Origin of the sequence: Thermodesulfitimonas autotrophica, from assembly GCF_003815015.1 — a bacterium.
Taxonomy (GTDB): Bacteria; Bacillota; Desulfotomaculia; order Desulfotomaculales; family Ammonificaceae; genus Thermodesulfitimonas; species Thermodesulfitimonas autotrophica.
Genome location: NZ_RKRE01000001.1, coordinates 400828 through 631513, shown reverse-complemented (window position 1 = coordinate 631513; position 230686 = coordinate 400828). Strand labels below are relative to the sequence as shown.

General features: G+C 59.7%; 228 protein-coding genes, 5 tRNA genes and 1 pseudogene (2 of these 234 running past the window's edge). 169 read left to right on the top strand and 65 right to left on the bottom strand.

Annotated features, from left to right (window positions below):
• The 3 genes from EDD75_RS03180 to EDD75_RS03170 form a co-directional block, all read right to left on the bottom strand.
• Window positions 1-1014: the 5' portion of an aldehyde ferredoxin oxidoreductase N-terminal domain-containing protein gene (locus EDD75_RS03180; protein WP_123927912.1), read on the bottom strand. Its footprint begins 741 nt before the window's first position; only the first 1014 of its 1755 coding nucleotides appear in the window; the start codon lies at window positions 1012-1014; its stop codon lies off the left edge, out of view.
• Window positions 1007-1414: a 4Fe-4S dicluster domain-containing protein gene (locus tag EDD75_RS03175; RefSeq protein ID WP_123927909.1), complete on the bottom strand. Its 408-nt coding sequence runs from the start codon at window positions 1412-1414 to the stop codon at window positions 1007-1009. Before EDD75_RS03175 ends, EDD75_RS03180 begins: the two co-directional genes overlap by 8 nt.
• Window positions 1415-1555: 141 nt before the next feature.
• Window positions 1556-2314, bottom strand: coding sequence for a YkgJ family cysteine cluster protein (locus tag EDD75_RS03170; RefSeq protein WP_123927906.1), 759 nt, complete (start codon window positions 2312-2314; stop codon window positions 1556-1558).
• Window positions 2315-2525: 211 nt separating this feature from the next.
• On the opposite strand from EDD75_RS03170, the gene EDD75_RS11150 reads away from it, so the two are divergent.
• The 12 genes from EDD75_RS11150 (at window position 2526) to EDD75_RS03115 (ending at window position 15203) form a co-directional block, all read left to right on the top strand.
• Window positions 2526-2684: a CD1871A family CXXC motif-containing protein gene (locus EDD75_RS11150; RefSeq protein WP_170157630.1), complete on the top strand. Its 159-nt coding sequence runs from the start codon at window positions 2526-2528 to the stop codon at window positions 2682-2684.
• Entirely contained in the window at window positions 2677-3807 is a 1131-nt protein-coding gene (locus EDD75_RS03165) for a 4Fe-4S binding protein (RefSeq protein ID WP_123927903.1), read from the top strand. The genes EDD75_RS11150 and EDD75_RS03165 overlap by 8 nt, the downstream gene beginning before the upstream one ends.
• A gap of 9 nt (window positions 3808-3816) precedes the next feature.
• The gene (locus EDD75_RS03160) at window positions 3817-4110 is read left to right on the top strand and encodes a redoxin domain-containing protein (protein ID WP_123927900.1); all 294 of its coding nucleotides are present in this window, start codon (window positions 3817-3819) and stop codon (window positions 4108-4110) included.
• Between the two features lie 39 nt (window positions 4111-4149).
• Window positions 4150-4452 (top strand): TIGR04076 family protein, encoded by a 303-nt coding sequence (locus EDD75_RS03155; RefSeq protein WP_123927898.1) that lies wholly within the window; start codon window positions 4150-4152, stop codon window positions 4450-4452.
• An 11-nt stretch (window positions 4453-4463) separates the two neighbouring features.
• Complete coding sequence (locus EDD75_RS03150) at window positions 4464-5012, top strand: HD domain-containing protein (RefSeq protein ID WP_123927896.1); 549 nt, start codon at window positions 4464-4466, stop codon at window positions 5010-5012.
• Window positions 5013-5122: 110 nt separating this feature from the next.
• The gene (locus tag EDD75_RS03145) at window positions 5123-7474 is read left to right on the top strand and encodes a hydrogenase iron-sulfur subunit (protein WP_123927893.1); all 2352 of its coding nucleotides are present in this window, start codon (window positions 5123-5125) and stop codon (window positions 7472-7474) included.
• On the top strand, window positions 7471-8445 hold the full coding sequence (locus EDD75_RS03140; protein WP_123927890.1) for an NADH-quinone oxidoreductase subunit B family protein: 975 nt from the start codon (window positions 7471-7473) through the stop codon (window positions 8443-8445). The genes EDD75_RS03145 and EDD75_RS03140 overlap by 4 nt, the downstream gene beginning before the upstream one ends.
• A gap of 2 nt (window positions 8446-8447) precedes the next feature.
• Window positions 8448-9917, top strand: a complete 1470-nt coding sequence (locus EDD75_RS03135; protein WP_123927887.1) for a Ni/Fe hydrogenase subunit alpha — start codon at window positions 8448-8450, stop codon at window positions 9915-9917.
• A gap of 23 nt (window positions 9918-9940) precedes the next feature.
• Window positions 9941-10273 carry a hypothetical protein gene (locus EDD75_RS03130; RefSeq protein ID WP_123927885.1) on the top strand — a complete coding sequence of 111 codons (333 nt, stop codon included), beginning with the start codon at window positions 9941-9943 and terminating at the stop codon, window positions 10271-10273.
• A gap of 134 nt (window positions 10274-10407) precedes the next feature.
• Window positions 10408-11907 (top strand): threonine synthase, encoded by a 1500-nt coding sequence (thrC, locus tag EDD75_RS03125; protein WP_123927882.1) that lies wholly within the window; start codon window positions 10408-10410, stop codon window positions 11905-11907.
• Between the two features lie 52 nt (window positions 11908-11959).
• Window positions 11960-13333, top strand: coding sequence for an FAD-dependent oxidoreductase (locus EDD75_RS03120; protein ID WP_123927879.1), 1374 nt, complete (start codon window positions 11960-11962; stop codon window positions 13331-13333).
• A 298-nt stretch (window positions 13334-13631) separates the two neighbouring features.
• Complete coding sequence (locus EDD75_RS03115; protein ID WP_170157682.1) at window positions 13632-15203, top strand: methyl-accepting chemotaxis protein; 1572 nt, start codon at window positions 13632-13634, stop codon at window positions 15201-15203.
• 88 nt (window positions 15204-15291) lie between these two features.
• Here EDD75_RS03115 and groL read toward each other — a convergent pair whose 3' ends face one another.
• Together groL and groES are read right to left on the bottom strand one after the other, a co-directional pair.
• Window positions 15292-16911 (bottom strand): chaperonin GroEL, encoded by a 1620-nt coding sequence (gene groL / locus EDD75_RS03110; RefSeq protein WP_123927873.1) that lies wholly within the window; start codon window positions 16909-16911, stop codon window positions 15292-15294.
• Window positions 16912-16986: 75 nt separating this feature from the next.
• Window positions 16987-17271: a co-chaperone GroES gene (gene groES / locus EDD75_RS03105; RefSeq protein WP_123927870.1), complete on the bottom strand. Its 285-nt coding sequence runs from the start codon at window positions 17269-17271 to the stop codon at window positions 16987-16989.
• Between the two features lie 419 nt (window positions 17272-17690).
• Between groES and EDD75_RS03100 the strand changes: the two genes are divergently transcribed.
• The 5 genes and pseudogenes from EDD75_RS03100 (at window position 17691) to fdhF (ending at window position 23443) form a co-directional block, all read left to right on the top strand.
• Window positions 17691-18272 carry a 5-formyltetrahydrofolate cyclo-ligase gene (locus EDD75_RS03100; RefSeq protein WP_123927867.1) on the top strand — a complete coding sequence of 194 codons (582 nt, stop codon included), beginning with the start codon at window positions 17691-17693 and terminating at the stop codon, window positions 18270-18272.
• Entirely contained in the window at window positions 18269-18748 is a 480-nt protein-coding gene (gene nuoE, locus EDD75_RS03095) for an NADH-quinone oxidoreductase subunit NuoE (protein WP_123927864.1), read from the top strand. The genes EDD75_RS03100 and nuoE overlap by 4 nt, the downstream gene beginning before the upstream one ends.
• Before the next feature lie 51 nt (window positions 18749-18799).
• A pseudogene (locus EDD75_RS11545) lies at window positions 18800-18925 on the top strand (CCxxC motif-containing NuoF prefix domain-containing protein); the annotation flags it as partial.
• A gap of 15 nt (window positions 18926-18940) precedes the next feature.
• Window positions 18941-20740: an NADH-ubiquinone oxidoreductase-F iron-sulfur binding region domain-containing protein gene (locus EDD75_RS03090; RefSeq protein WP_425451642.1), complete on the top strand. Its 1800-nt coding sequence runs from the start codon at window positions 18941-18943 to the stop codon at window positions 20738-20740.
• A gap of 15 nt (window positions 20741-20755) precedes the next feature.
• Window positions 20756-23443, top strand: coding sequence for a formate dehydrogenase subunit alpha (gene fdhF / locus EDD75_RS03085; protein WP_123927858.1), 2688 nt, complete (start codon window positions 20756-20758; stop codon window positions 23441-23443).
• Window positions 23444-23488: 45 nt separating this feature from the next.
• Here fdhF and EDD75_RS03080 read toward each other — a convergent pair whose 3' ends face one another.
• Window positions 23489-24193 carry a formate dehydrogenase accessory sulfurtransferase FdhD gene (locus EDD75_RS03080; RefSeq protein ID WP_170157681.1) on the bottom strand — a complete coding sequence of 235 codons (705 nt, stop codon included), beginning with the start codon at window positions 24191-24193 and terminating at the stop codon, window positions 23489-23491.
• Between the two features lie 91 nt (window positions 24194-24284).
• On the opposite strand from EDD75_RS03080, the gene EDD75_RS03075 reads away from it, so the two are divergent.
• Together EDD75_RS03075 and EDD75_RS03070 are read left to right on the top strand one after the other, a co-directional pair.
• Entirely contained in the window at window positions 24285-24482 is a 198-nt protein-coding gene (locus tag EDD75_RS03075; RefSeq protein WP_123927852.1) for a hypothetical protein, read from the top strand.
• 26 nt (window positions 24483-24508) lie between these two features.
• Complete coding sequence (locus EDD75_RS03070) at window positions 24509-25621, top strand: TolB family protein (RefSeq protein ID WP_123927849.1); 1113 nt, start codon at window positions 24509-24511, stop codon at window positions 25619-25621.
• A 42-nt stretch (window positions 25622-25663) separates the two neighbouring features.
• Here the strand turns inward: EDD75_RS03070 and pabB are convergent, their stop codons facing one another.
• The 36 genes from pabB to EDD75_RS02890 all read right to left on the bottom strand — a co-directional run bounded on the left by pabB (window position 25664) and on the right by EDD75_RS02890 (window position 62861).
• Window positions 25664-27100, bottom strand: coding sequence for an aminodeoxychorismate synthase component I (gene pabB, locus EDD75_RS03065; RefSeq protein ID WP_245963035.1), 1437 nt, complete (start codon window positions 27098-27100; stop codon window positions 25664-25666).
• Between the two features lie 9 nt (window positions 27101-27109).
• On the bottom strand, window positions 27110-28135 hold the full coding sequence (tsaD, locus tag EDD75_RS03060) for a tRNA (adenosine(37)-N6)-threonylcarbamoyltransferase complex transferase subunit TsaD (protein ID WP_123927846.1): 1026 nt from the start codon (window positions 28133-28135) through the stop codon (window positions 27110-27112).
• A gap of 15 nt (window positions 28136-28150) precedes the next feature.
• Window positions 28151-28609, bottom strand: a complete 459-nt coding sequence (gene rimI / locus EDD75_RS03055) for a ribosomal protein S18-alanine N-acetyltransferase (RefSeq protein ID WP_123927843.1) — start codon at window positions 28607-28609, stop codon at window positions 28151-28153.
• The gene (tsaB, locus tag EDD75_RS03050; protein WP_123927839.1) at window positions 28606-29298 is read right to left on the bottom strand and encodes a tRNA (adenosine(37)-N6)-threonylcarbamoyltransferase complex dimerization subunit type 1 TsaB; all 693 of its coding nucleotides are present in this window, start codon (window positions 29296-29298) and stop codon (window positions 28606-28608) included. Before tsaB ends, rimI begins: the two co-directional genes overlap by 4 nt.
• On the bottom strand, window positions 29276-29761 hold the full coding sequence (tsaE, locus tag EDD75_RS03045) for a tRNA (adenosine(37)-N6)-threonylcarbamoyltransferase complex ATPase subunit type 1 TsaE (RefSeq protein ID WP_123927837.1): 486 nt from the start codon (window positions 29759-29761) through the stop codon (window positions 29276-29278). The genes tsaB and tsaE overlap by 23 nt, the downstream gene beginning before the upstream one ends.
• A 56-nt stretch (window positions 29762-29817) precedes the next feature.
• Window positions 29818-30855, bottom strand: a complete 1038-nt coding sequence (thiL, locus tag EDD75_RS03040) for a thiamine-phosphate kinase (RefSeq protein ID WP_123927834.1) — start codon at window positions 30853-30855, stop codon at window positions 29818-29820.
• 18 nt (window positions 30856-30873) lie between these two features.
• A complete protein-coding gene (gene thiC / locus EDD75_RS03035) occupies window positions 30874-32172 on the bottom strand; it encodes a phosphomethylpyrimidine synthase ThiC (protein WP_123927831.1) in 1299 nt (432 codons plus the stop codon).
• On the bottom strand, window positions 32169-33212 hold the full coding sequence (locus tag EDD75_RS03030; RefSeq protein WP_245963053.1) for a thiamine phosphate synthase: 1044 nt from the start codon (window positions 33210-33212) through the stop codon (window positions 32169-32171). Before EDD75_RS03030 ends, thiC begins: the two co-directional genes overlap by 4 nt.
• Window positions 33213-33345: 133 nt before the next feature.
• Complete coding sequence (locus tag EDD75_RS03025) at window positions 33346-33771, bottom strand: response regulator (RefSeq protein ID WP_123927825.1); 426 nt, start codon at window positions 33769-33771, stop codon at window positions 33346-33348.
• Window positions 33772-33899: 128 nt separating this feature from the next.
• Window positions 33900-34610 carry a gamma-glutamyl-gamma-aminobutyrate hydrolase family protein gene (locus EDD75_RS03020; RefSeq protein WP_123927822.1) on the bottom strand — a complete coding sequence of 237 codons (711 nt, stop codon included), beginning with the start codon at window positions 34608-34610 and terminating at the stop codon, window positions 33900-33902.
• 169 nt (window positions 34611-34779) lie between these two features.
• Complete coding sequence (gene ilvN / locus EDD75_RS03015; RefSeq protein ID WP_123927819.1) at window positions 34780-35268, bottom strand: acetolactate synthase small subunit; 489 nt, start codon at window positions 35266-35268, stop codon at window positions 34780-34782.
• A gap of 97 nt (window positions 35269-35365) precedes the next feature.
• Window positions 35366-37696: an FAD-dependent oxidoreductase gene (locus EDD75_RS03010; RefSeq protein ID WP_123927816.1), complete on the bottom strand. Its 2331-nt coding sequence runs from the start codon at window positions 37694-37696 to the stop codon at window positions 35366-35368.
• A 145-nt stretch (window positions 37697-37841) separates the two neighbouring features.
• Entirely contained in the window at window positions 37842-39491 is a 1650-nt protein-coding gene (locus EDD75_RS03005; protein ID WP_123927813.1) for a glutamate synthase-related protein, read from the bottom strand.
• Window positions 39455-40537 carry a class II glutamine amidotransferase domain-containing protein gene (locus tag EDD75_RS03000; RefSeq protein WP_245963034.1) on the bottom strand — a complete coding sequence of 361 codons (1083 nt, stop codon included), beginning with the start codon at window positions 40535-40537 and terminating at the stop codon, window positions 39455-39457. The genes EDD75_RS03005 and EDD75_RS03000 overlap by 37 nt, the downstream gene beginning before the upstream one ends.
• A gap of 231 nt (window positions 40538-40768) precedes the next feature.
• The gene (glnA, locus tag EDD75_RS02995; RefSeq protein ID WP_123928357.1) at window positions 40769-42067 is read right to left on the bottom strand and encodes a type I glutamate--ammonia ligase; all 1299 of its coding nucleotides are present in this window, start codon (window positions 42065-42067) and stop codon (window positions 40769-40771) included.
• Between the two features lie 280 nt (window positions 42068-42347).
• Window positions 42348-43874: a type I glutamate--ammonia ligase gene (gene glnA / locus EDD75_RS02990; RefSeq protein WP_281277426.1), complete on the bottom strand. Its 1527-nt coding sequence runs from the start codon at window positions 43872-43874 to the stop codon at window positions 42348-42350.
• A 262-nt stretch (window positions 43875-44136) separates the two neighbouring features.
• Entirely contained in the window at window positions 44137-45765 is a 1629-nt protein-coding gene (locus EDD75_RS02985) for an NAD+ synthase (RefSeq protein ID WP_123927807.1), read from the bottom strand.
• Between the two features lie 37 nt (window positions 45766-45802).
• On the bottom strand, window positions 45803-46519 hold the full coding sequence (locus EDD75_RS02980) for a type 1 glutamine amidotransferase (RefSeq protein WP_123927804.1): 717 nt from the start codon (window positions 46517-46519) through the stop codon (window positions 45803-45805).
• Window positions 46520-46571: 52 nt separating this feature from the next.
• A complete protein-coding gene (locus tag EDD75_RS02975) occupies window positions 46572-47231 on the bottom strand; it encodes an ATP-binding cassette domain-containing protein (RefSeq protein WP_123927801.1) in 660 nt (219 codons plus the stop codon).
• A gap of 3 nt (window positions 47232-47234) precedes the next feature.
• Entirely contained in the window at window positions 47235-47915 is a 681-nt protein-coding gene (modB, locus tag EDD75_RS02970; protein WP_123927798.1) for a molybdate ABC transporter permease subunit, read from the bottom strand.
• 63 nt (window positions 47916-47978) lie between these two features.
• Entirely contained in the window at window positions 47979-48779 is an 801-nt protein-coding gene (gene modA / locus EDD75_RS02965) for a molybdate ABC transporter substrate-binding protein (RefSeq protein WP_123927796.1), read from the bottom strand.
• A 34-nt stretch (window positions 48780-48813) separates the two neighbouring features.
• Window positions 48814-49686 (bottom strand): beta/alpha barrel domain-containing protein, encoded by an 873-nt coding sequence (locus EDD75_RS02960; RefSeq protein ID WP_245963033.1) that lies wholly within the window; start codon window positions 49684-49686, stop codon window positions 48814-48816.
• Between the two features lie 28 nt (window positions 49687-49714).
• The gene (locus EDD75_RS02955) at window positions 49715-50554 is read right to left on the bottom strand and encodes a radical SAM protein (protein ID WP_123927790.1); all 840 of its coding nucleotides are present in this window, start codon (window positions 50552-50554) and stop codon (window positions 49715-49717) included.
• A 27-nt stretch (window positions 50555-50581) separates the two neighbouring features.
• Window positions 50582-51880: a nitrogenase component 1 gene (locus tag EDD75_RS02950; protein ID WP_245963052.1), complete on the bottom strand. Its 1299-nt coding sequence runs from the start codon at window positions 51878-51880 to the stop codon at window positions 50582-50584.
• Window positions 51881-52004: 124 nt separating this feature from the next.
• Window positions 52005-53486 carry a nitrogenase component 1 gene (locus EDD75_RS02945; protein WP_123927784.1) on the bottom strand — a complete coding sequence of 494 codons (1482 nt, stop codon included), beginning with the start codon at window positions 53484-53486 and terminating at the stop codon, window positions 52005-52007.
• Window positions 53477-54934: a nitrogenase component I subunit alpha gene (locus EDD75_RS02940; protein ID WP_123927781.1), complete on the bottom strand. Its 1458-nt coding sequence runs from the start codon at window positions 54932-54934 to the stop codon at window positions 53477-53479. Before EDD75_RS02940 ends, EDD75_RS02945 begins: the two co-directional genes overlap by 10 nt.
• A 16-nt stretch (window positions 54935-54950) precedes the next feature.
• A complete protein-coding gene (locus EDD75_RS02935; RefSeq protein WP_123927778.1) occupies window positions 54951-55316 on the bottom strand; it encodes a P-II family nitrogen regulator in 366 nt (121 codons plus the stop codon).
• Window positions 55317-55331: 15 nt separating this feature from the next.
• Window positions 55332-55649, bottom strand: a complete 318-nt coding sequence (locus EDD75_RS02930) for a P-II family nitrogen regulator (RefSeq protein WP_123927775.1) — start codon at window positions 55647-55649, stop codon at window positions 55332-55334.
• A 13-nt stretch (window positions 55650-55662) separates the two neighbouring features.
• Window positions 55663-56490 carry a nitrogenase iron protein gene (gene nifH / locus EDD75_RS02925; protein WP_123927773.1) on the bottom strand — a complete coding sequence of 276 codons (828 nt, stop codon included), beginning with the start codon at window positions 56488-56490 and terminating at the stop codon, window positions 55663-55665.
• Window positions 56491-57144: 654 nt separating this feature from the next.
• Window positions 57145-57504 (bottom strand): sulfite exporter TauE/SafE family protein, encoded by a 360-nt coding sequence (locus tag EDD75_RS02920; RefSeq protein WP_123927770.1) that lies wholly within the window; start codon window positions 57502-57504, stop codon window positions 57145-57147.
• Window positions 57505-57578: 74 nt separating this feature from the next.
• Complete coding sequence (locus EDD75_RS02915; protein WP_170157679.1) at window positions 57579-58271, bottom strand: radical SAM protein; 693 nt, start codon at window positions 58269-58271, stop codon at window positions 57579-57581.
• A gap of 201 nt (window positions 58272-58472) precedes the next feature.
• On the bottom strand, window positions 58473-58811 hold the full coding sequence (locus EDD75_RS02910) for a P-II family nitrogen regulator (RefSeq protein WP_123927765.1): 339 nt from the start codon (window positions 58809-58811) through the stop codon (window positions 58473-58475).
• Between the two features lie 27 nt (window positions 58812-58838).
• Window positions 58839-60152 carry an ammonium transporter gene (locus EDD75_RS02905; protein ID WP_123927762.1) on the bottom strand — a complete coding sequence of 438 codons (1314 nt, stop codon included), beginning with the start codon at window positions 60150-60152 and terminating at the stop codon, window positions 58839-58841.
• Window positions 60153-60420: 268 nt separating this feature from the next.
• Window positions 60421-61731 (bottom strand): ammonium transporter, encoded by a 1311-nt coding sequence (locus EDD75_RS02900; protein ID WP_123927759.1) that lies wholly within the window; start codon window positions 61729-61731, stop codon window positions 60421-60423.
• A 181-nt stretch (window positions 61732-61912) separates the two neighbouring features.
• A complete protein-coding gene (locus EDD75_RS02895; RefSeq protein ID WP_123927756.1) occupies window positions 61913-62251 on the bottom strand; it encodes a P-II family nitrogen regulator in 339 nt (112 codons plus the stop codon).
• A 16-nt stretch (window positions 62252-62267) separates the two neighbouring features.
• On the bottom strand, window positions 62268-62861 hold the full coding sequence (locus EDD75_RS02890) for an ANTAR domain-containing response regulator (RefSeq protein WP_123927753.1): 594 nt from the start codon (window positions 62859-62861) through the stop codon (window positions 62268-62270).
• Window positions 62862-63185: 324 nt separating this feature from the next.
• Here EDD75_RS02890 and asnB point away from each other — a divergent pair, with 324 nt between their 5' ends.
• Window positions 63186-65030 carry an asparagine synthase (glutamine-hydrolyzing) gene (gene asnB / locus EDD75_RS02885; RefSeq protein ID WP_123927750.1) on the top strand — a complete coding sequence of 615 codons (1845 nt, stop codon included), beginning with the start codon at window positions 63186-63188 and terminating at the stop codon, window positions 65028-65030.
• A 32-nt stretch (window positions 65031-65062) separates the two neighbouring features.
• Here asnB and EDD75_RS02880 read toward each other — a convergent pair whose 3' ends face one another.
• Complete coding sequence (locus EDD75_RS02880; protein WP_123927747.1) at window positions 65063-65446, bottom strand: HIT family protein; 384 nt, start codon at window positions 65444-65446, stop codon at window positions 65063-65065.
• Window positions 65447-65487: 41 nt separating this feature from the next.
• Entirely contained in the window at window positions 65488-66126 is a 639-nt protein-coding gene (locus tag EDD75_RS02875; RefSeq protein ID WP_123927744.1) for a DUF1614 domain-containing protein, read from the bottom strand.
• Window positions 66127-66395: 269 nt separating this feature from the next.
• Between EDD75_RS02875 and EDD75_RS02870 the strand changes: the two genes are divergently transcribed.
• The 22 genes from EDD75_RS02870 (at window position 66396) to mgtE (ending at window position 87680) form a co-directional block, all read left to right on the top strand.
• On the top strand, window positions 66396-67511 hold the full coding sequence (locus tag EDD75_RS02870; protein WP_123927741.1) for a PRK06851 family protein: 1116 nt from the start codon (window positions 66396-66398) through the stop codon (window positions 67509-67511).
• A gap of 160 nt (window positions 67512-67671) precedes the next feature.
• Window positions 67672-68400, top strand: coding sequence for a YjbE family putative metal transport protein (locus EDD75_RS02865; RefSeq protein WP_123927738.1), 729 nt, complete (start codon window positions 67672-67674; stop codon window positions 68398-68400).
• Between the two features lie 77 nt (window positions 68401-68477).
• A tRNA-Pro gene (locus EDD75_RS02860) sits at window positions 68478-68555 on the top strand.
• 380 nt (window positions 68556-68935) lie between these two features.
• The gene (locus EDD75_RS02855) at window positions 68936-70285 is read left to right on the top strand and encodes an S-layer homology domain-containing protein (protein WP_123927735.1); all 1350 of its coding nucleotides are present in this window, start codon (window positions 68936-68938) and stop codon (window positions 70283-70285) included.
• A 163-nt stretch (window positions 70286-70448) separates the two neighbouring features.
• Window positions 70449-72323, top strand: a complete 1875-nt coding sequence (locus EDD75_RS02850) for a TIGR03960 family B12-binding radical SAM protein (protein WP_123927732.1) — start codon at window positions 70449-70451, stop codon at window positions 72321-72323.
• Window positions 72295-72984, top strand: coding sequence for a TIGR03936 family radical SAM-associated protein (locus EDD75_RS02845; RefSeq protein ID WP_170157678.1), 690 nt, complete (start codon window positions 72295-72297; stop codon window positions 72982-72984). The genes EDD75_RS02850 and EDD75_RS02845 overlap by 29 nt, the downstream gene beginning before the upstream one ends.
• Before the next feature lie 23 nt (window positions 72985-73007).
• Window positions 73008-74315, top strand: coding sequence for an Rne/Rng family ribonuclease (locus EDD75_RS02840; protein ID WP_123927726.1), 1308 nt, complete (start codon window positions 73008-73010; stop codon window positions 74313-74315).
• A gap of 56 nt (window positions 74316-74371) precedes the next feature.
• The gene (gene gltX / locus EDD75_RS02835; RefSeq protein ID WP_123927723.1) at window positions 74372-75853 is read left to right on the top strand and encodes a glutamate--tRNA ligase; all 1482 of its coding nucleotides are present in this window, start codon (window positions 74372-74374) and stop codon (window positions 75851-75853) included.
• Window positions 75854-75908: 55 nt separating this feature from the next.
• Window positions 75909-75982: transfer RNA gene (locus EDD75_RS02830), tRNA-Gln, on the top strand.
• Between the two features lie 6 nt (window positions 75983-75988).
• A tRNA-Glu gene (locus tag EDD75_RS02825) sits at window positions 75989-76064 on the top strand.
• Between the two features lie 667 nt (window positions 76065-76731).
• Complete coding sequence (locus EDD75_RS02820) at window positions 76732-77472, top strand: 16S rRNA (uracil(1498)-N(3))-methyltransferase (RefSeq protein ID WP_123927720.1); 741 nt, start codon at window positions 76732-76734, stop codon at window positions 77470-77472.
• A 55-nt stretch (window positions 77473-77527) separates the two neighbouring features.
• The gene (gene mtaB / locus EDD75_RS02815) at window positions 77528-78859 is read left to right on the top strand and encodes a tRNA (N(6)-L-threonylcarbamoyladenosine(37)-C(2))-methylthiotransferase MtaB (protein WP_245963032.1); all 1332 of its coding nucleotides are present in this window, start codon (window positions 77528-77530) and stop codon (window positions 78857-78859) included.
• Between the two features lie 106 nt (window positions 78860-78965).
• Window positions 78966-79310, top strand: coding sequence for a histidine triad nucleotide-binding protein (locus EDD75_RS02810; RefSeq protein ID WP_123927717.1), 345 nt, complete (start codon window positions 78966-78968; stop codon window positions 79308-79310).
• Between the two features lie 53 nt (window positions 79311-79363).
• Window positions 79364-79549, top strand: coding sequence for a 30S ribosomal protein S21 (gene rpsU, locus EDD75_RS02805; RefSeq protein WP_123927714.1), 186 nt, complete (start codon window positions 79364-79366; stop codon window positions 79547-79549).
• A 177-nt stretch (window positions 79550-79726) separates the two neighbouring features.
• Entirely contained in the window at window positions 79727-80008 is a 282-nt protein-coding gene (gene yqfC, locus EDD75_RS02800) for a sporulation protein YqfC (RefSeq protein WP_123927711.1), read from the top strand.
• A gap of 138 nt (window positions 80009-80146) precedes the next feature.
• Complete coding sequence (yqfD, locus tag EDD75_RS02795) at window positions 80147-81346, top strand: sporulation protein YqfD (protein WP_170157677.1); 1200 nt, start codon at window positions 80147-80149, stop codon at window positions 81344-81346.
• 20 nt (window positions 81347-81366) lie between these two features.
• On the top strand, window positions 81367-82338 hold the full coding sequence (locus EDD75_RS02790) for a PhoH family protein (protein ID WP_123927706.1): 972 nt from the start codon (window positions 81367-81369) through the stop codon (window positions 82336-82338).
• A gap of 4 nt (window positions 82339-82342) precedes the next feature.
• On the top strand, window positions 82343-84538 hold the full coding sequence (locus EDD75_RS02785) for an HD family phosphohydrolase (RefSeq protein WP_211328054.1): 2196 nt from the start codon (window positions 82343-82345) through the stop codon (window positions 84536-84538).
• Window positions 84471-84917 carry an rRNA maturation RNase YbeY gene (gene ybeY / locus EDD75_RS02780; protein WP_123927703.1) on the top strand — a complete coding sequence of 149 codons (447 nt, stop codon included), beginning with the start codon at window positions 84471-84473 and terminating at the stop codon, window positions 84915-84917. The genes EDD75_RS02785 and ybeY overlap by 68 nt, the downstream gene beginning before the upstream one ends.
• Window positions 84918-84921: 4 nt before the next feature.
• Window positions 84922-85314, top strand: a complete 393-nt coding sequence (gene cdd, locus EDD75_RS02775; RefSeq protein WP_123927700.1) for a cytidine deaminase — start codon at window positions 84922-84924, stop codon at window positions 85312-85314.
• Window positions 85311-86210: a GTPase Era gene (era, locus tag EDD75_RS02770; RefSeq protein ID WP_123927697.1), complete on the top strand. Its 900-nt coding sequence runs from the start codon at window positions 85311-85313 to the stop codon at window positions 86208-86210. The genes cdd and era overlap by 4 nt, the downstream gene beginning before the upstream one ends.
• Before the next feature lie 111 nt (window positions 86211-86321).
• Window positions 86322-87680, top strand: coding sequence for a magnesium transporter (mgtE, locus tag EDD75_RS02765; protein WP_123927694.1), 1359 nt, complete (start codon window positions 86322-86324; stop codon window positions 87678-87680).
• On the opposite strand, the gene EDD75_RS02760 is transcribed toward mgtE, so the two are convergent.
• The gene (locus EDD75_RS02760; protein ID WP_123927691.1) at window positions 87655-88263 is read right to left on the bottom strand and encodes a UbiX family flavin prenyltransferase; all 609 of its coding nucleotides are present in this window, start codon (window positions 88261-88263) and stop codon (window positions 87655-87657) included. The genes mgtE and EDD75_RS02760 overlap by 26 nt on opposite strands.
• A 313-nt stretch (window positions 88264-88576) precedes the next feature.
• Here EDD75_RS02760 and EDD75_RS02755 point away from each other — a divergent pair, with 313 nt between their 5' ends.
• Window positions 88577-89917, top strand: a complete 1341-nt coding sequence (locus EDD75_RS02755; protein ID WP_123927688.1) for a SpoVR family protein — start codon at window positions 88577-88579, stop codon at window positions 89915-89917.
• Between the two features lie 194 nt (window positions 89918-90111).
• The gene (locus tag EDD75_RS02750) at window positions 90112-90912 is read left to right on the top strand and encodes a formate dehydrogenase accessory protein FdhE (protein WP_123927686.1); all 801 of its coding nucleotides are present in this window, start codon (window positions 90112-90114) and stop codon (window positions 90910-90912) included.
• Between the two features lie 79 nt (window positions 90913-90991).
• Here EDD75_RS02750 and EDD75_RS02745 read toward each other — a convergent pair whose 3' ends face one another.
• The 5 genes from EDD75_RS02745 to aprB form a co-directional block, all read right to left on the bottom strand.
• Complete coding sequence (locus tag EDD75_RS02745) at window positions 90992-92167, bottom strand: 4Fe-4S dicluster domain-containing protein (RefSeq protein ID WP_123927683.1); 1176 nt, start codon at window positions 92165-92167, stop codon at window positions 90992-90994.
• Window positions 92168-92303: 136 nt separating this feature from the next.
• On the bottom strand, window positions 92304-94541 hold the full coding sequence (locus EDD75_RS02740) for an FAD-dependent oxidoreductase (protein WP_123927680.1): 2238 nt from the start codon (window positions 94539-94541) through the stop codon (window positions 92304-92306).
• A gap of 6 nt (window positions 94542-94547) precedes the next feature.
• Window positions 94548-95789, bottom strand: a complete 1242-nt coding sequence (locus EDD75_RS02735; RefSeq protein ID WP_123927677.1) for a CoB--CoM heterodisulfide reductase iron-sulfur subunit A family protein — start codon at window positions 95787-95789, stop codon at window positions 94548-94550.
• 240 nt (window positions 95790-96029) lie between these two features.
• Entirely contained in the window at window positions 96030-97916 is a 1887-nt protein-coding gene (gene aprA / locus EDD75_RS02730; RefSeq protein ID WP_123927674.1) for an adenylyl-sulfate reductase subunit alpha, read from the bottom strand.
• A 23-nt stretch (window positions 97917-97939) separates the two neighbouring features.
• On the bottom strand, window positions 97940-98386 hold the full coding sequence (gene aprB / locus EDD75_RS02725) for an adenylyl-sulfate reductase subunit beta (protein ID WP_123927671.1): 447 nt from the start codon (window positions 98384-98386) through the stop codon (window positions 97940-97942).
• A 608-nt stretch (window positions 98387-98994) separates the two neighbouring features.
• Here aprB and EDD75_RS02720 point away from each other — a divergent pair.
• From EDD75_RS02720 to EDD75_RS02710, 3 genes are all read left to right on the top strand, one after another.
• Complete coding sequence (locus EDD75_RS02720) at window positions 98995-99807, top strand: GGDEF domain-containing protein (protein ID WP_123927668.1); 813 nt, start codon at window positions 98995-98997, stop codon at window positions 99805-99807.
• A 228-nt stretch (window positions 99808-100035) separates the two neighbouring features.
• Complete coding sequence (locus EDD75_RS02715) at window positions 100036-100875, top strand: zinc metalloprotease HtpX (protein WP_123927665.1); 840 nt, start codon at window positions 100036-100038, stop codon at window positions 100873-100875.
• Window positions 100876-101006: 131 nt separating this feature from the next.
• Entirely contained in the window at window positions 101007-101258 is a 252-nt protein-coding gene (locus EDD75_RS02710; RefSeq protein WP_123927662.1) for a hypothetical protein, read from the top strand.
• A gap of 69 nt (window positions 101259-101327) precedes the next feature.
• Here EDD75_RS02710 and EDD75_RS02705 read toward each other — a convergent pair whose 3' ends face one another.
• On the bottom strand, window positions 101328-101792 hold the full coding sequence (locus tag EDD75_RS02705) for an Hsp20/alpha crystallin family protein (RefSeq protein ID WP_123927659.1): 465 nt from the start codon (window positions 101790-101792) through the stop codon (window positions 101328-101330).
• Window positions 101793-101964: 172 nt separating this feature from the next.
• Here EDD75_RS02705 and EDD75_RS02700 point away from each other — a divergent pair, with 172 nt between their 5' ends.
• The 3 genes from EDD75_RS02700 (at window position 101965) to EDD75_RS02690 (ending at window position 104291) form a co-directional block, all read left to right on the top strand.
• Complete coding sequence (locus EDD75_RS02700) at window positions 101965-103050, top strand: HD-GYP domain-containing protein (protein WP_123927656.1); 1086 nt, start codon at window positions 101965-101967, stop codon at window positions 103048-103050.
• A 90-nt stretch (window positions 103051-103140) separates the two neighbouring features.
• Entirely contained in the window at window positions 103141-103728 is a 588-nt protein-coding gene (locus EDD75_RS02695; RefSeq protein WP_123927653.1) for a DUF3786 domain-containing protein, read from the top strand.
• 14 nt (window positions 103729-103742) lie between these two features.
• Entirely contained in the window at window positions 103743-104291 is a 549-nt protein-coding gene (locus EDD75_RS02690) for an NUDIX domain-containing protein (protein ID WP_123927649.1), read from the top strand.
• An 82-nt stretch (window positions 104292-104373) separates the two neighbouring features.
• Here the strand turns inward: EDD75_RS02690 and EDD75_RS02685 are convergent, their stop codons facing one another.
• The gene (locus tag EDD75_RS02685; RefSeq protein WP_170157676.1) at window positions 104374-105054 is read right to left on the bottom strand and encodes a septum site-determining protein MinC; all 681 of its coding nucleotides are present in this window, start codon (window positions 105052-105054) and stop codon (window positions 104374-104376) included.
• Window positions 105055-105274: 220 nt separating this feature from the next.
• Between EDD75_RS02685 and galT the strand changes: the two genes are divergently transcribed.
• Both galT and glgA read left to right on the top strand, forming a co-directional pair.
• Window positions 105275-106321 (top strand): galactose-1-phosphate uridylyltransferase, encoded by a 1047-nt coding sequence (gene galT, locus EDD75_RS02680; protein WP_123927643.1) that lies wholly within the window; start codon window positions 105275-105277, stop codon window positions 106319-106321.
• Entirely contained in the window at window positions 106314-107804 is a 1491-nt protein-coding gene (glgA, locus tag EDD75_RS02675; RefSeq protein ID WP_123927640.1) for a glycogen synthase GlgA, read from the top strand. The genes galT and glgA overlap by 8 nt, the downstream gene beginning before the upstream one ends.
• 68 nt (window positions 107805-107872) lie before the next feature.
• Here glgA and EDD75_RS02670 read toward each other — a convergent pair whose 3' ends face one another.
• Window positions 107873-109702 (bottom strand): flagellar assembly protein A, encoded by a 1830-nt coding sequence (locus EDD75_RS02670; protein WP_123927637.1) that lies wholly within the window; start codon window positions 109700-109702, stop codon window positions 107873-107875.
• A gap of 136 nt (window positions 109703-109838) precedes the next feature.
• Here EDD75_RS02670 and EDD75_RS02665 point away from each other — a divergent pair, with 136 nt between their 5' ends.
• Window positions 109839-111029, top strand: a complete 1191-nt coding sequence (locus EDD75_RS02665) for a M24 family metallopeptidase (protein WP_123927634.1) — start codon at window positions 109839-109841, stop codon at window positions 111027-111029.
• 3 nt (window positions 111030-111032) lie between these two features.
• Here the strand turns inward: EDD75_RS02665 and EDD75_RS02660 are convergent, their stop codons facing one another.
• Window positions 111033-111431 (bottom strand): TIGR04086 family membrane protein, encoded by a 399-nt coding sequence (locus tag EDD75_RS02660; protein ID WP_123927631.1) that lies wholly within the window; start codon window positions 111429-111431, stop codon window positions 111033-111035.
• A gap of 227 nt (window positions 111432-111658) precedes the next feature.
• On the opposite strand from EDD75_RS02660, the gene hisS reads away from it, so the two are divergent.
• The 3 genes from hisS to EDD75_RS02645 all read left to right on the top strand — a co-directional run bounded on the left by hisS (window position 111659) and on the right by EDD75_RS02645 (window position 116641).
• Window positions 111659-112918, top strand: a complete 1260-nt coding sequence (hisS, locus tag EDD75_RS02655) for a histidine--tRNA ligase (RefSeq protein ID WP_123927628.1) — start codon at window positions 111659-111661, stop codon at window positions 112916-112918.
• A 72-nt stretch (window positions 112919-112990) separates the two neighbouring features.
• Window positions 112991-114817, top strand: a complete 1827-nt coding sequence (gene aspS, locus EDD75_RS02650; RefSeq protein WP_123927625.1) for an aspartate--tRNA ligase — start codon at window positions 112991-112993, stop codon at window positions 114815-114817.
• A gap of 117 nt (window positions 114818-114934) precedes the next feature.
• Window positions 114935-116641 (top strand): Na/Pi cotransporter family protein, encoded by a 1707-nt coding sequence (locus tag EDD75_RS02645; protein WP_245963031.1) that lies wholly within the window; start codon window positions 114935-114937, stop codon window positions 116639-116641.
• A 12-nt stretch (window positions 116642-116653) separates the two neighbouring features.
• On the opposite strand, the gene EDD75_RS02640 is transcribed toward EDD75_RS02645, so the two are convergent.
• Window positions 116654-117046, bottom strand: coding sequence for a cyclophilin-like fold protein (locus EDD75_RS02640; protein ID WP_245963030.1), 393 nt, complete (start codon window positions 117044-117046; stop codon window positions 116654-116656).
• 139 nt (window positions 117047-117185) lie between these two features.
• Between EDD75_RS02640 and EDD75_RS02635 the strand changes: the two genes are divergently transcribed.
• The 3 genes from EDD75_RS02635 to EDD75_RS02625 all read left to right on the top strand — a co-directional run bounded on the left by EDD75_RS02635 (window position 117186) and on the right by EDD75_RS02625 (window position 120061).
• Window positions 117186-118514, top strand: a complete 1329-nt coding sequence (locus EDD75_RS02635; RefSeq protein ID WP_123927619.1) for an NfeD family protein — start codon at window positions 117186-117188, stop codon at window positions 118512-118514.
• Window positions 118515-118531: 17 nt separating this feature from the next.
• Window positions 118532-119287: a slipin family protein gene (locus EDD75_RS02630; RefSeq protein WP_245963028.1), complete on the top strand. Its 756-nt coding sequence runs from the start codon at window positions 118532-118534 to the stop codon at window positions 119285-119287.
• A gap of 66 nt (window positions 119288-119353) precedes the next feature.
• Window positions 119354-120061: a hypothetical protein gene (locus EDD75_RS02625; protein ID WP_123927613.1), complete on the top strand. Its 708-nt coding sequence runs from the start codon at window positions 119354-119356 to the stop codon at window positions 120059-120061.
• A gap of 56 nt (window positions 120062-120117) precedes the next feature.
• On the opposite strand, the gene EDD75_RS02620 is transcribed toward EDD75_RS02625, so the two are convergent.
• Window positions 120118-120264, bottom strand: a complete 147-nt coding sequence (locus tag EDD75_RS02620) for a DUF1540 domain-containing protein (protein ID WP_123927610.1) — start codon at window positions 120262-120264, stop codon at window positions 120118-120120.
• 144 nt (window positions 120265-120408) lie between these two features.
• On the opposite strand from EDD75_RS02620, the gene nadE reads away from it, so the two are divergent.
• The 9 genes from nadE (at window position 120409) to EDD75_RS02575 (ending at window position 127984) form a co-directional block, all read left to right on the top strand.
• Window positions 120409-121155 (top strand): NAD(+) synthase, encoded by a 747-nt coding sequence (gene nadE, locus EDD75_RS02615; protein WP_211328053.1) that lies wholly within the window; start codon window positions 120409-120411, stop codon window positions 121153-121155.
• A gap of 11 nt (window positions 121156-121166) precedes the next feature.
• On the top strand, window positions 121167-121922 hold the full coding sequence (locus EDD75_RS02610; protein ID WP_123927606.1) for a YebC/PmpR family DNA-binding transcriptional regulator: 756 nt from the start codon (window positions 121167-121169) through the stop codon (window positions 121920-121922).
• Window positions 121923-122004: 82 nt separating this feature from the next.
• A complete protein-coding gene (locus EDD75_RS02605; RefSeq protein ID WP_123927603.1) occupies window positions 122005-122598 on the top strand; it encodes a hypothetical protein in 594 nt (197 codons plus the stop codon).
• 152 nt (window positions 122599-122750) lie between these two features.
• Window positions 122751-123236 (top strand): crossover junction endodeoxyribonuclease RuvC, encoded by a 486-nt coding sequence (gene ruvC / locus EDD75_RS02600; protein ID WP_123927600.1) that lies wholly within the window; start codon window positions 122751-122753, stop codon window positions 123234-123236.
• Between the two features lie 19 nt (window positions 123237-123255).
• Window positions 123256-123843 carry a Holliday junction branch migration protein RuvA gene (ruvA, locus tag EDD75_RS02595; RefSeq protein WP_170157675.1) on the top strand — a complete coding sequence of 196 codons (588 nt, stop codon included), beginning with the start codon at window positions 123256-123258 and terminating at the stop codon, window positions 123841-123843.
• Window positions 123840-124868, top strand: coding sequence for a Holliday junction branch migration DNA helicase RuvB (gene ruvB, locus EDD75_RS02590; RefSeq protein ID WP_123927595.1), 1029 nt, complete (start codon window positions 123840-123842; stop codon window positions 124866-124868). Before ruvA ends, ruvB begins: the two co-directional genes overlap by 4 nt.
• 45 nt (window positions 124869-124913) lie before the next feature.
• Window positions 124914-125468, top strand: coding sequence for an epoxyqueuosine reductase QueH (locus EDD75_RS02585; RefSeq protein WP_425451641.1), 555 nt, complete (start codon window positions 124914-124916; stop codon window positions 125466-125468).
• A gap of 167 nt (window positions 125469-125635) precedes the next feature.
• On the top strand, window positions 125636-125824 hold the full coding sequence (locus EDD75_RS02580; RefSeq protein ID WP_123928341.1) for a DUF2905 domain-containing protein: 189 nt from the start codon (window positions 125636-125638) through the stop codon (window positions 125822-125824).
• Window positions 125825-125947: 123 nt separating this feature from the next.
• Window positions 125948-127984: a SpoIID/LytB domain-containing protein gene (locus EDD75_RS02575; protein WP_123927589.1), complete on the top strand. Its 2037-nt coding sequence runs from the start codon at window positions 125948-125950 to the stop codon at window positions 127982-127984.
• A 195-nt stretch (window positions 127985-128179) separates the two neighbouring features.
• Here EDD75_RS02575 and EDD75_RS02570 read toward each other — a convergent pair whose 3' ends face one another.
• Entirely contained in the window at window positions 128180-128935 is a 756-nt protein-coding gene (locus tag EDD75_RS02570; protein ID WP_211328052.1) for a gamma carbonic anhydrase family protein, read from the bottom strand.
• A gap of 268 nt (window positions 128936-129203) precedes the next feature.
• Between EDD75_RS02570 and dprA the strand changes: the two genes are divergently transcribed.
• The 41 genes from dprA to lysS all read left to right on the top strand — a co-directional run bounded on the left by dprA (window position 129204) and on the right by lysS (window position 166886).
• Entirely contained in the window at window positions 129204-130313 is a 1110-nt protein-coding gene (gene dprA, locus EDD75_RS02565; protein WP_123927587.1) for a DNA-processing protein DprA, read from the top strand.
• Window positions 130314-130413: 100 nt separating this feature from the next.
• The gene (topA, locus tag EDD75_RS02560) at window positions 130414-132516 is read left to right on the top strand and encodes a type I DNA topoisomerase (protein ID WP_425451640.1); all 2103 of its coding nucleotides are present in this window, start codon (window positions 130414-130416) and stop codon (window positions 132514-132516) included.
• On the top strand, window positions 132513-133823 hold the full coding sequence (gene trmFO, locus EDD75_RS02555; RefSeq protein WP_123927582.1) for an FADH(2)-oxidizing methylenetetrahydrofolate--tRNA-(uracil(54)-C(5))-methyltransferase TrmFO: 1311 nt from the start codon (window positions 132513-132515) through the stop codon (window positions 133821-133823). The genes topA and trmFO overlap by 4 nt, the downstream gene beginning before the upstream one ends.
• Before the next feature lie 104 nt (window positions 133824-133927).
• Window positions 133928-134839 carry a tyrosine recombinase XerC gene (xerC, locus tag EDD75_RS02550; protein WP_123927579.1) on the top strand — a complete coding sequence of 304 codons (912 nt, stop codon included), beginning with the start codon at window positions 133928-133930 and terminating at the stop codon, window positions 134837-134839.
• A gap of 27 nt (window positions 134840-134866) precedes the next feature.
• Window positions 134867-135397 (top strand): ATP-dependent protease subunit HslV, encoded by a 531-nt coding sequence (gene hslV, locus EDD75_RS02545; protein ID WP_123927576.1) that lies wholly within the window; start codon window positions 134867-134869, stop codon window positions 135395-135397.
• Window positions 135398-135418: 21 nt separating this feature from the next.
• Window positions 135419-136807 (top strand): ATP-dependent protease ATPase subunit HslU, encoded by a 1389-nt coding sequence (gene hslU, locus EDD75_RS02540; protein WP_123927573.1) that lies wholly within the window; start codon window positions 135419-135421, stop codon window positions 136805-136807.
• 19 nt (window positions 136808-136826) lie between these two features.
• Window positions 136827-137609, top strand: a complete 783-nt coding sequence (gene codY, locus EDD75_RS02535; RefSeq protein WP_123927570.1) for a GTP-sensing pleiotropic transcriptional regulator CodY — start codon at window positions 136827-136829, stop codon at window positions 137607-137609.
• Between the two features lie 147 nt (window positions 137610-137756).
• Entirely contained in the window at window positions 137757-138497 is a 741-nt protein-coding gene (rpsB, locus tag EDD75_RS02530) for a 30S ribosomal protein S2 (RefSeq protein ID WP_123927567.1), read from the top strand.
• A gap of 133 nt (window positions 138498-138630) precedes the next feature.
• Window positions 138631-139233 (top strand): translation elongation factor Ts, encoded by a 603-nt coding sequence (gene tsf, locus EDD75_RS02525; RefSeq protein ID WP_123927564.1) that lies wholly within the window; start codon window positions 138631-138633, stop codon window positions 139231-139233.
• A gap of 41 nt (window positions 139234-139274) precedes the next feature.
• The gene (gene pyrH / locus EDD75_RS02520) at window positions 139275-140018 is read left to right on the top strand and encodes a UMP kinase (RefSeq protein ID WP_123927561.1); all 744 of its coding nucleotides are present in this window, start codon (window positions 139275-139277) and stop codon (window positions 140016-140018) included.
• A 17-nt stretch (window positions 140019-140035) separates the two neighbouring features.
• The gene (gene frr, locus EDD75_RS02515; protein ID WP_211328076.1) at window positions 140036-140557 is read left to right on the top strand and encodes a ribosome recycling factor; all 522 of its coding nucleotides are present in this window, start codon (window positions 140036-140038) and stop codon (window positions 140555-140557) included.
• A 4-nt stretch (window positions 140558-140561) separates the two neighbouring features.
• Window positions 140562-140786 carry a hypothetical protein gene (locus EDD75_RS02510; protein ID WP_123927555.1) on the top strand — a complete coding sequence of 75 codons (225 nt, stop codon included), beginning with the start codon at window positions 140562-140564 and terminating at the stop codon, window positions 140784-140786.
• A 29-nt stretch (window positions 140787-140815) separates the two neighbouring features.
• A complete protein-coding gene (locus EDD75_RS02505) occupies window positions 140816-141589 on the top strand; it encodes an undecaprenyl pyrophosphate synthase (RefSeq protein ID WP_123928335.1) in 774 nt (257 codons plus the stop codon).
• 17 nt (window positions 141590-141606) lie between these two features.
• Window positions 141607-142404, top strand: coding sequence for a phosphatidate cytidylyltransferase (locus EDD75_RS02500; RefSeq protein WP_123927552.1), 798 nt, complete (start codon window positions 141607-141609; stop codon window positions 142402-142404).
• A 12-nt stretch (window positions 142405-142416) separates the two neighbouring features.
• Window positions 142417-143493, top strand: a complete 1077-nt coding sequence (gene ytvI / locus EDD75_RS02495; protein WP_123927548.1) for a sporulation integral membrane protein YtvI — start codon at window positions 142417-142419, stop codon at window positions 143491-143493.
• Window positions 143494-143510: 17 nt separating this feature from the next.
• Window positions 143511-144671 carry a 1-deoxy-D-xylulose-5-phosphate reductoisomerase gene (locus EDD75_RS02490; RefSeq protein ID WP_281277413.1) on the top strand — a complete coding sequence of 387 codons (1161 nt, stop codon included), beginning with the start codon at window positions 143511-143513 and terminating at the stop codon, window positions 144669-144671.
• 35 nt (window positions 144672-144706) lie between these two features.
• Window positions 144707-145738, top strand: a complete 1032-nt coding sequence (gene rseP / locus EDD75_RS02485) for an RIP metalloprotease RseP (RefSeq protein ID WP_123927542.1) — start codon at window positions 144707-144709, stop codon at window positions 145736-145738.
• 13 nt (window positions 145739-145751) lie between these two features.
• The gene (gene ispG, locus EDD75_RS02480) at window positions 145752-146813 is read left to right on the top strand and encodes a flavodoxin-dependent (E)-4-hydroxy-3-methylbut-2-enyl-diphosphate synthase (protein ID WP_123927540.1); all 1062 of its coding nucleotides are present in this window, start codon (window positions 145752-145754) and stop codon (window positions 146811-146813) included.
• A gap of 30 nt (window positions 146814-146843) precedes the next feature.
• Window positions 146844-148556, top strand: a complete 1713-nt coding sequence (locus EDD75_RS02475; protein ID WP_123927537.1) for a proline--tRNA ligase — start codon at window positions 146844-146846, stop codon at window positions 148554-148556.
• A gap of 3 nt (window positions 148557-148559) precedes the next feature.
• The gene (gene queD / locus EDD75_RS02470) at window positions 148560-148934 is read left to right on the top strand and encodes a 6-carboxytetrahydropterin synthase QueD (RefSeq protein ID WP_123927534.1); all 375 of its coding nucleotides are present in this window, start codon (window positions 148560-148562) and stop codon (window positions 148932-148934) included.
• Window positions 148931-149584, top strand: a complete 654-nt coding sequence (gene queC / locus EDD75_RS02465; protein ID WP_123927532.1) for a 7-cyano-7-deazaguanine synthase QueC — start codon at window positions 148931-148933, stop codon at window positions 149582-149584. Before queD ends, queC begins: the two co-directional genes overlap by 4 nt.
• A gap of 3 nt (window positions 149585-149587) precedes the next feature.
• Window positions 149588-150154 carry a DUF366 family protein gene (locus EDD75_RS02460; RefSeq protein ID WP_123927529.1) on the top strand — a complete coding sequence of 189 codons (567 nt, stop codon included), beginning with the start codon at window positions 149588-149590 and terminating at the stop codon, window positions 150152-150154.
• Window positions 150130-150882 (top strand): 7-carboxy-7-deazaguanine synthase QueE, encoded by a 753-nt coding sequence (locus tag EDD75_RS02455; RefSeq protein ID WP_211328051.1) that lies wholly within the window; start codon window positions 150130-150132, stop codon window positions 150880-150882. The genes EDD75_RS02460 and EDD75_RS02455 overlap by 25 nt, the downstream gene beginning before the upstream one ends.
• 24 nt (window positions 150883-150906) lie before the next feature.
• Window positions 150907-151476, top strand: a complete 570-nt coding sequence (gene folE, locus EDD75_RS02450; RefSeq protein WP_123927526.1) for a GTP cyclohydrolase I FolE — start codon at window positions 150907-150909, stop codon at window positions 151474-151476.
• Between the two features lie 29 nt (window positions 151477-151505).
• Window positions 151506-151685, top strand: a complete 180-nt coding sequence (locus EDD75_RS02445) for a YpmA family protein (protein WP_123927523.1) — start codon at window positions 151506-151508, stop codon at window positions 151683-151685.
• Window positions 151686-151715: 30 nt separating this feature from the next.
• A complete protein-coding gene (surE, locus tag EDD75_RS02440) occupies window positions 151716-152525 on the top strand; it encodes a 5'/3'-nucleotidase SurE (RefSeq protein WP_123927520.1) in 810 nt (269 codons plus the stop codon).
• A gap of 87 nt (window positions 152526-152612) precedes the next feature.
• The gene (locus tag EDD75_RS02435; RefSeq protein ID WP_211328050.1) at window positions 152613-153206 is read left to right on the top strand and encodes a superoxide dismutase; all 594 of its coding nucleotides are present in this window, start codon (window positions 152613-152615) and stop codon (window positions 153204-153206) included.
• Between the two features lie 125 nt (window positions 153207-153331).
• Complete coding sequence (locus EDD75_RS02430; RefSeq protein WP_123927514.1) at window positions 153332-154066, top strand: N-acetylmuramoyl-L-alanine amidase; 735 nt, start codon at window positions 153332-153334, stop codon at window positions 154064-154066.
• 206 nt (window positions 154067-154272) lie between these two features.
• A complete protein-coding gene (locus EDD75_RS02425; RefSeq protein ID WP_211328049.1) occupies window positions 154273-155133 on the top strand; it encodes a Rossmann-like and DUF2520 domain-containing protein in 861 nt (286 codons plus the stop codon).
• 2 nt (window positions 155134-155135) lie between these two features.
• Window positions 155136-155990, top strand: a complete 855-nt coding sequence (gene panB / locus EDD75_RS02420) for a 3-methyl-2-oxobutanoate hydroxymethyltransferase (protein ID WP_123927511.1) — start codon at window positions 155136-155138, stop codon at window positions 155988-155990.
• 85 nt (window positions 155991-156075) lie between these two features.
• Window positions 156076-156936 carry a pantoate--beta-alanine ligase gene (gene panC / locus EDD75_RS02415; protein ID WP_123927508.1) on the top strand — a complete coding sequence of 287 codons (861 nt, stop codon included), beginning with the start codon at window positions 156076-156078 and terminating at the stop codon, window positions 156934-156936.
• Between the two features lie 13 nt (window positions 156937-156949).
• Window positions 156950-157318 (top strand): aspartate 1-decarboxylase, encoded by a 369-nt coding sequence (panD, locus tag EDD75_RS02410; protein ID WP_425451639.1) that lies wholly within the window; start codon window positions 156950-156952, stop codon window positions 157316-157318.
• A 73-nt stretch (window positions 157319-157391) separates the two neighbouring features.
• The gene (gene nadA / locus EDD75_RS02405) at window positions 157392-158312 is read left to right on the top strand and encodes a quinolinate synthase NadA (RefSeq protein WP_123927501.1); all 921 of its coding nucleotides are present in this window, start codon (window positions 157392-157394) and stop codon (window positions 158310-158312) included.
• An 11-nt stretch (window positions 158313-158323) separates the two neighbouring features.
• A complete protein-coding gene (nadB, locus tag EDD75_RS02400) occupies window positions 158324-159907 on the top strand; it encodes an L-aspartate oxidase (RefSeq protein ID WP_123927498.1) in 1584 nt (527 codons plus the stop codon).
• Window positions 159908-159911: 4 nt separating this feature from the next.
• On the top strand, window positions 159912-160760 hold the full coding sequence (gene nadC / locus EDD75_RS02395; protein WP_211328048.1) for a carboxylating nicotinate-nucleotide diphosphorylase: 849 nt from the start codon (window positions 159912-159914) through the stop codon (window positions 160758-160760).
• Window positions 160761-160765: 5 nt separating this feature from the next.
• Window positions 160766-161773 (top strand): biotin--[acetyl-CoA-carboxylase] ligase, encoded by a 1008-nt coding sequence (locus EDD75_RS02390; RefSeq protein WP_123927495.1) that lies wholly within the window; start codon window positions 160766-160768, stop codon window positions 161771-161773.
• A 70-nt stretch (window positions 161774-161843) separates the two neighbouring features.
• Window positions 161844-162614 (top strand): type III pantothenate kinase, encoded by a 771-nt coding sequence (locus EDD75_RS02385; RefSeq protein WP_123927492.1) that lies wholly within the window; start codon window positions 161844-161846, stop codon window positions 162612-162614.
• Complete coding sequence (gene dusB, locus EDD75_RS02380; RefSeq protein ID WP_123927489.1) at window positions 162592-163563, top strand: tRNA dihydrouridine synthase DusB; 972 nt, start codon at window positions 162592-162594, stop codon at window positions 163561-163563. Before EDD75_RS02385 ends, dusB begins: the two co-directional genes overlap by 23 nt.
• 75 nt (window positions 163564-163638) lie before the next feature.
• Window positions 163639-164706, top strand: coding sequence for an NAD(P)H-binding protein (locus EDD75_RS02375; protein WP_123927486.1), 1068 nt, complete (start codon window positions 163639-163641; stop codon window positions 164704-164706).
• A 198-nt stretch (window positions 164707-164904) separates the two neighbouring features.
• Window positions 164905-165381: a transcription elongation factor GreA gene (greA, locus tag EDD75_RS02370; RefSeq protein WP_123927483.1), complete on the top strand. Its 477-nt coding sequence runs from the start codon at window positions 164905-164907 to the stop codon at window positions 165379-165381.
• A 17-nt stretch (window positions 165382-165398) separates the two neighbouring features.
• Window positions 165399-166886, top strand: coding sequence for a lysine--tRNA ligase (lysS, locus tag EDD75_RS02365; RefSeq protein ID WP_211328047.1), 1488 nt, complete (start codon window positions 165399-165401; stop codon window positions 166884-166886).
• 114 nt (window positions 166887-167000) lie between these two features.
• On the opposite strand, the gene EDD75_RS02360 is transcribed toward lysS, so the two are convergent.
• Window positions 167001-167603, bottom strand: a complete 603-nt coding sequence (locus EDD75_RS02360) for a GerMN domain-containing protein (RefSeq protein WP_123927481.1) — start codon at window positions 167601-167603, stop codon at window positions 167001-167003.
• Window positions 167604-167767: 164 nt separating this feature from the next.
• Here EDD75_RS02360 and EDD75_RS02355 point away from each other — a divergent pair, with 164 nt between their 5' ends.
• From EDD75_RS02355 to EDD75_RS11145, 17 genes are all read left to right on the top strand, one after another.
• Complete coding sequence (locus EDD75_RS02355) at window positions 167768-168247, top strand: GyrI-like domain-containing protein (protein WP_123927478.1); 480 nt, start codon at window positions 167768-167770, stop codon at window positions 168245-168247.
• Window positions 168248-168360: 113 nt separating this feature from the next.
• Entirely contained in the window at window positions 168361-168561 is a 201-nt protein-coding gene (locus EDD75_RS02350; RefSeq protein ID WP_123928321.1) for a cold shock domain-containing protein, read from the top strand.
• Between the two features lie 143 nt (window positions 168562-168704).
• Entirely contained in the window at window positions 168705-169235 is a 531-nt protein-coding gene (hpf, locus tag EDD75_RS02345; protein WP_123927475.1) for a ribosome hibernation-promoting factor, HPF/YfiA family, read from the top strand.
• Between the two features lie 28 nt (window positions 169236-169263).
• Window positions 169264-169923, top strand: coding sequence for a hypothetical protein (locus EDD75_RS02340; RefSeq protein ID WP_123927472.1), 660 nt, complete (start codon window positions 169264-169266; stop codon window positions 169921-169923).
• Between the two features lie 142 nt (window positions 169924-170065).
• Window positions 170066-172738: a preprotein translocase subunit SecA gene (secA, locus tag EDD75_RS02335; protein WP_123928318.1), complete on the top strand. Its 2673-nt coding sequence runs from the start codon at window positions 170066-170068 to the stop codon at window positions 172736-172738.
• 94 nt (window positions 172739-172832) lie between these two features.
• Window positions 172833-173973 (top strand): peptide chain release factor 2 gene (prfB, locus tag EDD75_RS02330; RefSeq protein WP_123927469.1). Its coding sequence is split into 2 segments (ribosomal slippage): window positions 172833-172901 and window positions 172903-173973, totalling 1140 coding nucleotides; the frame shifts between segments, so codons are not numbered across the junction.
• Between the two features lie 263 nt (window positions 173974-174236).
• Window positions 174237-175031: a response regulator gene (locus tag EDD75_RS02325; protein WP_211328045.1), complete on the top strand. Its 795-nt coding sequence runs from the start codon at window positions 174237-174239 to the stop codon at window positions 175029-175031.
• 287 nt (window positions 175032-175318) lie between these two features.
• Window positions 175319-177922, top strand: coding sequence for a GAF domain-containing protein (locus tag EDD75_RS02320; protein WP_281277410.1), 2604 nt, complete (start codon window positions 175319-175321; stop codon window positions 177920-177922).
• A 173-nt stretch (window positions 177923-178095) separates the two neighbouring features.
• A complete protein-coding gene (locus EDD75_RS02315; RefSeq protein WP_211328044.1) occupies window positions 178096-178473 on the top strand; it encodes a hypothetical protein in 378 nt (125 codons plus the stop codon).
• 3 nt (window positions 178474-178476) lie between these two features.
• Complete coding sequence (locus tag EDD75_RS02310; protein ID WP_123927455.1) at window positions 178477-179880, top strand: ATPase domain-containing protein; 1404 nt, start codon at window positions 178477-178479, stop codon at window positions 179878-179880.
• An 11-nt stretch (window positions 179881-179891) separates the two neighbouring features.
• Window positions 179892-181310: a sensor domain-containing diguanylate cyclase gene (locus EDD75_RS02305; protein WP_123927452.1), complete on the top strand. Its 1419-nt coding sequence runs from the start codon at window positions 179892-179894 to the stop codon at window positions 181308-181310.
• A gap of 349 nt (window positions 181311-181659) precedes the next feature.
• On the top strand, window positions 181660-182136 hold the full coding sequence (locus tag EDD75_RS02300) for a hypothetical protein (RefSeq protein ID WP_211328043.1): 477 nt from the start codon (window positions 181660-181662) through the stop codon (window positions 182134-182136).
• Window positions 182137-182173: 37 nt separating this feature from the next.
• Window positions 182174-182797: an accessory gene regulator ArgB-like protein gene (locus EDD75_RS02295; protein ID WP_170157674.1), complete on the top strand. Its 624-nt coding sequence runs from the start codon at window positions 182174-182176 to the stop codon at window positions 182795-182797.
• A gap of 6 nt (window positions 182798-182803) precedes the next feature.
• A complete protein-coding gene (locus tag EDD75_RS02290) occupies window positions 182804-182950 on the top strand; it encodes a cyclic lactone autoinducer peptide (protein ID WP_123927446.1) in 147 nt (48 codons plus the stop codon).
• Window positions 182951-183066: 116 nt separating this feature from the next.
• Window positions 183067-184797 carry a bifunctional diguanylate cyclase/phosphohydrolase gene (locus tag EDD75_RS02285; RefSeq protein WP_123927443.1) on the top strand — a complete coding sequence of 577 codons (1731 nt, stop codon included), beginning with the start codon at window positions 183067-183069 and terminating at the stop codon, window positions 184795-184797.
• Between the two features lie 395 nt (window positions 184798-185192).
• The gene (locus EDD75_RS02280; protein ID WP_123927440.1) at window positions 185193-185906 is read left to right on the top strand and encodes a TerC family protein; all 714 of its coding nucleotides are present in this window, start codon (window positions 185193-185195) and stop codon (window positions 185904-185906) included.
• A gap of 38 nt (window positions 185907-185944) precedes the next feature.
• Window positions 185945-186115, top strand: coding sequence for a hypothetical protein (locus EDD75_RS11145; protein WP_170157673.1), 171 nt, complete (start codon window positions 185945-185947; stop codon window positions 186113-186115).
• Between the two features lie 172 nt (window positions 186116-186287).
• On the opposite strand, the gene EDD75_RS02275 is transcribed toward EDD75_RS11145, so the two are convergent.
• The 4 genes from EDD75_RS02275 to EDD75_RS02260 all read right to left on the bottom strand — a co-directional run bounded on the left by EDD75_RS02275 (window position 186288) and on the right by EDD75_RS02260 (window position 189148).
• Window positions 186288-186362, bottom strand: a tRNA-Ala gene (locus EDD75_RS02275).
• A gap of 100 nt (window positions 186363-186462) precedes the next feature.
• Window positions 186463-186705: a hypothetical protein gene (locus EDD75_RS02270; protein WP_123927437.1), complete on the bottom strand. Its 243-nt coding sequence runs from the start codon at window positions 186703-186705 to the stop codon at window positions 186463-186465.
• A 180-nt stretch (window positions 186706-186885) separates the two neighbouring features.
• Window positions 186886-187500: a hypothetical protein gene (locus EDD75_RS02265; protein ID WP_123927434.1), complete on the bottom strand. Its 615-nt coding sequence runs from the start codon at window positions 187498-187500 to the stop codon at window positions 186886-186888.
• Window positions 187501-187609: 109 nt separating this feature from the next.
• Window positions 187610-189148, bottom strand: coding sequence for an ABC transporter substrate-binding protein (locus EDD75_RS02260; protein ID WP_123927432.1), 1539 nt, complete (start codon window positions 189146-189148; stop codon window positions 187610-187612).
• 173 nt (window positions 189149-189321) lie between these two features.
• Between EDD75_RS02260 and EDD75_RS02255 the strand changes: the two genes are divergently transcribed.
• Genes EDD75_RS02255 through EDD75_RS02235 form a run of 5 tightly spaced genes read left to right on the top strand, consistent with a single transcriptional unit; the run spans window position 189322 to window position 193374 of the window.
• Entirely contained in the window at window positions 189322-189780 is a 459-nt protein-coding gene (locus EDD75_RS02255; protein ID WP_123927429.1) for a pyruvoyl-dependent arginine decarboxylase, read from the top strand.
• Window positions 189781-189801: 21 nt separating this feature from the next.
• Window positions 189802-190635, top strand: a complete 834-nt coding sequence (gene speE / locus EDD75_RS02250) for a polyamine aminopropyltransferase (RefSeq protein ID WP_123927426.1) — start codon at window positions 189802-189804, stop codon at window positions 190633-190635.
• A 2-nt stretch (window positions 190636-190637) separates the two neighbouring features.
• Window positions 190638-191498 carry an agmatinase gene (speB, locus tag EDD75_RS02245; RefSeq protein ID WP_123927423.1) on the top strand — a complete coding sequence of 287 codons (861 nt, stop codon included), beginning with the start codon at window positions 190638-190640 and terminating at the stop codon, window positions 191496-191498.
• Between the two features lie 30 nt (window positions 191499-191528).
• Window positions 191529-193190, top strand: a complete 1662-nt coding sequence (locus tag EDD75_RS02240) for a ribonuclease J (RefSeq protein WP_123927420.1) — start codon at window positions 191529-191531, stop codon at window positions 193188-193190.
• A 4-nt stretch (window positions 193191-193194) separates the two neighbouring features.
• The gene (locus tag EDD75_RS02235) at window positions 193195-193374 is read left to right on the top strand and encodes a hypothetical protein (protein ID WP_123927417.1); all 180 of its coding nucleotides are present in this window, start codon (window positions 193195-193197) and stop codon (window positions 193372-193374) included.
• A 129-nt stretch (window positions 193375-193503) separates the two neighbouring features.
• Here the strand turns inward: EDD75_RS02235 and EDD75_RS02230 are convergent, their stop codons facing one another.
• Window positions 193504-193944, bottom strand: coding sequence for an Hsp20/alpha crystallin family protein (locus EDD75_RS02230; protein ID WP_123927414.1), 441 nt, complete (start codon window positions 193942-193944; stop codon window positions 193504-193506).
• Between the two features lie 93 nt (window positions 193945-194037).
• On the bottom strand, window positions 194038-194301 hold the full coding sequence (locus EDD75_RS02225; RefSeq protein WP_123927411.1) for a hypothetical protein: 264 nt from the start codon (window positions 194299-194301) through the stop codon (window positions 194038-194040).
• A 161-nt stretch (window positions 194302-194462) separates the two neighbouring features.
• Between EDD75_RS02225 and EDD75_RS11540 the strand changes: the two genes are divergently transcribed.
• The 23 genes from EDD75_RS11540 to EDD75_RS02110 all read left to right on the top strand — a co-directional run bounded on the left by EDD75_RS11540 (window position 194463) and on the right by EDD75_RS02110 (window position 215557).
• Window positions 194463-195152: a lytic transglycosylase domain-containing protein gene (locus EDD75_RS11540; protein WP_245963026.1), complete on the top strand. Its 690-nt coding sequence runs from the start codon at window positions 194463-194465 to the stop codon at window positions 195150-195152.
• A 75-nt stretch (window positions 195153-195227) separates the two neighbouring features.
• Window positions 195228-195455, top strand: a complete 228-nt coding sequence (locus tag EDD75_RS02215) for a ketopantoate reductase family protein (RefSeq protein ID WP_123927404.1) — start codon at window positions 195228-195230, stop codon at window positions 195453-195455.
• Complete coding sequence (locus tag EDD75_RS11535) at window positions 195415-195543, top strand: hypothetical protein (RefSeq protein ID WP_211328042.1); 129 nt, start codon at window positions 195415-195417, stop codon at window positions 195541-195543. Before EDD75_RS02215 ends, EDD75_RS11535 begins: the two co-directional genes overlap by 41 nt.
• A gap of 100 nt (window positions 195544-195643) precedes the next feature.
• On the top strand, window positions 195644-198256 hold the full coding sequence (locus EDD75_RS02205; RefSeq protein ID WP_123927401.1) for an S-layer homology domain-containing protein: 2613 nt from the start codon (window positions 195644-195646) through the stop codon (window positions 198254-198256).
• Between the two features lie 139 nt (window positions 198257-198395).
• Window positions 198396-199700 (top strand): thymidine phosphorylase, encoded by a 1305-nt coding sequence (locus tag EDD75_RS02200; protein ID WP_123927398.1) that lies wholly within the window; start codon window positions 198396-198398, stop codon window positions 199698-199700.
• Between the two features lie 11 nt (window positions 199701-199711).
• Window positions 199712-199954 carry a hypothetical protein gene (locus EDD75_RS02195; RefSeq protein WP_123927395.1) on the top strand — a complete coding sequence of 81 codons (243 nt, stop codon included), beginning with the start codon at window positions 199712-199714 and terminating at the stop codon, window positions 199952-199954.
• Window positions 199923-200405: a phosphate-starvation-inducible PsiE family protein gene (locus EDD75_RS02190; RefSeq protein WP_170157672.1), complete on the top strand. Its 483-nt coding sequence runs from the start codon at window positions 199923-199925 to the stop codon at window positions 200403-200405. Before EDD75_RS02195 ends, EDD75_RS02190 begins: the two co-directional genes overlap by 32 nt.
• Window positions 200406-200526: 121 nt before the next feature.
• The gene (locus EDD75_RS02185; protein WP_123927390.1) at window positions 200527-201675 is read left to right on the top strand and encodes a D-alanyl-D-alanine carboxypeptidase family protein; all 1149 of its coding nucleotides are present in this window, start codon (window positions 200527-200529) and stop codon (window positions 201673-201675) included.
• Window positions 201676-201804: 129 nt separating this feature from the next.
• Window positions 201805-202158 (top strand): STAS domain-containing protein, encoded by a 354-nt coding sequence (locus EDD75_RS02180; RefSeq protein WP_123927387.1) that lies wholly within the window; start codon window positions 201805-201807, stop codon window positions 202156-202158.
• The gene (gene spoIIAB / locus EDD75_RS02175) at window positions 202151-202573 is read left to right on the top strand and encodes an anti-sigma F factor (protein ID WP_123927384.1); all 423 of its coding nucleotides are present in this window, start codon (window positions 202151-202153) and stop codon (window positions 202571-202573) included. Before EDD75_RS02180 ends, spoIIAB begins: the two co-directional genes overlap by 8 nt.
• A 24-nt stretch (window positions 202574-202597) precedes the next feature.
• Window positions 202598-203356: a SigB/SigF/SigG family RNA polymerase sigma factor gene (locus EDD75_RS02170; protein ID WP_123927380.1), complete on the top strand. Its 759-nt coding sequence runs from the start codon at window positions 202598-202600 to the stop codon at window positions 203354-203356.
• A gap of 94 nt (window positions 203357-203450) precedes the next feature.
• Window positions 203451-203645 carry a dodecin family protein gene (locus EDD75_RS02165; protein WP_123927377.1) on the top strand — a complete coding sequence of 65 codons (195 nt, stop codon included), beginning with the start codon at window positions 203451-203453 and terminating at the stop codon, window positions 203643-203645.
• A gap of 175 nt (window positions 203646-203820) precedes the next feature.
• Complete coding sequence (gene spoVAC, locus EDD75_RS02160; protein ID WP_123927374.1) at window positions 203821-204306, top strand: stage V sporulation protein AC; 486 nt, start codon at window positions 203821-203823, stop codon at window positions 204304-204306.
• A 33-nt stretch (window positions 204307-204339) separates the two neighbouring features.
• Window positions 204340-205353 (top strand): stage V sporulation protein AD, encoded by a 1014-nt coding sequence (gene spoVAD, locus EDD75_RS02155; RefSeq protein WP_123927371.1) that lies wholly within the window; start codon window positions 204340-204342, stop codon window positions 205351-205353.
• A gap of 12 nt (window positions 205354-205365) precedes the next feature.
• Window positions 205366-205722 (top strand): stage V sporulation protein AE, encoded by a 357-nt coding sequence (spoVAE, locus tag EDD75_RS02150; protein WP_123927368.1) that lies wholly within the window; start codon window positions 205366-205368, stop codon window positions 205720-205722.
• 37 nt (window positions 205723-205759) lie between these two features.
• Window positions 205760-207184, top strand: coding sequence for a spore germination protein (locus EDD75_RS02145; protein ID WP_123927365.1), 1425 nt, complete (start codon window positions 205760-205762; stop codon window positions 207182-207184).
• Between the two features lie 439 nt (window positions 207185-207623).
• Window positions 207624-209318 carry a transposase gene (locus EDD75_RS02140; RefSeq protein WP_123927362.1) on the top strand — a complete coding sequence of 565 codons (1695 nt, stop codon included), beginning with the start codon at window positions 207624-207626 and terminating at the stop codon, window positions 209316-209318.
• A 329-nt stretch (window positions 209319-209647) separates the two neighbouring features.
• On the top strand, window positions 209648-210517 hold the full coding sequence (locus EDD75_RS02135) for a tyrosine-type recombinase/integrase (RefSeq protein ID WP_211328041.1): 870 nt from the start codon (window positions 209648-209650) through the stop codon (window positions 210515-210517).
• A gap of 107 nt (window positions 210518-210624) precedes the next feature.
• Window positions 210625-211179, top strand: coding sequence for an ATP/GTP-binding protein (locus tag EDD75_RS02130; RefSeq protein ID WP_123927359.1), 555 nt, complete (start codon window positions 210625-210627; stop codon window positions 211177-211179).
• Window positions 211180-211183: 4 nt separating this feature from the next.
• Complete coding sequence (locus tag EDD75_RS02125) at window positions 211184-211690, top strand: metal-dependent hydrolase (protein ID WP_123927356.1); 507 nt, start codon at window positions 211184-211186, stop codon at window positions 211688-211690.
• Between the two features lie 81 nt (window positions 211691-211771).
• The gene (locus EDD75_RS02120) at window positions 211772-212815 is read left to right on the top strand and encodes a helix-turn-helix domain-containing protein (protein ID WP_123927352.1); all 1044 of its coding nucleotides are present in this window, start codon (window positions 211772-211774) and stop codon (window positions 212813-212815) included.
• Between the two features lie 12 nt (window positions 212816-212827).
• The gene (locus EDD75_RS02115) at window positions 212828-213994 is read left to right on the top strand and encodes a DUF2325 domain-containing protein (RefSeq protein ID WP_123927350.1); all 1167 of its coding nucleotides are present in this window, start codon (window positions 212828-212830) and stop codon (window positions 213992-213994) included.
• A gap of 12 nt (window positions 213995-214006) precedes the next feature.
• Complete coding sequence (locus tag EDD75_RS02110) at window positions 214007-215557, top strand: primase C-terminal domain-containing protein (RefSeq protein WP_123927347.1); 1551 nt, start codon at window positions 214007-214009, stop codon at window positions 215555-215557.
• A 126-nt stretch (window positions 215558-215683) separates the two neighbouring features.
• On the opposite strand, the gene EDD75_RS02105 is transcribed toward EDD75_RS02110, so the two are convergent.
• Window positions 215684-216043: a hypothetical protein gene (locus tag EDD75_RS02105; protein ID WP_123927343.1), complete on the bottom strand. Its 360-nt coding sequence runs from the start codon at window positions 216041-216043 to the stop codon at window positions 215684-215686.
• Window positions 216044-216216: 173 nt separating this feature from the next.
• Between EDD75_RS02105 and EDD75_RS02100 the strand changes: the two genes are divergently transcribed.
• From EDD75_RS02100 to EDD75_RS02030, 15 genes are all read left to right on the top strand, one after another.
• A complete protein-coding gene (locus tag EDD75_RS02100) occupies window positions 216217-216774 on the top strand; it encodes a 3D domain-containing protein (protein ID WP_245963025.1) in 558 nt (185 codons plus the stop codon).
• A gap of 25 nt (window positions 216775-216799) precedes the next feature.
• A complete protein-coding gene (locus EDD75_RS02095; RefSeq protein ID WP_123927337.1) occupies window positions 216800-217174 on the top strand; it encodes a TrbC/VirB2 family protein in 375 nt (124 codons plus the stop codon).
• A gap of 13 nt (window positions 217175-217187) precedes the next feature.
• The gene (locus tag EDD75_RS02090; protein WP_123927334.1) at window positions 217188-217493 is read left to right on the top strand and encodes a PrgI family mobile element protein; all 306 of its coding nucleotides are present in this window, start codon (window positions 217188-217190) and stop codon (window positions 217491-217493) included.
• Window positions 217494-217495: 2 nt separating this feature from the next.
• Window positions 217496-218290 carry a TraC-like domain-containing protein gene (locus tag EDD75_RS02085; RefSeq protein ID WP_123927332.1) on the top strand — a complete coding sequence of 265 codons (795 nt, stop codon included), beginning with the start codon at window positions 217496-217498 and terminating at the stop codon, window positions 218288-218290.
• Entirely contained in the window at window positions 218283-220199 is a 1917-nt protein-coding gene (locus EDD75_RS02080; RefSeq protein WP_123927329.1) for a VirB4 family type IV secretion system protein, read from the top strand. Before EDD75_RS02085 ends, EDD75_RS02080 begins: the two co-directional genes overlap by 8 nt.
• Before the next feature lie 373 nt (window positions 220200-220572).
• Entirely contained in the window at window positions 220573-222615 is a 2043-nt protein-coding gene (locus EDD75_RS02075; protein WP_123927326.1) for a hypothetical protein, read from the top strand.
• A 202-nt stretch (window positions 222616-222817) separates the two neighbouring features.
• Entirely contained in the window at window positions 222818-223669 is an 852-nt protein-coding gene (locus tag EDD75_RS02070; protein WP_123927323.1) for a dimerization domain-containing protein, read from the top strand.
• Window positions 223670-224335: 666 nt separating this feature from the next.
• Window positions 224336-225844: a peptidoglycan DD-metalloendopeptidase family protein gene (locus tag EDD75_RS11330; RefSeq protein ID WP_245963024.1), complete on the top strand. Its 1509-nt coding sequence runs from the start codon at window positions 224336-224338 to the stop codon at window positions 225842-225844.
• Between the two features lie 249 nt (window positions 225845-226093).
• A complete protein-coding gene (locus tag EDD75_RS02060) occupies window positions 226094-226318 on the top strand; it encodes a hypothetical protein (protein ID WP_123927317.1) in 225 nt (74 codons plus the stop codon).
• 26 nt (window positions 226319-226344) lie between these two features.
• Entirely contained in the window at window positions 226345-226722 is a 378-nt protein-coding gene (locus EDD75_RS02055) for a hypothetical protein (RefSeq protein WP_123927315.1), read from the top strand.
• Window positions 226723-226810: 88 nt separating this feature from the next.
• On the top strand, window positions 226811-228559 hold the full coding sequence (locus tag EDD75_RS02050; protein WP_170157671.1) for a zinc ribbon domain-containing protein: 1749 nt from the start codon (window positions 226811-226813) through the stop codon (window positions 228557-228559).
• A gap of 429 nt (window positions 228560-228988) precedes the next feature.
• Window positions 228989-229807 carry a prohibitin family protein gene (locus EDD75_RS02045; RefSeq protein ID WP_123927309.1) on the top strand — a complete coding sequence of 273 codons (819 nt, stop codon included), beginning with the start codon at window positions 228989-228991 and terminating at the stop codon, window positions 229805-229807.
• Window positions 229808-230127: 320 nt separating this feature from the next.
• On the top strand, window positions 230128-230313 hold the full coding sequence (locus EDD75_RS02040; protein WP_123927307.1) for a hypothetical protein: 186 nt from the start codon (window positions 230128-230130) through the stop codon (window positions 230311-230313).
• Between the two features lie 10 nt (window positions 230314-230323).
• Window positions 230324-230399 (top strand) — tRNA-Trp (locus tag EDD75_RS02035).
• A 37-nt stretch (window positions 230400-230436) separates the two neighbouring features.
• On the top strand, window positions 230437-230686 hold the 5' portion of the coding sequence (locus EDD75_RS02030) for a hypothetical protein (RefSeq protein ID WP_123927304.1). 50 nt of this gene lie beyond the right edge of the window; 250 of the gene's 300 nt are visible here — the first part of the coding sequence; the start codon lies at window positions 230437-230439; the stop codon falls past the right edge of the window.

The window sequence follows — 230686 nt, the reverse complement described above, 5'->3', positions numbered from 1 at the left end:
CGCGTAGACCTTGTCTACCGTATCGAGGCCGAGCAACGGCCCGAGAGCGTAAATCGGTTCGTAGTCGTAAGCAAGGGTGGTGGAGATGTAACCGTAGCCCTCGGGGTGGGGCCGCCGGTAAATCCCTACGTGGATACACCCCACGGGGCAGCCGGTGCAGGAGAGAATGCGCGTGAGCGATTGCGCGCCAAAGGTTTCGCCGCTGACGGCTTCGGCAGCGGTAAACCGGCTGGCCTGAAGGTTCAGCGTTGGCAGGCTGCCGCTGCGGTTGAGCCGCAGGATATTTTCGGCGGTGCCAATCTGGTGGTATTTAGCCATCCGGGGGGTTTTAACCGCCTCGGTGTAAATCTTCTCGTAGGCGGCATTATAAGCCTTCGGGTCCTGGATCGGGTAACTCTTGGTGCCGTCCACAACGATCGCCTTGAGGTTCTTGCTCCCGAAAACGGCACCCAGCCCCAACCGGCCGAAGTGGCGGAAAGTATCGACGTTTACCCCGGCGAAAGCTACGCCGTTCTCTCCCGCTGGGCCTATCCGCCAGGTGCTCCGGTGTCCCCGCCCGGGCTCCCACTCCCGGAGCAGGCGGCCTGTTTCTTCGGTATCCAGACCCCAGAGCCCCCGGGCGTCCCGGAAAAAGACCCCCTCGCGGTCGATTCGCAGGTAGGTAGGCTTTGGCGCGCGACCCTTGATTACTACCGCGTCGTAGCCGGCGAAGCGCAGCGAGAGGGCCGCCCGCATACCTGCGTAGCTCTCCCCCCACTCTCCGGTCAGCGGGGAGCGAAATACTGCTGCTACCTTGGTCGCCAGAGGAAAGATGCCGGAGAGCGGCCCGATCGCAAAAATGATTGGTTGCGTCGGGCTTAAAGGATCTTCATCCCAGGCCGCATTTTCTAACATCAGTTTAGTGGCAATGCCGACCCCGCCCAAGTAGGGTTTAAGGTCCGGCCGCTCCCTTACAGAAAAGGTATTGTGCTCTAAGTCAATATTGAGAACGCGCAAGAAATCGCCTTCAAACATTTTTCTGCTCCTCCATCGCCAGGACTTCCTGGGGGCAAAAACGAGCGCAACTGCCGCACTGGATACAGATGATCGGGTAGCTTTCATCGTCAAGGCGGATTACCCGCGCAATGCAGGCATCAACACAGGCGGCGCACCGGGAGCACTTCGCTTTTTTGAAAATCACGCCGCCACCCGGCCGGGGGGTAAGCGCCCCGGTGGGGCAGGCTTGGGCGCACGCCGGCTCAGTGCAGCCGCGGCAGATTTCGATCCCCCATTTGCTCTGCAGGCCGCCCCGCGTTCGCACTAAGATAGCCGTCTTAACGATGGAGTGACTCCGGAAGACGTGGCGGGCGCAGGCAAGCATGCAGGAGTAGCAGCCGATGCAGCGGTCAACGTCTTTGACGCGCAAAGTCTTCATGAGATTCCTCCGTCATATTTCTCCGCTTATTATGGTTCATTTTCGGGATATTTCGCCCCGGAGCAAAATTTTCCTGCGGCCCGCCCCCAAAAAAAATGCCGCTCACAGCGGCAGATAGCGAAACGCGTACAAAACCGAATCTTACGTTGGTACGTTGAAGATTTCATCCCGGAGCGGCAGCGCGTTTTTGTCTGCCAGCCCGAACCTGAGCCACTGAAGGGCGAGCCGCGCTAATTCTTCGTCGTTGGTCTTGATGCGTTCCACCAGGCCGGGGGAAATATCGAAAATTTGCAAAAAGCGGCTCTCGAAGACGAAGCGGCGGAACGCGTCCAGATCGTAGGCGGCAAGGTAGATCATCCTGGTGATCTTTGGGTTCGTAATCTTATCGCGCGGGAATTCTAACCGTGCCAGGGCGTCGTTGAAGAGGCGGTCAATCTCCCGCTGGAAGAGCACCCCCTGGTCGGCCAGCCAGTCTTCGAGGAAGCACTCTTTCGCTTCGTTGAAGCCGAGGCACACGGCCGGGTCCGCGATGATTTCGTAGTAATCTTCGTCGTTGTTGTAGCTGAGCGGGTAAAGCCGGCACGACCAGGGCCGGTCGCTATAAATGGAGCAGCCTTCCGGCGTGACGAAGGGGCAGCTTTTTTCCGCGTCGTCCCTCATCTTGAGGAGCACCACCGGCAACCCCGTGTTGGGCGCGACGAACTGGAGCGTGTGCTTTTCTAAAAACTCGGTCGAAGTCATGTTGAGCCGGCGCTTCATCCGGAAAACGTCGGCCGGGGTAAGAAAGATGTTGACGTTCCGGCAGCAAGAATTAAAGCATTTCAAACCGGGACGGCAGGTGAAACGAAACTTGTCACTCGGCGTGATAATTGTTCTTGGTTGTTCGTTCGTCAGGACCATAAAGCATCCTCGCTTTCTATGCGGTTCTTGGCTGGCCACGGCTTTGGCCGCGCCGTCCTTGCGAATTAGTTTTCAGAAAATTATTCAGAAAACTACTTAATTATAAGCTGATTTTTCGGTTGAAAGCAAGAAATAAATATAATCTTTGCTTGGGGGTTAACGGCTGTCCCGGCCGCCGCGTTTTGTGCTATGATAGTCAAGGGGGGTATTAGTGGACCGGTTTCCCTTACGCTTGCAGGCCAGAGGGATGGCCCTGGCGGGCGTCTTGTTGGGCATTTTTTTGCTCGTGGCGGGCTTGGTGCGGGGGGAAGCGCTCACGCTGCTGCAAAAGGCGGCGCGTATCTGCTTGGAGTGCATCGGCCTTGGGTAGTGCGTTGCGCAGCAGCAAGTTAGGTCGCCGGCGCCGCTCCCTGCAGTTGGCCGCGCTTATCTTGGCCAACGGCTACTGGCCGGGGTTGTTCGCGGCCACTATTTATCGGGGACCGGTGAAGGTTCTGTGCGTCCCTTTCCTTAACTGCTACTCCTGCCCGGCGGCCCTTTGTTCCTGTCCGGTCGGCGCTTTTCAGGGCTTCCTCGCGGCCACCCGCGCGGTTAGCCTCTACGTTGGCGGATTCTTGCTTCTAACCGGCTTTGCGGCCGGGCGCCTTTTCTGCGGCTGGCTCTGCCCCTTCGGTCTCCTCCAGGAGTTGCTTGCCGGGAGGCGGGCACGCCGGCGCCTCCCGGGCGTCTGCGGACTCTTAAAGTACGCAGTGTTACTCTTGACCGTGCTGTTACCGGTTTTGTGGGTGAGCGAAGCGGGGTTGGGAGCACCCTACTTCTGCAAGTACCTCTGCCCGGCGGGCACGCTCGAGGCCGGGCTGGTGCTGGTGCTGGCGCGACCGGAGCTGCGGGCGCTTGCCGGCTGGCTCTTCGCTTGGAAGGTGGCGGTGCTCGCCATCTTTTTGGGGTTGATGCCTTTCATCTACCGCGTTTTCTGCCGCACTGCCTGTCCTCTCGGTGCCTTCTACGGACTTTGCAACGGCGTAAGCTTATGGCGGCTCGAGCGGGATGTTTCGCGGTGCACCGGTTGCGGCCTTTGCCGCGAAGTCTGCCCGGTTAGCGTTCCGGTCGATAAAAACCCGAACCACCCCGACTGCTTCCGGTGCTTAGAGTGCACCCGGGCCTGCCCCGTGGGAGCGCTCAGGTTTACCTGGAACGGGGCGGCAGGGGAGGAGTCAGGGGAAAAACCCGGTGCTGGTGCGGGTAGCGGCACTATTCTCTATGGAGCTGGGGGGGCGGGTGAGATGAAGCTAAAGAGAACGGCGGCGGTGCTGTTAGCGGTGGCGGTAATAATAGGACTTTGCGGTTGCCGCTTTACCGGCAGGCCGCCGGAGACGCGCGGTGAGCGGGCGCCGGCCTTTACGGCACCGCTTTCGGGGGAAGGGAAGGAGGTCCATATCCCGGACGATTTCGCGGGGCGGGCGGTAGTCTTGCTTTTCTTCAGCCCCGGCTGACCCGGGTGTGTGAAGGAAGTGCTGCAGTTGCAGCCGTACGTGTCAAAGTGGCGGGCACAGGGGATCGCGGTTTTTTTAGTCACGCAGGAAGAAGGCCCCACAGCTGCGTTTCTGGAAAAAGCGCGTCTTTCTCTTCCGGTGCTCGTAGACAGCCACGGCGAGGTTGCTGCTGCCTACGGCGTGGCGGGCATCCCCCATACGGTCTGGATCGACAAGGCGGGCTTGATCCGGCACACGAGCGTGGGCTGGAACGAGCAAAAACTCAAAGAATTCGACGCGTTGGCCGCTGCGCTTGGTAAGTAAGGTCCCGAAATTGTTGCGGCGGGGTGCGGGGGGGCAGGCATGGGAGCGCAAAAGGCACGCGATCTCATAGTAGCAGTGGTAGCGGTGAAAGGCCGGTGCCCGGTTTACCGGGAAGGCGACAGCTTCACGATTGCGGCGGGATTCAAGCTTCTGGCGCGGCAGCCTCTGTGCCTGCACGCGCTCGCGGTAATCCTTCCTTATTACGTGGCCCTCAGCCGCGGCGTCTCGCCGGTGGCGCTGGGCCTGGCGCGTGCGGGGGATGCCGCCTATCTGCAGTGCCCCGACCCCTGCGACCTGACGGGTGGCGGCACGGTGGTCTTCCGGGTAGAGCCGTTACGGTAGGAGGGAACAGCGTGGACCCGCTAGCGGTCATCCGGAAGTATTACGATCCGGATTCCGAGCTTTACGCGATTTTGGTAACGCACAGCCGTCTGGTGGCGCAGAAGGCGCTGGCGGTGGCAAGAAGGGTGGCATACCTTGGCCCCGACCTGAAATTCATTGCGGAAGCGGCGCTCCTGCACGACATCGGCATTTTCTTAACCCGTTTCCCGGAGATCGGCTGTTACGGCTCCCACCCTTACATCTGCCACGGCTACCTCGGCCGGGAACTCTTGGAAAAAGAGGGGTTCCCGCGCCACGCTCTGGTTTGCGAGCGGCACGTAGGGGTAGGGATCACGCGGGCGGAGATTGAAACGCGGCGGCTTCCCCTCCCTGCGCGAGACATGGTGCCGGTGACGCTGGAGGAAGAGATCGTCTGTTTTGCCGACAAGTTTTTTTCTAAGGATAAGGGCCAGCTAACCCGCGAGAAAACACCGGAAGAAATTAAAAGCAGCCTGGCAAAATTCGGGCCGGAAAAGGTGGCCCGGTTTGCGGCGTGGCTCGAGCGGTTCGGGGAAAAGTAAGCTGCTGGTTACGGCGCCCTGGTTCTCGGTCCCTAAATTTACCTTTTTCTTCTTGACGTTCCCGGATTACAAACTTATGATAAATAAAAAGGTCATGAGGAGAGTTGCGGATGAAAACAGCCTCCTCCGTCCCAAAGATTGGCGTCCTCATCTGCACCTGCGGCGGCCAAATCGCCGAAAAAATCGATACGGGTTATCTATCGCAGAAGGCGCAAGAGCTGGCAGGTGTTGCCGTGGTTTTCACCACCGACCGCCTTTGTAGCGCTCAAGGTATGGCGCAGGCGAAGGAAGCCTGCCGCGGCTGCGAGCGACTCCTTTTCGCCGGTTGTTCCGAGCGTTCGTCTCTCACCTTCAACGAGGACCGGATTGCCGCGTGGCTCAAGGAAATGGGCCTTGACCGCGCCATGTTCGAGGTGGCCAACATCCGCGAGCAGTGCGTGTGGATCCACGACGGGAACCTGACCCTTAAAGCGCTCGATATGCTCCGGATGGCTCACGCCAAGCTGCTCACCAACCTTCCGGTGCCACCTCCGGTGAAGCTGGCCCCGAAAGGGCTCGTTATCGGCGGCGGGCCCGCCGGGATGCAGGCAGCCTACGACCTTGCGCTGGCGGGGACCCGCGTGGTGCTGGTCGAAAAGAAGGCGTACTTGGGCGGGCACTTCTGCCAAATTCCTTATCTGGCTCAGAGCGAGAGCTGGCCAGCGATGTGTGTGAGCGACTGCGTGGCGCCGGTTCAGGGAAGAAAGGTGGTCTTCCACCCCAACATCACCCTCCTTACCGCAAGCGAAGTTGAAGAAATTATTCCGGAGAACGGCAACTTCCGGGTGCGAATCAAAAAGGGAGCGGCCTTCGTTGATCCGGAGCGGTGTGTCGCCTGCGGCAAGTGCGCGGCGGTCTGCCCCGTAGAGGTTGATAATAGTTACGAGTACGGGCTCAAGAAGCGTAAGGCTATCGACAAAGAGTACCGGCTGGCCATTCCCGACACCTACACGCTCTTACCTGATGCCTGCACCGGGTGCGGCGAGTGCCTGAAGGTCTGCCCGACGGGCGCCATCAATTTGGGAGCGGCGCCGGAGATCATAGAGGATACCTTCGGCGCGGTTATTCTCGCCACCGGTTTTAAATCCTACGACCTGAGCGCCCTTACCCACCTCAATTATGGTTCACCCAACGTCCTTTCGAGCATGGAGATGGAAAGACTCATTGCGGCTCGCCTTAGCCGTCCGGGAGGCCCGCCGGAGCGAATCGTCTTCATGCTCTGCGGCGCTTCCCGGATTAAGAACAAGGAAATCCAAGTCGGCGTGCCTTACTGCTCCCGGAACTGTTGTAGCTTCGCTGTCAAGCAGGCCAACCGGGTGCTGGCCATGCGCCCCGATGTTGAGGTCACGATGATTTACTTCGGCGACATCAGGACCTACGGGCGGGCCTTCGAGCAGTTTTACAACGAAGCGCAGGACTCCGTCGAGTTTATCAACGGCGAAGTTGTCCGGGTGACGGAGAGTGAAGCGGGCCTGAAAATTGAGCTGGTGAGTCCTAACGGCGAAACCCAGGAACTCGAAGCCGATTTGCTGGTTTTGGCAGAGGCCCTTCTTCCCGAAGGCAACGAGCTAATTAACAAGCTAAAACTCAAGACCGATAGGTACAGTTACCCGCTGGAAATCCAACCGCGCCTCTTACGGCCTACCGAATCATACATTGACCGGGTGTACGTGGCCGGCGCGGTGGTGGGGCCGAAGCTGGTCCAGGAGAGCGTGGAGCAGGGGAGCGCTGCGGCGTTTAAGGCGCTTGGCTACCTGGCCAGGGGCGAAAAAGAGTTGCCGAAGTTTATTTCAGAGGTGAATGCCGCCGCTTGTTCCCGCTGCCGGATTTGCGAAGCGGTCTGCCCGCACGGGGCGATCAAGGTTACGGATAACGGCGCGGCGGTCGATCCGGCTTTCTGTCAGGGATGCGGGCTCTGCGCCTCCGTCTGCCCGAGCGGGGCCATCCGGCTCCGGAATTTCGCGGACGAGCAGATCCTCCGGCAGGTGGAGGTGGCTTTTGGGAGCGTGCCGGACGGTGACCCCAAGATTTTAGGACTCCTCTGCTACTGGTGCTCTTACGCATCGGCTGATCTCATGGGCGTTTACGGCCACAAGATTCCGCACCAGAACTTCCGGAGCATCCGGATCCGCTGCTCTTCTTCGGTGAGCGCCGGGTTGTTGCTCGAGATTTACCGGCGCGGGGTGGACGGGATCATTATTGCCGGCTGCCCACCAAAGAACTGCCACCACGGTGCGGGCAACTATATGACCGCTAAAAGGGTGGCGCTCTTGAGCGCGGTAATGCGCCAAATGGGCTTTGAAGGACGGCTCAAGTGGGAATACATCGGCGTGCCGATGTGGCGCGAACTGGCGAAAGCGATTGCAGAGATGGATAAGAGCCTGCGGAAGTTGGGACCGGTTTCTTTAGGGAGGGCGCTATGAGCAAGCTGAAAGTAATTTTGAATTGGGCCGCTTCCTGCGGCGGCTGCGATGTCTCGCTTCTCGATGTGGGTAGGCCCATCTTGGATTTGCCAGAAAAGATCGAAATCCTTTACTGGCCGGTGGCCCTTGACTTTAAGCGCCCGGATCTCGCGGCCCTGCCCGACGGGAGCGTTGATGTAGGGATCATCAACGGCGCCATCCGGACTGCCGAGCAGGAGGAAGAGGCGAAGATCTTCCGGGCTAAGTGCCGCACCATTGTTGCCTACGGTTCCTGCGCTTGTTTCGGCGGTATTCCGGGGCTCGGTAACCAGTTTACGGCGGAAGAACTCCTGAAACGCGCTTATATCGAAGCTCCGTCCAATGCGAACGAAGAAGGGGTTTTGCCGCAGCCCGTTTCCGAGCGGGGAAACTTTGCGCTCACGCTTCCCGCTTTTTCCCCCGCAATCCGTTCCCTCGACCAGGTAATTCCGGTGGACTACTACGTCCCCGGTTGCCCGCCATCTACCAGTACGATTGTCTCGTTTCTCGGAGCGCTCGGGGCGGTTGCCGGAAAGGAGCGGGAAGAGCGCTATTTTGCGGCCGATAAGGCGCTCTGCTACGACTGCCCGCGGGCGCAGGCGAAAGAAGCGAAGAAAGTGGCGCGGCTATACCGGCCGCACCAGCAGGTGGCCGACCCGGAGCGGTGTCTGCTCGAACAGGGCATTTTTTGTATGGGTATCGCGACCCGGAGCGGGTGTGGTGCCCGCTGCGTGCGCGCCAATATGCCGTGCCGGGGCTGCTACGGTCCGCTGCCCGGAGCGGATGATCCCGGTGCGGGAGCGCTTTCGGCGCTCGCCGGTCTGGCGGGGGAAGGGGAGGATTACCTGCCGCCGCCAAAGGTTCTCGATGTGCTGGAGGCGGTAAAGGACGCGGTCGGGACCTTTTATACCTTTACCCTGCCGGTTGCCACTCTGAACAAGAAAAGAGGATAGGTATGGCGCGGAAAATTTCCATCCACCCGAATACGCGGCTTGAGGGGCACGGTAAGGTCGAGATCATCCTCGATGACGCCGGAAACGTTATTGATGTCTACTTTCAGGTAATCGAGTTCCGCGGCTTCGAAAAGTTCTGCGAAGGCCGGCACGTTGAGGAGTTGCCGCGGATTACGCCCAAAATCTGCGGCGTGTGCCCCGGCGCCCACCACATGGCCTCGACCAAGGCGTGCGACGCGGTTTACGGGGCAAGCCCGCCGCCCGCCGCCAGGATGCTGCGGGAGATTTACTACAACGCTCACATGGCTCACAGCCACATTCTCCACTTCTTCGCGCTTGGGGCCCCCGACCTGCTCCTGATGGACGAAGGTGCGGCCAGGCGCAACATCTTTGGCCTGGTGGAAAAACTGGGGAAAGAAGTCGGTGCGGCCGTTGTCGATGCGCGGGGTTACGCCCAGCGCATCCAGGGGATCATCGGTGGTCACCCGATTTATCCGGTTACCGGGCTCCCCGGCGGCCTCGCCAAGCCGCTGCTACCGGAGGAACGCGCGGAGATTGTGGAATTGGCGCGCGCCCTCGTTACTTTTAGCCAAAAGAGCCTGGAAATTTTCGCGCGGGCGGTTTTGCAAAACAGGCAACTCGCGGCGCTCATTGCGGGTGATCTCTACCGCCACGAGACCTACTACGCCGGTTTGGTTGACGAAAAGAAGCGGGTCAACTTCTATGAGGGCCGGATAAGGGTTGTCGACCCGGAGGGTAGGGAAGTGGCCCTTTTTGAGGGCCAGGATTACCTGCAGGAAATCGCGGAGCACGTCGAGCCCTGGAGCTACATCAAGTTCCCTTACTTGAAAAAGATCGGGTGGCAGGGCTTCACCGACGGACCGGCAAGCGGGATCTACCGGGTAAACGCCCTGGCGCGCCTCAACGTGGCGGAAGGAATGGCGACGCCGCTGGCGCAGGAAGCGTACGAGCGGTTTTTCGCCTTTTTCGGGCGTAAACCGGTCCACCACACGCTGGCCTACCACTGGGCGCGGCTTGTGGAGCTGATGTACGCGAGCGAACGGATTCTCGAGCTGGCGCAGGACCCGGAAATAACCGATCCGCACGTGCGTGCTGTTCCCGACCGGCCTCCAGCGGAGGGGGTTGGCGTGGTCGAAGCGCCACGCGGCACCCTTTACCACCATTACGTGACCGATAAAAAGGGCATCGTGCAGAAAGTCAACCTTATCGTCGCCACGGTCCAAAACAACGCCGCGATCAACCTCGCGGTGAAAAAGGCGGCGCAGGGGCTCATCAAAAACGGCGCGGTGGACGAGAAGGTGCTGAATATGGTGGAGATGGCGGTGCGGGCCTACGATCCTTGCCTGGCCTGCGCGAGCCACATGCTTCCCGGAAGAGTGCCGCTTGAGGTTTTGATTTACCAGGGCGGGAAGCTCCGGCAACGGATTCTTCCCGGAGTAAAAACCGCGTAGTTTCACGAGAGAGGAGGGTGCTGGTGGAACGCTTCAAGAAGTATATCGGGCGGGAAATTAAGCTCCAGTGCGTGAAGGACAGCGAAAAGCTGGCTGCCTGCGGGATCACGTGCCGCTACTTGCCCGACCCGCCGGAAGATTTCGACGAATTCGAGTTCGCCTGCGAGCACGGCGGGAAGACGGTGCTCATCCTGGCGGCGGTGGAGATGGGGAAGCTCAAGCGCCTTCTCTTCACGGTGCCCGACGCGGCGGACCCGGAGATCACCCGGCCGCTGACCGAGGGGCAGTTGCAGGAGTTCCTCGCGGCGAAGGGGGAGAAGGTAAGCGAATTTCTGGACCACATTACGGCGGGCTAACCCGGTGCGGTTTCGAGCGCAAGGCTGGCGCGGCTTTTAGGCTGCGGCAATCGCTGCGCTTTTCTATTTTTCACCCTCCCGAAGGCCCGCTTATGTTATACTTTTACCGTTAAAACCATTCCGGGAGGAGAAAAATGTACTACGAAAGCACGCGGGGCGAGGCACCACGGGTCACGGCAGCGGCGGCGATCGTGCAGGGGATAGCTCCCGACGGCGGCCTCTACGTCCCGGCGGAATTTCCGGCTGTTGCGCTACCTGAGATTGCGGCCTTCCCTGGTCTTTCCTACCAGGAGCGGGCGGCGCGCATCATCACGCCTTTCCTTGAGAACTTTACCCCTGCGGAGATAAGGGCGTGCATCGGGGCGGCCTACAATACCCGGAAATTTGCCCACCCGGCGATTGCGCCGCTCAAGTCCCTGGGGGATGGTTCCTACATCCTGGAACTCTGGCACGGGCCGACTTACGCCTTCAAGGATATGGCGCTCCAGCTGATGCCCCATTTGCTGGTCCTTTCCCGCCGGAAAACGGGAAATGCGGCCGAAAGCGTGATCCTGGTAGCCACCTCCGGCGATACCGGGAAGGCGGCGTTAGAGGGCTTCCGGGACGTTCCGGGGACGCGGATCATTGTTTTCTTCCCCGCGGAAGGCGTGAGCGAGATGCAGAAGCGCCAGATGGTGACGCAGGAGGGAAACAACACCTACGTCGTCGGGGTGGCGGGCAACTTCGACGACGCGCAGAGCGGCGTCAAGGAGATCTTTACGGACCCGGAGATGAGGGCGCGGCTTAAAGCGGCGGGCTTTGAGTTTTCTTCCGCCAACTCGATCAACTGGGGGCGGCTTTTGCCGCAGATTGTTTACTACTTTTCCGCCTACGCCGACCTCCTTGCCATTGGGGGCGTCAAGTCCGGTGAGCCGGTCAATTTCGTGGTGCCGACGGGCAACTTCGGGAACATCCTCGCCGGCTTTTACGCGCGGCTGATGGGGCTGCCGGTGAAACGCCTCGTCCTGGCTGCGAACGCGAACAACGTTCTCACGGATTTCGTCCGCACGGGCATTTACGACCGGCGGCGCCCCTTTTATAAGACCATTTCGCCTTCGATGGACATCCTCATCTCGAGCAACTTAGAGCGCCTCCTTTACGCGCTCACCGGCCGGGATGCCGCGGCGGTGCGAAACTGGATGGGTGAACTCAAAGAGCGCGGCGTCTACCGGGTTCCGGAGGCGGTGGCGGCACAGGTGCGGGAAATCTTCTGGTCCGACTGGGCGGATGACGCGACCGCGCTGGCAACGATCAAGGAAACCTTTCGGCGCTACGGTTACCTCCTTGACCCGCACACTGCGGTGGCGGTGGCGGTTTACGCGCGCTACCGGGCGACCACGGAAGACGGGACGCCGAGCATTATCCTCTCGACCGCGAGCCCCTTCAAGTTCAACCGCGATGTGGCGTGCGCCGTGATAGGGGAGGAAGCGGCCGCGCGCCATGACGAATTCGCGCTCCTCGAAATCCTTGCCCGGGAGACGGGCTGGCCGGTGCCCGAGGGGCTCCGGACCCTGGCGGGAAAGCCGGTCCGCCACCGGCGGGTGGTCCAGCGGGAGGAGATGAAAAAAGTCGTGGCGGAAATCCTGGGAATTTAAGCCGGATAGGCGAAAAAAATCAGTATAAAATAACCGGAGAAAGGGTGGAAGAATGCACGAGGATTTTCCGGTTCCTGAGGCGGCGGATATTGTGGTTATCGGTGGCAGCGCGGCGGGTTTAACCGCGGCTACGGTCGCGCGGCGCTACCACCCGGAGAAGAGCATCGCGATCATCCGGCGGGACTCGCCCGTCCCCATCCCCTGCGGCATCCCCTACATTTTCGGCACCATCGGGTCGGTCGAGCGGGACCTGATCCCTGACGCCTTGCTCGATTTCGAGGGTATCGATCTGGTGGAGGAAGAGGTGGCGCGGCTCGACCGGGAAAACCGCCAGGTTGTGCTCGCCGACGGCACTACTATTGGTTACGACAAGCTTATCCTGGCCACCGGCTCGACCCCGCTTATCCCGCCCATCCCCGGTGCGGACAAACAAAACGTCTTCGTCATCCGGAAGAATGTGGATCAGATCAGCGAATTCCTGACGGCGCTCAGGGCGGCGCACGACGTGGTGATCGTCGGCGGGGGCTTCATCGGCGTCGAATTTGCCGACGAGATCAAAAAACACAGCGACAAAAACGTTACGGTAGTCGAAATGTTGCCTCACTGCCTGGCCCTCTCCTTCGATGCTTCCTTCTGCGCGGCGGCGGAGAAGCAGTTGGCTAGTGCTGGCGTCAAGGTGCTGACGGGAGAAAAAGTGACGGAGATAACCGGGGGCGAAAAAGTTGCTGGCGTTCGCCTGGCGAGCGGCACAGAACTTAAAGCCGACGTGGTGTTAATCTCGGCCGGCGTGCGGCCGAACGTAGAACTGGCCGCGCAGGCGGGGCTCAAGGCGGACCCGGTGGCCGGCATCTGGGTGGACCGGCACATGCGGACCGAAGATCCGCATATTTTCGCCTGCGGGGACTGCGCCGCGAAGGTCTCCTTTTTCACCGGCAAACCGTGTCCGGTGCGCCTCGCTTCGGTAGCGACGATGGAAGCCCGCGTGGTGGCGGCCAACCTTTACGAAAACCGGCGCGAGAACCCTGGGATTATCGGGGTCGTCTCGACGGTCGTGGGCCGGGTTGCCTTCGCGGCGGCGGGGCTCACGGAAGAGGCGGCGCGGCGCGAAGGCTTCGCGGTCGTGACGGGAGAGGCGGTCACCCCCAACCGCCACCCCAAGGTGATGCCGGGAGTGACCGATACACGGGTTAAACTTGTTTTTGAGAAGGGCTCCGGCGTGATCCTTGGCGGCCAGGCTTTAGGCGGGGAGAGTGTAGGGGAACTTATCAACGTGGTGGCGACCTGCATCCTCAACCGGATGACCTGCGAACAGGTGGCGCTCCTGCAGGTGGGCACGCACCCGCTCCTCACGGCCGCCCCGACCAACTACTACCTATCGGTGGCGGCGGAGGCCGCGGCTCAAAAGCTTCATGGCGAGCGTAATTAGTTGAAAACTTTCGCGCTCGCGCGGCAACCCTTCCCAAGCTTTTCCGGTAACGATTCTTGGCTTTAAGGAGAGAGGAACTCCGTCTGGAGTTCCTTTAATTTTCCCCCCTGAAAATCTCAAGGGAAAAGTTTCTTCCCCTTTTCCTCTTTAGAAAGAGGTGCTTCTGAACGAAAAAGAAAGCAAGGAAATGTTTCCCGGGGTGCTGGGGAAAGGAGTGATTGCCGGTGCCGGGCTTTGGGTAAAGATAGCGTTTTTGTTTAGCGTGGCTAACCCTTGGGCCTTTGAAGGAGGAATACCGGTGCGGGTATATAGCTTGCGGAAGGCGATGGCTTTTCTCGTGGCCGTGACGGTTGTTTTTGCTGCGGCGGCCTGTACCCTGGCGGTGGTCCTGGTCGCGCGCGCGAGTCTAACCGCGCAGTTGCAGGGGTACCTGAAGCGTGACCTTGCCGGGACCTATGACATACTCTTCGAACACCACTATCCGGGCGACTGGCGCGTGGCGGGGGACAAGCTTTACAAAGGTAAAGTCTTGATGAACGGGAACTTCGCGGTGGTTGACCAGGTTAAGGAAGATTTTGGTACCGAGGCGACCATCTTTATGGGCGACACCCGCGTGGCGACCACCGTGAAAGACGCTACAGGGCACCGGAAGGTCGGGACCAAAGCGGCGCCCTACGTGGTCGAGGCGGTCTTGAAGCAGGGGCAGAACTACTACGGTACGGCCGACGTGGCCGGGACGCCCCACCTCACGGCCTACATGCCGCTTAAGGACGCGCAGGGCAAGGTTGTCGGGATGTGGTTCGTGGGTGTTCCGCTCACCGAGGTCAAAGCGGCGACCGGCAGGATGGTCTGGTCTGCTTTCTTAGTTGGTCTCGCAGTCTTGGGTATTTTGCTTTTGGTTTTTGTACCGGTTATCCAACGGATACTGACACCCATCAGGATAGTGGCCGAGCGGATAGAAAAGGTGGCCGACGGGGACCTCGCCGCCGTGAACTTAGGCGCGCAGCGCTTCCGGGCGCTGCGGATGCTCGCCGATGCGACCGGGCGGATGGTCGGCCAGCTGCGGGAGCTGGCGATCCGGGTTCAGGGAGCCGCGGTGGAGGTTTCCGGTAAGAGCGAAAATCTTGCTGCTTCGGCGGAGGAGTTGTCGGCGACGGTCCAGACGGTGGCGGCGACCGTCGAGGAGCTCTCGGCGGGAGCGGAGGAGACGGCGGCGCACGCCCAGACGGCGGCAGAGATCGCGGACCGGATGGAGCGGGAGGCGAACGAGGGCATCCAGGCGCTGGGCGGTGCGGTAAGCGGCATCCGGAACGCCCAGGAGGCGGTTGATAAAGGCGCCGGTCTCGTGAGGGAGCTTGGCGAGCGCTCCGCGGCCATCGGTCAGATCACGGAAGTGATCAAAGGCATCGCGGAGCAGACCAACCTCCTGGCGCTCAACGCTGCGATCGAAGCGGCGCGCGCCGGCGAGCACGGGCGCGGCTTCGCGGTGGTGGCGGAAGAGGTGAGAAAACTCGCGGAGCAATCAGCCCAGGCCGCCGAGGAGATCAGCAAGATCATCGCGGAGATCCAGCGGGGCACGGGTGAAGTAGTGGCAGCGATCGACCGCGCCTCTACCACCGTACATCAAGGCGCCGGCGCCGTGATCGAGACGGAAGAAAGGCTCAAGAGCATCCTCAAGGGCGTGGCGGACACTCTCGCCGGGATCCGGGACATCGCACGGGCCACGGAGCAGGCGAGCCAGGGGACCCAAAACGTGGCGCAGTCGGTCCAGGAGGCGAGCCGCGTGGCGGAGCAAGTGGGGCAGATGGCCTCGGAGCTCGCGCAGCAGGCGGCGGAGCTTCAGGGCGCGTTGAAGGTATTTAAGTTGTAAACGTTCTGCGTTCGCCGTTGGTATTGTTGGTGGCAGGTTAAAAGCAAAGGCCCCGCGTTCACGCGGGGCCTTCGGGCGTTTGTTCGCCTTACATCATGTCGGGCGACATCCCGCCACCCATTTTGTTCTCCTTTTCTTTCTTTTCGGCCACCAGGCACTCGGTGGTGAGGATCATCGAGGCGATGCTGGCGGCGTTCTGGAGTGCCGTCCGCGTCACCTTGACCGGGTCGATGATGCCGGCCTCGATCATGTTGGTGAAGCGCTCGTTGAGCGCGTCAAAGCCGATGCCCGGCTCGCTCGCCTTAACCTTCTCGACCACAACGGAACCTTCATGGCCGGCGTTGCAGGCGATCTGGCGGAGCGGCTCTTCGAGCGCGCGCCGGACGATATTCACCCCAACCTGCATATCCGGGTTGTCGAGCTTGAGGTCGTTAAGCGCCGGGATGCAGTTGATAAGCGCCGTGCCGCCGCCGGGGACGATGCCTTCCTCAACGGCCGCCCGGGTGGCGTTGAGGGCGTCCTCGATGCGGAGCTTCTTCTCCTTCATCTCGGTTTCGGTAGCCGCACCGACGTTGATCACCGCCACACCGCCGGCAAGCTTGGCCAGCCGCTCCTGCAGCTTCTCCCGGTCAAAATCGGAGGTCGCCTCGTCGATCTGCTTCTTGATCTGGGCAATCCGTTTGGTAATGTCGTCGGGATTGCCCTGGCCGCCGACGATAATCGTCTCTTCCTTCTTAACCCGCACCTGCCGGGCGCGGCCGAGCATGTCCAAGGTGGTCTTGTCAAGCTTGAGGCCGACCTCTTCGGAGACTACCTGGCCGCCGGTCAGGATGGCAATATCCTGCAACATCGCCTTGCGCCGGTCGCCGAAGCCCGGGGCCTTAACCGCGCAGCAGGAGAGGGTGCCGCGCAGCTTGTTTACCACCAGGGTGGCCAGCGCTTCGCCCTCCACATCCTCGGCGATAATGAGCAAGGGTTTGCCGGTCTGGAGCACCTTTTCGAGGATGGGGAGGATATCGGTGACGGCAGAAATCTTCTTGTCGGTGATGAGAATGTACGGGTCATTGAGCAGCGCTTCCATGCGCTCCGGATCGGTGATCATGTAGGGCGAGATGTAACCCCGGTCGAAGTTCATCCCCTCGACGACCTCGAGCGAGGTGCCGATACCTTTCGACTCCTCGACCGTGATGACGCCATCCTTGCCGACCTTTTCCATTGCTTCGGCGATCAGTTCGCCGATGGTCGGGTCGTTGGCGGAGATGGAGGCTACCTGGGTGATCGCCGCCTTGGATTCTACCGGCTTGGCGATCTTCTTAAGCTCCTCGACGACGCGCTCCACAGCCTTCTCGATGCCGCGCTTGACCAAAATGGGGTTAGCACCTGCGGTGACATTCTTCATCCCTTCCCGCACGATGGCCTGCGCGAGCAAGGCCGCGGTGGTGGTACCGTCACCGGCGACATCGTTGGTTTTGGTGGCTACTTCCTTGGTGAGTTGGGCACCCATGTTTTCGAAAGGATCCACCAGCTCAATCTCACGGGCGATAGTGACGCCGTCGTTCACAATCTGTGGCGAACCGAATTTCTTTTCGAGAACGACGTTACGGCCGCGCGGTCCCAGGGTAACTTTCACCGCGTCGGCTACGGCATTGACGCCGCGCTCCATGGCGGCACGTGCATCTTCACGGTAAATAAGCTCTTTTCCGGCCAAGTTTTTTACCTCCTTTAAGTTTTTTTTTATGCGCGTTAAGGGGAAACAGCGTATTAAGGATCAAAGAATCGCTTCTTACTCGATTACACCGAGGATGTCGGCTTCGCGGAGGATCAGGTACTCTTCGCCGTCAAGTTTGACTTCATTGCCGGCGTACTTGGAGTAGAGCACCTTGTCCCCAACCTTTACGTCGACGGCTACCCGCTGCCCGTTGTCGAGAAGACGGCCCGGCCCCACCGCGACAACCTCACCTTTCTGCGGTTTCTCCTTGGCGGTGTCGGGCAGGACGATACCGCCCTTCGTCACTTCTTCCATCGGCAGCGGCTTAACCACTACCCGGTCTGCTAAAGGCCTGATCAACGATAACCCCTCCTTAAATTAAATTTTTTTATTTGTTAGCACTCATTTTAATTGAGTGCTAATACCAAGCCAAGAAATATAATAACCAAAGCGGTTGCCAAACGTAAAGTGGCTGATCTGCGAAATATCATCTCTCTTGCGGGAAAACTTGCGTTTATCTTTCAGAGTCGCCCCATTTTTTCTTCTTTTGAGAAATTTAATGGCAAAATATAATCCCGCTTACATTTGTCCGTCGCCATATTTTTGCCCGTTCTCAGGCAACTTTATACAATTCAGCCTAATCAAGGTGAATTGACTTTTGGTTTGACGGCAGAAATAAACCTTCTACGCCGCAAAATTGGCCGCTCGACACCTTTGCTTTGACATCGCCGGCCGGCAGGGGTTATCTTATTCCCGGAGAATTTCAAAAGGGCTACGCAATGAAAAAGGATTTGCGAACGGCCATTTTGGCGCGGCGCCTGGCGCTGGCGCCGGTGGAAGTTGCCGGGAAAAGTGCCGCCATCCAGGCAAAGCTTTGGCAGCTGCCGGCTTTTCGTAGGGCGCGGTTACTTATGGCCTACGTGGCCTGCCGGAACGAAGTGGGAACGGAGAAACTGATAAGGGAGGCGCTTCTTGAGGGGAAGCGGGTGGTGCTTCCTGTAACCGACGTGCGGGAAAAAATGATTTGCGCGCGGCTGATAAGCCGTTACCCCGAGGACCTGGTGGCCGGCCCCTTTGGCATTCCCGAGCCCGCGGCGTTCTGTCCGCTTGTAGCGCGGGAAGAGCTCGACCTAGTCTTGGTTCCCGGGGTGGCTTATGATGTAAAGGGCTACCGGTTAGGTTACGGCGGGGGGTACTATGACCGTTTTTTGCCGGGGCTGCGGCCTGACGCGGTGACGGTCGGTCTGGCCTACGATTTTCAGGTGGTGCCCACCGTTTGTCCCGAAGCCCACGACTGGCCGGTGGAGTTCATTATTACCGAGAAAAGGATTATTGACTCAAGACAGGGGAGCGATCGATGAACTGCAAGTGTCCTGCGCCGACACCCGAGGATCCTGAACTCAAGACGATTATCAATACTTACCGGAACAGGCCGGAGCAGCTCATTGCGGCCCTCTTGGCTGTCCAGCGCCACTACGGCTACCTTCCTGAGAAGGCGATGCGCGCCCTGGCGCGGGAGCTAAATGTGCCTTTCAGCAAGGTTTACGGCGTGGCTACCTTCTACTCCCAGTTCCGGCTTAAACCTTGCGGGCGGCACTTAATCAGCGTCTGTCTCGGGACCGCCTGCCAGGTGCGGGGCGGCGAAGGCATCTACCGGCGCCTGAAGCGGGAGTTAGGGGTGAAACTCGGGGGCACCACGCCGGATGGCCGCTTCACCTTGGAGACGGTTTCCTGTGTCGGCGCCTGCAGCATGGCGCCGGTGGTGGTGATCGACGAGGATACGCACGGCAGGCTCACCCCCGAAAAGGCCTTGAGTCTGCTGAAAAAATACGAGTAAGAGCCGGGTGGCTCCGGTTGGAAGGCGGGAGTTGGTCAAGTGGAGTCCCTGATGGATAAATGCTGCAGCCAGTGTGAACATTCACCGGCGCATCCCTGTCGTGATTATGTGCTTTGCCGTAGCGAAGGACCCTTTTGTCATGATGACGGCCGGTGTAAAGAGAAGCGACAGGAGTTTTTATCCCGTATCGTTATCCACCCAGGCACAGCAAGGAAGAAAGTAATAGTTTGCGCGGGGCTTAACTGCGGGTCTGGTGGAGGCTTTGGGCTGATAGACCTTTTTCGCCGCGAGTTGCTAAAACAAGGAGTTGACGATACGGTTGAGGTGGCTTTTTCTGGTTGCAGGGGATTTTGTGAACAGGGCCCAAATGTAATTATTGAACCGGATAGGACTTTTTACCGGAGGGTGAAGGCAGAGGACGTTGCTGAAATTGTTGCCCTTCACCTTAAAGGGAACCAGGTGGTGGAGCGGCTTCTCTATAAGGACCCGAAAAGTGGCGTGCTTTGCCGCACTTACGACGAAATCCCCTTTTACCGGCACCAGATGAAGGTGGTACTGGAGCACTGTGGCTTCATCAACCCCGAGGACATTGCGGAATACATCGCCGTCGGTGGCTACCGGGCGCTCACCAAGGCTCTTACCCAGATGACTCCAGAAGAGGTCCTGGCCGAAGTGAAAAAATCGGGCCTCAGAGGGCGGGGCGGTGCCGGGTTCCCCACGGGTAAGAAATGGGAAGCGGCGCGCCGGGTCCCGAGCAGCAAACGCTACGTCATCTGCAACGCCGACGAAGGCGACCCGGGCGCCTTTATGGACCGGGCGGTGTTAGAGGGAAACCCGCATTCGGTTCTCGAAGGCATGTTGCTCTGCGCTTATGCTGTTGGTTCGGACGAGGGCTACATTTACGTCCGGGCAGAATACCCGCTGGCGGTCCGGCGGCTGCGGATCGCGATCGCGCAGGCGGAACGTTACGGCCTGTTGGGCGAAAATATCCTCAATTCCGGGCTTAACTTCCGCATCCATATTAATGAAGGTGCGGGGGCCTTTGTTTGTGGCGAGTCAACGGCGCTGATGGCTTCGATCGAGGGCAACAGGGGTATTCCCCGCATCAAGGTGCCGCGCTCGACGGAGAAAGGGCTTTTCGGCAAGCCGACCGTCCTCAATAACGTAGAAACCTTTGCCAACGTGCCGCAAATAATTCTCAGGGGCAGCGACTGGTTTGCCTCTATAGGTACCGCGCGGAGCAAGGGGACCAAGATCTTTGCCCTTACTGGAAAAGTACAGAATAGTGGCTTGGTAGAAGTGCCGATGGGTATCACCCTCCGGGAATTGATCTTCGATATCGGTGGCGGGATAAAGGGTGGTAAGAAGTTTAAGGCTGTCCAGGTCGGCGGGCCTTCTGGCGGCAGCCTTCCGGAGGATATGCTTGACCTGCCGATCGATTACGAGTCGCTTACCGGTGCAGGGGCGATGATGGGCTCGGGTAGCATGGTGGTGATGGACGAGGACAACTGCATGGTCAATATGGCCAAGTTCTTCCTCAATTTTACCGAGCGGGAGTCGTGCGGCAAATGTACGCCCTGCCGGGAAGGCACGACGCGGATGTTAGAAATACTCGAGAAGATTACGTTAGGCGAGGGGAACCTTAGCGATATCCCGCTTTTAGAGTATCTGGGGGGCGTGGTTAAGGCCACCTCGTTCTGCGGTCTCGGCACTTCGGCCCCGAACCCGGTGCTTACCACCTTAAGCTACTTCCGGAACGAGTACCTAAAACATATCAGGGATAAGCATTGCCCTGCGGGCGAGTGTGTTGCCCTGCGCCGGTTTACCATTATTACGGAGAAGTGCAACGGCTGCGGCGCATGCCGGTACGCCTGCCCGGCACACGCGATCAGCGGCGAGAAGAAAAAGCCGCACGTTATCGACGAGGATCTCTGCATTAAGTGCGGGCGTTGCTACGAGGTTTGCAAGTTTAACGCCGTTAGGCGGCACTAAAGGGGGACCAGGCGGTTGGCCAGAGAAGTTACCCTGGTGATCAACGGACGCGAAATTACGGTGCCTGAGGGGACCACTATCCTAGAGGCGGCGCGGCAAGCCGGCATTTACATTCCGACCCTCTGCTACGACCCTGAGCTTTCGCCCTGGGGCGGTTGCCGCTTGTGTATCGTTGAGGTGCGGGGTTGGAATAACCTCCCTGCTTCCTGCATCACACCCGTGCGCCAGGGGATGGTGGTGGAGACGGAGAGCCCGGCAGTGCGCCACGCCCGCAAAACGCTTATCGAACTCCTTTTGGCGAATCACCCTCAGGACTGTCTTACCTGCGAGCGGACCGGGGCCTGCACCTTGCAGGACCTTGCCTACCGTTACGGGGTGAGGGAGACGAGCTTTCATGGCAAGCGGCGCGAGTATGGGATTGAGAACAATAATCCCTTCATCGTCCGGGACATGAATAAGTGCATCCTTTGCGGTCTCTGCGTGCGGGTTTGCGGCGAGCTCGTTGGCCGGTCGGTGATCGACTTTACGAAGCGGGGTTTCTTTACCAAGATCACCCCGCCTATGGATGTCCCGCTTGAGGAGTCCAACTGCATTTTTTGCGGCAACTGCATCTCTGTCTGTCCTGTTGGGGCGCTAACCCCAAAGCCGATGTGGGGTCAGGGGCGGCGTTGGGAAGTTAAAAAGGTGCGCACCGTCTGTTCTTACTGCGGTGTCGGTTGCTCCTTCGACCTGAACGTAAAAGACGACCGGGTTATCGGGGTCACTTCTACTCCCGAAGCGCCCGTCAACGGACGCTGGCTCTGTATCAAGGGGCGCTTCGGCTTTGGCTTTATTCACCACCGGGAACGGTTGCAGATGCCGCTGGTGCGCGACCCCTACCTTTTCAGCAAGGTTACCTGGGACCGGGCAGTTAAACTGGTAGCCACAAGGCTCAAGGAGATAAAAGAAAAATACGGTCCTGACGCGATCGGGGTCCTCGCTTCCGCGCGGTGCACAAACGAGGAGAACTACCTCCTGGGCAAGTTCGCGCGGGCGGTGATCGGGACGAACAACATCGACCACTGTGCTCGCCTCTGACACTCCCCTACGGTCGCCGGTCTGGCGGCAGCGTTTGGCAGCGGTGCGGCAACGAATACCTTGGCGGAGATTCCGGGGGCGGAGTTTATCCTGGTTATCGGCAGCAACACTACGGAGACGCACCCGGTAATCGCCATCCAGATCCAAAAGGCTTTGCGGCGCGGGGCGGTGCTGGCCGTGGTAGACCCGCGGCGGACCGAGATAGCGGCGCGGGCCCACTATTACCTCCAGATCAGGCCGGGAACGGACGTTGCGCTCCTGAATGGCTTCGCCAACGCGATCTTAAGCGAGGGGCTATGGGACGAGGCGTTCGTTGCCGCGCGGACGGAGAATTTCGAGGCCTTCAGGGAAAGGGTGAGCCAGTACCCGCCGAAGTTTGTAGCGGGCATCTGCGGCGTGCCGGCGGAGCTTATCTACAAGGTGGCGCGAGGGTACGCGCAGGCGAAGAAGGCGATAATCCTTTACACTATGGGGGTTACCCAGCATACCTGCGGCACCAATAACGTGTTGGCCATCGCCAACCTGGCCATGCTTTGCGGGCACATCGGGAAAGAAGCGTGCGGTGTCTACCCGCTCCGGGGGCAGAATAACGTGCAGGGCGCCTGCGATATGGGGGCGCTGCCGGATATGCTTCCCGGCTACCAGCCGGTAACCGACCGGCGGGTCCGGGCGAAGTTTGAGGCGGCCTGGAACGCCAAACTGCCCGAGACGCCGGGGCTTACCGCTTCGGAGATGTTCGAGGCGGCGGCCGAGGGGCGGATCAAGGCGATGTACATCATGGGCGAAAACCCTTTAGTGACGGAGGCCAACAGCAGCCTGGTCAAGGAGGCGCTCCAGAAACTCGAGTTTTTGGTGGTTCAAGACCTCTTTCTTACCGAGACGGCGCAGTACGCACACGTGGTTCTGCCGGCGGCGAGCTTTGCTGAGAAGGAAGGGACTTTCACCAACACGGAAAGGCGCATCCAGCGCGTCCGCCGGGCGATTCCACCTGTGGGTGACGCGAAACCGGACGGGGAGATTATCTGCAGCATAGCGCGGGCGATGGGCTACCCGATGTGGTACATCTCCCCTGCGGACATCATGGCGGAGATAGCGAGCCTCACGCCGATCTACGGGGGCGTCTCCTACGCTTACCTCGAGCCCGAGGGTCTTTTCTGGCCGTGTCCGGTGCCCGGCCATCCGGGTACGCGGATCTTACACCAGAACCGGTTTGTCCGGGGCAAGGGGCGCTTTCACCCGGTGAGTTTCGCCCGTCCGGACGAGGAACCGGACGGGGAACACCCCTTCCTGCTGATTACCGGGCGCTACCTTACTCACTACCACTCGGGTTCCATGACCCGCCGCACGCCGCTCGGCTTTTACCAGGAAACCTGCCTCGAAGTGAACCCGGAAGATGCGGCGCGGTTAGGGATCGGTTGCGGGGAGCGGGTAACGGTCATCTCGCGCTGGGGTTCGGTCAAGATGCGGGCTGCTGTGAACGAGGGGCTGCCTCCAGGTATTGTTTTTGCCACGTTCCACTCGGCCGAAAGTCCGGTAAACGTGCTGGTGGGACCGGCGCGTGACCCGGTGGCGAAGATCCCGGCCTACAAAGGTGTGGCGGTCCGGATCGAAAAGGCAGTGAAGTAGAGTTCAGCGTTTAGGGTGAGGCCCGGCGTTCTTTAAACCGTCTGACTACGGCTCGAAGCGCTGGGCGTGCGTGTAAACATTAAAGCGGTCGTCCCGCGCGAAGCCGATAAGGGTGAGACCCGCGGCGGTGGCGATCGCGATTCCCTGCGTGGTTGGCGCCGCCGGTGAAATGACCACCGGCACTTTTATTTTGGCGAGGCGGCTGACGATTTCACCGGTGAGCCGGCCGCTGAAGGTGATGGTGAGGTCAGGGGCCGATAGTTTCTCACGCAGGATATAGCCCGCTAGTTTATCCAGGACGTTGAAGCGCCCGGTATCTTCAGTGCCAAAGAGAATCTCCTCCTGCGCTGCGATCAGGCCGCAATGCACGGCGCCGGTCTGCCGGAAAAGCGGGTTTGCTGCGAGGGCGGCAGCTAGCTTCAGGACGGCGGCCGGGGAAATTTTCGGCTGCGTCTGGTCGAGGGAAGCAGGCTGCCAAGGACTCTCTTTTAAAGCCCGGCGGGTCACCCGGGCCGCGTTTTTTTCAATGTCGATTTCCACTTCGGCTATCTCCTCGCGGCTCCGAATCAAGCCTTCAAGAAACAGGTGCCCGAGGAGGAGGAGTTCCGGCTCGCGCGGGAGAAAGTGAATTTTCTTGAGGAAGGCGCCGTCAAGGTAAAGATCGAGCACTTTTTCTGCGGCGACCTGATCCGGACTCTCTTGCCACGTGCCGCTAACGTAACGGTGAATCTGATAGGTAGAGGTGACCAACTTTAAGACCCCCGGAGGTATTTGTATAAAGGTATTATATAATAGATGGCGTGGAGAAGAAAATAGTGCGCGACAAGGGGGTGGCGTGATAGTGAAGGAAAAGGAGCCGGTTTTACCTTCACCCGAAGTGATAGAGGCCGTACGCCGGGCCGCTCCCGAAAAGAGGATCACGTGCGCCCGGGCCCACGAATTAGCGGCGGAACTCGGGGTACCGGTCCGGATGATCGGTGCGGCCTGTGATGCCCTCGGGATCAAGATCAGGGAGTGCCAGTTGGGCTGTTTCAATTAAAGGTGCTCGGAAGGCGCAGTGGCAGGATGCGTTCCGGAAAACTCGCCAAAGTCGCCCTCTGTTTCGGGCTCTGCCTGCTCGCCGTTTACGGGTGTTTTAAAGGGTATCCGCTTGGAGCGCCGGCGGGAAGGGAAGTAGAAGGGGCGCTTAAAAGCCGGGGAGGGCGGGAGGTTGTCGTTTTCACTCTCGTGCGCGGCCCCGTCAGGGGCTTCTACTCTGAGGGCCGGAGCAGTCCGGGAGAAGTGGCGGCAAGCGTCTGGCTGCTCGATCCCGGGACGGGAGCGGCCTGGCGCCTCTCAGACGGGGAAACATCCCGGGCAATGCACCCGGCGCTTTCCCCCGACGGGCGTTTCGTGCTTTACGTGCGCGGCAGCGAACACCCTGGAGAGAGAAACAGTTTGGCATGGGTAGCCCTCGACGGAAAAGGGCGCCTCGGGATCCCTCCCGGGGAGAAGTTCAATCCCTGGTGGCCGGCCTTTTCCCCTCGCGGTGACCGGATTGCTTACAGTGCCCTGCCGGACCAGATCGTGCTTCAGGACACCAAAGGCGGCTCCGGAAAACCGCTTGGCGCGCATATTACCAAAAACCGGGGAGAAAAGTACAGCCGGCTTGATTCCCTCCGCTGGTCGCCCAAAGGCTCTTATCTCACCTGGGAAGCGGTGCCGCAGGGCGCCGGCAGCTTTCTTTACCCCATCTTTACGGTAAGAGTGGACGGTACCAGGCTCAAGCAGGTCGCGCGCGGGCATTCTCCTGCCTGGGATCCGGAGGGGAAGCGCCTTTACTTTCTGGTCCCCGCACAACAGACGGAGGAAGGAGCGTTTGATCCTTCCCTGCCGGCCTACATCGTTTCGGTGCGGCCGGACGGGAGCGCCGTCCGGAACGAGGCGGTTTTTAAAACCGCCGCGGGACTGGGGACCGCTTTCGGGGTGGGGGAGAAGGTTTTCTACTACGCCGCCGCGGTGACGCTGGCCGACGGCACGGTGGCGGAGACTATCGTGGCCCTCGACCGCGTAAAAAAGACGAAAAAGGCGGTTTTTAAGGCCCCGCCCGGCTGCTGGGTCGCTGATCTGGTTGTCGGCAAGACCAACTGCCTGGAAGAGCTCAAAAAGCGGCGGGCGCAGGAGGCGCAGCGGTCCTGATCTTTTCGGTGTTGCCGGGCGGCGGGAGAACCCCCGGAGCCGCTACAGGGCGCTGTAAAGGCCGCGGGCTTTGGCGAGCGTTTCTAAGTATTCCTTTTCCGGGTCAGAATCGCCGGTGACCGCGCCTCCGGTCTGGAAGTAAACGCGGCCGTCCTTGACGATAAAGGTCCGGATGACGATGTTGAGATCCGCGTCGCCCTGGAAACCGAGCCAGCCGATCGAACCGCAATAGATGCTCCGGCGAACGGGCTCTAATTCTTCGATGATCTCCATAGCCCGGATTTTCGGTGCCCCGGTAATGGAGCCGCCGGGGAAGGTTGATAGGATGAGGTCCACCACGTCTTTCTCCGGGGCGAGTTTGCCGGTGACGGTGGAAACAAGGTGGAAGACGGTGGCGTATTCCTCGAGGACGTAAAGCTCAGGCACTTTTACTGAGCCTACCCTGCAGACCCGCCCGAGGTCGTTCCGTTCCAGATCGATGATCATTGTTAGCTCCGCCCGGTCTTTCTCGCTTTCCCAGAGTTCCTGCCGGAGCCGCGCGTCTTCTTCCGGGGTAGCGCCCCGGGGGCGCGTTCCCTTGATCGGTCTTGTCTCCACCCGTCCTGCTTCTACTTTCAGGAAGCGTTCCGGTGATGCGCTGACCACTTCTACTTCTGGGAAGCGGAGGTAGGCGGCAAAGGGTGCCGGGTTGAGGCGCCGGAGGCGGCGGTAGAGTTCCCAGGCCGTGCCCTGAAGCGGGGCGGCGAAGCGCTGGGAAAGGTTGACCTCAAAAATGTCCCCGGCAGCAATGTATTCCCGGGCACGGGCGACCGCCGCAGCGTAACTCTCACGCGTAAAGTGTTCCGCGAGAGCGGGTAGGGGAGGGAGGGAGCCGCGCCGCAGGGTTTCTTCTGGTGGGGGCGGCTGCAAGGCGCCCCTTTGCAGCAGAGACTCCCACCGGCGCGCTTTTTCGGCGAGGGAAGCGGCTCCCCGGACCGGGAAGCCGCAGAGGGTTACGCTGCCGGTCAGATGGTCGACCGCCACTACCAGATCGTAAAAGCCTAAATAGAGTTCCGGAAGACCGAGGTCGTCGCAAGCCTCGGCGGGGAGCCTTTCGATCTGGCGGCCCAAATCGTAGGCGAGGTAGCCGGCGGCGCCGCCGCAGAAAGGTGGGAACCCCGCCGTTTTTTCGGGCGGCGCGGCACGGTGGGCCTGGAGAAGTTGCTGGAGCAGGACAAAGGGGTTGCCGGTGAAAATTTCCCGCTGCCCGTCCCGGAGGATTTCTACCTGCCGGCCTTTGCTCCGGAGAATAAGGAAGGGCTCAACGCCGAGGAAAGAGTAGCGGTTGAGGCGGCTAGGTTGGCCAAGGGCGCTCTCGAGAAGAAAAGCGTAATCCCTTTCCGGTCCGCCCAGCGCGGTGAGCAGGGCCGGGGGATCGGGGTTAACAGGGAGGGGACGCCAGAACGGGACGGTCGCCATCTTTTCGACTTTCGGGATCATCGCCTCAGATTATACCGCAAAATCCGCCGTAAGTGGCAGGTTAGCAACCGCGTTTACGGTAAGCGGGGCGAAGTCCCCGCGGAGGAAGTGATAGTAACCAGCGGCGGCTACCATCGCTGCGTTGTCGGTGCAGAGTGCCGGGGGCGGGATGACGAGGCGAAGGTGCCGCCGGCTTGCTTCCTCACGGAAGCGCTCCCGCAGGTAATCGTTCGCGGCCACACCGCCGGCCACCAGGATGGTTTTTACCTTGAAGTCCGCCGCTGCGGCGAAGGCTTTAGTTACCAAAACCTCGGTCACCGCTGCCTGGAAGGCGGCGGCCAGATCGGCAAGGTTAACGGGGTTGCCTTTCTGCCGCTCCCGGTGGAGGTGGTTAACGACTGCCGTTTTCAAACCGCTGAAACTCGTGTCGTAGCTCTGCTCCTCGAGCATGGGCCGTGGCAGGTAAAGGGCAGCGGGTGCCCCTTCCCGCGCGAGGCGCTCGATCGCCGGCCCCCCGGGGTACCCTAGACCCATGGCGCGGGCCGCCTTGTCGAAGGCCTCACCGGCGGCGTCGTCCCGCGTCTGCCCGATGAGGCGGAACTCGCTGTGGGAGGCGGCGTAAATCAGATCGGTGTGCCCACCGGAAACCACGAGCGCGATAAGGGGAAAGGTGGTATCCGGTGCGGTGAGGAAGCAGGCGTAAACGTGGGCCAGAATATGGTGGACGGCGATGAGCGGAATGTTGCAGGCGAAAGCAATGCTTTTGGTCGCCATCAGCCCCACGAGAAGTGACCCTAAAAGACCGGGACCGTGCGTTACGGCAACGGCGGCAAGGTCGGAAAAGGAGATACCCGCTTCCGATAGGGCCGTGGCGATAACGGGGTTTAGGGCCTCTATGTGACGTCGTGACGCTACTTCGGGCACGACGCCGCCAAAGTGCCGGTGGACTTCCACCTGAGATGCGACAATGTTCGCGAGAATCTCCCGGCCATCGGCGACAACCGCCGCAGCCGTTTCGTCGCAAGAGGTTTCGATTCCGAGGATGAGAATACTCAAAGAATATCACCCCGTTTAGGCCCTGGCCCGGAGGTCTTCGAGCCACATGATGATTGCGTCTTCGTGGTTGTCCTGGTAGTAGCGCTTGCGGACCCCTTTTTCCTCGAAACCCAGATCCCGGTAAAGCTTCCGCGCAATAAGGTTTGAGGGCCGCACTTCGAGGGTCATCTTTGTTGCCCCCCGCAGTGCCGCTCGCTTGATCAGTTCCTGCAGGATGCGGCGGCCGATACCCCTGCCGCGGCAATCGGGGTGCACGGCGATGTTGGTGATGTGCGCTTCGTCGAGAACCAGCCACATGCCGCCGTACCCTACAACCTGATCCCGGTAGAGCGCCACCACGTAATCGGCCGTTTCGTTGAGGAGGATTTCGAAGAGAAAAGCCTCGCGCTTCCACGGGATCGGGAAGGATACGTTTTCGATGGCCATTACGGCGTCGAGATGTTCCGGTTCCATCGGGACAACTTTGATTCTCACGTGCCGCGCCTCCCTTTAATCGCCGGGAGGCGAAGGTATTCTGGCAGGAGGTCGAAGGGTGTAACTGCCGCGCCGCGCGCAAGCCTTTGGCGCCCTAAAAAGGCAACCGTGGCGGCCCGGGGGTAATTGAAAACTTCGGAGGCGAAGAGAGCCCTCTCCCCGAGGATTTCGGTGAAGGCCTCCCGGAATGCCCAGGCCCCTTCGCCGGTCAGGAGAAGTTTAGCAAAAGAGGCGAACTTTTGGGCCGCTTCTACCGGGGGGGCGGCAAAGGGCGCAACCAGAACAGTTGCCTCCGGGGCCCCGGACGCGTAAGCGGCGGCGTAAACCTCATCGCTGCGCGAGGTGAGTACGGGGCAGACCGGGATCCCGCCGCTGAGCAGAGGTGCCGCCAAGGCGAGCAACGTCGGGATCCCGATTACGGGCAGGGCACAAACCTGCGCGAGCGTTTTGGCGCTAACGACCCCCAGGCGGAGACCCGTGAAGGATCCGGGGCCCTGGGAGACGGCGATGCCGCTGAGGTCCTCGAAGCGGGTGCCGGCATCGCGCAGGAGTTCTTCAATAAAGGGGAAAAGGCGAACCGAGTGGAGCCGCTCCCCGAAGGCCGCGCGTTCCGCACGGAGGCCCTCTGGCCCGACTATCGCCACGCTGAGGAGTGGTGTCGCCGTCTCAATTCCCAGCACGCAAGCCACGTTTCAATTCCTCCACGACCGACCGGCTGCGGCGCCCCCGTCCGGTGAGGCGAATGAGGCGCCCCTCTGCGGTGCCGGGTAGATACCGGATCTCCACTTCTATCCGGTCTTCAGGCAGGGCTTCGGCCACGCGGTCGGCCCATTCGACCACGCAAACGCCGGCGCCTGCGAAATATTCTGCGCTGCCCAGCATCAAAAATTCCTCCGGACCGCTGAGCCGGTAGGCGTCGAAATGGTAAAGCGGGATAGGCCCCGCATATTCTTTAATAAGCACGAAGGTAGGGCTCGTCACCGCTGCCTTTATCCCCAGGCCCTGCGCCAGGCCCTGCGTGAAACAGGTCTTTCCGGCGCCGAGCGCCCCGGTGAGGGCAACCAGATCGCCGGGTCTGAGCAGCCGCCCCAATTTTTCGCCGAGCGCCTTGGTTGTCACAGCCGATTCAGTTCTAACTTCTAATTCCGCCAAGACCGGCGCGCACTCCTTTTATACAAGCGTCCGGCACGAAAGGTCTGAAACTGCCGCTAGTAATTGTTGCCGTTTTCCGGGCTGAATTTTCCATCCGGCTGTTTAAAATGGTCGTAGCCGCCTGCGGGCAGCTCCTGGCGGCTCCCGTCAGGCAGGAGGAGCCAAACGCCCTTCTCGGCCGTAATCGTTCCCACCGGGTGACAACCGGCTCCCGCTTTAGCCAGGGCGTGGCTTATTTCCCCCAGCGCCTGGGGGGCCACGGTAAAGAGAAGCTCGTAATCCTCGCCGCCGAAGAGCGCCCAGTCGACGGGGTCCCGGCCGGCGCGGCGGGCCACGAATTCCGTCGCCGGCTCCACGGGGATCGCCGCCCGGTAAATCTCGCACCCGACGCCGCTGGCGGCGGCGAGATGGTGCACTTCGGAGGCGAGCCCGTCACTCACGTCGATCAAGGCGTGGACGGCAGGAATACCGGCGAGGGCCAAGCCCGCCTTCACCCGCGGCTCCGGCCGCCTGTGCCGCCGGAGCAGGATGTTGCGGAGCGGCTCAGGGCAGGGGAACCCTTCGTTTTGCAAAAGGAAAAGCCCCGCTGCGGCGGCACCGAGGGGTCCCGTGGTGCAGACGATGTCTTTGGGTTCGGCCCCGCTGCGGAAACGCACCCGGCCCGGTGCGGCTTCTCCCAGGAGAGCGACATTTAACACGAGAAGCGGCGCCGCCGTGGTATCGCCGCCTACCACGCTGACGCCCCACGCCCGAGCGGCTTCCTTCAGGCCGTCATAGAGCGCGGCGGCCTCTTTCGCGGTCAGAGAAGGGGGGAGGCAAGCCGTTACCACCGCGTAGGTTGGCCGACCACCCATGGCGGCGATGTCGCTGATATTAACGGCGAGGCTTTTGTAACCGATATCCTGGAGGGAGGCGAAGTCACGCCGGAAGTGAACCCCTTCCACCAGCACGTCGGTGGTGAAAAGTAGCCAGCGCCTCCCACACCGCAGGACGGCCGCATCGTCGCCAACGCCTTTTACCACGGCGGCGTCTGTCTCGAGATCCGCCGTCAACCGGGCGATAAGTCCGAATTCGCCGAGTTCGCTCAGTTTCATGGCCGGTGATAATCCGCTTCAGCAGAGGGCCCGGGTGGTGCCTAAGAATTCCGCCACCAGGCGCATGGCGCAAAATTCGCCGCACATGGTACACTCACGGATGCCGGCGGGGTTGCGTTGCTGCCTCAGGCGGCGGGCTTTTTCCGGGTCGATCGCCAGCGCTACCTGCTTCTCCCAATCAAGTGCTTTGCGCGCCCGGGCCATCGCCAGGTCCTGTTCCCGGGCGCCGGGTACGCCTTTTACGATATCGGCGGCATGACCCGCGATACGGGCGGCAATGACTCCCTCCCGCACGTCTTCCGCCGTGGGAAGACCTAAGTGTTCCGCCGGCGTAACGTAACAGAGAAAATCAGCGCCGGCCATTGCCGCTACCGCGCCGCCAACGGCGGAAACAATATGGTCGTAACCCGGCGCAACATCGGTAACCAGCGGCCCGAGCACGTAAAAAGGCGCATCCCGGCAGAGAGATTTTTGGAGCTGGACGTTGGCTGCCACCTGGTCTAGCGGGACGTGGCCGGGGCCTTCCACCATTACCTGGACGCCCCGCTCCCGCGCCCGGTCGACGAGTTCCCCTAAGATAATCAGCTCCTGGACCTGCGCCCGGTCGGTGGCGTCTGCCAGGCAGCCCGGGCGCAACCCGTCGCCCAGGCTGAGCGTTACGTCGTAGCGGCGGCAAATCTCGAGTAAGCGGTCGAACTGGGCGTAAAGGGGATTCTCCGCGCCGTGGTGGAGCATCCAGCCCAAGACGAAGCAGCCGCCGCGGCTGACGATATCCGTGATTCGCCCCTGGCGGCGCAAGCGGTTGACGCTTTCGCGGGTAACGCCGCAGTGGACGGTGATAAAATCAACGCCATCGGCCGCGTGGCGTTCGATGACCTGGAAGATTTCGTCGGCGCTCATGGCCACGATACTGCCGTGCCGCTTGAGCGCCTCGATTGCGGCCTGGTAAATCGGAACGGTGCCCACGGGAACGTGGCTGGCGGCGATGGTCTGCTTCCTCAGGGCGTCCAGGTCGCCGCCGGTACTTAAGTCCATTACCGCGTCGGCGCCGGCATCCAGCGCCGTCCGGAGTTTAACCAGTTCCTGTTCCGCGTTAAGGTGACGGGGTGAGGTGCCGATGTTGGCGTTTACCTTCGTGCGGAGCCCCGCACCAATCCCTAACGGATCAAGCCCCCGATGGTTCTTATTGGCGGGAATGACGATTCTTCCTGCCGCCACCCCCTCCCGGATAAACTCCGGGGTGCGCTTCTCCCGGGCGGCTACCCGTTCCATCTCCGGCGTTATCTTCCCTTGCTTTGCTGCTTCTAACTGTGTCAATACGACCCCTCCAGCATTTTCAGCAAAAGTGCGGCACTTGCAGCTACATCGGGCGCGCTGGCCACCGCGCTTACCACGGCGATCCGCTTCACGCCCGTTTTTATTACTGCCGGTAGGTTCGCCGGTGTTATACCGCCGATGGCCACTACCGGCAGGCGAACTTGGGATAGGACCTTCTGGAGCGCTTCCAGACCCTGCGCGGCGTATTCTGGTTTGGTCCTGGTTGGAAAGACAGGGCCGAAGCCGATGTAATCAGCGCCCTCTTTTTCCGCCCGGAGGGCCTCGGCAACGGAGTGGGTAGAGACGCCGATAATGGCCTGCTCTCCGAGGATACGCCGGGCAGCGGCAATTGGCAGATCTTCCTGCCCCAGGTGCACCCCATCCGCACCAACTGCTGCCGCGATGTCGGCCCGGTCGTTAATGATGAGCGGCACGCCGGCCTTCGCCGTAACTTCCCGGAGTGCCCGGGCGGTTTCGAAAAAGGCCTTGGCCGGGAGCTCTTTTTCCCGGAGCTGGATGATCTGGGCGCCGCCCCGGATGGCCTCCTGAGCTACGCTGACCACGGGTCGCCCGGCGGTGTGGGCGGAACCCACGATGACGTAAAGCCTCAGCTTACGCAAAAAGGAGGTTTTCTCCTCCGGGGCCAGCCGGGCGGCAAAAAGCTGCTCCAGCTCGTAAGATAGAAAACGAAGGCGCTTGAATTGGGCCACTGTTTCCGGCGCCAGGTAACGAGCCGTTTCTTCGAGAACCCGCGCCGCCTCCTGGACGCGCCGGGCGTTCGCTATCGCTACCCCGCGGGCGGACGGGTGGGGGTCTTCCGGATAGCTGGCGCCCGGATCCTGGTTCACGTCGCGGGCAGCAAGGCAAACGGCAGACAGGTTGGCGGCGGTTTGCTGTAGATTATGCCGTGCTGCCCGGATCCTTTCGGCTAAAGCACCGTCCTGCAGGACGAAACGAGCGAGGTCTTCAAGCGCCCGGAGGCCTTCCCGGGCCCGGTTCAGGTTTGCATCTGTTAACCGGTAAAAGGCCTTTATTTCCATCTTAACCACGCCCCTCATCCTGAACAAGCCCTTTTAAAAAGAAAATGCGTGGTGCAAGTGCCGCAGGCTTCGAAAATTAAAATACCCCGCGGGTGGGGGCAACAAGCATTTGTTCCCGCGGCAGAGCAAAAATTCAACCGCATTGCGAATATTCCTGCCGGGGAAAGTCGGCCGCGCAGCCGGTATCCTTCCTTTCCCTGATCGCCCTGAGGATCTCCCTGATTGCGGCCATATCGAAAGGCTTGCCGAGAAAGGCGATGACCCCTTCTTTGAAGGCGCGGGTGATCATTTCCACTTCTGGGCAGGCGGTCATCATCACGACGTTTACCTCAGGAAAGCGACGCAGTAGTTCTTCGAGCGCGGCAAAGCCGTCGAGCACGGGCATCATGATGTCGAGAAAGACGAGGTCCGGGCGGAAGTCGCAGGCCAGCTCGAGCGCTTCCCGCCCGTTTTTAGCCGTACGGGTGACGTGTCCCTCCGCGCATAGAAGGGCTTCGAGAATTTCGCAAATCTCCGGCTGGTCGTCGGCAATCAGCACCTTGAGCGTTTCTCCGGACATCGAGATTACTCCTCGGTCGTTTTTGACAGGTATTAGCAGTTGGGTTGAATGCCATCTCTATCTTTTTCGCCGAGGCAGGCCGGTTTCCTTTCGGAAGCCGGCGGAAAATTGGTTTCCGTCACCAACCTTTATTTTGGTTGTTCATTACAGGCCGTTATCAAAGCGCTGAACAGCGCGAGGAAAAGCGGGGCTTTTTCCCACATCCCTTCGGGGTGAAACTGGACGCCGACCGCAAAAGGATGTGCGGTCGCCTCGATTGCTTCGATTATTCCGTCGGGTGCCCAGGCTGCGGCTTTAAATCCCGGGGCCACCTTTTTTACTGCCTGGTGGTGAAAAGAGTTAACCCTTAAACGGGTGGTCCGGAAAATCGCGGCGAGGCGGCTGCCCGCGAGGATATCGATATGGTGCGTCCCGTACCAGCGCGGGGCGTCCTGCCGGTGTTTCAGGGGGCTTTTTGTGCCTGCGGCGAGGTCCTGGTAGATGGTGCCCCCGGCGGCGACGTTGAGCACCTGCATGCCCCGGCAGATACCGAGAACGGGAACTACCCGGGCGAGCGCCTCCCGGGCAAGGGCCAGCTCAAAGGCGTCCCGACGTGGGGAGACCATTCCGGTTTGGGGTAGCGGTTCTTCACCGAAATAGAAGGGGTCAATGTCGCCGCCACCGGACAGGAGAAGCCCATCGATGCTGGTGATAGTGGCAGCGGCGGCTTCCGGCGGAAGCGGCGGCAGGATCACCGGAACCCCTCCGGCACGGTAGATGCCGTCGCTATAGTAACGGCTCAGGAAGCAGCGCTCTTCTTCCTCCTGAAAGGCGGCGGTAATGCCGATTACCGGGCGCATGAAAACCTCCTTTGCCGCAGACCGGCCGGAGCCGGTTTTTACGGCGGCCGAAGCACTTGGTAACAGAAAGGGCGGGGTCCAGCCCCGCCCGGAAAGGTTGCTGCGAAGAGAGGTGCGACTTTGCAGTAGAGGGGACGAAAGCCTTCTTGACGGGTGGCGACCGGTAGGCTTACCCTTTGACGGTATGGGCGCCGCGCGTCAGGGTTACTTTCCCCGTACGGACCATTTCGAGGATGCCGTGCTCGCTTAATACCGCGCAGAGGGCGTCGATCTTTTCTTCGTCGCCGGTCATCTCAACCACCATGGTTTCCCTTCCGACGTCCACAATGTGGGCCCGGAAAATCTCGACGATGTCCACAATGTCGGAGCGGCGGGAAGGATCCGCCTTTACCTTTATCAGCGCCAATTCCCGGTCGATGACGTTCTGCGCCAGGCGTTCCACCTTCAGAACGTCGATCAGCTTTGAAACCTGCTTTACCACCTGGTCGATTACCCGGTCGTCTCCCTGAACGACAATGGTAAGGCGGGAGATATCGCTTTCCTCGGTATGGCCGGCGGTAATGCTTTCGATATTGAAGTTGCGCCGGCTCAAAAGTCCGGCGATCCGCGCCAACACCCCGGGCTTGTTGAGCGCCAAAACGGCTAAAGTGTGTTTCATAACCACCACTCCGCTTTAAAAGTGAGCTTTTTACGCCCTGCCCAGTCGCCAAACTTTATCTTTAGCCAAGATCTTTAGCCAAACAGTTCGTCCCGCCTCAGACGAGCGGTTCGTTCTCCACCAGGTTCCAGACGCCGCAAGGGCAGGCTCCGGCGCAAAAACCGCAACCGATGCACCGGTCCGGATCCACTACTAATTCAAAGCCGCCGCCAGCAGTTTCCTGCCGCGAGATTGCCGCTTGCGGACAGACGCTGATGCAGATGCCGCAGTCCCGGCAGGTGCCACAGGAAACACATTCGGCTGCCGCGTCTTCAAGCCGGTCAAGGCGAAGTAAGCGGGGGTTGAAGTACTCGAGCTTCACGCGGGAGTAGTCGATCCTGGTGCGGGTATCGCGCAGCGGCGTTCTGCCCGCTATAAGATCGGCAATCGCCTGGGCTGCTTTCCGGCCGGCGCCGATTGCCTCGGTGAGAAGCCCGAGCTTGACCACGTCGCCGATAGCGAAAACCTGCGGGTCGGACGTCTGGTAAAACTCGTTCACCTTGATGAACCCGCGCTCGGTGGCCACGCTTTCTGGTAGAAAGTCCAGATCCGGCACGTCGCCAATCGAGATAATCACCGTATCCGCCGGGATTATTTCGCCGGTAGAGAGTTCCAGGCCTTCTTCGGTGACCGCCTTGCTAAAACATGGCCAGCGGAACTTAGCACCTACCGCTTCGGCCGCTTTGCGCTCCTTGCCGAAGGAGAGCGGCTCCTGGATATCGATCAGCGTGATCTCCGTCGCGCCAAGCCGGTGCGCTTCGGTGGCGACATCACAGCCGACGTTGCCGGCACCGATAATAACCACGCGTTTGCCGACCCGGGCTTGGCCTTTTTGGGCCTGACGCAGAAAATCAAGCGCCGGGATAAGCCTTTCCTTCCCTGGAATAGGAATAACGCGCGGTTTTTGGGCCCCGGCGGCGATCACGATAAAGTCATAATCCGCCTTCAGACGCTCAAAATCCTCGCGGCTCAAGTGCTGCTGCAGGTAAATGTGCGGCAGAACCTTCTTGGCCCGCTCAAGTTCGGCCTTAAGTATCTCATCCGCAATCCGGGAACGCGGTATGGCCGAGGAGAGCTTACCGCCGAGTTCATCCTGCATATCGTAAATCACTGCTTCGTGCCCCTGGAGTCGTAGTTGCCAGGCTACGGAGATGCCGGCGGGCCCGCCGCCGATAACGGCGACCCGCTTCCCAGAAAGAGACGGGAGTTCCGGAAGCTTCGCGGTAAGGCTGGCCTTGCCGAGTTCCCTTACGTCCGGCGGGACCATCCTGCGCACCTGGCGCGTGCATGCCTGCATGCAGAGATTGGGGCAGAGGTAGCCGCAAACCGTTGCCGGGAACGGGGTATAGGCAAGTGCCAGATCGATAGCCTCATCTATCCGCCCTTCCCTGATGAGCTGCCAGCGTTCGTGAACCGGGATACCGGTAGGGCAGCTTGCCTGGCAGGGAGGCAGGTATTTCCGGTTTTCCCATACCGGGACGAAACGGCGCAGGTTCCCGGTCACAATGAGCGGGATAGGGCTACGGTCGAAGTCGACCAAATCCCCGATCAAACCGCCGCGCCCCAGTTCCTTATCCCAGACCTCCCGGCGGAATTCACTTATCGGGCGGCGCGGTAAGCTCCGTTTTTCCTGCGGCGTTCTGGCCACGAGCAACTGCCACTGGGTCCGGTCGGCGAGGGTAGCAAAAAGCTCCGTGCGGCCGATAGCGGCAAGGAAAACCTTCAGGTTTTCCCTAAGCCAGTCCCAGTCTGCGTCGGTTATCGGCTCTAATTTAACGTCGGCCTGACTGTAACCTTTATGCGGGCCGCGGAAAAAGATTTTGCCGCCCACCATCCCGACACAGGGGCGGTAGCCCAGAACGTTTTCCGGATTCTGCGGCTCATGACCGCAGATAACGGCGATGCCCCCCGCCATAAACTCGGCGAAATAATCGCCGACGCCGCCAAGGACCCAGAGTTCCGGAGGGGCGAAACGGGGATTATGCTTGGTCATGGTCATACCCCGGGCCCCGATATTTCCGGCGACATAAATTTTTCCCTGGGCCATCGCGTTGGCCGTGCCGTTGGTGGCGTGGCCGTGAACGATTATTTCTGCACCGGCGTTGAGCCACCCCGTATCGTCAGAAGCGGGGCCCATGATTTCAATGCGGGTATTGGGAAAGCCCATTGAGCCCACCCGCTGGCCGGGAGAGCCGATAATGCGGACGTGGACCTTATCCTCTCCGGCGCGCCACAACCGCCCGCCGATGCCGTGCTGGCCGAAGGCTTCGACTTCGATATACCGGTAACCGTCGGCTACCGCTTTCTGAATCCGCTCCTCGAGGATGCGGGATTCGATACGGCGGCCGTTTTCCATGCCCGAAATCCGGTAAAACTTCTCTTGCGCCACGTTGTATCTCTCCCTGAAAAAACTCGGCGTAAGACGTTCTGCGTCCTACGTTCTCCGTTTTAACTTCTACGTTCTATGTGGGATGCGATGGGGCTGCCGCCTGCCATTTCTAAGCCCCTGGTTTCAGCACTCGGGGCAAGCCTCATCAAACCACGTACTTTATCTGTAACCGCTGTGCCGCATGGTAGTCGTCAATCGCGATAGCGTCGGACATCCCGATAGGCAGGGAAGTGGAGCGGCCAAGCGGTGCCACGATCTTCTTAAGTTCCGTATCGAAGCTTAAAAAGACATCCACCACCCGTTCCGCCACCTTTTCCGGATCTAAACGCCGGTAAAGACGCGGGTCCTGGGAGGTTATGCCTTTCGGACAGCGGCCGATATTACAGATATTACACCGGTCACCCTCCGAACCGATGCAGCCGGCAGCCGCCTGCATGATATATTTCCCTATCTGAACGGCAGAGGCCCCTAACATGAAGAGGGCCGCCGCGTTGGCGGCGAGGTTGCCGTGCTTCCCGATGCCGCCCCCGGCGATGAGGGGAATCTCGTTCTGCATGCCTACCTTGACCAGGTTCAAGTAACAATCGCGGATGTTGCTGGCGATCGGGTGCCCCATATGGTTCATCGAAACGTTATAGGCGGCGCCTGTGCCGCCGTCCTCACCGTCGATACACAGCCCGGCGGCATAAGGGTTGCGCGTCAGGTTGTTCAGTACCGCCAGCGCCGTGGAGGTTCCGGAAATCTTCGGGTAGACGGGAACCCGGAAGCCCCAGGCCATGTACATCGACTGGATCATCTTGGCGACCGCTTCCTCAATCGAGTATTTGGTCTGGTGCGTGGGCGGGCTCGGCAGGCTGACACCTGGCGGAACCCCGCGGATGGCCGCAATCAGTTTGTTGACTTTGTACCACATGAGGAGTCCGCCGTCGCCAGGTTTGGCTCCCTGACCGTACTTGATTTCAATGGCGCAGGGATCTTCCTTCATCTCCGGGATGGCGTGAATGATTTCGTCCCAGCCGAAATAGCCGCTCGCAATTTGTAAAATGACGTATTTGAGGAAGCGGGAGCGCAGGAGCCGCGGCGGGCAGCCTCCTTCACCCGTGCAGATACGAACCGGCATCCCTAATTCCTCGTTGAGGTAGGCGACGCCCATCTGCAGTCCTTCCCACATGTTAGGGGAGAGGGCGCCAAAGGACATCGAGCCGATCATTAACGGGTAGATCTCCCGCACCGGCGGTACCCAACCCTGCTCCCGGTAAAGGCGCAGCTCTTCCTCGGGAGGCAGGACCCGGCCCAGCAGAGTGCGCAACTCAAACTCATGGCGACCGGCATCGAGAGCCGGGTCGGTAAGCATCGAAATCCGGACGAACTTGATCCGATCCAAAACATTCGGGGACGGGTCGTTGCGTCGCCCGCCGCGCCGGCGTGGCTGACCACCCCTGTTAATATGGAACCGGAGCTTGTCTATCTCGTCCGACCGGTAGGGGATGATGGCGCCGTTGGGGCAGACCTGGTTGCACATAGCGCAACCGATACACGCGTATGCCGGATCGGTTTTCTGCCGGATGCCGTAGTATACCTGGTAGAGATTGCCTGGGGCTGTCTTCTGCTCCGCTGCGCCGAGAAGCGGTACCTGCACGATTCTTTTCCGGTGCACCCCGAGTTCAATCGCTTGGACCGGGCATACGGCTGTGCAACGGCCGCAAAGTGTGCATTTTTCCTTATCCCAGTGGATCTGCCAGAGCAGATCCTTGACGCTTAAAGTAGAGGGGGTAATGGTTCCTTCTGCGAACATACTTTAACCTCCGTCCGGTCCGGGTATACGATAGCGGTATCCAGATGCATCGGCTGAAAGTCCTTGCTCTTGTCGCGGTCGGGAATGGTTGCGTCCAGGCCGCACATCTCCGATGAAAAGGCGTAAAGCCCGGGTTTTCCGCCGACGACACCCGGACGCAGCTTTTTCCGGTCCTGCACCATAAAAACGGTCTTATCTGGCAGACAGCCGATCACGCAGTTCGGCCCGTCGATGATCAACTGCCGGCACGCGTGTTTGAGCCGCCGCAAGAATTCTCCGTTGGGGTGCTGGGCGAGTTGCTCATCCGGGAGCGGGGTGATGATGTGTTTGTAATACTCGATCCCGAGGCCCAGAAACTTGAGCATGTAGTGGAGGATGTGGGTGAAAACCTCCGAATCGGAGTTGTAGCCGATGTACCCCGGGAAACCCCGCGACATCAGAAACTCCTTTATTGGCACGAAAGCCGTATTTTCGCCGTTGGTCATCGTGGCCACCCCTTGAATAAAGAAGGGGTGACAGGCGTAGAGGTTGATGTCGTAGTTAGTATTCTGGCGTCCTTGAGCCATAATCACCCGTGCCCGGAGTTCCTTGCGGTCAAGTTGCAGGTATTCCGCAACGGTCATCGGGTCGCCGATTTCCTTGATCATGATTACGTCAGGCCAGAAGCTGTAGACAATGATATCCTCTTTTTCCTCGCCCATCCGCCGCAACTGCAAGCGGAGCATCATCAGGCGGTACTCAACCTCGCTCCGGTCCAACTCCTCCCAGCCTTCAGGATAGTCGTAAGCCTGAATCAAGTAAACGTCTCGCCTGGGAACCCCCCGCGGCGGCTTTTTGGGGACTTTAATCGTAAGCTTGTACTTGGTGGTAAAGCCGACGCTCTTCATGAGCTCGTCCAGGCGCTTCAATCCCTCGTTAGTGAAGATGCCGGAAAGAATAGGTGCTCCGTTTAGCTCTTCAAAGGGACCGGCGAGATCGGTTAAAAAAAGTCCTACACCGGAGCCATCATGGCCTTCGCGCATGACATCGAGTGCTCTTATGGCCATAAGAGGTGACTGAGGCTCATTACTTGTCAGACAAAAGAGGCGGCACATATTCTCTCTCCTTACGTCGTGAGGCCACCGTTCCCATTTTGGTTTAAGCGGTTTTTAAAGGTCGGCTAATATTTTAACATACTATTGGTCTTCCCAAAGCACTTTTTTACGGGATAAAAGACGACCAAGTACCTTGGTCGTCGCGAGATGCGCTCCATCAATCTTTTTTCCTAACCGGAACATCTAATATTTTGTTAAGTAGGTTTCGATCTCCCACGGATGGACCTGCGTCCGGTATTCATCCCACTCTTTAAGCTTGGCTTCCATAAACTTTTCGTAAATATGCGGCCCCAGCGCATCCTTGATCACGTCGTCCTTCTCAAGTTCGGCCAGCGCTTCGATAAGGGAGCCAGGCAGGCAATCAATACCTAACTCGGCCCGTTCTTCCGGTGTCAGGTGGTAGATGTTCTTGTCCACCGGCGCCGGCGGCTGAATCTTATTCTTCACCCCGTCAAGGCCTGCTTTAATGATGGCGGCCAGCGCCAGGTACGGGTTACAGGAGGGGTCGGGGCTCCGGAGCTCGATCCTGGTGGAGGGCCCCCGCTTGGCCGGGATCCGGATCAAGGGGCTCCGGTTGCGGCACGACCAGGCGACGTAAACCGGCGCCTCATAGCCGGGTACCAGCCGCTTGTAAGAATTGACCGTCGGGTTGGCCACCGCGGTGATCGCTTTGATGTGTTTTATTACCCCGCCGATGAAGTGGTAAGCAACCTCACTCAGTTGCAGCGGACCGTTGGGGTCATAAAAGGCGTTTTCCCCGTCTTTGGCCAGCGAAATGTTTGTGTGCATCCCCGAGCCGTTAATCCCGAAAATCGGCTTCGGCATGAAGGTAGCGTGCAGGCCGTGGCGTTGCGCGATGGTCCTGACAACCATTTTAAAGGTCATAATCTTATCGGCCACATCGAGGGCATCCGAATATTTAAAGTCGATCTCGTGCTGGCCGGGCGCTACCTCGTGGTGGGAGGCTTCAATCTCGAAGCCCATCTTTTCAAGCGTCAATACGATATCCCGGCGGGCTTCTTCACCTAAATCAATAGGACTCAGGTCGAAGTAACTTGCCTGGTCGTGGGTTATGGTAGTGGGCCGCCCTTTTTCATCGAGGTGGAAGAGGAAGAATTCCAATTCCGGTCCTGCATTACAGGTGTAGCCCATCTCGGCCGCTTCCTCCAGTACCCGCCGGAGAGCGTACCGCGGGTCACCGATGAAGGGTGTGCCGTCAGGGTTATAAACGTCACAGATCATCCGGGCTACCGCACCGTCCCGCGGCCGCCAAGGGAAAACGATAAAGGTTTTCGGGTCCGGCCGGAAGTACATGTCCGACTCTTCAATGCGGACAAAGCCTTCGATAGACGAGCCGTCGAACATGAGTTCACCGTTGAGGGCTTTTTCTAATTGTTCAACGGTGATGGCCATGTTTTTTAAGATCCCGGGGATATCGGTAAACTGAAGCCGGATGAACTTTACCCCTTCTTCCCGCGCCATAAGAAGGATATCCTCTTTTAATACCCGGTCTGCCAAGTTTCACACCTTCCTCGCCTTCGCCGCCGTGGATTCGTGGCCGGCAGTTGTTTAGTCTGTTTCTTAGAAAATATAACACGCCCCGCCGGAAAAACACAATATTTTTTTCTCCGGCTTGATGATAGTTGTTAATCCCCTCCGGCGACCTGGCTACCATCAAATCCTATCTTACGGCAGAATATCTGCTTTTGATAAGGAAGGGGCGGGAGAGGCCCGCCCCGGTACGTTCCAAACGGTGGACGACTTAGATATCGAAATAGAGCGCAAATTCGTACGGATGGGGCCGCAGGCGAATGGCATCCACTTCGTTGGCCCGCTTATAGTTGATCCACGCCTGGATCAGGTCTTCCGTGAAGACCCCGCCCTCGAGCAGGAAGGCGTGGTCGGCCTCGAGCGCCTTGAGCGCCTCTTCCAGGGAGCCGGGAAGCGCCGGGATACTGCCGATCTCCGCCGGCGAGAGCTCGTAAATGTCTGTTTCCAGCGGCTCGCCGGGATGGATTTTGTTCTTAATCCCGTCAATGCCCGCCAAGAGCAGCGCCGCGAAGGCCAGGTACGGATTGCAGGAGGGGTCCGGCGGCCGGTATTCGATCCGCTTGGCTTTGGGGCTGGACGAGTACATCGGGATGCGGACTGCCGCGCTGCGGTTCCGCTGGGAGTAAGCTAAGTAAACGGGCGCCTCAAAGCCGGGAACCAAGCGCTTGTAAGAATTGGTGGTGGGACTGCACAACGCGGCCAGCGCCGGTCCGTGCTTGATGAGCCCACCGATGTAGTAAAGCGCCAGTTCGCTTAGTTGGGCGTACCCGTTTTCGTCGTAGAAGAGTGGCCGGCCGTTTTTCCAGAGGCTCTGGTGGACGTGCATCCCTGAGCCGTTGTCCTGAAAGATCGGCTTGGGCATGAAGGTCGCGGTCTTGCCGTGCTTGCGGGCTACGTTCTTCACGATGTACTTGAACATGAGGAGTTGGTCCGCCATTCGTGTAAGCGGGGCAAAGCGCATGTCGATCTCGGCCTGCCCTGCGGTGGCCACTTCGTGGTGGTGGCACTCCACGTTGATGCCGCACCGCTGCATTATCTGGACCATCTCGGTGCGTATATCCTGGAAGGTATCGGTGGGCGGAACGGGGAAGTAACCTTCCTTGTAGCGGACCTTATAGCCGAGATTCGGGTTTTCCTCTCGACCAGCGTTCCAGAAGCCTTCGGCTGAATCAACAAAGTAGTAGCCGCAGCGCTGGTTCTGGTCGAAGCGGACCTCGTCTAAGATGAAAAACTCGGCTTCCGGCCCCCAGTAGCTTACATCGGCAATGCCAGTGGCCTTTAAATACGCCTCGGCCTTCTGGGCGATGTAGCGCGGGTCCCGCTCGTAGTTTTTACCCGTAGTAGGATCGAAAACGTTGCAAATCAAGCTTAGGGTGGGTACCTGACAGAAGGGGTCGAGAACGGCCGTGGTAGCATCCGGAATCAGGATCATGTCGCTTTCGTGAATACTTTTGAAACCCCGGATGCTTGAACCGTCAAAACCAAATCCCTCCGTAAAAGCTTCCTCCGTGAGGTGGCTAATGGGGACCGTAAAGTGCTGCCACAAACCTGGCAGGTCCATGAATTTCAGGTCTACAAACTCCACCTTTTGCTCCTTAGCAAACTCAAGAACGTCTTGTGGTGTCCGACACATGTAGCGCTCTCTCCTTCTGGCAAAAATTTTTAAAAACCTTTGCTTTCCTTGCGCCGCAAATTGACCGGCGTAACGCACCGTAACTATCTTCCGGTAGTAAACCACTCCTCCTTTCTGCTCCTGATAGACATCACCCTGAAAGCCGCCAAAAGCGAAAAAGCCCTTCCGGCAGGCTACGCAAACCTGCCCGAAGGGCCCCGTTGCCCATGCTATTCGGTTCGTTATTTGCGCCGGAAAGGCGCTGCTACGTTACGGTTTCATTTTATCAAAAAACTCTCTTTTGTCAATAAAACAATCAGCTCCAAAGGCCACCCGGCTTCTCGTGCGACGGCTACCGATTTGCAGCCGGACTTTGTTTCTATGAGATTCACCACCCGGGGCGCCAGGCCACCGGGAAGCGCCGCCCCATGCCGAAGGCCTTGGTGGTTACTTTTAGCCCCGGCGCGGCCTGCCGGCGCTTGTATTCCGCTCGGTCCACGCGCCGGATCACGTCCTGCACCAGGGCCGGGTCGAAACCTCGCGCCGCAATCTCTTGGGCGGGAAGGTTCTCTTCGATGTAGGCGCGGAGGATTGGGTCGAGTAGCCGGTATGGCGGCAGGGAATCCTCGTCGCGCTGGTCGGGGCGCAGCTCTGCGGAAGGCGGCTTGGTGAGTACGCTCGCCGGAATGATTTCCCGCTCCCGGTTGATGTACCGTGCCAGCTCGTAAACCATAGTTTTAGGCACATCCGCCAGGACCGAAAGCCCGCCCGACATATCGCCGTAAAGGGTACAGTAGCCGACCGCTAACTCGGATTTGTTCCCGGTGCTGAGCACCAAACAGCCTTCCCGGTTCGAGATGAACATCAGGATGTTCCCCCGAATGCGCGCCTGAATATTTTCCTCGGCGACGTCAAGCCGCGGCGCGCCGTCCGGATTGAGCGTTTGCAAATAGGCCGCAAATATTGTTTCGATCGGAATCACCCGCCAGCCGATGCCGAGGTTGCGCGCCAGTTTTTCGGCGTCCCGCAGACTTCCGGGTGAGGAGTAGCGGGAGGGCATTCCTACTCCCAAGACGTTTTCCGGCCCGAGTGCAGCCGCGGCCAAAGCCGCCACTACCGAGGAGTCAATCCCGCCGCTCAAGCCCACCACCGCGCGCTTAAAACCCGTCTTGCGGAAGTAGTCGCGTGTCCCCAAGACCAGGGCGGCATAAATAGAAGAGATGTCTTCCGCAACCTCGCCCGGCGGCCTACCCGGCGGCAGCGCGGCGGTGTCGATCACTGCGAAATCTTCGGCGAAGGCCTGCCCCTCCCAGGCCAGCGTGCCGCGCTCGGTCAATACCAGGCTCGAGCCGTCGAAGATGAGTTCGTCGTTCCCACCCACCTGGTTGACGTAAAGCAGCGGCCGGTGGTACTTGTGGGCGGTGTGGGCCAGCATATCGGCCCGCAAACGCCTTTTCCCGTAGTGGTACGGCGAGGCCGAGATGTTGACCAGCAGCGTCGCCTCCTGGGCGACCAGCTCTGCCACCGGGTCCACCTCATAAATCTGCCGCCGCCAATAATCTTTGTCGTTCCAAACATCCTCGCAGACCGTGAGACCGATCGTCTCGTTCCCGAAAGCCACCGGCCGGCGTGCTGCTGCCGGTTTGAAGTACCGCGTTTCGTCGAAAACGTCGTAACTCGGCAGCAGCGTTTTGTCCTGGCGCCCGGCCAGCGCACCGCCGGCGAAGAGCAGCGCGGCGTTGTAAAGCCTGCCGTCTTCCTCTACTGGCGCGCCGAGGATGATGCCCGTTTCCCGGCTTGCCGGTGCCACTTCTTCCCGCAGCACCCGCTCTACCGCCTGGAGCATCTCCTGCCGGTACAAGAGATCCCGCGGGGGATAGCCGACCAGGGCAAGTTCCGGGAAAATCACCAGTTCGGCGCCGGCCTCTTTCGCCCGGGCCACCGCTCCCAGGATCCGCGCCGCGTTCCCCGTCACGTCGCCGACCGTGGGATTGAACTGCACCAGCGCTATTTTCAACCGCTATCCGCCACCTTCAAGCTAAACCTGCCTAAAATTATACCGCACCGCGCAGCACCCGGCACAGGTTCGCCAGGAAAAGCTCCCGCTGCGGCCGGTTTTCCTCCCAGATGCGCGCCGTTTCCCGCGCTAGCACCGCCGGAGCCTCCGGGCCAGCAAAGGCTGCCAGTTCGTCGGCGTAAATGGCGGCCCAGTTCGCCACCATTTCCGGCGTTACCTCGAGGTGAAACTGGAGCGCCCAGACGCAGCCGCCGTAAACGAAGGCCTGGTTGGCGCAGGTTTCACCCTCGGCCAGAAGCACGGCGCCTTCCGGGAGCGCGAAGGTATCCCCGTGCCACTGAAAAACCGGGAATTCCGGCGGCAGGCCGGCGAAAAGCGCCGCCTGTCTGCCCGCAGCGGTTAGACGCACCGGGTACCAGCCGATCTCTTTCACCGGGTTCGGCTTTACCTCGGCCCCGAGCGCCCGGGCGATGAGCTGCCCCCCGAGACATATGCCCACTGTGGGCACCCGTTTTCCCGCCGCCTCCCGGATCAGCTGCTGCACCCGGTACAGGTAGGGGTACGCTTCCTCCTCATACGCCCCCATCGGCCCGCCGAGGATGACGAGTGCGTTATAACCTTCAAGCTTTTCCGGCAGGATCGCCCCCGGGGCGTCCATGCAACGCAGATCGAGTTCCCAACCGTCTTGAAAGAGCGCGTCCGCCAGGAGCCCCGGCCCCTCGCACGCCACGTGCTGCACGATTAGAGCCCGCAAAGTTTTCGCCTCCTGTCTAACCAGAAACGTAATCGCTTCCCGGGGTAGATTGTTAGGCTGTCCAACTAATCGTACCATTAGCCCTGACCGGGCGCAAGACCTTGGTGGCCAGCCGCTCTTCGCAACAGCAGTGGGTCACCAGGACTACGGGGATCCGCCACTCCGCCGGTAATTCTTTTATCTCTTGCCGCAACTGCTCCCGCAGTCCCCGATCCAATGCCGCCAAAGGCTCATCGAGAAGCAGCATCGCCGGATCCCGCACCAGCGCTCTGATCAAGGCCACCCGCTGGCGTTCACCGCCCGAGAGCTGGGCGGGAAAGCGGTTCCGCAGGTGGCCGATACCAAAGCGCGCCATAAGCCCTTCCGCCCGGCGGAGCCCGGCCTCCTTCTCGCCCCCGCGTAGCCCCCGGAGCCCGTAGAGCACGTTTTCCCAAACCGTCAGGTGCTCGAAGAGGGCGTAGGCCTGGAAGACAAACCCCACCCTTCGTCTGGCGGCGGGCAGGTTTATCCCCGCCGCGGCGGCGAAGAGGGGCTGCCTATCCAGGGTGATGTGGCCTGCGTCTGGCCGCTGCAAACCCGCCAGGCATTCGAGGATGGTGGTCTTCCCCGAGCCCGAAGGCCCGGCCAGTGCCAGGAGCTCGCCGGCCGGGACCGTGAAATTGGCTCTCAGGGTAAAGTCAGGCAACCTCTTCTCAATTTCCACCACCAGCATTTGTCAACCCCTCCTCTGTCCGGTGTAACGGGCGATGTGTCGCCCCGACCACCGGTGCAGCCCGAAGATCACGCCAAAAGAGAACAGCAACACGATCGCCACCAAGGGGAGTGCCGTGCGGTAGTCTCCCGCTTCTACCGCGAAGTAGATCGCCATCGGCACGGTCTGGGTCTTGCCGGGGATATTCCCGGCCACCATCAGGGTGGCGCCAAATTCACCCAGCGCCCGGGCAAAGGCGAGGACTATACCCGCGAGGATGCCCGGCCAGGCGAGGGGGAGGGTCACGGTGAAAAAGACCAGCAGCTCTCCTGCCCCCAGGGTCCGGGCGGCGTTCTCCTGATCCGGATCAACCTGCGCGAAGGCGGCCCGGGCGTTCTGGTAAACCAGGGGGAAAGCCGCCACCGCCGCAGCGATTACCGCCGCCGGCCAGGTGAAAAGCAGCCCACCCGGGACGAGCCGGCCTACCAGGCCGTTCCGGCTCAGCAGCAGGAGCAGGCCGAACCCAACCACCGTAGGGGGGAGAACCAGGGGGAGGAGCAAGACCGCCTCCACCGCTTCCTTCCCCGGAAAGCGGGCGCGGGCGAGTAAGCGGGCACACGCCACTCCGCTTACGGCCGCCACCACGGTGGCCAGAAGCGCCACCCGAAGTGACAGGAGTAGAGCGAAGAGTGCTTCTTCCGGCATCCACCATTCCTCCCTTCTCCCGAAGGCCGCTTAACATTCACCGCAATTGGGTGCTGGAAGCGGTTACTGTGCCGTCACCAGCGGCGTAAAACCGTGCCTGGCGAAAACCGCGGCCGCTTCTGGGCCGGCAAGGTAGTTAAGGAAGTCGAGAGCCGTTTCTTTTTCCTTGCTGCTGCCGACTACGGCTCCGGTGAAGAAGATCGGCCGGTGGGCCTTTTCCGGCGCTTCGGCCGCGATCCTGACTTTTGCCGTAGTTACGGCGGTAGACCGCCATACCAGGCCCACGTCAACGCTACCCGTTTCCACATACGCCTTCACCTGCTGCACATCCTTGGCCAGCACCAGCTTAGGCTGTACTTTCTCCCACAGCCCCAGGTTGACCAGCGTCTCCTTTGCCCACTCTCCCGCCGGCACGGTGGCCGGATCGCCGATGGCTACCTTGCCGACGCCCGGCGAAGCGAGGTCGGTAAAGCCCTTCACCTTTTTCACGTCTTTTGGGGTGATGAGCACCAGCTTATCGGCCAGAATCTTCTTACGGGTGGCCTTGTCGATCAATCCCTCTTTTTCTAAGGCGTCTAGCTGCTTCTTGCCTGGAAAGATGACGATGTCGGCTGGCGCCCCCTGCTCGATCTGCTTCTGCAACGTACCAGACCCGGCAAAGTTGAAGGAGACCTTGGCCTCCGGGTGCTGCCGGCGATACAGCTCCGCGACTTCCGGTAGCGTATCTTTCAGCCCCGCGCCGGCGAAAACCATGATTTCGGCGGCCGGCGTGGCTTCCCGGGCGGTCCGGGATGTCCCGCACCCGACAAGCAGACCTGCCAGCAAACCGATGAGACTTACAAACAACCAGGCTCTCTTTCGCATCCCGCTTCCTCCTTTTGCCTGTTATTTTGCAATTTCAGAAGGCACTGGTTTTTAAACCACGCGGCCGGTTCCCGATCGCTGCGCCACTCAAGACCTTTTTTCCATCCCGGCCGGCCGCCCGGGCTACCGTGCGGCTCAAGATGCTGAGCCGTCGGCGGTCAAGACCTATTGGGATGCCGTAAAGGTGCTCCAGCGCCGCCACCACCTCCTCCAGAGGCACGTTTCCCGCTCGCTCGCCGAGTCCCCCTACGGTAACGTTTACGTATCCGCACCCGGCCCTGACTGCCGCCAGCGCGTTGGCGGTGGCCAGGCCGAAGTCGTTGTGCCCGTGGAATTCAAGCGGGATGGCCACCTTCTCCTGCAGGCGACTGAGACGCTCCAAGGTTGCGAAGGGGTCGAGTATGCCCACCGTGTCGCAGTAGCGCAGCCGCTCGGCCCCCATCTCCTGTGCCAACAGCGCAAACTCGACCAGAAAGGCCTCTTCGGCCCGGGAGGCGTCCTCTGCTCCCACCGTTACGCGGCAGCCGTGAGCCAAAGCATAGGCGATTACTTTCCGCAGTTGCGCCAAGACCCAGCCGCGCGACCGGCCCAGCTTGTACCGGAGGTGGATTTCGGAGACGGGAGCAGAAAGGTGCACGTCCCGTACCCCGCAGGCGAGCGAAGCGCGGATGTCTTCCGGCAATATCCGGTTCCAGGTGCTAACCCGGCTGCGCAGGCCCAGGGCGGCGATGCGTCTTATCGCTTCCTGCTCCACCTCACCCATCGCCGGAATGCCTGCCTCGATCTGGTAAACACCTGCGCGGTCCAGCAGCCGGGCGATCAGGATCTTTTCCCTCGTGCTGAAGGCCACCCCCGGCGCCTGCTCCCCGTCCCGCAGGGTGACGTCGATGAACAATGGCGCGCGCAAAGAAATTACCCCCGCACCACGAATCTTCTCAGGTAACACAATAAGCGTGTTTTCCGGCATCCGCTGCGTGTAAAAGGCCTACCGCGTCCGCCCGGCACTGCCGGCACCAGTCCATCTGGGGTACGTACTGCCGGCAAACGGTGCGGACAAAGGCGATCTCTTTCGGGCTTGGCGGCGCGAGGTGGGCGAACCCGGCTAGCGGGATGAGGGGCATGATGTTCATCATATGCACGCCCAAAGCGGCCACAGCCCGCGCCACTGCCGGGAGATGGTGGCCGTTCACGCCGGGCACGAAGACTGCGTTCACTTTCACCCGCAAACCCGCGCGCATGGCCTCGATAATACCCGCGGCCTGCCGCGACCAGATGAGGGCTGCTGCCTCCATCCCCCGGTAGACCGCCCCGCGCCACCGCACACCCGCATAAATCGCTGCTCCTACCGCCGGGTCCACCGCGTTTACCGTGACGGTCACGGTCCTCACCCCAAAAGCCTTGAGTTGCAAGACGTAATCGGCTAGTAGTAAACCGTTCGTGCTGACGCACTTGATTAACTGGGGAAATCGCGCGTGTACCAGCCGCAGGGTTTCGAGCGTTGCAGTGTTGGCCAGCGGGTCACCGGGTCCTGCAATTCCTACCACCCGGATGCGCGGGTCCTTCTTCACCACCTCTGCCACTCGTGCCGCTGCCTCTTCCGGGGTAAGTAGCTGGCTGGTGACCCCGGGACGGCTCTCGTTAGGGCAATCGTACTCCCGGCTGCAGTAGCGACACTCCATATTGCAAGCCGGCGCCACCGGCAGGTGAAGCCGGCCGTAACGCCGCGCTGCTTCCCTAAAGAAACACGGGTGCTCCGTCACCGCAAAAGCTTCCATAAATCAATTTCCTCCTTTGCTCCTGCTTCACGTCAACCGCCACACGGGCGCACTTACCAGTCCCGCCGCTTGCCGTGCCAGGTTCACAAATCCCCTGAACCCGGCAAAGGGGTCGTTTTCCTGGGGAAAAACAAGGAAAGGAATACCCAATTTTTGCATGAGAAACCTTTCTTTCGTTCCGCCCACCCAGAGGTGCGGCTGCCGGTACGTCACGAATTCCAGCAGTTCCCGCTCGTGGGCGTCGTCGACCAGCACCGTACCGCTGGCGACCTTGTTTCCGGCCTCCTGGTAGTCCTCCTGGCAGCCGAACTGGGAACCGGCCAGCACCACATCCATCCCTAGTTCCTTGAAGGCCTTGGCCATCGAACCTATCCGTGAAGCCCCAAAGAAGAGACCCACCCGTTTTCCGCCCAGCTTTGATAGAAAGGGAGCTGCCGCTACTTTAGCTGCGCGGATGCCTTGCGCGATCACCTCCTCGACCTCGGTCGCGCCGAAGAACTGGCCGATAACACGCAGGGCGGTAGCGGTTTCCTCTATGCCGAAGAAAGAGACCTTTACATAAGGGATGCCGAACTTTTCCCGCATCCCTTCCGCGAGGAAGTGTCCCGTGCGGCGGCAGTGCACGATATTGAGCCGTGCCCGGTGGGCTTGAGCCATGGTGGCCACTGAGGCCCTGCCGGAAATGGCACAGATGAGCTTCAGCCCCAGTTGTTCGAGCAACGCCTCGATTTCATCCAAATCGCCCTGCACGTTGAACTCCCCGAGGAGATTCACTCCGTTTTCAACGGGCTCTCCCGCCTCCTTGCCGATAAAATGCTCTAGGAGAACGCGGGCGGCGATGTCGTGTCCCGCCGCCTGGCTTGCTCCGCAGAACCCGGGCGCATTTACGGGCACGACCGGACGGCCCACCACTCGGGCGGCGCGCTTGCAAATGCCGGGGAGGTCCTCGCCGGTAATCCCTACCACACATGTGGCATAGACCAAAACAGCACGGGCATCGGGGACGAGGGTGCAGGCTTCCAGGATAGCCCGGTAAAGCTTTTCTCCCGCCCCGAAGACGACGTCGCGCTCCTCCAAGTTGGTGGAAAACAACCGGTAGCCCTTCCGCCGCACGTTGCGGCCGTAATAGGCGCAGCCAACGGGGCCGTGCACTAGGTGAATCACATCAGGTATCGGGGCCAAGACCCACCGCGCCCCGTAAAAGGCGCAGGCGCGTTCGGAAATCACGCCGGGCACGGTCGGCTGGCCGCACACCGGGAGCACCGGTGGATCACTCTCTTTAACAACCGCATGCCCTCGCCGGGAGGGCAAAATTTCCAGCGGCACCTGCAAGGGAACTCACTCCTCCCCTGATAAAAGTAAAATGGAGCCGGACCGGTCAGGCGCCCGCCGGAGCGCAGAAGAGAACTCCGGCGCAACCGGCCCGACCCCAAATCGCTACGCCGCAAACTTAAAGCTGCTGGGTGCGGTCGTCCGGGTAGCGGTAATCCAGAAGCGCGTTGACTATCTCGTAGAGAAGCAACTCCGCCCCGCGGTAACCCACGATCGGCCGCTTCTGGTAGCCGAACCGGTCGTAAATCGGGAACCCCACCCGGACCAGCGGCACTTCTAGTTCCCGGGCGATGTCCACGCCTTTCGAGTTCCCGATGATTAAATCGAGCCGCGGAAGCGTCTTGAGGTATTCCTCGAATTCGAACAGGTCGCTCCCGTTGAAAACCTTCGGCGTGTCAAGGAAGAGGTCCCGGTACGCCGCAAATGCCGCCTCGACTTCCTGCCCGAACCTCTTACTGAAGGTCCCTGCCGCTACCGCTACCGGGGTCATTCCTAACTCGCAGACGAACCGCGTTACCCCCGCCACGATGTCTGGGTCGCCGAAAATGGCCACCCGCTTCATCATCGTGTGGTGGAAGGTGTCGGCCATGGCGTCCACCAGGCGGCCGCGCTCGGCCCGTAGCGTAGCCGGGATGGCCCGCCCCGTAAACCGGCTGAGATGCTGCAGGAGAGCGTCCGTGGCCGCCACTCCCACCGGGGTCGGTCCCGCGACCGCCGGAATCCCGAATTTCCGCCCTAAATATACGGCGCCGCTACCGCCGGCGTCGGCCTGCAGGGCAATGGTGGCGCAGGCATTGCCCATCTCCTTGATTTCGGCCAGCCGCGTGCCTCCGGGCGGGTAGTAGGGGATGCGCTGTGGTGGCTCAAGGGGCGCGTCTAAGGTATCCGAAATGTCGAACAAGATGGTGGCCTCGATCCCCATTTCCCGCAAGATGTGCTTGATTTCCCGGATGTCACCGGGGTAAAGGAGGCCTGGGATGATGTTTACCCGGTCGTGCGGCGTGTCCCGCTTTGTCGCCAGGGTCTGCAGGAAGGCCTTCGCCGCCCGGTCGTACCCCTCAACGTGGGAACCGGCAAAGCTCGGGGTGTTGATCTGCACGAGGGCGATCTGTTCCGCCTTTTCTGGGCCGATCTCGGCGCGCAGTCGGGCGCGCGCCTCCTTAAGAAAGCTGCCGATGTCGTCGCCCATAATTTCGCTGGAGCAGGTGGTCACCACCCCGATCACCTCGGGCCAGTAGCGCACCACGAGGTTGCGGAGGCCTTCCACCAGATTCCGGCGCCCGCCGAAGACCGCTGCATCTTCGTGAAACGAAGCCGTCGCAATGGTTGCCGGTTCCTTGAAAATGCGGCAGAAGGTGTAACGGGCGTAGGTGGTGCAACCCTGCGCCCCCTGAACAAACGGGATCGCCCGGTGCACCCCTAAGACCGCCCACATCGCCCCGATCGGCATGCATATCCGGTCGGGGTTTACCACCAGCGCCCGGTTGGCTGCCGGCACCAGCTCCGGATCGCGGGGCTGGTAAGCCGGTGCCGCCGGGACCTTCTCGATGCGTAGCTGGTCATAAGGGACGCCTTCAATGGGAATTTCCTTTAGCCGCATGCCGCTTCACGCTCCTCTGTCTCCCGTTCTTCGATGCCGTTCTGAAACCGCCAGACTGGCGCGTAGATGCCCTGGTAAATGTCGCGCGCGAAATTCACCATGCCGGCAAACCCAGCATAAGGCCCCTTCTCGTAAGAGTGCGAATTTACCGTGGGGATGCCCATCTTGCGCCCCAGGTACTTCTCTTTGAGCCCTGTAAGGAAGAGGTCGGGTTTTAAAGTAACCAGCATCTCCTCGAGTTCGAACTCGTTGGGAGCATCGATAACCAGGATGCCTCCCTTGTGCCGGGCGTTGATCTTCTCGTAGTCGTCTTCGTGGGCGAAGGTGCAGGCCCCGGCAATCACCTCCATGCCGAGCTCCTCCATCAGCCGGATCCAGTGCCACACCCGGGGGCCGCCCACATAGACGGCGATCCGCTTGCCGATCAGTTTTTCGCGGTAGAAGGCCAGGGCCGACTCTACCCGCGCCACTTCTTCGGCAATCACCTTTTCCGCCCGCTCCTCCAGCCCGAAGAAGGCTGCCGTCTTCCTGAGCGCCTCCGCCGTCTGCTGGATCCCGAAAAGCGAAACGCGGATGAAGGGGATGTCGAAGCCGTCCTTGATCATCTGGGCGATGTACTCGGCAGAGCGCTGGCAGTGCACCACGTTCAGCTTTACATCGATCATCTTGATCAGGTTTTCAATGCGCTCGTTCCCCGAAAAGACGGCCACTACCCGGACGCCGATCTTCTCGAAAAGCGGCTTTATCACTTTAAGGTCCCAGTCCATGTTGTAGTCCCCGATCAGGCAGATGTCGTAGGGCGTTTTCTCCTCTTCCCGCATCTTGAGTTCCGGCCGCCGCTCCCGCAGGGCCTTCACCTGGCGGTAGAATTGCATGTTGAAATCGTGGTGGCCCTTGGACTGGCTCACGCCCGAGCAACCGGGCGATTCCGCTGTGAAGACCGGCTTGCCGACCTCTTTTTCCACCTGGCGGGCCACCGCCTGCACGTCGTCCCCGATGAGGCCGGTGGTGCAGGTGGTGAAGATGATCATCCCCCGCGCTTCCGGGAAGAGGCGAAAGGCTTCCAGGCAGGCCTGCTTGAGCTTCTTCACGCCGCCGAAGACCACGTCCTTTTCCTGCATGTCGGTCACCACGCAGTAGCGCCGGTTAAAGGCGGTGTTAGCGAGCTTTGTCGGCGTAGCCCAAGGATAAAGGTCGGAAAGGTGTCGCCGCGTCGCCCAGGTATACCAGGCACACCCTACCGGGGCGTGGACCATTGCGATGACGTCGGCGATCGGGCCGCCGATCACCCCGCGGGCGCCGGCGAAGGCGCAGCCCCGTTCGGTCATATCTCCCGGGATGGTCCTGATGTTGCACGCCGGGATCACCGGGTTTTGCGGGTCGTGAATATAGATGTGCTTTTCCCGTTCGGGAAGCAGCTCATTGCACTTCAGGTTCACGAAGGGCATTTTCCTTTCCCCCCTTTTATAAAATTGCTACCGTGCCCCGCTCTTGGGTGCGGATCCGCACCGCGTCTTCTAACGGGCAGACGAAAACCCGGCCGTCGCCGATGGCGCCGGTGCGGTTGACCTTCATAATTGCCCCGACCACGAGCGGCACGTCCTCGTCTTCCACCACCAGGGATATAAGGCGCTTAGGCACGTAGCGCATGCCCCCCTCTTCCTGCACTAAGTCCGGCCGCAGCGGGAACGAAACCTCTCCCGCCAGCCCCTTCTGCTTTCCCCGCCCCAGGACCTTCCAGGCCGTTAGGGCGGGGAACCCGAGTGCGGCGAGTACCTCTTTCGTCCTGGTCATCTTGTTCGGCCGGATGATGGCCACGATTTCCTTCACCGGGACGCCACCCCCTTATAATCCCTTGCTTCCCGTTCTGATCGTGTAGGCTTCTTCCACGGGGCTCACGAAGATCTTCCCGTCGCCGAAGTTGCCCGTATACGCTGCGCGGTTGATGATCTCTACGATTTCCGCCACACTTTCGTCTTCCGTCACCAGCATGAGCATCACCTTGGGTAACTCGTCATAGTAGATACTGCCGACCTGAATCCCTTTTTGCTTGCCGCGGCCGACCACATCCATCTTAGTCAGGGCGACATACCCGGCCGTAGCCAGAGCGTCAACTACATCCTCGGCCTTTTCCGGCCGCACGATGGCGCGGATCATTTTCATAGTTCTAGGCCTCCTAATCCAAAAGTCCGTACTTCACGACGAGGGCTTCCATTTCGTCCATCGTCATCGGCTCCGGGATGACGAACATATCGTTTTCGATGATCTTGCGGGCTAGCTCTTTGTACTCCCGGGCCTGCTTGCAATCCGGGTCAAATTGGGTGACCGTCTGGCGGTTAAACTCCGCCTTCTGCACGATGTTATCCCGCGGGATGAAGTGGATCATCTGGGTCCCGATCCGCTGGCAAAATTCCTCCAGCAGTTCCCTTTCACCGTCCACGTTACGGCTGTTGCAGATGATGCCGCCCAGCCGGACGCCGCTCTGCTCGGCGTACTTTACCATGCCCCGGCAGATGTTGTTGGCGGCGTAGAGGGCCATCATCTCCCCAGAGGCCACGATGTAGATTTCTCCAGCCTTGCCTTCACGTACCGGCATGGCGAAGCCGCCGCAAACCACGTCCCCGAGCACGTCGAAGAAGATAAAGTCGAGATCCGGCGTGTAGGCGCCCAGCTCTTCCATCAGATTGATGGCCGTGATCACGCCCCGGCCGGCGCAACCGACACCAGGCTCGGGCCCTCCGGACTCGACGCACTTGATGCCGCAGAACCCGGTCTTCACCACCCGGTCGATGGTTACCGCATCTTCGCCAAGTTCCCGAAGGGTATCCATTACCGTCTCCTGCGGCTTGCCGCCGAGGATCAGGCGGGTGCAGTCGGCTTTGGGATCGCACCCGTGGATAAGTACCTTTTTGCCGAAGAAGTAGGCCAGTGCCGCTGCCGTGTTCTGCTGGGTGGTGGACTTACCGATGCCGCCTTTGCCGTAAATCGCGATTTTCCGTGTCATCTGTTTTCCCCCCGCTGAGAAGTTTTGCAAACCGCTGCTCTTAGGCTACGTACCACCGTTCACGTCCCGTTTTCGCCGTTATCACCCCCTTTAAAGCCCGGCAAAAGTAGTGGCCCGTAAACCCTTGGTTCGCGGGGCTTCCTTGCCCTCGCGCCCTTCGTCGGCTAACGGGCCACTATGCCCTTGTTCTTTTCCCAAACGCCGCCCGGCGTAAACAAAAGGCCCATACCGCTTTTCAGTCCGGTATGGGCCTCACTGCCCTTTGGTCCTCCACTGGACCCAAGTTATCGTTTCTACCTGCCACCGTCGTTTTAACCCGGCTCCTGTTTCCAACCGAAAAAAACAGGTACGAAACGAGTTCGCTCTGGTGCGCCGCTTCGCGTAACCTTTTTAAACGACACGAATTTCACCCTTAGTTTAAATCATCTTGAGAAACAACTTATCCTCAAAAAACATAACGGCACCCGCCAAACCGTTCGGGCGCCGTCACCCTGCTTTACCACACCGTAAAGCTCTTTCAACCAATACCAGGTTAATATAAAGGACAAGGTGGTGTCAATACCCTCTAAAAGGAAATACTGTATACAACAGTTCTCGCTGCCGGCGATCCGCCGGGCCAAGGAGCTACCGCAGCGGCGGGCGATGGCGGCGGCGCTACCTCCCGCCGAGCAGCCTCGCGGCTACTAGCAAGAAGACCGCTCCCAAAAGGCGCTGCAGTAACTTTTCCGGCACCCATGTTACCAGGCTGGCTCCCAAAACTGATCCGAGGGCTGCCCCCGTCGCTAACAGAAAGGCCACCCGCAGGTCAACGTTGCCGTGAGCGCTGTGGGTAATGGTGCCGAAAAGCGCCGTCGGCATTATTACGGCCAGCGAGGTTCCTACTACCACGCGCGGGTCCATGTGCATAAGGTACATCAGCGCGGGGATCATCACGATGCCCCCACCGATGCCGAAGAAGCCACTGAAAAGGCCTACCAGGATTCCTAAAGAAATTAAGCCCAGCGTCTGGAACATTATTAATCCCTCCGTAAATGGCAGGTGCGTTGCTTCAAAATTAAGCAGTTCCCGCTGTAAGCTTGCCTTGACGCTTATTCCCAGGCGGAAAAAACGGCCCTTTCCACCTGAACGATCTTCCACCGGACTGCCCCCGCCGCGCGGACCGCCGCCCCGATCTTCCGGAGGTCGGCGGTGTTTATCCCCGGGAAAAACAGGGTGTTCACCTTTACCCGCAGGCCGGCCCGGCAAGCTTCCCTAATGCCTTCTAACTGTCGGGCGATGAGCAGCCGCGCCCCTTCCCGGCCCTGATACACCTTCCCGTCCAGACTCACCCAGCGATAGAGCCGTGCCGCCACCCGCTCGTCCACTGCGTTGACCGTAACCGCCACGTGGCTTACCCCCGCCTGGGCCAGTGCCGCTGCCTTTTCCGGCAGCAGGAGCCCGTTGGTCGCCACACACTTGAGAAGGTGCGGGAAGGCTGCGTTGATCTGATGTAAAGCAGCAAAGGTATTATCTGCAGCGAGGGGTTCGGCCGGGCCCGCTACGCAGACCACCTGTACCCTGGGGTCCGCCGCCAGACGCTGCACGCGGCGCAGGGCCTCCCGGGGCGTCAGGAGCTTGCTTAGCGTGGCTTCGTCCCGGCAGCCGTTAAGGCAATCCCGGCGCCGCGAGCAGTACGTGCAGCTGATGTTGCACCGGTCCGCTACGGGTACCAGCGCGCACCGGAACCAGCGGGCGGTAGCGGGAGTGAAACACGGGTGTTCCTGGTACAACGGGACGAGCATCAGCATCACCCTTTCTTTAAAAATGCAGGTCAAAACCTAGCGCGCTGTTCGTTATCGTAAACGATAGACCACATTGTTTTCCAATCAACGGGTTAGAATACCGTTTCGCTTTAGTCCCGGTCTCAAAAGAAGCGGCCCCCGCCGTCGTACTGACAGGGGGGGCCGCTTCGCCCGTCTCGAGCGGTCGTCGCTCTAATTGGTTTAAACTGCCGCGTCGCCCTGCTCGCCGGTCCGCACGCGCACGGCGTTTTCTGCCGGGCAAACGAAGATCTTGCCGTCGCCGGCCTGTCCCGTGCGGGCGGCTGCGGCGATTACTTCGATCACCTTCTCAACCTCCTGGTCGCGCAGGACGATCTCAATCTTTACTTTCGGCAAGAGGTTGATACTGTATTCATGCCCGCGGTAAACCTCGGTCCGGCCCTTTTGCGTGCCGCAGCCCATCACCTGGGAAACGGTCATCCCGTGGATGCCGAACTTGCCTAGCGCCTCTTTGACCGCCTCCAACCGTTCGGGCCGCACAATCGCTTCGATCTTTTTCAAGGCTGATCCCTCCTCGTTTTTAACTGCTTACAGCGCCAGCCCGCGGTAGGCTTCCTCGCCGTGCTGCGTGAGGTCCAAGCCCAGCGTCTCTTCTTCATCTGCTGCCCGCAGCGGGGTAAAGAGTCCTACGACCTTCAGGATGACAAACGTCGCCAGGGCCGCAAACACCCAGGTTGCCACCACCCCTACGGCCTGGGGGCCGAGCTGCGCCGGGTTTCCGAAGAAAAGGCCGTCGGCGCCTGCCGCGTTGATCGCCTTGGAGGCAAAGAGCCCCGTGGCCAAGGCGCCCCAGGTGCCGCCGACGCCGTGCACACCGAAGGCGTCCAGCGCGTCGTCGTAACCCAACCGGGGCTTGAGCACCGCCACCGCTAAGTAGCAGATCACGCCCGCTACCAGGCCGATGACCACCGCCGGCAACGGTCCCACGAAACCGGATGCCGGGGTAATTGCCACCAAGCCCGCCACGCAGCCGCTGGCGGCGCCTAAGACCGTCGGCTTACCATGGTGCAGCCACTCTGCCAACACCCAGGAAAGCGCCGCTGCGGCCGCTGCGGTATTTGTGACCACGAAGGCGCTGGCCGCCAGGCCGTTTGCCGCCAACGCGCTACCGGCATTAAAACCGAACCAGCCGAACCACAAAAGCGCCGCACCCAGGACGGTCAGCGGGAGGTTATGGGGCAGCATCGGCTCCGCGCCGTAGCCACGGCGCCGCCCCAACACTAACGCCGCCACCAGTGCCGATACCCCGGAGCTGATGTGCACCACCGTGCCGCCGGCAAAGTCGAGCGCCCCTAAGTTTCGGAGCCAGCCGCCTACGCCCCAGACCCAGTGGGCCAGCGGGTCGTAGACGAGGGTGGTCCACAGGAGCGCGAAGGCCAAAAAGGCCGGGAAGCGCATCCGTTCCACCACTGCGCCGGAGATCAAGGCCACCGTGATGATGGCGAACATTAACTGGAAGGCCATAAACGCCTGGTGCGGAATGGTGCCCGCGTAGTCGGCGTTAGGTTCCAACCCCACGCCCTTAAGCCCTAACCAGGAGAGCCCGCCGATCACGTGACCCTGGTCCGGACCAAAGGCCAGGCTGTAACCGCAGAGCACCCACTGCACCGAAACCAGACCCAACACGATGAAGCTCAGCATAATGGTGTTCAGAACGTTCTGCTTGCGGACCATCCCCCCGTAAAAGAGGGCCAGCCCTGGCGTCATCAGCATCACCAAGGCGGTTGATGCTAACACCCAGGCCGTGTCCCCGGTATCCACTGTCGCTGTCGCGGCCCACGCGACGCCCGGAATAAGTGATAGAAAGAGAGCGAAAAGACCGGTAAACAGGAAACGCTTCATCACCTAACACCCCTTCCTTTAGATTTAAACAAGCTGTTTCATCTATCGCTTCGCTCCGGCACGGGCGGCGCCTTTCCCGTACCGGAACGTTAAAAAAGAAAGGTGCTTCGCCTTTAGGGCTACTCCGCCCTGCGAAGCACCTTCGCTTCTACCGCAAAAACAGCAAGGCGCCACAACCCCAGCGGCTCCGGCGCCCTGTTCCGGGATACACCATCGTATCCCGCCACGCTCTGAAATTGTAAAAATTAAAACAACGCTTAAGTTAATTTTATACTCGTTCGGTTATCCTGTCAACACTTTTTTGCAAAACCGACAGGGAGGGCTCTTCCAGGACCGTTTCGTAAAACGGTTCCGTCACCAGACCCGCGTAGGCACCCACGCCGTGCTCGTTAAGGTCGAGCCCTTCGAGTTCCTCCTGCGCCGAAACCCTGATGCCCACCGTTTTCTTCAAGAGATAGAAGACTGTCGCGGTTGCGGCAAAACCTAACAGCGCCACCGTGGCCACGCCGAGCGCCTGTACCCCCAAAAGGTGAAAACCGCCGCCGTAAAAGAGACCGCCCTTCTCAGCGAAAAGACCGACGGCCAGGATGCCCCAGGTACCGTTGACTCCATGCACCGCAATTGCGCCTACCGGGTCGTCGGCGTGGAGCCGGTCGAAGAAACCGACGGCCACCACCACCAATACTCCAGCCACGAGGCCGATTAAAACCGCCGCGGGCGGCGCCACGTAGGCGCACCCGCCGGTGATCGCCACCAAACCGGCTAAGGCGCCGTTCATCGCCATCGAGGGGTCGGGCTTACCCCATTTGGCCAGCGTGAAAAGCATACTCGCCGTGCCCCCGGCCGCCGCCGCTAAGTTAGTGGTAAGCGCGATCCGGGCGATATTCATATCCAGCCCCGAAAGGGAGCTGCCGGGGTTGAAACCGAACCAGCCCAGCCACAGGATGAAGGTGCCCAAAAAGGCGAGGTGCAGGTTGTGCGCCGGGATCACGTTTACGCTACCGTCGGGGTTGTACTTACCCTGCCGTGGCCCCAGGACCCAGACCGCCGCCAGGGCGCTGAAGCCGCCGAGGGCGTGGACCACCGCCGAACCGGCGAAGTCAAGCATTCCCAGCCGGCTGAGCCAGCCGCCGCCCCATACCCAGTGCCCCGCTAAGGGGTAGATGATCCCCGTGAGGAGCGCCGTAAAAATGATATAGGGGGCGAACCGCATCCGCTCCGCCACCGCACCGGAGACGATGGAGGCCGCCGCCACCGCGAAGGCGGCCTGGAAGAGCCAGTAGGCGTAAAGGGGGATCCCAAGCTTAAGGTGGCCGAGATTCCCGCTCAGGAAAAAGCCGTTTGTACCGATGAGTCCGGCCCGGTCGAGCCCGTACATCAGCCCGAAGCCGCAGACGTAAAAGACCAGCATCCCAACGGTCGTATCGGTAAAAACCTTCATCACGATGTTGAGGGAGTTCTTCGCCCGGATGAACCCTGCTTCCAGAAAGGCGAATCCGGCCTCCATAAAAAAGACTAACGCCGCACACAGGAGCACCCATACCGTGTTGATTCCCGTAGCCAAAAGATTAGCGTTCAAATCCCTTTCCCCCTTAAAAATCCCTTTTCAAAAAAGAAAAACGCCCGACGGAGGGTGGTGTAACCCTCTAACGGGCGTCTTTGCCCTTGTGGTCTGCAGCGACCATTAAAATTTTTTTCGGCTCGTTGGACCTAAGCCGCCAGCGTCAATCTGCCTTGAAGCTTCCTAAACCGGCACGCGGCTAAACGGCGGCGTCGCCGGTTTCCCCGGTGCGGATGCGGATGGCGTTTTCCACCGGGTAGATGAAAATCTTACCGTCCCCGATTTCGCCCGTCCGCGCCGTTTCCGTGATGACCCGCACCACCTCCTCCACTTGCCCGTCCGGAAGAACCACCTCGATCTTCACCTTCGGCAGAAGATTAATGCTGTACTCGTGGCCGCGGTAAACCTCGGTCCTGCCCCTTTGCAGGCCGCAGCCCATCACCTGGGAGACGGTCATTCCGTGAATACCGTACCGACCCAAAGCGTCCTTTACCGCTTCGAGCTTTCCCGAACGGATAATCGCTTCGATCTTCCGCACCAGATCACCCCTTTCCTTACTCCTGTTTTTTACCGCGATTCTGGTAAAATTTTTGCGCGGTGATGATCGCCTCGGCAATCGTCCGCATACTGGTACGCCGCTCCATGCTCTCCCGCTGCATCTTCCGGTAGGCCTCCTGTTCCGAGAGGCCTAACGTCTCCATCAGGATGCCCTTAGCGCGCTCCACCAACTTCCGGCTCTGGAGCTGATCTTGCAGGCGAGTTATCTCCTGCTCCAGAGCAGCAAACTTTGCAAAGTTTGCTTCGGCGAGCAGCGCTGCCAGGTAAAGATCGGTTTCGTTCGGGGGCTTACTCACCGCGGCGAGCACCGCCTGAGACTTCAAGAGTTCCTCGCCCCACCGGTTAGCCGGCGAAAGGAGAAGAAGAACCGGTGCCAGACGGTCCTGGCTGATGACGTCCATCAGTTGAGAAAGGTTCATCTCCGCAAGCTCGTCGTCCACCACAATCAAATCAGGCTGTCGCGCCCGAACGAGCCGGAGCGCTTCTGGCCCGGTTCTCGTCTCGCCGACGACCACCCAGCCCCAGGCGCGGAAGAGATCCTGGAGGCGCTGGCGCAAAGCCTTATTGCTGCAAATCAGCATCACGGTCATCGAAGCCTATCAGCCCCGGAAAATAAAAATACTCAGAGACATATCTCCCCCTGAGCGCCGTTGCTCCCTTGCCCCTGTTCAGTTTCTATTACCAGTCTAAACATGAAGATGCCTGGTTGTCAATGCTTTTGGGGTTTTCATTTCATGCACCTTTCGTGCGATCGTTCATAAGGGTGAAGGGAGCCAACATAAGTTTGAAGTAACGTAAACCGGAAACATCACGGCAAAGGCGCGCCGGAAACCGTTCCCGGTGCGCGTCTTTTCCGCGCCTTTTCCATGGGAAGCCACCCGATTGCAGGCTAAGTATCAGGGAGGTAAAAGTCCATGTGCGGGATATGCGGCTGGGTTGACTGGGAAGAGGACCTGACGTGTCAGAAACAGATCGTCGAAGCAATGAGCCGGACCCTCTCCCCACGGGGTCCCGACGCTGCGGGAACGTGGCTTTCACCGCGGGCGGCTATTGCTCACCGGCGCCTGGTTGTCGTTGACCCGGTAGGCGGGGGCCAGCCAATGATCCGCAGCCGGGGTGACCGGAAATACGTGATTACTTACAACGGGGAACTTTACAACACGCCCGATTTACAGCGAGAACTCAAGGCACGCGGTTACAGCTTTCAGGGTTACTCCGATACCGAGGCTCTGCTCTTCGCTTTTATGGAATGGGGGCCGGACTGCCTTGAGCGCCTTAACGGTATTTTCGCCTTCGCTGTTTGGGACGAAGAGGAGGAGAGCCTTTTTCTGGCGCGGGACCGCTTGGGCGTCAAACCGCTCTTCTACACCCGGCGGGGGAGCGCTTTTCTGTTTGCTTCGGAGCTCAAGGCGCTACTCGCTCATCCTTTAGTTGAGCCGGCAGTAGATGCCGAAGGGCTGGCGGAGGTCTTTCTTATGGGGCCAGGACGGACGCCGGGGCACGGGGTTTTCCGGGGTATTGAGGAGCTAAAACCCGGGCACTGGCTCCGTTACGACCGGCAGGGGACTACGGTGCGCCGGTACTGGGCGCTTGAAAGCCGGCCGCACACCGATGACTTCAAGACTACAACAGCCAAGGTCCGCTGGCTCCTTGAAGATACTGTCGCGCGGCAATTGGTAGCGGACGTGCCGGTCTGCACCCTGCTTTCGGGGGGGATAGATTCCAGTGCCGTGACTGCTTTTGCTGCGGCCTTCTTTCGGAGGAAGGGGCGGGGACCGGTTCGCACCTATTCGGTAGACTATGTGGGCAACGAAGACCACTTCCAACCCACCGAGTTTGAACCCAGCGCCGACGGGCCTTGGGCCCAGCGCATGGCGGCCTACCTCGGCACTGAGCACCGGGTGGTAAGGATTGGCGTCACAGAGTTGGCCGATGCGCTAACGCCGGCCGTGCATGCCCGCGACCTGCCGGGAATGGCTGATGTCGATTCCTCGCTTTACCTTTTCTCCCGCGCGATTAGAACACGGGATACCGTTGCTCTTTCGGGTGAGGCGGCAGACGAAATCTTTGGCGGCTACCCCTGGTTCCGCCGCGAAGAAGATATCTGGGCTTCTACATTCCCCTGGATGCGGAACCTTGAGTTAAGGGTAGGTTTGTTATCGCCCGAGGTAGCCCGCTATATCCGCCCGCAAGAATATATTTCGGCCCGCTACCAGGAAGCCCTGGCGGAGGTGCCCCGGCTTCCGGGCGAAGACCCCAACGCCGCTCGCCGCCGCGAAATCTCTTACCTGAGTATTACCCGGTTTATGCCCGTTTTACTGGACCGGAAAGACAGAATGAGCATGGCTTTTGGCCTCGAAGTGCGGGTACCGTACTGCGACCACCGGCTGGTGGAGTACGTGTGGAATATTCCGTGGGAGATGAAATTCTGTAACCAAACCGAAAAGGCTGTTTTGCGCCACGCGCTACGCGGGGTTCTGCCTGATGAGGTGTTGTGGCGGCGCAAGAGCCCTTACCCCAAAACGCATAACCCGGCTTACACGGCCATAGTGCGGAAGCGACTGCGCCGCATCTTAGACGATCCTGGTTCGCCACTGCGGCCGCTTCTTAATTTGTCTGCCGTGCGGGCTCTCGCTACAACGGGTGGTATGGCCAGCGGTATTCCCTGGTTCGGACAGTTGATGACCGGCCCGCAACTTATGGCCTATCTTATACAGGTGGACGTGTGGCTGCGGGCGTACCGCGTTGTGATTCAGTAAGGAACAAATTGTAGCCTTTCGGGTTTTCGCCGTTACTCGTCTTCCCGTAGCCACGGCGTGACGGGTTTTTTCACGCGTCTTAAGCCCCCGGGACGGGGTGAGTCGCCGTTGAAGCGCGGAATAACGTGCAGGTGCACGTGGCCGATCGCTTGCCCCGCGCAAGCACCCACGTTCACCCCGACATTGTAGCCGTCGGGATGATACCGTTCATCGAGGATTTTCTTTACCTCTGTCACGAGCCGGTGAAGCGCCATCACTTCTTCTTCTGTGGCTTCGAAATAAGAAGCGTAGTGACGCCGGGGGATCACGAGCGTGTGCCCGGGATTGACCGGGTACTTGTCAAATATGGCTACCGCCAATTCGTTCGCCGCGATAATGGCGTCAGGCGGCAGGTGGCAAAAGATACACTTTTCCATAAGGCAACCTCCCTGAAAATAGCTTTTGCCAAACGCACGGTTCAGGTTAAAAGGGCGGCAACGATGCCTACCAGAAAAATGCCGTCAAAAACGCCCGCCCCGCCGATACTGAGGACCAGCGCGCCCATCTCGCGGAAGCGGGACCAGTTCAAGATGTCGGCACCGAGAAGTGTACCCCAGACGCCGGAAATGTAGGCCACCGGTGCCGGGTTGTCCCGGGATAGGAGAAGCGCGGCCACGGCGGCCACAAGGGGCGGGATGAATGCCGGCAAGATGATACCTACTCCAGGTACCGGGCGGGCTAAGCCTTTGGCTACAGCGGCCACGACCACAGTAGCCATCAACGTAGCCAAAAGCGGGGCCCGGCCCAGGAGATATAGGCTGAAGAGTCCGGGAAGGATGGCGCCGCCTAAGTTCACCGCGATTACCTGCTCCCGCACGCGCGGCGGGTAATAAAAGAAAAACGGGAGTCCGAAAATTGGCCCTTCTTCAACGATGATCGGCTGCCGGGAAACAGGGATGTTGATTATCCCGCCGATGAGACAAAGGCTGAAGAAAAGCACCGCTCCCTGCGGGGAAAGCCCAAGCTTGGTGAGGGAAAAAGCGGCCACCTGGAAGTAGAAGAAAAAGAAGAGGACCGGGAGCAACAGGAGAAATAGAAGGGGTAGAAAACAGCCCACGGCTAAAACCGCCTTTCATTTTCGCTATATTGCTGAAGTTTAGTTTTCGCCTTTTGCGAATGCTTTTCCTTTTAAGGCGGAAGTAAATTTTCTCGGTATACCTATCAAGAGGAGAGCTGGGGTCTAAAAAGTAAGCCCCCTTCATAAACCTTATAGAGTGGAAAGAGGCCTTCTAACAGTAAAACCAGGTGCCAACGGCGCCACGCAGAATTCGGTGGCGCTTTTTTATGCGCGGCAACCGTTAGACTTCTTTAAGGAGGCGAAGGCGGGTGAAACAGGGAAAACTGCGCCAGATGTTTCCAGGAGGCAATACGGCGGCCGGTTTTTACTCTTACTACGACCAGATCATCGGCCCGGACGCCACGCGCATCTTCATAATCAAGGGCGGGCCTGGGACCGGCAAGTCAACCTTTATACGGAAAATCGGGGAAGAGATGTTGGCACGCGGGTTCGACGTTGAATTCATGTGCTCTTCGTCCGATAACGGATCGCTTACTGGCGTGGTTATCCCGGCAATCCGGGTGGCCCTCATCGACGGTACGGCGCCGCATGGCGTCGAGCCAAAGAACCCGGGTGCGGTAGACGAGATCGTTCATCTGGGTGATTTCTGGGATGAGGCCAAGCTGCGGGCGCATAAGGAGGAGATTCTCGCGACCAACCGGCGGATAAGCCGGCTTTTCGGGATTGCCTACGCGCAGCTACGGGAGGCGGCGGTCATCAGGGACGAGCTCGAAAGCTATATCAGCGTAAGTATGGATTTCGTTAAAGTGAACGAGGTTTTGCGGGAGACGGCGCGGGCGATTTTCAAAGGCGCACCCGTCCAGCACGAGCATTTCCCGCAGGTGCGGCGGCTCTTTGCGTCGGCCATCTCTCCCGATGGCGTGGTTCACCATCTGGAGACGCTGCTTCAGGACCTAAAGACGCTCTATGTAATTCAGGGACCGCCCGGATCGGGCCGGAGCACCTTCCTGGCGCGGCTGGTGGAGGCGGCCGTGATCCGCGGTCTGGGTACGGAGGTTTTTCACTGCGCTTTTCTACCGCGAGAAATCGACCTTTTCATCATCCCTGATCTTAAGGTTGCGGTGCTGAAGGAGGTTCCGGAGGTGGGCTTTGTGCCGCCGGAGCAGTTGGCGGTGCGAAGGGTAAACCTTGAGGGATATTCCCAGCCCCGGCGCCTTACCGCCTACGCAGCCGAAATAGCCCACGCCCGGCGCCGCTTCAGCGAGGCGCTGGGACGTGCCGTCCACTATCTGCACCAGGCGAAGCTCACCCATGATTATTTAGAGGAGTTTTATACCGGGGCGATGGACTTCGCGCGGGTTGAAGCGCGGCGCCAGGAGATCCTGAACCGGATTTTCCGTTACGCCGCGGAAAACGAGACGTAAGCCCGGCCGGTTTTTGCTGGTGCATCACACCCCCTGACGGAGCCCCGCCCGGCAAAGCTGTTTTGGCGCCCGGTGAGGAGGATATTTTGCTTGGGGTCGAAATATTATTTATGAGACAGCTTGGACATGGCAGCGCTTATTCTATCGAGAAGGAGCCTTTATGGAGCCTCTTTTCTTGGGAGCGTTTGAGATTGCCCTGATCGATCTGGTTTTAGCGGGCGACAACGCCTGCGTTATCGCCATGGCGGTGCGCCGGCTGCGTGGGCGCCAGCGTTTTGCCGGGATTGTCCTTGGGGCAGCGGCGGCGGTAATTTTGCGCGTTAGCCTCACCTTCGTGGCGTCGAAGCTGATCCTGCTCTCGTTCCTCAAGCTGATCGGTGGATTGCTCGTCCTCTGGATTGCGGTTAAGCTCTTGCGCGAGAACGCGGCCTGCGAGGTGGATGGCAGGGAAGCAGGCAGCCTGGTCGAGGCGGTCAGACTCATCGTGGTTGCCGATTTTGTGATGAGTACCGATAACGTGCTCGCGATTGCCGCGGTAGCTAGAGGTAATTTACCGCTGCTTCTTTTCGGGTTGGGGTTGAGTATTCCTTTAGTGGTGTGCGGGTCGAGTTTTCTCTGCCTTCTCATGGACCGCTTCCCGGTGACGGCCTACATTGCGGCGGCTATCCTGGGTAAGGTAGGCGGGGAGCTCATGGTGACGGACCCGTTTGTCTGGCAATTCTACCGGGTCCCACACGAAATGGAGCTCGCCGTGGAGTTGCTTTGTGCGGTGGGCGTGATTATTGTGGCGCAGTGGCAAAACCGGCGGCGCGCGCGGACAAAGACGATAAGCTGGTCTGCCCCCACTAGACGGGCAAAATCGGGAGTTTCCGCCTGGCGGCGCCATTGAGGTTAGAGCAAAACGATTATAAAGGGACGGCGTGCCTTGACGGTTGTTTCTTTACCGGGTTATAATAGAAAACGGGTCGGGGCGTAGCTCAGTTTGGCTAGAGCGCTACCTTGGGGTGGTAGAGGCCGCAGGTTCAAGTCCTGTCGCTCCGACCAGGAATATCAAGGCTTCGTCGGACCGGAGCCTAACCACAAAAACTGGATAAGTTCCCCTGCTCGTTTTACAGTTCTATCACCTTCCGAGAAGTGTTATGAACTCGTCCGCTACCTCCACTTCGGCGATCTCATATCCAGGCGGCAGCCCCTGCTCCCTACGCGTTTCGATGGAAAGCGCAATCGCCTCTTTTCTTTGATCGGCCAGATGTTACCTCTACTTCCACCAACTCCATATGGACAGGGAACCGGTTTTCTGCGTAAAATCGCCTTAAAAGGCGAGAGTTGCTTTTTATGGCGCTTGCTGCCGTCTTTTTCTCCTATATGCTTTATAAGGAGGGGTCATTCTGCGAAATAGCTCGTGGTTTATATGGGGTTTCGGTGTGACGCTGGTGTTGCTGCTATCCATCTTTAGCCTTCCGTCTTCTTTTGGTGCGCTTTCTCTTCTCGGTGGCCTGACGGTGCAAGAGCGCGTGAGCCTTACTAACGGTGGTGCTGAAGCCAACGGGGACAGCTACCACCCTTCCATCAGTGCCGACGGGCGCTACGTTGCTTTCACCTCCGACGCGGACAATTTAGTGGCGGGAGATACGAACAGGGTGGCCGACGTCTTCGTTTACGACCGGGAAACGCGGCGGATCGAGCGGGTAAGCGTCGCCGACAGCGGCCAGCAGGGGAACGGGAGCAGCTACCTGCCCAGTATCAGCGCCAACGGGCGGTACGTGGCTTTTGTTTCGGAGGCAGACAACTTAGTGGCGGGGGATAAGAACCGCAAGCCGGACGTCTTCGTTTTCGACCGGACAACGCGGACGATCGAGCGGGTAAGCGTTTCGAGCAGCGGTACGGAAGGAAACGGCGAGCATCTTTTCCCTTCCATTAGTGCGGACGGGCGGTTCGTGGCTTTTGTTTCCGACTCGGACAACCTTGTAGCGGACGACACGAACAAAAAGGCGGACGTTTTTATTTACGACCGCAAGACGCACCGTCTGGAGCGGGTGAGCGTTTCGCCGAACGGTGCGGGAAACGGTGACAGCCTGACGGCATGCCTGGCCGGCGGTGGGCTGGTTGCTTTCGCTTCGGAGGCGGATAACCTGGTGACGGGCGATAGGAACGGGGTTACCGATATCTTTGTGGCGGCAGCGGGTCCCTCGCTGCCGGCGGCGCCGCGGCTCAGTTTTAGCGATCTACAGGGGCATTGGGCGGCCGGAGTGGTGGGTGAGCTTGCGGTAAGGGGGCTCGTTTACGGCTATCCCGATGGTACCTTCAGGCCGGAGCAGAAAATGACGCGGGCGGAGGCGACCGTCATCCTGGTGCGGCTGTTGGGTCTCGCGCCCGGTGATCCGGCGGTGCTAAATTTCCGGGATGCCGGGTGTATCCCCGCTTGGGCGCGGGAGGCGGTAGCGGCGGCGGTGCAGGAGGGAATAGTGAAGGGTTACCCGGAGCCGAACGGAGAGGTGAGTTTTGGGGCGGAACGGGCGGTCAGCCGGGTGGAGCTTGCCGTCCTGGCGACGCGGCTTGCGGCCAAAAGGCTGGGGCCTGCGGCACCCGCCGCACTGACCTTCCGCGACGCCGGCGCGATTCCGGTGTGGGCCCGGGATGCTCTCGGCATAGCCCTGGCGCAAGGGCTTGTCACCGGCTACCCGGACTGCACCTTCCGGCCCGAGAAGAGCGTTACGCGGGCAGAGGCTGCTGCTATAATCCACCGGTTGCTCGCGATTACCGGGGGCGCGTAGGCGCCTTTTGGGGGTGGGCCGTAACCGCTCGTTACCTGACCTATGGGTGAAAAAGGGGGCCGCCCCCCTTTTTTATTTCGCGGGGGAAAATTTTAAGGAATGAAGGGTCTGCTCAGGGAAGATAATTCTGGTATAATTTATAACATAACGCGGAGGTCATTCAATGCGGGATGTGGAGCGGCTGCTGCGCCTGGTTGAAAAACCGGGGCGCTACGTGGGCGGCGAGTACAACGCGGTAAAGAAAGACTGGGAGAAAGTAAAGGTAAGGGTCGCTTTTGCCTTCCCCGACGTTTACGAAGTCGGGATGTCCCACCTCGGGCTCCAGATTCTTTACGCCATAGTAAACGGGCGGCCGGACGCCCTGATGGAACGGGTCTTTGCTCCCTGGCCAGATATGGAGGCGCTTTTACGGGCGGAGCGGATACCTCTCTTTTCGCTCGAGTCGCGCCGGGCGCTCAGTGATTTCGACATTCTCGCCTTTACCCTCCAATACGAGCTTACTTATACGAACGTGCTTAACATGATGGAACTCGGGGGCGTAAGTCCACTGGCGGCGGAACGGCGTGAGAGTGAACCGCTGGTAATCGGCGGGGGTCCATGTGCCTTCAATCCCGAGCCGCTGGCCGCCTTTTTCGACCTCTTTGTGCTTGGCGAAGGGGAGGAGGTCGTTCACGAACTGCTCGACGCCTATATCAGAGCGCGCCAGGAGGGAAAGGGACGGCAGGAATTCCTTCGGGAGGCGGCTGCGATTGACGGCGTATACGTGCCTTCCTTTTACGAGGTGCGTTACCAGGAAGACGGCCGGATAGCCTCCGTTCGCCCTCTATACCCCGGCATCCCGGAGAAAGTGACCAAACGCGTGGTGGCAAATTTAGACGGGGCTCCCTTCCCGGTACGGCCGGTGATCCCCTGGGTCGAGGCGGTGCACGACCGGGGGATGATAGAGATTTTCAGGGGGTGCAGCCGGGGCTGCCGTTTCTGCCAGGCGGGAATAATCTACCGGCCGGTACGGGAGAAAAGCCTGGAGCGGCTTCTCGTCCAGGGCAGGGAACTAGCAAAAAATACGGGTTACGAGGAGATTTCCCTGACTTCGCTCAGCTCTGTCGACTATTCCCGGCTCCTGCCGCTGGTCGACGGGCTGATCGAGACTTTCACGCCGGATAAGGTGAGCATCTCGCTTCCTTCCCTGCGGGCCGACGCCTTTGCGGTTGAAATCGCCCGGCGCTTGCAGGAAGTCCGCAAAGGGACGCTCACCTTTGCGCCAGAGGCTGGAACGCAGCGGCTGCGCAACGTGATCAACAAGCGGGTTACGCGGGAAGAATTGTTAAGGGCGGTGGAGGCGGCTTTCGCTTCCGGATGGCTCCGGGTAAAGCTCTACTTCATGGTTGGGCTGCCTACGGAGACGGAAGAGGACCTTGACGGGATTGCGGCTCTGGCAGGCGATGTCCTGCGCGTAGGGGAAGAGTGTGGCGTTCCGAAGGGGAAGCTGCGGGTGACGGTGAGTGTGGCCTGTTTCGTCCCGAAGGCGCACACCCCCTTTCAGTGGGAGCCACAGGTGCCCCGCGCGGTGTTGGCGGAGAAGATCCGCTACCTGAAGCGGCGCTTAAAAGACCGGCGCATCGATTTCGACTGGCACGACCCGGAGATGAGCATGCTTGAAGCCGTCTTCGCGCGGGGCGACAGAAGGCTCGGTGCAGTGTTGCTTGGCGCCTGGCGGCGGGGCTGCCGCTTTGACGGTTGGCGGGAGCACTTCAGTCTGGCCCGGTGGCTGGAGGCTTTTGCCGAAGCCGGGCTCCAACCGGAGGATTACGCCCAGCGGCGCTACGCGTACGGTGAGGTACTGCCTTGGGACCATATTGACGTGGGAGTGAGCCGGGAGTTTTTGATCGAGGAGCACCAGCGGGCCTACCGCGGGGAGATTACGCCTGATTGCCGGTGGGAAAAGTGCATGGCTTGCGGGGTCTGCCCGGCTTTCGGTGTGGCTCCGGTGCTGGCGGAGGAGGACGGGCTTGTTTCGTTACCGGATCACCTTTCGTAAAGAGGGACCGGCCCGCTGGATCGGCCATCTGGACCTGGTGCGTCTCTTTGAACAGGCGTGCCGCCGGGCGGGGTTGCCGCTCGCCTACTCGGAAGGGTTCAATCCGCGCTCCCGGCTGGTTTTCGCGGCGCCGCTACCTGTCGGGGTTGCCGGGCTGAGGGAACTCGTCGACGCTTATCTGCGGGTGCCTGTGGCCCCGGAACTGGTGCAGGCGCGGCTCGGGCCGGTTTTGCCGGAAGGGCTGACCTTGGTGCGAGTCAAGCGCGTGCCTCGCGAAGAGGCCAACCTCATGGCGGCGGTCCGGCGGGCGGCCTACCGGGCAGAGGGGAGGCCGGCTGCGGGACTCTGCGAGGCGGCCCTGACCGAAGCGGTGCAAAGGGTGCTGCAGGCAGGGGAGATTAAAAGTGTGCGCCAGGGGAAAAAGGGGCCGAAGGAGCGCGATATCCGCCCGGGAATTTTTGCCCTTGACGCCTCTCTCGAAGAAGGGAAAATTGTAGTGACGATGTTAGTGCAGGCCGGACAGGAGGGTAACGTCCGCCCCGAAGAGGTAACGGCGACTCTCTGGCGGCTGGGACTACTGCCGGGAGCGCCGGAAGATTTTGACTACTACCGCACCGGACTTTATACCGTGGCCGGTGACCGTACGGTTAGCCTCGGCTGAATGCTGCGATGGGAGCGTAAGTGATGCTTAAGGAAATTATTGTTTCCTCGGCGGGCAACCGGATGCGCGTTGCGGTCCTTGAGGACCACGTTCCCGTAGAGGTTTACTTTGAACCGCCCGGGGCGGAGCTCGTGGGCAGTATTTATAAGGGCCGGGTAGAAAACGTTCTGCCCGGCATCGAAGCCGCTTTTGTGGACATCGGCCTCGAGAGAAACGCCTTTCTTTACGTTAAAGACGCCCGGGTGTTAGCGGGAAAACGGAGCGGGCGGCTCCAGATTCAGCAGATTTTAAAGCCCGGGCAGGAAATAATCGTCCAGGTAGTCAAGAGCCATTTCGGGGCTAAAGGCGCCAGGGTAACGGCGCACGTGACGCTTCCAGGACGGTACCTGGTGCTGGCTACGAGCGTCCAGCACATAGGCGTTTCGCGGCGGATCGGTTCTCCTGCCGAGCGGGAACGCTTGCGGCAAATAGCCACGGCGCTTCGCCCTACCGGGATGGGGCTCATTGTCCGGACGGCCGCTGAGGGCGTCGGGGAGGAAGAGCTGCGGCACGACCTGGAGATGCTGGTTAAGCGCTGGGAGGATATCTGCGTGAAGGCGCGGGAGCCGGCGCCCAGACTGCTTTACCGGGATATCGACCTCCTGCCACGCATCCTGCGGGATTTCTTTACCGGCGACGTTAACCGTCTAGTGGTTGATTCGGAAGCGCTCCGGCAGGAAGTCCTATCCATAATCGCGGACCTTGGCCCGGAGCTTAAAGACCGGGTTTTTCTCGAAACCGGGCCGGATCTGATGGCGGCCTACGGGGTAGAGCAGGAAGTGGAGCGAGCTCTGAAGCGGCGCGTCTGGTTGAAGTCGGGCGGCTATCTTGTCTTTGACCGGACCGAGGCCTTCACCGTCATCGACGTGAACACCGGTAAGTACGTTGGATCGGCAAGCCTTGAGGAGACGGTGGTCAAAACAAATCTTGAAGCGGCGCGCGAGATTGCCCGTCAGCTCAGGCTGCGGAATATCGGCGGCATCGTCATCATCGATTTTATCGATATGGTGGAGGAGAGGCACCGCCAGCAGGTTCTATCGGTCTTGGAGGAAGCCCTGCGGCGCGACCGGGTGCGGTCGCACCTCCTCGGGATCACGAAGCTCGGGCTTGTTGAGTTAACCAGGAAAAAATCGCGCCCGAGCCTGGCGGAAATGTTGCTCCAACCGTGCCCGCACTGCGGTGGGACGGGTTACGTCCGGCGGGAGGTAGGGGGAGAGCTTTCTGAGGAGACAGGAGAAGATCTTCCGGAGGACGCGAACAATTCTTTACAGAGGCAGACGGGGGAATTATAATGGCGGCAGCCGGTTAATCTTTTCGGCCAAGCTATTTCAGGAGGTGTAAGCGAGTCTTGCTATCAGGTGTCAGGGTGCGGTTTGCGCCGAGTCCAACGGGAAGCCTCCATATCGGCGGGGCGCGAACGGCCCTTTTTAATTACCTTTTCGCCCGTGCCAACGGCGGGAAGTTTATCTTGCGGCTGGAAGATACGGATTTTGAGCGGCATATTGAGGGCGCGGCGCAGGGGATCATCGAGAGCCTGCGCTGGCTCGGGCTTGACTGGGATGAAGGACCGGATAAGGGCGGTCCCGCCGGGCCGTACCGGCAGTCGGAGCGGCTGGCGCTTTACCGGCGGGAGGCGGAGCGGCTGGTTGCTTCGGGTGCGGCCTACTTCTGTTACTGCACGCCGGAGGAGCTGGCGGCCGAACGGGAGGAAGCGCGTAAGGCCGGGAGAGTCCCACGCTACAGTGGCCGGTGCCGGGAACTTACCCCAGCGGAGCGGGCGGCGAAAGAAGCCCAGGGGCGGAAACCGGCTGTACGGCTTAGGGTGCCGCCGGACGGCCAGACGGTCGTTGAGGACCTGATCCGCGGGACGGTGGTTTTTGAAAACGCGACGCTTGATGATTTTATTATTATGAAGTCAAACGGGGTTCCTACGTACAACTTCGCTTGTGTGGTAGACGACGTCACGATGGGCGTTACCCACGTAATCCGGGCGGAGGAGCACCTTTCTAACACACCGAAACAGATCTTAGTTTACCGGGCTCTCGGCTATCCCCTGCCTGCTTTTGCTCACGTGCCGATGATTTTGGCGCCCGACCGTTCGAAACTTTCCAAGCGCCACGGGGCGACAGGTGTTGAAGAGTTCCGGAGCCAGGGCTACCTGCCGGAGGCGCTCTTCAACTACCTGGCCCTCTTAGGGTGGTCGCCGGGCGACGAGCGGGAGATATTGAGCCGGGAAGAGATCATCCGGGAGTTTTCCCTCGCTGCGGTTTCCAAGCACGCCGCCATCTACGACGTTCAAAAGTTAACCTGGCTCAATAGCCAGTATATCAACAGCGTACCGCTCGAACGCCTGGTAGAACTGGCCTTGCCCTTCATGCGCGCGGCGGGACTCATCGGTGCGGTTCTGGACCCGCAGCAGGAGGATTACGTCCGCAAGGTCCTCGAAACAGTCCGGTCGCGGGCGCGCACCCTACTTGAACTTGCGGACATGGCGGCATACTTCTTCCGCGACGATTTCGGTTACGATCCGAAGGGCGTGAAGAAATTCTTCACGGCGCCCGGTGTGGCTGCCTTACTCCGCAAGGGGAGGGAAGCCCTGGCCGGGGTAGCAGTTTTCGGGGTGGCCGAAACGGAGGCGGCTTACCGCCGTCTAATCGAGGCGGAGGGGATCAGCGGTGGGGCGCTTATCCACCCGACACGGCTTGCCCTGACGGGACGGACGGTGGGTCCCGGCCTTTTTGATATCATCGCCCTTTTGGGGAAGGAGCGTTGTCTTGAGCGGCTGGAGCGTGCCGCTTCCTGGATCGAGGCAAATATTAAACCTGAATAATAGTTTGCGACCCCTTGTCAAGTGGAGAAGCTTATATTATAATATCAATCGCAGTTGCGGGATGGTGTAACGGTAGCACGCATGGCTCTGGACCATGTAGTCTAGGTTCGAATCCTGGTCCCGCAGCCAATACGGGGCGCTATCGTCTAGGGGCCCAGGACACCGCCCTCTCAAGGCGGAGACACGGGTTCGAATCCCGTTAGCGCTACCAATTATATCCGAACTGTTGCTGACGCCTTCAGGCACCGTGCACAGTTTAAGGTGGGGTGGCCTCGAAGGCCGCGTTTTTCTCCGGGCAGCTTAGCCCCTGAACTAACACCCTTATTCTGAGTCGTGGGTGGTTGATCTCCTTAGGCCTGTCTGGTTTCGCGCGTCACCCCTATCCGATTAATTCTCGTATTGCCTGCCGGTCTGTTTTGGCAATTTTTTCTTGACAGGAACTCCTTTTGGCAGGAAAATATAACTGTTAAAGTGAAATAGTGCTTTAAAGCGGCAGAAAGAGTAATAATCTCTTATGGTAATCTTTAGGCGGTGGGAAAATGTTTGCCAAGAAATGTCCGCATTGTAACCAGTGGTCTTACAGTGCGGCCGACATTGGAGACTGGTACTGTCCTTATTGCCAGCATAATCTCAAGGATGTGCCGGCTGTAGTTCCTGGTGCTGTAGAGGAGCTTGAGAGAAATAAGGGTGGTGTAGGGTCAGGTAACAGGTCGGGAGAAGAAGAAAAATCGTCCGGCGGACGCGAAACGTAAGAAACGGGAGAAAGCGGGCGAAGTGCCTGCAGGTGTCCGGTTAATGCCGGACATTTTCTGTTTTGGCGGTTTGAACGTCTTTTATGGTATACTTTTAGCGTAAATTAAAGCAGGATAGGGATCGTTTTGCCCAGGCTTTTTGTTCCGGCGGAGCAATGGATAGAAAAAGAGGTTGTGGTTCGGGGCAGTGACGTGAAGTACCTGACCCGGGTTTTGCGGCTTGGCACCGGTGACGGGGTTACGGTCTTTGATGGAAAAGGGCGGGTTTACGAAGCTTTCATCCGGAAGATAAATGGCGGGGAAGTCGTGTTATCTCTTTCGCGAGCGGTCGTGGACGATACCGAGCCGCGAGTCAAAGTCACTCTCCTGCAAGCGATTCCCAAGGGCGATAAGATGGACTTGGTGGTCCAGAAAGCTACGGAACTCGGTGTAGCGCGTATTATTCCCGTCCTGACCGAGCGGGTGGTGGTGCATCTTGATGGCGACCGGGCGGCCAAGAAGCAGGAACGGTGGCAGAAAGTAGCGCGGGAAGCGGCCCGGCAATGTGGCCGGAGTGCGGTTCCCGTTGTCGGCGCGGTCTGCGCTTTTGAGGAGGCGTTAGCGGTTGCCGCCCCCGGTGATTCCCTGCGGCTCATGCCCTGGGAGGGAGAAGAAAGGTTTTCTTTGCGTTCCGCATTGCAAGGGAAGGACCCGGCAGCAGTCACCCTTTTTATCGGACCGGAAGGCGGCTTCAGCCGCGCCGAGGTTGAGGCGGCTAAGGCCTGCGGTTTTTGCACCGTGAGCCTGGGGCGCCGCATCCTCCGGACGGAAACGGCGGGGATGGTCGTGCTGGCTTTGGTGCTCTATTCGCTGGGCGAACTGGCATAGGGCCTTGAGCCCGGCCGTTTTCTATGTCGTTCGTCCGGGAGGCAGGGAATGGGGTTTGCGACGGAGCGGGGCCAAAATGAAAGCGGTGGCCTTTTATACTTTAGGCTGCAAGGTTAACCAGTACGAGACGGCGGCGTTAGCTTCTCTTTTTGCCCGGCGGGGGTACAGGATAGTTGAGGATTTTGAAAGCATCGCCGACGTTTACGTAATTAATACCTGTACGGTAACCGGAACCGCCGACCAGAAGTCACGTCAGGCCATCAGGCGCGCCATCCGGCGCAATCCGGAGGCGGTGGTCGTGGTAACGGGCTGCTACGCCCAGGTAAATCCGGAGGCGGTGGCCGGGATTCCCGGGGTCGACGTGGTAGTGGGGACCTTCGGGAGAGAAGGATTGGTTGACTTGGTGGAAGAGGCGATGCGCACGGGGCGGCAGGTGGTGGCGGTGCGGGAATTTCCCGCCGGGTGCAAATTTGAGGAACTCCCGGCCTTATTTACCACCCGGACCCGCGCCTACTTAAAAATTCAGGAGGGCTGCAGGGATTTCTGTACCTTCTGTCTGGTACCGTACGCCCGTGGCCCGCTACGCAGCCGGAAGCCGGAGGCCGTTTTGGCGGAGGCCAGGCGGCTGCTAGCGGCCGGGTTCAAAGAAGTTGTCCTGACCGGTATCCACATCGGCCTTTACGGCTGCGACTTGCAGCCGCCCGTAACCCTGGCGGAACTCGTTGCGCGGGTGCTGGAATTGCCGGGAATCGAGCGGCTGCGGCTGAGTTCGCTTGAGCCGACGGAGGTTACTCCGGAGTTGGTCGCGCTGATAGCGCGCGATTCCCGCTTCTGCCCGCACCTCCACATTCCCCTGCAGAGCGGCGATGATGGGGTGTTGCGGCGAATGGGCCGCCGGTATACCACTGCGGCGTACGCGGAGACGGTTCACTTTTTGCGCGCGAAGGTCCCTGAAATCGCTATCACCACCGATGTTATGGTGGGCTTCCCGGGCGAAACGGATGCGGCGTTTGCCAGAAGCGTGGCTTTCGTCCGGCAGATTGGTTTTGCCGGGTTACACGTGTTCAAGTTTTCCCCTCGTCCCGGTACCCCGGCGGCGACCTTCGCGGACCAGGTTCCGGGACCGGTAAAGGAAAAGCGTTTGGGGGTTCTTTTAGAGGTAGGTGCGGCGCTTAGCCACACCTTTGCCGCGCGCTTCTCTGGTCGCACGGTAAATGTGCTTGTCGAAGGGAAGAACGAGGCTGGGTTTTGGGAAGGGTTGAGTGAGCATTACCTCCCGGTGGCTTTTACGGCGGGCGGAGATCTCCGGGGGTTAATCGTACCGGTGCGGGTTCGCGAAGTTAAGGGAAAGCTTCTGTGCGGGGAGCTATTGACAGAATATTCTTAAAATTGTACTGTTGAATGAAAGAAGAATCTTTTTGCCAGGGGAATTTAGGATTTTCGGCAGGATTTCCGACGCAGGCGTGGAATAATTAAGGCTGGAGGTGTAGGGTGTGGAAGAGTGTCTTTTTTGCCGGATCGTGCGGAAAGAAGTTCCGGCCACCATCGTTTACGAAGATGATGCGATTTTGGCCTTTAAAGATATCAACCCTGTAGCCCCGATACATATTCTCTTTATTCCCAAAAAGCATATCAGCACCTTTTTCGCCATGGAACCGGGCGATGAGGCTCTGATTGGAAAGCTGCACCGGGCGGCGGTCCAGGTAGCCCAAGAACTGGGCCTTACGGAAAAGGGCTTTCGCTTGGTAGCCAACTGCCAGCGTGGCGGAGGACAGCTTATCTTTCACCTGCATTACCATCTTATTGCCGGGCGGCCGCTTTTGTGGCCTCCGGGTTAAGCGGTATCTGGAACCTCCGCTTTTCAAAATATCGGCGGAGGGAGGGATGAGGCATGGCGGAAGTTAGAGTGGGCAAAAACGAGACTCTGGATAGCGCTCTGAAGCGGTTTAAGCGTACGTGCCAGCGTGCCGGTATCCTGGCCGATGCACGCCGCCACGAGCATTATGAAAGCCGGAGTGTGCGGCGGAAGAAGAAGTCGGAAGCGGCCCGCAGACGGCAGCGGCGCTCCTTCAGGTAATTCCTTCCCCTTTTTACCCGCTATAGTTACGACCAGAAAAGTTGCCTTTATAAGGCAACTTTTTAGTTTTCTTCGCCCTCCTCCCTTTACGGGGCTCTTTTTGGCTTTGCTGCGGCATAGAGATTCTACCGGGGGAAGAGGGTATCTCAAAGCAGGTGAAGTTTTGGGGGGCTTGGGATGCGCTGGCCTAAAATGGGGGAACAGTTTAAGCGCAAGGCGGCGGCGATGTTAGAGCTGCCCGGCGAGGTTGCCCTCAACCTGCCCAAGGTAATCGTGACCGGCAGGATCCAGGTCATTGTCGAAAACCACCGCGGCATTGTGGCCTACGACCGGGAGTGTGTCCGGTTGCTGGTCGAAGCGGGGGAGGTGGCCGTTTCCGGCCGGGACCTTGTTTTACGGAGCATTCTTCCGGACGAGGTGATTGTGGAGGGAGAAATCTGTGCGGTAAGGTTTCTCTAACCGGGTTCAGGACGCCTCTTTGTTGTTAGGGGCAAAGCTCATCGGCGCGCTTCACGGAAGAACGCATTTTCGAAGGAGTTTTGCTCTGGGTCGGGCGGGATTGGCTGGCGGTTAAAATTGCAGCAGAGGAGGTTAAGCTTGCGCCTGTTGCGGTACCTGAGGGGGTACGTAACGCTTCTTGTCGAGGGCAGATCATTAGAGCGCTTTATCAATATGGCCGTGAGCCGCGGGATTAAGCTATGGGACGTGACCTCCCTCGGCAGCAACCGGATGCTTTTACGGGTGCGCGTGGGCGCGGTAGGGGCGCTCCGCCACATTGCGCGGCGTACAGATAGCCGCTTTAGTATCAGGGAGAAGAGGGGTCTCTTCTTCTGGTTGTGGCGAGTGCGGCGGCGGAAGGCACTCTGTGGCGGCGCGCTTTTCTTTTTAGCGGCCCTTTATCTCTTCTTTTCCTTTATCTGGGCGGTAGAGGTGAGCGGCACCCGCAAGATTGATCCGGCAGCTGTCCGGCGCGCAGCCACGGCGGCTGGGCTCAAGCCTGGCGTAGCCCGCTGGCGGGTAAACGAAAAGGATGTCGAGCAGCATTTAAAGGAGCAGTTCCCGACGATTGCCTGGGTGGGAGTAGAGGTTAGAGGGGGAAAGGCCACGGTCAGGATTGCCGAAAAGAGGCTGCCGGCACCGGTTCCCAGCAGTCCGGCACATATTGTGGCGCGAAAGGCCGGATTAATCAAAGAGCTTCTGGTGCTTGAGGGACAGCCCCTGGTCAAAGAGGGGGATACGGTTTTGGCCGGCCAGGTGCTGATTTCCGGGGAGGTGGTTCCGGGTGGCGGGGAGAGCGGCATTGTGCCCGGCCGGCTGCGCTACACCCGCGCGAAGGGGATTGTGCGAGCGCGAGTTTGGTACGAGGGTTACGGCGAGGCCTTCCTCGTAGAGCGCGGGGAGCGCGTTGGACGGAGCGTTACCGTGCGGGTGATGCGGATCGCGGGCCGGGAGTTTAAGATTCAAGGGCCGGAAAGGGTTCCTTACGCGCGTTACCGGGTTAGGGTAACGGCAAAAAGGCCTTTAAAATGGAGGAATTTCGGTGCTCCTGTGGAACTTATAAATAAGGAGTTTACTGAGCTTGTTCCTTACGAGATTAGGCGCACCAAAACTGAAGCGCTGCGGCTTGCGGAAAAGCGGGCGTGGGATGCGCTGCGCCCGTCCCTCCCGGCTGAGGGGCGGATCCTCAGCAAAAAGTACGCGGTGGTTCCCTCCGGGCGGCGGGAAACTGTCCGGATCAGGCTTAAGGTTGAGGTTTTAGAGGATATAGGACAGCTGCAGGAATTTAAGCGACCGTGAAAGGGGATTAAAAGAGTACCTTGGAGGAAGTTGAAGTCAGGGTTCCGGTTGAAAACCGGGTAGCCAAGGAAATTTTAGGGCGTTTTGACGAGCACCTGAAAGCGATCGAAAAGGCCATCGGGGTAAAAATGGTGCTCCGCGAAGGGGAATTTGCCCTGATTGGCGCGCCGGCGCAGGTGGCGGCTGGAGAGGCACTGGTCCAGCGCCTGAAGGAAAACTACCGCACCCAGGGCGAGATAAGCACGCAGGACGTCGTCCGGGCGATTGAGGCCGTCAAACGAGGCGACAGAACGGCGGGGGAAGATCACGTCACACTAGGGGTTCTGCTTACTACGCCGCGGGGCAAGCAGGTGCGGCCGAAGACGCCGGGCCAGCGGCGCTATGTGGAAGCGATCCAACGCTACGACATCACTTTTGCCATCGGCCCGGCCGGCACAGGGAAGACCTACCTGGCGGTGGTGATGGCCGTTATCTGGCTCCGCCAAAAGAAGATCAGTAGGATTATCCTGACCCGGCCAGCGGTGGAGGCGGGAGAGAGGCTCGGGTTTTTGCCCGGTGGTCTAGAGGAAAAGGTGGATCCGTATTTGCGGCCCCTTTACGATAGCCTTTACGATGTCTTGGGACTGGAGAATACGGAGCGTTACCTTGAACGACGGGTGATCGAGATTGCACCGCTTGCCTATATGCGGGGGAGGACGCTTGAAGACGCCTTTATCATCCTCGATGAGGCGCAGAATACCACCCCCGAGCAGATGAAGATGTTTTTGACCCGTCTCGGATTCGGTTCGAAAGCGGTGATAACGGGTGACGTGACCCAGACAGACCTGCCGCGGGGCCAGGAGTCGGGGCTCATGGTTGCCCAGGAGATTTTAAAAGGGATCGAAGGGATTTCTTTTCAATATCTGACGGGTGCGGATACTATCAGACACCCGCTAGTGATGGAGATAATCAAAGCTTACGAAGCGGCAGAGGAAAAGTTGCGTAAGGAGTGAAAGCGTGCTACACCGCTCGGCCGATATGGCCGGCGTCTTTTTCGCTTCGCTGAAACAAACGTTGCAAAATCCTCGGGTTCGACGGGCGGGAGCGGCCCTGTTTTTATTTCTTGCGGCCACGCTGCTGCTTTCTTTTCGGTTTTACCCGGAGCGGGTTAATCTGAAAGTGGGGCAGGTGGCCCCGCGAACGATAAAGGCGCCCCGCACGGTGGTTTTTGAAGATAAAGTGCGGACCGAAGAGCTGCGGCGGGAAGCGGCGAGCAGGGTCCCGCGGATGTACGACCTGGACCCCAGGGTTGTCGACTCGATTATAACGGAAACAGGCGAGATCATCAAAGCGGTAGCCCGGGTGGCCGGCGACCAGAGCGCGGACGTGCAGGCGAAAGAGGCGGCGCTCAGAGAGGCCCTGCCGTTCCCGCTAGCGGACGGGGTGATAAAGGCGCTGGTCAGGACGCCGCCAGCGAAGCTGGACCGGTTGGGAAGGGAACTCGGCGGGATTATTCAGCAGGTTATGGCGGACGGCGTGCGGCAGGAGGACCTTGTTGCTGCGAAGAAGGCGGCCGCAGAACGGATTGAGTTTCTATCGGCGGAGCCTGCCGAGAAGGCTCTGGCGCGGGCGATTGTGCAACATACCCTCCGGCCGAATAAGTTTTACAATGCCGCGCGCACCGAAATGCTCCAGCAAGAGGCGGCCGAGGCGGTGGCCCCGGTTGAGATAATGGTCCGGGCGGGGGAAAAAATAATCGGTGAGGGAGAGGTGGTTACTCCGGAGCACTTGGCCAAGCTCAAGGCGGTCGGGCTTTACGAAGCCCGCCTTTCCGTGGCTGCGCTAGTTGGTGTAGCGTTTACGGTTCTGCTGTTAGTTTTAGGCCTTTTTTACTACCTTTACCAGCAGCACCGCGAGATTTACAGGGAAACGTCTTACCTGTATCTTATAGCCCTGGTCATTGCCGGGGTGCTGCTCGTGGCCAAGCTTATCCTGGCCATCAACGTGCGCCAGGCCTCCGGTTTTAGCGCCCAGCTTGGCTATGCGGTGCCGGTAGCCACCGCCGGGATGCTGCTGGCAATCCTGCTTAATGCGCGGGTTGCCGCGTTCGCCGTGAGCGTGACGGCAATTCTGGTCGGGATGATGACCGGGGATGAGCTCCGCTTCATGCTGTGCGGCTTCTTGACAGGTATTACGGGTGTTTTGAGCGTCTCCCGGTTAAGCCGCCGCGGGGATCTTGTGCGGGCGGGCCTCTATGTGGGCGGCGCTGCGGTCTTTGCGGCGGTGGCGGTAGGGCTGTTCAGCGGCACCCCGCCGCAACTATTACTGCCGGTGAGCCTTGGGCTTGGCTTGGCTAACGGGTTGCTGTCGTCGATCCTTACTAACGGTGCGCTGCCGGTCATCGACTATCTTTCCGGTATCACTTCGCCGGTTAAGCTTTTGGAGCTGACTAATCCCGGGGAGCCGCTCCTCAAGCGGCTACTCATGGAGGCGCCCGGAACCTACCACCATAGCATCCTCGTTGGCAACCTGGGTGAGGCGGCAGCCGAGGCGATCGGAGCGGATATCCTCACGGTCCGGGCGGGGGCTTACTACCACGATATCGGGAAGCTCCGCCGGCCGTCTTTCTTTATCGAAAACCAGATGGGGCAGGAGAACCCGCACGATAAACTGGCGCCGACGCTCTCCACCCTCATTGTGACCAGCCACGTGAAAGATGGGGTGGAGCTGGCCCGTACCTACAGGCTACCGGAAAAAATAGTAGAAATAATCGAGCAGCATCACGGGACCAGTCTCGCGGGTTTCTTCTACCAGAAGGCGCTCGAGGCGGACCAGAAAAAACCGCCGAACGAGCGGGACTTCCGCTATCCTGGACCGAAGCCGCAGACCCGGGAAGCGGCCATTGTTATGTTGGCGGACGCGGTGGAGGCGGCCGTGCGGGCGCTCGGCCAACCGGCGCCGGGGCAGGTGGAGGGGCTGGTACGCCGGATAATCAAAGAGAAGCTCTACGACGGGCAGCTTGACGAATCTGCGCTTACCTTTCGCGACCTCGAAATGATTGCCGTTGCGTTCACCAAGGTGTTGAGTGGCATTTTCCACAGCCGGCTCGAGTACCCGGAGCGCGAAGGCGGAAAGGAGGATTCAGGTGGCAGTGATAGTCCAAAACCAGCAAGAAAAGGTCCCGGTGCCGGAGAGTCTGACGTCGCTGGCTGAGCGGGCGGCGGCAGTGGTACTCGCTGTCCTTGGCCCCAAGCAGGAGACGGAACTCGGGATTACTTTTGTGGATGATGCGGCCATTAAGATGCTGAACTACCGTTACCGGGGAAAGGATGAGCCGACCGACGTCCTCTCCTTCGCTATGAATGAAACGGTGCAGGAGGGTGAGCGGGAGGTTTTGCTCCTCGGAGACGTGGTTATTTCCCTGGAAACCGCCGCCCGCTGGGCCATTGAGGAGGGGCGTGATCTACATCAGGAAGTGGCGCAACTGGTGGTGCACGGCGCCCTTCACCTGCTCGGGTACGATCATGAAACGGCGGCGGAGGCCGCCCGGATGAAGGCTCAGGAAGAAGAGATTCTGCGGCTTCTGGGGTGAAAGAATGACTGGCGCGGCGTGGCGGCAAGAGCTGGTTGCGGCGGCGCTTGCGGCGAGAGAACAGGCTTACGCACCCTACTCCGGCATCCGGGTGGGAGCGGCGCTTTTGACGCGCGAGGGCAGGCTATTCACCGGCGCAAACGTGGAAAACGCCTCTTACGGGCTTACCATCTGCGCGGAGCGGGTGGCCGCCGTTAAGGCGGTCACGGCCGGCTGCCGCGATTTTGTCGCGATAGCCGTTGCCTGGAACCGCGAGGGCTTCTGCTACCCGTGCGGGGCCTGCCGGCAGGTGCTTTACGAGTTTGGGCCCCAGATGCGGGTGCTGGTGGTAGAAGCCAGCGGAGACTACAGGGAGGAGGCACTGGTGGCACTTTTGCCACACGCTTTCGGGAAATGAGTGAAAGAGAGCATCGTTCTGGTTTTGTGACGCTAATCGGCCGTCCGAACGTGGGAAAATCAACGCTTTTGAACTGCCTGGTGGGGCAGAAGGTGGCCATCATTTCGGATAAGCCCCAGACAACCCGGCACCAGATCCGTTCTATTTTAACGCTGCCCGAAGCCCAGGTGGTTTTCGTCGATACGCCGGGTGTGCACAAGCCCCGGCACCTCTTGGGCGAGTATATGGTGAAGGCGGCACTTGAGACCCTGAAGGAAGTGGATCTGATCATTTTTATCCTTGAAGCCCACAGGCCTTTCGGACCGGGGGATAACTACATCCTTGAGCGTCTCCGGGAGGTTAAGACGCCGGTAATTGCGTGCCTTAACAAGATCGACCTAATCCGGAAGGAACAGCTACTCCCCCTGATCGATGAGCTCCGCCACAAACATCAATTTGTGGCGATTGTTCCGGTGTCAGCGCTCACAGGGGAAAATGTCGACCGGCTCCTCACTGTGATTATAGAAAACCTCCCGCCGGGCCCGCAATACTACCCGCCGGGCACCGTCAGCGACCAGCCAGAACGCGTGGTGATTGCCGAGTTGATTCGGGAAAAGGTCTTCCAGCTCACGCGTGAAGAGCTGCCGCACGGGGTGGCGGTGATGGTGGAGGAGATGGTGCCCCGGACAAAAGACCTGCTCTACATCAGGGCCGTGGTCTTTGCTGAAAGGGAGTCGCATAAGGGTATCCTGATCGGGCAGGGAGGACAGATGCTTAAGAAGATCGGCCAGTTAGCGCGGGAAGAGATCGAAGCGCTTTTCGGCCAGAGGGTTTACCTCGACCTCTGGGTGAAGGTTAAGCCCAACTGGCGGCGGAATGAGGCTTTTCTCCGTCAGGTTGGTTACACGCCGGAGTAGAGTTTTAATTGACAGCCGGCAGGGAACTTGCTACATTGATGAAGGATAAGGTTCTCCAAAGCCTTCCTAATTGATAGTTAGAAGGCTTTTATTTTTGGGGGGCGCAGGAAGATGACGGCGGCGACTGCAGATGTGCTGACCAAGATCAAGCGTTTCCTGGCCGCGGGCCCAACAGAAGGGCTCCGCCGCTTCTTGCGCGAGGTCCATTACGCCGACCTCGCCGAAGTTTTGCCGGAGCTGAATCTTGCGCAGCGGATAAAGATTATCCGGATGTGCGAGCCTTCAAAGGCTGCCGCGATACTTTACCAGCTCGACCGTTCCGAGGTCAAGGAACTGCTCGAAGGACTCGGTGAGTGGCGGGCGGCCGCGATCCTGCGCGAAATGTCCACCGACGACGCTGCCGACCTGCTCGGGGAGATGCCCCAGGAAGAACGGGAACGCTTCCTCTCCCTAATGGGCGCGGCGGAAGCGGAAGATGTCCAGGAATTGCTCGAGTACGGTCCCGATACCGCCGGTGGGATCATGACCACGGAGTTCGTCTCCGTGCGGGAGGATGTAACCGCCCAGGAGGCGATAGAGATTCTCCGGGCCACCGCGCCGGATGCCGAAACCGTTTACTACGTTTATGTTGTGGATAAAGAAAACCGGCTGGTCGGCGTTGTTTCGCTACGGGAATTGATCCTTTCCGCACCTGCTACCCGGGTGGCCGACATCATGCGCACGGAGGTAATCCGGGTCGATGTTAATACCGACCAGGAGGAGGTAGCCCGGATTGTTGCTAAGTACGACTTCCTGGCCGTGCCGGTGGTTGACGCCCGCAACAGGCTCCTGGGCATCGTTACGGTAGACGACATCCTCGACGTAGTAGAGGAAGAGGCAACTGAGGATATCCTGCGGCTGGCTAACATAGAGTACGAAGGGCGGTACTTTGAATCCGGGGTGGTAAAAAGGGCGACTAAACGGTTGCCCTGGCTGGTTGCGCTGATGTTCGGGGAGCTTCTGGCCGGCCACGTGATTGCTAATTTTTCCGCGACTTTGAGCGCCATAACGGCTCTGGCCTTCTTTATGACGGTAATGGCCGGTGGTCCAGGCAACCTGGCTACGCAGACGCTGGCGGTGGTGGTCCGCGGGTTGGCGACCGGGGAGGTGAACTCGCGCGCGGTCTTGGGCGTTATTTTAGGTGAGGTGCGGGTAGCGGTTATCGTGGGGCTGGTTTCCGGTCTCGTTTTGGCGGGTATCGCTTACGCCTGGCAGGGGCAGACGGTACTCGGCTTCATCGTCGGACTCTCTTTGGCCCTGAGCATGATTGTTGCCGCTATCATCGGCAGCTTGGTGCCCCTGGTGATTAACCGCTTTGGTTTTGATCCCGCCCTGGCTTCGGGCCCTTTCATCACGACCCTAATGGATGTCTGTAGCATGCTCATCTACTTCGGGCTGGCCACGTTCATTCTGCACCGCTATCTAATTTAGCTTCCTGCCTCAGGTTTGTTGCCGCGCCGTCTTCACCCCACCGGGGAAAAAGGCGGTGTTCTATCCCTAAAAGGTCCAGCACCCGCCCGACGGAGAAGCGGACGAGGTCGTTTATGGTCTGGGGCCGGGTATAAAAAGCGGGCACGGGCGGCGCAATGATAACTCCCAGACGGGCTAACTTTAGCATATTCTCGAGATGAACGGCGCTGAAGGGCGATTCCCGCGGCATAAGGATGAGGCGGCGGCCTTCCTTGAGCGTTACGTCGGCGGCCCGCTGGATAAGGTTTTCCGCGTAGCCGCCGGCGATGCCCGCGAGGGTCTTCATGCTGCACGGGGCGACCACCATGCCCTGGCAGGGGAAGGAGCCGCTGGCTACCGGGGCGTGCAGATCCTCTGCCGCGTAAGCATAGGCCGCAAGCGACCGCACCTCTTCGGGGGCGTACGCTGTTTCGGCCGTAATTAACCGCTCCGCCTGCTGGCTCAGGATGAGGTGGGTTTCTACGTCGAGCTGCCTTAGCGCTTCAAGCAGGCTGATACCGTAAATGACCCCTGAGGCGCCGGTGATTCCTACGATTATCCGCACTGCAAAGTACCTCCGTGGTAGCGTTCGTTCTACGAACTCGTTTTATGAAGATTTTAGCCGAAACCGGGTAGCCTTAGAAAGACTGTTTTTCTCCCGGGAATGTTTTTTGCCCGTCCGGTGCGGCGGTAAAAGTCTTCCTAAAGCGGTCACCTAGCGGCACAGCGTTTGCCTCAGGGGCTCTTTTACCAGGGACTTGCTTTCGGCTGCGGCACCGGGGGGATCTTCTGCCGGTTTGCGGCATAACCATTGAATAGGCTGGCTGCAGTTCCGTGATTCCACCTTCAAAGCTGAACGGAAGAAAGGGGGTTAGGGAATGGACGAACTGACACTTTTAGAGCGGGTGATCGACGAGATCACCGCCTGTGCCGGGGCGGCAGGGCTCGATTTCTTCCCGATGCGGTACGAAATCTGTCCGGCAGAGGTAATTTATACCTTCGGTGCCTACGGGATGCCGACACGCTTCTCCCACTGGAGCTTCGGCAAGGCCTATTACCGGATAAAGACGCAGTATGATTACGGGCTTGACCGGATCTACGAAATGGTGATTAACACCAACCCCTGTTACGCGTTTCTTTTAGCGGGAAATTCGCTGGTCCAGAACAAATTAGTGGTGGCGCACGTTTTGGCCCACAGTGACTTTTTTAAAAATAACGTTTACTTCAGTCGCACTTCCCGGGGGATGCTCGAGATCATGGCGCAATCTGCCGCCCGGATTAGGGAATATGAGCTTGCTTACGGGCGCGACCGGGTGGAGCGTTTTCTTGACGCGGTAGTGGCCATTCAGGAGCATATTGACCCGCACCTGTTTATCAGGCGTTCAGCGCCGGCACGTAACGAAAGGGAAAGGGAAGGGAGGAGAAGCCCGAACCGGTCCGGTAGCAACGGTGGGGAAGGGGTAGGCGGCGGCCGTTGGTGTGCCTGTCTTGCCTCTGCCGGGCCGGAAAAGGACCTTCTGCGGTTTATTGCCCAGAATGCGGAGGCGCTTGAGGCGTGGGAAAGAGACATTATTGAAATCGTGCGTGAGGAAACCCTTTACTTCTGGCCGCAGCTTACTACCAAGATTCTGAACGAGGGCTGGGCCACCTTCTGGCATCTCCGGCTGATGCGGGCCCTGGAACTTGAAGAGGCAGAGGCGCTAGAGTTTGCCCGGATGCACGCCCAGCTTACCCAGCCCGGGAGCTTTACCTTGAACCCTTACTTGGTGGGGCTGCGCATCCTGGAGGATATTGAGCGCCGGTGGGGACGAGAAAAACTCTTCGAGGTGCGGACTATAGAAAATGACGTCTCCTTTATCCGCAACTATCTCACGGAAGAGTTGGTGGCGGCATTAGACCTTTACGTTTACCGGCGCGCTGGTCAGGAGTGGCGGGTGGTGAGTAAGGATTGGGGACAGGTGCGCGAAGCGCTTTTAAGCACCCTGATCAACGGCGGCTACCCGTACATCGTGGTGGCCGACGGCAACTATAAAGGGCGCGGTGAACTTTACCTAAAACATGTTTATGAAGGCGTGGAGCTGGATCTTTACCATCTCGAGCGGGCTCTGGGCCACGTTTACCACCTGTGGCGGCGTCCGGTTCATTTGGAAACGGTTGTGGACGGGCGTCCGGTCGTTTTCTGCTGTAGCGGTGCCCAGGTGAGCAAGGAATGCAAATAAGCAGGGTACCGCGGCAAAAACGGGCCGGTATTGACTTGGGGGCCGTTATTATCCTGTCGGGGCGGCCACCCGTAAGAAACACCGTTTTTTGCCGGTGCGGACCTTGCCTGCCCGCGTGGGGTCTTGCTGGCAAATCTTTTTGATTGTAAAGGGCGCGCGGCGGTGATAAAGTTAAAAGGAGGGGGAGAGAAAATTTGGGAGCGAGGGAGCTTACCTTTCCGCCGCGTCTGTCTGCCTGTTACCGGGAAATAGAGAAGATAACGCTCAGCGCGACTGCTGTCCGGGTGAACGAAGCGGCTTTATCATCATGGGACCGCAGGCAGACGTTGCTTACGTTTGCGCCGCCCACTATCGATACGGAGGAGTTCCTGCGGGTAAGTAGCGCGGTTTTCGATCTGTTAGGAACCGGTCTCCCGGAGCTACGGGAAAAGTTTGCTGCCTTGAAAGCGAACCTGCCCGCAAGTCCTGGTGCCCGGGAGGGTCTGGTGGAAGCGCTGCTCCGGCGTGACCCGCGCGCCTTTACCTTCCTGGAGGGTCAGGTGCAGGTCCCGGCGGACTTTTTCGCCTTCGCCTTCAGCCATGTTTTACGGCTTTTTCTCGGGGCCTTCGCCAAACGGGTCTGGGAACAGGTGGCGGTCGACTGCTGGGGGAGGGGCGAGTGCCCGGTATGCGGGAACAAGCCCAATTTTGCCAGAATCGACCCCGGCGGGAAACGTTATCTTTACTGCGGCCTTTGCGGAACAGAGTGGCGCTTCGTTCGGGGCTGCTGTCCGTTTTGCGGGAATACCAATCCTGACGGACTCGGTTTTTACCTTTTCGAGGAGGGGGCTTACCGTCTCGAAACCTGTGCGCGGTGCCGGGGCTACCTCAAAACCTTCGACCAGCGGAAGAAGAAGAAGGACGCTCTGTCCCTATTCTGGGAAGATATCAGGACGGTGCCGCTCGATTTAACGGCAATGCGGCTCGGCTTTGTGAATAGGGCCTTTTCCGTTTAAAATTGTGGTAAAAAGAAAAGAACAGGGAGAACCGTTTATGGTTTATCTCCCTGTTCTTTTTTTTGCCTGGATGAGGATTTTAAAGGCTCATAAACTCATCCTGCTGCATCTGTTGGGCGCTCTGTTTCACCTTGATGAAGTAGAGGGCCAGAGGCCGGTAAACGGCGTGGGCCCACTTGGCAAAGAGGGCGCCGACTACAAAGAGCGGGACGATGAAGGCCAGGTGCAGCGCAAAGGCCCAGTAGGTGGCCGTGGGAACGTCTAAGTTCCTGAAGATGTGGGTGAGCAGGCCGGTTAAGACTGTGCCGCCTACCAGTAGCAAGAAAGTCCAGTCCGTAGAGTGAGACTGCTGGTGCAGGGGCTCTTTTTTCGCCAGCCGGCCGAGGAAGGATTCGATGACCACGTAGAGAACTGCGGCGGTGGCAGCGTACTCCAGAAGGCGCACCGGATGCAGCGCTGGAAAGATCGGGTGCGGGCTTCCCGTGACGAAGGCGACCTTAAGTCCATCGCGGATGACTTCCACGAGCACCATGAAGCCTGCGTAAAAAGCGAAGACAAGGAAACCTAAGACCAGGAGGAAGTGCTTAATATACCGGCTTCTATTGGTGCAGAGGCTGAACCGGTTCTGGGTTACAAAATGGTAGAGGAAGGTGCCTAATTCTTTAATGTAGACCGATGCAGGGATTTTAACGTACTGCCCGTATTCGCCTGGGTTCATGATGAATTTATGCATCCGCAGGATATTCAGCGCTACCATGAAGGCAAGCGCTACGCCGAAAAGCATGCCGCCGCCAATAACGAGGGACCGGGGCAGGAAGCTACTGAGATCGGCGTGTTCCGTAGAAGGTTGCCCCTGCAGGAGGAACACAAGGATCAAGGTAGCTGCAAAGAGCCCGGCCACCATTAGGAACTCAAAAGCCCGCGAAGTGTAAACCTTGAGTGAGAGGCCGGTCCAGTCGTAAAGGGAGGTGAGGTACCGGCGCATTGACATCATCACTTCGCCCGGGTTGGCCTGCCGCGGGCAGAGCCGGGAACAGTCACCGCAGTAATAGCAGAGCCACGGCTCAACAGCGTTCTTGAGCTTATCTTCCATACCTAACTGGGCAAAACGCATGAACCGGCGCGGAAACTGGTTTTCGTCCGTGGAAAGGGGACAGACGACGGTGCAGTTACCGCAGTGGTAACACTGGGTTGCGGTGGTAGCCCCAAACTTCTTGAGGGTGCGCGCCAGGTTGGGGTTGACTTTGACGGTCACTCCTTATTTCCCTCCTAACGTTGGTATTTTTACCGAAAGCCGGTTTTAAGGTTAGGGGAGGAGCAGAGCCCCTATCTTAGGGGACCCTGCTCCCGCAAACGCACGCCGCTTAAAAATATATTCTGCGCACCGGCTCTTAGAAGCCCTTGTACGGGTTAGGTCCGATCTCTTCGATCTGCTTTGCGAATTCGTTAATGATTTCGGGCAGATGTGGGTAGTCCATAATCTGGACCGTTTCGAACCTGATCCGCTCGGGCTCGAGCGCCAGCCGGCTCAGCGTCTCGGAGATTTTTGAGAGACGGTAACGGCAAAGCTCGCTGCCTTTAACGAAGTGGCACTGGTAATCTTCGTCGTGACGGCAGCCGAGGAGCAGCACGCCGTCAATACCCTTCGCGAGCGCGTCGCTGATCCAGACCAGGTTCATTGAGCCCATGCAACGTAGCGGAATGACCCGGATCCAGGGGCTCAGCGTGAGGCGGGCCTGCCCGATCATGTCGAGTGCCGGGTAGGCGTCGTTTTCGCAAACGATGACCACGATCCGCGGCTTCTCCTCATCTTCCTCGGGCACCTCGATGGCCTTGATCATGTTACCGATCTGGATCACATTGTAGTTCTTGAAGGAGATGATCCGCTGCGGGCAAGCACCCATACAGGTTGCGCACCGCCGGCAGCGGGTAGGATTGGGCAGCGGGTTGGCCTTCTCGTCTTCGTTGATGGCGCCAAAGGGGCATTCGACCGTGCACCGCTTACACTGCGTGCAGTTCTGCATGAAGAACTCGGTGACGGAGTTGTCCCAGACGCGCGGGTGGACGGCGCAACCCTGTTTGGTCAGCTCGATACACTGAATAGCCTTGAGCGCGGCGCCAGTAGCGTCGTCAATTGTGCTGGGGACGTCCATGGGTGCCCGCACGGAACCGGCCGCGTAAATACCGGTACGCCGCGTCTCGTAGGGGAAGCAGATGAAGTGGGAATCCGGGAAGCCGTACTTTAACATCGGCAGTTCCGGACCCTGGCGGTACTGGAGGTTGAGGATATCAGACTTATAGTAAACGTCGGGCCGGACCTTGAAAACCTCAATGTTGCCCTTCTTCGGTTCCTCTTCCTCTTCAGCACCCACAACCACCATCTCGCCTAGGCAGGCCGTAGAAACCATACCCGTAGCTAACACTACCAGGTCGATGCCGTCAGCTTCGATGTTATCGTTGACGAGGACATCTTTGGCCTTAATGACGAGGGTTCCGCCAGCACCCTCTTCAATCTTGGGCTTTTCGGTCCGGAAGAAGACCACGCCTTCCTGCTGGGCGCGCTTGTAAAGGTATTCGTGGAAACCGGGCGCCCGGAGGTCCTTGAAGAAGATGTAGACCGCGGCATCAGGATTCTGTTGCTTAACGTAAATCGCCTGCCGCAGCGAATCAAGACAACAGGTAGCAGAACAGTAGGCGAGATGCTCCGGATCCCGCGAACCGGCGCAGAGAACGAAGGCCACGCTCTGGACCTCTTTGCCGTCCGAAGGCCGGACGATCTTGCCTTTCTTAGCCATCTCCTCGAGCTGATCCGTGGTCACTACATTGGGTGAGCGGCCGTAGCCCAGGTGTTCAAGTTTAGTCGGGTCGTAGGGCACGGCACCGGTCGCCATGACGATGGCGCCGACCCGTTCCGTAACCTCGCCGCCCTTGGTTTTGATCACTGCATCGAACATGCAGGGAGCGCCGCTGATCTGCGCAATCTGCGCCCCTGTGTAAACCTTAATGTTGGGATTGCTCTGAACTTCTTTGATTCTGTCGTGAATATCGGGATCGACTAATTCGTTATAAGGCGGGCTGAGTGATACCTGCTTGTAGGCACGTGCCATATAACCGCCGAGGGTATCGCTTTTTTCGACAAGGACGACCTTGCTTCCCGCCTTGGCAGCTTCGAGGGCGGCGGTGATGCCAGCAAGCCCACCACCAATTACGAGGACAGACGTTGCCAGGTCCTGAACCTGGTATGGTTCCGGCGGGTTGGCGTCCTTGACCTTGACGATGCCCATGCGGAGCTGGTCTTCTGCCAGCATCTGCGTATCTTCATCGTTCGCCGGGTGGCACCAGATGCACTGTTCGCGCAGGTTGACCCGGTCGACAATAATTTCCGGCGGGAACTTAAAAATGTCGGTGTTGACCCGCGGCGAGCAGGCGGCGATAACGATACCGTTTAGGCCCTCTTTCTCGATATCTTCCTTGATCAGCGCTACACCTTCCTGGCTGCAGAGGCAGTCGTGCGTTTTGCAGATGCCTAACTTGTATTCACCCGTAGCCACCTTTGCCAGCGCCTCGATGTTCAGGGCCTCGCCGAGCCCGCAGCCGGTGCAGATATACGCGCCTATTTTATTCGCCACGGCAGATTACCCCCTCTTCAGAGATTGGATGGCTTTAAGCGCTGCTGCCGTTGCGTCCCTGACCGATCCGGATACATCCAGCGGGCTGGCGACGCAACCGGCGCCATAGATACCAGGCGTCGTATCGGCTACGAAGCCGTCCGGCGTCCGCGGCAACTCAACCGGCACGTACTTGGAGGTCGGGTCCATGCCGGTTGCCAAAACCACGAGGTCGAAGGTTTCGCTGAGCAACCGTCCGGACTCCTGGTCCTCCGCCTGCACGGTCACGTCTTTGGTCGCCGGATCTTCGGTGATGGTCCCGACCTTGCCTTTCACCAGGGTGATATTGCCCATCTCCTTGACCCGGTTGAAGAAGTCCTCGTACCGGCCCATGGCCCGGATATCGATAAAAAAGATGCTGATCTGAGCGTCCGGATGCTTTTCCCGGACGTAGGTGGCCTGCTTAAGGGAGGCCATACAGCAGACGCCGGAGCAGAAGGGCAGGTGGTTTTCGTCACGCGACCCGGCGCACTGGACGAACGCGATTTTCTGCACGGGCTTACCGTCGGAAGGACGCAGGATTTGCCCTCCGGTAGGGCCGTTTTCGGCCGCGAGGCGTTCCATCTGGACGTTAGTGATGACGTTCTTGTACTGACCGGCGCCGTACTGGGTAAGCTTACTGATGTCATAGGGATTCCATCCGGTCGCCCAGATGATGGCGCCTACCTGAAGCGTGATTGTCTGGGGCTGCATGTTAAGGTCGATTGCGCCGTAGGGACAGGCAGCCACGCACTTGCCGCACTTAGCTCCTTCACAGGCGGCGGCATCGATTGCGTACTTGGCGGGGAAGGCAAAGATGTGCGGCAGATAGATCGCTTTGGTCCTGGCGAGCCCATAGTTGAACTCGTCGCTTCTTTCTGCCGGGCAGACATCCACACACTTCCCGCAGGCGGTGCACTTGTCAGTGACAAAGCGAGGATTAAGCCGCACCTTTACAGTGAAGTTGCCTTCTTGGCCGGAGATCTCCTCGACTTCGGCCTGGGTAAAGAACTTGATGTAGGGGCTGTTTTTGATGCGCCTCAGGTTGATTTCGAGGCCGCAATTGGGCGGGCAGAGCTTGGGGAAGTACTGGTTAAGCTGCGTCACCCTTCCGCCAAGGTAGGGCCTCTTTTCGAGGAGGATGACTTCGTAACCCACCTCCGAGGCTTCGACGGCTGCAGTGATGCCGCTAATGCCGCCGCCGACTACCAAAATCGCTTTGTTACCCATCCTGTACCACCATCCTTTCGTTCTCAATAACCGGCACCCTGAAATCCTCCTTCACGTGAAGACTTTGAGCGGCCAACCCGGCAAAAAGAATATCGTATTTTTCCTTCGACACAGGAAGGAAAGCTCCTTCTTTAATTTGCTGAAAAATTGTGATAATTAGGCGGTAAAACCCGGGATTAGGCGAAAAAGAGAAAATGGCGGGCAAAGCCGCCATCCGGCTCTGCCCGCCATAACTTATCTTCAGTCAACGATGTAGATGACCGGCCGCTTGATAATCTCCCAGTTGCCGGTGTTCCGGTCCCACTTCACGTTGACGAAGCAGTTGAAGTTCTCGTCCATCTTCGGGAAGTCAGCCCGGAAGATGTAACCGGGGTACCGCGTTTCCTCGCGGGCCAGCACGGTCCGGACGTGCGCCTCGGCCTGCCAGGTCCGCTGGATGTTCTCGAAGACCCGCATCAGCTCGTGGAGGCTCCGGGCGATCATCTTCTCGCCGTCCTCCTTGAGCCATTCGAGCATCTTCAGGCAGTGCTCGAGTTTGTACTTGTTGGTGGCGTAGTTCTGGCTCCAACCGCCGGCGTACTCGTCCATGAGCTTCTGCAGCCGGAAGAGGTACTGCCGCGGGACGATGTAGTTCGGGTTAACCTCGTCGGTGGTGCCGTAATCCTTGTACTGCTCGTAGATCTCGAAGGGCTTCTTAATCCGCGCCTTGAACTCCTCGACCTGCGCCGGGTCGGGGTTAGGCATGGTGTTGTTCTCGAGGATGAACTTGATGGCCGCCTTCGCGGCGATACGGCCTTCGGTGAAGGAGCCGGAGGAGAACTTGTGCGGCGAGGCGCCACAAGCGTCACCGGCGGCGAAGAGACCCTTGACGGTGGTCATCCGGTTGTAGCCCCAGTTGTACTCGGCGGGCGCCAGGTCCGCGGGGCCGCTGCACCAGCAACCGTTAGCGCCGGAGTGCGAACCGATGAAGTAAGGCTCGGCGCCGGTGATCTCGGACGGCATCTGCTCCGGCCGGATGTTCATCGCGGCCCACAGGTTGGCCTGGCCGATGGTCATGTCGAGGAAGTCCTCCCAGGCCTCGCTCTCGAGCTCTTTCATTTTCTTCTTGAAGGCCTTCTCGTCGCCCTTGTAGGCTTCCGCCAGCGCGGCGATTGCCCGCTCGGTCCTCATGAGCAGCGGACCCTTGCCGTCCCGCTCCTCGAGGATGCCCTGGTAGTTCCGCAGGTTGGTCGGGATCGGCTTGGTGGAGGCGTACGGTTCCCACGGCGCCAGGTCCGGCTTACGGGTTTCAGTGTAAACCTCATCCAGCGCGTTGGTGGCGGTGGACTTGAAGAGGAGGAACCACGCACCGACCGGGCCGTAGGCGTCCTTGAAGCGGACGGGCACGAAGCGAATATCTTCGCAGGTCCGCTCGGCGCCAGCCCTGATGGTGAAGTAGGTGCTGGAACCGGTCGAGAAGGGCGGGTACCAGGTCCGGCCAAGACCCTCACCGGTGGAACGCGGCCGGAAGACGTGCACGCAACCACCCATCACGGCCAGAACTGCTTTCGCCTTAAAGACGTAGATCTTCTCCTCGCGGGTGCTAAAGCCGATCGCGCCGGCGATCCGGTCGCCGTCCATGAGCGGCTCAATAATGAAAACGCGCTCGTAGAGCTCCATGCCGGCCTCGTTGAGCGCCTTCTTCGCAGCTTCTGCCACCAGGATCTTATAGGACTCACCGCTGATCATAACCTGCCAGGCACCCGAACGAATCGGCTTGCCCTCGGCGTCACGCCAGATCGGGAGGCCCCACTTTTCGAAGAGGTGGACGCTAGAGTCGACGTGACGGGCGATGTCGTAGCAGAGGTCCTGCCGGACAATACCCATCATATCGTTGCGGACGTAGCGGCAGAACTCTTCCGGCGTCCGCTCACCATTCCCGATGTTAAGGTACATATTAATAGCGGAGAGACCCTGCGCAACCGCGCCGCTCCGGTCCAGGGCGGCCTTGTCCACGACGGTAACCTTGAGGCCGTTTTTCTTCGCCCAGTAGGAAGCCTCGTAAGCCGCGCCGCAACCGGCCATACCGCCGCCGCAAATCAGAAGGTCAGTGGTGACTTCAACGGTTTCGAAATTCGGTACCGGCATTCCTTTAACCTCCTCCGTCAGTCTTATTTCTTCAGAGTAGCGAGATCAAACCCGGCAGATTCGGGTTCGGTGAAGAGGTACTGGTCGTTGATGTCGGTAGCTTTGGAGCCGCTGCCGTAACCACCATCAACCACGGCGCCGCCTTCCGGTGTGGTGCGGATGGGGAACTTGAAGCGCTTCACTTCACCGTCACGGAACTTGATGGTCCACATGATATCCTGCGAACCGCGGAGCGGCACGCACTGGGAGCCCATCGGGACGAAGTCGGCGTAGCCTCTTACGTCAATGGCCTGCTGGGGGCAAATCTTCGCGCAGCAGAGGCACTCCCAGCACATCTGGGGATCGCGCTGGTAGGATTTCATCCGCTCTTTGTCGAGGATCATGAGGTCGTTCGGGCAGATATACATGCACGCGGTTTTGTCCTGACCCTTGCAGCCGTCGCACTTCTCGGCGATTACGTATGCAGGCATAACTCAACCTCCTTAAGCAAGCGATTTATTTGTCTGTAGGGAAACTTCGTGCAGGAAACCATGTGCGGAATCTCTGGGGTTTGTGAACCACCTCCTTTAACGGCAAAGTAGGCAGCTGCGGAAAATCATTTCATTTTGCCATAAGGCACGCAACAGGGGCTGTTGCGGAATCAACGACAGTAGTAAGGGAATCAGCTTAATTTAATTTTCATTCTCCGTTTCTAACGAAAACCCTTCCGGTTCTATCCACTTTTTACAATATCTTTTTTGCAACTCTACGTTTAAACCTTACCGGGGGGACAACCCTTTGTAATTTGTGTCTATTTTAACAAAGTCCTTTTTGGCATGTCAAGTAGTTAATAAATTTTTCGTTGCCAATAGGATGAGCCGCTGGTAGAAGTTTTTTGGGGAATTTACCTATTTAATTTTTAAATTCTAACTACCGATTCCTTTATATAGTAGAGTTAAGGTCGGACGTCCTCAGGCTGTAAAAACGGAAAAGAAGATTTTTCTCAGGAAGGAAATTATAGCTATTTGGCGAAAACAAACCTAATACGCTTTTGGAAATTAAGCCTGGCGTAGCTTAAGGAGGCGAATGCTTAAGTGGGATGACTTGCGGCTTTCGGGCGGCGGCCGTTACGATTGCCTTCTGGCTTGTCCCCCTGGCGCTCCGGGTTTTTGCCGGAGGCTTAGGTTGTAACGAAGAGGTCTGGGTAGTGCATCTGGTGCCGGCGGCGCTTCTTGCCTATCGCTGGGGGGTGCGAGGGGCTCTGGCGGCGGCGCTGGTTACTATCGTAACGATAAGCGCCGCTAGCCTATCTATGAAAGATGCCGGCGATTTACCGGTCATGGGGCTTATAGTTGGCGTGGCGTTATTTACTGGTCTTTTATTCGAGCGTAAGCAGAATAAAGAGGCGGAGCTTTGCGAGACGGTAAATGAGCTGGAGCAACTGGTGATTACCGATCCCCTTACCGGGGTTTACAACCGGCGCTACCTTTTTGAGCGCCTGCAGGCGGAGGTGGCGCGGGGAAGGCGCTACAATATCCCGGTCTCGGTGGTGATGCTCGACCTTGACGGCTTCAAGGCTTATAACGATAAATACGGACATTTGGCGGGGGACGTTTTGCTGCAGAATGTGGCTAAAGCCATCCGTAAAGCGCTGCGTCAGGAAGACGTTGTGGTCCGCTACGGCGGTGACGAGTTCGCCGTTATTCTGACCGGCGCCGACGCCCGGTCCGCAATGATTACCGCTGAAAGGCTCCGTAACACTGTGAAAAGCACCGGGGTAAGCATGAGCCTGGGGGTGGTAACCTACCCGCAGGACGGCACTACGGCCGAGGAGCTTCTGCGAAGAGCCGACTGCTACCTGTTAGCGGCCAAAGCTGCGGGGAAGGACCGGGTTTACGCGCTTCAGGGATAGATTAGCCGCCTCGGCCCAAGGGCTTAGTGAAAAAGAAAACAAATGAAAGCGGTATTTTCTTAAAAGGTCAAAAAAGCACTATCGTGTAAAGTAAAAATTCCTGCGGCCAATTTTGGAAGTTACCCACTGTTCCGCAAGAAACAGCCTCGAATCTTGACCTGGACCTCTTTTCCCTGCTATATTTTTTCTGTAACGTTTCTGGACCCAAATGCTAGGAGGGGGGCGAATATGGACAGGTTACGGGTCTGGTTTCTTATGGCGTGCCTTTCGGTGCTCCTCGTTCTGATCGGCCGTTTTATTGGCGGCAACCATGGAGCGTTCCTCTTTTTCCTTATTGCGGCCGGCATGAATTTCTTTACGTATTTCTACAGCGATAAAATTGCGCTTAAAATGACCGGGTCGCGTCCGCTGGCCCGGGAGGAAGCGCCCGAAATTTACGCCATTCTCGAACGGTTGACACGGCGGGCGGGGCTGCCGCTGCCGCGCGTTTATCTTACACCTTCGCTGCAGCCGAACGCTTTCGCTACCGGCCGGAACCCGCAACACGCGGCGGTCGCCGTGACTCAGGGGCTGCTGCAGCTTCTTACCTGGCAGGAGATTGAGGGCGTGCTTGCCCACGAGCTCGCGCACATCAAAAACCGGGATACGCTTACCGGTACCATTGCGGCCACCCTGGCGGGCGCGATCACCATGATCGCGGATATCATTCGTTGGGGCTTCATTTTCGGTGCGGGGAGGAACGAAGAGGAGGGAGGCAATCCGGTTGCGGCACTGGCGCTGGCCATCGTGGCACCGCTGGCCGCGCTACTAATCCAGATGGCGATCTCCCGTGCCGGGGAGTTCCGGGCAGATGCTACCGGCGCCCGGATAGCCGGCAGCGCTGATGGTCTGGCGAGCGCCCTCTTGAAGTTAGAGCAGGCGGCACGGCATCTGCCGATGCACGTAAATCCGGCAACATCCCACCTTTTTATCATTAACCCTCTTTCCGGTGAGAGCCTGTTGCGCCTTTTTAGCACTCACCCGCCGGTAAGCGAGCGGGTAAGGCGGCTGCGGGCGCTCGCCCTGTAGGATGCGGCCTTAGCGGCTGAGCTGAATGGCGATTCTTTCCGGGGGTTGCAGTGCCTTTTCTCGTCTATCTTTTCGGTGATATACCGGCGTGCGGCGACCGTCCGGGTTGACCGCCGCGGGGTTGCCCGGCCGTGCTGCCGTTGAGCTACCATTTTTACCGCAAGGCGCTGGAGAAGAGTTTCGGTTCGCGCGTGCGCTTCATCTATCAGGATTTCAACGCCCCGGGCGACTTTCCTGAGTCAAGCGAACTGGTGGAAGCCATTCGCGCGGCAAACCTCCCGCTGCCGGTGGTTATTCTCGGCCGGGAAGTTCTCGCGGCCGGCAGGCTTCCGGGGGTGGAGGAATTGGTGCGGGAAGTAAAAAACCGGCTCCCGAAAGAATAAAGGACGCTGCTGCAAGCGCCCTTCATACGATTTTTGGTGAGCAGGCCGGATACTCCCGGACGAAAATCATTAATGGACAGGAACGCGGACCGACCGGCGCTTGCCGGCTTCGCTTTTCGGCATCCGGATTTCGAGGATACCGTTACGGTAATTGGCGGTTGCTTCCTCAGGTTTGACCTCTACCGGGAGTCCGACCGTCCGGCTGAAGCTCCCGTAATAGCGCTCTGCATGGTAGATTCCTTCTCCTTGCTGCTCGTAACCGCGCTTCAGCTCGCCGCGCAAGGTTAGGGAGTCTTCAGTGACGGTAACTTCTACGTCATCCTTCGATTCAAGCCCCGGAATTTCAGCGACCGCTACTACCTCATTTTCCGTCTGGTAGATGTCCATGCGCGGTGTCGCTGCTTCGATGGGGGCCCCCCAGCGGAAGCCAAAGCCCGGTCGCAAGACGTCCCACAGCCGGTTCATCTGCTCCCGCAGGGTGGTGATTTCGCCGAAAGGATCGCGAAAAGGATCACGCCGCCGCATCAAGGCCATGTAAGGAATCCTCCTTAAATAGCATTCTTTTTATAGCTATATCCCGGCAGAAGCGTTATTATTAAGTATGGCGAAAGTCTTTTAAGAGAAACAATGGAGACAGACTGGTTCAGATGTCCCAACGGGTGGCACCGGCAGAAATAGCGGTTTCTTGTGGCGGGGGAGTACCTGAATGCGGCGTTTGCCAGTTGCGAAACTGATTCCGGGAATGAAGGTCGGACAACCGGTTTATGACGAAAACGGCCGGATCTGGCTTGGGAAGGGCGTAATCCTCACGCGCCGTTATATAGATAGACTGAGCGAGCTTGGTATTCCTTCAATTTACGTTGACGACGGACTTCTCGACGATATTGAGCTCGTGCACGTCATAAGTGAGGAAACCAGGCATAAAGCGGTCGAGACGGTAAAGTGCCTTTTTAAAGATACGCCGAAAGCAAGGGCCCTCAGCCTTCCACCTGAGGTGCACGAAAGGGTTAACGATATTGTCAATCAGGTGCTTGGTAGCAGGGGAGCGCTTTACAGCCTCATCGATATCCGCGCCGAGGCCGAGTACCTTTTTTGCCACTCGGTAAACGTGTGCGTCCTTGCGGTGATGGCCGGGGCAACCCTTGGCTGGGGCCCGGAGCAACTCCACGACCTTGCGCTGGGGGCGCTCCTGCATGATATCGGCATGGTACGCGTTCCGGCTGAGGTGCTCAATAAGCCCCGGAAGTTGAGTAAGGAAGAGTTTGAAGCGATCAAAAAACATACCATTTACGGCGAAAAGATGCTTGAGCACTATGCCGTGGCCAGGGTCGTCGCGCGCTCACACCACGAGCGTCTGGACGGGCAAGGATATCCGGACGGCTTAACCGGAAGCATGATTCCGCCGGTGGCACAGTTGACCGGGATGGCTGACATCTACGACGCTTTAACAGCGGACCGGCTACACCGGCGGGCTTACCAGCCTCACGAGGCGTACGAGATGCTGGCCGGCACCGGTAATTTCTGGTTTGACCACGAATTGGTGGAGGCTTTCCTTTATAATATCGCGGCCTTCCCGGTAGGGAGTGTGGTGCGCCTCAGTGATCAAGCCGTGGCCGTAGTTACCGAAAACCGCCCCGGTTTCTCGCTTTACCCACGCGTGCGGGTTCTGATCGAACCCGACGGGAAGAAACCTCTGTCTCCCCGGGAATTCTGGTGTCATGTGGAGGGGGTAGGAGTACTGCAAATATTGGACCACGATGAGGTGGCGGTGCTTGGTCTTGCCCCGGCGTAAAAAGTGGAGGATGGGCCGGGAAGGCTATCGGTGAAACTACTGCCGGCATGATGGTGCGGCTTCAGCCTAGAAAGCTATCGGGGTGAGAGAATGATAAACCTCGAAAAGGCCTTACACCTGGCGCGGGAGGAATTCCGGCGGCGGGTTACCTCCGTTATGGGCGTCAAAGCAGGGGTAAGGATCGATCTTGAGGGAAGGCTTGTAGTGCCGCTTTACGGGCGCGAGTACGCCTTGCCTGTTCGGGACGGGGAAGATGTGGCGCCTGCGGTAGAAATCCTCCTGCTGCACTACCTGACGCGAGCATCCGGCCTGCTACCAGAAGGAGAGAAGGTTTCTTTCAAGGAATTGCCCGATGGCTTTATCTACAACGTGCCTTTCACGAACAGAGTTATCCGGCCCTTGGTGGCGACGTTTGGCAAGGAACCACCACTGCTCTTAAGGGCGGGGGAGCGGCTGGGTGGGAAGCCTGTGCCTTTCGGGGATGCGGCCGTCGAGCTTCTGGCTTTGCCGCGCGTCCCCGTAACCTTTATCGTCTGGGGTGGTGACGCGGAGTTTCCGCCCAACGGCAGCATTCTCTTTGACGGTACGGTTCCCGGGTATCTCAGCACTGAAGATTGCGTGGTGCTGGCGCAGATGGGCGTGGGCGCTTTGCGCGCTGCGCTAAAGACCTTGAGTTGAGGGGGTGTAGCGCTTTGCTCTTCAAGGAAAAAATCCTGAGTTCCGAATATCCTTTCCGAGGTAAGATCCTGAATGTCCGCGTCGACCGGGTGCTCCTGCCCGATGGCAGGATAAGCACGCGCGAGGTGGTCGAGTATTCCGGCGCGGTTGCCATTGTGCCGCTCACCGAGACGCTTGAGGTTATCATGGTCCGGCAGTACCGCCACCCGGTCGGCAGAGAGTTGATCGAGATTCCGGCAGGCAAGATCGAGGCCGGCGAGGAGCCCGAGGCTTGCGCGCGACGGGAGTTGGCCGAAGAGGTGGGCCTTCAGGCCGGGCGTTTGGAATTCATCGGCCGGTTTTACCCGACTCCGGGTTTCGCAAACGAACTTACGCACCTTTACCTGGCAAGGGAGCTGACTCCCGGCACGGCGTCGCCGGACGACGGGGAGTTTTTAGAGGTCGTCCGGCTGCCCTTTGCGGAGGCGCTGGGTATGGTTCTGCACGGGGAGATATGTGACGCCAAGACAATCTGCGGGCTGCTCCTGACGAGCCGGATGCTCGAAGGGACGGAGGCGAGGTAACGGTTTCGGAGGTAGATCCGGCGTTATCCTACCGCAAGGTTTTGCTCTTACGGCAAAAGTGACCGGGGAAAAATGGAGCCGCTCACCTGTAAAACGAACGGTAAACGATCTTATCTCCCTCGAGCACGGCCTTAGCAGCGACTAACGTCTTGGTCGGCGGTGTAGCACTGATGCCGGCGATGGAGAGAGCTACAGGAGCAAGGCGGCCGGCGACGACCACCGTGGTGCGGTCACCGTAAAGGCCTGCGGCCGCCCGCCCGGCAAGGTGGCCGAGAACCACAATGCTCCCACCAGCGCTCACCTGGGCACCGGGGTGAACGTCTCCGGTGATGACGAGGTGTCTTTCGGTTTTAACGGCTTGCCCTGCGCGGAGGCTCCGGTTAAGTAGCAGAGCGGGCTCAGCCATCTCCGGCAGTACGGCGGGCTCCGGCGGTATGGGGGAAAGAACTTGCTGGTGCTTGTAGCAGATAGCGCTGCTTGGCGTGGCGGTTGAGCTTCGCTCTGCAGGCCTACCCGCATACGGGTAAGTGATATTGTCCGTATAAATCAGTCCGTAGCGGGCCACAATCCGGAGGAGTTCCTCCCTGTGCTCGGCAGGGATTTCGGTTTGGCCGTTATAAAAGGTGACGCGTGCCCCTTTAAAGAAATCGCGGGCCTGTTCTAACTGGCGGAGCAGGCTTTCTTTAAGTTCATCGAAAGTACGGGCCGGATTGAGCATGATTACCAGACCGTCGCGAGTTCCCTTGATCTGCACGCCCTGCATTCTGCCCACCTTTTTCACCCCGGCTCTTTCATAAGTTTCCCATTGAATCGTATTCGGGATAAACCGAGTTTTTCCTTCTTTATCCTGTACGGGTAGAAAAATGTTGCCGCTTTTTTTCCGCCGGGGGCGCTTTTCAAGAAAAGACGGGTATATTAATATAACGAGTAACTTGTTTCTCCTCCTGCCTGACAACTATTTACAGTAAGGGAGGTAGTCTGTTTTGCCGGAGTGGCGTAAGGATCCGGTGGTGGACCGGTGGGTTGCGGTGAGCACTGAGCGGGCGAAGCGCCCTACGGATTACCGTCCGCCCCTGGAACAGAAAAAGCAGGAGCGGTGCCCGCTTTGCGAAGGGCACGAGGGTGATACTCCGCCCGAAGTGCTTGCTTTCCGGAAGCCGGGTAGCGAACCTAACCGGCCGGGCTGGTGGGTCCGGGTGGTCCCCAATAAATTTCCGGCCTGTCGTGTCGAAGAAGATAACAAGATGACCCGTAAGGACATCTACTATACCTGGTGCGGTGTCGGCGCACACGAAGTGATTGTTGAGACTACCGACCACGAGCCGAACCTGATCAACCAGACCGAATGGCAGGTGGCGGAGGTGATCTGGGCGTGGCGGGCCCGTTCCCTCGACCTGCGCCGGGATACCAGGCTGAAGTACATCTCTATTTTTAAGAATAAAGGCTCGGTGGCGGGCGCTTCCCTTGAGCATGCCCACTCCCAACTGATCGCTATACCGATGGTCCCTGCCGAGATCAAGGAGGAGCTTGCCGGCGTTCGCGCTTACCGGGAGGAGCGAGGGAGATGCGTTTATTGCGACGTTTGGCAGCATGAAGCGGCAACCGGGGAGCGGGTGGTGGTGGAGGCGAGCCACTTTATATCTTTTGTTCCCTACGCGGCACGCTTCCCTTTCGAGATGTGGATTTTACCCAAGAAGCACCAGCGTGATTTTGCGGACATCGACGAGGCCGGGGTACGCGATCTGGCTTACGTGCTGCGCGAGTCCTTGCGGCGCCTGGCGTGGACGGTTTACGACCCGCCTTACAACCTGGTGCTGCATACCTGCCCGGTTAATGACGTTGCTGAGGAGGACTATCACTGGCATATTGAAATCCTCCCGCGGCTGACGATTATCGCGGGCTTCGAGCTCGGCACTGGTTATTACATTAATCCGACCCCACCGGAGATGGCCGCTGCCGCCTTGCGGGAGGCGGGGAAATGGTGCCCGGAGGTTATCTCTGCGGTCCAGGAGGTGCGCGCCGGTGTTTGACCGCCCTTTAAAGATCCTGATGGTTGCTTCGGAAGTCGTTCCTTTTGCCAAGGTGGGGGGCTTGGCCGATGTTGCCGGTTCCTTGCCGAAAGCCCTGGCCTTCGGCGCCAACGAGCAGGGTAATGATGTCCGTATTGTCCTCCCGCACTACAAGGGAATCGAAGGTGTGGATTACGCCCTCGATTTTCCCGTTTCGCTCGCGGGACGGTTAAGAACCTGTATCCTAAGGAAGGCAAAGATTGAAGCCCAGTACAAGGGGCAGACGCGCGAGATTCCCGTTTACCTCACCGGGAACTACCACTACTTCTACCGGGACGGGATCTACGCCTTCCCTGATGATGCCGAGCGCTTCGCCTTCTTTTGCTTCGCCGTGCTGGAGATGTTGCCCCGGCTGGGATGGCAGCCGGATATCATCCACTGCAACGACTGGCAGACGGGGCCGATTCCCCTGCTCCTCAAGACGCACTACGCACACGACCCGTTCTACCAGAAGATTTCTGCCGTTTACACAATTCACAACCTGCAGTACCAGGGAAATTTCCCGCGGGAAACGCTGCGGCTCTTTAATCTCGGTGACGACTACTTCCGCCCTGATCGCCTCGAGTTTTACGGTACCTTTAGCTTTATGAAAGCGGGCATCCTTTACGCGGACGTCATCAGCACGGTGAGTAAGACCTACGCCCAGGAGATTCAGACGCCGGCCTTCGGGGAGCGGATGGACGGTCTCTTGCGGATGCGCGCCAAGGACCTGTACGGAATTGTGAACGGGATCAACTACCACGAATTCAACCCGGCCACCGACCCGCGCATCCACCGGAACTACAGCGCCGATAACATTGCGGATAAAAAGGAAAACAAGTTCGCCCTGCAAAAAGAAATGGACCTGCCAATCAAGGACGTTCCGGTATTGGGAATCGTCTCCCGGCTGGTAGCGCAGAAGGGGCTGGACCTCATCGACGAAATTGCCGAAGAATTAATGCAGCTCGATATCCAGCTTGTCGTTTTAGGCACCGGCGACCCCTATTACCATAAGATGTTCGAAAGACTCAAGCGGTCTTACCCGCAAAAGATCGGGCTACAACTCGGCTTCAACCCCGTCCTGGCCCAGCGCATTTACGCGGGGGCGGATATATTCTTAATGCCCTCGCGGTTTGAACCTTGCGGTCTGGGGCAGTTGATCGCCATGCGTTACGGAACAATTCCGGTGGTGCGGGCTACGGGGGGGTTAGCCGACACGGTAACGGAGTTCAACCCGGCGACACTTTGCGGTAACGGTTTTGTTTTCACCGGCTATAGTGGTAGGGAACTTTACGCCGCGATTGCCCGCGCTCTAAAACTCTACCGGGATAATCCCGATGTCTGGCAGCGCCTGGTGAAGAACGCGATGCTTTTGGACTTTTCGTGGGCGCGGTCGGCGGTGGAGTACTTACAGCTTTACCGGGAGGCCATTTCCCGTAACGCAGTTGCGCTTCGCACGGCGTAAGACCACCGGCAGCGGTGCGGCAGGAGACGTTTGACCCCGGCGGTTGTTTTGGTCAGCGTTTCCAGCGGTCAGGCAGAGGGCTCTTTCCCTTTATCCTGGGTTTCGGGTTCCCAGGAGATGGCGCTGATTTCGAGGCGCCCTTCGCTATCAAGGCCGGTGTGAATCTCGCGCTGCGGTTTGGTGATCTCGGCTACCTGTCTGCCTACGTAAAGTACCACGCCGGGATAGGACTTCTTGATCTCAATCTTTTTATTGCTGGGCACTTTAATGACCGTTTTGACCGCGATATCGGATCCGGCGAGGCCGATAAAAACATTATCCTGGGCTTCTATTTCACCACCGCGGAAGATGCCCAGGACCCGAACGCCACCACCGGCCCGGATATTTGAATTGAATGCTCCCTGGCCCGTTACCTGAACGTTACCGGTGGCCTCAAGATCGCTGTTGAGCACGTATTGGGCTGTTATCCCCGCCTGGGCCCCGGAGGCAAGCTCGGTAACTTCCGCCTGGAGCAAGACAAGCTCTTTCAAAGCCTTCAAAACGTTTTCCAGATTCTGTTCGGTAGCCAAGCCAAATTTGAGAAAGAGGTCGCTCAAGCTCGAAATGGTTTCCCGCCAGGGAGGTGGTACCTTGACTTTGAATTGGGGTGCCGTCTCTATTAATTTGACAAGTTCCTTGACCGCCTGAGGAAGGCGCTGGTATTTACTGTCGATTAACATCAGGAGCGCGCCTGGCGGGGTGAGTTTGCGGCCGCGGGCGGCTGCGTGCTGGAGTGCCGGCTCCACATTTCGCAACGCCTGGGTTAAAAGCTGCGCTACTTCGGTGACTGTTTGCCTGACCTTTTCATAGTACACTTTCGGGCCGCCTGCCCGGACCGTGCTGCCGATGATGCTCCGGGCAATGACATCGCCTTCGGCGACGATGGTTGCTTCAGCAACCTCGCCGCCGACGAAAACCTTTCCGGCGGCCTCCACCCGCATCGCTTCGCGCACGCTACCGGCGATTTCGACGTCGCCCTTAAAGATTATGTGACCGGTTTCGAGGTTTACATCACCCTTGATTTTAAGGTAGGGTTCTACCGAACATAGATAACGGTTACCCGCCTGGCGGATGACCGGCCGGCCGCTCACTGTCGCTATTACGGATTTGGCGTCGGGGGAAAGGGTAGCGCCCGGGCCTGCCTCTAACTCAACGGTCTTCGGCGGCGGTTGAACGGGTTCGCCGTCGACGCGGAAGCCGGGTTTCCCGGGTATCCCGGGTTGCTTGACCGCCAGGACGGCCCCTGCTTCCACGGAAGGGAAGCGGCCCAGGTTACGGTAGTCGGCCGTTCCGTTTTCGAGAATTACCGGTCTGGCTTCGCCATCTATGCAACAGGTGATCAGGACTTTTTCATCGACCGGCGGTTCGGGGCTTTTCCCTTCGGCGATGAGGAGGCGTCCGTTGGTAGGTTTTTCGTAGAGGGAGGCAAGCGCCGCTTCCAAAATCCCGTGGGTGACGCGGTTTTCCGCGAGGAGGCGGTAGAGTCCCTCTTTGTCGAGCGGCATCAGTTCTTCGGTTACCGGCACCGCTTCTAAAACAAGGTTTTGCTGGGGCTCGGTATCGGCGAGCCGGTAGGTAGTGCGTTTCGTCAGGCGGACGTCAAGGTAGGCCTTGAATTTGGTTGGGGCGACCAGGACCGCAATCCTCCCGGGCTCCTCATGCGTTTCAGGGATGATTTCGATTTTGTCTTTTTCGTAAACGGGCGTTAACCCCTGCTGTTCGGTGCCGTTGACGATCAGGCGAATGCCCTGGCCAGGGGAAATAAGGGCTGGCGGGCCATTCTCTCCCGGATCACGGACAAAAACTTTTCCGTCCTTAACCCATGCCACCCCGGGTTCCACTAACTGGCTTTCCGACAAGGCGCTCACCTCCGTGACGGGCTTAAAGTAAAAAATTCGACAAAATTGCCCAAAATCCTCCTTTTCATTTCCGGCTATTTACTTTTGCGAGTCATTTTCTTATACTGTTTCCAAATGGCTGTGGAGGGGATCTTCTTTGCCGGAAGAGTTGCTCCAGGGGGAAGTTTACCGGCGCGTGCAGGGACTCCAGCGGCGCCTGCAGGCTGAGGGCATCACGGCGGCGCTTCTGACTCAAAGCGCGGACATCCTCTACTACTCCGGGACCTGCCAGAGCGGGCACCTCTATATTCCGGCGGAAGGAGAGCCGGTTTTCATGGTCCGCCGGGATTACGAGCAGGCGCGCCTGACGGCGGCGCTGAAAAACGTGGTGCCCTTGCGGCGTTTCGGCGAGATTCCCGGGATCCTCAGCGGCTTCGGCCTGCCAGTGCCGGAGGTTCTGGGGTGTGAGTGCGACGTCCTGCCGGTGAGCATTTATCTGCGCTACCAGAAACTGTTTCCAGGTACCCGCTTTGTCGACGTCTCCGGATTCATCCGCCAACAGCGGGCGGTAAAGTCGCCCTACGAGATTGAAATTCTGGCGGAGAGCGGCCGCCGCCTGGACCAGATGCTTGCTACTGTGCCGCGGGTGGCTGAAGTGGGCCGGACGGAGGTGGAGATGGCGGGTCTTCTTGAGGGGGAAGCGCGGCGGCTCGGGCACCAGGGTCTGGTGCGGTTTCGCGGGATGAACTATGATTTCTTCATGGGGCACTTGCTTACGGGACCAAGCGGGGCGGCGCCGTCCTCCTTTGATGGGCCGGTTTCCGGGCTGGGTCTTGACCCGAGCTTCGCGTTTGGTGCCGGCTGGCGGCGGCTTAAAGCCGATGAACCGCTCTATGTCGATTACGGCTTCGCCTACCGCGGTTACATCACCGACGCGACGCGCGTTTTCGTGATCGGGGAACTGAGCGGGCGGCTGGCGCGGGCCCACGCCGTAGCGCTGGAGATCCAGGCGGCGGTTCTGGAGGCTGTTCGTCCGGGTGTTACGGGCGGGGCGCTCTACGAACTGGCGGTGGCAATGGCCCGGAAGGCGGACTTGGCGGATAATTTTCAGGGCTGGCGGCAACCGGTCCGTTTTATCGGCCACGGCGTTGGTCTTGAACTCAACGAGCTTCCTGTGCTCGCCGCGGGGGTCGAGGAGACGCTGGCGCCCGGGATGGTTTTTGCGCTTGAGCCGAAGTTTGTCTTTCCGGGTGAAGGGGCGGTGGGCATCGAAAATACGGTAGTTGTGACCGCAAACGGGGTGGAGCGGCTTACCAATTTCCCCGACGGTATTTACCAGCTGCGGTGATTTTTACGGCAGCAGGGCAATACCGAGAAAGCCACCGAGCGCACCGCCCGAGGCGAGGAGGAAGAACTTTTTGAGGAGCATCCCGGAAGTTACGGGGCCGGGCAGGACGGCCACCGCGGCGAGCCACAGCAGAAGGAAAAGGGCCGTCCCGGCGGCAAGGCCGTGAATGAGCCCGCGGTTGCCGGCAGACCTTGCGGCAAGGCTGCCCCCGAGCATGCCGCTGAGGAAGAGTACAAAGGAAACGATGTAAGGAAAGGTCCTCTCGGAGAGGCTGGTGAAATAAAAGAGGGCCGCCATAAGCAGGGTTCCGGTGAGCGAGGCAACGGCGCCCATCAAAGTGCCGCGGCCGATGGCAATAAGGTTCAGCCCCCGGGACCGTTCCTTTTCAAGTTCCAGACCCATATGCCCACCTCGTCTCTGGTGTTGGTCGTATTCCCTGAAAGATTTTTATGCCTTCGGTTTTAGAAAAATAACCAGAATAGCACCAAGAAAAGCCGCTTGCGTTGCAACTTGCACCGGGCGGTGGTAAAATTACTTTGGCCGGGTGGCCTCGGAAAGAGCCTTTACCCGCTGACGGATGCGGGTTTCTTTAGTTTTGGAATCAAGAATTGCTAAGGGGTTTTCAGACGGTGAAGAAGCCGCGGGGTGTGGCCGATATCCTTCCGGGAGAGACGGAGCGGTGGCAGTACCTGGAGCGGGTGATTCGCGAGCTTACCAGGGTTTACGGCTACCGGGAAATAAGAACGCCCATCTTTGAATTCACCGAGCTTTTTCAACGGGGCGTGGGTGAGGATACCGACATCGTGATGAAAGAGATGTACTCCTTCCGGGACCGCCGGGGCAGGAGCCTCACCCTGCGGCCGGAGGGAACGGCGGGAGTGGTCCGGGCTTTCATCGAAAACGGGCTTCACAAGTGGCCACAGCCGGTGAAACTTTACTACGTTGGGCCGATGTTCCGCTACGACCGCCCCCAGACGGGACGTTACCGGCAGTTTCACCAGTTCGGGGCGGAAGTCTTCGGCACGGCCGAGCCGGTGGCTGATGCCGAGGTGATTTGCCTCTTGATGGATTTTTACGCCCGGGTGGGACTGCGGGGGCTACAGTTAGAAATCAACAGCGTCGGCTGTATGTCTTGCCGCCAGGCCTTGGTCGCTGCGCTCCGGGAATATTTTCGGGGTAAAGCCGGCGGGCTTTGCTCCCACTGCCTTGAGCGGGTGGAGCGGAATCCCCTCCGGATCCTCGACTGTAAGGAGGAAGGCTGCCGAGAGCTCCTCAAGGAGGCGCCGGTCCCGCTTGATTTCCTCTGCGGCGGGTGCCGGAGCCATTTCGCCGCGGTTCAGAAGGAGCTTGCTGCCTGCGGGGTAAGTTTTTTGGTTAACGGGCGTCTCGTGCGGGGCCTTGACTACTACACGGGCACCGCTTTTGAGGTTCTGGTTCCCGGAATCGGTGCCCAGAGCGCGATCGGCGGCGGCGGCCGTTACGATAAGCTCGTCGAGACGTGCGGTGGGCCGCCTACTCCCGGAGTCGGGTTTGCGGTCGGGTTAGAGCGGACCCTGCTTGCGCTTGCGGAGCAGGGGGTAGAGCTGCCCGGGGCGGCCGCGCCAGAGGTCTTTGTTGCCTTTGCGGGGGAGAGGGCAGCCGGGCGTGTCCCCGCAATTCTCCGGCGGCTCCGGGCTGCCGGGATCGCGACGGAGCGGGATTACAGCGGGCGGGGGCTCAAGGGACAGCTGAAACAGGCAAACAAGCGCGCCGCGCGATGGGTGGTTATCGTCGGCGAGGAGGAACTCGACCGGGGCAATGTCTCCGTGCGCGCCATGGAAACAGGGGAACAGGTGGAGGTTCCGGAGGTGGCGCTTGTTTCGTGGCTTAAAGAGCGCCTGGGGCAGTGAAGGACGGACGCCCGAGGATTTTTGAATCTGGCGGCGCTATCTGGCAAAAAGAGCAGGAGGATCTTGGTAGTGATGGGACTGCAAGTATACCGTAGTGACTATTGTGGGGATTTGGCGGCGCGAGACGTTGGGAGAAAGGTTATTCTGGCCGGATGGGTCCACCGGCGGCGGGACCACGGCGGTCTCATCTTTATCGATCTTCGGGACCGCGAGGGGATTGTGCAAGTGGTCTTCAGCCCGGAGGTCAGCGCGGAAGCGTTTAAGATAGCGGAAGCGGTCCGGGGTGAGTATGTTTTGCGGGTCGAGGGCGAGGTCCGCAGGCGGCCTCCGGGAACGGAAAACCCCAGGCTTAAAACCGGGGAAGTGGAGGTTTACGCAACCGCCTGTAATATTCTCAACCGGGCCAAAACGCCGCCCTTCTTGATCGAGGACGAGATTAACGTTGACGAGGACCTGCGGCTTCGTTACCGGTACCTGGACCTGCGCCGGCCGGAGATGCAGGAAGCGATCCGGATGCGCCACCGGGCGGCAAAAGCGGTGCGTGATTTCTTAGACGCGCACGGCTTCTGGGAGATTGAGACGCCTATGCTCACCAAGAGCACGCCGGAAGGAGCGCGCGATTATTTAGTACCGAGTAGGGTGAACCCGGGACGTTTTTATGCTTTGCCGCAGTCTCCCCAGCTTTTCAAGCAGATCCTGATGGTGGCCGGGATGGACCGCTACTTCCAGATTGTGCGCTGTTTTCGGGACGAGGATCTTCGTGCCGACCGGCAGCCCGAGTTCACCCAGATCGATATCGAGATGTCTTTCGTCGATGTGGACGACGTGCTGTCGCTGAGCGAGGCGCTCATTGCTGCGGTCTGCCGGGAAGTGGCGGGGGTTGAAGTAAAAACTCCTTTCCCGCGCCTTACTTACGCGGACGCGATGGAGTTTTACGGTACTGATAAGCCTGACCTCCGTTACGGGATGAGGCTTACGGACGTTTCGGATCTCGTTGCCGGCAGCGAGTTCAAGGTTTTTGCGGGGGCGGTTGCCGCCGGTGGTTGCGTCAAGGGAATTGCGGTTCCCGGCGCAGCCTCCTTCAGCCGCCGGGAGATTGACGAGCTTACCCGCTACGCGGCTCTTTTCGGTGCTAAGGGATTGGCCTATATTCAGCTTACGCCTGAGGGACCCAAATCCCCCATCCTTAAGTTCTTTAAGCCGGGGGAAATCGAGGCGCTTGCCGGCCGGCTGGAGGCGGGCACGGGAGACCTCCTCCTTTTCGTCGCTGACCGGCGACCGGTAGTGCAGCGCAGCCTCGGGGCGCTGCGGACGCACCTCGCGGCGATGCTCGGCTTGGTTCCGGCAGGATTCGCCTTCTTATGGGTCGTCGACTTCCCACTGCTCGAGTACGACGAGACGGAGCAGCGTTATGTCGCCGTCCACCATCCGTTCACTGCCCCGCGGGAGGAAGATATCCCGCTGCTGGCTACCGATCCGGGGCGGGTCCGGGCTAAGGCTTACGACCTGGTCTTAAACGGTGTCGAGCTCGGGGGCGGCAGCATCCGTATCCACCGGCGGGAAGTCCAGGAAGAGCTCTTCCGGGCGATCGATTTGCGGCCGGAGGAGGCTGCCGAGAAGTTCGGTTTTCTGCTTGAGGCCTTCGAGTACGGTGCGCCGCCGCACGGCGGGATCGCCTTCGGTTTTGACCGCCTGCTGATGTTGCTTCTCGGGCGAAAGACCATCCGGGACGTCATTCCCTTCCCGAAAACCCAGAGCGCCCAGGACCTGATGACGGGAGCGCCGGCACCTGTTACGGCGCACCAGCTTGCGGAGCTACATATCCGGCTGCAACTAAAAGAGCCGGCTGTAGCCCGGGCGCAGGTGTCCGGTCCGCTGGTCGGGAGTAAAGGTAATTAAGAAATCCGGTACCAGAACGAAAAATTTCGCGCAGAACGTTAAATTGTGCCCTGTTTTCGCGATATAATTAATTAAGAGAGCTTTTAGACGGACGAAGCCAGACATGGGAGTGTAGTTTTGCCGCAGGAATTGTCGCTTACGACGATGGCCCTTATGCTGCTAGGTGGCATGGGGCTTCTTTTATACGGTATCAGCGTCATGAGCGAGGGCCTGCAGAAAATCGCGGGCCACAGGCTGCGCCAGATCTTCAGCGCCGTAACCGACCGGCCCTTTCTCGGGCTTGTTGCCGGAGCGGTGGTCACGATCCTCTTCCAAAGCAGCACCGCGACGACGGTGATCCTGGTGGGGCTCGCGGCCGCGTCGGTGGTTACGTTGCGCCAGTGTCTGCCCGTGATTCTCGGCGCAGATATCGGGACCACGGTTACGGCCCAGCTCATCGCCCTCAAGGTGACGGAGATCTCTCTTCCCATCGTGGGCGTAGGGGCGCTTATCGTTTTTTTTAGCAAGAAGGATCGCTACCGGCGGGTGGGGCAGGCGGTCATCGGCTTTGGGCTTCTCTTCTTAGGCCTGAAGATTATGGGAGACGCGATGGCGCCCCTGCGCTACTCGGCTGTTTTAAAAGAGGCGCTGCTGGGGGTAAGTTCTAGCCCGCTGCTAGCGATTCTGATCGCCGCGATCTTTACCTTCCTGGTTCACAGCAGCGCGGCGGCTCTCGGCGTTATCGTGGTGCTGGCCTCCCAGGGCCTGATCGATACGCTTGCCGCCTTCTACTTTATTCTCGGTGCAAATGTCGGCTCCTCGTTTACGGCGGTATTTTCCAGTCTTGGTTCCCACCGCGAAGCGCAGCGGGTTGCAGCGGCGCATGTTTTAGCCAAGGTGGGGGGAACCTTTCTCGTATTTCCTTTTGCGGTGCCGTTTGTCAACTGGTTGACCAGCGTTACTTCGTCACCAAGCTTCCAGGTTGCCAACGCCCATACCCTCTTTAACGTCTTCGTCACCTGCGCCTTTTTCCCGCTCCGCAATTTCGGTGCCCGGGCACTAGAACGGCTGCTGCCGGAAAAAAAGATTCCCGATTTCGAACCGCGGTACCTGAACGAGGCCCTGCTCGACACCCCTTCGATTGCTCTGGGCCTGGCCTACCGGGAAGTTGCGCGGCTCTCGGCGGAGGTGCTGCGGATGTTCCGGGATGTGGACCGGGTATTGCGCTTCAACAAGTACGATTTGACGGAGCGGATGATTTATAAGGAAAACGTGGTCAACACGCTCTTCTCTAAGGCAACGGCTTACATCACCCTTCTGCTCCGGCGGCCTTTGAGCCGCCGGGAGTTCGAGAAGGGTATGGGTTTGATTAAGGTGCTGAACGATCTGGAGTTGATCAGCGACATTATAAGTAAGAACATCGTGCCCCAGTTACAGCAGAAGATTCGGGAACGGATTATCTTTTCGTCGACCGGTTGGGAAGAGCTTTCGATGATCTACCAGGAAGTCTGCCTGATGATGCGGCTTACCCACAAGGCGTTGGTGCGGGCAGACTATTGCCTTGCGGAGCAGGCGATCAAGCTGCATCCCCGGGTGTTGAAGTTAGAACGGGGATTACGCAGCACCCACATCTACCGGTTACGAGAAGGGATTAAGGAAACGGAAGCCTCATCCCGGCTCCACCTTGAGCTGCTTAATGCTTACGTCCGGATTGCCGAGCACCTCCGGAATATCGCCCTTACCGTTGCCGGGGAATTAACCGCGGAGCGGGTCTGCCCGCCGGAGCCACCGCTTCTCGAGGAGGAACCGGAAGAGGAGAACGCGGTGCGGATCGAAGCGCTGTAGCTGGTCCGCGCGCTACTTTTCTTCCGGACGCACGATCCTGATCGGTGTCCCGTCCCGGACCGCTTTAAGCACCGTGGCATCCCCCATAATCCGCCCGCAGACGTTCACTGGACTGGCCGGGCGAACCTCGCTGCCCCTGCTTACCGGTGTCGGCCCGAAAAAGAGGCAGAGGGCTGGCCCTTCCGGCCAGTAAGCAATATCGCCTACGGCGACCAGTTCCTGCGGGTTTTCTTCAGGCAGGGTGAGCGGAACGGAAAAGTAGATCTCGTCACCCCAGCGGTTAGCACTTCCGGTTATGGGGAGCGCCTCCCATACCGCGCGGGCCGTTTGCGAGTCGTTAAGTGCTGCTTGTAGCGTGACGGCGCCGACCTCTATCCGGACAATTCTTTTTGCTGCGTTTGACACAACGCACCAGCTCCTTAATCTTTCAGACAATGGCTTCAAAATTTTATTCGGCGTGCGCTTCTCTACTCCTTTCAAGTTTTTCCGGGAGGAATCTTCTTTGATGGTAGCGAAAGTTGGTGAGGGAGAAGGATGAAGAGGAATGCGGGTGCGGAAATTATTCTTTTTACTTATTATCATTGGGGCCGCGCTTGTGGCGGGGCCCGGCCCCGGCGTTCCGGCGCAGGCATCGTTGCGCTTCTCGGCGCAGGAACGGCCCCGGGTCGTGGTTCTCGATGCGACGGGGCCGGTGGTGCCGGTAATGGCGCACTATATAGCGCGCGGGATCGAACGTGCTGAGGAAGAGCGGGCCGTTTGCCTTATCCGGCTGAATACTCCGGGTGGGCTTTATACCGTCACGCAAGGGATTGTGGGCCGGATCGTCAATGCGCGGACGCCCGTCATTGTTTACGTTAGCCCTGCAGGGAGCTGGGCGGCTTCCGCCGGCTCTTTCATCGCCATGGGGGCGCATGTTGCGGCCATGGCTCCGGGTAGCCGGATTGGTGCCGCCCATCCGGTAGCCGTCGGTGAGGAACAAGAAGAGGTATCAGTCGCGAAGGTTACGGCCGACGCGGCGGCCTGGATGCGTTCGCTCGCGGAATTGAGGGGACGAGATGCCGGTGCGGCGGCGAAGATGGTGACCGAGAGCCGCTCTTTTTCTGCCGGTGAGGCCCTAAAGCAGAGGCTGGTGGACGTGGTAGCGGCAAGCGAGGCGGAGCTCTTTAAGAAGATTTCCGGCAGGAGCGTTACACTGGTGGACGGGCGGCGCGTAACCCTCCAGCTTGCGGGTGCGGTCGCAGAAGCGGTGCGGCCGAACTGGGTGGAGCGATTTCTATCGGCGGTTTTGAACCCGGAAATTGCCTACCTGTTGCTTACCCTGGGGATGATCGGGTTAATGGTGGAACTTTACCATCCGGGGTTGGTTTTCCCCGGCGTCGCCGGGGGTATCGCCCTCCTCCTCGGTCTTTACAGCCTCGGTACGCTTGAGGCATACTGGGGCGGGCTGCTGCTCATTGTGCTCGCCTTCGCCTTTTTTGTTGCTGAGGCTTTCGTTCCCACCCACGGGCTCTTAGGAGCGGGGGGTGTGATCGCCTTTTTCTTCGGTTCCGTCCTCCTATTCAGCACGCGGGGAGGGGGGATGCGCCTGGGCACGGGGTTGGTCGCCGCAACCAGCCTCACTCTCGCGGGGCTTCTGGCCCTGCTGGTAACGGCGGTGGTGCGGGGGCAGAAGCGGCGGGTTCAGACCGGTTGCGAGGAGTTAGTCGGGCGGGAGGCGGTGGTACGGGAGCGGCTAAAACCGACCGGGACGGTTTTCGTGGCGGGGGAGCGGTGGCAGGCGGTTCTGGAAGAAGGGGCGGAAGCGGTCCCGGGTGAGAAGGTGGTTGTTACCGGAGTCGAGGGCCTACGCCTTAAGGTCCGGAAAAAGTTTTAATGCGGGGAGGTGTTCCGGTGTTTTTCAGTTTCACTAGTTTTCTTTTCTTACTCGGGCTCTTTCTCTTGGCGGCGTCAATCCGCATCGTCCAGGAGTATGAGCGCGGCGTCATTTTCCGGCTCGGCCGGTGTGTGGGAGCGCGCGGGCCGGGTCTTTTCCTGCTCATCCCGCTTATTGAGCGGATGCGGAAGGTCGACTTGCGGGTGGTAACGATGGAAGTGCCCACGCAGGAGGTGATCACGCGCGACAACGTTACGGTGAAGGTGAACGCGGTGGTCTATTTCCGGGTCATCAACCCGGTGGACGCGGTGATCAAGGTGATCGACCCGGTCCACGCTACCTCCCAGCTGGCGCAGACCACGCTGCGGAGTGTCCTCGGACAGTCGGAGCTCGACGAGTTGTTGGCCCACCGGGAAGCAATTAACCAGCGGCTCCAGCAAATCATTGACGAGGGCACCGAACCGTGGGGCATCAAGGTGAGCATGGTCGAAGTGCGCGACGTGGAGCTCCCGGCATCGATGCAGCGGGCGATGGCCGCACAGGCCGAGGCGGAGCGGGAGCGGCGGGCGAAGATCATCCACGCGGAAGGGGAGTTGCAGGCGGCGGAAAAACTGGCGGAGGCAGCGCGGATTATTGCTCAGGAGCCGGTAACGGTGCAGCTCCGCTACCTGCAAACACTGCGGGAGATAGCGGCCGATAACGCCAGTACCATCGTTTTTCCGCTACCGCTCGACTTGATCCGTTCCCTGTTTAATAAGCGGGCCGACGGCTGAAGGTCATATCCCTCCCGTGGCGGTGCATATTCCTTAGGGTAAGCGTGAGAGCCAGGGGAGGGATGGATGGTGCGCTGGCCTGCCTTTCGCTGCGGGCGCTTCGTGCTTTTATCCGTACCGGCAGTGGCGCTTTTGGGCGCCCTGGCTTGGTTCATCCTCGTAAACCGCCCGCTAGCGGCAGTCGACCCGCAGGAGCTTTTCACTAGGGCGTTAGCGCAGACAAAAGGGGCGAAATCATATGCTTACCGCCTGAGAACGCAGTTGATCACGCCGCGGGGAGCGCGCTGCCTTAGCGACTTACACGGGGTCCGGGTGCTCCCCGACCGGGTTTCGGTGCGGGGGAAAATTTTTAACGCTCCGGTTGCGATTGTTCAAGTCGGGGGAGTGACCTACATCAAGGACTCTTTTTCCGAGCGGTGGCTCACCCTTGAGGGCGAACGGTTGGGAGAGGCGGGCGTTTTCACTACCGAGCTTGATCCCCTCGTTCTCCTGGACTTCACTACCCCGCCGACGGTGAGCACCGCTAAAAGGGTGCGCGGGAAGAAGGAAACCTTCTACCTTGTTGAATTTGCGCCAGCGGTCAAGAATCGCTTTCTTAACGCGCAGTTCCGGGATTTCCACTACCGGGTGACCATTGCGCCCGAAAGATGTTACATTGTTAGCGTCGCGGTTGGCGCCCAGAGCAAGAATGCCCCGACCCGCTTGGCGGTGACCCTCGATCTGGGTGATTTCAATAAGCCGTTTCGGATCGAGCCGCCGGTTCAGCAGCAATGACGGAACGTAGGCGGTTTAAAGGGTTGAAGCCTGACCACGGGGGTCAGGCTTCAAGGTTATTTCTTCTTGAACGTTTCACACTTGGTCTGGTCCGAATTAGCGGCGTGCGCGGCGCCGTTCCGGTCGATCTGGATCATGGGCGCGGCGCACTTCACATTCTGGTTGTACTGACATTCGGTTACGTTGCACTTGATATCCGGCACCTTCTCACCTCCTTGGAAGTCTATTGCTATTTTACCCAGGAAGACCTTGTTTATGCATTCTGCGGTTGCGGCTGCGGAGAGTGTTTACGGCGCCAAGGCTGCTGTGGTAAGATAATGTTGGCCAAGAAAGACGGGGGGATTAACTTGCAGGTTAGTGAGTTTGTGCCAGCGCTGGTCGGTTGGTTGGAGCGTCAGCTTGAGGCGTCGGGTCTTAAAGGTTTCGTAGTGGGCCTGAGCGGGGGAATTGATTCGGCGGTTGTTGCCGTGCTCTGTAAGAAAGCCTGCCCGGAAAATACCTTAGGCGTGATCATGCCGTGTTACAGTAACGAGAAGGATACCCGGGACGCCGAATCCGTAGCCCGGCTTTTTGGTATCGCGCACACAACCGTAGTTCTTGATCAGGTGTGGCGTTCGTTTGCTGAGCTTTTGACGGGAAGATCCTTTGCGGAGCTGGATCTGCGGGAGCTGGCTTTAGCTAATCTGAAGCCCAGGCTACGAATGGCTACCCTTTACTTTTACGCTAATCAGCGCCGGGCGCTCGTTGTGGGCACGGGGAACCGGAGCGAGCTGGCCATCGGTTATTTTACCAAGTACGGCGACGGCGGCGCCGATCTGCTTCCCATCGGCAACCTGCTCAAGCGCCAGGTCCGGGAGGTCGCAGCCTACCTCGGGATTCCGGAAGCGATCATCAACCGGCCGCCGAGCGCGGGACTCTGGGAAGGGCAAAACGACGAGAGGGAACTCGGCTTCAGCTACGAAGAGTTAGATCATTACTTGTGCACCGGGGAAGCTGCGCCCCACGTCAAGGCAAAAATCGAGGCGTTAGCGCGGCAAAACGAGCACAAGCTCCGCTTGCCGCCGATTCCAGATTTTCACCTTTCTTGCAGGTAGGGTGAGCGGGTGTGGCCGGGCATTCGAAGTGGGCGCAGATCAAGCGCAAGAAAGCCAAGGTGGATGCAGCGCGCGGCAAGATTTTCACCCGGCTGTCGCGGGAAATTATCATGGCGGCGCGCCTTGGTGGCGCAGACCCGGAGGCCAACCCGCGGCTTAAGGCGGCCATTCAGCGGGCGCGCGAGGCCAACATCCCCTTCGACAACATCCAGCGGGCGATTCAGAAAGCTACGGGTGAGCTGGGCGGCGCGGCCTACGAAGAGGTCTTTTACGAAGGCTACGGCCCCGGGGGCGTGGCCATCCTCGTTAAGGCGGCAACCGACAATCGCAACCGTACGGCTTCAGAGGTTCGGCATCTCTTCACTAAGTACGGCGGGAGCTTAGGGGAAGCGGGATGTGTCGCCTGGCTTTTCCAACTCAAGGGGCTCATCCTGGTTGGGAAAAACAGGGGCTTCAGTGAGGATGAGTTAATGCTTCTGGCTTTAGAGGGTGGGGCAGAGGATCTCAAGGCCGGCGAGGAGCTTTTCGAGATCACCACGGCGCCGGAAGACCTGACCCGCGTGAAGGATTTTCTCGTTGGGCAGGGTGTGGTGGTTGACGAAGCAGAGCTTACTTTTATCCCGCAGAATACCGTGCCGGTCGAGGGCGAAGAAGCACTTAGGCTGTTGCGGCTGGTGGAAGCCCTGGAGGAACTCGATGATGTGCAAGAGGTTTACGCGAATTTCGATGTCCCACCGGAGGTGATGGAAGAGGCTACCGCAGGGTAGCCTCTAAAGTTTTCGTACGCATGGAAAAGACGCCGGCGGAGCATAATAGGCCTTAGAATAATATGCCACGGGAGGAAAAAGGATGAAAATCAGGCTCTGGTGGGTGCTGCTCTCGTTGGTGGTAGCCGGCGGCCTGTTCTTTTTTTACCTGCTTTCTGCTTCCCCGGCGGGCTCTTTATCTTTCTGGAAGAGAGAGAGAGTTAATCCGCGTACCGTGGTCATTATGGAGCGGGAGTTCCTCTGCGGCGAACGGGAGCTCCTTTCGGAACGTGAGGCGCCGCGGGAACTTATCGGCCTGGGGTTGAGCCAGCTCCGGGAGCGGTTTCCCGCAAGTGCGGGGTGGCGGATCGAGGCGAACCTTCCGGTGGCGCTGAAGCTGGTCCGGAGGGTGGATGATTTCTGTCCGGCACACCGCCCGTACCGCCACCTGGGACTGAAAGACGGTTACATGGCGGTTTTTGAAGGCCCTCTTGGCTTCGACCAGCGGGTTTTGCGCTGCGAGAAGGAGCTGCCGGAAACGGCGCTGACCCCGGGATTGCGGGAGAAACTGCACCGCGCCATGCGTTTTAGAGAGCAGCCCGTGGCTGTACAATTGGAGTTGCGCCAGGAGCTTGAATTCCGGAGCGAGGCCGCGTTGAATGCCGCCCTCGAGAATCTGGACGAGTTGCAGGAGTAGAGTGGTATTGTGTAGAATAAGGCGACAACGGCACCGGCTGGAAAGTTTCGCCCGGGCGGTGAGGGTATAAAAGAAGCGGGCCGGAAACCGATAGAGTTGATAGAGGGTTGGCTGCTGGCGGCTGAGGAAGCAGTTGGTGGGGAGGAGCGGTTATGCTGGTGCTGGGGATCGATCCGGGAACGGCGCTGACCGGGTACGGTTTAGTGCGGGGCGAGAAGGGTTCGCGGCTCGTTGCCGTTGATTTCGGTTGTATTCGGACGGAAGCCGGCTGGGTCCTGACGCGACGGCTCCAGACTATCTACCGGGCGATTGCGGCGGTGCTTGAGAAATTCAAACCGGACGCGGTGGCGGTAGAAGAGCTTTTTTTTAATAAGAACGCTGAATCGGCGATGTCAGTCGGCTACAGCAGGGGAATGGCCCTTCTCGCGGTGGCGGATGCGGGCTGTCCGGTTTTCGAATATGCACCGGCGACGGTGAAGCGGGCGGTTACGGGAAACGGCCGGGCTACCAAGGAACAGGTGCAATACATGGTGCAGCAACTTTTGGGACTGGAGGCGCCGCCGTCGCCGGATGACGTGGCCGACGCACTGGCGGTGGCGATCTGTCACCTGCATACGGCGCTCGGCAGGAAGGTTTAAGCGAGAGACGGGCCAGGCGATGTTCGATTTCTTACACGGGAAATTAGTCGGGGTGGGGCCCGGCGTGGCGATAATTGAGGTGGGCGGTATCGGGTTTCGGGTTAACATTCCCGTCTCCCTTGCCTCCCGGCTCGGCGAATTGGGAGCAGAATGCCGGGTTTACACCCATCTGCTATTCAGGGAGGAGCGGGTCGAGCTTTACGGGTTTGCCGAAGCGAGAGAGCGGGAGCTTTTCGGGCTGTTGCTCGGTATTAGCGGCGTCGGGCCAAAAGTCGCCCTGGCGCTTCTCTCCTGTCTCAGCGTGGCGGAGATCGAGAAGGCGGTGCGCGAGGGCGAGGTTGCGGTGCTGCAGATGGTTCCCGGCATCGGGAAGAAGACTGCGGCGCGGCTGATCCTCGAGTTGAAGGATAAGGTGGGGAAGAGAGAAGCGCCGGTCCGTGACGATACTGCGGACGCGGTGGAGGCGCTTGTGGCTCTGGGTTACCGGCGCGGGGAGGCTCAGGAGGCAGTGCGGCGGGTGACGAAAGAAGGGGTGACCGGCGTAGAGGCTATTTTGCGGGCTGCCCTCAACCTACTGTTAAAACGGAAGGATGTGCAGGGTGGATGAGTGAGATAAGGGTCGTCGCTTTGGAAGCGCAGCCGGAGGATGTGGCGGTTGAAGCCGCGCTGCGCCCGCGGAGCCTGACGGAGTTTATCGGGCAGGAGCGGGTCAAGGAGATCCTCCGGATTAGCATCGAAGCGGCCAGAAACCGGCGCGAAACGCTCGACCACGTCCTTTTCTTCGGCCCGCCGGGGCTGGGTAAAACGACGCTGGCCAGGATTATCGCGGGCGAAATGGGGGTTAATATCCGGATCACATCTGGCCCGGCCATCGAGCGGCCAGGAGACCTTGCGGCTATCCTTACCAACCTTGCTCCGGGAGATGTCTTTTTTATCGACGAGATCCACCGCCTCAGCAGGCCGGTCGAGGAGATCCTCTACCCGGCGATGGAGGACCTTGCGCTCGACATTATCATCGGTAAAGGGCCAGCGGCGCGCTCGGTCCGCCTCAGCCTCGCCCCTTTCACCCTGGTAGGCGCGACTACGCGGGCTGGTCTTTTATCTTCGCCGCTACGGGACCGTTTTGGCCTCATTATCCGCTTCGACTACTACACGCCGCAGGAACTGAGCGAAATAATCACCAGGGCGGCGGGGCTTCTGGACGTTAGGATTACCGCCGCCGGCGCCGCCGAAATCGCGAGGCGTTCGCGGGGTACACCCCGGGTGGCTAACCGGCTACTGCGGCGCGTGCGGGATTACGTCCAGGTGCGGGGAGAGGGCACAGTCACTGAGGAGGCCGCCCGCGCGGCGCTCGATTTCCTCGGCGTCGATGAATTAGGGCTCGACGAGGCCGACCGGCGGCTTCTCACGACGCTCATCGAACGGTTTGGAGGCGGTCCTGCGGGCATTGAAACCCTGGCGGCGGCTACGGGGGAAGAGGTGGTAACGCTCGAGGATGTTGTCGAGCCTTATCTCATGCAGGCCGGCCTGTTAGCGCGGACGCCCCGGGGGAGGGTGGCGACGCTTTTAGCTTACCGCCACCTCGGGGTGGCGCCTCCCGCGCGGGAGGGGATGCAGGGGGTCTTGTGGTGAAGGTCGTTTTAGACGATAATAAGCTCGGGGTGAGGAAACTTGCGCGTGCTGCTTCACGTCTGCTGTGGCCCCTGCGCGATTTACCCGCTTAAGGTGCTGCAGGCGGAAGGCCACGCGGTGACGGGTTACTTTTTCAACCCGAACATCCATCCTTATACGGAGTACCGGCGCCGCGAAGAAACTCTATCTGCTTACGCTCAGGCGGAAGGTTGGCCGGTCATTTTCGCACGGGAATACCCGGTGGAAGATTACTTGCGCCAGGTGGTCTACCGGGAAGGTGAGCGGTGCCGTTTCTGCTACGCGCTGCGGCTGCGGCAGACGGCCGGCGTCGCGAAGCACGGCGGTTTTGAGGCCTTCACTACGACCCTTTTAGTGAGCCCCTTCCAGAAGCACGAACTGATCCGGGAGATAGCCACGGCGGTGGCGGCGGAGTACGGCGTGCCCTTTCTTTACCGTGACTTCCGCCCGGGGTTTAAGGAGGGCGTGGCGGAATCGAAGCGGCGCGGGATGTACCGGCAGCAGTACTGCGGCTGCCTTTACAGCGAAAAAGAACGCTACCTGCCGAAGAGAGGCGGCCGGAAGACCGCCGGTGAGGGCTGAATTTTTTTCGGGGGTTTCACGACGATTAATCGTCGCCACCGGGAATGAAAATACTTCGGTAGGCGCCGGGACGCACGGATCAAGATAGAGCACTATATTATAGAAGTGCATGTTTTCAAGGGGGAGACGGTGTGGAAATCTGGCAGAGTTTCGCGAAGCTTCTGATTATGGCGGGGATATTTTTAGTGGCGCTTGGCGTCCTTATGCTCTTTGCGGGAAAGATTCCGGGCTTGGGTCGCCTGCCGGGCGACATCTACTTCCACCGCGGTAACTTTACCTTCTATTTTCCGCTGGCAACAAGTATCATTTTGAGTATCTTACTTACCATTATCATTAATCTACTGCTCCGGCGTTGAGCAGCGGTCTGTTACCCCCGCTCTTTCTTCCCAAAAAACGTAATATCTGTTAAAGAGAGCAGGAATTTTAAGTTCACTGTCGAAATTTGTTCTGCAAGAGCGCCCCACAGGAGGGTGGAACCGGTGACGGAGCTCAGGAAAGCTGTTAAATGGGTTCTGGTTGCCTGGCTGGTATTGGGATTTTGGGGCGTCCTTGTTTTCCTCTTGCCGCGGGCGGCGGGCGCGGCGGAACTGGTGGTCCAAGAGAAGGGGAGCGTGAATATCCGGCAGGGGCCGGGAACAGGCTACGCCGTTATCGCAAGGGTGGCGCCGGGCACGAAGCTTGTTTCCCTGGCCGCGCAAGCGGGCTGGTTTAAGGTCCGGCTGGCTACGGGGCAGACGGGCTGGGTGGCCGGCTGGCTGGTAAAGCCTGCGGTTTCTGCGCCAGCCGGAGGGGGCATCTCCCAGAGTCCGGCGGCCGTGGTGGTTACCGGGGAGCGGGTTAACCTGCGGCGCGGTCCCGGTACCGGGTACGCAATAACAGGTCAGGCCACCAAGGGAACACAGCTGGCCGTAGCCGGGCGCTCGGGCGACTGGTACAAGGTGAAGTTACGGGAGGGCCAGTTGGCCTGGGTGGCAGGGTGGCTCGTTAAGCCTATTTTGGCGGCGCAGGTTGAAAAAGAGGGTGCGGGACAGGCGAGTGAGAAAAACGCGGGGCAGGGCGCGACCGGAGCGCTCGTGGTAAAAGGAGATGTTGTGAACCTCCGGACGGGCCCCGGAACCGGTTACGGGATTGTGGGGCGGATGGCGCGGGGGCTCCGGCTGGAGCTTTTAGAGGCGCGGGACGGCTGGTATAAAGTGCGGCTGGCTACGGGGCAGACGGGCTGGGTGGCCGGCTGGCTGGTGGAAGCTGTCCCCGAGGTACCCGCGGCGCAGCCTCCGGCGCGCGAAGAAACCGTCTCCCGGGGACCGGCGCCGGAAGCGCCGGCGCAACCGCAGGTACCACCCTTTACCGCGCGTGCCTTCACCCGGCCGGTCCGAGTGCTTCTGGCGGCAGACGTGCCGGCTGCGGTGAGCGTCTATGGCGATTATGCGTTAGTTGACGGATTAACGGGAAATGTTCTTTTCCGAACCGCTAATACCGATCAACTGGGGCTTTCGCTGACGGTTCTGCCCGAAGCAGCGGTGGACCAGACCGTTTATGCTATTGCCTTGGAGAAAAACCGTCAGTTTCTCGGCAACTTCGCCGGCCCGCTTGTCCTGGCGGAGGGTAGTGGTGCCACCGGGAACTATTTTACATTGAACACCGGCGGTGGTTCGCGGCGGTACAGGGGCAACCTCATTGTTAGGTTACAGGGCGGGAAGTTTCTTCTCGTTAACGAACTGCCAATTGAGGAGTATCTCTATGGCGTGGTGCCGTGTGAGATGCCGTACCGGTGGCCGGCAGAGGCTTTGAAAGCCCAGGCGGTGGCAGCTCGCTCTTACGCGCTCCGGAAGGTGCAGGAGAGTGAGGACGCGCCTTTCCACGTTTACGCCACGCAAGCGGACCAGGTTTACGGCGGGATGGACGCCGAGCGGCCGGAAACGACGGCGGCAATCAAGGCCACGGAGGGGCTTGTCCTGAAATACGGCGGTGAGGTGGTAACTGCCTATTTTCATAGTTCGGACGGCGGCTATACGGAGAATAGCGAGGATGTCTGGCGCAACTGGTGCGGTTACATCCGGGGTAAGGCCGACCCTTACGACCGGCATCCAGAGAACCCCCACTACGGCTGGAGTGTCAGTTATTCGGTTTATGACCTCGCGCGTTGTCTCCAGGAGCGCCAGGTTAATTTCAGCGTGGTCACGGCGGTCTACGTTACCGGAAAGACGGCGGTCAGCGGGCGGATCAAGCAGTTAGAAGTCCACGGTACCGGCCCGGATGGTATGCCGTGCGTCCAAACGCTCCGCAATGCCGACTGGGTGCGCTGCGTCTTCCGTCTCAAGGCGCCGGCGGCCGACATCGTAAAAACTTACGACCCGCTCACGGGGGCGCTTGTTGGGGTGACCTTTACGGGGAACGGTTGGGGGCACGCCCTCGGTATGTCCCAGTGGGGCGCGCGTACGATGGCGGAGCAGGGCTTAAACTTCAGGGATATTTTAAACTTTTATTATACCGGGGCAACTCTGGAGCACGTATAAGCCAGGCTGCGGAGGCGGGACCGGGCCGGATAGCCGGGCTTGCGGCGTGGGCAGAATAGAAAACGGCCCGGCAGCGGGGGCAACGGCATGAGGGGGCGGCCGGCACATGGGTTTCTATCAGGAAGAGGGAAGGGGGCTTGTGGTAAGCCCCCTCTAAATTAGCGTCAGCCGCGGTTACCTTGCACCGGCCCGGGCTTAGTGCGACTTGGTTTCCCCCGTCGCGCCTTCCTGGGCTTTAAGGTAACCTTCCGCGAGTTGCTCGTTCACGTGGAGGACGCCCTTGTTGAGGTTCTTGAGCGGGTAAGCGTCGGTGATGACCGGGAGCTTATCGGCCTGCGCCTGGGTGGTCACCACCGTCCCGGCGGGGACGTAGCGCCCGTCGGGCACCTTTACGCCGTTGAGAAGCTTGGCACCCGGCTCGATAACGCAGTTCTTGCCGACCTGGGCCTTGAAGACTAGTGCCTGCATGCCAACGAAGGTGCCGTCGTCAACCAGCGCGGGGCCGTGGACTTGCGCCTGGTGCGCCAGGGAAACGTGTTTGCCTATATAAACGGCGTACTTCTTGCCGCCGTACTCAACCAGGTTCTTTTCCACCGGTTTGCCGTTATCCTCGGTTTCCAGTGCGTGCAGGACCACACCGTCCTGGACGTTGGAGCCTTCGCCGACGTAAATCGGCTGGCCCTCATCGCCGCGGACGGAGGCGAACGGCGCCACGTAAACCTTAGAACCGATTTCGACATTGCCGATGACGGAAGCTAACGGGTCAATATAGGCGTCCTTGGCGATAACCGGGGTTTCCGTCGTGGGGTTAAAGGTGGTCACAACGTTCGGCCTGATGTTCGCCGGTTTGGCCGGTTCTTTTGTGGCGGTGGTTTGGGTGGAAGCGCAGCCGGCGGTAAAGCAGAGGGTGGCACCGACTGCAACAACGGTTAGCATCTTAGGCAAACGCATCTGTTGATACCTCCCGCGTGGATTATGGTTTTAAGGGAAAGGGCGTTCTTTCTTTCAGGAAGAAAGCTTTACCGAAAAAACTCTCACCTCCCCACTTTTAAAAACCACTATTCCGTTGTCAACGGTAGATTCCTGCCGTTCTGCCTTAAAAATTTCTGAATATTTTGTCGAAGAAAAAAGTAAACGCGGCAGCAGGAGAAGGGATGGCTTGTCCGGAAGGTAAAAAATACAATCGCCCCAAGGAGATGTGATTTTAGGAGGGGGCCGTTTGCAGCAGGAACGGGATTTTTACCTGGCCTGGCAGCTTCTCCTGCCGGGGCAGAGCCGCCGGTTCCATGATCTTCTCGCCGTAGCTGGTTCGCCCCGGGAAGCTTTCAGGCTTCCTTTTGCCCGGCTGGCGGCATTGCTTGGAGAAAAGGAGGCTGCAGAACTGGTCAGGCGCCGGGATGCCCTTGACATCAAGCGGGAATTAGATAAACTAAGACAGGCTGGCGCCGGTTTCGTCACCCTGGCGGACGAGGATTATCCTGCCCCTTTGCGGGAAATCCCAGATCCGCCGGCGGCCCTTTTCTACCGTGGTAACCTGGTTGCGGGTGAGGTGGCGGTAGCTATTGTGGGCACGCGCCGCTGCTCACACTACGGACGCGTGGTTGCGGAAGAGCTGGCCGGAGAGATTGCCGGGGCCGGGGTTGCGGTGGTGAGCGGCCTTGCCCGAGGCGTGGACGCGGCGGCCCACCGCGGGGCTCTCGCGGCCGGAGGGCGAACGATTGCCGTGCTTGGCACCGGCCTTGATACCTGTTATCCCCGGGAAAACCAGCAACTGTTAGAGGAGATTGCCTCCCGGGGGCTGGTTTTGACCGAGTTCCCCCTATGCATGCCGCCGGAGCCGTGGCATTTCCCGGTACGCAACCGCATCATTGCCGGGTTGTCACAGGCCGTGGTGGTGGTAGAGGCCGGGAGGCGGAGCGGGGCGCTGATCACCGCTGATCTGGCGCTGGAGCAGGGCCGGGAGGTGATGGCGGTTCCCGGCAATATTACCAGCCCGCTCAGCTTTGGTCCGAACTGGCTTTTGAAGCAAGGAGCGCGACCGGTAACCAGCGGTCTTGATGTCCTGGAAGGAATTGGTCAGGCTGTGCTCTTTCCGGCTGCCGGCTCGGGCGGGCCGGCGCTCGACGAGTTTGAGACGGCCCTCCTGACGCTTTTGGATGACGAAGCGCTTACGCAGGAAGAGATTATCCGGCGGTTGAAAGCGCCGGCGCATAAAGTGCTTTCGGTTTTGGTATATCTGGAGTTGAAAGGCTTTGTACGCGCGTTTCCCGGTGGGCTGTACGTCAAAACCCGCCGGGCGGCGCTGGCTGAGGGGGAATCACCTTCGTGAAAGGGCCGCGCGATTCAAAAGGCGGCTCCTGCCAGCAAGAAGAGGAAACCCGGCGGCGTTTTGCTACATCCTGAGGTTTTTACGGGGTGATGGCTAAGGCATAATGAAAACTCTCGTTATCGTGGAGTCACCGGCAAAGGCGAGGACGCTCGCCAAGTTCCTCGGCAAGTCCTATACGGTGCGGGCTTCGATGGGTCACGTGCGGGATTTGCCGAAGAGCGAGCTTGGTGTGGACGTGGAGAGGGGTTTTCAACCCAAGTACATCACGATCAGGGGCAAAGGAGCGATGATCCGGGAGCTCAAGAGCGCCCGCGGACATCACGACGTGGTCTTATTAGCTTCGGACCCCGACCGGGAGGGAGAGGCGATCGCCTGGCACATCTGCCAGCTCTTGAATATACCGCCTGAGGCTCCCTGCCGCATAGAGTTTAACGAGATCACATTAGCCGCGGTCACGGAGGCGCTTAAGAAACCGCGACCGATCAATATCCACCAGGTGAATGCGCAGCAGGCCCGGCGGGTGCTTGATAGACTGGTTGGTTATAACTTGAGCCCGCTCCTCTGGCGTAAGGTGCGGCGGGGCCTCTCTGCGGGCAGGGTGCAGTCGGTGGCGTTACGTCTCATCTGCGACCGGGAAAAAGAGATTGAGGCCTTCGTTCCGGAAGAGTACTGGACGCTGACCGCCCGCCTGCAGAAAGAAGGATATCCGCCTTTTGAGGCCCGGCTTATGAAGATGGGCGAAGAAAAGGTGGCGTTGCGTTCGGAAGGAGATGTGCAGGCGGTTCTTGCTGCTCTTCAGGGGCAGCCCTTCACCGTTTACCGGATCGGGCGTCAGGAGAAAATTAAGCGGCCACCGTTGCCCTTTACCACGAGTACGTTACAGCAGGAAGCCAACAAGCGCTTCGGCTTCACCCCCCAGCGGACGATGCTAATCGCGCAGCAGCTTTACGAGGGCATCGAGCTGGGGAAAGAAGGCCCGGTGGGCCTGGTAACGTATATCCGCACGGATTCGGTCCGGGTTGCCACTGCCGCCGCCCAGGAGGCGGCGCAGTACATAACGGCGCGGTTCGGCCGGGAATATGCGGGGGACGGCAAGGAGAGAACTGTGCTGCCGAAAGGAACCCGCATCCAGGACGCGCACGAGGCGATAAGGCCTACCGCCGTGGCGCGCGAACCAGAAGCGATAAAAAAGTACCTGACGGAGGAGCAGTTCAAACTTTACGGGCTGATCTGGGAAAGGTTTGTTGCCAGTGAGATGGCTCCCGCCGTTTTTGACGTAACGCGGGTGGATATCGGCGCGGGGGACTACCTTTTCCGGGCCACCGGCGCCGTGCTGCGTTTTGCGGGCTTTTTGCAGCTTGTGGGGGAGACTCCCGAAGAGGAAGAGTTAGGCGTTGCGCTTCCGGAGCTCGTAGAAGGGGAAAGGCTTTCGCTGGTCGAATTGGTACCCAAGCAGCACTGGACACAGCCACCGCCCCGCTATACGGAGGCTTCGCTTGTCAGGGCGCTTGAAGAGAATGGCGTTGGTCGCCCGAGCACTTACGCGCCAACGATCGAAACGATCATCAAGCGGGGTTACGTATCGCGTAAGGGCCGGGTTCTCCACCCCACCGAGCTGGGGAAAACGGTTGTCGAATTGCTAAAAGCCTACTTTCCGGGGATAATCGACATCCAGTTCACCGCGATGATGGAGGAAAAGCTTGACGCTATTGAGGAAGGCAAGGCGGACTGGGTGAAGTTGCTGGAAGATTTCTACGAGCCGTTCAAGGAAGAGCTGCGTAAGGCGGATATTGAAGTCGAGCGGATCAAGGTAACGGAAGAAGTCTCCGGGGAGGTCTGTGAGCGGTGCGGGCGGTCGATGGTGGTAAAGCAAGGCCGCTACGGTAAATTCCTGGCCTGTCCCGGTTTTCCGGAGTGCCGGAATACCCGCCCGCTCCGCACGGGGACAGGTATCCCTTGCCCCGAGTGTGGCGCGGAACTCGTGTTGCGCCACACCAAGAAGGGGCGGCCTTTTTACGGCTGCAGCCGCTACCCGGAGTGCGCTTTCACCACTTGGCGCGAACCGGTAAAAGAAAGGTGCCCCCAGTGCAACGGCCTGTTAGTGCGCGAAAAGGGGCGCAAACAAGAGTTTCTGGTATGTTTGAATAAGGAGTGCGGTTACAAACGACCGGTTGAGCGGGCCGGAGGAGGAACGGGAGAATGAAGGGCGTGCTGATTGTCGGTGCCGGCCTTGCGGGGTCCGAGGCGGCGTGGCAGGTTGCCCGCCGGGGGGTACCGGTTATCCTCTACGAGATGCGCCCAGAGAAAAAAACGCCTGCCCACCACACGGGCGATTTCGCCGAGTTAGTATGCTCTAATTCCCTGCGCGCGCAGGCGCTAGAGAACGCGGTAGGGCTCCTGAAAGAAGAGATGCGGCGGCTTGATTCGCTCATTATGCAGGCGGCAGACGCCACCCGGGTTCCCGCGGGAGGTGCGCTGGCGGTTGACCGCCAGGCCTTTGCAGGCTATATCACTGAGGCGCTCACCCGCGAGCCGCTGGTCACGGTCCGGCGCGAAGAGGTAACGGCGATTCCGGACCATACGCCGGCAATCATCGCTACGGGGCCGCTCACCTCTGACGCCCTCGCCCGGGCGATCCGGGAGCTGACGGGCGAGGATTACCTCTATTTTTACGATGCGGTCGCGCCGATCGTTACCCTCGAATCGATCAATATGGAAAAGGTCTTCTGGGCCTCCCGCTACGAGAAGGGCGAGGCGGCGTACCTCAACTGCCCGATGACGGAAGAGGAATACGAGCGGTTTTACGCAGCCCTGGTGACGGCCGAACGGGCACCGCTTAAGGCGTTTGAGCAGGAGGTCCATTTTGAGGGCTGTATGCCGGTGGAAGCGATGGCGGCGCGCGGGAAGGAGACCCTGCTTTTCGGCCCGTTGAAACCGGTAGGCCTCATCGACCCCCGCACCGGGAAACGGCCCTATGCGGTGGTGCAGCTCCGGCAGGATAACCGCGAGGGGACCCTTTTAAATATGGTGGGCTTTCAGACCAACCTCAAGTGGGGGGAGCAGCAGCGTGTCTTCCGGCTGATCCCGGGCCTGGAGAACGCGGAGTTTGTGCGCTACGGGGTCATGCACCGGAACACCTACCTCAACGCCCCGGTGCTGCTTGCGGCGACGCTGGAGTGTAAAAGAAGGCCGGGGCTCTTCTTTGCCGGACAGATTACGGGGGTAGAGGGTTATGTGGAGTCGGCAGCCGCAGGGTTGATCGCGGGAATTAACGCGGCACGCCTGGTTCAAGGGCGCGAACCGGTCATCTTCCCGCCAGAGACGGCCCACGGCGCCTTAACGCGTTACATCACCACCGCCGACCCGAAGAACTTCCAACCCATGAATGTGAACTACGGTCTTTTCCCGCCGCTTGCGGAAAAGATCAGGGACCGGAAGCGGCGGAACCTCATGTTAGCCGAACGGGCCCTCCGGGTGCTCGATGCGTGGCGGCGTGAAGTAGGTCTATGAAAGCTACTTGTCCCTTAGACTGATAGGCGGCTCGCGGCGGCACGGGATAGGTTCAGGAATTGGGGCGCGGCCGGCCTGGTAGTAACCCGCGGAGGAGAACATGGATGTACGGGTACCTCGACCGTTTTCTGATCTTTCTCCAAACGGAGAAGCGGGCTTCGCCGCGAACGGTTGCGGAGTACCAGAAAGACATCTTCGACGGGATTGATTTTTTCGCGGCGGTGCTCAAGGTGCCGGATGAGGAACTGACGCCGGCGGCGATAACCCCGGCGCTGGTGCGCCGCTACCTTGCTCACCTGAATGAGCGGGGACTTGCCCGGAATTCACTTCTCCGCAAGCTTGCCGCCTGGCGGAGCTTCTTCCGGTTTCTGGTACGGGAGGGCGTGGTTACGGGCAACCCGTTAGCGAAAATTGCCTCGCCGCGGCGCGAACGGCGTCTCCCGCGCGTCCTCTTCCAGGCGGAGGCGAAGCGGCTGGTGGAGGCGGCGACGCAAACCTCACCGCTGCGCTTGCGAGACCGGGCAATCCTCGAGGTCCTCTACGGCGCGGGCTTGAGGGTTTCGGAGCTCGTGGGCCTAGATGTTGGGGATCTGGACTTAGGGGGTGCTTGCCTGCGGGTATTAGGCAAGGGCGCGAAGGAGCGCTTGGTTCCGGTGGGGAGCTACGCCGTGCGTGCCCTGCGGGCTTACCTGCAGCGCGGCCGGCCGCTGTTGCTCGGGCAACGCACCGGCGCCGTAGAGCACGCTCTTTTCCTTAACCGGTCGGGACGGCGCCTTTCCGCGCGAGCGGTCAGAAATATTATCAAGACTTACGCGGCGCAGGCGGGGGTGGAGGGACGGGTAAGCCCGCATACCCTACGCCACTCTTTCGCCACCCACCTGCTGGACGGCGGTGCCGACCTGCGGGTGGTACAGGAGTTGTTGGGACATGCCCGCCTTTCCACGACGCAGGTTTACACGCACCTGAGCAAAGAAAAAGTGAAGCGGGTTTACGAAAAGACGCACCCCAGGGCGTAAAAAACGCGGGGTGAGGAGTGAGGGAAAATGCTTCAGGGGACGACGATTGTGGCGGTAAAACGGGATGGCCGGGTGGCCCTGGCTGGCGACGGGCAGGTGACGCTTGGGCAGAACACCATCATCAAACAGGGGGCCCGCAAGGTCCGGCGCCTTTATAATGGAAAGGTGTTAGCGGGATTTGCGGGGAGCGTTGCGGACGCGCTCGCCCTCTTCGACCGTTTTGAGGGGAAGTTAGAAGAGGCGCAGGGTAACCTCTTACGGGCGGCGGTAAACTTAGCGAAGGAGTGGCGCACCGACAAACTGTTGCGCCGGTTAGAAGCGGTTCTTGTAGTAGCGGACCGCGAGCACCTGCTTATGGTCACGGGGAGCGGTGAAGTGATCGAGCCGGACGACGGCATCGTGGCGCTCGGTTCAGGAGGACCGTACGCCCTGGCGGCCGCCCGGGCGCTCTTGTACCATACGGGATACGATGCCGTAACGATTGCCCGGGAAGCGTTGCGGATAACGGCATCCATCTGTGTCTATACGAACGAGCAGATCACGGTGGAAGAACTTTAGTTTAGAGGGGGCTTTAACGAATTGGAGTATCTTACGCCGCGCCAGATTGTTGCCGAGCTTGACCGTTACATTGTAGGGCAGGACGAGGCTAAAAAGGCGGTGGCTGTCGCGCTACGGAACCGCTACCGCCGCAGTAAACTGCCGCCGGAGCTGCGGGACGAGGTGATGCCTAAGAACATCCTTATGATTGGCCCGACGGGTGTGGGAAAAACGGAGATTGCCCGGCGGCTGGCCCGGCTCGTCAACGCGCCCTTTGTCAAGGTCGAGGCCACGAAATTTACCGAAATCGGCTACGTCGGCCGGGACGTCGAAGGTATGGTCCGCGACCTGGTAGAAACGGCGGTCCGGATGGTCAAGCAGGAAAAGTTCGCTGCTGTAGAAGAGAAGGCCAGGGAACTTGCTGCCGAGCGCATTGTAGAGATCATGGCGCCCTACCCGGAGCGGAATTTGCGTAACCCGCTCGAGCTTATCTTTGGGACTGCGCGCGCGGGCGGTGAGGATTTTCAGACGGAAGAAAAGATGCGGCAGGTCGATTACCGGCGGCAGGTGCTCCGGGAGCGGCTGGCGCGGGGCGAGCTCGAGAACGAATACATCGAGATCGAGGTGGAGGACCGGACGGTTCCCTTCCTGGAGATTTTTTCGGGCGCCGGGGTGGAAGAGATGGGGATCAACTTCCAGGACCTGATGGGTAGTGTTTTCCCCGCCCGCAAGAAGAAACGGCGGGTTACCGTCCAGGAGGCGCGCCGCATCCTCGCCCAGCAAGAGGCTAACAAGCTCATTGACATGGATGAGGTGACGAGTGAAGCGATCACGCGCGCAGAGGAGGACGGCATCATTTTTATCGACGAGATAGATAAGATCGCCGGGCGTGAGGGCGGAACAGGCCCTGACGTTTCGCGGGGCGGCGTGCAGCGGGACATCTTGCCCATTGTCGAAGGCTCAACGGTCCATACCAAATACGGACCGGTGAAAACGGACCACATCCTCTTCATCGCCGCAGGGGCCTTTCACACTACTAAGCCGTCAGACCTGATTCCGGAGCTGCAGGGACGCTTTCCGATCCGGGTAGAGCTGAAGGCCCTTACGCGCGAAGACTTTCTGCAGATTTTGACGGAGCCGACCAACGCTTTGATCCGACAGTACGTGGCACTTTTAGCCACTGAAGGCGTGAAACTTGAATTTTCAAAAAATTCCCTTGGCGCCATCGCCGATATCGCTTATACTATTAATGAACAAACAGAAAATATTGGCGCGCGGCGTTTGCACACCGTTCTCGAGAAGCTTCTGGAAGATATTTCTTTTCAAGCGCCCGAGCTTCAGGGGCAGACAGTTACGATCGACGAGGCCTACGTGACGCAAAAGTTAGGACCGATCGTGGCCCGGGAGGACCTGAGCCGTTACATCCTGTAGATTACGGGGGGGTTTTCCGGTGGAAACCCTTTTGCGAAAGGCGCGGGTTTTAAACGGCATTTTGCAAAAGAAATCGGTTCAGTATGTAGATTTTGGCGCGGTCGCTGCTGTTTTAAGCGAGCTGATCCGCGCCAACGTTTATTTGGTGGACGATCAGGGTAAGATTCTTGGATACGCCTTCATGGCCGGTTTTTCCTGTAGGGTCATCTCCGGCATCATCCAGGATGCCGGTTTCCCCCCGAAATATAACAAAGCCCTCCTTGAGGTCACAGAGACGAAGGCGAATTTTCACCCGGAGGCCAACACCTGCATCTTTAATCCCGATACGGAGTGCTCCTACCTTAACCTCACGGTGACCGTTGTGCCGATCTTAGGGGCAGGAGCACGCTTAGGAACGCTGGTGCTGGCAAAGTTTAACCGGCTCTTCAGTACCAGCGACTTGATTCTGGCCGAGCACGGGGCAACGGTCGTAGGGATGGAGATCTTCCGCTCGCGCATGGAGAAGATGGCGCAAGAGGCGCGGAAGCGGGCGGCCGTTCAGGTGGCCCTCGGAAGCCTTTCTTACTCGGAGCTTGACGCGGCCAGGCATGTCTTTGCGGAGCTCGGTGGTCAGGAAGGATTTTTGGTGGCGAGCAAGATTGCGGATAAGGCCGGTATTACGCGGTCGGTTATCGTGAACGCGCTGCGCAAATTTGAAAGCGCGGGCGTGGTTGAAACGCGCTCCCTGGGCATGAAGGGCACCTACATTCGCATCCTTAACGACTACCTCCTGGACGAACTTCAGCACTACAAACACGTTTGAGCTGTTGCGGATTCCGGAAGGGCGTGGTAAAATAAATCCTGTTGATTCAATACACACGTTGCCCGATTTCCGGGGCGGGTGCCTGCGGGTCCCCCGGAATAATGACGGCAGCGGCGGTAAAAAACCCTGGCGGAAGGAGGTGGAAATGTGGCGGTTGTTTCTATGAAGCAGTTGCTCGAGGCCGGGGTGCATTTTGGACACCAGACGCGGCGCTGGAACCCCAAGATGGCACCCTATATTTTTATGGACCGCAACGGCATTTACATCATCGACCTGCAGAAAACGGTTAAGAAGATCGAGGAAGCCTACAATTTCGTCAAGGAACTTGCGGCCAACGGCGGGACAGTTCTCTTTGTGGGCACGAAGAAGCAGGCGCAGCAGTCTATCCAGGAAGAGGCTGAGCGCTGCGGCATGTTCTACGTCAACCAGCGGTGGCTGGGCGGCATGCTCACAAACTTCCAGACGATCAGGAGGCGCGTCGAGCGGCTGCATGAACTCGAGCGACTTATTGAGAGCGGTCAGCTCGAGCTGCGGACCAAGAAAGAGGCGGCCGAGCTTCTGCGCGAGAAAGAGAAGCTGCAGAAGTACTTAGGCGGGATCAAGAACATGCGGCGGCTGCCAGATGCGCTTTTCGTGGTGGACCCGCGGAAGGAGCGGATTGCCGTAGCCGAGGCCCGCAAGTTACGGATCCCCGTCGTGGCGATTGTCGATACGAACTGCGATCCAGACCTCATCGATTACGTGATACCGGGGAACGACGACGCGATCCGGGCGGTTCGCCTCATTACGAGCAAAATAGCCGACGCGGTGATCGAAGGCCGCGAAGGGGTTGTTGCTCCGCCGGCAGAGGAGCCGGTGGCGGAAAGTGAAGTGGCCGAGGGGGCCTGAGAGCCCCCCTCTTTTTATAAAGGCCGGTAAAGCGACGCTAAAAGCATTTTTAAGGTAAGCACTTTTTGGTTATAATCGCCTTGGGAGAAACGTTGGGCGAATTCGAGATTTACAAGGGGAGGTCAACTGGTAAGTGGAAGTTCCGGCGAAACTGGTAAAAGAGCTCCGCGAGCGGACCGGGGTCGGCATGATGGAGTGTAAGAAGGCGCTGGCCGAAACCGGGGGTGATATCGAGAAGGCGATTGTGTTGCTGCGCGAGAGAGGACTTGCCGCGGCGGCTAAGCGCGCCGGGCGGGTAGCGGCGGAAGGGATGATTGCCGCGTACATTCACCCGGGGAGCCGTGTGGGGGTACTCGTTGAGGTTAACTGCGAGACCGATTTTGTGGCGAAGACAGACGACTTTAAAAACTTTGTGCACGACGTGACGCTTCAGATTGCGGCGAGCCGTCCGGAGTACGTCTCCCGTGAGGATGTCCCGCCGGAAGTGATCGACCGAGAAAGGGAAATTCTCCGCGCCCAGGCGCGGGCCGAAGGCAAACCCGAAAAGGTAGTGGAGAAGATGGTGGAAGGCCGTCTGGAGAAGTTTTTCAAGGAGGCCTGCCTCCTTGAGCAGCCCTTCGTTAAGAATCCGGACATCACCGTAAAAGACCTGCTTAACGAGGTCATCGTCCGCACGGGGGAGAATGTGGTAATCAGGCGATTTATCCGGTACGAATTAGGTGAGGGCGTAAAGTAACGTGCGAAACCCCTCATGAACAACTGAAATGGGGGATGGCGATGCTTACCCCAAAGTACAGGCGGGTAGTGGTTAAGATCAGCGGTGAAGCACTCGCGGGTGACCAGGGATACGGGATTGACCCGGAAATGGCGGCCTTCGTGGCCCGGGAGATTAAGGATGTGATCCAGCAGTTTAGGGTTGAGGTAGCGGTGGTGGTTGGTGGCGGGAACATCTGGCGCGGCATCGCCGGGAGTGCGAAGGGGATGGACCGGGCGACGGCCGATTACATGGGGATGTTGGCCACCACCATCAATGCCCTGGCCTTACAGGATGCGCTTGAGAAGGCCGGGGTTGATACCCGGGTCCAGACGGCGATTGAGATGCGGGCGATCGCCGAGCCCTATATCAGGCGGCGGGCGATTCGCCACCTCCAGAAGGGGCGCGTGGTAATCTTCGCCGCGGGAACGGGTAGCCCCTATTTCTCCACGGATACGACGGCGGCACTGCGGGCGGCTGAGGTCGAGGCCGACGCTATCCTGATGGCGAAACGGGGTGTAGATGGTGTTTACGACGACGATCCGGAGAAGAACCCGCAGGCGCGGAAGTTCGAGTCCCTGACCTACATCGAAATGCTCAACCGCGGCCTCGGCGTGATGGACGCCACCGCCGCCTCGCTCTGCATGGATAACAACATCCCGGTTATTGTTTTCAACGTGCGGGAGAAAGGGAATATCCGGCGCGCGATCCTCGGCGACAGGATAGGAACTTACATAGGGAGTGATGCAGCGTGCGTGAACTCGTAACCCAGGCCGAAGACCTGATGAAAAAGGCGGTGGAGCACTTACGGAAAGAGTTGCTCGCCGTGCGGACGAGTCGGGCGACGCCTGCGCTCCTCGATAAGGTGATGGTTAACTATTACGGAACCCCGACTCCTGTGAACCAGCTGGCCACCATTAGTGTTCCCGAACCGCGGCTGCTGCTCGTCCAGCCCTGGGACAAATCGGTGCTCGGTGAAATCGAGCGGGCGATCATGAAATCCGACCTGGGACTTAACCCGATGAATGACGGGACGGTTATCCGCCTTGTCTTGCCGCAGCTTACCCAGGAGCGGCGCCAGGAATTGGTGAAGGTGGTGCGCAAAAAGGCCGAAGAAGGCAGGGTGGCGGTGCGGAATATCCGGCGCGAGATTAACGACGACCTCAAGGCCAGGCAGAAGGAGGGAGGCTTTTCGGAGGACGAGCTGAAAAGACTCCAGGGTGAGGTTCAGAAATTGACGGATAAATATATAAAAGAAATAGACGATCTCCTTGCCGCCAAAGAAAAGGAAATTATGGAAGTGTAGCGCGGTGTTAGAGGAGTTGCTGGGTCGCGAACTGGGCGAAGCGTTGGTGCGTCTCGAGCGGGCCGGTTTCCGCCCGGAGGTGAAGGTAACGGTGGCGCCGAAGGGACAGGCTGCAGAAAGGCAGCGCGTGGTCCGGTTGCGGCTGCTTCCGGAGATGAGGGTTGAGCTGCTTGTTGTTTACGACGCCGTCTCCCTGCCGGGGAACGCAAATTGTTGGGGGGCAGTCTAATGCTGAGCCGGATCGCCAACCGGCGAAAAATGCCGGAACAAGAGCTGCCACGTGATGAGGCCGCCCTCAGGGCGATGCTCAACCCTGCACGCCTGCCACGGCACGTCGCCGTTATTATGGACGGAAACGGACGCTGGGCGGTAAAGCGGGGCTTGCCGCGTAGTGTCGGCCACCGGGCGGGGGTAAAGTCGCTGCGCGAAGTAGTTCGCCTTGCGGGCGAGCTCGGGATCGGCGCGTTGTCGGCCTACGCCTTTTCTACGGAGAACTGGCGCCGGCCGCCCGAAGAGGTTTCCTTCCTGATGGAGCTTTTCGTCGAATATGCCGAGCGGGAACTGGCAGAACTACAGCGGAATGAAGTTCGGGTTAAGGTTATCGGCCGGCTTGAGGGGCTGCCGGAACGCGTGCGGGAAGCAATCGCGATGTTAGAGCGGGAGACGCTTAAAGGTAAGCGCTTGACCCTTAATTTAGCCGTGAACTACGGTGCCCGGTGGGAAATTGTTGACGCCGTCAGGGCTATTGCCCGCAAGGTAAAAGAGGGAAAGCTGCAGCCCGAGGAGATCGACGAGAAGGTTTTCAGCAGCCATCTTTATACGGCGGGCCTTCCCGACCCGGACCTTTTAATCCGGCCAGCAGGCGAAATGCGGGTAAGCAACTTTCTGCTTTGGCAGCTCGCCTATACGGAGTTTTACGTAACACCGGTCTTATGGCCCGATTTTGGACGGGTAGAATTCTTACAAGCGCTGGTAAGCTTCCAGCGGCGTGAGCGCCGCTTCGGGGGGCTCAACCGCAACCCGGTAGGTTAAACAGGTTCTGGGAACTGATGGTCACCAGGCGAAATGATACCCTTTTACTGCGGATAATAACCGCTTCGGTAGGAGTACCGGTACTTCTTTTTGTGGCCTGCAAGGGAGGGGGATCGCTTCTTCTACTGGTCGGCCTTCTCTACCTGGCCGGCTTGCGGGAGAACTTGCGCCTCCTGACTGGGGTAGGTCTCACGCCTAGTCCATTTATTGCTTATCTGATTGCTCTGACGCTGCTTTTGGTTACCTATTTTTATCCTGAGCAATTTCCCGGCGCCCTGGTTTACGCTCTTTTATTGTCTGTTCTCCCGCTGGTCCTTTTCTTCCCGCGCTATTCGCCACCTGAGGCGGGGGTAACTTTTCTGAGTACCGCCTACCTTTCTCTTTTTCTTTACCTCTACCTGTTACGGTGCCTCCCCCAGGGGCGGAGCTGGGTGCTGTTGGCCTTAGTAGTTACCTGGGCCTTCGATACGGCGGCCTATTTCGCGGGGCGTTATCTCGGAAAGCGGCGCTTAACACCGGGCTTAAGCCCGGGCAAGACGGTAGAGGGATTTGCGGCCGGCCTTCTCGCCAGCGCGTTGGTCGCTGCCCTTTTTGCCCGGTGGTTGCCTGTCGGACCGTTTCTGCTCTTTGTCCTCGGGGCCGTCGCGGGTATCGCCGCGCAGGTGGGGGACCTGGTCTTCTCGGCGGTGAAACGAGCGGCAGGCCACAAGGATGCCGGGAGGATCATCCCCGGTCACGGGGGTGTGCTCGACCGGTTTGACAGTATGCTCCTCACGGCGCCGCTCATTTACGCAGCGGCGCGCCTGCTAACTTAACGGAGGGGTAAGATGCCGGAGTGGCTGCGGCGGCTTCTGTTCGTGACGGCCGGAGTGTTGGCTTTCACCTTTCTAACTGCTCTCGGGCTGGTCGTTCTTCGCTATGCGGTAGTGGCGCTATTGCCCTTTATCATTGCCGTTATCTTTGCCGCCTTGATCGAGCCGCTGGTGCGGCTTTTCGGCCGGCGTCTCCCGCGGGGGCTTGCTGTTTTCCTCTCCATGATCGTCTTTTTCGCGGTGGCCGGCGCGTTGGTGACCCTTCTGGTAGCGCACCTGGTCACTGAACTTGCCGATATTTCGGTGCACCTGCCCGCTTATGTTGGCGAGGCCCGGCGCATTCTTACCGACCTAATCGTAAAGGCCAGGGCAGGCTACGGCGCTCTGCCGCCTGAGGCGGTGCGGTACCTCGAGAGCGGGATTGAAGCCCTTACCGCGAGCGCGCGGCATTCGCTCGGGACGCTGATCAGCTCGCTTCTGGGCTTTTTAGGCTCCCTTCCTAGCGCGGCGCTGGTTTTAGTGGTGAGCGTCCTGGCGACCTATTTTATCAGCCGGGACCGGGAGAAGATCGGCAAGCTTTGGGCACGGGCGGTTCCGGCGCCGCTTGGCACCCGGGTGGCCTTTATGGGCCACGAAGCTGTGGGGGCCTTTTTCGGCTACTGCCGGGCGCAGATGGTCCTTGTGGCCCTGACGGTTGTTCTTTCTACAGCCGGGCTTTATATTTTAAAGGTAAAGTACGCGCTTAGCCTCGGGCTGGTGATCGGCTTTTTTGATCTGGTTCCGGTCCTAGGACCGAGCACCATTTTTATTCCGTGGATTGTAGCCGCCTTTTTTGCCGGGGCTAAGGCTTTCAGCCTAAAACTGCTCGTCCTTTACGTGATTGTGTTTGCGGTGCGGCAGCTTTTCGAGGCCAGGATCGTTGCCGTGAGCGTGGGGGCTCACCCGCTCGCCATCATGGTGGGGATGTACGCTGGGCTGAAGCTACTCGGCATCGGCGGGCTCGTCTTGGGGCCCATCACGGTGGTTCTGCTCCAGGCCGCCTACAGGGCAAGCACCTCGCGCGGCGAGAAGGAAATTGCGCGGCGCCGGTAGAGATGCGGGGGGATATTTTGGCACGCGGGATCGCTATTTTAGGGAGTACGGGTTCGATCGGGCGGCAGACGCTCGCGATTGTGCAGGAATTTCCCGAAAGGTTTGTGGTCCGGGGTCTTGCTGCGGGGCGGAACTGGGAACTGCTCTTAGAACAAACGTGCCGCTTCCGGCCCCAGGCGGTGGCTCTCCTCGAAAAAGAAGACGCGCTGCGCCTCAAGGCGGCCCTGCCGCCGGGAGTGAAAACGGCGGTTTACTGGGGGCATGAAGGTTTGCTCCAGGTGGCTACGCTGCCAGACGCCGCCATCGTCCTGACGGCGGTAACGGGCGCTGCGGGCCTTGAGCCGACCCTGGCCGCTATCGAGGCGGGGAAGGACATTGCCCTGGCTAACAAGGAGACGCTGGTGGCGGCGGGAGAAATAGTGGTGCGACGCGTGCGAGAAAAGGGCGTGCGGCTCCTGCCGGTAGACAGCGAGCATTCGGCGGTTTGGCAATGCCTTGACGGGCGCGGGGGCGTAGCCGGGATCATCCTCACCGCTTCCGGCGGCCCCTTCCGGGAGTTGAATCCTGAGGCGCTGGCGCGGGTGACGCCTGACCAGGCCTTAAAACACCCGACGTGGCAGATGGGACCCAAAATCACGGTGGATTCGGCAACCCTGATGAACAAGGGGCTCGAGGTGATCGAGGCGCATTGGCTTTTTGGCGTTTCTTATGATAATATTAGGGTGCTGGTGCACCCGCAGAGCATCGTGCACGGGATGGTCGAGTTTGCGGACGGCAATTTAGTTGCGTGCCTGAGCATTACCGACATGCGGTTGCCGATTCTTTACGCGCTCAGTTATCCGGAACGGTTAGCGAATTCCCTCCCGCGGCTCGACCTGGCGGCGGTCGGCAGGCTTAGCTTTGAGGAGCCGGATACGGAGCGTTTTCCAGCCCTACGGCTTGCCTATGCTGCGGGAAAGACCGGAGGGACGATGCCGGCAGTCCTCAACGCGGCGAACGAGGTTGCCGTGGCGGCCTTCTTGGCGGGGGAGCTGCCCTTCACCGGGATTCCGGAGGTCGTCGAAAGGGTGATGGCCCGGCACAAAGTGGAGGAGAAGCCGGAGCTGCCGGCGATTCTTTCTGCCGACCAGTGGGCGAGGGCTGCGGCGGCTGAGGTTGTGCGGGCGAGGCATTGTTAGCGTACCAGCGCAGGTTGTTTTGAGGAGTGGCGTAAATGTTAACCGTTATTGCCGGGATTGTCGTCTTTGGCATCCTTATTTTTTTTCACGAGGCGGGTCACTACTTAGCCGCGCGCCTGGTCGGTATCGGGGTGCACGAGTTCAGTCTCGGGTTCGGGCCGCGCCTCTGGGGGTTTAAGAAGGGCCGTACAGCCTACAACCTGCGGGCGATCCCGTACGGGGGATACGTGCGGTTGGTGGGCCTCGACCCGCGGGATGAGGAGCGCGACCGGCCTTACAGTTTTGCCCGTAAACCCGTTTTGCACCGGCTGATAGTGATGGTGGCGGGACCGGGAATGAATTTTGTTCTTGCGGTGGTGGCGCTTGCCCTGGTCTTTTTCATCCAGGGGGTGCCGGTTGCGACCACCCGGGTTGGCGAGGTTCTACCGGGCTATCCGGCGGCGGCGGCAGGTATTGAGCGCGGCGACCGGATAGTGGCGATTGACGGGCGGACCGTGCACCAGTGGGAAGAGGTGCTGCGCGCCATCGGTACCGAGCCGCACCGCGCAAAGGTTCTAACCGTGGAGCGCGGCGGCAAGACGATTACGGTGCGGGTAACCCCGCGCATAGACGAAAGTGGTAAGGGCAAAATCGGCCTGTCGCCGGTGGTGGTCCAGAAGCGGCTTTCGCTTTTAAGCGCCCTGCGGGTGGGAACGGAGTACACCTGCCGCATCACCGTGTTAATCGCCGACTTCCTCGGGAAGATGGTCGTCGGCCGGGCCCCGGCGGACGTTGGCGGCCCGGTTCGGGTGATGGTGGAAATCGGCAAAGCGGCGCACTTCGGGGTTTTCCCACTCATTCAGCTTATGGCTTTTCTCAGCATCAACCTTGGCTTTTTCAATCTGCTGCCGGTTCCGGCCTTAGATGGGGCCCGCGTGGCCTTCCTGCTCTGGGAAGGGGTGACCCGCCGGCCGGTGGACCCGGAAAAGGAGAGCATCGTTCACTTGGTTGGTTTCGCATTTCTTATTTTGCTGATGGTTTTAGTTACTTACCGGGACTTCATCCAACTCTCTAACGGGCTCGATTAAAGGGAGGAAGAGAATGAGGCGCGTTTCCCGCCCGGTTTGGGTCGGTGGCGTGCAGGTCGGCGGCGGGGCGCCGGTGGTAGTCCAATCGATGACGAACACCGACACCCGTGACGTGGACAAAACGGTGGCGCAGATCGAGGAGCTTGCCTCCTGGGGCTGCGAGCTTGTCCGGGTGGCGGTTCCGGACGCGGCGGCGGCAGCGGCCCTCCGGCGAATCAAAGCCGCGTCCCCTATCCCCGTTATCGCCGACATTCACTTCGACTACCGTCTGGCGCTGGCGGCGCTTGAGGCCGGGGTTGACGGCCTGCGGATTAACCCCGGGAATATCGGCGGCCGCGAGAGGGTGCGCCTTGTCGTAACCGAAGCGAAAAGGCGTGGGGTGCCGATCAGGGTCGGCGTTAACGCGGGTTCGCTGGAGCGCCGTTTGCTGGAAAAGTACGGTGGCGTTACGGCCGGGGCGCTGGTAGAAAGCGCGCTGGACCATATCCGGCTGTTAGAAGAGATGGATTTTACGGCGATTAAGGTTTCGGTGAAAGCAGCCGACGTGCCGCTGATGGTTGAAGCTTACCGGCGGCTGGCGCGGGCGGTTGATTACCCGCTCCACGTTGGGGTAACGGAGGCCGGGACGCTGCGGGCCGGGCTCGTTCGCTCGGCGGTAGGGATCGGCATCTTGTTATCCGAAGGGATCGGGGACACGATCAGGGTTTCCCTGACGGCACCGCCGCGGCACGAAGTATGGGCCGCCTGGGAGATATTAAAGGCGCTCGGCCTGCGGCGGCGGGGGGTGGAACTCATCTCGTGCCCAACCTGCGGGCGGTGCGAGATCGATCTGGTCGCTATCGCTACGGAAGTGGAGGAGCGCCTCCAGAAGGTTACGGTGCCCCTTAAAGTGGCCGTGATGGGGTGCGTGGTGAACGGCCCGGGAGAGGCCAGGGAGGCGGATGTGGGCATCGCCGGCGGTAAAGGCGTGGGGCTCCTCTTCCGCAAGGGCGAGCCGTTACGGACGGTTCCGGAGGCCCAGCTTGTGGAGGAACTGCTGCGGGAAATCCGGAGCATGGGGATAGAGGGTCTTTGATTTTTAAGCGTTCCTTGGGGGGGTAAAAACTTGCGGGTTTCACAGCTCTTCATCCCGACGATGCGGGAGGTACCGGCCGAGGCCGAGGTGGTAAGCCACCAGTTGCTCCTGCGGGCCGGCTTTATCCGTAAGGTGGCGGCAGGCATCTATCATTTCCTGCCGCTGGCCCAGCGGGTCTTGCATAAAATCACGGCGATTATCAGGGAAGAGATGGACCGGGCCGGCGGCCAGGAGATTTTGATGCCCATCATTCAGCCGGCAGAGCTGTGGCACCAGTCCAACCGCTGGAATGTTTATGGTCCCGAGCTTTTCCGGCTCCGCGACCGGCACGAGCGGGACTTCTGTCTCGGGCCTACCCACGAAGAGATGGTGACCGCCCTCGTGGCGAGCGAGGTGCGCTCTTACAGGCAGTTGCCGCTTCTCCTTTACCAGATTCAGAACAAATACCGTGACGAACGCCGCCCCCGCTTCGGGCTCCTGCGGGGCAGGGAGTTTATTATGAAGGACCTTTATTCTTTCGACCGGGATGAGGCTGGCCTCGACGTGAGTTACTGGAAGATGTTCGCTGCCTACACCCGGATTTTTACCCGCATGGGGCTCCGCTTCCGGGCAGTGGAAGCCGACACGGGCGCCATCGGTGGGAACGCGAGCCACGAGTTCATGGTCCTGGCCGATTCCGGGGAGGCGGTCGTGGTTTACTGCCCGGATGAGGCTTGCGGCTACGCCGCGAACGCGGAGAAGGCCGAGAGCCTTCTCGTGCCTTATGAGGGAGGGGATGAGGGTCCCCTCGAATTAGTGGCGACCCCGGGCAGGCGCACGGTGGAAGAGGTGACGGCCTTTTTGGGCCTTCCCACGCAGCGCCTCATCAAGACCCTGATCTACAGAACGGAGCGGGGGCTGGTGGCGGCGCTGGTCCGTGGGGACAGAGAAGTGAATGAAGTGAAGTTGCAGAATCATTTAGGGGTGCTGTCGCTTGAGCTTGCGGACGAGACGGCAATTGAGGCCGCCACCGGGGCGCCGGTCGGCTTTGCCGGGCCGGTGCATCTCGACCTGCCGCTGGTGGTTGACCGGGAGGTGGCCAATCTTAAGGCGGCGGTAGCCGGGGCTAACAGGGCTGACGCGCACTACGTGAACGTCTGTCCCGGACGCGATTTTTCGGTGGCCGACGTCGCGGACATCAGGTTGGTAACTGCGGGTGACCCGTGTCCGCGGTGCGGCGAGGCCATGCGGACTGTCAAGGGCATCGAGGTGGGCCAGGTATTCAAGTTAGGGGAAAAGTACAGCCGCCTGATGGGGGCCTACTACCTGGACGAGCAGGGGGTAAAACGTCCCATGGTGATGGGTTGCTACGGCATCGGCGTCTCGCGGACCATGGCGGCAGCGGTCGAACAGAACCACGATGCGGACGGGATCGTTTGGCCGGCGTCAATAGCGCCCTTTCACGCCGTTGTGCTGCCCGTCAACTCTCAGGACGCCAGGCAGGTGGCTGCTGCGGAAGGGGTTTACCAGATCTTGAGCGGTGCGGGGCTGGAGGTTGTTCTTGATGACCGGGACGAGCGGCCCGGAGTAAAGTTCAAGGATGCTGATCTTATTGGCTATCCGGTCAGGGTTACTGCAGGGCGCCACGTGGCCGAGGGAAAGGTTGAGGTTCGGCGCAGGCGGACGGGGGAAACCTTATTAGTAGCCGAAACTGAAGTTGTAGCGGCGGTTCAACGTTTCTTGCACGAGGGGAGCGGGGAATAACCGGTGTTTGAGCTGACGGTGGAAACCTCCTTCGCTGCGGCCCACCAGCTCGAGGGGCATCCTTCACCCTGCGGGCGCCTGCACGGGCATAACTGGGTGGTTGCCCTTACGGTGGCGGGCGAAGAGTTGGCTCCCTCAGGAATGGTGGTCGATTTTAAGGTGCTCAAAGGGGTGCTCCAGGAGGTGGTCGCGGAGCTTGACCACCGTTACCTCAACGAGCTACCCTTCTTCCGCAACGGAACGCCACCTACGGCGGAAAACATCGCCCGCTACATCTTTCTGCGGGCGACGGAGAAACTCAGCGGCCAACCCGGCGTCCGTGTCCGGCAGGTCCGGGTGGCTGAATCCCCTTCAGCATGGGTGGTTTACCGGCCGTGAAAAGTGTAGTCCTGCTTTCTGGTGGGCTTGACTCCGCGGTCTGCCTCGGCTACGCTGTCCGCGACGGTCAGGTGGTTCTGGCCCTTACCTTTGATTACGGCCAGTTAGCGGCCCGTCGCGAAATCGAAGCGGCGGCGGCACTGGCGGCTCATTACGGGGTAACGCACCAGGTGGTAGCGCTTCCTTTCCTATCAGCAATTACGACTACCGGCTTGGTCACCGGAGAGGATATCCCTGAACCGGAGGTCGCCCGACTTGATGACCAGGAGGAGGCTACGGCGCGGGCGGCCCGTGTTTGGGTGCCCAACCGCAACGGGATTTTTCTCAATATTGCGGCGGCTTTTGCGGAGCACTTGGGCGCAGCGGCGGTGGTGGCAGGCTTTAACCGCGAAGAGGCGGCAGCCTTTCCGGACAACAGCGCCGCCTTTGTGGCGGCGGCGACAGAGGCACTGCGTTACTCGACGCGCGGCCGCGTCCGCGTGGTGAGTTATACCCAGCAGCTTACGAAGGTAGAAATTGTTGAACTTGGCAGACGACTCGGCGTGCCCCTGGAGCTTGTCTGGAGTTGCTACCGCGGCGGGGAGACGATGTGCGGCCGCTGCGAGAGTTGCCAGCGCTTTTTGCGGGCCGTCGCGGCCGCGAAGGTTTAGCTTATGGTGCAGACCTTCTTTATTGAGGAGCCCCTTACCTACGACGGTCAGCAGCTGACCTCCCTGTGGGCTTTCCGGCACCTGCGCCTGCAGGGGGACAGCATCGTGGCTTTCCGGGGCGCGTGCCACGTGCGGCAGGAGGCCCTGGTCGACCTGGCCGACCACCTTGACGGTGCGTTCATCTATAGCCCTGACATGCTTCATTTCCTCGCCGAGCACTTTGAGAGCGACCTGGAGAAAGGGGTCCTGCGGCAGCGGCTCCTGGTTACTCTGGCGAAGGAAATCCTGGAGGAGATACTGGGTATCGCGGTCAAGAGGCGGGGCGACGACCTTTTTGTGGCGCAGAAGAAGTTATCCGTTTCCATTGCCACCGTGACGCCGGTATCGGTGATGATCCACTTTGGCCTGAACGTAAAGACCGAAGGTGTCCCTGTGCCGGCGGTTGGTCTTGGTGAGCTGGGGCTCTCCGAGGGTGCTGTGCGTGACTTTGCGACGCGGCTGCTTGCGGCTTACGCTGCGGAGATGAAGGAGGTCTGGCTGGCCCGGTGCAAGGTCCGCGGGGTACCGTAACGGGGGTATCTCTGAGGGAGGTCTTCTCGTCCGTTCAGGGCGAGGGGCCGTACGTTGGCTGTCGCCACCTCTTTGTGCGGTTTGCGGGCTGTAACCTTTCCTGCCGTTACTGCGACACTCCCCGGGACATTCCCGTAAGCTGCAAGGTTCAGGTGCAACCCGGGGGGCACGAGGTCGTGAAAATACCCAATCCGCTGACCCCAGAAGAGGTAGCGGTGCTGGCTGCTGGCCTTGATTTGAGCCGGCACCACGCGGTGAGCTTGACGGGAGGCGAGCCGCTTCTGTACCCCGAATTTTTGCAGGAACTTATTCCGTTGCTGCGTGGTGCTCGCCGGGGTATCTATCTCGAAACTAACGGGACGTTACCGGCGGCGCTGGAGGCGGTCGTTGAGCTGGTTGACCTGGTGGCGATGGATGTCAAGCTCCCGAGCGCGACGGGAATGGCACCGTTCTGGGAAAAGCACCGGGAGTTCTTGCGGGTCGCCCAAGGGCGGGAGGTTATCGTTAAAGCGGTCGTGATTAGAGGGACGCCGCTGGCGGAAGTGATTACGGCGGCCGAGTTGGCCGCGGCCGCCGGGGCGACGCTGGTGTTGCAGCCGGTAACTACGAACGACCGCGCGTTGCGGCCGTCGCCGGCAGAACTGCTACGGCTCCAAGCAGAGGCGCTTGGAATAGCCCGGGACGTGCGGGTTATCCCGCAGGTGCACCGGTTTTGCGGTATGTGGTAGTGTGCGGCGAAGGGAGAGGGAGAGGTGTTTGACCGGGAAAAGATAGAGCGGGCGGTACGCATGATCCTGGAGGCGATCGGCGAGGATCCGGACCGGGAGGGGTTGAAAGAAACGCCGGCCCGGGTGGCGCGGATGTACGAAGAGATATTTGCGGGCCTTGGGGAGAATCCGGCTGACCACCTGGAAAAATACTTCAACGTTGCGCACGAGGAAATGGTGCTGGTGCGGGACATTCCGGTCTACTCTGTCTGCGAGCACCATTTGCTCCCCTTTTTTGGGGTGGCCCATGTAGCCTATATCCCGCGCACGGGAAGTATTACGGGTTTGAGCAAGCTCGCCCGGGTGGTCGAGGGTTTTGCGCGCCGCCCCCAGTTGCAAGAGCGATTGACCGGTCAGGTGGCGGATGCTATAATGGAAAGGCTCCACCCGCGCGGCGTGTTGGTAGTCATTGAGGCGGAGCACATGTGCATGACGATGCGCGGGGTCAAAAAACCGGGGGCGAAAACCGTAACTTCGGCGGTGCGGGGCATTTTCCAGCAGAACCCGGCGACGCGGGCGGAGGCCTTTGCGCTGATCAAGGGGAGTTTAAAATAGCGCCTGCACACCGTGGGGAAGGTGAGAATATGAAAGAAGAAGAGATGCCGAAGCTTACGCTTATTGCTACCCGTTCGTTCAAAGAGTGTGAGGAACTCTACCGGGTGGTCGATTTTTTAAATAAAACCCTGAAAGAAAAGCGCGTCCTTTTCGGCCTCACGAAAGATAGCGCCAGAGGCGAGATGACCATTTCGATTTACGAGACGTAAATATCTTGTGGAAGAGGGAGCGGAACCAGTTTGCGCATCCTTTTGACTAACGACGACGGCATTTTTGCCGAAGGCATCAGCGTCCTCCGGAAAGCCCTGGAGAAAACGGCGGAAATATACGTTATTGCTCCGGATAGGGAGCGGAGCGCCACGGGACATTCGATTACCGTCCACCGGCCGCTTCGGGTCCGGGAGGCAGGTTTCCGGAGCCCGCGGGTGCGGGGCTGGGTGGTTGACGGCACTCCCGCCGATTGCGTGAAGCTGGGCTTAGAGGCCCTCTTGCCGGAGAAACCCGACCTCCTGATCGCAGGGATCAACCTAGGCCCCAACGTGGGGACCGACGTTCTGTACTCCGGGACCGTTTCGGCGGCTGTAGAGGGGATTATCAACGGCATCCCTTCGCTTGCTGTATCCCTGGCGACCCACCAGGAGCCCGACTTTTCCTGGGCGGTGCGTTTTGTGGTCAGTTTTCTTCCCGAGTTTACCCGGCAGGTGGTGCCGGCTGGGACGCTACTTAACATCAACGTGCCGCCAGGTGTTCCCCGCGGGGTGAAGATAACCAAGTTGGGCAACATCCGCTACGTTAACGTGATCGATATGCGGACCGACCCGCGCGGGAGGACCTATTTCTGGATGGCGGGGGAGCCGCTTGATCTTAACGGCAACGACCCGGATACGGATGTGCGGGCGGTTAAAGACGGCTTCATCTCCATAACTCCGGTCCAAATCGATTTAACCGACTATTTATTTATAGAAAAACTAAAGAATTGGTCGTTGCCCTGGTCGCGGGAGGAGCTTTTACGGGAATACCTTCCCGACGCGAGTGCAGGAGCGAATTAGCGGGTCAAAAAGCGGCCCGCTATTTTTTTAACCGCTGTGTGGTAAAATGTGGCCAGCAAGATTTCCTTACAGGGAGGTTAACGGGTGGTGTACGAAGCGAAAAACTATGAGCATCTCCTGGGGCTCGAAGGTTTCAGCGACCAGCTCTTAAAAAACCACTTCACGCTCTACCAGGGTTACGTGACAAATACCAATAAGCTGGCGGCGATCCTGGGGTCTTTGGCCGCGGCGGAGAAGACGGGGACACCGGAGTACGCGGAGCTCAAGCGGCGGTTTGGCTGGGAATTTAACGGGATGAGACTCCACGAACTCTATTTCGAGAATATGACCCGGGGCGGCGCGCCCCTCAGCCAGACATCCGTCCTTTACGAGGCCCTGGTGCGGGAGTTCGGCTCTTACGAGAACTGGGAGAAAGAGTTTAAGGGCCTGGGCCTGATCCGCGGCATCGGCTGGGTGGTCCTCTATCTGGACCCCGCAGGTAACCGCCTCTTCAATACCTGGGTCAACGAACACGATGTCGGTCACCTAACGGGCGGCGTGCCCCTGCTGGTGATGGATGTTTTCGAGCACGCTTACCTGCTCGACTACGGCCTCAAGCGGGCCGATTACGTGGCGGCGTTCATGAAAGCGATTGACTGGAACGTGGTCGTGGGCAGGTTTAAGTATAATCCCGGACGTTAAGGGTGCTTTCTGCCGTTGTGCAGTAGCATTTTATGCCGCCACGCAATATTTTAGAGAGTGAGCGGGAGCAAAACAGGCCGGAACAGCCGCCAGTGAACTGGTCACCATTAGGGGAGTGAGGGCGGATGCGGGTGTGCCTCGATCCAGGCCACGGCGGTTATGATCCAGGGGCGGTTGGCCCAGGCGGGCTGAAGGAAAAGGACGTAACGCTGGCGGTGGCTCTCAGGGCTGGCTTTTACCTGCAGGAGAGTGGGGCCGAGGTATTTTTCACCCGGGCAAGCGACCGGGTCAGTTGGCTGCCGGAAGTGGGGCGGGACCTGGCGGCGCGGGTCGAGATAGCCAACCGCGGGCAAGCCGACCTTTATCTGAGCATCCACTGCAACAGCGCCCCCACGCCCGAAGCGGGCGGGATTGAGACCTACTCGTTCCGGCAGATGGGAAAGGCTGCTGAGGTTGCGCGGCTCATCCAGGCGGAGTTAGTGAGGGAATTGGGCTTACGCGACCGGGGCGTGAAAACGGCCGGATTTTACGTCCTGCGCCACACGGCAATGCCGGCGGTCCTAACGGAACTTGCCTTTATCAGCAACCCGCGGGAAGAGAAGCTTCTATCAGACCCCGGCTTTCAGGAGCGGGCGGCCAAGGCCCTCGCGCGGGCGGTAGCTGTCCACTATGGCCTCGTGCTGGCGCCAGCGCCTGCTGCGCCGCGCCTGGTAATCGATAACCGGGCCGTTACCGGTGTGCCCCTGCAGGTCATTGAAGGCCGGACCTGGGTGGAGTTACGGCCTTTCGTCGCGGCAAGCGGGGGTACGGTCGAGTGGAATCAGGAGACGAAAACGATCGTTGTGTATTTGAAGCCGTAACGGTTGCCAGCGCTACGGCCCTGTGCTAAAATATAGGGAGCTTAAGGGGTTTTTGTTAAGGGCGGCATCAGATTAGAGCCGCACCGTTTTCTGTTTTGGCCGGACATAACCGCTTGGAGCCGCTGCGGACCGAGACGGGAGGTAGGCAGCTTTCGCCTTTCGGACACCGGGTCCGGGAGGTTTTTGTTTTTCAGGGGGTGACGGTCTTGCTACCAAAAGTGGCGGTAATCGGCGCGGGGAAGGTCGGCACGGCCTTTGCCCTGCGGTTGCAGGAGAAGGGTTACCCGGTGGTAGCCGTGGCGAGCCGGACCCCTGCTGCAGCGGCGCGACTGGCGGAAAAGACGGGGGCGCGGGTGCTTGCGAACGCGGCGGCGGCGCGGGAAGGCGACCTGGTCTGGATTACCACGCCGGACGGACTTATCGGCGCGGTGGCGGCGGAAATCTTTGCGGGCGGCGGGTTCCGCCCCGGGCAGTTTGTGGGACACGCCAGCGGGGCGCTACCGGCAGCGATTCTCGAACCGGCGCGCCGGGCCGGGGCGGTCATCTTTTCCCTGCACCCGCTACAATCTTTCGCCTCGCCCGAACTCGCGGTGACCCGGCTTCCGGGATCCTGCTTCACCTTTGAAGGCGATGCGGCGGCGCTGCCATTGGCGCGGCGGCTGGTTGATGATTTAGGCGGGGAGTTTTTCGCGATTGCGCCGGAGGCAAAGCCGCTCTACCATGCGGCGGCCTGCGTGGCTTCGAATTACCTTGTCACCCTTCTGGATTTCTTTCTGGCGCTGGCCAGGCGGGCGGGGTTCCCGGAGGAGAAAATCTTCCCGGCTTTTCTTCCTTTAATTCAGGGCACCTTACAGAATGTAGGGGCGGTTGGGCCAGTGGCGGGGTTGACGGGCCCTATCGCGCGCGGCGATGTTGAGACCATCCGGCGACACAAGGAGGCGATGACGGCTGCAGAGTGGGAATTTTACCGGCTACTCGGGCTCTATACGGTGGACCTGGCAGCAGAGAAAGGCCTAAGGGAGGAAGACGCAGCGGTACTGAAAAAAATCTTCGGCGAGGTGAAGTAGGGTTGAGTAAGGAGCGGGTTACAACGGCCGATTTTCGACGCTGGAAAGAGGAAAAACGTCCGGTTACCATGCTGACCGCTTACGACTTCCCCACGGCGCGGCTGGTGGACGAAGCGGGTATTGACGCGATTCTGGTTGGGGATTCGGTGGGCAACGTCATTCTCGGTTACCCGTCGACCCTTCCGGTTACCATGGAGGAAATGCTGCACCATACAAGGGCGGTAGCGCGGGCCGTTTCGCGGGCAATGGTTATCGGCGATATGCCGTTTCTCTCCTACCAGGCTTCGCGGGAGGAGGCGGTACGCAATGCGGGACGTTTCCTGAAAGAGGCGGGAGCGCAGGCGGTGAAACTCGAGGGCGGACGGGAGTTTGCAGCGACGGTGAAGGCGATCGTGACGAGCGGTATCCCGGTCATGGGGCATATTGGGCTAACCCCGCAGTACGTGCACCAGCTTGGCGGCTACCGGGTTCAGGGACGCCAGGCGGCTGCGGCGCAGCGCCTGGTAGAGGACGCCTTCAGCCTGGCCGAAGCCGGCGCCTTTGCGATTGTGCTCGAGTGTGTTCCTGCAGAAGTGGCGCGTTACATTACCGAAAACGTGCCGGTGCCCACAATCGGCATCGGTGCGGGGGTAGACTGTGACGGCCAGGTATTGGTGACCCACGACCTGCTCGGGCTCTACGGCGGCTTTGCGCCGAAGTTCGCCAAGCGTTATGCGAACCTGGTGGACGAGGTTATGCGCGCGCTTGCTGCCTTTCGGGAAGAGGTGCAGCGCCGCCAATTTCCCGGTCCGGAGCACAGCTTTACGATGCCTCCGGAAGAGCTGGCCCAGTTTTATGCCGCCAAAGAGAAGCCTTAATTGGGTTGCTGCGTGGCGCCAGAAAGGCCTGTACCCAACGCGGTGCGGGATCTTTAAGTTTACGGCGTAAAAAGGGGGCTTACCAGTGCAAGTTTTCGAAGATATTGCGGCCTTGCGGGGCTACCTGGCCCAGATGCGGGCCCAGGGCAAGCGGGTGGGCTTCGTCCCGACGATGGGTTTTCTGCACCAGGGTCACGTGGCGCTGATGAAAGCGGCGAAAGCGGATCCGGCGGTTGATCTCCTGGTGGTGAGCATTTTTGTCAACCCGCTCCAGTTCGGCCCGCGGGAGGACTACCGGGAATACCCGCGGGATCTGGAGCGGGATAAGGAGCTTTGTCGCGCTGCCGGGACTGATGCGCTCTTCGTTCCGGCGGTGGCGGCAATGTACCCGGAGGGGTTTGCGACCACCGTAGAGGTGGGCGGGGGCGTAACGGATGTTTTGTGCGGGCGCTCGCGTCCCGGCCATTTCCGGGGCGTGGCGACGGTGGTGGCCAAACTCTTTAATATCGTGCAGCCGGATGTGGCTTACTTCGGAATGAAGGATGCGCAGCAGGTGGTGGTCATCCGCCGGATGGTGGAGGACTTGAACTTCCCGGTACAGGTTAAAGCTCACCCCACGGTGCGGGAGGATGACGGTCTCGCCGTGAGTTCCCGCAATACTTACCTGAGCCCTGAAGAGAGGCGGGCGGCGCCGGTGCTCTACCGGAGCCTTAAATTAGCGGAGAGGGCGATCCTGGCAGGGGAAAGGGATGCGGCCAAGCTTAAGGAACTGCTTGTCCGGGAAATAGGCAGCGAGCCGCTGGCGCAGCTTGACTACGCCGAGGTGGTGAGCTGGCCCGGTCTTAAACCGGTCACGAAGATTGAAGCGGGAGCGGTTCTGATTGCGGTTGCGGCGCGCTTTGGCCGGGCGCGGTTGATTGATAACGTACTGGTAGAGGTGAAGTAGAGTGTTGCTTACGATGTTGCGCGGCAAGATCCACCGGGCAACAGTTAGGGAAACGAACCTGAATTATGTAGGGAGCATCACCATTGACGAAGCGCTCTTGGAGGCGGCCGATATTCTGCCGGGTGAGAAGGTCCAGGTGGTGAACATCAATAACGGGGCGCGTCTGGAAACCTACACCATCGCCGGACCGCGGGAGTCCGGGATCGTTGCGCTCAACGGTGCGGCGGCCCGTCTGGGCGAGCCAGGAGACAAGATAATTATCATCGCCTACGCCCTTGTTCCTTATCAGGAGGCAAGGGGCTTCCGCCCGCGGATAGTGGTTGTAGACGAGAATAACCGCGCGGTGGAAGTGAAGCGCGAAGAGGTCTGGGGTCCCTGCTAACCGTATTGACAGAAGGGGCCGGTCCCGCTACAATTAAGGTTAACTTGGGCCCGGATGGTTCGGAGAGGTTCTAATGGGAGAAACCGGTGCGGAGCTGAGCGCGGCAATCAGGCGGCTGAAGGAGGAGCGCGATGCGCTGATCCTGAGCCACTACTACCAGCGGCCGGAGATCCAGGATATCGCCGACTTTATCGGTGACTCACTGGAATTATCCCGGCGGGCGGCGACAACCGCGGCCAAAGTCCTGGTCTTCTGCGGCGTCCACTTCATGGCGGAAACGGCAGCCATCCTCTCCCCGGAAAAAGTGGTCCTTATCCCCGATCCAAGGGCAGGTTGCCCGCTGGCCGAGATGATCACTCCCGAGGCGTTGCGGGCGCGCAAGGCAGAGTTGCGCGGGCCGGTTGTGGTGGCCTACGTAAACACAACGGCGGCGGTTAAGGCGGAGAGCGACATTGTTTGCACGTCGGCCAATGCTGCCAGAGTGGTGCGGAGCCTGCCCCCAGAAAAGGACATCCTTTTCGTCCCCGACCGCAATCTCGGGCTGTATGCGGCGGCGCAGAACCCCGACCGCAAGATTATTTTTTGGGATGGTTACTGCCCTATCCACGACCAGATGCGGGCCGAGGATATTCTCAGGGCGAAGCAGGAACATCCTGCGGCCGAGGTCATCGCGCATCCTGAGTGCCGGCCAGAGGTCCTTGCCCTTGCCGATAAGGTGGCCAGCACCTCCGGAATGCTCCGTTACGCCCTTGATAGCGCAGCCCGCGAGTTTATTGTCGTGACGGAAGAAGGACTTTTGCACCAGCTCCGGAGGCAGAACCCGGAGAAAAAGTTTCACCTGGCCTCCCCGCGGCTGGTCTGCCCGAATATGAAGCGGACAACGCTCGATAAGGTTTACCGGGCGCTCCGTGACCTGGCACCCCGGGTGACAGTGCCGGAAGATGTTAGAGAACGGGCCGTGCAGGCGGTAGAACGGATGCTCGCGCTGGGATAGGAGCGGGTAGGATGATGGGGCGCTACCTCTTAAACTTTGACACCCGCGAACTTGACGCGGTTGAATGCGGTTTTCTCGTCCTTGGCAGCGGTATCGCCGGCTTGTACGCGGCGCACACGGCGAGCCGCTTTTGGGGCGATGTTGTTGTGCTGACGAAGCGCGGTATAGACGATACGGCTACGGAGCGGGCTCAGGGAGGGATAGCGGCGGCAGTAGGCCCCAGCGATTCACCGGTCCTGCACTACGAAGATACGCTCAAGGCCGGAGCCGACCTCTGCGACCCGGACGCGGTGAAGATTCTGGTAACGGAAGGCCCTGCAAGAATCGAGGAATTGATCGAGCTTGGCGCTCGTTTTGACCGGGCTAACGGCCGGCTGGACCTCACCCGGGAGGGAGCACACACCCGGCGGCGCATCCTGCACGCGGCGGGTGACGCGACTGGCGCCGAAATCCAGCGCGTTCTCTCTGCGGCGGTGCGCGCGAACCCCCGCATCAAGGTGCTTGAGGGCCACTTTGTGGTCGATCTGTTGGTTTCCCGCGGTGTCTGCTGGGGGGTCCTTGTCTGGGATAGCACTGCCGGTAAACTCCGGGTCTTTCGCTCCCGTATTGTGGTTGTGGCCACCGGCGGTGCCGGGCAGGTCTACCGGGATACCACTAATCCCCCGGTAGTAACCGGCGACGGTATAGCGCTTGCCTACCGGGCTGGCGCGGAAGTCATGGATATGGAGTTCATCCAGTTTCACCCCACGGTGCTCAATTTAAAGGGCGCCCCCCGCTTCTTAATCTCGGAGGCCGTTCGCGGGGAAGGCGGGCTCCTTTTAAATTCTCGTGGCGAACGTTTTATGCCCCGTTACCACCCCCTGGCCGAGTTGGCGCCGCGCGACGTTGTGGTGCGCGCGATTCTGAAGGAACTGGCAGCGGACGGTAGTGAGAGCGTTTACCTGAGTCTTGCCCATCTCGACCCGGAGAAGGTGCGGGAGCGTTTTCCGACGATTACGCAGCGGCTTAAAAGTTACGGGCTTGATTTGGCCCGGGACCTCATTCCTGTCGCGCCGGCGGCCCATTATTTTATGGGTGGGGTTAAGACAGGCATTCACGGGGAAACAAATATTAAAGGACTTTATGCCTGCGGCGAGACGGCCTGCGCCGGGGTTCACGGCGCCAACCGTTTGGCTTCCAACTCCCTTCTCGACGGCCTTGTTTTTGGCGGGATGATTGTCGAACACGCACGTTTCTTTTTACCGGAGCCGGTGGAAAACCACGCGGCGGGTGAGGGGCTGGAGCCTCTGACGGGCGCCGATATCGCCGCGTTGCGCACCGAACTGCAGTCACTCATGCAGGAACATGTCGGCCCTGTCCGCACGGCTGCCGGGCTGGAGGCCATATTGCGGCGTTTCGAGGAGTGGGAGTGGCTGCGGGGCCGGGAGGTTCGGACGCCCGAAGCGATGGAGTTCCGGAACATGTTTGACGTGGCCGAACTGATTGCCGAGGCGGCGCTGATGCGGACGGAGTCGCGCGGCGGGCATTACCGCACCGATTATCCCGAAAGCAAACCGCGCTGGCGGAAACACATCATCCTGCGGCGGCAGGTGTAGGAGCTTGGACGGCGCGTTAGTTGCCGGGCTTGACCGGCTTATCGATATGGCCTTGCGGGAAGATCTCGGTCCCGGCGATATCACTACGGAGAGCGTCGTCCCGGAGACACTCTGGGCGCGGGCCGAATTCATTGCTAAGGAAGAGGGAGTCGTTGCGGGCCTTCCGGTGGCGGGGCGGGTTTTCAGGCGGCTCGACCCGGAGACCGAGTTTTGGGCAGAGGTTGCGGAGGGCAGTGCCGTTAAGGCGGGAGCCGTACTCGCCGTGGTTGCGGGGCGGGCGAGGACGATCCTGACGGGGGAGCGGGTGGCGCTGAATTTTGTGCGCCACCTTTCGGGCATTGCTACCCGGACAAGACGGCTGGTTGCGGCGGTTGAAGGGCTACGCGCGGTGGTTCTCGATACGCGGAAGACCACGCCGGGCTTACGCGCGCTCGAAAAGTACGCGGTGCGGGCCGGCGGCGGGCGGAACCACCGGTTTGGGCTTTTTGACGGTATCCTGATTAAGGACAACCATATCCGGGCTGCCGGCGGCATAAGGGAGGCGGTGGCGCGCGCGCGGGCGCGTGCCCCCCATACCTTAAAGGTCGAGGTGGAGGTCCAAAGCCTGGACGAGGTTGAAGAGGCGCTTGCCGCGGGGGCCGACATCATTATGCTGGATAATATGCCGGTGGCGGCGATGCGGGAGGCCGTCCGGCGCATCGGCGGGCGGGCGCTGGTTGAGGCCTCCGGCGGGATTACGGAGGAGAATGTCCGGGAGGTAGCGGCAACCGGCGTGGATTTTATTTCCGCAGGGGCGCTCACCCACTCGGCGCGCGCCCTCGATATTTCGCTGGAGATCGTGGAGGTCCGTTAGCGGTTGTGTCGTTGCGCGAGAAGCTGCTGGCCCGGTTGCTTGCGGCTGCGGACTTCGTGTCCGGAGCGGAACTGAGTGGCGCTCTCGGCGTTTCCCGGTGCGCGGTCTGGAAGCATATCGAGGCGTTGCGGGACGAGGGTTACGAAATCGCGGGGAGTCCCCGGCGCGGTTACCGGCTCTTAAAGGTGCCCGACGCGTTATACCCGCCGCTTTTTTCGCCCTTGGTGCGGGGGAAGTTTGGCCGGCCCTACCATTTCTACCCCGTAGTTTCCTCCACGAATGATGTCGCCAAAGAGCTTGCCCGCCAGGGTGCTCCGGAGGGTGCGCTGGTTGTCGCTGAGGAGCAGACCGGCGGTCGGGGCCGGCTGGGCCGGGCGTGGCACTCTCCTCCCGGCGGCCTCTGGTTTTCTCTCGTCCTCCGCCCACCCGTTTCGCCGGCGGCGACACAGAGTCTGCCGGTTTTGCTCTCGCTGGCCGTTACCGACGGAGTCGCGGCTTTTCCGCTTCCGTCAGTCGAAGTGAAGTGGCCGAACGACATTGTGTACCAAGGAAAAAAGGTCGGGGGTATCCTGGTGGAACTCGGGGCGGAGGCGGAGGCAGTGCACTTTGTTGTTGCGGGCATCGGGCTTAACGTAAATATAACCTCCTTTCCCGCGCCGCTCGAAAAGACGGCGACTTCACTCCAAAAGATTGCTGGGGAGGCGCTGAGCCGCCCGCAGCTCCTGTCAGCCATTCTTGCCGCCGCTGAGCGGTACTACAGCTGCTGGTGCCGGGAAGGGTTTGCTCCCTTCCGGGAGGACTACGAGCGCCGCCTTTGCCTCCTGGGGCGCGAAGTGGAAATCTGCTGCGGCGGCAGTGTAGCCCGGGGCACGGTTGCCGGGGTTGACGCCGAAGGGCGTCTCGTCCTCGTCTCTCCGGACGGGACGAAACGGCGCTTCGTGGGGGGCGAGGTTACTTTCAAGCAGAAGCCGCGGCAGACCTTAAGGCCAGACGAGGATAAGGCTGAAGCGTAAGGAAAATTTGGTACGGCGGCTGCGGAAATCCTCCGGCCGCCGCGAGTGGAGCCGGCAGGGAGGAAACAGAATGCTGCTGGTGATAGATATCGGTAACACCAACATCTCAGTCGGTGTCTTCCGGGGCGAGGAGCTTGCGGCGGCCTGGCGCCTCGCAACTAGGCGAGAGCAGACCGCTGACGAAATGGGTCTGCTACTCCGGCAGTTCCTCCGCGAAGAGGCGCTGACTCCCGCAGAAGTAACCGGCATTGTGGCCTGTTCGGTGGTGCCGCCACTCAATCCTGCGGTTGAGAAGGCCTGCTGGCGTTATTTCGGGCGGCAGACCTTCTGGGTGGGGCCGGGGACCCGCACGGGCGTTCCGGTGAAGACCGAGAACCCGCGGGAAGTAGGGGCCGACCGCGTAGTGAACGCTGCTGCCGGTTACGCGCTGTACGGGGGGCCGCTTATCGTGGTTGACTTTGGCACGGCAACCACCTTCGACGTTGTCTCCGCCAAAGGAGAATACATAGGCGGCGTTATTGCGCCCGGAGTGGGCATCTCTTGCGAAGCACTTTTCAGCCGGGCGGCCAAGTTACCGCGGGTGGACCTCGTTCCGCCGCCAACGGTTATCGGCCGGAACACCGTGCACAGCATGCAGGCCGGAATTGTTTTTGGCTTTGTCGGGCTGGTGGACGAGATCGTCTGCCGCATCCGGGCAGAACTCAAGGAAGAGGCGCGGGTAGTAGCTACAGGTGGACTGGCGGACCTTGTTGCCCGGGAGAGCCGGACGATTCAAAAAATCGACCCGTATCTCACTCTTACCGGCCTCCGCCTGATTTATGAGCGCAACCAGCAGGTTTAGCGCCCTCCTCGGTGCGGGTTTTCCCGTAGTGAGTGCGCCGATGGCCGGAGTCAGTGATAAAGCCTTTCGGGTGATTGCCTGCGACCATGGGGCCCGGCTGGCGTGGACCGAAATGATTGCTGCCGCCGCGCTGGCTAGAAATCCTGCGCTAACAGAGGAACTTCTTGATCTAAGAGGCGAAGATAGGACGGTGGTGCAGCTCTTCGGGGCTGAACCGGAGGAGATGGCGGTGGCCGCGGCGTTGGCGGCGGGCGCTGGGGCTGCGGCGATCGACATTAACATGGGGTGTCCGGTAGATAGGGTAGTGGGGAGCGGCGCCGGTGCGGCACTGATGCTAAGGCCGGAGCGTGCCGCCGCTCTTGTCGCCGCGGTCAAGAAGGCGGTGGCGGTACCGGTAACGGTAAAGATGCGGCGGGGCTGGGACGAGCATTCGCCCGACGCCGTTATGGTGGCTGAGGCGGTAGTGGCCGCTGGCGCGGATGCGGTAATTGTCCACGGGCGGTACCGCAGCCAGTTTTTTTCCGGAAGGGCCGATTGGGGCATCATCGCGGCGGTGAAGCGGGCGGTGGCGGTACCGGTCATCGGCAACGGTGATGTGCGCTCAGCCGAGGACGCGGCCCAGCTTTTTGCTACCACCGGCTGTGATGCGGTGATGATCGGGCGGGCGGCCCGGGGTAATCCGTGGTTGTTTACCGCCTGCCAGAAATTCCTGCAAGAGAAGCGGCTTTTGCCGCCGCCGGGACCGGAAGAGCGGGTGGCAACAGCACTCAAACACTGCTCGCTTTTAGAGCGTTTTGAGGGGGCGCGGGCGCTAGTCAAGATGAAGCGCCAGGCCGACTGGTACACGCGGGGCTTACCGGGCGCCGCGCGGTTGCGGGAGTCGCTTTACCGGGCGGAAAGCGCGGCAGAGATAAAGTTGCTTCTGGTGGAGTTTTTGACTTGTTCCTGAGGGAAACTCCTGCTAAGATGTTTTAAGGTGTTTTTATTCCTGCGAGGCTGAGCCGATTGCCGCGGAGGTAGCTTGATGGAACGTTTCGCCTTTGTCATTCACCCGCTCGACGTGAGGGACGTGGCCCGGAAATTTCCTTTTACGCGGTTTTTGCCGGCCGCATTGGTAGAGCGGGCGATAAAACTTCTGCCGCCGCTCAAAGTCGCCCACATTACCGGGATCCGCTCGCCTTACGCGGAGGCGGAGGGCTGGTTTGTCTCCTGTCCCCTCACCGCGCGGCAGATCATGAGCCTCCCCGCTGCCTACGTGACGGAGAAGATCGTCCGGGCGGGGCGGCTGGCCGAAGAATTAGGCGCGAAGATCCTGGGGCTGGGCGCCTTCACGAAAGTGGTGGGCGATGCGGGCGTGAGCATCGCCAGGCGCCTGCGGATTCCCGTTACCACCGGTAACAGCTACACGGTGGCGACGGCGGTTGAGGGAACCAGGGAAGCGGCGCGCTTGATGGGCCATGACCTGGCCACGGCAACAGTGGTGGTCGTCGGCGCTACGGGCGCGATTGGCCGGGTCTGCGCCGAACTTCTGGCGCGCGAAGCGCGGGACCTGACCCTGGTGGGCCGGGACGAAGGGAAATTAGAATTGGTGGCCGACCGTATCCTTTACCGGACGGGTCGGGCCGCAAAGATTACTACGGATATTGTGCAGGCCTTGCGGGAGGCAGACGTCGTTATCACGGTAACCAGCGCGGTGGATACAGTGATCGAGCCCGAATACCTGAAGCCCGGTGCGGTAGTCTGTGACGTGGCGCGGCCGCGCGACGTCTCCCGGCGCGTGGCCGTGGAGCGGCCAGACGTACTGGTTATCGAGGGCGGCGTGGTGGCGGTTCCTGGAGACGTTGATTTCCATTTGGATTTCGGCTTTCCGCCGAAGACCGCCTACGCCTGTATGGCGGAGACGATGATCCTGGCGCTGGAGCGTCGCTACGAATCTTTCACGTTGGGCCGGGAACTGAGCACGGAAAAGGTGGAGGAAATAGCGGCACTCGCCAAAAAGCACGGGTTCAAGCTCGCCGGCTTCCGGAGTTTTGAGCGCGCACTGGATGCGGCGGCCATTGAAAAAATAAAGGCGGCGGCGCGCCGAAAATAGGAGGCTTGACAGGAGGTCTGGCGCTCCTTATAATGATGGCCAAAGGTTCAGGGGGCACTGTGCGGTTTCATCTGCACAGTGCAAAGTCTTTATTATAGGCGGTTGCCGCTATCCCGAATAAGAAGCGCCGTGGCGCATAATTGTTATTGTATCAGGGACGGAGCCTCCCGAATTAAAATTTTTAAGGAGAGATTGTGGTTGAAAGAAAAGGAAGTCATTCTGACCACCGAGGGACTGCGGCGACTCGAAGAGGAGCTGGCCAATCTGAAGTCTGTCCGGCGTCGGGAGGTGGCGGAGCGGATCAAGCAGGCGATTGAGTTTGGCGATATAACCGACAATTCGGAGTACGAGGACGCGAAAAACGAACAGGCCTTCATCGAGGGGCAGATCATCACCCTTGAAAAGATGCTGCGGAACGCGCGCGTCATAGACGCTGCGGAGGTCGGCACGGACGTGGTGGGCATCGGCTCTACCGTGTTGTTACAGGACCTTAGCGACGGCAAGGAGTACCGTTACACCATCGTCGGTTCGGCGGAGGCCGATCCCGCGGCCTTGCGGATCTCCAACGAGTCGCCGGTGGGGCGGGCATTGCTCGGGCAGCCCAAGGGGGCGGTAGTCGATGTGGAGGTTCCCGCCGGGCGGCTGAAGTTTATGATTCGCGACATCACGCGCTGAGGGCAGGGGAAGGGACGTTGCCGGTGACGGAACACGTGCAAAATCCTGAAGCCGAGCTGGACGAGCTGCTGCGCATCCGGCGGGAAAAGCTGCGCGAGGTGCGGGACGCAGGGGTTGAGCCCTACGGCAGGCGCTTTGAGCGGACGCACAGCGCGGCCGAAATCAAGAGCGGCTTTGAACAATTCGAAGGGAAAGAGGTTACCATTGCCGGGAGGCTGATGGCCAAGCGGGGTCACGGCAAGGCCGCGTTCGGCGACTTGCAGGACTTCTCCGGCCGTATCCAGATTCACGTCCGCCAGGACGAAGTAGGGCCAGAGGCTTACCAACTCTTCAAAAAGATAGATATCGGCGACATCCTTGGGGTGCGCGGCACCGTTTTTCGCACCAGGACGGGAGAGATAACCGTAGGGGTAAAGGAATTGACGCTCCTCGCGAAGTCCCTGCGCCCTCTCCCGGAGAAATGGCACGGTTTGCGGGATGTAGAACTCAGGTCCCGGCAGCGCTACCTGGACCTGATCGTCAACCCGGAGGTACGCCAGACCTTTATCCTGCGGAGCAAGATCATCCGGGAGATCCGCCGGTTTTTAGACGACCGTGGCTTTCTCGAAGTCGAAACGCCGATGATGCAGCCTATTGCCGGGGGTGCAGCGGCACGCCCCTTCATCACCTACCACAACGCCCTCGATCTCAAGCTTTACCTGCGGATTGCCCCGGAGCTATATCTCAAGCGCCTGTTAGTGGGCGGTTTTGAGAAGGTTTACGAAATAAACCGCAATTTCCGGAACGAAGGGTTATCCACCAGGCATAATCCGGAGTTTACCATGCTCGAGCTCTACCAGGCTTACGCCGATTACACCGACATGATGGCGCTCACGGAAGAACTGATCAGTTCGGTGGCCCGGACGGTCCTGGGGACGGAAGAGATAAGGTACGGCGAGGCGGTTATCAACTTGAGACCCCCCTGGCCCCGGCGCACCTTTCTCGACGCGGTAAAGGAGAGAAGCGGTGTTGATTTCGGCGGGCTGGACGCGGCGGCGGCGCGCGAGGCGGCCAGACGGTTAGGGGTAGAGGTTGCGGAAAACGCCCTCTGGGGCGAGGCGGTTAACGCTGTCTTTGAGGAATTAGTGGAACCGGAGCTTATCCAGCCTACCTTCATCATCGATTACCCGGTGGATATTTCGCCCCTCGCCAAAAGAAAGGAAGATGATCCGCGCCTCACCTACCGGTTTGAGCTCTTCATCGCCGGGCGGGAGATAGCGAATGCCTTTTCGGAGCTGAACGACCCGCTCGACCAGCGGGAACGCTTTTTAAAGCAGATAGAGAAGCGACAGGCTGGCGACGAAGAAGCCCATATGTTCGACGCGGACTACGTGACGGCGCTGGAATACGGGATGCCGCCGGCGGGGGGACTGGGGATCGGCATCGACCGTCTGGTGATGCTCCTGACTAACGCCGCCTCGATCCGGGAGGTCATCCTCTTCCCGCTGCACCGGCCGCGGGATTAAGGTTCGCGGTTCACCGTTAAAAAGTTCGCGGTTTAAAGGCCGGAAGCCGCAGTTAAAAAGTTCAAGCGCGCCAGGCTAAGCCCTCTGGGCGGGAAAGAGAACAGCGCCGCCGGTTCAGGGTGCAGTTTTCACTAAGTCCCACCGGGGTGTGAGCGGCTGCGTGAGGTCCATGTGGCCGGTAAGGCTTTCGATCCTCTCCCCTTCAAGGAGAAACTGAACCCGGGAGATACCCGGTAGCCGGGCCAGGGTGTTGACCACCGAATAGACGGTCATCAACTCGCCGGCCGACCCGCCCCAATGCTCGGTTTTAAGCTCCCGGGAAAAATTAACGGTGGCGGTCCCGCCGGCCACCTCGAGGGACAGGAGCCTGGTTCCCTCCGGAATGGTTCTGGTCCGGCCGGGCAGGCGGGGACCCGCAATCAGCGCCTGGACGACCGCTTCCGGAAGGGTTTTGCTCTCTGGCGTGAGGCTGCGCTCTTCCGGAAGGAGATACATAGCCTGGTTATCGCTAAAGTAGAGGATGACCTTTACGGGGGAGGGCGCGGGGTTCTTGCGGCCTGCGGCGGGTTCTGGAGTGGCAGGCGCTACGGGCACCTTTGCTGGGGACGCCGGAGGCTTTACGCTGCTCTGGCCGCTGTGGGAGTAAAAGAGCGCAAGCGCCAGGACTATAGCGGCGCAAGCGCCGGCGAGAAACCAAGTCCATTTTTTACGGGGCATCTTTGTTCCCTCCTTGATAAGTATAAGTGTAAGGTTTTTGGGCCGTCAAATCAACATTGGTTGCTCCCCAACCCGGAGTAAAGGGACTACCGTGGCTGGGAGGAGAAGCTGGGGCGAGGCAAAATCCCTGCGGTTCCCCTAGGGCCGCTGTTACTCAAGAGGGGATGTTAGGCGTGTGGCCGGCAACAGAAGTTAAGCAACTGCCCCCCGTCCGGGTGGCATACGTGGTCCGGCAGGGGCCTTACGACAGCCTGGCGGAGGCCTTTCACGAGCTCTGCGCCCGGGTCAAAGCGCAGGGTATGACGGTGGTGGGACCGCCAGTGCTTGTTTACCGCAGCCACCCGGAGGGAGTGCCACCGGCCTTTCGTGAGTGGGAGCTTCAGCTTCCGGTGGCGGGGGAAGCCACCGGCGGGGAGGAAAACGCCCTACCGGTTAAGGAGTTGCCGGCCAGGGTGGTCGTTGCTACGGGAAGCCGTGGCGGGTATACTACTGTGGGCGGGCTGTTGCCCGCTCTTTTTCAGGTGGCGTATAGCCGCGGTTACCGCCTGGCCGGGCCGGCGGAAGAGGTTTATCCGGACGATTTTTCGAGGGTACCGTTAGGGGAAGTGCTAACGGAGGTGCGCTTCCCGGTAGCGGTACGTTGAGCTTTTTAAAGAGAAAATATCCGCCTGAAAAAACTTGACAAGGGGGATGCCGCATGATACGATGGGCTTACGCGGCAATCCCGCGGGAGAAAATTTTTCAGGAGGATGTTTTAATGCAAGGTCGAGTCAAGTGGTTCAGCAAGGAGAAAGGTTACGGGTTCATCGAGCGGATGGACGGCAGGGGGGACGTTTTCGTGCACTACTCTGCCATTCAGGAGCGAGGGTTCAAGGCGTTGGAGGAAGGGCAGGAGGTTGAGTTCGAGATCGTCGATGGTCCGCGGGGGCCGCAGGCGGCAAACGTGGTGAAGTTGTAAGATCCGGAAAGGGAGGAGACCCCGGTCGGCGGGCCGGGGTCTTTTTATTTGGGTTTAGGTGGCTGGGCGGCAGGAATTTACTCCGTGAAGAGGAAATAATATACCAGAGACCTCTATCGGTGTACGGAAAGGAGAGGGAAACGATGCAGGTGGTCGTGCGGGGGAAGAACATCAAGGTAACGGATGCACTACGGGGCTACGTCGAAAAGAGGCTCGCGAAACTCGACCGGTTTTTTAACGGCCTTTCGGAGGCCCAGGTTGCGCTCTCGGTGGAGCGGGGGAATCACCGGGTAGAGGTGACGATTCCGGTCAACGGGATGATTCTGCGGGGCGAGGAAGCCACCCACGATATGTACGCGGCGGTCGACCTGGTGGTGGAAAAGTTAGAAAAGCAGATCGAGCGCTATAAGAGCCGGTTCAACCGGCGGGCGCGCGTGGGCAACGTTCCGGTAGCGGAAGTTGCCGCTCCGGAGCCGTTAGAAGATACGGAGAAGAATGAGGTAGTGCGCGTAAAGCGCTTCGCGATTAAGCCGATGAATATAGATGAAGCGATAATGCAAATGAACTTGCTCGGGCACAACTTTTTCGTCTTCCGGAACGCGGAGACGGAGGCTGTCTGCGTCCTGTACCGGAGGAAGGACGGCAACTACGGTCTGATTGAGCCGGAAGACTGAAGTTTTAACCGATACCGGGAGGTTGAGCATGAGTAAACTGGGCGCTGGGCAGTTAAGTCGGTGCGAGGAGATGTTGCGGGGCATCCCGGACGTGGTTTCCGCCCGGGTGGTCCTGGACGGCGAAGGCAGTATAAGCCAGATAAGGATTTTAGCGGGGGCGGAACGTAACGCGGCCAGCATCGCCGCAGATGTGGTCGCGGGGCTGAAAAAAAATTTTGGGGTGGATGTCGATCCCGCCAGCATTATTATCACGCACTTGCAGGAGCCGGCGGGAGAGGGAAGTGAAGCCACTGCTCTCTCTTCTGGTGAGCGGCCACGCTTTGTGGGGCTCAATATGAGCTCGAAGGGCAACAAAATAGAGGTGCGGGTGGAGCTTGCCAACCGCGGCAAGATCCTGAGCGGCGTGGCAGTAGGGCCGGCCTCGGCCCGGAACCGGCGCCGGCTCATCGCCCAGGCAATGCTCAGTGCGCTTGAGAGCGAGTCGGAGAGCGGTTATTCCTTCATCCTGGAAGACCTTACGGTGGTCACGCTGGCCGGCAAGCAGGTGGCCCTGGTGGCTGTTTCCCTGCTTTCCCCCCTGGGGGAAGAGTTTCTTACCGGAAGCGCGGTGGTGGATGAGGAAGAGCCGGAAGCGATTGTGAAGGCGACGCTTGACGCGATCAACCGCCGTTTGAGTGTCCTCATGTAGAGGCGGCGTTTAGCGCGGCACCGGTTGAACGGAAGCCGCGGGCGTGGTAGAATTATTTAGCGGGCAAAAGACATCGCTTGCATCTTTGATGAGGAACCGGGATTCGACAGGTTCCTCATTTTATGCGGAGGGGGAGGAAACCCTGATTAAGATATTATCTAACCTTTTGGACGACAACGCCAAAGAGATCAAAAGGCTGCGGCGAAAGGTTGCCGAGATTAACGCGCTTGAGCCTGCGGTTCAGGCGCTTTCTGACGGTGACTTGGCCGCCAAGACCGCCGAGTTTAAAAACCGCCTGGCGCGGGGCGAGAGCTTGGACGACCTTTTGCCCGAGGCTTTCGCCGTTGTCCGCGAGGCGGCGCGGCGGGTGCTCGGCATGCGCCACTTCGACGTGCAGCTCATGGGCGGCATTGTGCTCCATCAGGGCCGCATCGCGGAGATGAAGACCGGCGAAGGAAAGACTCTGGTGGCGACCCTACCCGCCTATCTCAACGCGCTTACCGGCAAAGGTGTCCACATTGTCACCGTTAACGATTACCTGGCCCGGCGGGACGCGGAATGGATGGGCTCGATTTACCGTTTTCTGGGGCTGAGCGTGGGGGTTATCGTCCACGGCCTCGACTGGAGCGCCCGGAAGAGGGCTTACAACGCCGACGTGACTTACGGCACTAATAACGAATTCGGTTTCGATTACCTCCGCGATAACATGGCCCTAAGCCCTGACGAAGTGGTGCAGCGGGAGCTCAACTACGCCATTGTCGACGAGGTGGACTCGATCCTCATCGACGAGGCGCGGACGCCGCTCATCATTTCGGGGCCTTCGACGAAGCCGACGGACCTTTACTACACCTTTGCCCGCCTTGTGCCGCGCCTGGAGGCGGGTAAGGACTACGTGGTGGACGAAAAGGCGCATACGGTTTCGCCCACGGAGGCGGGCGTGGCTAAGATAGAGAAGTGGCTGAAGGTCGACAACCTCTGCGACGAGAAGAACATTGAGCTGATGCACCACTTCCGGCAGGCGCTCAAGGCCCACGCCCTCATGAAGCGCGACCGGGACTACGTGGTAAAGGACGGCCAAGTGATCATTGTTGACGAATTCACCGGGCGCCTCATGTTCGGCCGCCGGTACAGCGACGGGCTCCACCAGGCAATCGAGGCTAAGGAAGGCGTCAAAATCGAGCGCGAGTCGCAGACGCTGGCCACGATCACCTTCCAGAACTACTTCCGGATGTACAAAAAACTGGCCGGGATGACGGGCACTGCGGCCACCGAGGAGGAGGAGTTCCGGAAGATTTACGGAATCGACGTGGTGGTTATCCCCACCCATAAGCCGATGATCCGGCAAGACCTGCCGGACATGGTCTTCAAAACGGAGCGGGCTAAATTCGCGGCGGTGGTGGAGGAGATCGCCCGGCGCCACGCCACCGGACAACCGGTGCTGGTGGGCACAATCTCGATCGAAAAGTCGGAGCTCATCAGCGAGATGCTGAAAAAGCGGGGCATCCCCCACAATGTGCTCAACGCCAAGCACCACGAAAAAGAAGCCGAAATCGTAGCTCAGGCCGGACGGCTCGGTGCGGTAACGATTGCTACCAACATGGCTGGCCGGGGAACAGACATCCTGCTTGGCGGCAACCCTGTTTTTATGGCGAAGGAGGAGATGCGCCGGCGGGGCTATTCTCCAGCGGTGATTGCCGAAGCTGCGGAATACGGGGAACCCTCCAGCCCCGAGGTGGCGGAGGCGCGGCGGGTTTTTCGGGAGATTTTAGCCGCGAAGACCAAAATCACGGAGGCCGAGCGGGAAAAAGTAGTGGCCCTTGGCGGGCTCCACATCATCGGCACCGAACGGCACGAGAGCCGGCGGATTGACAACCAGCTCCGCGGGCGTTGTGGCCGGCAGGGCGACCCGGGTTCCACGCAGTTTTTCTGCTCGCTCGAGGACGACCTGCTGCGCCTCTTTGGTGGCGAAACAATCGCGAACCTCGCGACAAAATTGGGCGTCGAAGAAAACGTTCCGATCCAGCACGCGCTGGTGACCCGCTCGCTCGAAACGGCGCAAAAACGGGTGGAAAACCGTAACTTCTCCATCCGGAAGCAGGTGCTCGAATACGACGACGTCATGAATCAGCAACGGGAGGTCATTTACGGGCAGCGGCGCCAGGTGCTGATGGAGGAGAACCTGCGGGAGATTATTACCAAGATGATTGAAGAGGTTGTTGCCCGGACGGTGGCCACTTACTGCCCGGAAGGCGTGCACCAGGAGGAGTGGGACCTGAACGGGTTAGCGAACTACGCGGCGCAAGTCTTCCTGCCCGACGGTATCGACCCGGCGGAACTGGCCGGAAAGCGACGGGACGAGATCAAGGCGTTGCTTTTAGAGCGAGCCGAGGCCTTCTATGACGCTCGGGAGAAGGAGCTCGGCGCACCGGCGATGCGGGAGATAGAGCGGTGGATCCTGCTCCGCGTGGTGGACGAAAAGTGGATGGACCACCTGGACGCGATGGAGCAGTTGCGCGAGGGGATCGGGCTCCGGGCCTATGGCCAGCGCGATCCCCTCATCGAGTACAAGTTTGAGAGCTACGAGATGTTTCAGAACATGGTAGCCTCTATTCAGGAGGACGCCATCCGCTACCTTTTCCGGGTGCGGGTGGCGGCAGCACCGGAGCGGCGGCAAATGGTGGAAAACAGGCAATCCGAAGATAATGGCGGCCGGACGGTGCGGCGCGAGCAGAAGGTAGGGCGCAACGACCCGTGCCCGTGCGGCAGCGGGAAGAAGTACAAGAAGTGCTGTGGCCGCCAGGTATCTGCCGGGTAGCGGTGCGGTAGCGAGAGAGACCGCGCCCTTTTGCCGGAAGGTACTTAAGAGCGTTTCAAGTTTTCAGTAAGTTAATTTGAGGAGGGGTAGGTAATTGTTTGTTGATTTAAGACGCGAGCTTGAACTGATCCGGGAGAAACTTGCCACCATCGGAGGTTCTCTTTGACGTAGCCGGGAAGCGAAAAGAGATCACCCGGCTCGAAGCAGAAATGGCCGCGCCCGGTTTCTGGGAGAACCCGGCGCGCGCGCAGGCGGTGACGCGGCAGCTTGCCCGGCTGCGGGACACACTTGCGGATTACGAGCGCTTGAGCAGCGAGTGCGAAGAGCTTGCGGTGCTGCTCGATCTCGCCGAGGAGGAAGCCGACCAGGAGTTGCTCACCGAGATAGAGGGCGATGTGCGGCGGTTGGCGCAGAGCTTGACCGCCCTTGAGATGGCGGTGCTACTCGCCGGGCCTTACGATACGGCCAGCGCTATTGTCACGCTGCATGCCGGGGCGGGCGGCACGGACGCTCAGGATTGGGTAGCGATGCTCTTCCGGATGTACACCCGCTGGGCGGAGGCGCGGGGCTTTGAGGTGCGGCTCCTCGACTCCTTGGCTGGCGACGAGGCGGGGCTGAAGAGCGTTACCTTTGAGGTTAACGGCCCCAACGCTTATGGTTACTTGCGGGCGGAGCGCGGTGTCCACCGGTTGGTGCGCATCTCGCCCTTCGACGCGAGCGGCCGCCGGCACACCTCTTTTGCTTCGGTCGATGTTCTGCCCGTTTTAGAAGAAAGTGGGGCGGTGGAGATAAAGCCGGAGGAGATTCGCGTCGATACCTTCCGGGCGAGCGGCGCCGGCGGCCAGCACGTCAACAAGACCGAGTCGGCAGTGCGGATTACCCACCTGCCGACGGGCATCACGGTCACTTGCCAGAGCGAGCGTTCGCAGGCGGCGAATAAGGCGGCGGCGCTGGAAATTTTGCAGGCTAAGCTGCTGGACTTGAAGATAAAGGAGCAGGAGGCTCAGCTCGCAAAGCTGCGCGGCGAGCAACGCGAAATCGCCTGGGGCAGCCAAATCCGGTCTTACGTGTTGAACCCCTACAGCCTGGTGAAGGACCACCGGACCGGTGTGGAGCAGGGGAACGTCCAGGCGGTGCTCGATGGGGAGATCGACGCCTTCATCCACGCCTTTTTACTGGCGGAGGCGCAGCAAAGGATGGCGAGCGAAGTCCCGGCGGTAAACCGGGCCAGGTAAGCCCTGCCGCACGTTGCGGTAGCGGCGGGGTGGCCGGCCACGTGCCGGAGGGCCCGGAAGATGCGGATTTGGCGACCGCGAAGGAAAAGCTCCCAGCTCAACCGCTAAACCGGGGCCGGTTGTTTCTTGCCTTGTGGAGGTTATTGCGAGGTTGCCCTTCGTCTTTCCTGACGGGACGCGGGAAGTGCGCAAAAGTAGTGGCTGTTTTCGTTTTTGGGTGAAGGGTGGTTTCTTTAAAGTACGGAAAGAAGGCTATCCTTTTAGTGGAAGATTCTTCTATCGTCAGGTTTTCTGTAAGAAGACTATTAGAGGCTGAGGGCTACGAGGTAGCGGAGGCGACCAGCGGCGAAGAAGCCCTCGTCAAGGCAAGAAGAAGCCTCGACCCATTTGATCTCCTCATTGTTGATATTCACCTGCCCGGCATCGACGGTTTAACCACGATCCGGAAAATAAAGGAAATGCCGGGCTACCGTTACATTCCCGTGATGGTTCTGACGGTCGACGCGAAAGCGTCTACAGTTGAGGAGGCTGTAAAATCAGGGGCCGTAGAGTACCTCTGCAAGCCTTTCACCTCCGAACAGCTCCTTCAGCGGGTTGACAGGCTGATTGGACGGGGCGAAAAAGACTCCCCATCCGAAACCCTGAAAAAACTTCTCCGCAAAGAAATCAACCGTGCTAGGAGAGGGGGTACCAAGTTTACCCTGATTCTCGCCCAAAGAAAGGCAGGCGGGCGGGGTATGGCCGAAATAGGCAGGCGCTTGCGCAGGAGGCTGCGGGAGATAGACGAAGTGGTTGTTCTCAGCGATGACCTGGTAGCTCTGGTACTCCCGTTGACAGACGCGGCGGGTTCAGAGACGGTGGTCAAAAAGTTCGGGCAGTGGATCCCGGAGGGCGGGTGGTGTTTTGGCCGGGCGGTCTACCCGGAAGATGGTTCTGGCGAAGAAGAGTTGCTACGCAGAGCCCGGGAACTTTTGCAAGAGCAAAAGCCCCAGTTGGCAACCGGTTCTGGCGGAACTGCGTCCGAGGCTACCGCCCCAGAACACCCAGGAATCGAGTAGGAGGGGGCGACTGCCCCCCGTCCTTTGGCACCACCGTACGTGGGTCCGCCTCCGAAAAGTTCCTGCTTTTTTAGTCTAAAACTCCCATCTTTTAGGCCAAAAGTCCTGTTGACAGTAAACGACACTTTTTGATAACATCCTCTTCCGATAACATCCTTCCTGGGGACCGGAAATGGATGGCTTAAACGACCATATTGACCTAAGGACGAGAAAGAATAGCTTTCAAGGAGATTAGTTTACTTGATATTAACAATGCCGCAAGGGGTCCTGGCGAACTCCGTGCGCTTTTGGAGAATGGCCTCGACCGCGTGCTCCGGGCCCTGGGCTTGGAGATGGGAACCATCTGGCTCCATCCCCACAGAGTGACGCGTGGCCTGCCGCCAGAAGCGGTGGAGATCGGGGAAATAGCAGCCGGGGCCGACCTAAGGATTCCCCAAGTGCAAGCCGTTTCCGACTGGCAAAAAGTCAAGGAAACCCATCCCGGACTGGTACCACTGGCGGGCGTTATGGCAACTTTAGGTATTCGGGCTTCCATCGCGGTTTCCCTTGAACGGGAGGGGCGTGCCGGCGGACTTGCCGTGCACGCGCCCCGGCCGCGGGCGTGGACCGGTACGGAGATAGCCCTCGTGGAAACCGCGGCCTACCTGCTTGTGGTGACGATCGAGACACTGCGGGCGGGGGAAGAACGCCGCAGGTTGAGCCGCGCCCTCAAAGTGCTCGGCAGGTGCAACGAAGCGGTTATGCGCGCGACGGATGAAACCGCGCTGATGCAGGAAATCTGCCGCCTGGTGGTGGAGGAAGGCGGGTACCGGCTGGCCTGGGTGGGCTTTGCCGAGGAGGATCCGGCCAACACGGTGCGCCCGGTGGCGCAGACCGGATTTGAAGAAGGCTATCTTGAAACAGTCACCATTACCTGTGACGATTCGGAACACGGACGCGGGCCCACCGGAACGGCCATTCGCACCGGCCAGCCGGCGGTTGTTAGAAACATACTGACCGATTCCGCTTACGCTCCCTGGCGCGAGGAGGCCACGCGGCGCGGCTATGCTTCGTCCATTGCGCTGCCGCTTATCGCCGGGGAGCGGACGATCGGCGCGCTGAACATTTACGCGGCCGAACCGGATGCTTTTGCGCCGGACGAAGTCGAGTTGCTGTGCAGGTTGGCCGACAACCTTGCATTTGGCATTCAGTCCCTGCGCGCCCGGACGGCGTTGCGCGAAAGCGAGACGAAGTATCGTGCTTTAGACGTCACCGAGCGTAAGCAGATGGAGGAAAAAATACGCTGCCAGGCCGCCCGCGCCGAGGCGCTACTGAGTGTTGCTTCCCGCCTCAACGCTCAGCTCGACCTGGACCGCGTGCTAAAAGTGGTTTGCGAGGAAGCTCGTGCTGCGCTTCGTGTTCCTATGGCTATCGTCCTGCTGCATGACGACCGGCGCGACGTGCTTGAACTGGCCGCCGGCGCGGGCTTGCCGTCGGAGTTTGCCGAGCGGCTGAAGCCGCTGCCGCGGTCTCTTTTCGGGGCGTACGTCCGGGAGGAAAACCCCGTCGTTATAATTACGGATCTGCGAACCATTCCGGACCAGCAGGTGGCTAATTTGTGCGCTGATTACAACCTCCGCACCGGTATCGGCGCAAGGTTGCAGCGGAACGGGCGGCTCATCGGCGTTCTGGCCCTGATCACTGCGGGCGAAGTCCGCCACTTTACTGCCGGGGAGCTGGCGCTGCTACAGGGCTTGGCGGATCATGCCAGTCAGGCTATTACCAACGCCCGCCTCTTTGCGGAGACGCAGCGCCGCTTAAAGCTTGTGCAGGCTCTGCGCAGCATTGACTTGGCCATCGCGGGGAGCCTCGACCTGCGCGTCACCTTTAGCGTGGTGCTGGACGAGATAACCTCCCAACTGGGCATAGATGCTGCGGCCATCCTGCGTTTTAACCCACATACCCTGATGCTGGAGTACGTCGCCTGGCGCGGTTTTCGTACGGAAACTATCAAGCGCCTCCGCCTGCGTTTGGGCGAGGGCTACGCTGGTCAGGTCGCTCTTGAGCGCCGCACCATCCACATCCCTTCTCTGCCTGAGGCTAAGCGCGACCCGGTACAGGCTCAGCTCCTGGTAGACGAAGGTTTCGTTGCCTATTACGGGGTGCCCCTCATTGCCAAAGGGCAGATTCAGGGCGTGCTGGAAGTTTGTCACCGCTCGCCTGCTGACCACGACGGGGAATGGCTGCAGTTTTTGGAGACGCTGGCCGGGCAGGCGGCCATTGCCATTGAAAATGTCGCTCTACTTGATCAAGTGCAGCACTCCCACCTGGAGCTGGTCATGGCTTACGACGCCACCATCGAGGGTTGGGCGCGCGCTCTCGAGTTGCGGGACAGAGAAACCGAGGGGCACAGCCAGCGTGTCACGGAGATGACCCTGCGCCTGGCCCGGGCGCTGGGAATGAAGGAAGAGGAGCTGGTGCACGTTCGCAGGGGGGCCCTTCTGCACGATATCGGGAAATTGGGTGTTCCCGACAGCATCCTGCTCAAACCCGGTCCGCTTTCACCGGAGGAGTGGGAGATCATGCGCCAGCACCCGCGGTATGCTTACGAGATGCTTTCTCCCATTGCCTACCTCCGTCCGGCGATAGATATTCCTTACTGCCACCACGAAAAATGGGACGGCACGGGTTACCCGCGGGGGCTAAAGGGCGAGCAGATCCCGCTGGCGGCGCGCATCTTTGCCGTGGTGGATGTGTGGGACGCCTTGGGTTCGGACCGCCCCTACCGGCCGGCCTGGCCGCCGGAGAAAGTACGTGCTTTTATTAAGGAAGAAGCAGGCAGGCATTTCGACCCGCAAGTGGTAGAGGTATTTCTGAAGATTCTGGAAGAAAAAATCACAAAATGTGAATAACCAGTTCTTCGATATTTTGTGCGGATCCCTATGGGCCTACATGCTAACACAGGCAATAGGAGGAGTAGGAGGCGGAACGGAAGCCGGGATGCTCAGCTGGAACCTGTTTTCTTGAATGGCACGCAATTACGTGCTATGCTTGTTTTAGCCTTTGGCGGAAAGGAGGGGCTATGGTGGGTGAAACCATAGGCGATCGGATCAAGCATTACGAGGCTTTACTCAGGGAGATGTGGGCTGCGTCGGCGAAGTACCTTGGTGCGTTTTCTGTGAACCTCCTGGTGGAGAGGGTTGTGTGGGAAGTTTCGTTGGAATATAAGGAAATAGAGCTCCTGCAGTACGATCAAAATGGGGTATCGTGCGCAAAGATAGCGGCCAGGCTGGAGGAAAACCCGGACTTGCCGGTTGAAGATATGTTTGTAAAGTTTATCGCCAGGTATGTAGAAATTTTGGCTAAGCTTCTCGGTCACGAAAGGGCGGAAGAAATAAGAAAGAAGTTAGGGCAGCTGGGTGAAGAATTTAGCGGGGAGCCTTTTGCTTCCAGGGAGGCATGAGAAATGGAGAGGTTGAAAACGGGCATAAAAAATCTTGATTATATTCTTGGTGGCGGCATACCTGCTTATTCATTAAACATCGTTTCTGGTTCCCCGGGCAGCGGAAAGACGATATTCGTCCAGCACATCATATTTAATAATGCTAGGAACGGGCTTAAGAGTCTATACCTGACCACTATTTCAGAGTCACAGCTGAAGATGGTGAGGCACCTTCAAGAGTTCGCGTTTTTCGCGGACGGTTTGCTTGGGGACAGGGTTATTTACGGAGATTTGGGGACTGTCCTGCGCAAAGAGGGAGCGAGCAAAGGTCTGGATTACCTGGTTCAATTGATTAAAGAACATTTGCCCAGCATAGTGGTGATTGACAGCCTCAAGGTTATAAGGGATCTTTTCCCAGACGAAAAAGCTTTTAGAGCCTTCGTCTTTGAGTTGGCCGCCCTTTTTTCAATATGGGAGATCACTGCGTTTCTTGTTGGCGAATACGAGGAACAAGAACTAACGTGTCTGAGCGAATTTGCCATTGCTGATGGGATTTTCCACCTTTACGGGCAGGAAGAAAAGCGATTTCAAAAAAGGTATATGCGTATTTTAAAAATGAGAGGAGCAAGCTTTCAGCAAGGTGAACACCTGTTTCAAATTGGCCCTTTGGGAATAGAAGTATACCCGCGCCTGAGACCGGAGGGTGAAGAACTTCAGTACGAGGTTAAGCGGGGGCGTAAAAAGTTTGGTATCCCCGAACTGGACGAAATGTTATCCGGCGGTTTACTGGAGGGGACGATTACCCTCATCTCCGGTGCTACTGGGACGGGCAAGACAATACTTGCCTTAAAGTTTTTATTTGAAGGGGTCCAAAGAGGCGAAAGGGGGATATTCTTTTCTTTCGAGGAGTCTGCACTTCAACTTCAGCATACCGCCCGCCACCTGGGGTGGGAGGTGGATAAATATTTAGCAAATGGTCAACTGGAAATAAAATTTATTTCGCCCATAGAGCTGGATGTAGACAAACATGCTTTTGAAATACTGGACATGGTCAGGGGAAAAAAGGTGGAGAGATTTGTCATCGACAGTATTTCTTCTTTTGAGAGTAGCGTTTCCGATGTTCAAAAGTACAGAGACTACCTGTGGGCAATAGGACAACAGCTCAGGAGGAGACACGTCACCACCATTTTTACCGTGCTCAACGAGGATCTCTTTTCGCCTCTTATTGTATCCAGAGCCCAGCTATCCTTAATTGCCGATAATACAATCATCCTGCGGTACGTAGAAGACAATTCTATCATTAAAAAAGTACTTGGAATCCTGAAAGCCCGGGGAAGCAATCACGACAAGTCTCTAAGGGAGTACGAGATCACCGCGGAAGGAATAAATATCCTGAATAGGCTGGATAAAGCGGATATGCTCAAATGAGGTGTTACTGAATGCATCCCAACCTTTTACTCAACGTTTCGGTGAAGTATTGGCAGGATTTTCAAGATACGCTGGCTAAAGCCATCAATGCGAACATCTACATCTTTGATGCAAAGGGTACTCCTTTCTCCCGCTTTAGTTTACCCATTAAGTTGTGCGAGGATATTAACAAAGGAAAGGAACTCCGTAACGAAAAATGTGCTAATTTTTATAAGCTTACGTGCGCGTCTTTAAAAGATAAAGATACGCTTATTTGCCCGTACGGAATTAAGCTTTGCGCCTACCGTTTGGGAAGCAATACCCAAAAGATAGGGTGCCTCGTAGTTGTTCCTGCCACACGTACGACTCTGATAGATCGCGAAGAAGAAATTGCCTTTGTTACCAAAGCAAACAACGTTTACCGGACCATCAACGAGGTTTTTAACGCCATTTTAGAAAAAAACGTACTGGGGTTACGGAGACTCGAACTGAACAGCATCTACGAGATAAGTCGCCTGATGACTTCGATTGTCGAACTGGATAAGGTCTTAGAACTCATAACAAATTCGCTGGTTATAATTTACGAAGCCGACTTGTGCTTTATTGGCCTTAGAGAAGGGGATAAAATCAGAGTAGCGCATGGTAAAGGTGTGCGCGGCAGCAACCTGTTGATTGGTAAGGAATGGCCATTGACCCACCCGTTAATCGAGCAAGTTTCTTCCAAAATTGAACCGTCAACTTTGAGCGTTGATGAACTGAAGGGACTACCGGGTTTTGCCGATGTGGAGGTTGCTCCCGGAACTCAAATCATGGTTTACCCCCTCTGGACGGCGTTAGGCATAGTCGGGTTGTTGGGCACAGCGGCCTCTGCTTCCTTGGATGATAACGGCAATAAAAACCTGCAGATATACATAAATTTCGCCGCGGTGGCTCTGGCCAATGCCACTCTTATCCGCCGCCTGGAAAAAGAAGCTGCAACCGATTTCTTAACCGATTTGTTTAACAAGCGCGTTTTAGGGGATGTACTGGCTGCCGAACTGCAAAGGGCAGCAAGGTATGGTTACCATCTGTCGGTTATTTTCCTGGATATAGATGACTTCAAGGCTTACAATGATACTTTTGGACACTTGGCCGGCGATGTGGTGTTGCAAAAGGTAGCAGAGTTAATAAAGAACTCCATCAGGGTTACGGACATTGCGTGCCGCTACGGGGGCGAGGAGTTTTTGGTCATTCTTCCAGGAACAAAAGGAGAAGATGCTGTGAAAGTGGCAAATAGAGTACGCAAATCCATAGAGGATCACCCTTTCCCGCACCGGCAGATTACAGCAAGCCTGGGTGTGGTTTCCGCGAAAAAACACGATTCCGTGGAGTCGCTGCTTGCAAGGGTAGACCGGGCCTGCTATCAGGCAAAGAAATTGGGAAAAAACCACGTATATTTGGACCTGTCTTAGTATCTTTCGCTTTGTTTATGATTACGTCCGCCCCTTCTACAGCCATACCGGCGCTCCCTCGGTTGACCCGGTAGTAATCCTCAAGATGGCCCTCTTGTCGTTGTTCCTATTTTTTCCCTGAAAATAGATTTCTTAGCAGGAAATCCACTTTCCCTATCAAATAGATTTAACGAAAAGGCTCCCTCTGGAAGAAACCTCTGGTGGGTAAAGAGTTCTTTGACAATTTAACCGTTGAAGCACCTCCAAGAAGCGAAGTTCCGGCAGGAATTATGGTTTTTTTGTCGAACAAAGGATGCGATTAGGAGAAGTTCCCTGCGGAAGAAAACTTTGCTTTGAGGAGGTTCCCAAGATGATGGCTCGAGAAACCTTCCCCACGGTGCTTTACGCTTTGCTACTGCAGGATTTTCCGGAAAGTCTAGTGCTAAGCCTGGCTGTTTTCAGTCTGCTGAACCTGCGCCTGTGGGACAGACGGGTGCTCTATCTCGCCCTTATCCTGACCGTGGGGAACCTGGTCCGCCTTCTCCCTATCGCCAACGGGATGCACACGGTGCTCCTAACCATCCTGCTGGTGGCGGTTACGCGCTACCTTACCGGGGCGAAGGTTAGCCGGATTTTCTTCGCGGTCTTGCTCTGCGGGGTGATTGTCGTGGGCATGCAGCTGCTTTACCTAGTTCCACTCATGAAGTATACCGGTATTCCTTACGAAAGGGTCTGGGCCAACCCGGTGCTCCGGGGCGCCTTCTCGCTCCCCTACGAAGTGGTCTTACTGCTGCTGGCTTTGGGGAAAAACTACTACAACCGCAAGAAGGGGTTGCTCCCCAGCTAAATTCTTATTTCATTTTTTGCTAAGGAAGGAAGCGGTCTTGCCTGGATTCAACCTAACCCGTCCTGTAGCGGCCTACTTAAGGGAAAAGCTAAACCTTACCCCGGACGAAGAAGAGATCGCCCTCTTCGGTTTGCAGACGATCCTTTACCCGGCGGTCGGGCTTTCCCTCATCCTTTTTGCGGGCTGGCTTTGCGGGTGCCTCCGGACCACCCTGACGGTCGCTTTGACGGTGCTTCTCCTGCGCCTCTTTTCCGGCGGCGCCCACGCCAGATCCCCTCTGGCCTGCGCCCTTTTAGGGGTGATTGTCGTCCCGGCGTTAGGGAAGGTGGCGGCCGTAACCGCGCCCCTTTTTACCCCTTTCAGCTTAGCCCTTACCGTGGCCGCCGGTTTTCTTCCGGTCCTGGTGCTTACCGCCCGCCTGGCACCGGTGGACGCGCCAGCCAAGCCCGTTACCGCGCCGGAAAAGCGGCGGCGGCTGCGTTCTTTGTCGCTCCTGGTAGTTTTGCTGGTCACCGCCGGGCAGTTTATCCTCCTCTTTTCAGGAAAAGCCTTGGCCCTCGTTCTCGCCGCGAGCCTGGGGCTCTGGTGGCAAACCTTCACCCTAACCCGCGCCGGCCACCGGTTTGCCACTATCTTAGGCGACCTTAAAGAAGGGAGGTGAACCGGGATGAAGCGTCTCCTGCACCGCCTCTTACCCGCTCTCTTTAGCGTTTTGGTGGCGGCTGCCTTTGCGGGTGTCAAACCGACTTGTTCTTGGGGTTTCCTTTACCAGCCGGAGGTGCCGGAAGCTTTAAGGAATAAGGTGGAGGCGTAACTCCCGTTCCCGGTACCCGGGAAGGAAGCGAAACTTCCCCGCCCCCGGGTACCGGGGACAAAGATAAAGGGCTTATAAAAACGGTTGGGGCCTGCGCCTTACGGGGAGAATCGGGCATGCGCGAGTGGGAGAAGAAGCGAAGCGAGGAGCTGTCGGAGCACGTCTTGGTGACCCATATCGTTTCCCTTTTGGTCTTTTTTGCGATTATCACCAGCTTTTATAACTTCAAGCTGGGGGTAGACTTTTCCCAATGTTTGAAGGTTAATCTCTTAATGAGTTTTTTCGCGGTGTGCATAGCTGTCTACATCCTCCGCAAGCTCATTCCCCGGGCTATCCCCCTCACCCAGACCCGGACCGACGAACTGCTTCTTTTAGCCTTCGTTCTCCCGTTGACCTTCGGTTTTCTCTGGTACTCCAAAAGTTTCTTTAGCACCAAGCTTTTGATTATGATTCCGGTGATCATTGCCGCCACTGCCTTCGGGAGGTACGGGGGGATCGGCACGGCGCTTTTCGCCGGCGCGCTTCTCTTCCTCTTAGACTACCGCGTTCTGCACGCCCTGCCCGAAAAGACTTTCCAAACCGACCTCATCGTGAGCAGTGTCGCCGTCTTCGCCGCCTGGGTGGTGGGCGGGCTAATGGAAATAGAAAAGAAGACGCAGCGGGAGCTGATCAAGCTGGCCGATTACGACCATCTGACCGGCCTTTATAACCACCGCTACCTCCAGGAAAGGCTGACGCTTTCCCTTAAGGAAGCGGCGGCGAAAAACTTCCCCGTAGCGCTGGTACTCTTCGACATCGACCAGTTCCGCTACTACAACTCCGTTTACGGCTACCAGAAGGGCGACGAGATCCTGGCCGCGATCGGGAGGCTGCTCCTGGAGGAAGTTAAAGAGCCGAACTACGCCGCCCGCTACGGGGCCGACGAGTTTATGGTGGTTTTCCCGGGGATGAACAAAGAAGAGGCTTTGGTTGAAGCTGATCGTCTCGGTAAGGAAATCGGCGCCCGCGCCACTCTCTGCCTGGAGGCTGCGGGGAACGGTTCCAAACCTTTTACTGTCTCCACGGGTATCGCCACCTACCCCGCCGACGGCGATGCCGCCGTCCCCCTTATCCGGGCCGCCGAAGACGACCTGTTCCGCACGAAGTACAGCGGCGGGAAAACCTATCTCTACCGCTCGGTCTTAAGCGAGATTTGCACCCTCAAAATCCAGGAGGCCTTTCCCACCCTCCAGTCGTTGGTTGCCCTCATCAACGCCAGGGACCGGTATACCTTCGGCCACTCCGAGCGGGTCCTTTCTTACGCCCTGGCGCTGGCGGAGAAGTTGGGCCTTCCCGAGGCGGAAAAGGAGGTTCTCCGTTACGGGGCCTACCTGCACGATCTCGGCAAGATCGAAATCGAACCCGCGATCCTGAACAAGCCCACCCGCCTGAGTACCGAAGAATGGGCGATAATGAAGAACCATACGGTATGGGGCAGCGAGATGCTCAAATCTCTTCCCGCCTTCCGGGAGATCCTGCCCTTGCTGCGCTCCCACCACGAAAATTACGACGGCTCCGGTTACCCGGACCAACTGAAAGGGAAGGAGATACCCCTTTTGGCGCGGATACTGCGCCTTGCCGACAGTTTCGACGCGATGACTACGGATCGCCCGTACAGAAAAGCTTTGAGTTTCGCCGCAGCCTGTCAGGAAATAGAAAAACACGCCGGGAGCCTTTACGACCCCGAGCTGGTACCCCTTTTCCTAAAAGTAATTAAGGAAGCGGCCGCGAAAAGTCCACGACTGGGTGCTGCCGAAAGCAGCCGGGAGAGGGTAGCAGAACACGAACTTAAAAAGGCATCGGGATAAGCCGTTCTATCGGGATAAGCCGTTCTTCGGCCTCGAAATCTCCTGATTGGCAGTGCGACCAGGGTTGAGTTTTAATTTGGCAACGCCAAGCTAATTTTGCCCCGCTGTTCGAAGGCACTCCCTACGCCTCTCTCAAGCCCGCTGCAGCTTCATCATCTCCCTCCTGCCGGCCCTCAATCCGGGAAAACAGTCTGCTTTCAAACTTGACAGGCGTTGCAACTGATGGATAGAATACTTTAGCAGGAAGGGGAGTAGCAACGTGCCTGGCGGCGTCAGTACGGCGTAATGCCCGCTGCCAGGGCGGCTTATAGCCGTTTGCGAGACCTTCGCCCGGCTTGTGTTGGAGGGTGAAGGTCTTTTTAATTTTTCAAAATTAGAGGAGGTGGGAGACTAAAATGGACTTCCTTAGCGCGGCAACTCTATTTGGCGTGTTTACCATTGTTTTAGCCGACCTTCTGCTTGCCGGTGACAACGCCCTGGTGATCGGCATGGCCTGTCGGGGGCTGCCGCCGGCACAAAAAAAGAAAGCGCTAATTTGGGGTACGGCAAGCGCGATTTTCTTACGTGTCGTTCTGACCTCCATGGCCACTTTACTTTTGCTTGTTCCTTTTCTTAGTGCCGCTGGAGGGCTGTTGCTGATTTGGGTAGCCTTGAAACTGGTGGGGCAGGAAAAGGAAGTAACCCAAATGAACGCCTCTAAAAGTCTCTTTGAGGCTATAAAGATGATTATCGTTGCCGATGCGGTGATGAGTCTGGATAACGTGCTGGCGGTAGCCGGGGCGGCTCACGGGAATATTTGCCTGGTTATCTTTGGCCTTCTGCTGAGTATTCCCATTCTCATTAGTGGGAGCCAGCTGGTTTCGCTGCTTGTGGAAAAGTACCCCCTTCTCCTTTTTGTTGGGGCGGCGGTGCTTGCCTGGACAGCCGGCAAGATGTTGGTGGAGGATAGACTTGTTCACCAACTGGTGGCTAATTCCCAGACGGCTTTTTTGCCGGTGAAAATCCTTGTTCCAGCAACGGTTACGGTTTTGGTCTTAATTGCCGGGTGGGTTTTGTACAAAAGAGAGAAGAAAAAAGAGAAAACCTTGGTTAGAAGTATTCCCGGCTGATAGGGCCCTTGCTGGCGATTCTGGAGGAGGTGTTTGCGGTGGCGCGTAGGCGGGAGGACGGCTTGAGCCGGACCAGGAGCGCGCTTTACGGGTTGGCGCGGCTGTTAGGTGACGTTTCGGCGGTGCGGAAGGGCACCGTAGGCCGCCGGCTGCTCCGTAGGGCGGCGGGCAAGGTCACGGGGAGGCTGCTAGAGAAGCTATTCAGGTAAAAAAAAAACAGAGGGCGAGGAATCCGCCGGGGAGAAACCCGGCTTTATTTTTTAAGAGGCTTTGGCGGCAACCTTCGAGAATGGCATTACTTTGGCATTACTTTACCGGTAAAAAAGGGTATCAGCAAAAAGTAAACCCACCGGAAATCCAGTCCTGGCGGGCTTTTTAGCCTGGTGGACCTGGGGGGATTCGAACCCCCGGCCTCTTGAATGCGAGTCAAGCGCTCTCCCCCTGAGCTACAGGCCCACTGACGAGAAATATTGTAGCACGGGGCGGCGCCAAACGCAAGGGGGAGAACTTATTTATCAGATATGGGGTGTATTCCGGTTTCAAAACGCTCTATGAGTCACGATATTTTTTGTAGAGAAACCTCCTGCCGCTGACGCTTGACCATCGCCTCTTCCGCGTAGTCGGCAGCGATCAGGTAAAGGTTTACCCAAAGCTCGTGCTCGTTCGGCTTACCTTCGAGTTCCTTGGCCAGTTCGCGGAATTTCTTGGTCACGCGGTCCTTGAAGGCCGAGAATTCCGCCAGGGCCTCGAGCATGTCCCGCTGGCTATAGGTCGATCCCTCGCGCAGCACTTTGAACATTATCTCACCTCCTTAGCCAGATATTACCATATCCAGGGATTATTGGCAACAGTGCAAATTTGTCGAATCGCTGTCGTTACAGGTACGACGCGCAGAGATAAAAAGGCCCGCTTTGCGGGCCTTTTTCGCGCATACGGGTTTGCTGGTCGCAGCAGGACGCGCGCCGGAGTGCCTGGCGCCTTACGTGTTGTCCGGCCAGGGCCGGTGCGCGTGCGCCCCGCCGTAAACCCCCGCTGCGCCGCTCGCATAGGCTGGGCTTGCTGCGAAGGCCTGCTGTCCGCTGACGCCGTATCCTCCGGGGGACGTGAAGGCTGCTCCGGTGTAACCGGTGTAGCCTGCGGTTTGCGCTCCCGCGGCGGGCGCCGCGTAAGTGCCGGTATAGGGCGCGCCGTAGGCACCGGTATAGGGCGCGCCGCCGGCATACGGCCCGGCGGTAATCTGCCCGGCTCCGGTGTACTGCGCCCCACCGGCGTACTGGCCGGCACCCGCATAGTGGCCGCCGGTGTACTGGGGTACGCTCCACTGCGCCGCCGCGCCCCATTGGCCGGTGGTGAGGGTCGTGCCCAGCTGCTGGGCGACCGAGGACATGGTGTTGAGTTCGTTCTGCAGGCTCAAGCAGAGCTGCTGGATGCGCTGCAGTTGTTGGCTGTTAAAGCTCTCCTGCTGGCTGAGCCGGGCAAGTTGTGACTGCGCCTGCTGTTCGGCCTGCTGCAGTTGCATGGTGACCTGGCTGATGTTGTTGAGGTCCTGACGCAAGCGACTCAGGTGGTTCTGGAGTTCCTGAAGGCGATGCATTCTTTCCCCTCCTGCTTTTTTTGGTATTATTAGCAGGTCAACCGTCCTTCATTAGTGGAAAAAAACGCCTGGACCGTAAGCAGGGTACCTGCGGGCCGCCGCCGGCCGGTCACCGGCCAATTTTAAGGTGCTGTAAATCGTAGGTGCCAAGGGGGTGCAGGCAGAAGCCGCTAACCTCCGGCGTGCAGGCGGCAAGGTGAACGCTGTAGGCAAGCGGGATTAAAGGGGAGTCGGCGGCAACGGTGGCGAGCGCCCGGGCATAGATTTGCGCCCGCAGGGGCGAATCGGGAATTTGCTGGCCCCGGGCCAGCAGCAGGTCGAGGGTGGGGTTGCGGTAGTGGGTGGCGTTTAGCCCCCGGGATATCTGAAATGAGGCGAGAAGGCAGCAGAGGAAGTTATCCGGATCGCCGTTATCGCTCGTCCACCCGTAGAGAAAAAAGTCTCCTTCCTGGCGCCTGATCGCCGCCTTAAGTTTCTCCCAGGGGTAGGCGCGGATCACGACCTCGATTCCGGCAACCGCGAGCTGTCGCTTTATCTCCGCCGCCAGCCGGATGCCCCCTGCCGGATTGTAAGGCCGTGCTTCGTTGTAAGTGAGCAGGGTAAGCGGGCGCTTTTTTAAAATGGAGGGAACTCCCGCAGGTGTCTGGTGGGAGCTGCCCGGGACCTGCTGCGGTATGGTTCCGGCGACGGGCGGCGGCAGGAGCGCGGTTGCCGGCGGCAGCAGCCGGCCGTAAAGGTTGCGGCAGAGCGCCGTCTGGTCGATGAGCAGCGCCAGCGCACGGCGGGCCGCGGGATCGGCGAACGGCTCTTTATCGGTGTAGAGGCCGAGATAACTGACGGCGGCGCCGGTGGTTTTAACCAACGTCGCGGGTGGGAGTTTACTAACGGCTGTGAGAGGAATGTTGAGCGCAATAACGCCTTTACCTTGCTGCAAAAGCCGGAGACGCCGTCCGGGATCTGGTATCTTTCGGAGCAGAACGCGGGCCACGGCGGGCATCTTATCCCAGTAGCCTTCGTAAGCCCGCAGAGATACCGCGCCCTCTCTCAACGCTTCTATTTTATAAGGGCCGGTGCCGGCCGGAAGAACGCCGGGCAGGTATATTGCGGCCTGGGGCAGCGCCAGGTTTCGCAGGAAGGGTGTATAGGGGTATTTCAGGCGAAAGGTCACGCACTGCGGGTCGGGCGCGTCCACGCTCGCGACCATCCCGAAAAGGAGGCGAAGGTAGGGCGAAACGGCGGCAGCCGATAGCTTGCGCTCAAAAGCGGCGGCCACAACAGGCGCCGTAAGGAGGCGGCCGTTGTGGAAGCGGACGCCCGGGCGAAGCCTAAAGCTCCAGGTGCGTCCGTCAGGTGACACCTGCCAACTTGTCGCCAGGCAGGGCGCGACGGCGCAGCTATCCGGTTTGAAGCGCACAAGGCCCTCGAAAACATTGGGTAGGAAGGCGCCAGCTTCGTTATTGGGGAGATTTTCTGGTATGATATTACCGGGGAGCGCAGGGGTAGCAATCAGGACCGTTGCGGTTTCATCACTGCAATGGTGCTTGCCTTTAAGGGCGACGCCGTAAAATATGGCGAGGATGGCGCAGGCCAGGACCGCAAAGAAGAAAAAATGTTTCTTCGGGATGTGAAGCACAAAGAGCTGCCGCATCTCTTTCACCGGGCGGGAGATTTTAAATTACATATTCTGGTAGCAGGAGCGTTTTCCTTGTGGATTCCCAAGTGAATTTGCGGCGCACCTCTTTCTACAAAAGGTGTTTATTTCTGGTGGCGTATCCGGTATAATTATCACCGTTGTAAATTTATCAGGAATGAGGGGAGACTGTGCTGCCGACGCCGAAAAAATACTTCGTAACTGCAGCTGCCGCCGAAGGTGCTACCAAACTCAACGCTTTCGACAATGCGCTTCTTGCAGCGCGCATCGGCAACATTAACCTAATTCGCGTTTCGAGCATCCTGCCGCCCGGAACGGAGTACGAGCCTAACTTGGTTTTCCCGCCCGGTTCGCTTGTCCCGACCGCCTACGGCTATATCATCAGCGACGTTCCGGGGGAACTCATCGCGGCCGCCGTAGGGGTAGGCATTTCGCGCGAGAGCTTCGGCGTGATTATGGAATTTTCGGGGAAGTGCACGGAGGCGGAAGCGCGGGCAAAAATCGAAGGGATGATCCGGGAGGCCTTCGACCGGCGAAAGATGGAAGTGATCGAGATGAAGATTGCGGCGGTGGAACACCGGGTTGTGCACATCGGTTGCGCCCTGGCGGCGGTGCCGCTCTGGTATTAGTTTTTCAAGGAGGTAAAAACGATGGAACTCTGGTACACCGAGGACCAAAACAACATCCTGCGCTTCAGCTACCGGGTCAACCAGTCGCTCCACGTCGAGAAGACGCCCTTCCAACACCTGGCGGTGCTTGATACCGTTGGTTTTGGGCGGATGCTGGTTCTTGACGGCATTGTGCAGACGACGGTATGGGACGAGTTTATCTACCACGAGATGATTGCTCACGTGCCGCTTAACACGCACCCGAACCCCAAAAAAGTGCTGATTATCGGGGGCGGTGATGGGGGTACGGCTCGCGAAGTGGTGCGCCATCCCCGCGTAGAAAAGGCCGTAATGGTGGAGATCGACGAGCGCGTTGTCGCCGCGGCGCGCGAGTATCTGCCGGAGCTGAGCGTGGAACTCGATAACCCAAAGCTCGACCTCCGTTTTACCGACGGCATCAAGCACGTTGCCGCGAGCCGGAACGAGTACGACGTGGTTATCATCGACTCGACTGACCCGGTGGGGCCGGCGGTCGGCCTTTTCAGCCGGGAGTTTTACAGCCAGGTTTACCAAGCGCTCAAGGAAGACGGACTTTTCGTGGCCCAAACCGAATCGCCCCTTTTTAACACCGACGTGCTGGCGCGAATCTGCAAGGATGTCGGGGCGATCTTCCCGGTTGTCCGCACCTATTTGGCCTGCGTGCCTTCCTATCCGGGCGGGCTCTGGAGCTTCACGCTGGGTTCGAAAAAGTACGATCCCCTTGAGGTTAAGCCCGAAATCATCCCGGCACTCGGCTACCGGTACTATAACCTGCAGGTCCACCGCGCGGCTTTTGCTTTGCCGCAGTTTTTGAAAGAAGCTTTGGGTCAGGGTTAAGTATGTTCACCGGGATCGTTCGCGACGGTCTTTTCCTCGCCGCGGGTGATGACTGGGCACGCGCAAAGGTGGTTCTCGTGGGCGCCGGGCTCGATAGCACGGTCTCTTTCCGGCCCGGGACGCGGGATGGGCCGCGGGCCGTCCGCTATTTTTCACAGTGTCTTGAGGAGTACAGCCTCCAGCTGGGGCGGGACCTCCGCGCCCTGCCGTTTTGCGACCTCGGCGATATTGCGCTGCCCCACGGCCACGTAGCGGAGGCGCTGACCCTCGTCGAAGACGTGGCGGCCCGGCTCTTTTCGGCCGGTAAGATACCGGGGCTGATCGGGGGCGAGCACCTGATCACCCTGCCGGTGATCAGGGCCGCGCGCCACTTTTACCCGGAGCTTGTGGTGCTTCACTTTGACGCCCATGCCGACCTGCGTGACGAGTATCTCGGTGTCAAGCTCTCCCACGCTACGGTAATGCGGCGGGTGGTGGAGCTTCTCGGGCCGGGGCGGGTATACCAGTTCGGTATTCGCTCGGCCGACGGGGAAGAGGTTTTGTACGCCCGCGAAATGACCAGATTCCACCCCTTCAAGGTGGCCGAGCCTTTCGCCGGAGTCAGAGAAAAGATAGGGGCGCGGCCCGTTTACGTAACGCTCGATATCGATGTTGTTGATCCCGCTTACGCTCCCGGGGTGGGAACGCCGGAGCCGGGCGGGATCGGCGTTGCCGAGCTGTTAGAGACGGTTTATCGTTTTCAAGGGCTTAACGTGGTCGGGTTTGACCTCGTAGAAGTTAATCCGGCGTACGACCCGGCCGGGCTAGCGCCGCTTTTGGCGGCAAAGGTGATAAGGGAGTTGGTAATGATCCTGACCGGATAAGAGACAAAGCAACAGAAGGGAGGTGAGCCCGTGCGCGAAGGAAAGGTACAGATAATACCGCTGGGCGGCCTCGGCGAAATAGGTAAAAACTCGCTCGCGATCCGGTACGGTGACGATATCCTGGTCATCGACTGCGGGTTGATGTTCCCGGAAGATGAGCTGCTCGGGATTGACGTCGTCATCCCCGATGTGACTTACCTTTTGGAAAATAAGGAATGCCTCCGGGCGATTATCCTGACCCACGGTCACGAGGACCATATCGGGGCGATTCCGTATGTCCTGCCCCACTTCGACGTGCCGATCTACGGCACCCGCCTGACCCTTGGCCTGCTCGAAGGGAAGCTCGAGGAGCACCTTCCGGGTTTCAAGGCTGACCTCCGGGAGGTCCGGCCGCGCGATCTTCTGACGATTGGCAACTTTAAAGTGGAATTCATCCGGGTCTCCCACAGCATCCCCGACGCGGTTGCGGTGGCGGTGCATACGCCGCTCGGCGTGATCCTCCATTCGGGCGACTTCAAGGTTGACTACACGCCGGTCGACGGGGAGCGGATCGATTTCCATCGGCTGGCCAAATTAGGTGAGGAAGGGGTGCTGGTGCTGCTTTCCGATAGCACCAACGCGGAGCGCCCCGGTTATACGATGTCGGAAAGAGTGGTTGGCGAAACCTTTGAGGAGACCTTCCGGCGTTCCCGCAACCGCATCCTGATCGCCACCTTCGCATCGAACATCCACCGGATTCAACAAGCAATAATTGTCGCCCACCGGTTCGGCCGTAAGGTGGCGATTGCCGGCCGGAGTATGGTCAACGTGGTGACGGTGGCCCACCGGCTCGGCTACCTGCAGATACCGCCGGGGACGATGGTGGAATTAGAAGAGGCCAACCGGCTGCCGCGCCACGAGGTGGTGATTCTCACCACCGGAAGCCAGGGCGAACCGATGTCTGCGCTAACCCGGATGGCGATGGCCGACCACAAACTCGTCGAGATTTACCCGGGCGATACCATCATTATTTCGGCGGTGCCGATTCCAGGCAACGAAAAATTGGTGGCGCGGGTGATCGACCAGCTTTTCAAGCGCGGTGCGGAGGTGCTTTATGAAACCGTCTCGGGGCTCCACGTCTCGGGACACCCGAGCCAGGAAGAGCTGAAGCTGATGATCAGCTTAACGCGGCCGAAGTTTTTCATCCCCATCCACGGGGAGTACCGGATGCTGATGCGCCACGCGGAACTGGCCCGGGAAATGGGCGTGAAACCGGAAAACATCTTTGTGGCGGAGAACGGACAGGTCGTCGAGTTCAGCCGCAAGGGCGGCCGTTTCGCCGGGCGGGTGACCGCAGGACGGGTGCTGGTCGATGGCCTGGGCGTAGGTGACGTCGGCAATATTGTGCTGCGGGACCGTAAGCAGCTTGCCAAAGACGGCATCCTCATTGTGGTGCTGGCGATAAGTCAGGAATCGGGGCAGGTAGTCGCGGGACCGGATATTGTTTCCCGCGGGTTCGTCTATGTGCGGGAGGCAGAGGAGTTGCTCGAGGAGGCTAAGGCGCAGGTGCGCGCGGCGCTGGAGAAGTGCCAGGAAAAAGGGCTTAATGAGTGGGCGAGCATTAAGGCGCAGGTGCGTGACATCTTAGGCCGGTTCCTTTACGAGCGCACCCGGCGCCGGCCGATGATCCTGCCGATCATCATGGAGGTTTGAGGCGATGCGGGTTAAGACGCAGCGGCTCGATTTTAAGACGCGCTTTAAGGTTAAAAGTGGTTTCGTGCTGGCGACGGTCTTTTTGACCCTTATCGACTTCTTCTACTGGTGGCTGCCCCGCGTAATTCCCCTGCGGCGCCGGCAGCGGCCGGCGGGCCGGCTGGTGTTCCGGGTGCGGGAGTAGTGCGGCAAGGCCGATCGCGCAAGAGAAGCTCAGCCAAGACAGGTGCTCATACTGAAAAAAATAGACCCCGGACGATTATCCGGGGTCTCACTTTCACGCTCGTAGGGCGCAGGGGCTAAAGCCTGTCCCCTATTCCGGCGTGATCTCAACCTGTCTGGCTTGCGCCCCCTTTGCCTTCGGGATCACGACTTCCAGCACACCATCCTTGAAGCTCGCCTTGGCCTTGTCGCGGTCCACCGCTACCGGCAGCGGGATGGTCCGCGAAAACTTTCCGTAAGCCCGCTCGCTCCGGTAGTAATTCTTCTCTTTTACTTCTTCCTCCCGCTTCATCTCGCCCTGGATGGTGATCTCTTCATCCGTAACGAAGATCCTGACGTTCTTCTTATCCACGCCCGGCAGGTCGACCTTTACGATGACGTTGTCGTCGCGCTCGAAGACGTCGACCGCCGGCAGCCACGCCCCTAACTGTTCTTCCCGGAAGAGCCGCGGAAATCTGCCGAAAACCTTTTCCATTGCCTCCCGCATTTCGCGTAATTCCCGCCACGGGTCCCACGGTAAGAGGTACGGCATCGGTAAACACCCCCCGGTTTTAAGATTTAGAGGCCTTCTAACCGTTATTATACCTGAGCGGCCAAAAAAAGGGAAGGGGCAAGTTTCCCGTCTTTACAGGAGCCCTGCTTCTGCAAGACGCCGGATAGCGTAGGCACGCGCTTCCTTTTCTTCCTCCGGGGTGAGGGGTTTGAGACGCAGCAGGTCCGGCCCCAGACGGGCGAGAAAGATGCCCGTGCCGCCCTTTTCTACAACGAGGTAGAGGTGCTCCTCAGGAATAACAGCAAAGGCATAGTCTCCTTTACGAATGGCGGCTACGGGGATCGTTTCCTGATTCGCTTTAAAATGCGCTACCGCCTCTTTAATATTCAGCTTCACCGCAAGATTCCTCCCTTAATTGAGTGATAGCCGGCTGGCGCGCTTGGCGCGACGCGCCGGTCCGGGAGAAGAAACCCGGTACAAATTTTAGCACAACTCTTCTTCCTCTTACGAGGGAAAAAGGAACCGCTGCCGAAAATTATAAAGAGGAGGCGATGCCGGTGAAAGTGCAGTGGGAAGCCGAGGTGAACAACACAGGCGTAAAGGGCGGGGGCAGTGCGGGTCCGGCGGGCTTTACCGCTGCCTTAGAAGCCGCTACGCGGCAGGGTGGCGGGCTGGAAGCGCTCTTTGCCGCCGCCGCGGCCCGGTTCGGCGTACGCGCGGAACTCCTGCGGGCGGTGGCCCAGGTTGAGTCTGGGTTTAACCTGCGGGCGGTTTCCCGGGCCGGGGCGCAGGGTATCATGCAGTTGATGCCGGGCACCGCCCGGGCACTAGGTGTGCGGGACCCCTTTAACCCTGCGGAAAGCATCTTTGCCGGCGCGGCCTACCTGCGGTCGCTGCTCGACCGTTTCGGGGGGAATGAGGCCTTGGCGCTGGCCGCTTACAACGCCGGCCCGGGTGCGGTAGCGCGGTACGGGGGCATCCCGCCTTTCGCGGAAACCAGGGCCTACGTCGCTAAGGTCTTGCAACTGAGCGGGTGTCCGGCTGAGGCGGTGCCTTCTTCGGAGGCCGGCGAGCGCTTGGAAATGGCGGCGGCGAAAACAGCAGGGCTACGGTCGGGAAACCCGTTAGAAGATACAGAAACACCGGCTGGCGAGACGGAAAAACTCGCCGCCCTGGCGCTGGTGTGGCGCTACGCTTTGGCGGAGTACCTGCTCCACGCCGCCACGGGGGAAGAAAAGCCGGAGTAAACGCGGCCCCGCCTCGCTCTATCGGCGGTAGCGGGGCGTTAAAAATAGTGCTGGTTTGACACGGGAGGAATAGACTTGCGCGTACTGGTCATCGGTGCCGGGGCGCTGGGTTCGGTTTTCGGCGGTTATCTATCCCTGGCAGGAGAAGAAGTGACGCTGCTCGGTCGCCCCTGGCACCTGGAGGCCGTAGCGCGGCAGGGTCTTTTTATCGAGGGTATTTGGGGGGAGGAGAACCGAAATCGACGCGTTGAACGGCCGGATTGTGGCGTACGGCGCTGCGTGCGGCATTCCGACCCCTTATAACGCCGTAGTGACCGCGTTAATCCGCTTCCGGGAAAAGAGGTGTCTTCCGGAGTCGAGCCCGCAGGTTGGATTGGCGAACTGGCCGTAAAAAGTTTGCTGCCGGAAGGGTTTTCGCGGCTAGATTAATTGTGGGTTGACGAAGGGGGATTAAGGCACTGCGCAGGTGTCTTCGTAACGGAGGTTTTTATATGGTGCGCCGGTTGCTTTATAAGGCTATCCTGCTTCTAGGGCTCCTGGCTGCCGTGCTGATCCAGCCTCTGCCCGCCCTGGCAGAGATAGTGCGGGAAGAACCGGTGGCGGCCGGCGTCCTTTTCAGGGAGATTCTCCAACAGACGGACGGGGGTCCGGTGCGGATCTGCCTTCTGGAGGTCGATCTTGCTCACCCGTACGTGCGCCTTGGCCTTCTCTTTGGCGCGGACAACAGGAGTTTCTCCGGCACCCTGACGGTCCGGGAGATGGCGGAGCGTGCGGGAGCCGTGGCGGCGCTCAACGCTGACTACTTTCACCTTAAGGAAGGAAAGCACCCTTTGGGCCTTGCCGTTGCGGACGGCCAGCTCCTGACGAGCCCGCTTAAGCGGAACGACTATTACGCGTTTGCCCTGATGAAGGATGGCCGCCCGCTCATCGATGTCTTTTCCTTTGCCGGAGAGGTGGTCGCCCCGAACGGGCTTTCTTTTTACCCTCTCGCCGGGATCAATAAGCCTTCGTACCAAGCCCTGGTTAACGGCCAGCCCGCCAATTCGGATGCCGACGCCCTTCATCTTTATACGCCCGCGTGGGGGGAGATTTCCCGCGGTAGCGAGGGCAACGCTTGCGTGGCAGAGTTGGTCGTTGCGGACGGCAAGGTGCAGGAAATTCGCTGGGATAAACCCGGGGCGCCGATCCCTCCTAACGGCTATGTCCTGCGCGGGCAGGGGACGGCGGCCGCCTTTCTGCTCGACAATTTCCAAGTTGGGGACCCGGTGGCGGTCTATTACCGCGTGGATCCTTCCTATATCGAGATGCAGTTGGCGGCGGGCGGCTACGCCCTTCTGGTGGCAGACGGACAACCGGTCGAACGGTTGACCCAGAGCAGCGGCGGACGGGAAGCACGTTCGGCGGTCGCTTTTTCCCGGGACAACCGCACTCTCTACCTCGTGGCGGTAGAGCAGAGCGCGGATAGCACCGGCCTGACCCTGAAAGAGTTTGCCGTGTTCCTCGCGGAACGCCTGGGCGCCTGGCGCGCCCTTAATCTCGACGGCGGCGGTTCAACCAGCTTGGCTGTTCGCCCGCTCGGTGAGTTCAAGCCTGTGCTGGTGAATAGACCCGCAAGGGGTGCAGAAAGACGGGTACCCGATGCCATCGGGGTTTTCAGCACTGCGCCGCGGGGAGAGCTTACGGGCCTGGTGGTCCGGGGGCCGCGGGAAATCATCGCCGGTTTACCCTATCGTTACCAGGCTGCCGGTTACGACGCTTATTTTAACCCTTACCCGGTCGATCCCCAAGCCGTCACCTGGACGGTCGCGGAAGGCGCGGGCAGCTTTGACGGCGGCGAGTTGAGGGCGCAGGCAGGAGGCCCTCTCGTTATCAGCGCCAGGGCGGGTAACGCAACCGGGACGCTCCGGGTGAAGGTGCTCAGTAGCGAGGATATGGCCCGTCTCGAGGTTACGCCGGCCCGCATCCGGCTGGCTCCTGGGGAACAGGTGCGGCTGATCGTCCGGCTTCACGGGAAGGATGGCCGCACGTGGACGTTGCCGGCAGGCTGCGTGCAGTGGACGGCGCAGGACGGCATAGGAAGCGTGGCGGACGGAGTTTTCTGCGCCGGCAAAGAAACTGCGGCGGGTTGGCTTAAGGCGCGCTTTGGCGCTCTGGAGACAACGGTGCCTGTAGAAGTTGCCGCCGCCGGCGAAAAATTTCACTGGGTAGGCCCGGAGGGCGGCGAAATCCGGGAGGGCAACTTTACCTTCAGGTTTCCCGCGGGTATTTTCGACAGGCCGGTGGCCCTGCAGGTCGCGCCGCTTGCTACCGCCTCCGGCTTGCCTACCGGTTACCGCTTCTGCGACGGGCTTATTTTACGTTCCTCCGGCGAGCTGCCTGCCGGGGCAGCGTGCCTTGCCCGCTGGCTGCCGCAGCAGGAAAGTTGTCCCTGCGACCGGGCCGTCTTTTTCCTGCGTCAGAAGGAGGGCTTTTGGCGGGCGCAGCCGTCTCTGGAGGATGGGGCAGCCCTGTTAGGGCGACTAAGCGGCTCCGGCGAGCTGGCGGTGGCCGTGCGCGAGGAGGCACCACGCGAACCCGGCGACCTTGCCACCCACTGGGCGCGCACCGCCGTGACGCCCCTTATCCAGCGGGAGGTCATCCGCGGCTTTCCCGATGGCTCCTTCCGCCCCGACGCGCCGCTTACCCGGGCGCAATTTGCCGTTATGCTTGCGGGAGCCTTCGGCTGGCCCGATCCGGGTGGTGGGCCGCTGCCCTTCCGCGACGCGCTGCCGACCTGGGCCCTGCCGGGCATCAGGGCGGCGGCGGCCCGCGATGTAGTCACGGGCTACCCGGATGGGCGGTTCCGGCCGGATAAACCGCTGACGAGAGCCGAGTTGGTCGTTCTTATCGACCGGGTCCTTGCCCTCCCGGAAGGCACGGCCCAGCCCTTCCGCGACGCGGCGCAGATTCCGCGCTGGGCGCTTCCCGCAGTTGGGCGCGTGGCGGCCGCCGGGCTTGTCAGTGGGTCGGGCGGGTTTTTCCGGCCGCTCGCCACGGCAACGCGGGCTGAAGCGGCGGCGCTGGTAGCGCGCGCGCTGAGATACCACCTGGAGCGCCTGGCGTAGCCCCAGAATCTCTGCTTAGAAAGTGCGGCGAGCGGCGGAGCAGTTCCGAAGCAGGAATTTAGACCCTGCCTGGCGAACCCTAACCTAAAAGCTCCCGGCTGCTTAAAGGCGGATAATTTTCGAAGTGGAGTGATTTTTTTTGGAGGCCTACGCCATTATCAGAAAAAAGCGTGATGGGGAACGTCTGTCACCGGAGGAGATTTCGTGGTTCATTGACCGGTACGTGGCGGGGGAAGTGGCTGACTACCAGGCGGCGGCCTGGCTTATGGCTGCTTACCTGCGCGGCCTCGACGCCGGGGAAACGCTGGCGCTGACCGAAGCGCTGGCCCGTTCTGGGGAACAGGTGGATCTTTCGGGAATCAGGGGCGTCAAAGTCGATAAACATTCTACCGGGGGCGTTGGTGATAAGACCACCCTCGTTCTGGCACCGCTTTTGGCGGCGGCCGGGGCCAAGGTGGCTAAGATGTCCGGGCGGGGCCTCGGTCATACGGGCGGCACCATCGATAAGTTAGAGGCCATCCCGGGCTTTCGAACCGCGATGGAGCGGGAGGAGTTTGTGGCGCAGGTAAACCGCACCGGCGTGGCGGTGGCTGCCCAGACGGAGAAGATTGTTCCCGCCGACCGGAAACTTTACGCTCTCCGCGACGTGACCGCTACGGTTGACAGCATCCCGCTCATTGCTGCCAGTGTGATGGCGAAAAAGCTCGCCTGTGGCGCTGACGTGATCGTACTCGACGTCAAGACGGGTAGCGGTGCCTTTATGCAGGATGCGGCGGCGGCTCAGGAGCTGGCGCGGTTGATGGTGGCCATCGGGAAGCGTGCCGGCCGGCGGGTAGTGGCGCTGGTCACCGACATGGACCAGCCGCTTGGTTACGCCGTGGGGAACGCCATAGAAGTCGCCGAGGCCATTGCCACCCTCAAAGGGCGGGGGCCGCTCGACTTGACGGAGCTCTGCCTCGAACTCGGCAGCCGGGCCCTCTGTCTTGGCGGCCTTGCGGTGAGCCTTAAAACGGCGCGGGCCAGGCTGGAGGAGCTGCTGCTCGGCGGCCAGGCGCTCGGGAAATTCCGGGAATGGGTGGCCGCGCAGGGCGGCGACCCACGGGTAGTGGACGAACCGGAGTTACTGCCGCAGGCGCCACAGAAGATACCCGTTTTAAGTCCGCGTGCCGGCTACGTCGTCCAGATCAACGCGCTGGCGGTAGGCGAAGCTGCCCGGGCTCTCGGTGCGGGTCGGCGCCGCAAAGAGGAAGGTGTCGATCCGGCGGTCGGGGTGCTTCTTGTGGCCAAGACGGGCAGCCGGGTCGAAGCGGGTGAGCCGCTGGCGTACATCCTTGCCCGGGAAAAGGGAGTGGCGGAGGCGCAGGAACTGCTGGCCGGCGCTTTCACGGTTGCCGTCAACCCTCCTAAGACCCGCCCGCTGGTGTGTGCGGTCGTGGAAAAGTAAGGGGGCTAAAAATGGGCGAACGCTGGCAGTGGCTTAAGGTGATTGCCGGGCTGCTCTTTTTGGGAGCAGCAGCTCTGCTATATCTTTCATTTCCCAGAACGCCGAAAATACTTGTTTTAGTCTTTTTGTTTGTATTCCTGGGGCTTTATTACCCATTTTCGGCTCTTTTCTTCCGCTGGATGTTGAAAAATATTGATGATTTTCGTAAGGGGAGAGAGGAGTTTGGCAGCAGAAAAAAAGGGCGTCGTACTTAAGGAGCAGCCGCTTTTTCTTCGGGGGATGTATCTTTTCAACCGTATAATCCACAGTTTCCTCGGTGTCAGCCTTGTTGTCATTGCGCTTTTGACCTTGTGGCTGTTTATGCGGGAAATCTGTGTCACCCTGATCTATAAACAGAAGCTTGTCGAAGGGTTGCTACACGCGCTCGGCACGCTTCTCATCCTCTGGACCGTATCCGAGCTCATCACCACCGAAATCCGCTACCTGGCGGGCCACCGGCTGCAGGTTGCCGTTTTCGTGGATGTCGCCATCGCGGCGACCGTGCGGAAGATACTTATTGCGGACATCGAGCAGATGAGTCTCGAACTTCGCTTATTCCATCTGGCGGCGCTGGTTGGCCTTGGCGTCATCCGCTGGCTCCTTACCTGCGCCGTGGTCGAACCAGAAGGCCGCGCCAGACAACCGGGAGAGAAACCTTCCGCATAACGTCCCGGTCTTTTCTATCCCCGCCTGGGGGCTTGGCACCCCACTTCAGAAGCCCGGAGCAGTATAGCGTCACCCTGTAAAAGGGAAGACTTTTTTAAAAAGGGCTTTTGGAGGGGTCCGGATGCCTCGGCGACTTGTCTTTTTAGAAATATTCCTCTTGTCTTTGTGGTTTTTGGCACCACCGGCCCGCGCGGCGGCGGCCGTCCCTGAGTTCACCACCACCGCAAAAAGCGCCGTCCTGATGGAAGCGCATAACGGCCGCGTCCTCTGGGCTAAAGAGCCGCACCGCCGGCAGCCGATTGCGAGCATGGTGAAGATGATGACCCTGCTGCTCGCTGTCGAAGCGGTAGAGCAGGGAAAGGTCAAGCTTGCGGACGTGGTAACCGCCAGTGATTACGCTGCCGGGATGGGCGGTTCCCAGATCTTTCTTGCTCCCCAGGAAGAGATGAGCCTCCGGGACCTGCTGATTGCCGTCGCCACCGCCTCGGCAAATGACGCGAGCGTGGCCGTAGCCGAACACGTTGCCGGCAGCGCGGAGGGTTTTGTGGCGGCGATGAACGAGCGGGCCCGCGAGCTCGGCCTCAAGAATACCCGCTACGTCAACCCTACCGGCCTCCCGGCACCCGGACAGTACTCAACCGCTTACGACCAGGCGGTGCTTTTGCGCGAAGCCTTGCGCCACCCGCTTTTTCGGGAGCTAACCCAGATAAAAGAATACGATCTACGGGACGGCAAGTTCAAGCTCTGGAATACGAACAAACTCCTCTGGTGGTATAAGGGAACGGATGCCGGCAAAACGGGCTGGACGGAGGAAGCGGGATTCTGCTTGGCCTCAAGCGTTATCCGGGACGGGCTCCGGTTGATCGGTGTGGTCCTTGGCTGCCCCGAACAAAAATCCCACTTCCGCGAGTCGATAAGGCTTTATAACTGGGGGTTTACCCGCTACCAGGCCGTACGCCTGGCGCCGGCGCAGCTACGGGTTGCCACCCTCCCTGTTGAGCGGGGGGTGGTGGACAGCGTCGATGTCCTAACGGGAAGCGAGATCACCCTTGTCGTACCCCGCGGCCAGGACAAGGGGATCACCCGCCGGCTATTGCTGCCGCCGCGTCTTGAGGCGCCCGTCTACAAAGGGCAGGCGGTGGGCGCCTGGCAGGTCCTAAAAGAGGGGAAAGAGGTGCTCCGTGTGGAACTTGTGGCCGCACGGGACGTGGGACGTGCCGGGTTCTTTGGGCTGCTGTATAAGGCCTGCCGGCAGGTTTACGGAATGTAGCGCCCGCCCGGTGATTCAGATTTGGTGGGGCCCCACGGTGGGGCCTCTTATTTTTTACCAGGAATTAGCAGGAAAAGCCGCCTCCGGTAACGAATCTTTTTTACCTAAACGCTACGGGAGGTTGCAGTCTTGGTAGAGATAGAAAAAACGGGGGAGGTTCTGGTCGCCGCGCTTAAGGGAGAGATAGACCTTCGCGTGGCTCCGGAGTTGCGGGAAAGGCTCGATAGAGCGATAGAAGGCTTCGCCGCCCGCCACCTGGTCGTCGACTTCGCCGGCGTCAGCTTTATCGACAGCACGGGCCTGGGCGTCATTCTCGGCCGCTACAAGCGGGTGACCGGCACCGGCGGGAAGTTTGCGGTTACCGGGCTAAAACCTGCCGTTCGCCGGGTTGTGGAGCTATCCGGTCTGCTCCGGATTGCGCCGGAATTTAATTCCCGCGCCCAGGCAGTGCGGGCGCTTGCGGGAGGTGGGGCGGGTGCTTAACCGTTTTCGCCTCGAATTCCCGAGCCGTCCGGAAAACGTGGGGCTGGCGCGGGTGGCGGTTGCTGCTTTCGCGGCGCAGCTGGACCCCACCCTTGAGGAACTGGACGAGATCAAGGGTGCGGTTTCCGAAGCGGTGACCAACGCCATCATCCACGGCTACGGCAATTCGCCCGACGGCATTGTTATCGTGGAAGGCATCCTCTACGGCGACGCCATCGAGGTTTGCGTGGAGGACGCCGGAAAAGGAATGGAGGATGTCGCCCGGGCCATGGAGCCCGAGCAGACGAGCGACCCGGAGCGGCTGGGCTTGGGCTTCACCTTTATGAAAACGTTTATGGACGAGGTAAAGGTGGACTCGGTTCCCGGCCAGGGCACCCGGGTCATCATGCGCAAGCAACTGGCTACCCGGCATTAACTTGGTGCGGCAGGCGGTCGCTTGATGGCAGATAACGCGGGGAAGGAACTGCTGACGGACGAGGAAACGCACCGGCTGTTGCGGCAGGCGCAGGAAGGAAATGCGGCGGCACGTGAAGCACTGGTCAGGGGGAACCTCAGGCTCGTGGCCAGCATCGTGCAGCGTTTCGGCGGGCGTGGCTATGAATACGAGGATCTTTTTCAGGTGGGCTGTATCGGCCTTTTAAAGGCTATCGACAGGTTTGACTTTCGCTACGGGGTAAAGTTCTCCACTTACGCGGTCAGCGCGGTAATCGGCGAGATTAGGCGCTTTTTGCGGGATGACAGCCCGGTGCGGGTTTCGCGTTCCCTTAAGGAAACTGCGGCGCGCGCCAACCGGGTCCGGGAAGCGCTGGCCAACCGCCTGGGGCGCGAACCAACCCTTACGGAAGTAGCTGCCGCTGTCGGGCTGCCGGCGGAAGAAGTGGTGGCGGCGTGCGAGGCGGCACAGCTCCCGGCATCGTTACAGGATATCGTTTACGGCGAGGGGAGCGATGCCATTCGGCGGGAGGAACAGATAGCCGGGGTTACGGCGGATGAAAACACTTGGCTACAGAGGATCGCCGTCCGCGACCTGCTTTCCCGCCTCCCTAAAAAGGAAAGACAGGTGCTGGTTTGGCGTTTTTATGAAGATATGACCCAGGCGGAGGTTGCGGCGGAACTCGGGATCTCCCAAGCCCAAGTTTCGCGTATCGAGCGCCAGGCACTACGGCGCCTCCAGGAAGCGGCAGGAGAGGAGTTTTAGACGGCAGGTCTTTAAGGAGTGGCTTTCCAGGTATAAGTAGCGGCGCGGCGCGCCATAATACGCCTTGACGGGAATCATTAAGGAGGGATGGCGCGTGCACGTTAAAGTCGCTGAGCTGGTGGGGGAATCGTCCAGTAGCTGGCGGGACGCCGTTCAGGCAGCAGTAAGCGAGGCTGCCCGGACGCTGGGAAGCATTACCGGCGTCGAGGTAATCAACCTCACCGCTAACGTGGAAAACGGCGAGATCAAGGAGTACAAGGCCAACGTCAAGGTCGCCTATCTAGGCTGAGAAAAAACGCTTTTGAGTAAGGCAGGACACCAGCAGTGGTGTCCTGCAGGTTTTAACCAGTAATTGCCAGCATCGCGGCGGGCAGCGTTCTGTTCGGTGCAGGCACCCTGCTTGCCTCCGGCGGAACGCGGCAGCAACCGGCTAACGAAGAGGGAAGATCAAGGGAGGGAAGGGCATGCGCCTTTTCGACCCGAGCAAACCGCTTGAGATGCAGAAGCAACAGTACCAGCAACTGGTAAACAGGATGAGTCCGAAACCGCCAGTACTGCGTAACTGCCTCTGGGCGTTTCTGGTTGGCGGGCTTATCTGCTTTGTTGGTCAAGCCTTCCTGAGCGGCTTCCAGCGTCTGGGGCTCAGCATCCTCGATGCCAGCGCCGCTACCTCGATCGTGCTCGTTCTGATAGCCGCGTTCCTCACTGGTCTGGGACTTTACGACGAGATTACCCGCTTTGCTGGGGCGGGCACGATCGTCCCGATTACGGGCTTTGCCAATTCGATGGTTGCTCCGGCACTCGAAGCCCGCACCGAGGGCCTGGTACTGGGCGTGGGCGCACGGCTCTTCGTCATCGCAGGTCCCATTCTCGTCTTTGGTATCGTGACCGCGTGGCTGGCGGGGATGCTCTACTACTTTTTTGGGCCGCGCCCGCCGGTCGGCTCCTGAAGAAAACTACGTGTTGCCTGTGAGGGGATTTTTATGGCGGCACCGAAAAAAGTGGGGATAGGAACAGTAGCCTTTAGCAACCCGCCGGTAATCCTTGCGACAGCTACCATCGTCGGTGCCAAGGAAGGCGAGGGACCGCTCGCCAACACCTTTGAGAAGGTGGTAGAGGACCCGTATTACGGGGAAGAAAGCTGGGAGAAAGCCGAGCGCCGGATGCTGCAGGAGGTGCTGGAAAAGGCTCTCGCCAAAGCCAATATCAAACCGCAGGATGTCGACTACCTGCTGGCCGGCGACCTTTTAAACCAGATTATCTCGGCGAATTTTGTAGCCCGGGCGCTGGCCATTCCCTACATCGGGCTCTACGGCGCCTGTTCCACCATTTACGAAGGACTGGCCCTCGGGGCGATGCTCATCGACGGGGGCTTTGCCCAGTACGTGCTTATCGGCTCTTCGAGCCACTATTCGACCGCCGAGCGCCAGTACCGTTTCCCTACTGAGCAGGGAGCCCAGCGGCCACTTACCGCCCAGTGGACCGTTACCGGCGCGGGGGCGATCTTACTGGCAGCGTCCGGTGCGGGGCCGCGGGTTACCCACGCCACCATCGGCCGTGTCATCGATCTTGGCAGCGCTGACCCTTATAATATGGGTGCCGCAATGGCTCCCGCTGCCGCAAACACCATTGTCAGCCACCTAAGCGACACCCAGCGCCGCGTGGAAGATTATGATTTGATCTTGACCGGCGATTTGGGTGCTTACGGCACAGCATTGCTCCATAAGCTTATGGCCGAGTACGGTCACGACATCACCCGCAACCACAACGACTGCGGCCTTCTCATCTTCGACCGGGGAAAACAGGATGTTCATGCGGGTGGGAGCGGCTGTGCTTGCGCCGCGGTGGTTACCTGCGGCTACCTTATGCAGCAATTTCAGCAGGGAAAGCTCAAACGCGCTCTCGGCGTGGGCACCGGTGCCCTTTTAAGTCCGCTTACCACCCAGCAAGGCGAGAGCATCCCCGCGGTTGGCCACGCGGTAGTGCTCCAGGCCTGAGGAGGGAATGCTGTGATTTTCCTTAAGGCATTTGTTGTTGGCGGTTTAATCTGCGTGGTCGCCCAGCTTTTAATGGACCTTACAAGCCATAAGGTAACCCCGGCCCACGTGCTTGTAGGATTGGTTACGGCCGGCGCCATTCTAAGCGCCCTCGGTCTTTACCAGCCACTGGTGAACTTCGCGGGAGCGGGCGCCACTGTGCCGCTCAGCGGTTTCGGCCACATTCTGGCGCAGGGGGCAATCCGGGGCGTAGCCCGCGATGGGCTGATCGGTGCCTTCACGGGCGGCGTGGCCGCGGCTGCGGCAGGGATCACCGCAGCGGTCGTCTTTGGCTACTTCGCGGCCCTTCTCTTCCGGCCGAAGGGTTAAGCTTTTCGGATTAAAAAACAAGGCAGCAGGTGGTTTGATGGTAGCTGAAGCGCAAACAAAGACTCCTTTGGCCAAGGATCTGGCAGATAACCTCCGCAAGCTCGACGAACGGCTTGTCTTTAAGAAAAACTTTGACCTCATCCTCCGGGAAATCGAAGTCGGCGGCCGCAAAGCGGCCCTTCTCTTCGTTGACGCCTTTGTTAAGGACGAGCCGCTAACCCTCATTTTGAAAGAGCTGGCGCGGCTCGAGGCTGCCGAAATCACGCTGAACACCTTCAAGAAACTTTTCTACCGGTACGTTACCTTCGGCGAAGTCAAGACGGTCGGCACGCTCGAAGAGGTCATCGATACTGCTTTGAGCGGGCCCACCGTTTTTCTCATTGATGGCGAGGCGCAGGCGATCGTCATTGACCTTCGCGTTTACCCGGCCCGTATGCCTGACGAGCCCGACCTGGAAAAAGTTACCCGCGGCTCGCGTGATGGCTTCACCGAAACTCTGGTCCATAACACCGCGCTCATCCGGCGGCGAGTGCGCGACCCCCGGCTGCGCATCGAACATTTGACCGCCGGTGCCCGTTCAAAAACGGATATCGCTCTTGCTTACATTGAAGACATTGCCAACCCGGATTTGGTGGACAGCGTGCGGGAGAAGGTAAATAAGATTAAAATCGACGGGCTACCGATGGCGGAAAAATCCGTAGAGGAGCTCATCACCCCGGGCACCTACTGGAACCCCTTTCCCCGCGTGCGCTACACCGAGCGGCCGGATGTGGCGGCGGCACACCTGCTCGACGGCCACGTGCTGGTCCTAGTAGACACTTCCCCAAGTGTAATGATCCTGCCGACCACCTATTTTCACCACCTCCAGCACGCCGAGGAGTTCCGCCAGAGCCCCACGGTCGGCGTTTACCTGCGGTGGGTTCGCTTCGCCGGGGTGTTTATTTCGGTATTTCTAACACCGCTCTGGCTCTTGGTATCCCTTGAACCCGGCCTTCTGCCGCCGGAACTCAAGTTCATCGGGCCGAAAAAAATAGGTGCAGTGCCCCTCTTCATCCAGTTCCTCATCGCGGAAGTCGCCATCGACATGATCCGGATGGCCACCATCCACACCCCAAGCCCCATCGCTACCTCTACCGGCATCATCGCTGCCGTCCTCCTTGGCGACCTTGCGGCCCGGGTCGGGCTTTTCGGTCCCGAAGTTATCCTTTACACGGCGACAGCCGCAATCGGCACCTTCTTAACCCCATCCTTTGAGCTGGCGCAGGCAAACCGGCTGACGCGCCTTTTCATTCTCATTTTGACCGGCCTCCTGCGCCTTCCTGGTTTTATCATCGGCACAGTCGTGGCCTTTAGTTTTCTTTTGCTTACGCGTTCTTTCGGTGTGCCGATTGTGTCCTTGTCGCTACTCTGGCCTGTAAACCCGCGTGGTTACTGGCTTCAACCGCATTTCAGAAGCTTATAGCCCGACAGCGAATGGAAAATGAGCAGTGCCCAGGAAGCCGTCGCGTTCTGCAAAAACTTGGGAAGATGTGCGGAACGAAGCGCATAAGTTCAGCGGGTTGTGCCGCGACGCTCAGGAAGAGTTGTGGGCCAGAATCTTTCAGCGACTTTTTATCCCCAACCCTAAAGGGCGGGGCCTGCGGCGGCCGTTTTTGGTCAGGCAGTTCGCATAACCTCGATTTTGCAAAGCAAAATGCCGCCAAAGGACGCAAAACCAGGCCGGAGGCGGTTTGCTAAGACAGGATTTTTTATTCGCAAAACCAAACCGGAGGGGAGGAATGCAGCAGCTGCGGAAAACATAACTAGAGTAGACTGTTTCTGAACGACTTGTTGCCATAAAAGCGCGAAGTTTTTGTCCATCAAGAAAGCGGGAAAAAGGAACTCGCGGGAGCTGATGGAGAGTGCCGAAGGTCAAGCCAGACCTTAAAATCTTCACCGTCTGCGGGGAGTTCTTCCCGGAAGACTTCCCACCTTCTAAGTCGGAAAAATGGAGCCGGGGAGAAGAAAACCCCCTGCAGACGGAAATGCGGCTCTTCTCTTCTTGCCTCCGCTGGGCCTTCAAGCGCCTTTTGGAAGGTTTTCCTCGAAACGTGATAAAGAAGCTGGGGCAAGAGTTTTTCGGCCTCAACTCCCGCTTTGTTGACGACGCCAGGCTCAAAGCCCAGGCCGTCCTCGACTCTCAGAAAGAGCTCCTCGACAAAGAGATAGAAGAGACCCGCAAGAAGCTCGGGCGGGCAAGGAAAGCCTTAAGCTTTTCTGCTAAAAAGCTTGCCCGCGCTGAAAAAGAAGGTGCTGATCAGGAAAAGCTTGAGAAGTTCCGCCTGGCGGTAAAGGGTCGGGAAAAGAAGGTCGCCCGGCTGGAGAAAAAACTCTGTGAACTGAGAGAGCACAAAAGAAACGGCACCGTGCCCAAGGTCGTCTTCGGCGGTAGGAAGCTCTGGAGGAAGGTGTGCAGGGGAAAAGCCACCCGTACCCAGTGGCGGGCCGCGAGGAAAAACCGGCTTTACTCCAGGGGAGACACGAGTAAAAGGGGCAACCCCAACATCAAAGTCTCTTTCGATCACGAAAAGCAGGACTTCTACCTGGAGGTAACCATCTCCCACCTTTCAAAGCAGATCGGTGCGGACAAAAAGGGCCGCCCCAAGATGAGCCGGGCTCCTAAAGTCAGGGGGAGGCTCTGGCTCCCGGAAAAGCACAGGGCCAGGGTGCTAGAGCTCTTGAGCAGGGACGCACCCTATTCCGCAGAGATCATCCGGCGCCTCGACGGCCGCTACATCGTTTACCTTACCTTCGAACTGGAGGAACTGCCGGAGTTCAACTCCTCTCCAGGCTTAATAGCCGTAGACACCAACCCCGACGGCCTGGGCCTGGCCAACTTAAACAAGTACGGCTTTCCCGAGCCATGGCCGGAAGGCATCAAAGCGCTGCTAGAAGAGGTCTTTCCCAGGAGCCTGCACAAGTACGAAGGAGAGTTCCGGGTCGTCTTCTACCCGCAGGGGTTCCTTTACCTGCGGGTGCCGGAGCTAGGCTATGCTTCCTGCCACCGCCGGGACTACCTGATCGGGGTCTTAACCAAGGCGGTGGTGGAGGTAGCTAAAGCTTGCGGAAAGCCTCTGGCCTTAGAAGACCTTTCCTTCGGCAAGGATCGGCTGGTCCTGGGCAAAAAGCTTAACCGGCTCTTTTCCAACTTCCCCTTCTCCCGGCTACTGCATGCGGTACTCCGCCGAGCGGTGAAGGAGAGAGTTGGCTATAAACTCGTCTCTCCCCGGCACACTTCCACCATAGGGCTTTTGAAGTACCAAAAGCGCTTTAGTATCCCGGTTCATTGTGCGGCAGCTTTGGTGATAGGCCGCCGGGCCATGGGACTAAAAGAGAAAATCACCCGCGAGATAAGAGAGTTCATTGCTCGGATAAAGGAGAAGCTGGTGTCTGGTAGTCCCTTGCCTGGGGAAGAAAAAGGGATGAGCTGGGTCAGAGCCAGCCTCTCCCGGGCCGAGAAAAAGCTTAACTTGCACAACGGGCTCTGCCCCACGGAGCAGGCAAGCTTCAACTCGGTCTGGAGGAAGCTAAAGCGTCTGGCTCTGGCTTTTCAGTGACTCTGTTTAGCCGGGTGTTCGGAAAAACCTGGTAGGCGCCCTGACAGGGCGGCCTGGGCGGCGGCGAAATGACACCGCCTCTCTTCAGGCAGACCTGCTCGCGGGTGCCCCCGTGGCTAAGCGGGCAGGCCCTGGAGACAGGAGCCGGATCAACGGTTCCGTCTGGGCTCCGGGTGGGACTCCTGGGCCTGGACCCCTTAACACTTCCTGCCCCTTTTGGGGTAAATTTCAGGCGAAAGGAGGTGCGTGCCTGGTTCGGAGGGGTCCCTGCCTGAAATCCGGTAAAAACCGGTTAATTTCAGGTAGGTTGTACGAACCAGGAATGCTCGGTGGGTAATGCGGACGATTGCCTGACGGGTTTCAAACTACATCTTCTTGGTCGGGGGCTGGCTACAGGCACAGTCAAGGCGTACTTGACCTGCCTGGGGTGCTTCGCCTCCTGGTGGGGACGGACGACGGGGGAACCCTTTAACCCGGCGGCGGTGACCGAACTCGACGTGGCCGACTACCGCCGTCACCTGCAAAACCGCAAGCGGAAACCGGCGACGGTGAAGCTCCACCTGGACGTTCTGAGCGCTTTTTTCACCTGGGCCTGCAAGAGTGGGCTGGCGCAGGCAAACCCGGCGGAGGAGGTGAAGCGGCCTGCGAGAGAGGCCCCGCCCCCGAGGTGGCTTGACCGGAGGGAGGTGGCGGCCCTTGCCCGGAGTGTGCAGAAGCACGGCACGGCAAGGGACAGGGCGCTCTTCACGCTCCTTTTACACGCAGGTTTGCGCATTTCCGAAGCCCTGTCGCTTAAAACACAAGACATCGTAATCCGAGACAGAAGCGGCCACGTTAAGGTAAGACAGGGCAAAGGCGGTACCTACCGGGAGGTACCTCTGAACGCCACGGCCCGGAAGATCCTATCCGAATACATGAAAGACGTTTCCGGTGGCTGGCTTTTCCCCGGTAGGAACGGTAGTTCTATGACTCCCCGCGCCGCCCAGAAGCGCCTGAAAGAACTCGGCAGGCTGGCGGGCGTAGACGTGACCCCGCACAAACTCCGGCACACTTTCTGCAAGATGCTGGTGGACGCGGGGGAGAGTTTGGACCGGGTTGCGCTTTTGGCCGGACACGCTTCGCTTGACACCACGGCAGTCTACACAAAACCGGGCAGGACCGACCTGGAGAAAGCGGTGGAAAAGCTGAGCTGGGAGTAGCGCGAACAAAGAGCCGGAAACTTGTCTCTCGCTTTTTAAAAGGCCTCCTTACTCGGGGGCTCTTTTTTTTTATCAATATAAGAACCTGAAAGGAGGATGCATAGGCTTTGCGGATCGCGATCACCGGAGCGCACGGCACGGGGAAGACCACCCTGGCGCGGGCGCTTTCAGAAGAACTCGGGCTGCCGCTGATCACGGAGCGCGCCCGGCTGGTGGCCAGGCAAATGGAGGTCAAAACCTGCGAAGAGCTTTTCCGGAATCCGGATCTCGCGCGGGAGTTCCAGGAGCGGGTCCTGGAGGAGCAGATCAGGGCGCAGCTGGCGCACCCGCAGGGCTTCGTCAGCGACCGCTGCACTCTGGACTGCATCGCCTACTGGAATCTGTACCTCGGGGACGAAGGCGCGGAGCGCTACTTCTTCAAGGCGCGGCTGCACGCCTACCGAAGGCTCGACCTGATCGTCTACGTCCCGCCGCTCGTTTTGTCCGGCGGGGACGGGTTCCGGCTGGGCGAACACCACGCGGAGGTGGACGCCTGCATACGCAGGGAGCTATCTCTCCTGCGCGGCGCGAAGGTGCTCGGCCTGGAAGGAGTCGCTCCCGGCGAGAGGCTGGCCCACGTCCTGGAATTCGTCCGCTCGAGAAAGTTTTCCGCGGGGAGTTGATGTCATGCTCTGGTACACCCACCTGTTCGCGGGCGTCTCCGCAGGGCTGCTCCTGTCCGGGCACACGGAGACGGCGCTGGTTTCCGCCGGGATATCCGGCCTGGCGGCGCTCCTGCCCGACATCGACAGCCCGGACTCCTGGATCGGCAGGAAGGTCCCGCCGATTTCCTGGACGCTGAAGGCGTCCGTTAAACACCGGGGTCCCCTGCACTCCTTGCTCGGCGCGACCGCCGTCTCGCTCGCGCTGACGTACCTGTTCGGGCACGGGTTCAAAACATGGCTGTTCGTGCCGGTTCTGGCCGGCTACCTCTCGCACCTCGTCACGGACACGTTGAATCCTCCCGGAGTGCCGTGGCTCTGGCCGCTGAAGACGCGCTTCAGGATACCCCTGGTGGAGCCGATGTCGTTGCTCGAGCGCCTGGTTGTCGCGCCCGGAATGTTCCTGGCGTGCTGCTGGCTGGCATGGCCTGAATTGAAAGCCCTGGCGGCAAGCCTGCTGGCGAAACTCTGATTAGCTTTTTGGGCGGTCCCGCTTTAGAGGCGGGGCCGCTTTTTTCTTTTGGGCGGAAAATTTTCGAGGAGGCTTTGCTCAATGGCTAACAAGGAGCTTATTGTTACGGACGTCCTGCAGGACGCCAGGCGAAAGGACTGGTTCTGGGACCACAACGCGGTGTTCGACTCGGACCTTTCCGCGAACGCGAAACTGGTGAGGCTTTATCTGGCCAGGTGCGCGGACGGGGAGAGGGCCGCCTATCCCTCTCTGAACACCATAGCCTCGCGCTGCGGCCTCAGCAAGCCAACTGTGATCAAGGCGCTGAAAGAGCTGGAGGAGAAGGGCTGGCTCGTCCGGACGGGCCGCGTCACCGCGAAGCAGGAACACCAGACCAACGTTTACCTCCTTGTAACCCCCGAACCGGAGAAACAGGCCGACCGCGACAAAAAAGAGGGGGGTGGTAAAGCAGCTTTACCACCGGTAAAAAATATCACCGGCAAGGAGGAGGGGGTGGTAAACCAGTTTTACCAGGTGGTAAACGACGTTGACCAGGTGGTAAAGCAGGTTGACCCGAACAATACCCATATAAGAATACCTACTGAACTAGAAGATGTACCCACCTCCCTACCCTCCTCCTGGGGGGAGGGCGCAGGCAAGCACCCCCCTGAAGGAAACAATCCTGGGGAAAAAGTGCACGCGCGTGCGCCCTCCCGAGAGGCCCCCTCAGCGGATAAGTGCCCGCAGGCCCGCACAGCAGGCTCCGCGGCAAAAACAGTAACGGAAGACGACGAGCTCGTTGCCGAGTTGGTCCAGGAGTACCGGAGCATCAAGAGGGTGAAGCCTTCGAAGGGCGACCGCCTCTTGATCGGGTCTCTGCTCGCGGAGCACGGCTACGCCCGCGTGTACGAAGCCATAGAGGAACTCCGCCAGGCGATTGAGGCCCAGGAAGTAAGGAAACCGCTCCTCTACCTCAAAGCGATCTGCGCGCGCCTGGCCGGCGGGGGCGGCAAGGAAGACCGGCGCAACGTCCCTCCCGGCAGGCGCCGGAACCACACCTTTACGGAAAGCGCCGAGTCCCGGTGGTGGTCCGAGGAAGACAGGCGCGGGAGAAAAGAGCTCCTCCGGTCGCTCTACTGCAACTGAAAGGGTGCTGGTATGTTTACCGAAGAACTCGAGCGTCTGCGGAAAGACTGCGAAACCTTCGGGGTCCCCGTCGACCTGGGCACCGAAGAGGACTTCTACTGGTTCTGCTTCGCTGCCTTTGCCGTGTGCGGCCTCGCGCTCGCCGACCAGAAAGACATCTTGCTCCGCCTGGCCGGTGGGTGGGCTCCTGAAAAAGCGCGGAGGAGCGCCGACAGGCTGGGGACCTACGTTCTTAACCGGTTTCCCCGCCCGGAGGTCCGGAAGGCGGTTCAAATCCTGGCCGAGATAAACCTGCCGGAGGCTTTCACCCGGTGCTCTCCCGAAGAGGCCGAAGCCCTGCTTGAGAGGATTGACCGGTCCAACCGGGACGCGGACGCCGCGCGCTTCGTGTTCCGGGCGAACGGCGTGCCCGTCGCGTTTCCCGAGGGCTTTATCGAAGAGGAGTTCCGCGCCTATTACGAAACGTGCCTGCGGCGCCATGCGCTCAGGAAGTGCAGGGCCTACACGGAATCGCGGCTGCGCGACGCGGAGATGCTCGTTACCGGGAGGATCGCCGAGATCAGGAGCCTGGAGAAAGAGCGCGCCCGGCTGGAGAAGAAGCTCGCCCGCGCCTCGGAAGCGCTCAAAAACAAGGCGCGGGAGGCGCGGGAACAGAGGAGGGCGGCCGCCGAAGCCCTGCGGAGGAGCGAAGAAACGGAGCTCTTCTACCGGAGCCAGCTCGAAGAGCTGCGGCGCTCGCTGGAAAGACTGTCCCGCGAAAACGAGGCCCTGCGCCGGGAAAACAGCGCTCTCAGGGAGCAGCTCGCCCTCCGGGGCGCGTCGCCCGGACCGCTCGCGGGCAGGAGGGTGCTGGTCGCCGGGGACCCCAGGCGGAAAGAAGCTTACCGCGAAACTTTGGCCGGGTCCTTCGGCGCCGAAGCGGTCTTTGTCGACGCCGCCGAGCCGGACTCTGGCTACCTTGACCTCTTAAAATCCGCCGACCTGGTGGTGATCACCGCGGCATACGGTCGCCACAAAATCACCACTCCCCTGAGAGAAGAGGCCAGGAAGCTGGGGATACCGGTCTTAACGGCGTCTTCCTCGGGAGCGGGCTCCGTCCTTGCGGCCGTGCGGAGCTATCTGGCGGCCAGAGAAAAAGAACGCGGCCCAGCCTGCGATGTTTGTCCGGCCAAATCTTAAAGAGGTGGTTACATGCTCGAGGCCCTGCTGGGAGAGATCGCACAGGCGAACTTTACGGCGCTGCCCTGGCCGGAGAGTGCTCGCGAGCAAGCGATGGAAGCCCTGCGGTTTCTGCTCTCGGGCAGCCTGACAGAGCGACCGAAGGAGAACGGAACGAAGAGGGCGGTCAAATTCCGTAACTTGGCCTGGTGCTTCGTTGCCGGACCGGACTTCCGGCCGATTCCGGCGCGGACCTGGAATACGCTGGAAAAGCTCATCGACGCGGGAATGGTCTATTTCACGCCGAACACGTTTTTCTCTCGGCGGCGGAAAACCCGCGACGCGCTAAGGTGGCTCAACGCACTTTGGGTTGACGTAGACGATCCGGCGGCTTGCGACCTGGACGTGTTGGACCGCTGCTCCGAGCTGGGCCTGCCGCTGCCGTCATTGGTGGTAAAAACGCCCCACGGACTCCATGTCTTCTGGAAAATCCAGCGGGTACGGGCGACGGAGAAGGCTTTGAAGCTTTATTCGAAAGTACTCCGGGCACTGGCGGAGGCTTTCGGAGCGGACGTAAAGGCGGCGACGCCGGAACACTTTCTAAAAATCCCGCGGGTGATCCTGCGCTTCGAGCGTGTCGAATACGAACTGCGGGATTTCCTGGTCCTCCTGGACGACGGATACCCAACGGCTGCGCCAGGCGGGCGGGTCGCGATCCAGAACATCCTGAGCCACCCGGCGGTGCAAAAGCTGCTCGAAGGCGTTCCAGAAGGCGTTCGCAACAACACCTGTTTTACCCTGGCCCGGGCTCACCGGTGGTCAGGCTACAGCTACGAAGAAACCTTGCAGGCGATGCTCGAATGGAACCAACGGAACCGGCCACCGCTGCGGGAAAATGAGGTCAGGGCTTCGGTGCGGAGCGCCTACCGCGGTTTGAATCGTCCGCCGGCGGCGCGCTGGATCAGGGAGTTGAGCGGGATGGCGTTTAGTTACCAGATTGCGAGAAGGGCAGGTGGTGACGTGAAGCGACCTTGCGGCCGGCCGCGGGTACAGGAGGTTGCCAGGGAAAGGTTTGTGGCCCTCATCTGGGAGGCGGGAGGCTCATTAACAACCCGCGATGGCAGGAGAAAGATCGCGGCGCAGCTCGGGGTGAGCGAGCGCACGCTGAACGGCGTTGTCGCCGCGCTCGTCGCCGAAGGCTTGCTGAGCGTTTCCACACGGCGCCTGGGCAGGGGCAACGGGGCGGAGACGACCTACGCCATTGCGAACGCAGTTCCCGCGCAAAACTATAACACTGCAAAAAACTCCGACGGAGAAACAAGCCGGGAGAAAGCACAACCGGATCAAGTGGAGGACGCGGGGACCCGCCTTCTGGAGAACGCGATCAAGTGCTGCTTCGAGTTTGCGGAGCTGACCGAAGCCAGCGGCGAGGACCTCCGCTTCTTCATTGAGTTGTTGGTGCGGCACAGTCCGGAATGCGTGATCGAGAAGATCGACGAGCTGAAGAGGATCAAGGCCCGCGACCCGACCGGTTTTCTGGTCGAGCACCCGCGGCGGTGGCTGGTTCATCTCCTGCGGATTTAGCCCTGCAAAAACCCGCAATACATATTTGGATAGGGTGGCCGGGCGGGGGTGCGGGCCGGCCATGGCTGTTTCCCGTGACAGAGAAAAGCTATCTCGCCAGATTATAGAGTCTTCGTTACCGAGAGGCTATTTTTTTCTACTCCGAAGAAAGGTTATCTCATTCTCCTGAAGGTCGAGTCTCGCGTCGTGGGCCTCTATCTTCTTCTCGATCCGCTCAAGAATCTCCCGGTGGAGCTGGAACCCGTCGAAGAGGGCGCCGATCTTCTCGAAGGCCTCGGTCTCGAGCCGGACCTCCAGCCTGGTAATCTGGTTCTGAAGGTCTTCCTGGCCCAGTCGCAGTTCCGCTATCTCTGCCCGCAAGGTTTCCTGGCCTTTTTCCAGACGTTCCAGCCGCCGGCCCTGGGCTTCCTGGCCTTTTTGCAAGGCTTCCTGGCCTGCGCGCAGGCTTTTCAGTTCCTCAAGGATCTGCTGCAAAACCTTTTCCACGGTCGGGCCTCCCCAAGTGGTATCGGGTTGATTTTACCACGCCCGGGGCGGTCTGGAAAGGGTATTTGGGGATCGCCTGCGGTTGGTTCCAAACGCGACCGCGCGGGCTTGACAGCGGTTTTGGCCACACCGTTTAAAAAGGGGGTGATCTGCTGGCTCTCAGGTACTTTGGCGTGCTGCTGCTCACGGTCGCGCTTCTCCTTCGCGCGGGAGCGTTGCTGCCTGGCTCCGGCTGCGGGCAGACCGGCGCGGTGGCGAAGCCTCCGAACCCTCCGGGTTTGGAGGCGAAGCATCCGAAGCCTCCGGCTCTGGAAGCGAAACCTCCGAACCAGGCAGGTTCGGAGGGGCCCCCTAGAGACCCCGGGGACCCTGCGCCGCGAAAGGTGTCCTGCACCCGGAGCGAACTGCCTGACCGCGGCGCGTCCCGCGTCGTGCGGGTGGTCGCCACGGGCTACACGGCGGGCTACGAGTCCACCGGGAAGAGACCGGGGGATCCCGGTTACGGGATAACCAGGTCGGGCCTGCCCGCGGCGCGGGGAGCGTGCGCCGTCGACCCGGACGTCATCCCCCTCGGCTCCGTGCTGTTCGTGCCGGGGTACGGATACGCCGTGGCCCTGGACACCGGTGGGGCTATTAAGGGGAACCGGATCGACCTCTTCTTCCCGGAAGAGCGAGAAGCGCTGGCGTGGGGGCGCCGCGCAGTCCAGGTATTCATCGTTGCCCAACCTTAAAAACACGCAAAGGAGTGTTGCCCCTATGCTCAAAACAAAAAAACTCATTTCGCGGGGCGTGCGCCTGGCGGCGGTATTTGTTCTGGTTTCCCTGCTGCTGGCGGGCGTCGCCCTCGCGGACCCCACTTCCGTCACCGTGACGCCGGACGCGGGCCAGTTGACCGGCGAGGTCAACCGCATCGCCTCCGGCATCGTCGGGTTCGTGCGCGGCATCTTCGCGACCGCGGCGGTGGTCTTCGTGATCTGGGCGGGCATCGTGGCCTGGGGCGCCGGCTCGGACGCGAACAAGTGGCTCCAGGTGAAGAAGCTGGCCGCGGGGTTCATCCTCTGCATGGTCTGCGTGTTCGCGGCGGAGAAGATCGTCGGCGGCTTCATGGGCATCCTGGGCTACAAGCCTTAAAGGGGATGGAACCATGTACGGTGAGCACCATCCCTTGACCCCTCCGGCGTCTCCCGCCAAGGTCGCCTGGGGGCTGAGCGTCACGCAGTTACTCGTTCTGGGGATCGGGGCGGGCCTGAGCTACAGGCTCGCCCATTTGATCCCCCCGCTGCCGGTCAAGAACTTCTTCTTCGCGCACGTTCACCACTTCGTGCCCCTGGGCGTCACGGCCCTCTTGCTCTTCGCGAGGGAGGGGAAGACGGGCATGAACCTGGCGGTGTACCTGGCAAACCTCGCTGCCTACAAGTTCCGCAGGAAAACCTTTGTCTGGAGGCGATGACTTTGGAGTGGCTGTTTTATCTTGTAGCCGCCGCGGCCGTGGCGGTCCTCCTGCGGCCGGCGAAAAAGAAGGAAACCGCGCAGGACCTTTTCGAGCTCAAAGAAGTCCACCCCGACGGGCTGATCGAGCTCCCCGGGGACAAGTACCGGCTTGTCGTTGAAATAGAGCCGGTCAACCTGGCGCTGCGCTCCTTCCAGGAGCAGGCGGCCGTGTGGACCGGGTTGCGGGCTATGCTCAACTCCCTGAACGTCCCCTGCACCTTTCTGGTGCAGACGCGCCACCTCGACCTGCGCGACTACCTGGAGGACTACCGGAGGAAGGCGGACGAGTGCCCGCCGCACATCAGGAGCTACGCCCGCTCTCTCTGCGACTGGCTCCAGAAAGAGACCGAGGGCAAGCACCTGCGCGACCGGCGCTTCTACGCGATCCTCAAGCTGGACGCGGCCTCTTCCGGGATTGAGGGCGGCGTCCAGACCGACAACCCGGCGCTCAACGAACTGGTGAACCTGCTCTCGAAAGCGGGAAAAACGAAGCTCCCTTCGGGAGAACTTCGCAAGCTCGCGCGGGACACGCTCTTCGAGGCCGCCTCGGTCATCGCCGGGTCGCTCGGGAGCTTCGAGATCGGCGCGCGGGTCCTCGACCGGCGCCAGGTTTTGGAGATGCTCTACGCGACTTTGAACAGGGACTTGGCGCCGTTCGCCTCGTTCACGGACGCCGACCGCAGCGGCGCCTTCTCGCTCTTTCCCGTCTCGAACACGCCTGAAGTCATCTTAAAGGGGTTGGGAAGCGATGTTTAAGCGCAGGAAACAGGAATCTCCTCCCGGCAAGAAGCAGCCTTCGCTTTTCGACGGGGCGGCGGACTGGAAGGACGTGCTGGCTCCCTCCGTGGTCAGGGAAGTGGGCCCGGGGGTCCCCTCCCTGAAAGGTAAGGCCACGGACTACTGGGTGGAGATCGGCTCCACCGTCGACTTCGCGCGATTTTTCAGGGTCTTCTACGCGGCGCTCACCACGGGCGGCACGCTCGCCGGGATGCTCAACCCCCTCTACACGGGGGACGTGGGCGAGGCCGACTGCGATGTGGCGCTGCACCTTCTCCCGGCGGACCCCACCAGGACCGTGTGGGAGTTGGAGCGCAAGATCGCGCAGCTCGAGGCGGAGCACGCGGAGGAGAAGAGCTCCGCCAGGAGGCTCGCGATTCAGGCCAAGATCGAGGAGCTGAAACAGAGGTACGCCGCGGTGCGGATCGCCGACCAGAAGGTCTTCTTCGCCTCGCTCCAGGTGGCGGTCTCCTCGACCGACTTCGACGCTTTCAGGAGGGCGTGCAACCTGGCGGTCAAGCGGTTCGCCGGTAAGGGGATCCACCTCCGCGCCGCCGACACGAGGCAGCTCCAGGCCCTCTTCGAGATGACACCCCTCGATCTCCACCCGGTCAAGGGGATCTTCCGCGACATGGAGTCGAGCAACGTTGCGGACTTACTGCCTCTCGGTATCGGGGGGCTGCGACACCGCGCCGGGGTGCCCCTGGGGGTGGACCCGTCCGGAGGGCTGGTGCTGTACGACTCCTGGCACCCCTCCCTGGGCAACTACAACATCGTCGTCTTCGGGCGAAGCGGCTTCGGGAAGTCCTTCCTGGTCAAACTCTTAACGGCCCGGTCCACTCCCCTGGGAGTGAGGACCGCGATCATCGACCCGGAGCACGAGTACGAGAATTTAATGGTCGGTCTGGGCTGCCCGTACATCAGGCTCCATCCCTCATCGAAGCACCGCCTCAACATCTTCGACGTGGACATAGTGGAGGAGGACGACGGGTCGGTGAAGGTCGACCTCGACGGCGCTGTGCAGGCCGTCCAGGCCGTTGTCTTCAGGATGATCCGGGTCTACGACCCGTCCGTACTCACGGGCCAGGTTAAAGTGCTGGTTCAAGAGAAGATCAAGGAGCTCTACGCCAGGAGGGGCATAACCGAAGACCCCGGGAGCCTCTACGAGTCCTCCTGGGAGGGGGACAGGCTCCGGGTCGCCGGGGTCCCCAAGCGGATGCCCACGCTTTCGGAGCTGCACGGACTCATGGAGGCGACGCCGGAGCTGGAGAAGGCCGCGCAGCTTCTCAAGCCCTTCACGCGGAAGGGCGGGGTCGCGGCCCAGGCAATCTTCGACTGCGAGACCAACTTCGACGTGAAGGGCCTCCCCGCCTTCGCCTTCTCCGTCGCGGGTCTGGACGAAGAGATAATGAAGCCCCTGGGACTCTTCATCGCGACGAAGTGGGCCTGGGAGAAGTTCGGGCGCGATCGGAGGGCGAAGAAGCGCGTCGTCGTCGACGAAGCCCAGACCATGATGGACACCCCGGAAACCGCGAAATGGCTGGAGGACTGCTTCCGGCGCGCCAGGAAGAGGAACATCTCCATGTGTGCCGGGACGCAGGGGTTCGAGGTGTTCTTGCGGGTCCCCCAGGGCCTGGGGATCCTGAAGAACTCCAGCACGAAGGTCCTCATGCGCCAGGAGCCCATCGACATCCAGGCCGTCAGGGAGAAGTTCAACCTCTCCGAGGGCGAGGCGGGCTTTCTCCTGAAAGCCCCGAAGGGGTGGGGCATCATCCGGGCGGACAACGACGCGGCCATCTTCTTCGGGAAGAGCACGGACGAAGAGTACCGCTGGTTCACTTCGGACCCGAACGACATCTTGAAAAGGGGTGGCCCAAATGCGGGGTAAAATTAAACCTTCTACTATTATAGCAGTCATAACCGTAGTGGTTTTCGCTCTCTATATAGCGGCCACTGCCTGGGCATTAACCACCCCACAAGTGACCGAGATATTTGGGTTGAAAGCTGAAGTTAGAACCCAACCCGAGCGGTGCGTGAAACTCACGTGGGAAGTTGCGGTTTCTAATTTCCTTGGTCCGCGAGGCCAGGTAATAGTATGGCGTCAAGAGAAGGGCGGAAAGAAAGAACGTATAGCAACGCTCGATGCGCCAGACCAGCGAACCTCAATGAGTTACACAGATAAAGACCCGCCCTATAATACAGAAGTCACTTACATCGTACAAGGATGGGGAGTAGGCGGATCGCCCGAGGTTTCAACAACGGTGGACACGACAAAAGAGGAGACACGTGAAACCGTCCCTCGCGAGAATAAAGAGAGCGCTTCGCCCGGAAGCAAGTTCGACGAGCGTCTAAAAGCTTACGAGGAGCAGGCCGACTGGCCTGAAAGGCTCGCGGGTAATCTTGTGATAGCTATTCCTAACTACATCATGAAGGTTATCGGTCTTTACGACCCTGCCGAACTCATCTTCCAGGTCAGGCTCCAGAAAGTTCCGCCCTGGCGAATTCCCGATCTACCCAGCCCGGCGGACGCGACGGTGCTGCACGTCTTCCGGCCCGGCACGGTCGAGAACGGCGAACCGAAGGGCGAGTTCGGCGTCGTCGCCCTCTACTACTCGATACTGAGCCAGTACGTTCCCGTGTGGCTGGTGCTCGCCCTGGTGATTATCGCGCTGGCGGCGTGGTGGTCCGCGGTCAATCCTTCAAGCAAGCTAACGTGGAGGGAGTACCTGACGGGCTTCCTTCTCGCCGCTTTCCTTGCCAGGTACGGGATCGAGCTTTTGAGCTTCGTCTTCGACGCGAACTGGTCCGTGGTCAAAGCTTTTGAGGCGATGGTCTCGAACAAGCTGGGCGACTCCTTCCTGAGCACCTTCTACAACGAGGAGACCAAATCCCTGGGCAGCGCGATCCTGGCGTGCGTCGCCGTGCTCTCCGTGGGCGTGCTCAACTGGCAGTACACCATGCGGAAGGTGTGTATTGGGCTTTTGCTCGGCCTCTTACCCCTTGTGGCCGTCGTCTCCATCCCGCCAGGGAACCGGAGGGCTCTGGGTATCTGGCTCAGAGAGCTTCTGTCCAACATCTTTCTCCAAACGGGCCATGCGGCGGTTTTTAGCTTTCTCGTTCTTCTTATTCACGCATCAAACAACCAGCTTGCTGCCGGTGCTATGCTCGCTGGCGATCCAACCGAGTTCTGGGTAAAGCTGGCCGCCCTGGTGGCCCTTCCGGGGATGGCCTCTTTGGTCCGGAGGGTGATCGGCGCCGAGTCGATAGGTTCCGGGTTCCTGGGCGGCGCAGGAGCGGTGCTGGGCCTGGGCACGCTTTTAGCAATGGGCCGGATGCTCGGAACATCTTCGCGCGGTGCGGGCTCGCTCGCTTCGCTTCCGTCCCAGTTCGTCGGGGGCGCTCTAAAAGGTGTCGGCGCTTTCGCGCTCGGTTCCGTCGGCGCCGTGGCGGGGAGCATGGTGACCGGCGCGGCGGGAATGGGTCCCGGCGCGGGGCTCATGGCGGGGGCGTTTTTGGGCGCGAAGGGCGCGGACCTGGCGGCGGGCGCGGGGGGAACCCTCTACGACGCCGGGAAGAGCCTCTCCTCGTTCGCGGGGAATGTGAAAGAGCAGGGCTTCTCCGGCGCGCTGGAAGGGTTGAGCCTTTACGACCCCCAGATGGCGTTCCACGCGGGGCAGAGGATGCTGGGCGACAACATACTCGGGAGGACCGCGGGCGCGGCGATGGCCGGGGGCTCCTGGCTGGCCGGGAGGGTCAATCCCGAAAAAGCGGCGGAAGCGCGCGCCGCCAGGGAGAGCTTCGCGTCGCTGCAGCGGGAACTGGAGTCCTCGCGGTCTTCCCTCCAGGAGATGCGTCCCGACGTGGAGGCGGCCCGGGCTTCGCACGACTACGCGAAGAACCTGTGGGGCCCCCAGTCCGTGAACCTGCGCGAGATGGAAGCGCAGCTGGAGGAACTCGACGCGCAGCGGGCGGTCAAAGAGCAGGAGTTCCTGGAGGCCGCGCAGGCCGTCGAGGAATCTCCGGTGTGGAGGCGCCGCGAGGCCGTCGAGCAGATGGCGGAGAGCTACCGTTCCTACGATCAGGCGGAGAGGGCTTACTCCAGGCAGGAGACGGCGATAGAGAGCGGAAAGCAGCAGTACCAGGAATCGATAAAAAACCTCCAGTCGACGGAGGCGCAGTACGCCGCGCAGCGGCTCCGGGTTGCGGAACTGGAGAAGAAGCTCCAGTCGGATCCCGCTTTCAAGCAACTGGCGAAGCTCCAGGGGATCAAAACGTCCGGCGGCCTCGAAACCCGCTGGCGCTGACGGCAACGGCCCTGCTCAGAAGCGGGGCCGTTTGTGTTTCCAGGCAGCAATCTTGTAGTTACGTTATAAACTCCTCAAAATACTTGTTGACAGTCTGAAACTGAAGGTATATAATCGGGTGTAACAGGGATTTTAATCCGGCGTTGTTAATGTCCGGTGTTTGGCTCAGAAGCTTTGTTTCTGAGACGTGAGGGGGAAGAGCATGGGTCCGAACGGCGAAAAAAATGTGCAAAAAAGAGGGCGCCCCCGGGCGAACGTCGACCTGAAGCTCTTCAAGACGCTCTGCGAGCAGGGTCTCACCGACGAGGCCGTGGCCGAAAATTTGGGCACCTCGCGGTGGACCGTCATCCGGCTGCGGCGGGAGCAGGGCATCGGCCCCAACCGGAAGAGGGGCGAGCGGGGTCCCGGCAAGCCCCGTGAAGACAGCGCCTACCACCTCGAAGTGCGGCGGGTCCTGCAGCACCCGGAAATCGCGCGCGCCGTCTGCGACGCGGCCCGCGAGTTCAGAAAAGAAGGCGGCGACCCCGTGAAGAGCTTCGTTGCCACCGGGATGTTCCCCGCGCCGGTCCCTGTTTTCCCTCCGGGTCCCCACACCCCCAAAGCCGACAGAACGAACCTCACCGTGGTCAAGCGCATTCTGTCCGCCGAGAAAAAGGTTGAGCAGGCGGCCGCCGTGGGGGTTCCCGGCCCGAGCATCTTCGAGCTGGCGCGGGTCTTCAAGACCGCCAGCCGGGAAGTGATCAAGGGGCTGGCCCTCCAGGCGGTGAAAGAGGCGTTCTTCGTGGGCGTGCATCAGACCGTGGCCGCCGTCAGGAAGATGGTCGAGCAGGCCAGGTTCAAGTTTGAGGAGCTCTTCTCAAAGACAATTGGGCGCTGGCGGCACACCGAAGAAGAAGCCCTGGCCTGGGCGCCCGTCCAGAAAGAAAAGAAGGTTGTTCTTTCGCGCTCTGCGAAAGAACTGCGGAGCCGCATCCGGACGGGTAAGCGCGGGAAAGACGACGGCACGCTGAACATAGAATTGCGCCTGGCCTTCGCGGCGGCGAAAGGGTACTAAAACGCGACATTTCCCGAAAAAGAAAGCCGGTTTGCGGGAGGAACAGGTTTTCAAAAAATCGACCCGTTAAGCAGGCCGAAAAAGCTTGCGGCAGGCCGGCTCCGCTGTCGGTCGCAGTGCCCAGCTCAGGGGCTTTGTTTCTGAGACCGCGAGCGGGCTGCTGGCGGCGCTGCGGAGGGTAAGTTGCAGTGCCCGGCTCAGGGGCTTTGTTTCTGAGACAAGGCGATAAGCTACTTCCTCGCCCTCCTGGGCGCGCCGTCGCAGTGCCCAGCTCAGGGGCTTTGTTTCTGAGACACCATGAGCGGTAAGCGCACTGCACTTTACTGAAGAGTTCCAATGCTCAGCTCAGGAGCCTTAACTGTTGAGACGTTCGCGGCCGGCATTTCAACTCTGATTCAAAGGCGGTGATGCCTAACGGACGAGGAAAACATCCTCCAGCGGCTATTATCCCAGGGTCTGGCCTTCGCGGTTCGCTTCGCGAGGCACCTGGGAAAGCAACTCTTCAGGCGCCTTCTGCTGAGGTTCTTCGCCTGGCTGGCTGCGGTCCTCGCTCCCTTCGTTATCCCGATCCTCATTGCCCTTTTCATCTTCGGCTTCCTCTACTTCTCCGTCTTCATGTTGCCCCGGTATATAACCGAAGGGGGAGCCCCCGGTAGCGAGGGGACTATGGTCGTCGAGGCCACGGGCTACACCGCAGGTTACGAGTCCACCGGGAAGAGACCGGGGGACCCCGGCTACGGGATAACCGCGACCGGGACCCGCGCGCACCACGGCACCGTGGCGGTCGACCCCTCCGTGATCCCCCTGGGGACGAAGATGTACATTCCCGGCTACGGTTACGGGGTCGCCGAGGACACCGGGGGAGCCATAAAGGGCAACCGGATCGACCTCTTCTTCGACGACGTGGACGAGGCCCTCCAGTGGGGCAGGAGGACCGTCACCGTCAGGCTCTTCGGGAAGGGCAAAAAGAGCAACAACCCTGCGATCTTCGCCTGGGGCGAGAGCGACACGGGCTGGCCCTTCGCCAAAGACGAGAAGCTCTTTCTGAAATACCTGAAGCTCGACTCCGACTGGTTCAACCAGTTCCAGGGGAGGGCCGACCTCTTCCAGGAGAAGGTCGACTCCGCCTCCGGGGACACGGCTTCCTCCGAGGCGACGGTGGGCTCCGTGTGGGGCTCCTACCCCGAGGTGGTCTCCGAAAAGGACATGCTCAGGCCCCATCGCGTTCACTGGGCGCTGATGGCCTCGATGGATAAGGTTTTGGGCGATCCCGTCGTCCACGGGGCGCACGGGATGGAGGACGAGCAGGGCACGAGGGGGAGGAAGCCCGACCCCGAGAAGCGCTTTAAAGAACTCGAACCCAGGGACATCGAGTGGGAGGAGTTCGAGCTCTACTACTACCACTGGTGGGAGGTAGAGACCAAGGACGGATGGGAGAGCCACTCCGAGACCTACACCAAGAAAATCAGGCTCCTCAAGCACGTCAACACCTACGAAGCGGACTTCACCTACGTCTGGGAGCCGAAGGTCATCGAGGAGAAGTCGGAGCACTCCTATTTAAAGGTGATCGTCCCCCGGTGCGTGAAGGTCGCCAAGAGGGGCCCCCTCTACGACAGGGTGAAGAAGACACTCAACTCCTACGGGCTGGTCAAGGACTCCAACGTGGAGTTCGTCCTCCAGCTCGCGATGAACCTGGACGACACCTTTAGAGCGGACGTCCAGGGCTTCAACTCCCCCTACGATCTCAATTTGCCCGACGTCCACTTCACGGGGGCCCCGGGCAAAGTCAGCTGGCCGTGCTCCGGGAGGATAACTTCCCCCTTCGGCTACCGGGCCGACCCCTTCACAGGGACGAAGCGGTTCCACTCGGGAGTAGACATCGCGAACCAGGAGGGAACCCCGGTGGCGTCCGCCGCGGACGGGATCGTGATCTGGACCGGCTGGGCGGGCGGCTACGGGAAGAGGGTCGTGATCGACCACGGTTCCTTCAGAACTGCCTACGCCCACTTGAAGGAGATCCTGGTGAAGCCCGGCCAGGAGGTGAAGGGAGGAGATGTCATCGGCCTCATGGGCTCCACGGGGAGGAGCACCGGCCCGCACCTGCACTTCGAGGTGATCGTCGACGGGGAGTACGTGGATCCACAGGACTTTTTAGAAAGGAGTGGTGCGTCATAACGGCTTCCGAGTTCTGGTCTGCCGTTGCGGCTTCCGACGACTTAAAACCCTACCGCGCGAACGGCCTTCTGCGGGGAGAGACGCCGGTGCGGGTCGGCGCCCTCGCGGTGGGGCTGTCCGTTTTCTGTCGGAATTGCAACACGGTGCTGGCCTCCGACGGCACGTGTTGCTGTTCCGAGGCAAGCCCCGCACTTCTGGTGCCCGCTAACCTTGTTGCCGAAAACACAAAAAAGGAAGGAGAGAGTTAGCTTGCAGAAAAACCCGGGCTTGGCTGCCGTATTGTCTTTCTTCATCGCCGGCCTTGGCCAGATATACAACGGCCAAATCGGCAAGGGGATCGGCCTCATGGTCGCTGAAATACTTTCCTGGCTTCTCTGCGCCGTGGTGGTCGGCTTCGTCCTGCTACCCGTCGTGTGGATCTACGCGATATACGACGCCTATAAAACGGCGGAGAAAATCAACCAGGGCGGCTGATTTCTCGGATAAAGGGGGTGCTTTCCGTGCGAACCTTGGCTCTTCTCCTGCTCTGCCTGTTTCTCTTCGCGGTTCCCGCCCGGGCTGCGGATGCGCCTTCAAATCCGCCTTCCCAGCAGCAGACCGGGATCGACGTCAAGCCGATTTCTCCGGATGAGGTGGTGAAGTCCTTCGACAAGATCGGGAACAACGTCGCCCACGTGGGCAAGGGGATGGCGAAGAACCTGATCCCCGTCTCGTTCATCGCGGCGGCCATCCTCATCCTGATCGGTTTTGCCGTGGCCAGCCTGACCAAATCTTTTCTAAAGGCGGGCTTCGGCGTCCTGGCAGGGCTGATCGTCATGTACATCCTCGTGTTCCACGGAGAAAAGGTCATAGGGTTCCTGAAGGGGCTAACTCAATGAGGCGCACGCGCGTGCGCCTTTTGTTTTTTTTGATGCTTCAAAAGGAGGAACTTGCCGGATGCCTTTTGGTCTAAAATCTGAAGGAGTTGTGCGTGTCTACGAATACGGTTGTCTTGCCCCGGTCTCGGGGGAGGAGGCTATAGTCGGCGTTCTTCGCGCCCGCAGTGACCTGTGGAATAAACTGATTGAAACAGAAAGAGAGCTTGACAGGAAAAGGCGGGAAGTTTACGCCAGGGCCTCTGAGTTAGCCAGCCTGGGTGTACTGGAGAAGGAGATAGAGTTTGTAAGCAACCTAATAGGTTCCCTCCGGGAGGAGATCAAGAGAGAGCGCAAGCTGCACCGGCAAGGTAGCGTTGCCCTGTCCGCTCGGATGCTGGAGGATCTTAACAGGTTCAAGGGCTGCCTGGCCCGGTTGAAGGCCCAATACAAAGAGGCTAGGAAGGGCGCCCTCGACGGCGTGAGAGAAGAGCTGGAGCAGCTGGAGGAGGAGCGGAGGCAGGCCGTCCAGCGGGTGGACGACGAGTTCAAGCGGGTGCTCTGGTGGCCCAACCGGGACGAGGAGCGAGTCGAGTATGAGAATGCCAGGAAGCGCCTTGTTAGAAGCCGTTCCGAGGGACAAAAAGCGGAACTGAGGTTTCACCGGTTTGACGGGACGGGCAAGGCCACGGTCCGGCTGCGGGAGAGAGGTTCTGCGGGCCCGTGGGGGATGCCGGTGGGAAACATCTTTATCCCGAACTCCGTCTGCTGGATGCGGCCCGTGCCGCCGGAGGCGTGGACCTCTCCGGTGCGCGCGGAGCGGCGGAGGAAGGCCCGCACGGTGCTGCACTTCCGGGTGGGTACGGACGCCGACGGCAATCCCGTCTGGGCGGTCCTGCCGATGGTCATGCACCGGCCCCTGCCGGAAGGGGGTGTTGTTCGTCAAGTCTCGGTGGTGCGGGAACGTGTGGGGCGGCACTTCCGGTACAAGGCAGTGTTCACGGTGCAGTTGTTCCCAAATGCAATAAAGGAAGAGCCTCTGTTAGACGGGGTGGTGGCGGTGGACGTCGGCTGGCGCAGGGTCGAAAGCGGTATCAGGGTTGCCGTCTGGCTTGACGACCACGGCAATCACGGAGAGGTAATCATCCCGGACCGCCTCTACCGGGAGTTCTTGCGGTTAAAAGAATTGCAGTCCCTGCGTGACACTCACTTCAACGAGGCGAAGAAGATCCTGGTGGAGTTTCTGAAAAAGGCGCAGGGAATGCCGGAGTGGCTGCTGGAGGAATGCAGGAGTTTGAAAGAGTGGCGCTCTCCCGGCAGGCTGGTGTCCCTGCTCGGGCGGTGGAAAAAGAACTGCTTCCCTGGTGACAAGGGCATCCTCAACTGGCTCTCTGACTGGCAACAGCGAGAGGACCACCTCTACGACTGGCAGAGTCATTTAAGAGACCAAATCCTGCGTCATCGGCGGGAAATCTACCGCATTTTTGCCAGTCAGTTAGCTGACAAGTACGGCGTGGTAGTCTTGGAGGACTTCGACCTGCGGAAGGTGGTTAAAACTCCCCCGCCGGAGGAGGGGACGCAGGGTTCGATCCCGCCGGACTACCAGCGGTTCATTGTTGCGCCTTCGGAGCTCCGGCTGTGCATTGTGAACGCCTGCGCCAGGGAGGGGGTAAGCGTATCTTTGCAGCCTGCCGCCTTTACAACCCTGCGGTGCCACGCCTGCGGGTACGTGGAAAAGTTCGACGCCGCGAGGGAGATATGGCACCGCTGCCCGAAGTGTGGGGAGTTATGGGACCAGGATTATAATGCTTGTGTTAATTTACTCGAACGGTACTTTTCGAAAGAGAGTGCCGATTCGTAACAGAGAGCGGATTTTCGAAAAACTTGGCGGCGGGGTTGGCTGGAAATACTTGCGGCAGGCTGGCCCTACCGTCGTTGCAATGCTCAGCTCAGGAGCTTTGTTTCTGAGACATGGCGACATTACTGCGAACCAATGGCGACGTCCCAGGTTGCAATGCTCAGCTCAGGAGCTTTGTTTCTGAGACAGGCCGCGGGGGCGAGGTTTTGCAGCTGGTTAACTAGGTTGCAGTGCTCAGCTCAGGAGCTTTAACTCTGAGACAGTTCAGAGTGGTCAATACTGAGACTTGCGGGCGCTGCCGCAGCCGGCAGCTTTTACTACTCAGCTCAAAAATCGAAGCGGTTTCTGGCGGTAGAAACAGTTTTAGAAAAAGAAAAAAGAAGTCCCCGGGAAAGCCTTCCAGACGAAACTTGCAAGAAAGGAGACGTTTCTTTGGGAAAGCATGTCGGGCAGTTTAAGATTGTAGCTGGGTTGGTCGGGTTATTGCTCCTGCTCACCGTCTTTCGCTTTTGGGCCATAGTCCCGGCGGGGCATGTGGGCGTTCTGCTTCAGTTCGGTGCCGTCAAAGGAAGCCTCGGAGAAGGCTTCCACCTGCGCGCCCCGCTGGTTCAGAAGGTCGCCCTGGTGGACGTTCGGGTTCAGAAAGCGGAGGCGGACGCGGCGGCGGCCAGCCGCGACCTGCAGACCGTTACCTCGCGGATCGCGGTCAACTACCACGTGCGGCCGGACGCGGCGGCGCGGCTCTACGAGCGCGTGGGCATGAGTTATCCGGAAACAGTGATCGCCCCGGCGGTGCAGGAGAGCGTCAAGGCTGTCACCGCGAAGTACACGGCGGAGGAGCTTATCACCCGCAGACGGGAAGTCAGTTCCGAGGTTCAAGTCCTTTTAGCCGACCGGCTGGCGCCTTACGGGATCAGGGTCGACGGGTTCAACATCGTTAACTTTGACTTCAGCGCGAAGTTCAACGAGGCCGTCGAAGAGAAGCTGGCGGCCGAGCAGCGGGCGCTCAAGGCCAGGCGCGACCTGGAGCGCATCAAGATCGAGGCCGAGCAGAAGGTGACGCAGGCGAAAGCCGAAGCGGAGGCCCTGCGGATCCAGCGCCAGCAGGTGACGCCGGAGCTTTTGCGGCTGCGCGAGATCGAAGTCCAAAAGATGGCGGTCGAGAAGTGGGACGGGCGTCTGCCGCAGGTCACGGGCGGGGCCATGCCTTTCGTCGACCTGCGGGCGCTGTCCCAGGCTCAGGGGCGTTGACGGCGAATCGTTGTTAACAAACACAGGGCGGCTGGCGGAAGAGTAGACGCACGGGCGAGGTCGAGAAGAGGCCGCTCGACCCTTCCCGCAAGGTTTCTTGATACCGGTAACCTGCGGGAACGAAGGGTAAAACCGGTTCCCCACGTCTGTCGTGGGACCCTGCGTCCTACTTTTTGGGCGCGGGTGATATTCTACTAAGCCGGCTTTTTGCGTCCCAGGGTATGGCGGCTGGGGGCACGTCGATAGTCCCTGAACCGCGCGGAGCCGCAGAGGCCTTGGGGCCGCCCCGCGAATTTGTGGTCTATTAGGCGGTAGGTGGCATGCTTAAGTCAGGAGATCGCGTCCGCATCTACTACGCAAGGACAAACCGCCTCCCGGACCTGAAGTGGCGGGAGCGTTGTGGCGTTGTCCTGGTTGTCGGCTACGGGCGGGGGCCGCGGAACGTCCTGGTGCTGACGGACGCCGAAGTGGTAGTCGTGCCGTGGGGAACGCGGTGCGAAAGCTAGATTGACAGGCGGGGCGGTAGTTCAGCGGCGAGAATTCCGGTCTCCAAAACCGGCGACGCGGGTTCGAGTCCCGCCCGCCGCCGCCAAATTTTCAAAAATTCATCCTGAACAGGAGTATCTGAAATGGCCAAACGGAAGACCATTGGAGAGTTCGCAAAGGAATATCTTGAGTCTCAGGGGATGGACTCGGTAGCTTTTGGCGATTCCTACTTGCTCCACGAAATAGCGGAATACGCGGGCATCCCGCACCGAAGTTGGCAGACAGAGAGGCAGATACTTAACGCTCTGGAAAGGAGCCCTCTGTTCGAGAAGTACCTTTTTCGCGGGTGGGGGAATCGCCTGTACAGGATGTTCGTGATCAAAGGGAGCAAAG

Bases quoted from the DNA above. Each gene is read 5' to 3' on its own strand.
- EDD75_RS02385 (WP_123927492.1), top strand. From the start codon at position 161,844: ATGCTGCTGGTGATAGATATCGGTAACACCAACATCTCAGTCGGTGTC.
- EDD75_RS02880 (WP_123927747.1), bottom strand. From the start codon at position 65,446: ATGGAAAAGTGTATCTTTTGCCACCTGCCGCCTGACGCCATTATCGCG.
- EDD75_RS02570 (WP_211328052.1), bottom strand. From the start codon at position 128,935: ATGCGTTTGCCTAAGATGCTAACCGTTGTTGCAGTCGGTGCCACCCTC.
- EDD75_RS02145 (WP_123927365.1), top strand. From the start codon at position 205,760: ATGGTAGCTGAAGCGCAAACAAAGACTCCTTTGGCCAAGGATCTGGCA.
- aprB (WP_123927671.1), bottom strand. From the start codon at position 98,386: ATGCCTGCATACGTAATCGCCGAGAAGTGCGACGGCTGCAAGGGTCAG.
- glnA (WP_123928357.1), bottom strand. From the start codon at position 42,067: ATGGCGCGGGAAGAAGGGGTAAAGTTCATCCGGCTTCAGTTTACCGAT.
- EDD75_RS02300 (WP_211328043.1), top strand. From the start codon at position 181,660: ATGATGGCTCGAGAAACCTTCCCCACGGTGCTTTACGCTTTGCTACTG.
- EDD75_RS03135 (WP_123927887.1), top strand. From the start codon at position 8,448: ATGGCGCGGAAAATTTCCATCCACCCGAATACGCGGCTTGAGGGGCAC.
- spoVAC (WP_123927374.1), top strand. From the start codon at position 203,821: ATGCGCCTTTTCGACCCGAGCAAACCGCTTGAGATGCAGAAGCAACAG.
- EDD75_RS02235 (WP_123927417.1), top strand. From the start codon at position 193,195: ATGCGGGTTAAGACGCAGCGGCTCGATTTTAAGACGCGCTTTAAGGTT.
- trmFO (WP_123927582.1), top strand. From the start codon at position 132,513: ATGAAGGGCGTGCTGATTGTCGGTGCCGGCCTTGCGGGGTCCGAGGCG.
- EDD75_RS02285 (WP_123927443.1), top strand. From the start codon at position 183,067: ATGCGCGAGTGGGAGAAGAAGCGAAGCGAGGAGCTGTCGGAGCACGTC.
- panD (WP_425451639.1), top strand. From the start codon at position 156,950: ATGTTGCGCGGCAAGATCCACCGGGCAACAGTTAGGGAAACGAACCTG.
- EDD75_RS02080 (WP_123927329.1), top strand. From the start codon at position 218,283: ATGTTTAAGCGCAGGAAACAGGAATCTCCTCCCGGCAAGAAGCAGCCT.
- EDD75_RS02355 (WP_123927478.1), top strand. From the start codon at position 167,768: ATGTTAGGCGTGTGGCCGGCAACAGAAGTTAAGCAACTGCCCCCCGTC.
- hslV (WP_123927576.1), top strand. From the start codon at position 134,867: ATGCTTCAGGGGACGACGATTGTGGCGGTAAAACGGGATGGCCGGGTG.
- EDD75_RS11330 (WP_245963024.1), top strand. From the start codon at position 224,336: ATGGTCGTCGAGGCCACGGGCTACACCGCAGGTTACGAGTCCACCGGG.
- EDD75_RS02445 (WP_123927523.1), top strand. From the start codon at position 151,506: ATGAAAGAAGAAGAGATGCCGAAGCTTACGCTTATTGCTACCCGTTCG.
- pyrH (WP_123927561.1), top strand. From the start codon at position 139,275: ATGCTTACCCCAAAGTACAGGCGGGTAGTGGTTAAGATCAGCGGTGAA.
- mgtE (WP_123927694.1), top strand. From the start codon at position 86,322: ATGACGGCGGCGACTGCAGATGTGCTGACCAAGATCAAGCGTTTCCTG.
- EDD75_RS02265 (WP_123927434.1), bottom strand. From the start codon at position 187,500: ATGCATCGCCTTCAGGAACTCCAGAACCACCTGAGTCGCTTGCGTCAG.
- thiL (WP_123927834.1), bottom strand. From the start codon at position 30,855: ATGAAACTGAGCGAACTCGGCGAATTCGGACTTATCGCCCGGTTGACG.
- EDD75_RS02430 (WP_123927514.1), top strand. From the start codon at position 153,332: ATGCGGGTGTGCCTCGATCCAGGCCACGGCGGTTATGATCCAGGGGCG.
- EDD75_RS02230 (WP_123927414.1), bottom strand. From the start codon at position 193,944: ATGCCGTACCTCTTACCGTGGGACCCGTGGCGGGAATTACGCGAAATG.
- speB (WP_123927423.1), top strand. From the start codon at position 190,638: ATGTTCACCGGGATCGTTCGCGACGGTCTTTTCCTCGCCGCGGGTGAT.
- EDD75_RS02125 (WP_123927356.1), top strand. From the start codon at position 211,184: ATGCTCTGGTACACCCACCTGTTCGCGGGCGTCTCCGCAGGGCTGCTC.
- EDD75_RS02115 (WP_123927350.1), top strand. From the start codon at position 212,828: ATGTTTACCGAAGAACTCGAGCGTCTGCGGAAAGACTGCGAAACCTTC.
- EDD75_RS02070 (WP_123927323.1), top strand. From the start codon at position 222,818: ATGGGTCCGAACGGCGAAAAAAATGTGCAAAAAAGAGGGCGCCCCCGG.
- EDD75_RS02720 (WP_123927668.1), top strand. From the start codon at position 98,995: ATGACTTGCGGCTTTCGGGCGGCGGCCGTTACGATTGCCTTCTGGCTT.
- EDD75_RS02110 (WP_123927347.1), top strand. From the start codon at position 214,007: ATGCTCGAGGCCCTGCTGGGAGAGATCGCACAGGCGAACTTTACGGCG.
- ruvB (WP_123927595.1), top strand. From the start codon at position 123,840: ATGAGTGAGATAAGGGTCGTCGCTTTGGAAGCGCAGCCGGAGGATGTG.
- EDD75_RS02120 (WP_123927352.1), top strand. From the start codon at position 211,772: ATGGCTAACAAGGAGCTTATTGTTACGGACGTCCTGCAGGACGCCAGG.
- asnB (WP_123927750.1), top strand. From the start codon at position 63,186: ATGTGCGGGATATGCGGCTGGGTTGACTGGGAAGAGGACCTGACGTGT.
- EDD75_RS03120 (WP_123927879.1), top strand. From the start codon at position 11,960: ATGCACGAGGATTTTCCGGTTCCTGAGGCGGCGGATATTGTGGTTATC.
- EDD75_RS02755 (WP_123927688.1), top strand. From the start codon at position 88,577: ATGGACGAACTGACACTTTTAGAGCGGGTGATCGACGAGATCACCGCC.
- EDD75_RS02705 (WP_123927659.1), bottom strand. From the start codon at position 101,792: ATGGCCTTGATGCGGCGGCGTGATCCTTTTCGCGATCCTTTCGGCGAA.
- rpsU (WP_123927714.1), top strand. From the start codon at position 79,364: ATGGCGGAAGTTAGAGTGGGCAAAAACGAGACTCTGGATAGCGCTCTG.
- aspS (WP_123927625.1), top strand. From the start codon at position 112,991: ATGGGACTGCAAGTATACCGTAGTGACTATTGTGGGGATTTGGCGGCG.
- EDD75_RS02850 (WP_123927732.1), top strand. From the start codon at position 70,449: ATGCGGGATGTGGAGCGGCTGCTGCGCCTGGTTGAAAAACCGGGGCGC.
- EDD75_RS02040 (WP_123927307.1), top strand. From the start codon at position 230,128: ATGCTTAAGTCAGGAGATCGCGTCCGCATCTACTACGCAAGGACAAAC.
- EDD75_RS02350 (WP_123928321.1), top strand. From the start codon at position 168,361: ATGCAAGGTCGAGTCAAGTGGTTCAGCAAGGAGAAAGGTTACGGGTTC.
- era (WP_123927697.1), top strand. From the start codon at position 85,311: ATGAGTGAAAGAGAGCATCGTTCTGGTTTTGTGACGCTAATCGGCCGT.
- EDD75_RS02715 (WP_123927665.1), top strand. From the start codon at position 100,036: ATGGACAGGTTACGGGTCTGGTTTCTTATGGCGTGCCTTTCGGTGCTC.
- EDD75_RS02635 (WP_123927619.1), top strand. From the start codon at position 117,186: ATGCGGGTGCGGAAATTATTCTTTTTACTTATTATCATTGGGGCCGCG.
- EDD75_RS02700 (WP_123927656.1), top strand. From the start codon at position 101,965: ATGCGGCGTTTGCCAGTTGCGAAACTGATTCCGGGAATGAAGGTCGGA.
- EDD75_RS02305 (WP_123927452.1), top strand. From the start codon at position 179,892: ATGCATCCCAACCTTTTACTCAACGTTTCGGTGAAGTATTGGCAGGAT.
- EDD75_RS02840 (WP_123927726.1), top strand. From the start codon at position 73,008: ATGCTTAAGGAAATTATTGTTTCCTCGGCGGGCAACCGGATGCGCGTT.
- EDD75_RS03070 (WP_123927849.1), top strand. From the start codon at position 24,509: ATGCGTTCCGGAAAACTCGCCAAAGTCGCCCTCTGTTTCGGGCTCTGC.
- EDD75_RS02290 (WP_123927446.1), top strand. From the start codon at position 182,804: ATGAAGCGTCTCCTGCACCGCCTCTTACCCGCTCTCTTTAGCGTTTTG.
- EDD75_RS02605 (WP_123927603.1), top strand. From the start codon at position 122,005: ATGAAAATCAGGCTCTGGTGGGTGCTGCTCTCGTTGGTGGTAGCCGGC.
- EDD75_RS02930 (WP_123927775.1), bottom strand. From the start codon at position 55,649: ATGAAAATGATCCGCGCCATCGTGCGGCCGGAAAAGGCCGAGGATGTA.
- EDD75_RS02505 (WP_123928335.1), top strand. From the start codon at position 140,816: ATGCCGGAACAAGAGCTGCCACGTGATGAGGCCGCCCTCAGGGCGATG.
- pabB (WP_245963035.1), bottom strand. From the start codon at position 27,100: ATGATCCCGAAAGTCGAAAAGATGGCGACCGTCCCGTTCTGGCGTCCC.
- EDD75_RS03145 (WP_123927893.1), top strand. From the start codon at position 5,123: ATGAAAACAGCCTCCTCCGTCCCAAAGATTGGCGTCCTCATCTGCACC.
- EDD75_RS03000 (WP_245963034.1), bottom strand. From the start codon at position 40,537: ATGGCCATAAGAGCACTCGATGTCATGCGCGAAGGCCATGATGGCTCC.
- EDD75_RS02905 (WP_123927762.1), bottom strand. From the start codon at position 60,152: ATGAAGCGTTTCCTGTTTACCGGTCTTTTCGCTCTCTTTCTATCACTT.
- EDD75_RS03030 (WP_245963053.1), bottom strand. From the start codon at position 33,212: ATGGAAATAAAGGCCTTTTACCGGTTAACAGATGCAAACCTGAACCGG.
- modA (WP_123927796.1), bottom strand. From the start codon at position 48,779: ATGCGAAAGAGAGCCTGGTTGTTTGTAAGTCTCATCGGTTTGCTGGCA.
- nadA (WP_123927501.1), top strand. From the start codon at position 157,392: ATGGGAGAAACCGGTGCGGAGCTGAGCGCGGCAATCAGGCGGCTGAAG.
- EDD75_RS02185 (WP_123927390.1), top strand. From the start codon at position 200,527: ATGCCTCGGCGACTTGTCTTTTTAGAAATATTCCTCTTGTCTTTGTGG.
- EDD75_RS02500 (WP_123927552.1), top strand. From the start codon at position 141,607: ATGGTCACCAGGCGAAATGATACCCTTTTACTGCGGATAATAACCGCT.
- EDD75_RS02955 (WP_123927790.1), bottom strand. From the start codon at position 50,554: ATGGAAGCTTTTGCGGTGACGGAGCACCCGTGTTTCTTTAGGGAAGCA.
- EDD75_RS02340 (WP_123927472.1), top strand. From the start codon at position 169,264: ATGAGTAAACTGGGCGCTGGGCAGTTAAGTCGGTGCGAGGAGATGTTG.
- EDD75_RS03155 (WP_123927898.1), top strand. From the start codon at position 4,150: ATGGGAGCGCAAAAGGCACGCGATCTCATAGTAGCAGTGGTAGCGGTG.
- yqfC (WP_123927711.1), top strand. From the start codon at position 79,727: ATGCGCTGGCCTAAAATGGGGGAACAGTTTAAGCGCAAGGCGGCGGCG.
- ruvC (WP_123927600.1), top strand. From the start codon at position 122,751: ATGCTGGTGCTGGGGATCGATCCGGGAACGGCGCTGACCGGGTACGGT.
- EDD75_RS02090 (WP_123927334.1), top strand. From the start codon at position 217,188: ATGTACGGTGAGCACCATCCCTTGACCCCTCCGGCGTCTCCCGCCAAG.
- EDD75_RS02260 (WP_123927432.1), bottom strand. From the start codon at position 189,148: ATGCGGCAGCTCTTTGTGCTTCACATCCCGAAGAAACATTTTTTCTTC.
- spoVAD (WP_123927371.1), top strand. From the start codon at position 204,340: ATGGCGGCACCGAAAAAAGTGGGGATAGGAACAGTAGCCTTTAGCAAC.
- EDD75_RS02170 (WP_123927380.1), top strand. From the start codon at position 202,598: ATGGCAGATAACGCGGGGAAGGAACTGCTGACGGACGAGGAAACGCAC.
- EDD75_RS02940 (WP_123927781.1), bottom strand. From the start codon at position 54,934: ATGCCCTTCGTGAACCTGAAGTGCAATGAGCTGCTTCCCGAACGGGAA.
- EDD75_RS03170 (WP_123927906.1), bottom strand. From the start codon at position 2,314: ATGGTCCTGACGAACGAACAACCAAGAACAATTATCACGCCGAGTGAC.
- rseP (WP_123927542.1), top strand. From the start codon at position 144,707: ATGTTAACCGTTATTGCCGGGATTGTCGTCTTTGGCATCCTTATTTTT.
- EDD75_RS02660 (WP_123927631.1), bottom strand. From the start codon at position 111,431: ATGGGTCTGGAACTTGAAAAGGAACGGTCCCGGGGGCTGAACCTTATT.
- EDD75_RS02865 (WP_123927738.1), top strand. From the start codon at position 67,672: ATGGAGCCTCTTTTCTTGGGAGCGTTTGAGATTGCCCTGATCGATCTG.
- EDD75_RS02270 (WP_123927437.1), bottom strand. From the start codon at position 186,705: ATGTTCAAAGTGCTGCGCGAGGGATCGACCTATAGCCAGCGGGACATG.
- EDD75_RS03005 (WP_123927813.1), bottom strand. From the start codon at position 39,491: ATGTTCGCAGAAGGAACCATTACCCCCTCTACTTTAAGCGTCAAGGAT.
- EDD75_RS02360 (WP_123927481.1), bottom strand. From the start codon at position 167,603: ATGCCCCGTAAAAAATGGACTTGGTTTCTCGCCGGCGCTTGCGCCGCT.
- nuoE (WP_123927864.1), top strand. From the start codon at position 18,269: ATGAACTGCAAGTGTCCTGCGCCGACACCCGAGGATCCTGAACTCAAG.
- ispG (WP_123927540.1), top strand. From the start codon at position 145,752: ATGAGGCGCGTTTCCCGCCCGGTTTGGGTCGGTGGCGTGCAGGTCGGC.
- EDD75_RS02580 (WP_123928341.1), top strand. From the start codon at position 125,636: ATGGCGGGGATATTTTTAGTGGCGCTTGGCGTCCTTATGCTCTTTGCG.
- EDD75_RS02280 (WP_123927440.1), top strand. From the start codon at position 185,193: ATGGACTTCCTTAGCGCGGCAACTCTATTTGGCGTGTTTACCATTGTT.
- EDD75_RS02625 (WP_123927613.1), top strand. From the start codon at position 119,354: ATGGTGCGCTGGCCTGCCTTTCGCTGCGGGCGCTTCGTGCTTTTATCC.
- EDD75_RS02890 (WP_123927753.1), bottom strand. From the start codon at position 62,861: ATGACCGTGATGCTGATTTGCAGCAATAAGGCTTTGCGCCAGCGCCTC.
- EDD75_RS03175 (WP_123927909.1), bottom strand. From the start codon at position 1,414: ATGAAGACTTTGCGCGTCAAAGACGTTGACCGCTGCATCGGCTGCTAC.
- EDD75_RS03100 (WP_123927867.1), top strand. From the start codon at position 17,691: ATGAAAAAGGATTTGCGAACGGCCATTTTGGCGCGGCGCCTGGCGCTG.
- nifH (WP_123927773.1), bottom strand. From the start codon at position 56,490: ATGACACGGAAAATCGCGATTTACGGCAAAGGCGGCATCGGTAAGTCC.
- EDD75_RS02195 (WP_123927395.1), top strand. From the start codon at position 199,712: ATGGGCGAACGCTGGCAGTGGCTTAAGGTGATTGCCGGGCTGCTCTTT.
- speE (WP_123927426.1), top strand. From the start codon at position 189,802: ATGGAACTCTGGTACACCGAGGACCAAAACAACATCCTGCGCTTCAGC.
- EDD75_RS02915 (WP_170157679.1), bottom strand. From the start codon at position 58,271: ATGCTCGTCCCGTTGTACCAGGAACACCCGTGTTTCACTCCCGCTACC.
- EDD75_RS02735 (WP_123927677.1), bottom strand. From the start codon at position 95,789: ATGGGTAACAAAGCGATTTTGGTAGTCGGCGGCGGCATTAGCGGCATC.
- ytvI (WP_123927548.1), top strand. From the start codon at position 142,417: ATGCCGGAGTGGCTGCGGCGGCTTCTGTTCGTGACGGCCGGAGTGTTG.
- EDD75_RS03025 (WP_123927825.1), bottom strand. From the start codon at position 33,771: ATGTCCGGAGAAACGCTCAAGGTGCTGATTGCCGACGACCAGCCGGAG.
- ilvN (WP_123927819.1), bottom strand. From the start codon at position 35,268: ATGAAACACACTTTAGCCGTTTTGGCGCTCAACAAGCCCGGGGTGTTG.
- EDD75_RS02695 (WP_123927653.1), top strand. From the start codon at position 103,141: ATGATAAACCTCGAAAAGGCCTTACACCTGGCGCGGGAGGAATTCCGG.
- EDD75_RS03020 (WP_123927822.1), bottom strand. From the start codon at position 34,610: ATGCGCCCGGTAATCGGCATTACCGCCGCCTTTCAGGAGGAAGAAGAG.
- nadB (WP_123927498.1), top strand. From the start codon at position 158,324: ATGATGGGGCGCTACCTCTTAAACTTTGACACCCGCGAACTTGACGCG.
- aprA (WP_123927674.1), bottom strand. From the start codon at position 97,916: ATGCCGGTACCGAATTTCGAAACCGTTGAAGTCACCACTGACCTTCTG.
- EDD75_RS02205 (WP_123927401.1), top strand. From the start codon at position 195,644: ATGGTGCGCCGGTTGCTTTATAAGGCTATCCTGCTTCTAGGGCTCCTG.
- EDD75_RS03140 (WP_123927890.1), top strand. From the start codon at position 7,471: ATGAGCAAGCTGAAAGTAATTTTGAATTGGGCCGCTTCCTGCGGCGGC.
- modB (WP_123927798.1), bottom strand. From the start codon at position 47,915: ATGCCGGAAGAAGCACTCTTCGCTCTACTCCTGTCACTTCGGGTGGCG.
- EDD75_RS02685 (WP_170157676.1), bottom strand. From the start codon at position 105,054: ATGCAGGGCGTGCAGATCAAGGGAACTCGCGACGGTCTGGTAATCATG.
- cdd (WP_123927700.1), top strand. From the start codon at position 84,922: ATGACTGGCGCGGCGTGGCGGCAAGAGCTGGTTGCGGCGGCGCTTGCG.
- xerC (WP_123927579.1), top strand. From the start codon at position 133,928: ATGTACGGGTACCTCGACCGTTTTCTGATCTTTCTCCAAACGGAGAAG.
- EDD75_RS02460 (WP_123927529.1), top strand. From the start codon at position 149,588: ATGGTGCAGACCTTCTTTATTGAGGAGCCCCTTACCTACGACGGTCAG.
- hpf (WP_123927475.1), top strand. From the start codon at position 168,705: ATGCAGGTGGTCGTGCGGGGGAAGAACATCAAGGTAACGGATGCACTA.
- EDD75_RS02310 (WP_123927455.1), top strand. From the start codon at position 178,477: ATGGAGAGGTTGAAAACGGGCATAAAAAATCTTGATTATATTCTTGGT.
- EDD75_RS02095 (WP_123927337.1), top strand. From the start codon at position 216,800: ATGCTCAAAACAAAAAAACTCATTTCGCGGGGCGTGCGCCTGGCGGCG.
- ruvA (WP_170157675.1), top strand. From the start codon at position 123,256: ATGTTCGATTTCTTACACGGGAAATTAGTCGGGGTGGGGCCCGGCGTG.
- frr (WP_211328076.1), top strand. From the start codon at position 140,036: ATGAAAAAGGCGGTGGAGCACTTACGGAAAGAGTTGCTCGCCGTGCGG.
- EDD75_RS02975 (WP_123927801.1), bottom strand. From the start codon at position 47,231: ATGCTGGTGGTGGAAATTGAGAAGAGGTTGCCTGACTTTACCCTGAGA.
- dusB (WP_123927489.1), top strand. From the start codon at position 162,592: ATGAGCGCAACCAGCAGGTTTAGCGCCCTCCTCGGTGCGGGTTTTCCC.
- thrC (WP_123927882.1), top strand. From the start codon at position 10,408: ATGTACTACGAAAGCACGCGGGGCGAGGCACCACGGGTCACGGCAGCG.
- EDD75_RS02375 (WP_123927486.1), top strand. From the start codon at position 163,639: ATGGAACGTTTCGCCTTTGTCATTCACCCGCTCGACGTGAGGGACGTG.
- EDD75_RS02920 (WP_123927770.1), bottom strand. From the start codon at position 57,504: ATGTTCCAGACGCTGGGCTTAATTTCTTTAGGAATCCTGGTAGGCCTT.
- EDD75_RS02945 (WP_123927784.1), bottom strand. From the start codon at position 53,486: ATGCGGCTAAAGGAAATTCCCATTGAAGGCGTCCCTTATGACCAGCTA.